This is a genomic window from Lacihabitans soyangensis, assembly GCF_024343775.1.
GTDB classification, from domain to species: Bacteria; Bacteroidota; Bacteroidia; order Cytophagales; family Spirosomataceae; genus Leadbetterella; species Leadbetterella soyangensis.
Map to the genome: position 1 here is coordinate 1 of NZ_RJUF01000173.1, position 189,776 is coordinate 189,776.

A 189,776-nucleotide genomic window follows, 5' to 3' on the forward strand; every position below is an offset into this window, starting at 1 on the left:
CGTAAACGTAGTTGCATTTATCGGACAGTTATTCGCTGAGTTTGTTCCAGTTAAGTTAAATGTCAGCGTTACGTTGGCATTGGTTGTATTGTTTATTACAGGCAAATCTACGTTGGCTCCTGTTCCGGTGGTTGCTGACATCGTTACGCCCGCTGGTAATGTTCCTTGTAGCGTCCAAGTAAAGGTGTTCGTTCCTCCACTTGTATTATTCACAGTTGGCGTTACTGCGGCTGGATTTCCTCCACTACAAATTGATGGTATTGAAACAGTACTGAAAGTAATGGTTGGAAGAACTGTTATGGCAATTGTGAATGGAGTTCCATTACAACCGGCGGTAACTGGAGTTATTGTGTAAGTAACAATGCCATTCGAGCTTCCGTTATTGGTTAAGGTTTGAGAAATTGGGGCATTTGCACCAACTAAATTATCCGAATGGCCAGTTATTGTCCCTGCTGTAGGACTTGTTGTTATGGCAGCTGTCCAGGTGTAGGTTGTTCCTGCTATGTTTGAAGTTGGGGTTCTACTGAAACTTGATCCTGAACAAATAGTTTGCGGACCAGGATTTGTTATTGTTATTGTTGGTTGAACAGTTATGTCGAATGAAAATGGAGTGCCATTACATCCATTGGCAATAGGCGTAACTGTATACGTAAGAACACCGTTTGTAGTTCCTGAATTAGTTAAAGTTTGACTTATTGGTGCAGAAGAGGCAGTCGAATTATTGCTGCTTCCAGTTATAGAACCTCCAGTTGGTGCAGTAGTAACTGCAACCGTCCAAGTATATGTAGTTCCTATAATATTAGAGTTTGGTGTTCTACTAAAAGCTGTTCCCGAACAAATTGTCTGAGGTCCCGGATTGATAATGGCTATAGTTGGTTGAACAGTTATCGCAAACGTAAATGGAACACCGTTACAACCATTTGCAACAGGAGTTACGGTGTATGTAACTACTCCATTTGTTGTACCTGTATTGGTTAATGTTTGTGTTATGGGGGCGGCAGAAGCAACTGTGTTGTTAGTAAAACCCGTGATTGTTCCAGATGTTGGTGCCGAGGTTATCGCAGCAGTCCAAGTATAGTTAGTTCCTGTAATATTTGAAGTTGGAGTTCTACTGAATGCATTTCCTGAACATATCGTTTGATTACCAGGGTTGATGATCGTTATAGTCGGCCTCACTGTAACATCAAATGTAAAGCTTGCTCCAGGACAAATACCATTATAAGGAGTAACCGTATATCTCACCACAGCATCAACTGCGGTTGTGTTTGTAAGAGTTTGCGAAATTGGACCACTAACTGAAGTGGTTTGATTTGTATGTCCAGAAGAAGTTCCAGAAATTTGAGCAACTGTCCATCTATATTGTGTACCTGGAATATTAGAAGTAGGAGCAACCGAAAATGCAGTACCTGTACAAATAGTTTGTCCTGTAGCACTTGCCACTGGTAATGGAGTAACTATTACCTGCGTAGTTGCTGTAGCCGAACAATTATCAACATCTCTTGCTGTTACAGTATAGTTTGTTGTAGTCGTTGGACTAACAGATACCGTTCCACCCGTTGCTGTTGTATTGGTCCAGGTGTAAGTGTAAGGAGAAGTACCTCCGCCTCCAACTGCGGTCAACGAAGCACTTGATCCATTACAAATAGTAACTGGTGGGGTTACTGTAACGGTTACAGGCGGTACAATTATTTGAGTTATTTGACTAGTAACAGAGCAGCCTGGATCATTGATAGTTCCCAATGTTGTTGAAAGTCGAATACGGTAAAGTTTACCACTTAAAGCCGAGACAATAGGTGTAGGCAAGTTTACAGAAACATTCATAACACCGCCAGAATAAGTACCTTGAGCTGGAGCGGTGGTTTGCGTCCAAGTTACTCCGTTATCATTACTTTCCTCCCATTTATAAAAATCGTACTCACCATATGGGTCAGCGATAGTCGCAGAAATAGTCTCATTTGTACCTCCTAAACATGCCACAGATTGGGCATTAAGTGAAATATTAAGTGGACATTTACTTACTTTAATATCGTCAATTATAAAGTTATTACCAAATCCACCTGGTGCTAGGTTTCTAATAGCAAATAATGCAGAAGTGGTACTAGCTCCCGTTTTAAATGAAAATCCAACTTGTTGCCAATCATCTAGAACTTCTCCAGAAGATGCTCTGATAACACCATCAATAATAAATGAGACATTAGGCTTTATTGTTGACTCTGGTGAAATATTTCTTAGCCAAGCCGTAAAATTATATTGTGTATTAGGGCATAAGTTATTTATAAATTTTTCAACGACTATGTTTGGAGTATATCCGGCATTAACAACCATCATGTATCCATTTACGTCACCAGGCGTATGGTCTTCAGTCAATACTCTCCACCAGCCAGTTGCTTGAGTGGTTGAAAACGATTGTCCACCATTAGGACCACCACAGTTTGTATTGTTTGTTATCGAATAAAATCCATCCCAAGGAGCAAAACACGTATATGTTGAATAGCCATACTGTGTATCTACGTAAACTGGACCGTTTTCGCTAGCTCCACTGCCAAAATCGCCATTTGGAAACAAGTTCGGAGATAAAGCATCGTCACATGTTGCAGATGGATTACAAGGAGTTCCACTATTCGGTACAACTACATATCTTTCAGAATAACAATATTCACCGTTTCGCGAAACCTTAACATAATATGTTCCTGGAATTAACCCAGTAATAGTATTGGCAGGTGACAAACTACTAACCGGAACAGATGTTGTGCCGAGTGTAGCCATCCATGAAACCTGATCTGTTGGATTGACACCATTCAGCTGAATTGCACCTGTTGCCGAATAGCAACCATTGGCCGGGGTAACCGTTTGCCCAGTAAAAAATGTACTTGTAGTAGAAACTAAAGTAATATTTACATTTTTACACACTGTACCACTAGCTACATCTCTTACAAAGAATAAGGAATTACCAACCGACATATTTGTGTAAGAAAAATTCCCTGTATTCCAGTTTACACCGTTTAAGCTGGTCTGAATTGCATTTGATGTAGTGATAGATACTGAACCTGTGTTTGTTGTACAAGCTCCGGGATTTGTAGGAACTATAACGAATTGACCTGTACAAATATCATCACAGTTGGTATCAATTGTCATATTCGTAGTAGCCGTATTGGTACATTGGTTGGCACCTGTGGCGGTTACTGTATACACTCCACCCATGGCTGCACTACTCACCAATACCAAAGGACTTTGCTGTGTACTGGTGAAGCCGTTTGCACTTGACCAAGAGTAGCCCGTTATTGGCGTTGGAGTTGTTGGACTTGGAGTTGCAGTTAGTTTAAATACCGAACCAATACAATGTACCCCAGTGTTTGTTACACTCAAAGTTGGCCTTGGCAATACCGTTATCATTTGAACGTTTGACTCTGCCGGTAAACAGCCATTACCACTTGCGTTTACAATTACTTTATAGTATCGGGTATTTTCAGTAACTGTCGGAATTACATAGGTATCAGAATTTCCTCCGGAAGCTACATTAGAGAATGTTCCAGCAGAACCAGTAGTTGAAACTTGCCATTGGTAGGTAAAAGGACCAACACCATTATTTATACTAGAATTGAGCGTATATACGCCATTCAAACAAATTATGGGATTACTTGGTGCTATAGTTACTGTTGTCTGTGGTACTATATTTAAAGTAATAGACTCAGAATACTGGGGTCCACAATTAAGTGCAGTGGAATTAACTCTTAGCCTGTAATAAACTGTTCCAGAACTGTTAGTTGGTGGGTTAAAGTTTAAAGATGTTGCTCCCGGAGCATCGCTCCAAGGATCAGAAAGAGAACTTCTTCGCTCCCATTGATAAGACGCAGTTCCTGTCATATTACTAACTACACCTTGTAGTTGTGTATTGCCATTAATACATACAGGTTGATTGGTAATTGTAGCTGTTACTACTGGAAAATCATTGGTTTGGATTTGAACAGGTGCAGGATAAAATAAACCACATGAACTAAAGTTAACAACCGCTCGATAGTATCTTAATCCTAAAGTGTCGTTGGTTATATTGTAAATGGCATTTGTAGCACCGGTTAAATTCCACCAGACAGAAGGACTTGAGCCTTCTTGCCATTGGAGGGAATGAGTACCACTCACACTTGTCACAGAAGTATTTAATGGCAGTATAGCGTTTAGACACACTTGGGATGAAACTGGAGTAGTAGTTACCACTCCAGGGTTCACCACCGTATAAGTAAAACTTGGCGAAACCGCATAAGAACAACCAACCCCCGACATGGTGGCAATAACCCGATAATAAAAAACACCCGCTACACCAAAATCAGGCGTATAATTTATGCTATTAACTCCAACATCGTACCAACCCGTTGAACCATCTAAAGACTGCTGCCATTGAAAAGAGATGGATCCTGTTCCATTTGAAACATTCGCTGTTATTCTCGAAGGAGTTCCGATACAGGTAACATTGCTAGCTGCTACTACAGTGGCAGTAGGGGCTGGTACCACCCTAATCCTAAAAGTATTTGATGTACCCGGTGAGCAAGAACCACCAGCTCCGTCTACCTCTAGGCGGTAAAAATTATTGTTACCAGGTAGCAAAAAGCTTTGAGTTAAGGTAGGACCAGTTGCCCCTGATAGAAAATTCCAAGAAGTACCATTTGTTGAACTATACCACTGATAAGAATAAGTTCCCTGAACATTCAGAGAAGAAGTAATAGTTGAAGAACCATTCACACATATCAAACTATCTACCGAAGTTATGTTAACTGTAGGACTCGACACTATATTTACTGTAACATTCCCCGTTGCAGTACATCCTGCGTTATCAGTTACTGTGAGAGTGTACGTTCTTGTTGAGTTTGGATTAACGGTAATTGTTGATGTATTTGGAAGACTACCTCCACCAGTCCATAAAAAAGTATAAGGTGCTACACCCTGAGTAGTTGAGCCTGATATTGGCACAGATATTTGGGCACAGGCCGTAATATTCGGAGACATAGTCAAACCACGCAATTGCCCATTATGAGCCAAAGTGACACTAGGCAAAACAATCGGACATTGAGTACCTGATGTCCATCGAGCTCTTAAATTATATATACCAGCTGGTAAATTAGGTATCGTATAAGTACCAATATTATCATTAACAGTGTAAGGATAAGTTGTTCCACCATCAATACTCAAACTTATTTGAGTTTGACTTGGATCATCTGTAATGTCAAAAGTTATCGAGCCATCGTTAAATCCACAATTTGGATTAACAAAGGTCCGAGTTACCACTGGATTAGCGACCACTGAAATATTAGTGGTATAAGTATTTGTACAGCCACTTACTGTAACTGATAGGGTGTATATACCCGCAGCTGCTGTACTTGCATTTGAAATACTAGGGTTTTGACTACTACTTGAAAATCCATTTGGCCCTGCCCAACTATAAGACCCTCCCGAAACATTCGTAGCAGTTAAATTAATTGATGCCCCCTGACATACTGTTAAATTGGAATTGGGTGTTGAGCTAAAAGATGCCGGCTGAGTAATAGTAATGGTGTTTGTAGCCGTACATCCATAAGAATCTTGCAATGTTACCGTATAATTACCCGCTGCTAGGTTTGAAAATACACCTGACGACTGAAAAGCTCCACCATTAATACTATATGTATAAACCGGAATGGTCAAGGAACTTGGAGTAAAAGGTCTTAAAACTGAAGATGGTAAAATCTCTGATGGAACTACTGTAGGCTGACCGGGCTTCGACCAACCAACTGCTAGGTTATCACCACCACCACCTTCCTTGTGCAATATCTCAAGGTAATAGATCTGACCAGCAGTTAGTGTAATGGCTACCGATCTTTGCGATGGAAACTTATTCCATTCCTCTTCATTGGTAAAACCCGACACATTTGCTCTTAAAACTCTACTACTAGGATCACTAGTTGTACCTATCCACAATTGACTATCATCATCCGACGAAATCCAAAAGTAATAAGTACCAGTTTCGCGTGGTACTAGATATCCAATCATTCTCGAACCATAATTGTCCAAGAAATTAGAAGGGGCCTTTGTTCTACTTATCAAAAAGTTACCATCGGGAGAATTGGGATAGTCTGGATTGGTAGTTGTATTGGTCAAATTAGAAACTGCACTTCCGCTCAAATTATCCCAATACTGATAGGTGATATTACCCAAACCTCCATTACCAAGTGTACCTGTAGCAGTGATTGTTCCATTATTTTGACCAAAACAACTTACATTGGTTCTTGTTACAGCAACAGCTGGTGGCAAACAAACTACGGGCGTTGCATCTACTGTTATTACTTTAGAAATACTGACCGAATATCCGTTTTTTGTAACTGTAAGCGTGTAAGTACCCGAGTTAATAGCTTGGGCGTTTGGAATACTTGGATTAGGCAAATTGCTCGTGAATCCATTTGGACCAGTCCACAGGTATGTCACTGGAGTATGCTCATAAACGGTCATGTCGTCCATTGCAAAATTATTACCTGTAGAGCCAGCTGTGAAATTCCGGACAGATATTACCACCGAACCAGTGGTAGTGGCTGTAAATGTAGTGGCCAATTCAGCCCAAGTTCCAGCCGGTGCTGTTAGATTCCCTGTTCCTAAAGGATTGTTATCTAAAAACCATCTCAATGTGCTCGGGGTACCGCCTGAATTAAAACTTCTTACCCATGCAGATAAATCATAGGTATTGCCAGCCACAATACTAATGGTCGTAAACCACATTCTCTGTCCCACAGTTCCCGGGGCAGTTACTGCAAAAAGCTCACCTCTTCCAAATCTATCGTAAAAGTTTTCATAACTAGAACCAAAAATATCAATAGGTCTATCTCCAATGTTATACCTTCCTTCAACATTACCCAAAGGCACGTCAGAGCTAAAGCCTGAATTACCATTTGTAAAACTTCCATTTGGAAGTTCATCCAGCAATAAATTTGGAAAACTACCAGTTTGATTAAGATTCAAGGTATTACCAGCTGTTATTACAACAGGAGTTGTAATGGTATAATTAGTTACTACTTTTGAAATAACATTAGAAGTAGCTTCAAAACCTGCCGTTTGTGATCTTACCAATCTTCTGTAGTAAGTGGTTACAGTAATTGGTCCAGGATTGTAGGTCTGCGAGTTTGTGCCAGCGATATCCGTCCAAGTAGTTCCATTGGTACTCGACTGCCAACGATATTCTATGGTACCATTGGTTGTAGTTGCTGCTGACACACTTGTGATCAAGGCCGGATCAAAAGGACCATTATTAATTTGATCACCAGCTATTTGTCCGGAGAAGTTTATTGGAGGAGCAGGTATGTAAGATTTTACTCTTGAAAGATTTTCCTTTGCCACCGCATGCCCAAAAACAAAGAAACCCCACGCCAAAATTATAGCGAAGGTAATTCTGTTTTTAAACAGGTTGGTAAAATTTCTTTCTAGTAAAATTTGCACAAATTCCGTTTTTTTTATGTGAGCAGAACGCTTTGGAGATTTTACTCTCTGAAACCTTCTTTAAACTTATCAAACGGAGGCAAAAAGTGTGCCAACAATTGAATCCTAAGCAATAACAAAACCTAATACACTTGAAAACAAACATTTACAAAAATAAAAACTTTTTAAAATGTATTATTTAATTATTTGTACATATATCTAAATATAATTTAATTAATAAAAAAAAAGGCCATTCGGAAGCATAATATCCTCCAAAAAGCCTTTTTCACCTTTAAAATTCGTTTATATACTATTAAATCATAATACGCTTGCTATCAATACATTAAATACAATATCAATACCTCCTCGTACTCCCAGAATCTATTTTAAACTAACCCTCATTGAGGTATTCAATAAGCCTTGAACCTAATCGCCTTGAAAGCTTAAAGACTTCACCTGTTGATAGTTTCACAGACTTAACGCCCTTTTCCTCCATTATTTCATCCACGAATTCAAGATTGAGCAAAAGCCCTTTTCTTGCAAGGAAAAAATTGCACTTTCCTTCTAATTTGGTGGTATAATGTTTAAGGGTAAATGATGAACAAATATAGCCCTTGTTGTTTAGCCTAATCATAGAATAATTACCAGCAAAGCTTTCAATATATTTGATGGTGTTGAATTCCACGGCTTTTTTGCCATAATTATAAATCAATTTCTCTGGGACCAAAGTGTTAGTAAAAGTGTTCATTTCAATTATAGTTTTCATTAAGTGCTGTAAAATTGCGAAAAGGCGGTGAAACATTTTAGAGTAAAATCCCCTGTTTAGTTCTTTCACTCAATCTAAATTATAACCTTCATAATTCGAAATCAAACGGTAATAAACGGTTAGTCTCAAAAACTGAGTGAATGGTATAAATTGGTAAATAATTGACAAATCAGTAAATTGCACCAAAAATCAGATTAATACATGCCTATCATAGCACCCTCCATGCTGGCCGCAGATTTTGCCAACATCCAAAGAGATACCGAACTCATCAATAATTCATTAGCAGACTGGTTTCATATAGATATCATGGACGGCGTTTTTGTTCCAAATATCAGTTTCGGTTTTCCGGTAACCGAGGCCATAAAGAAGCATGCCAAAAAGCCTTTGGATGTACACCTTATGATAGTTAGACCCGAAAACTACATTGATCAATTTGCCAAGTTAGGTGCGGCATATATCTCTGTACATTGGGAGGCTTGTCCTCATATTCATCGCACACTTGGACAAATTAAAGAAGCGGGATGTAAAGCCGGGGTGGTTCTAAATCCAGGCACTCCAGTGCACATGTTGGAAGAAATTATATCAGACTGCGACTTGGTCTTGCTGATGTCAGTAAATCCTGGTTTTGGGGGACAAAAATTTATACCTTCAACCATAGAAAAAGTAAGAAAACTGAAGCAAATGATAACAGAGGCCAAATCAGATACCATTATAGAAATCGACGGAGGAGTGAACTACGAAACTGGTAAAGCACTGGTTGAAGCAGGTGCAGATGCCTTGGTAGCTGGCAGTTATGTATTTAGCAATGCTGATCCATTAAAAACAATAGAAGGCCTTAAAAATCTATAAAACAATACATTATCCTGTTTTAAGGCAAAAATATTATCAGAGCCTTACTGTTATTCATTATTATTTAACCGAAAATTAGTAAATTTGCGGAATTTTTAATTACCATATATTCTAACAAATCAAAATGGTCGAAGATATTTTTGACAAAGTAGCAAATAACATGGGACCCATTGGATCTCATGCCCATTATTCTCATCACTACTATTCATTTCCTAAACTTTCTGGCGAATTGGGCCCATACATGTCCTTCAACGGCAAAAGAATGCTCAATTGGTCACTCAATAATTATTTAGGCCTAGCTAATCACCCAGAAGTCCGAGAAGCAGATGCCAAAGCCGCTGAAGAATACGGATTGGCCTATCCAATGGGTGCTCGTATGATGACAGGAAATTCTGAACTTCATGAGGAATTCGAAAAGCAATTGGCTGAGTTCGTTGGTAAAGAAGATGCTTTTTTGTTAAACTATGGTTACCAAGGCGTTATGTCGGTTGTGGAATCTATGGTGGATTTCAAAGACGTTATTGTATATGATGCGGAGTCACATGCATGTCTTATTGACGGTGTGAGACTACACAGAGCTAAAGGCGGCAAAACCTACACCTTCAAACACAACGATATGGAGAGTTTGGAGAAAAACCTTGTGAGAGCTACCAAGATAGCCGAAGAACAAGGCGGTGGTATAATGGTAATCACTGAAGGGGTATTTGGTATGTCTGGTGCGGTGGGTAGCTTAGATCAAATAGCAGAATTCAAAAAGAAATATAAATTTAGACTTTTGGTTGATGATGCTCATGGATTTGGTACTATGGGTAAAACCGGTGCCGGAGTACCTGAGCATTTTGGGGTTCAAGATGCAGTTGACCTACACTTCTGTACTTTTGCAAAATCTATGGCAGCTATAGGAGCTTTCATCGCAGCCAAAAAAGAGATTATCATGTATTTGAAATACAACATGAGGTCTCAAACTTATGCCAAGGCTTTGCCTATGCCATTTGTTTTGGGTGGAATGAAAAGACTAGAATTGATAAAAAAGAATCCTCAGTACAAAGACCAATTGTGGACAATTGTAAAGGCCCTTCAGGATGGTTTCCGTAGCAGAGGTTTTAATATTGGCAATACCACCTCACCTGTAACTCCTGTTTTGCTTCAGGGTGACTATGACTTGCCTACTGTTACCAATCTTATTAGAGATTTAAGAGAAAACATGGCTATTTTCTGTTCAATAATTGTTTACCCGGTGGTTCCAAAGGGTGTTATACTTTTAAGGGTTATTCCTACCGCTGTTCATACGCTGGAGGATGTTGAATATACCATGAATAGCTTTGAGGTAGTGAAGCAAAAACTAACGGATGGAGCTTACAAACCGCAGTAAAATGTCGACCAAATAAGATTATTACTATATAATCCTCAAAAAATGTAAGTTTTTTTTTGTTAAAAATATTTGAAATTAAAGTTTTTTCATAAATTGCACTGTGAATTATTTATTATACACTTAAACCCCTTTAAATTCATGGATAAGTATTCTGAACTTTACGACTTAGTTACTTCTTTGAAAGACGACTTCGACAAATTTTATGACAAGAAAAACAAAGCTGCCGGCACAAGAGTAAGAAAAGGCATGCAAGATGTTGGTGCTTGGGCTAAAGCCGTTAGAGCTGAAGTACAAGCAATGAAAAATGCTGGTATGTAATATCTGATATTATCTGCTAAAATATAGAAAAGCCGCCAATTGAAAAATTAGCGGCTTTTTTATTGGCCTATTTCTTTGAAAGTCCAGCCAAAGTTTAAACATAATCTAAGCCTTATCAATAATGCTCCTCATTCATCAGGGTACCAATTCCCCTGATAGTCATTTTCTTAGTTTCCTTGTTAATTACCTGCGTAGCTATCTGGGCTATGTGCCTTGCGGAATCCACACTTACCACCTCAAAAACCACCTGGTAGGGCGTATCTACGTGCATTGGTCTTAGGTATTCGGTCTCTTGTTTCATATATATAGAACCCGGACCGCCTGGTTTGCCCATACCCAAAAACCTTGTAAAAACACTACTGCTCAGATGCCCATGAATAATCGGCACTTTAAACTTTGTTGTAGCTGCATATTCGGCATCCAAATGTATAGGGTTATGGTCTCCTGTAAGATTGGCAAAAGCTATTACGTCTTCTTGGCTAAAACTAAAATCATGTTCAAATTTGGCCCCAACTGGTATCTTCTCGCTCATTGTTAATTTATAATGGTTCGTTGCAAATATAAAAATTTAGCTTGTATGGTCACTCACAATTACCCATTTTCCATTTATTTTTTTAAAAATCAAGGTAAAATATCCGCCAACATCACCTTTCTCTGGCCGGGTCAAATACCATTTACCCAATACCCAAGCAGATTTCTTGGAGTGAAAATCAACCTCAAGAATATCAAACTTCAACTGGCCCATGGTAGCCCTGTCTGGGTAACTTTTAAAATACCTATCCTTGGTAACTTGCCATCCTTTAACAACGCCTTTACTACCGATAAACTGTAGATTTTCCGATTTCCAATAGTCTTCCATAAACTTATCAATATCGCCCGAATTCCAATTGGCTTGCTGTCGGGCCATTATTTCAAGTATATCTTCTTTTTTTTGCGAAAAAACACCAAAACAAACCGTAGAAAACATTAAAATTAGAAATAGTTTTTTCATTTTTGCAGTTCAATTTTTCCCAAATATATCCAATTAAATTGAGCAGTCAAACTCCCGTCTTTATTATCAACCCCATAGCTGGTGCAAAAAAAGTAAACTCTAAAAAGCTCATAGAAGAATTCCTTTCTAACAACAAGCTAATGGGAATAATTGAAACAACCACAGAAAAAAACCATGGTAAAACCCTCACCAAGAAATACTTTGAAGAGGGATTTAGGCATTTTGTGGCGGTTGGGGGCGACGGAACAGTAAACGAAGTGGCCTCGCAACTCATAAACACTGAAGCATATTTTTCAATCATTCCTTTGGGTTCGGGCAATGGGCTTGCCAGAACACTGAAAATTCCGATGAACCCAAACGAAGCACTTGACAAGGTTTTTAATGGAAAAAAAAGCGTGATGGACATTGGGCTTATTAATGATCTCCCTTTTTTTTGTACGGCTGGTGTTGGTTTTGATGCCCATTGTGCCAAACAGTTCGCTACCGGGAACCACAGCCGAGGGCTATGGAATTATATAAAAGTCATTCTGTCTGGTTATTTTAGTTATCAAACTAACCAAAGTATATTTTGTGAGCAGCCTAAGGAGTATTTCTCTGTAACTTTCGCAAATGCCAATCAATTCGGAAACAACGCCTACATAGCACCAGACGCAGTTTTGGACGATAACCAATTGGATTGTACCATCATAGAAAAACACCCGAAGTGGTACGGAATGGTGATGGGTTATTTGCTGATGTCAGGTAAAATCAGGCAGTCTTCTTATGTGGAATATTACCGAGGTACAGAGTTCTCATTACGCCACAATGAAAAAATACTCATGCACATTGATGGCGACTACGTCGAGCCGTTTTCAGACAACATAATAGCACAAACGCTGCCACATGCTTTAAAATTAATTATTTAAAAATTGAGTAATTCCAAAATCTTAATCTACAAATCGAGAAAAACGAATTACTTTTTATTTTTATAACTATTTGAGGAAAATAAATATTTATGCATTTCACAGAACTAGGTTGAAAATATGAAGGACAATTATGATTTCTTTACATTATAGCTACCTAGCAGTAATATAAAACACATATGAAAAAAACCAAAAACCAAGGTGGTGTGGTTTATTCCACAAATCCAGATTTTGAATACGACAACTTCGATACCGAAGCTGAAACCTTACCAAATGATAAACAAAATTTCAAAATTTGGTTAGATAGAAAAGGTGGCGGCAAGGTAGTCAGCAGAGTGGAGGGGTTCATCGGTACCGAAGACGACCTCCAAGCACTCAAGAAAAAATTACAAAATGCCTGTGGAAGTGGAGGAACAGCCAAGGAGGCCGAAATATTGATTCAAGGCGACCACCGCGACAAAATACTGGCTTTTCTACTCAAGGAAGGGTATAAAGCAAAAAAAGCGGGAGGTTGACCTTCCCGCTTTCCTGTTTAATTCTGAAAATCTTATTCGATACCCCCCATCCATTTCTTGATAGGTTTGTATAAAAGTATAAATATCAAGCCTAAAACTACACCGTAAATACAAACCTGCATAAATAAATCCGGCATTTGCTGCACATTCTCTTCATTGAAATTACCCGCAAACAAGCCAGCAATGAGATTACCCAACGAAGCAGCTACAAACCATAAACCCATCATTTGGCTGTAATATTTTTTAGGAGCCAATTTGGTGTTACTACTTAGCCCCACAGGACTCAAACATAGCTCTCCAAGCGTATGAAACATGTAAGTAAACGTTAGCCAGCCCATACCTGCCATCGAACCGTCCAAGATGTTCTTAGCGGCAAAATACATAATTAAGAACCCAAGGCCCATTTGCAATAAACCCAAACCAAATTTGACGGGTGTGGAAGGATTCAGATTTTTCTTATTCAGGTAAATCCATAAAGCACCCACAGGAGCTGAAAATATCAAAATAAAAAATGAATTTGCGTTCTGAAACCACGAAGCAGGTAATTCCCAACCAGCCAACATCCTATCGGTATGTCTATCGGCAAAAATGGTGAGGGTAGTACTTGCCTGCTCAAATCCAGACCAAAAAAGAGCTGCACCAATGAAAAAGACAAACAATACGCCTACTCTCTTTCTCTCAACAACGGTAAGGCTTTTGTCCATAAAACCAATATAGGCGAAATAGAGTAGCGTAACGGTACTTATGATGTACTTCATTGACTGGGCCAGTGACACACTATCTAAAACACCAGTAACCACCAAAAGTGCCATAAATGCCAAGGCTCCAACTACTACATACAAGTAGGTATAGCTTGATTGTGCCTTTGGTTTATCGCCTAGTCCATCAAGATATTTGCCGTTCAATTTAAAGTTTATCAAACCAAAAAACATGGCAAAAGCAGCAGCTCCAAAGCCATAATGCCAGCCAATTTTCTCTCCCAAGTAGCCCACAATGAACATACCCAAAAAGGCTCCGAGGTTGATCCCCAAATAAAATATCGAAAAGGCGGCGTCACGTTTTGCTCCACCCTCTGGGTATAATTCCCCAACAATAGAGCTTATGTTTGCTTTCAATAAACCTGTTCCAACTGCTACAAAAGCCAAGCCTAAGAAAAACACGTACGTATTGCCAGGAATCGCTAATATTGCATGTCCTATCATAATCACTATTCCGCCCCACCATATGGCCTTTTTCTGGCCCAAAATATTGTCGGCAATCCAGCCTCCGGGTAATGTGAGTAAATATACCGAAGCCATGTAAAGTCCCATTATGGCACCTCCTGACTTTTCATCGAGACCCAAGGCCCCTTCAGAAGCACTTTTGGTAAGATATAAAAACAAAATGGCACGCATGCCATAATAGCTGAAACGCTCCCACATTTCTGTAAAAAATAGCACAAACAGGCCTTTGGGATGTCCAAATAGTTTCTTGTCGCTCATAATTGATTTTTGTTAGGGTTTTGAATTATTAGTTTGTATTTGATTAAAGTAAGTTTTTTATGTTTTCAGAAATTACATATTTAAAAGATCAATGATAAATTTCTTTCTTTTTCTATGATTGAATCTATAAAATCATTCACATGTCTTTCTTTGAGCTCAGCGTATAGCTTTTTATCCTGCCCGGCCTTCACAGCTAATTCATATTTCATTTCTTGGTACATCAGCCTAGCCCACTCATTTTTTCTTAAATAGTCCCTCGATAATAGATGCCTTTCTAAAGCTTTACTATGTGTAGGGCAAACATAAAAATGATGGACGATACTGTCCAATATTGGATTTGAGCGATTTCCTCCACGTTTAAAAACCTCCCGTTCCTTTATTCCCTGATTACCGTTGTGGTGGTACCCTCCCACTTCCAATCTGGCTTTTATTTTGTCAAACTCGGATTCATTTTCATAGATAACATCAATATCTATAATGTTTTTTGAATCCAGGCCTGGCACAGCGGTGCTACCAACATGCTCAATCCGATAGTTTAGTCCCGCTAATATCTTGTCAATTTCATTTTTAAGAGCATTAAAACTTTCAACCCAATCGGTTGTATATTTTTTTAAGAGCATATTACTGAAAATGACAATGAACAAACATACAAACGAAATCGAAAATCACCAAAAATTGGTCTAAACAAAAAATAGAGATTGGACTACTCCAAACTCTATTTTTCTATACCCTTAGGGTAATATTTTAGCTTTTATAAAAAATCCATTTACCCAATTCTTTCCAAGTTACTTTCTTGCCATACATCAAGATACCCACTCGATAAATTCTTGAAGCCAACCATGTAGTAAAAATAAAACCACCAATGAGTAACAATACCGAAACGACGATTTGCCAAACAGGTACCCCAAATGGTATACGCACCATCATAATTATAGGTGATGTGAACGGAATCATTGAAGTCCAAATGGCAAGATTGCTGTTGGGGTCGCGAATAACAAACTGAGCAATCATAAAAGCTGCAATTATCGGAATAGTTATGGGCAACATAAACTGTTGTGTGTCAGTATCGCTATCGACTGCTGAACCCACCGCTCCAAACAATGCACTGTACAAGAGATAACCTCCAACAAAGTAAAACAGAAACGAAACAATGATAGTAGTTAATGGCAAAGTATCCAATGCTCCAAAAAGATTTGGCATCATTTCAGCAGAAATCCCACCACCTTGTTGCATTTTTTCTTTAGCCATCTCCTGGGCCTCTGGTGGCAAACTCGCCATTTGAGCCTCAGTCATTGCATTTTTGGATTGCATCAGTTTGTCACCAACTAATTTGCTACCAAATGTCAAAACACCCGTCGAAAGGATAATCCAAAGACCAAACTGGGTAAGGCCAACTAAGGCTACTCCAACGATTTTACCTATCATTAACTGAAAGGGTTTTACCGAACTTATCAAAATTTCTACAATTCTGCTGGTTTTTTCTTCGGTAATACTACGCATCACCTGAGCTCCATAAATAAATACAGATAGGTATATTAAGAAGGCACAGATACCTCCAATTATAGAGGCTGCAGCAGCACTACTTTTCTTTTCTCCTCCTTCCTTCAAGCTAATAGTCTCAGACGAAACATCCATTTTGGCACTTTCTAACACACTTTTAGTTATGCCAGCTTCCGTAAGTTTTATAGTCTCTATTTCTTTCTCAATGGCATTCTCCACTCTCGACTGAAGCTCCAAAGTCACCCCTTTTTCTGAATAAATCTTGATATCTTTCGGATTTTCAAGAACATTGGCCGGAATATGAACCAAGGCATCAAATTCACTTCCTTTCAATGATTTCTTTAAGTTAGCAATATTGTCATCTTTGAAAACAAAAACGAATTCCTCTGAAGATTTAAATTTCCCTTTGAACAAGTTGCTTTCATCTAGCACCTCCACCTTCTTTTGGTTAACAGAGCTTATAGCCGCCCAAATAACCCCCGCGTACATCAAACCCATGAGCAAAGGGCCCAAAATAGTCATCACAATAAACGACTTTTTCTTAACCCGCGTCACATATTCCCTTTGTATTATTAGTAATATATTGTTCATAAAATTCTTAGTTTGATTCGTTTACGGCTTTTATAAATATCTCATTCATAGAGGCTACATCCTCTTTAAAAGATTTCACAGTCACTTTTTCAAGTATTTCTTTCAAGAGATCATTTCCAAATTTCCCGTCTGCGGCTTTCAGAACAGCAGTTTGGCTACCATCCATATTTTTCTGATTACTCAAAATATTGAAATTCAGGGCAGCATCTGCCATTTCACCTTCATAATTGAGTGTATAGGTGTTTGACTTGAACTGGTCCTTTATATCCAGCTTTTTACCTTCCAATACCTTTTTCGACTTATTTATCAGAGCTATGTAATCACAAAGTTCTTCTACTGATTCCATACGGTGAGTTGAAAAAATGATTGTGGAACCCTTTTCTTTTAGTTCTAAAATTTCGTCTTTTATTAAAGTAGCGTTAATTGGGTCAAAACCAGAAAATGGCTCATCCAAAATAATCAATTTAGGCTGGTGAAGTACCGTAGCCACAAACTGAATCTTTTGCTGCATACCTTTGGAAAGGTCTTCTATGGGCTTGTCCCACCAAGTCTTGATGTCGAACTTTATAAACCATTCTTTCAGCTTGTCCATCGCAGCATCTTTACTTAGCCCTTTTAGCCTCGCCAAGTACAAAAGTTGTTCACCAACCTTCATTTTCTTGTATAATCCGCGGTCCTCGGGCAAATAACCAATCTCGTAGATGTTTTTTTCGTTAAGAGGAACACCGTTGAAAAGCACCCTTCCGGCATCTGGGGCGGTTATTTGGTTGACAATTCTAATCAGTGAGGTTTTACCGGCCCCGTTTGGTCCCAAAAGACCATAAATAACACCTTTGGGCACTGTAAGACTTACATCGTCCAATGCTCGGTGGTTGGCATAGTTTTTTACAACATTATGAATCTCCAGAATATTATCTGACATAGCATTTGTTTTTTCTTCAAAATTACCTGAAAAAAAACAAAAGTTCAGAAATTTGTTTGAAAGGCTTTTTTCGTGAACGAGTGGACAAAATTTACTTCGATTGTTGTTTTTTATTTTTGTTTTAACATAAAACATCTATTTTTGGCTAAAATGAATAATTCATATTCTAAATTTGCGTTCCGTATAAAATCTAAAAATGGAGTTTATCAAAACTATAGTTGACAAAATAAAATTGGTGTTGGCATTCTTTTCTGACAAGCTGAATGTAGCTGGGGAGCTTTTTGAGCTGCTTTTGCACAAAATTTTTGGAAAAGAAAGAGTTCGTAATTCAAAGAATTACTTAGTTACCAAAAGAGAATCCATCAGAAAATCACTTTATGGCCACCTAAATCCCGATGGTGCCTACTATTCTGTTTTGAAAGGTTTGTATAAATGGACTTATAACATTGGTTTCGGAATAATTTTTTATATTTTTCTTATAAAAACCAATTTCCTTTGGTTGACAGGCGGTATGCCAAGTGTGGAGCAACTTCAAAATCCTAAACTATCGCAAGCCTCAACCATATACTACGCAGACGGCGAAATAATGGGCAAGTTTTTCACTGAAAACCGCTCACCAGTTGATAGTTCGGCTATATCACCTTGGGTTTTCAAAGCCTTGATAGCAACCGAAGACAAACGTTTTTTTGAACATTCGGGAATCGACCTAAGAAGAATGGTTGGAGTAGCCAAAGGTATAGTTACAGGTAATTCAGACTCGGGTGGTGGGAGTACCATATCGCAGCAGTTGGCTAAAAACCTATACAACACACGTAAAAAGGAGATGCGTGGTTTACTTTACTACATTCCTTTAGTGAAAACTCTGGTATATAAAACCAAAGAATGGCTAACAGCGATTCAGCTCGAAAAGCGTTTTACGAAAGGAGAAATAGCCACAATGTACTTAAATACAGTAGATTATGGCAACAATGCCTTTGGAATAAAAACAGCTGCAAAGACTTATTTTAACAAAACCCCAGATGCCTTGAACGTTTCTGAGGCTGCGGTTTTGGTTGGTTTGCAAAAAGCTACGACGTATTACAACCCCATTCGTAACCCAAAAAACTCTAAGAAAAGAAGAAATACGGTATTTCAGAGATTGGTACAAAATGGAGATTTAGACCCCAAAGAGGCTGAAAAACTTGCAGAAAAAGATATCAAACTTGATGTAAATATTGAGGATTCTTATGAAGGTCAAGGAAACTACTTTAAAGGAACACTAGCAAAGTTTATTGATAGCTGGTCTGAAAAAAACGATCTTGGAATAGACATTAACAGAGATGGATTGAGAATTTATACCACTATTGATTCGAAAATGCAGACCTATGCTGAAAACGCCGTGACTCAGCATATGAAAATGCTTCAGAAAGAATTTAATGCACAGTGGAAAGATAAAAACCCTTGGACCTATGAAAACGGTGAGGAAATACCCAATTTTATAGAGGCAGTGGCCAAAAGAGAAAAAATATATAAGCAACTGGCCATCAAGTATAACAACAATGAAGATTCTATAAACTTCTACATGAACAAACCCATACCCATGAATGTTTTCAGCTGGGAGGGTAACAAAAAGCAATTAATGAGTCCTATGGACTCTATCAGATATTACAAAAAATTTCTTCAGGCTGGCATGATGGCATTTGATCCCTATTCGGGTTTTATAAAGGCTTGGGTAGGTGGTATAGACTTTGACCATTTCAAATACGACCACGTAAAACAAGGCAGAAGACAACCTGGCTCATCTTTTAAGCCTATAGTTTATACCGCAGCAATAGACGGCCCTTTGAATCTATCACCTTGCGATAGACGTCAAGATAAAGAAATAGAGATGAAATGGAAGGAAAACGGTGTAGAGAAATCCTACAAACCTAAAAATGCTAACGGAAGATTTTCCAATAGTAATATGACCCTCCGAACAGCCATTGCAAGATCCGTTAATTCTGTAGCCGTTCAACTTACCAACGAAATAAAACCAAGCAAAGTAGTAGAATATGCAAAAAAAATGGGCATTACTTCTCCACTTGACCCTGTGGTTTCACTAGGCTTAGGTAGCTCCGATGTATCGCTTTACGAAATGGTGGCAGCATACGGTATTTTCTTAAATGAAGGCATGTACAGAGAGCCAATATTTGTATTTAAAATTGAAGACGCCTCAGGAAAGGTATTGTTCGAGTTTGAACCCAAAACACATGAAGCCATAAGACCTGAATCAGCCTACTTGATGCAATATATGTTAAGAGGAAATGTGGAAGAGCCCGGTGGAACAGGAGCCAGAATGTTTAATTACAGTGAATTATTCAAAAATGGCGGTCAGGTTGCTGGTAAAACAGGAACGACTTCTAATAACTCCGATGCTTGGTATGTGGGCTTTACCAAAGACCTTGTCGGGGGTGTTTGGGTAGGTGGTGATGACCGAAGTATCCATTTTAGAGGTGGTCTAGGCGAAGGTAGTAAGTCTGCCCTACCGATATTCGGAATGTTTATGAACAAAGTTTACGCCGACAAATCGCTTGGCTATAGCCCAGGGCCATTTCCCAAACCAAGTGTAAAAATAGAAAAAGACTACTTAAGTTGTTACTCATACGTTAAACGAGACACTAGTGCATTGGATAGTACATCCGGCAGTGCTAGTTTAGACTCTGTAGAACGTTTTAGAAATAGATTTAATGTAGACTCCAATATCAATCTAGACAGAATAAATAGTAGGCGAATAAAGCCTGACTCAATCAAGCAATAATTGACTTTAATATATCAAAAATATCGCAGGCCTCTTGTTTAAATCCGGGAGGCCTTTTCTTTTCCAAGATTCAACACTTTGTGTTTTAATGTACTCCGTTTCGGCAGTAATGTCAGCAGCAATACACAGTCTAGTATTTGGGTTGAGGTTATTAACAATAGCGGCAAGCATCTGATTATTTCTATAGGGTGTCTCCATAAAAATCTGTGTCTGCTTTTTCTGAAGTGCTTCTCTCTCAAGTGAACGTAGTTTTTTTGCTCTTTCATCGTCTTTAATGGGCAAATAGCCGTTAAAAGCAAAAGATTGGCCATTAAAACCAGAAGCCATCAATGCCAAAAGAATGGAATTGGGCCCTACCAAAGGCTTGACTTGTAAGCCTAATTGATGAGCAACTTCGACCACCAAAGCACCAGGATCGGCCACACCAGCACAACCCGCCTCCGAGATAATCCCTGCATCTTGGTCAAGTTCGCTCAATATTCCGAAAAGCTCTTCAAAATCTGAGTTTTGATTGATTTCTATAAACCTCAAATCGTCAATTACGATTCCGGCCTTCAAAGAAGAGATAAACCTACGGGTGGTTTTGATATTTTCTACAAAAAACACCTTGATGGTCTTCATGGCCTCCAAAGCGTATGGAGTTAGCACAGACTGATGAGAATTTTCAGCCAAAAGCATGGGTAAAAGAAAAATATCAGGTCGTTTCATAGGCTTAGCCAGTAAGTAAGTTTTGCGAAAAGTGCTCTGTTTTTTGGAAGCCAAATTTCAGAATTGTAATTGTCAGAATATACCAAGAAAAAGTCAGAAACTGGGGCAAACCGCCACTGAAGTCTTGAGTTGACGTTAAGGTTTTTGAACTGAGAGTTGTACTGTACATAATTGGTCCAAAACAGCTTTTTACTCATCGTGAAATCTATATTGGGTCCAATGACATACACCTTATTATTACCTGTAGAAAGTTTAATGTCGTTATAAGAATAATTCAAGGCAACCAAGCCGTAAGGTTGAAAACGGTAATTGAGATTACCGGACATAGAAATAATTCTGCCGTCGTAATATTGACCAAGCAAAGGATTGAAATTGAGAGCAATAGTTTTGCGTTGATCCGTCACAAAGTTGGCATCAATCGTATAATATTTGTACCTATTACCAGCCAATAATCTTGGCATTTTATTATTACTTCTTAACGCATCAAAATCTTTAAACAAATAGGTATAATTTTGACTAAACGTCGTGAGTAGTCTTGTGGTATTCTGAAACACAAGCAATACAAAAGGCCCAGCTTTGCGGTCGGTCACACCAATACCCTTGCTTTCGTATTGGTCATAATTTAAACCAAAACTATATCTGTTTAAGACTTTAGATTTAGGAAAAAAGTTAAAACCGAAGGTTGGGTTAAAATGGAAGAAGTTGCCTCTCGGTACAAAACCAGCTTCGGCGTTGAATCCTTTTCCAAGATAATCGTGCGACCATTTGGCTATGAATTTTCGCGTATTATAATTGAGCAAAAGTCCTGTGGCAAAAGGATTCTCTTGTTGAATTCTATCGAAAGAATGGTGATAAAACAATTTCCCAATCCATTTATTATTAGTTGATTGCAGATTATATTCCAGACCTCCTACCCTATTAAAGCCACTAACAGACTCGCTATTTGGGTCGAATTTATTCACAAAAATAGCGGCAATATTAGATCGCTGAAAAACCCTTTTCTGTAAGGCAAATACCGTGAAATTCTCAGCTTCTATTCCCTTTTCTTCGTCTTCGGCCGTTTGACTATTGAGTATTCCTACACGCCAAGTGTCTCCTATTTTACCGCTCAATCGAGCACCGTAGTTTATTCGGCTCTGCACATTTACACCAGTAGAGGTATCCAAGCCAATACCAATATTTCTTGAAAAAAACGGACTATAAAGCTGATTTCCAACTATCAAAGTTCCTGTGGGCGGTAAGAATGGATTGGTAATCAAACTTCCAAAACCAGTAAATAAATCTGAATTTTCTATAAAAAACTGCCGCTGTTCTGGTAGGTTCACATCAAACCGTGTTAGGTTAACTACTTGCCTATCAGCCTCCACATTAGAAAAGTCAGGATTTATGGTTAAGTCCAAATTCAAACCAGACGTCACTCCTATTTTGGCATCCAATCCGATTCCAGATTTGTAAATTGTGGCGGGGTCTTTGGCCTCAAAATCTTTAGATACTTTACTGGCTATGTAAGGAATAAGGGCCACGTTTGCTCCATTTTTTCTTAGAGGCCTTTCGAATTTTATTGGTATGGTATACCCTAAACTCATAATAATTTGATTCTGTGGCATTTTCACGAGCGAAGTCTGCTCATTGGTTTGAGTATCAAATCTATAAGCCTTAAAAAACCATAACTGCGAACCCTCTTTGAATCTCAAAGTTGAAAAAGGTATAACTGATTCGGAAATCCAAGCATCATCGGCAATATAGGAGTTTGATTTCCATTTATTGTCCCAAAATATATTCAAAAAGCTATTGTCACTGGCTGCGTTGAACATCAAACCTTCACGCATAACACCGTAGGGGTTGGTTCCGAACATAAAACCGTTGGTATGGTCGGCAAAAGTGTCAAAACAAAAAGTGATGTTATCGTTACCTCCGGCTCTAAAGTCTCTTCGTAATGATGGAATAATGTAGTTTTTCGCCTTCGAATACATCTTGGCCGAAATGTACAGATTCTTATCGTCGTAGAACATCCTTATCTCCGTGTCATTCACAGCCAGGCCCGAGTCGCTGGGAAAATACTGCCTGAAATTTTTAAGAACCTCTGCTTTTTGCCATGCTTCCTCGTCTAACTTTCCATCAATATTTATGGTCTGGTTAATGTATTTTACCTCATAACCACCTTGTCCGAATGCAAAAGAACCCCCAAAAAGCAATAAAAATAAAAATCTTATCATTTAAGAAGATTTAAAACTGTCTCAACATCTATTTCGGTGTAATCTTGAATGTACGCACTGCATGGAGGTAGCTCTTCTTTGGTATGCGAACTCAACACACCCACTACTTTCATACCTGCATTTAAGCCTGCAGAAACGCCTGAAAATGAATCCTCAAAGACCAAACAGTTTTCGGGAGCAGCACCTAAATTTTGAGCCGAAGTCAGATAAACCTCTGGATGAGGCTTGTGATGACTCACGTTTTCTGAAGCCATTATGGACTCCATGCTTTCTTCAAAACCCAAGAATCCCATTATCAAATCAAGATTGGCCCTTGGTGCAGACGTAGCTACACCTGTTTTCAGACCAGCTTCTTTCAACGAAGCCAAAAATGGAAGAAAGTTAGGAATAGTGACGATATGGTTGGCGTAAATCTCACGGAAAAGAGATTCTTTTTCAAACTCTAAATCCAAAAACTCTTGTCCAACAATTTCTCTTCCAAGAAAATGTTTCAAAATGTAGCTATTGCTTTTTCCATACATGTGCTGGGCAAATTCCTCCTCTGTCGGAAATAGATTTCGCTTACCAAAAAAAGACTTAAAAGCTAAACTATGGTAGGGATTGGTATGGCAAATCACACCATCCATGTCAAAAATTACAGCGGCTTGGTTCATACTTCAAAATTAATGGAAATACTTCAAAACCAGTTTTTTGTTCGACAAAATAATAAGTTTAGGAGCTAAAAAGGGCAAACAAATATTAGATTTCTGCAATTTTCAAAAAACTCCCTCAGGGCATTTGTTAGAATATCTTGATATCTTTTTTAGAAAATTATAATTTAAACTTTTGCTATTCCTTTGAGTTAAAATTGTGATTAGGAGGTTGAGTTTGAAATTCAAAAGACATTTTAGCTATTAAAGAGCTTTTTTGCTAAGAATATTATCAAACTCAAGCGAGTATTTTCCTCGAAAACCCATTATTTTTGCTAAATGAAAAAAAGCGATTCTGCAGTAGATATTAAAGACATTGATTCCCTCGACCCGAAACAGTATATCATCATAAAAGGTGCTCGGGTAAATAACCTCAAAAATGTTAGCGTAGCCATTAAAAGGAATACTTTAACGGTCATTACGGGGCTTTCGGGAAGTGGAAAATCCTCCTTGGCTTTTGACACACTTTATGCTGAAGGTCAAAGAATGTACGTGGAAAGTTTGAGTTCCTACGCTCGCCAGTTTTTGGGAAGAATGGAAAAACCCGAGGTGGACTACATTAAAGGAATTTCGCCTGCGATTGCCATAGAACAAAAGGTTGGTTCAAAAAACCCTCGTTCAACTGTAGGAACTACCACTGAGATCTACGATTACTTTAAATTGCTATTTGCAAGAATCGGTGTGACCTACTCCCCCAAAAGTGGTGAAGCAGTAAGAAAAGACAGTGTCTCTGACGTGGTCAACTTTGCTTTTACTTATCCAGAAAACACTAAAGTAATTATACTCAGTCCGCTCAAAACCAAAGAAAATCGTGATGTTTTGGAGGAATTATTGCTTCACCTCAAAAAAGGCTTTACCAGAATAATGGTAAAAGACGAGGTGGTGTTGATTGAGGATTTTTTAGAACTTGCCGATAAGAAAAAAGTAAAAGCCTCAGACGTTAAAATACTGATAGATAGAGCAGTTGTACATTTCGACGAAAATAACAATCCCGAGGAAGACACCCAATATAGAATTTCAGACTCCGTTCAAACGGCGTTTTTTGAAGGAGAAGGCGATTGCGAGGTTCAGATTATTTCAGAAGATGGCAAAGTTTCGAAATCATTTTCAGATCGATTCGAATTAGACGGAATGCTTTTCGAGGAGCCAACCGTAAATTTGTTTACTTTCAATAACCCCTACGGTGCATGTAAACGCTGTGAAGGCTTTGGAAATGTCTTGGGTTTAGATCCTGAATTGGTTTTTCCTGACAAAAATCTTTCTGTATTTGAAGGTGCCATAGCACCATGGAGAAGCGAAAAAATGAACGAATATTTGATGCCCTTAGTAAGAAAAGGTATTCAATTCGATTTTCCGATACATAGAGCCATAAAAGACCTCACCGAGGAACAATATCGCCTATTATGGACTGGAAACGAGTACTTTATGGGCTTAGATGACTTCTTTAGATTTCTTGAAGAACAGACCTATAAAATACAATATCGCGTGATGTTGTCGAGATATAGAGGCCGTACTACCTGTCCAGATTGTCGAGGATCAAGACTCAGAAAAGACGCTTCTTATGTTAAAATCGGCGGCAAATCAATAATTGACTTGGTACTCATGCCCATTTCCACCGTTTCTGAGTTTTTCAAAAACCTAGAAATTACGGAATATGAGCAGAAAGTTGCCAAAAGAATTCTGATAGAAATAAATAACCGACTCGACTTCATGCAAAGAGTTGGCCTTGGATACTTGACACTCAATAGATTAGCCAACTCGCTTTCGGGCGGTGAAACGCAAAGAATCAGACTCGCCACCTCTTTGGGTAGTTCGTTGGTGGGCTCTATGTATATTTTGGATGAGCCGAGTATTGGTCTTCACCCGAGAGATACACAACGCTTGGTAAGTGTTTTGGAATCTTTGAAGGCCCTTGGAAATACTGTGATTGTGGTTGAACACGAAGAAGAAGTGATGCGAGCTTCTGACGAAATTATAGATATTGGCCCCGACGCAGGAAATTTGGGCGGACATTTGGTGTTTCAGGGAGCTTGGAATGGTCAAAAAGTAGAGAAATCTGACAGCCATACGTTGAACTTTCTGAGTGGAATAGATAAAATAGAAATCCCAAAACATAGAAGAAAATTTTTGGATTTTATATCGGTTAATGGAGCTTCTGAAAACAACCTGAAAAACGTAGATGTAAAAATTCCATTGGGAGTTTTGGCAGTAGTTACAGGCGTTAGTGGCTCTGGCAAATCGACTTTGATTCGGAAAATACTTTATCCTGCCCTCGCAAAGCTCAAAGGCGAATATGGTGACGATGTTGGTAAATATAGTGATATTACCGGAAGTCTGAGCCGAATAACGCAGATAGAAATGGTTGACCAGAATCCAATCGGAAAATCAAGCCGTTCAAATCCAGTTACTTATATCAAAGCTTATGATACCTTGCGTGCCTTGATGGCAGAGCAGCCATTGTCAAAAACACGTGACTACAAGCCTGCTCATTTCTCGTTCAACGTTGAAGGTGGAAGATGCGAAGCCTGCCAAGGCGAGGGACATCAGACGATAGAAATGCAGTTTATGGCTGACGTAAAACTAACATGCGAGAGTTGCCAAGGACGAAGATTCAAAAAAGAAGTTTTGGAAGTCAAATACAATGACAAAGACATTGCCGAAATATTGGACATGACGGTTGATGAGGCCGTAGATTTTTTCAAGAATAGTCAGGCCAAAATTGCCGATAAGATTCAGCCGTTGCAAGATGTTGGTCTGGGTTATATCAAGCTCGGCCAGGCTTCTAACACGCTTTCGGGAGGAGAAGCTCAAAGAGTTAAGCTGGCGTTTTTTCTTGGAAAAGGAAATGCAGACAAAGGTAAAACACTATTCATTTTTGACGAACCGACCACAGGCTTACACTTTCACGACATCAAGAAGTTGCTTAAAGCCATGAATGCACTTGTTGACCAAGGTGATAGCGTCATTATCATTGAACACAACATGGAAGTAATAAAAAGCTCCGACTGGATCATTGATCTAGGCCCAGAAGGCGGCGATGCTGGTGGCTATGTGTGTTTCGAGGGTACTCCTGAAGAAATGGTAAAAATCGAAGGTAACTACACCGCAGATTTCTTGAAAGAAAAGTTGGCTTAACGAAATGAAAACGCCCTTGGTCTTCAAGCTGATTCTTTTGCTAGTATTAGCGTGGCGTTTGATAATTACCAACCAGAAATCAACCAAACCTTCTGAAAAAGGTTACATTAATCTTTGGGATTTGTCGGTAAATGAGTTCCGAAAACCCAATCCTGAAATAGAACCGCGAGAGGCCATTAAAAGGTTTTACAGAGATTTCGTTAGAGAAAACTCAAATCAAAATCAATTGTACTTTCTATGTTTTTTAGCTAATAAACTACAAAAACACTATAGTAAAAGAGGAATTTTTCGATTTTTTTGGTACGACCAGCACCTTGTGGTAGCATTCTTTCAGTCTTTGCATTTACTAAAGTTGGAGAACGAAAGGAAATGTTTTGCAAAAATTCTAACAAACCTAAATACCGATAGTTTTAGAAAAGTAATGAATAACGAAATACCAGAGTCAAATGCTTTTTTGGAAACGAATCAGGATTTTGACCAATTTTACCTCGAATTTGATCAAATGTTTGATTTCGGTAAATATTGTGAGACTTTAGTAAACCAATTTTATGCTGATTAAAAATACCCGTGCCATCATATACTTACAAGCCTCCATGTATCTGGCGGGCATAATTGGTCTAAGTATATCTTCAACACAAGCTTTTTTCCAATTGTTGACACCATTTCACCTATTGTCCTCATTTATTTTCTTGATTATAACTCAAGACAAACGAAATACTGCCTTTTGGCAATTTGTACTTACGGCCGTTTCATTGGGTTATTTCGTTGAAGTTTTGGGAGTAAAAACGCAAATGATTTTTGGAGCCTATCAATATCAGACAACTTTAGGTTTTAAAATCTTTGAAGTGCCACCTATGATTGGTATAAATTGGTTTCTTATGGTTTTCTGTGCAGGAGTATTGATAGATCAAACTTTTAAATCAGACAAAAACATAATTCTAAAATCTACATTCGGAGCTACCATATTAACTATTTTTGACTACATAGCCGAGCCAGTAGCAATAGACCAAAACATGTGGACTTGGACTTTTGGAGTGCCACCATTGCAAAACTATATTGCTTGGTTCTTGGTAGCATTTGTCTTGCTTTTCGCTTTTTTCCGACTAAAATTCACGAAAAATAATCCACTTGCTATTGCACTATTCATCTTTCAGTTAATATTCTTTGGAGTACTCAGATTTTTGATATATTTACAAGGTTAAACACCTTAAATATGAAAATTGATGCTCACCAGCATTTTTGGAATTATGATTCTGAAAACTATTCCTGGATTGACAACAGCATGTCCAAAATCCAAAAAGATTTCTTACCAGCAGACCTAAAACCCATATTAGACAAAAATCAAATTGACGGATGCGTTTTGGTTCAAGTAAATCAAACCGAAGACGAAACCACGTATTTTAATTCTCTGGCTGAGCAGAATGACTTCATTAAAGGAGTAGTAGGTTGGACAGATTTGCTTTCAAAGGATTTAACAGCTCATCTTGAAGATTACTCAAAATACCCTAAAATCAAGGGTTTCAGACACATTGTGCAAGGAGAGCCCGTTGGATTTATGCAAAATCCTGATTTCGTAGCTGGAGTTCAAGAATTGGCCAAGTATAACTTCACTTACGACATTTTGATTTATCCAACGCAACTAAAAGACGCCAAATATTTGATTAAACAATGCCCGGACAATAAATTCATTATAGACCATCTGGCTAAACCTTATATAAAAGAACAAAAAATAAGTCAGTGGGGAAACTACATGCAGAAACTGGGTGAAATGCCTAACGTCTATTGCAAAATTTCAGGAATGGTTACCGAGGCCGATTGGCAAAATTGGAAGAAAGAGGACTTTTATATTTACCTAGACGTAGCCTTAAATAGCTTTGGAATTGATAGACTTGTCTATGGTTCTGACTGGCCCGTTTGTCTCGTAGCAGCAGAATATGAGGAACAATTAGATATAGTTAAGAGCTACTTTCAAAAACTTAGTCTCACGGAGCAAGACAAAATATTTGGCGGAAATGCAGTGAGATTTTATCGGTTGTAAGGATTATTCAAAGGTTAGGACTTTACATTCTAAAAATTAAATATAGTTTGTAAAACGATAAATAATAATTTACATTTACAAAAGGTAATACCTGCAAAAAAAGCAGGTTTAAATGCAATAGAGTAATGGTTAAAGAATCATCCGTATTAAACGAAATTTCAAATTTTATTGCTGGTATGAATCCAGAAAAAGTTATAAATTTCAAAGCGTCTGACTCGTCTCAAGATCGGTTAGAGTTCCTTTTATCCAAACAAAAAAAAGAATCACTTTTGGAGGAAGAAAAAACTGAGCTGGAACACTATTTGATTATTAATAGAATAGTAGGTCTTGCAAAAGCTCGAGCGTTGAAAATGTTGTAAAATGCGAAAGTCACTATCCCAAGCCACAAAAGTTTTTGTTGCAGAGAGGGCAAACTACAGGTGTGAATACTGTTTAATTTCTGAGAATCTTTCCTTCTACAAATTTCAAATTGAGCATATAATTAGCATAAAACATGATGGTGACGACCAAAGGGAGAACTTAGCATACTGTTGTCCTGAATGCAACTACTCCAAAGGAACTGACATCGGAACCTTCATTCACAATAAATTAACTCGTTTTTTTAACCCTCGAACAGATAATTGGATGGACCATTTTACTATAAAAAATGGTGAAATAATTGGAAAAACGGATATTGGTAAAGCAACTGTTAATATCTTGAAGTTTAATCAAATAGATCGCCTTATTTTTAGAAATCAATTAATTTCAATGGATTTATACTTCTAAATTGGATTCTTTCCTTTTACCAAAGCTAAGATTTGCCACCCACTAAAACCATTTAAATTTACTTTTCATCAAAACAAAACTATGAATAATATCTTCGAAACACCCAAAATAAAAGAGCTAATACCTAAAATTAAACAGTTTTTAAAAAAGCATCTTTATGAACTGGAAACGCCTGAAAACCTAAATGGGCTATTCTCAAAAATAGAACCTCTACTCTTAGAAAAACGAGAATTAGTGAAAAAAGAAGGCCTTTTTGGTTTACACCTTTCGGAGGAAGAGGGTGGAAAGGGCCTTTCTCTCTGTGAATTTGGACAAATTTCAGAAGTTTTGGCTTATTCACCTTTTGGTCATTTTGTTTTCAATACTCAAGCTCCTGATATCGGGAATACCGAATTATTGCACAAATATGCCTCTAAAGAACTCAAACACAAATACTTAAAACCGTTGCAAGAGGGTAAAATCAGAAGTTGTTTTAGCATGACTGAACCTGAATTTGCAGGTTCAAATCCCGTAATGATGGGTACAACTGCCATAAAAGATGGCTCAGATTATATAATAAATGGTCATAAATGGTTCACATCTTCAGCCGATGGGGCAGCTTTTGCCGTGGTAATGGCTGTAACAAATCCAGAAGCGGCTCCACATCAAAGAGCGAGTCAAATAATTGTTCCTTTGGATACGCCCGGATATGAATTTATCAGAAACATTCCAATCATGGGTCATGCGGGCGATGGATGGGCAAGCCATGCCGAGGTAAAATACAACAATGTCAGAGTCCCACAGACCAATTTGGTGGGTGAAGAAGGAAGTGGATTCAAACTCGCACAAGAACGCCTAGGACCAGGTCGGATTCACCACTGCATGCGGTTTATCGGCATTGCACAACGCAGTTTTGACCTCATGTGTCATTATGCTCTCAAAAGAAAAATAACAGATGATAAAACTCTCGGTCATCAGCAGTTTATACATGGTTTTATTGCCGAGTCCAAAGCAGAAATTGATTCTACTCGCCTTCTGGTACTCAATACAGCCAAAAACATTGACGAATTTGGAGCATCCGCTTGTCGTGACGAGATTTCAGCAATCAAATTCCATACTGCCAACATGATGTTGCGGGTAGTGGACAGAGCCATTCAAGTACACGGTGGCCTTGGAATGACCAACGACGTTGTTTTATCGTATTGGTATGCCCACGAACGAGCCTCAAGGATATATGACGGAGCTGATGAGGTGCATAAGTCAGCCTTGGCAAAAAATATTCTTAAAAACTTTAATCCGGTTTCATTATGATTTCAGACGAAGCTAAAGAAATAAGAACCGGAGAAGAAATTGACATATCGTCTCTAGAGTTTTTTTTGAACCAAAACATAGAGCATTTCGGCAAAATAACTGGCATAAAGCAATTTCCTGGAGGGTACTCTAACTTAACCTACCTGATTCTGACCGAAAACAAAAACTACGTACTACGCAAACCGCCCAAAGGTGCAAAAGCGATCAAAGGAGGGCACAATATGCATCGAGAGTACGAAATATTAGAAAGTTTGACAAAAGCAGGCTTTGACAAAATACCAAAACCGATATTTTACACTGGTGACGAATCAGTATTAGGCAGTGAATTTTACTTAATGCAAAAACTAGAAGGTACAATTCTAAGAAATTCCGAATTTAAGAAACAAAAAGAGTTTCTAAATCCTGAATTAATGGCAAAGTTGTCCCAACAAATATGCGAAACACAGGCAGAATTACACAAAATTAAGATAGAAAACACCCCACTTCAGAACATTGGAAAACCAGATGGGTATATTGCGAGGCAGGTAACAGGATGGCATGATAGGTATCTGAATGCAAAAACTGACGATATAGAAACGGAGTTATTGGTTTTCAATTGGCTCACCGAAAATATGCCAGTTGAAATAAAACCAACACTGTTGCACAACGATTTTAAATATGACAACGTAATATTTGACATAGAAAATCAAAAGATATTGGCGATTCTGGATTGGGAAATGGCAACCATTGGTGATCCAAGAATGGATATTGGAACTAGCCTCTCCTATTGGTGTGAAGCTGGAGATGGTGATTTTGAGAAAAACTTTAACCTGAGTTGGCTTCCGGGGAATTACACCAGAGAAGAATATGTGGCACATTATCAAAAAATAAATCCAGAACTCGATTTATCAAATATTCTTTACTTTTATGTTTTTGGTTTATTCAAAAATGCCATCATCATTCAGCAGATATATGCCCGATACAAACGTGGCCTTACGGATGATATGAGATTTGCCAATCTGATTCTCGGAGTGAAGGCCCTCATGCTAAAATCTTACAATTCTATTCTGGAAAACAGAATGCTTTAACAGAACCATATAGACACAAAAAAAGGGGCTTAAAGCCCCTTTTCAATATCGTCCTAACAAAATTATCTGTTCAATATCAAGCTTTGAGTCATAGCCTCTGTGCCATTGATTACTCTCACGGTTAGGTTAGTTGTAACCATACCTTGTGGTAGAGTGTAGGCTTTTCTAAGTTGCTTAACCGTACCATCCATTTTCATAACCACTCTACCATCTTGGTTAGTAATATCCACCGAAATGTTGTCAGTGTCTCTCATACCCGTTAATTTCAGGTTGAACTCACCTTGTGTTGGGTTTGGCCATACCCCGATTTCTTTAGTTATGTTTCTACCCTTTCCTGAGGTAAACATAGCACCTTCTTTGCTGGCACTCGAAACAGCCATTCTACTGTTGTCTTTTACCCAAACTCCACCTTTAAGATAGGCAACATCTGAATTGTCATTCAATTTAACATCAACTGTATTGTTATCAGTAGATTTCAACACCCAATATTCTGTTTGGTTGATTTCTTCTACATCATAATCCAATTCAGAAGCCACTTCTAGCGGATTTCTAGCAATATATTGGGCTTCAAGAGCATTTCCTGACATTTTGCTCACTTGGAAACTTTTTAAACTTGAGCCATCGCCTACAGGAAATTCAAAAGAACTGTTACCTGTCTTTTTAACAGAACCAGAAACGTGCGACAAATCGCTTGCTCCATTATGAATAGCATGGTCTCCCAATTCCAATGCAGAACCGTTATTACTTGAAACGATGCCTTTTCTAAATGAAACCTCCTCAGAAACAGAAACTGGAGTTTGAAGATTCACATCATTCTCAACAGCCACTTTTGACATTTCTGCCATTTGAGTACCTGAAATAGTTTGTGGAGTTGTTCCATCAACCACAACTTCACCTTTAGAAACTAATTTTGCATTGTTTTTAAGGTCACCTTTTAGATGCACTTTACCATTGTTAGTGATTTCACCCGTGTTGGTAACATCAGTTCCGAAACTTACCAAGGCTCCTTCGCTAATGTGAATTTTTGTAGAGTTAACCACCTGAGCAGATACAGAGCTAACAATTAGTCCTAGGCCGATTGATAGTATTACTTTTTTCATATATTTTTTTATTTATTTCTAAATCCTGAGATAAAATTACTTTTAAAGAAACACAATTAAAAGCATTGAATTCATTTTTTATTAAATGGTGAACGTGCTTGAAATTAAATTCATACCAAAAATAATACCTTTAATTCATAAAACCATTCAAACGCATCCATTCTTCGAGTCGGGCTGGCCAAATGGCCACAGGGCCTTTATTGGTTTTCTTCATTGAAAATCCATGTCCACCTCTATCGTAAAGGTGCATTTCTGAAGCTACTCCATTCTTTCTTAGTGCTTTATAATAATTTAAGCTATTATCCACATGAACCCAGTCGTCGAAAGCATGAACCAAAAAGGCAGGCGGAGTATCCTTATTCACCTGCAGTTCATTAGAATAAGATTCTATTTTAGCAACCGGAGGATTTTTACCAATTAGATTGTCCCTAGAACCCATATGACTAATTTTATCAGAAAAAGAAACCACTGGATACATCAAAATAGTAAAATCGGGTCTTACACTTATTTGAGGATTGGTTATTTCACCTATCTGATTAGAAAAATGCGTTGAAGCCGTAGCAGCCAAATGCCCACCAGCTGAGAAACCCATTATCCCTATTTTATTGGCACTCACCCCAAACTTCTCTGCATTTTGCCTGATATACCTAATAGACTGCTGAGCATCTTGAAGTGGTCTAACTTCCGCATTCTCAAAAAGTTCGTCTTGGGGTAGTCTATATTTCAAAACAAAAGCAGTAACTCCTTTACTTGCAAACCACTCCCCTATGCTCGTGCCCTCATGATCCCAAGCCAATATGGCATAACCTCCTCCTGGACAAACTATAACAGAAGCGTCAGAAGTTTTCTTTTTGGGCTTTATAACTGTAAGCGTTGGCACTGTGATGTCATTTATTCTGGTGATGCCATCTTTTTCTTTCACAACATTCTCCTTTTTCGATACCGCCTCGGGCTTCAAACCAGGGGAATTACCTTCATATAGAGGAATAATAGGATATTGTGCTAAGAGTGTTTGACTTACCAACATTAGTGCAAATAGTTTTTTCTTCATTTTTATAGGGTTGAATAATTAAAAGATCAATGACTATTCTTGGGCTATTTCCAAGACTTTGAATTCTGTCCTACGATTTATCTGGTGCTCCTCTTCGTTTTTGGCTTCTTGAATAATCAATTCAGTCTCACCATACCCTTTGGCAGTAAGTCTTTCTTTAGAAATTCCTTTTATGGCCAAGTAATTAATTACTGACTCAGCACGACGTTGTGACAGTCTGCTATTGTACAAATCAGACCCTCGTGTATCGGTGTGAGAGCCCAGTTCAATTTTAATGAGGGGATTGTCCTTTAATATCTGGACCAATTTATCCAATTCAACTGCGGCGTCGGCTCTGATATCGAATTTATCGAGATCATAATAGATATTTTCAAGCCTAAATGTTTTACCAACAAAAAGCTTCTCAAGATTTATTTCTGTTTGGAAAGTAGTATCGGTTACCGCTTTTTTAAGTAGAGGATATGGAATACTTCTGCCATACATTGAAAAACCTTCTCTTTTAGTTAGATAAGTGCTTTTTTCGACCAAAATCACATAATCCTCATCTTCCTCCATTTTTACTGGGCCAAACTTTCCATTTTGTGTAAAAATCTCAGCAAAATCAGACTCTACCCCTCCATCCAGCTTATAAATTCTTACCAAAGCGGAGTCTATGGAGACTTTATCGCTCTTCACCATACCCTCCAAGTAATAGTTGGCGATTTTCTGAGACTTAGAATTTGGATTATTCGGGTCGTTTTTATTGACATTATTTGGATTATTCGGATCGTTGGGGTCATCTACTTTCGCGACTTCATCAACAGGCTTAGGTGGGGCCAAATAATAATAGATGTCGTCATTTCCTTTTCCACCAGCTCTGTTGGAAGTGAAAAATATATTTCCAGCATCGTCCGAAGAATAACCAAAGTCGTCCATAGAGCTATTGTAAGGCAATCCCAGATTTTCAACTGTAGTTTTACCACCAGACCTAACTGCAACAAATATGTCTAACTTTCCAAGACCAGGATGTCCATCAGAAGCAAAAAACAATTTACCGTCAGCAGATACAAAAGGAAACATTTCGTCTCCGGCAGTATTGATGGCTTTTCCCATATTAGCTGGGTTACCAAAACGGCCAGAGGCGTCCATATTTACCCTATAAATATCTAATCCACCACTTCCTCCGGCACGATTCGAACTAAAATAGATGGTTTTTCCGTCTCTAGAAAATGCTGGGGAGCCATCCCATGCAGAAGAATCCGAAGCCGAAACGAGCTTTGGTTCTGTCCAACCTTCGTTTGGAACATTCCTGCTTATGTACAAATCCACATCAGGAGATATATCCTTACGCTTACCTGAATTTCCTCTTGCGAAAATCATTATTTTTCCGTCCGGAGAAAATGTTGGCGTCCCTTCGTTTCTGTCGGGATCAAGAATATTTTTACTCAATGGCTCAGCTGGTCCAACAGTGCTAAAATCTGCAGAAACCTTGGATTGATATATTCCTAGAAAAGGGAGACCATTAGAATAGACTTTGTCTTTTTTCGAGGCTGAATAAATAAAATAACCGTCTTTCACAATTCCCGAAAACTCTATATTCTCCGTATTGATGGCCGATAAATTCTTAAATTCAAGTTCTGACTTTTTGGTCTTAATGTCAGATATTAGCAAAAGGGTGTTCAATTCCCTCAGTGCACGTTCGTTTAAGACTTTATTTGTTGATTTTGAATCAATGTATTTTTGAAAGGAAACCTTGGCTTTGTCATACTCTTCGTTGGCTTTAAGGGCGTAGGCATAATAAAAACTCGCATCATTGTTCACAAAACCAGCCTCAAAAGCCTTCTCATAAAATGGAATAGATTCTACCCAACGATTGGACAAACGATAGGCTTCAGCAATTTTAAAGTTCAATTCACCTTTCTTTGATTCTTCTATTTCCTTTACTTTTGAAAATTCCTTTATAGCAATATCATAATAGCCGCTTTCGAAACTGGTCAGACCTTTTTTATAACTCTTCAACTGAGCTTGCCCAAGAAATGAGGATAATATCAGAACAGTAAGTAAGGTGTATCTCAAAATAAAAGTCTTAGATGGTATAGAATGTATCGAAAACATATTTGTTAAGGTTATTTTCTGATTTGAAACAAATATAAAACGCCTTTGGCTTTTTATTGTTGTAAATACGTAGATTTTGACCAAAAAGGAAAGAATTAAAGACAATATCTTTAGCCTATAAATTTGAAATTTCGAAGTAAATAAGAAGTTATGGCAATTTGCGTCTACTAATATTGATGCAAATCAGCATAAGCTCAAAAAATATAACAATTTAAATTGAAGTGTAAATATTTTCAAAATCTATAAAAAGGTATCAAAGAATAGCCGAAAGTAGATGGATTCCGCCGTCCTTACTTCATTTCTTACTAATTTTCAATAAGTTAAATTATTGTTAACAGCAAAGTATTTTCTAGATTCATTAGGTTGGCAAGATAATTGTCCCTACTTTTACAAATAGTTCGAGTTTTTATTTCGTTTGCACATTTTGGGTTCAGTTTTGTTACTTTGATTTTGCTGCGTTGTTTTAGCTCTTTTTTTTAATTTATTTAATATTTTTATTATGAACATTTTCGCAGCAAAATTGAATTACGACACTACTGACGAAACTTTACAAGCCGCTTTCGAAGAATTCGGAGAAGTTGATTCAGCAAAGGTTATCATGGACAAATTTACAGGCCGTTCTAAAGGCTTTGGATTTGTTGAAATGTCTAACGACGCAGAAGCAAGAAACGCTATCAATGCATTGAACGACTCAGAATTAGACGGTCGTACTATCGTTGTTAAGGTAGCTGAGCCAAAAGGCGACAGACCACAAAGAAGAGAGAGATATTAATTCTCATTTTCAGATAGAAAAAAAGCCTTTCCAACGAAAGGCTTTTTTTATGCCCAATTTTTTGAAACACTCCTTTAAAAATAAATAGAATCTTATTTCTTCTTCAAATAAGTATATTCCAATTCTTATTCATTGCATTTATATTTAATACTTTGATAAAATAAACTTCATTCAAAACCCACAAAATAAAGATTCGATTAAAAATTGGACATTTTGGGCTTATTATTAGAAAATAAATTTGGAAATAAAATATTTTATTATACATTTGAACCGATTTCGAGTTTTTTCTTCGTTTGTCTGAATGGTTTTCTTTTTTGATTTATCGTTTTGCTACGTTGTTTTAGCTCTTTTTTCTTAATTTTTTAATTTTTATTTAAATGAACATTTTCGTAGCAAAATTGAATTACGACACATCAGATGACACTTTATTAGCAGCATTTGAAGAATTTGGAACTGTAGATTCAGCAAAAATTATTTTTGACAAATTTACAGGACGCTCTAAAGGATTTGGTTTCGTTGAAATGCCAAACGACAGCGAGGCTAAAAACGCAATCAGCTCTTTGAACGAAACAGAATTAGACGGACGTACCATTGTAGTTAAAGTAGCTGAACCAAAAGGCGAAAGACCACAAAGAAGAGAAAGATATTAATTGCTCTAATGCAAATCAAAAAAGCCCTCCACTAGAGGGCTTTTTTTATGTGTAAACTTCATAATTACAGCCACTTATCATAGCCTTCGGGCAATTTCCACTTAGATTTTGGCTCGAAATACCTCCAAAGGGCCGACGAAATACTTCTAGCAGCACGATACCCTTCATTGTTCTTGTTCCATTGAGTATCTGTTTGATTTTTGGTAATCATACAAAAAACATAGTCGCCATGCGGAGCATGCACCAACATCACCTCAGATTTTGACCTATCCACGGCACCTGATTTATAGGCAGTTTTGATATTTTCCGGTATTTGTGAGAGACCTTCACCATCCCAATATTGATTGCCCAATGTTTTGTACATTCTGTATGAAGCATCTTTCGTGAAAATCTCCCCTTTTCTGAGCATCTTCATTAATGTTGCCATTTCTCTAGGTGTTGTTTGCCCCCAACCATACATTTTTTGAAAACTCCTTCTACCCTCGGTCCTTGAATTCACTCGGGTACTTTTCAAACCCAGCGAATCCATCAGATAATTAATTCTTTCGCCTTTAACTATACCTTGAAGCCATAGACTTGCGGAATTATCCGAAACCGACTCCATCAAATAAATAAGCTCTGAAACAGGAATCTTGGTGCTGTCACGAAACGAACCCACAATGCCATCATCGTACTTCAAGGAATCCTTGTAAGTTAAGACCTCGTCATATTTTAGTTTTCCGTTTAAAATATGAGAAAAAGTAGCAATCATGATGGGTATTTTTATCATACTAGCCGTTGGAAAAGTAGTATCCGCATTAACAGCGGCAAACTGTCCCGTTCTCAGATTTTCGACATACACGCCTATCTGACCATCGAAGCCTGAGGTTTCTTTTTCTAATATTTTCTGGAGTTTCAGGTCAACTTTGGTTTTTTGTGAAAAAATATTAAAGCCGAAAAATAAGAATACTAAGGTAATTATAGATTTATTCATCGATGAAAATTTTAGAATGTTTACCTAAAAATAGGAAAAACATTTGTATGCACTGAGTTATAAAAAATATAAGTTTGGCGTATCATTAGTTTTGGCGTAATTTTGCGGAAAATTTAAAAATATATGGCACTTAGAGCAGGAATAGTAGGATTACCAAATGTAGGAAAATCAACCTTGTTTAATGCGGTTTCGAGCAGTGCAAAGGCACAGGCGAGCAACTACAGATTTTGTACGATTGATCCCAACGTAGGTTTGGTAGACGTTCCTGATACAAGGCTTGACCAACTTTCGGAGATAGTAAAACCCAATAAAGTGGTACCTACACAAATTGAAATTGTGGACATTGCTGGTCTTGTAAAAGGTGCCAGCCGTGGTGAAGGTCTTGGAAACAAATTTTTGGGAAATATCAGAGAGGTTGACGCTATCATCCATGTGGTGCGTTGTTTTGAAGACGAAAACGTGCTAAGAGAAGAAGGTGAAATAAACCCAGTTAGTGATAAGGAAATTATTGATATTGAGCTTCAGTTCAAGGACTTAGACAGCGTTGATAAAAAAATACAAAAGACGCAAAAGCAGGCAAGAGTGGGTGGAGATGCCCAAGCTAAGTTTGAGTTGGATGTGCTTGAAAGAGTGAAAGCTTGGCTTGAGCAAGGTAAAAACGTAAGGATGATGGGCCTTACCAAAGAAGAAATGGTGGCCATTGATGATTTGTTCTTATTGACCGTGAAACCCACAATGTATGTGGCTAATGTTGATGAAGCTTCAATGCACACGGGAAATAAGTACTCAGATGCTCTTAAAAAAGTGGCAGATGAAGAAGGTGCCGAATTGGTGGTATTGAACAACTCCATAGAGGCCCAAATAGCCGAAATGGAAGACCCAGACGACAAAGCTTTGTTTTTCGAAGAGTATAAAATGGCTGAACCAGGACTAAACCGACTGATAAGATCAGCTTATAAACTGTTGAACTTGGCAACCTATTTTACGGCTGGTGTTCAGGAAGTTAGAGCTTGGACTATCGGTAAAGGCTGGAAAGCACCGCAAGCGGCAAGTGTGATTCATACCGACTTTGAAAAAGGCTTCATCAAGGCTGAGGTTATCGCTTTTGACGATAGGATTAAATATGGAACTGAGGCAGCTTGTAGAGAGGCGGGGAGACTTAGAATTGAAGGAAAAGAATATATCGTTCAAGACGGAGACGTAATGCATTTCAGATTTAATGTATAAATATTTTTTCGGCAAGTTACTTATTTCAAGAGACTTAAGAAAAAAATAAACAAAAATATTTTAGGAAAATTTTTCTACTAAAGATTTAATTATTCAAAAAAGTCAGACCTTCATGGTTTGACTTTTTTCTATTTTAGGTAAAAAATAACCGCAGAATTTTGAAAGAATAATATTTGTCATTATTTTTAGAAACCAAACCCTACTATCTGAAGATAACTTTTACCATATCGCTTTTGATTTTTGCTGTACTATCCACCAACGCTCAATACACCAATCTCGGTGCCGGGGCTTATGGTCGAGCAAATTCTTTGGTTGCAGTTCCCGATATTTCCTCAGTTTATCAAAATCCGGCAGGCATAGCTTGCCTAAATGACAATTTTGTGGCAGTAGCTATTCACAAAACCTTACCTGTTGAGGGTCTTACAACGGTTGGATCTTTCGGACAATTAAGCACCAAAGTTGTAAATTTTGGCTTTTCGGTTGACAATTTTGGAGATCAATATTACCATGAAACTAGGCTTGGTATAGCGGCTGCCAAAAAAATGGATAAGGTTTCGATGGGCTTAAAGTTCTCATTGATGAACAATGCCGTGAAAGAGATGAGCAGCAGACAGACCTTTCTAGGCGAATTTGGCATACTGGCCATACCCTCGAAGTTCTTCAGCATTGGACTTCATGTAGTTAACTTCACCAGAGCCAAACTCTACGATTCACAAGCCTTGCCCACTTTTATCAATTTTGGAATTGGCCTAAATCCATCTAAAAAGATAAATATTAGCGGGCAAGTGGATTATCCTGTTGGTGAAAAGCCATTCTTAAAAATGGGCTTAAATTATCAAATAAAAGAAAGTCTTGGACTATCAGCTGGTATCAATCCAAACCTCAATTCCGTCCATCTTGGACTTAACCTTGACATCAAAAAATACAAATTTTCCTATGCCGTAAGTACGCACCCAAATGTAGGCCTATCCAATCATTTAACCTTAGCACTTTTGTTAAATGGAAAAAAATAAACATAAATTCCTCGCTTTTCTGATCTTTCTGATTTCTTTCAAAGGATTCGGACAATCCATCAATCGACCAGAAATCAACCTTGATGAATTCATACAAAAAATAGCCCCTATACAGACAGAAGATGCTAACTATGAGGATGTTTATGAAAATCTGTTCACGATTTATCAAAACCCATTGGACTTAAACAAGGCCGATATCGCAGACTTAAGAGCTTTGTTTTTCTTGACCGAAAATCAAATAAATGCCATTATGAACCATAAAAAGACATTTGGCAACTTCCTCAGTATTTATGAGCTACAAGCTGTAGAAGGTTTATCGATGGATGATATCAGAACCTTACTTCCCTTTGTTCAGGTAAAAAATGGCCTCGGTAGCACTCGCTTCTCGAATTTTACTAAAAAGGCCGTAGAGCATTATTTGGTCATTCGTGCAGACCAAACTCTAGAACCGAGTGCGGGATTTAAAGAAGATAAATTTGCGGGTTCACCTCAGAGATATTACACCAGATACCGAATGAGCCACTCAAAGGACTTTAGTATAGGTTTTGTGTCAGAAAAAGACGCTGGCGAACGTAATTTTCTGGATTATTACAATTTTCATGTGCAAGTTCAGAACAAAGGAATCGTAAAGAACCTAGTCGTTGGAGATTATTTAATGCAATTTGGCCAAGGTATGATATTTTCAGCTGGCTTTGCAGCCGGTAAAGGTAGTGAACCAGTTTATACCACTCGGAGAAGCAATGTGGGCATAAGGCCTTATAACTCAGTGGTGGAAAACGGTAGCTTTAGAGGAATTGCCAACACAATAAAAAATGGAAACTTCGAGATAACTACCATGGCGGCTCATAATAAAAGGGATGCTTCGGTGGATCTAAACGAAGAAACCCAGGATGATTTTTTTAGTTCGATACTATCTGCGGGTTTTCACAGAACTGAAACCGAAATTGCAAATAAAAACTCAATTAGTGAGACCAATTTAGGAGGAAATGTTTTGTATAAATTGGATCACCTCCAAGTTGGATTTTCTGTACTTCACACCTCTTTCGACAAGACTTTTCAGAAAAGAGAATTGCTATACAACCGATATGAATTTGTGGGAGACAAAAACACGGTTTTAGGCCCAAATATTTCACTTTCTTGGCAAAACTTCAATTTCTTTGGTGAGGCGGCCAGAAGTTCGTCGGGTGGTTTTGGATATATAACTGGTTTGGTGGGAAGTCTCGGACCCAAGGTAGAATGGGCTTTGAATTTGCGGAATTATCAACCCAACTTTCATACTTTTTATGGGATTTCTTTTGCTGAAGGAAGCCGAACTATCAACGAAAAGGGAATCTATAATGGCTTAAAATATATTATTAAAAAAGGCCTAGAAGTATCTGCTTTTTATGATTCATTTAGTTTTCCATGGCTGAAATATCGGGTAGATGCTCCTTCCTCTGGTCAAGATTATCAAGTTCGAATATTGTATAAACCAAATAAGATTTTTAGTCAATATATAGCTTTTCACAAAGAGATAAAACAAAGAAACAGCTCTGATAATAAGAACTTTACCCACCAGCTACTAGAAACTGACCGAAACAATTTGGTTCTAGGAACTGACTATATTTATAACACTTGGCTCAGATTACAAAGCAAACTCCAGTACAATGGTTTTGCCATAGAAAACACATCAAAATCAAACGGTTATGCATTTATACAAGATATTGAAACCAAAATAAAACGTTGCCAAATAAAGGGTAGATTGGCCTATTTTAATACCGATTCTTACGACAGCCGAATTTATGCTTATGAAAATGATGTTCTTTATGCCGTTTCTTTTCCTGCGTATTATGGCAAAGGTTGGCGATACTATTTGATTGGAAAAATGCCAATCAGTCGTAATTTAGATGCTTGGATTCGGATTGCCCAAACTAATGTAAGCGACAGAACCACAATTGGAAGTGGTATGAGTGAAATTGAAGACAACAGAAAGACAGATTTGAAGGTACAATTGAAGTATAATTTTTAGCAAATGAGTAATATAGTTATAGAAAACGAAAATTTAAGAGCGACCATAAATCCTTTGGGAGCGGAATTGGTAAGTCTTTTGAAATTAGATGACCACACAGAATATATGTGGGACGCCAATCCTGCATTTTGGGGAAAGACCTCGCCAGTATTGTTTCCGATTGTGGGAGGATTAAAAAATGACACCTATTTCTACCAAGGAAAGGAATATAAACTTCCGAGACATGGTTTTGCAAGAACAATGAATTTTGAAGTGGAATCTCAGACCCAAAATTCAGTTGTGTTTCTTCTTAAAAATAACCCAGAAACCGAAAAAGTATATCCTTTTGCATTTGAACTTCGATTGGCTTATACACTTATTGCCAACAAATTAGAATTAAAATATCAGATAACAAATCCGGATTCTAAGGCACTTTTGTTTTCTATTGGCGGACATCCTGCCTTCAAATGTCCTATAGAAAATGCATTGAATTACGAAGATTATTTCTTGGAATTTCATGAGAACGAAGATCTGAAGCGTTGGCCATTAAACTCGGCTGATTTGGTTTTAAATGAACCCTTGGAAATTTCCAAAAATACCAACAAGCTATTGCTTACCAAAGAATTATTTCACCAAGACGCACTGGTTTTCAAGCATTTAAAATCAGATTGCGTTACATTGAAATCTAAAAAGAATTTGAAACAACTAAAGTTTGAATTTAAAAATTTCCCTTATTTAGGAATTTGGGCGGCTAAAGATGCAGATTTTGTGTGTATTGAACCTTGGTGCGGAATTGCGGATTCGGCAGACACCAATCAGAATTTAAAGACGAAAGAAGGAATCATTTCTTTGGAATCAAAAGGAGTCTTTGAAAGGGGTTTTTCGCTAGAAATTTCTTGATAAATCACTGAATTTCAACATTCAAATTAAACTCGATACGTACCTCATCTTTGATTTTTATAAACTTAATTGGGCTTTTTGGTTGTATTTCGTAGTCACTCATTGAAATAACTTTGCAAGCATTGATGATATAGTTTTTAGCATTTATTTTTTTCAATGTCACATTCAATGTTTGCGGTTTGGTTTTACCAGAAATACTAATGAGCGTTTTAATACAATACTTATAGGCTTTGTTTACCTGTAATTCTTGTTCTTGATGATTTGGAACGGCGGTGAGCATTTCGACATTTATAAAAGGATGTTTTTCAGCCTTTAATGAGGTCGCTAAATCGTTGTTTATGAATTTGTTACTACAATCTAAGCTTTTTATTTTTACGTTAAAATTGGCTTTATCGAAATCTATTTGTCTAGTAGAATTATTAATACGGGCAATCAATTGTGCATTTTCGAAAGTATCATCACAAGCACAATTAAAATCTTTTACTGAGGTTTTTCCTTTCAATACCATCTTGCTGCCTTTCTTGATTTGATAATGAATCAATGAGGGATTAGTGAAAGAAGATAGAAACAAAACAATCAACAATCGGACTAACATTTGCTTAAATTTAAAGAAAAGAGGACTCAGTTTTATTTGAGACCTCTTTTACATTTTATTCTAATTAAAATCCTACAATCGCTTGAACTACAACTCCTTTGAAGCCAGCACCTGCCAATATATTGGCTGTTGGATAATCGTTATATTTCTGATTTACATATTCTGCTTTCATTAGTATGTTGTTAGTCACAAACCATCCAGCGGCAATTGCTGTACGATCAATACTTTGTTCATCCACTACTTTTGAAATCATCTGACCAGAGACAGTATTGTATTTTGCACCTACAAAAAGGTTCTCTTTTTTACCAAGTCTGTAAACAGCCTCTACCGCAACTTGATTGGCTTTCCTTTTGTCAAAATTCGCAACTTCCTCCGCATAAGATCCACCTTTAGAATTTTCTAATGTACCGAACACTTCCAAGCCATGAACTTTGGCGAAAACGTTGAACTGAACTGAAGCTACTTGGTTTGTAAATCCTGGATTTACCCTACCTGAAAAAGCATTTCCTGTTGTGGTTGCAGCCTCGGCCTCAGTCACATAGAAGTAATTACTACCCGTTCTATCTCCACCATAAAGTGTACTACGTCCATCGCTTTGGTTGTAGTAAAATGATCCTGAAGCTCTTACTCTTATTTTTTCTTGCACTTTTTTGTCATAGGCCAATTTACCATAAACAGAAGGGCTTCTTTTATAGGTTTCGGTAGTGCTTCCTGGCATTAGTGGCTTTTGGAAACCACCATTGATTAATCCATTAGACAAAGCCACCATTCCCAATAATCCATTTTTTTGTAAATAAACCTCCGCAGCAACCTCAGTAGCAAAAGCATCCATGATGTAGTTTTCTATGAACGGATTGTAAAGAGCGTGTCCTCCATCGCTTCTCCTGAAGTGCATGTCCCCGTAGTTTATTTCCATGTGACCGACTTTTACGGTTGCTAGTTTCATGATTTTATCCCAAAATTCGCCTTTGAATGGCACTTTGTCCATTTGAATGTAACCACCTTTTACCCAAGACTCATTGTGGTGGCGAGATGAAAGATAGGTAGTTAGATTCAACCTGATACCATCAGCAAGCTGCACGTCTGTGTACAAATTGGCTTGAGCAATAGCAAAACCAGATGCCAAACGTGGGTACAATTTCACAGCACCCGAGTTTTCATGGCTTAAGCTTTGAAAAGGTTGTGTAAAACCAGCACCAATTCTTACTTTTAATCCGTCAAATTTAGAATCTGTAATCTTAGGCGTTTCAAATACATTAATTCCAGTTTTGTCATATGCTCTAAGATTATCTATGTGTGCTTGTTGTGCTACTGTAGCTAGCGGCAATGATAATAAGGCTGTTACAGCTACATTTCTCATTTGTGAAATAAAAGTTCTCATATGTTTACGTTGTTTATTTTTTTAAGAATTACATCAAAAGTTATTTCAATTTCATCGTCCACCTTTATGGCTCCAGCCATGAAAGAAGGTGGCTTAATACCGTGGTTTGACATTAATATTTTCCTACTTCCTTTGATTTGGACGTCTCCGTTGTCGAGGTTGACTACTTTTAAAATCAAATCAACCGACTTGCTAACTCCACCAATTGTAAGATTTCCATTAACTTTTAAGGTGGACAAATCTCCCTTTGTTTCAGCAGAAAGCGTATTGGTGTATTCGTAGGTGATATAAGGAAACTTTTCGGCTTTCAGAGTTTTGTGGGTTCTTTCATCCATCAAATCTGAGTCTTGATGTGACTTCATAGAACTCACCTCCATTCTTACCACAGCAGCATTGATTTTCTTTAGATTTCCATCGACAATGGAGAAGTCGCCCGAGAAATTAAGTTTTGTAACAGCAGATGACCATTTGTGCATGGTGGAGTTACCAGAAATAAGAACTTTTGCAGATCTAGCACTGATTTTAGTTTGACTGTAAGCTAAACTCCCAACTACAAAGGCTGGAATGAATAACATCAGAATAGTTTTTACTTTCATTTTCTTTGATTTTTGATGATGCAAAGATTCACCAAAAACAAAGACCATCACATGACCATGACACCCATCAGTCGAGATAAGAATCACATCGTTATGTGACAAAAGTCACAATATAAAATATCTAAAAGTAAACAAAAATTGGCTTTTTCACCGTTCCAGTCGTTATCCCAAGAGGATTATTGAAGTAGTTATATTTTTTATAAATATTAGTCTAAATTGAAAAATAAGCACTCAAACTATTGACACTAGAAAAAAATGAAACATTTATATAATCAAAAAAAGACGTTGAAACAATTAGACGTTGATATGGTTTTTCTAAAAAAGAAATAAATGAGCAATATATTAGTAATAGGAGGATCTTCGGGAATAGGATTATCAACCACGGAGTTGTTAGTAAACAAAAAAAAGCAGGTATATGCCACCTACAATCATTCAGAAAACAAAATCGATGGTGCCACCTACTTTCATTTAGATGTTAATCAGCAAGAGTGGGATTTGTCGGTTTTGCCTGAAGTAATAGATGGCTTGGTATATTGTCCGGGAAAAATAAACCTAAAGCCTTTCGCAAGGTTGAAACCTGAAGATTTCATTGAAGACTACAAAATTCAGGTTTTAGGTGCCATAAAAGCAATCCAACTGCTTTTACCTAAACTGAAAAAATCAAGTTCGCCATCGATAGTTTTATTCTCTACCGTTGCAGTGCAAACTGGTTTTTCGTTTCATAGTATTGTCTCTAGTTCAAAAGGAGCCATTGAAGGACTAACCAGAGCTTTAGCAGCTGAGTTGGCTCCATCCATACGCATTAATTGTATAGCTCCCTCCATCACTGATACACCGCTCGCGGGAAATCTTCTAAACTCGCTAGAGAAAAAAGAGGCAAATGCACAGCGGCACCCCTTAAAAAAAGTAGGTGAGGCTAAAGATATAGCCCATGCAGTAGCCTTTCTTCTATCGGAGGAATCGAGCTGGATGACAGGACAAATTATGCATATTGATGGTGGAATATCAAACCTAAGAGTGTAAGTGATTGGGAAAAAGGCTGTAAATATTGTTTGGCTAAAAAGAGATCTTCGGGTACAGGACCATGCGGCTTTTGATGCTGCAGACAAATCAGAATTGCCAATTTTACCGATTTTTATATTCGAACCTAGTCAACTAGACTATCCAGATTGTTCTGATAGACACCTTTTGTTTCAGTATCATTCTATTTTAGGAATAAATGAGTTTCTGAGCCCTGCCAATATTAAAGTTGAAATATTTCACGAGGAAGCGGTACCTGTCTTCGAATACCTAAGTGAGAATTTTGATATTAAAACTGTTTTCAGTCATCAAGAAAGTGGAATTCTGCTCACCTATAAAAGAGACTTGGCAGTTAAAGATTTTCTTAAAAAGAAAAATATCGATTGGGTAGAATTTCAGAGAGATGGAATCATTAGAGGATCAAAGAACCGAATCGATTGGGATAAAAACTGGTATGCGGCCATGCACGCCAAAATGATAAAAAACACCTATCATTTGCAAGATAAAATCGTATTAGAAAATCCTTTTCCGCTTTCGGAGGATTTAAAAGAGCGACTAAAAGAGTACCCAAAGCGTTTTCAGCCACCTGGAGAGAAAAACGGACTTCGCTATCTAGACTCGTTTGCAAATGACCGTGGCCGAAACTATTCCAGACATATTTCAAAACCTACCGAAAGCCGCACTTCTTGTATCAGGATTTCTCCCTATTTAGCTTGGGGAAATTTGTCGGTGAAAATGGCCTATCAATATTTGTATGTTGCTCAGGTCCAAAAATCTTACAAAAGAGCGATTCAAAATGCAATGGTAAGGTTAAGGTGGAGAGATCATTTTTCTCAGAAATTTGAAGTTCAATGCCAGTATGAAACAGAATGTCTAAACCCCAATTATGAAAAAATAGATTGGTCAACAAACCCCGAACACATAAAAGCTTGGGAGGAAGGCAAAACTGGCCTCCCGCTTGTGGATGCTTGTATGAGGTGTTTGCACGAAACCGGCTGGATAAACTTCAGAATGCGTGCCATGGTAGTATCTGTGCTATGCCATCACCTGTTTATCGACTGGCGACTAGGCACTTATCATCTTGCAAGGCTTTTTCTTGACTACGAGCCGGGCATACATTACCCACAGTTTCAGATGCAAGCAGGTACTACTGGAATCAATACCGTCCGGATTTATAATCCAATAAAACAGTCAGAAGAGCACGATCCTGAAGGAATTTTTATAAAAAAATGGGTGCCTGAATTAGGTAATGTTCCAACGAAATATATCCATGAACCATGGAAAATGCCGGCACTGGAAATGCATCTCGCTCATTGCGAAATTGGCAAAGATTACCCCGCTCCTATTGTGGACTTTGATACCGAAATAAAGAAGAACAGACCGCTGATTTGGGGTCACAAAAAAAGTAAAGAAACCAAAAGTTTTAATCCTAAAATACTCGAATTACATGTCAGACCACAAAATAATTAGAACCGAAGATTTAGAACAAATGGAAACACGTTATCGTGCTTCATTTGTAAATTCCTTGGGCGGTTTCAAGAGTGTGGTGCTCATCGGCACCAAAAACAAAGAGGGCCGGGAAAATCTAGCCATTTTTAACTCTTTGATACACATCGGAGCCAATCCAGCCCTTTGTGCATTCATTGTTAGACCAGATGTTTCGCCAAGACATACGCTTGAAAACATCATCGAAACTGGCTTTTACACCATCAATCATCTTAATACAGACATATACAAATCAGCACACCAAACCTCTGCTCGTTATGATAGAGAAACCTCAGAGTTTGAGGCCACGGGTTTGGAAACAGAGTATTTGGAGGGTTTCTTCTCCCCTTTTGTGGCGGAAAGTAAAGTAAAATTTGGCTGTGAATTTGTTCAAAGGATAAACATAGAACTCAATGGAACGAGCTTGATCATTGGTAAAATAGTTCAAATCTCTGTACCTGAAGATTGTATTTTAGAGGACGGATTTGTGGACATAGAAAAGGCTGGAAGCCTGACTGTAAGCGGACTAGACAGCTATCATAGCACGTCTCGTTTAGCCAGACTAACCTACGCTAAACCCAATAAATTTCCAGAAGAGATTTGAAAAAGCAACATTTGCCCTCTAAGGTTTGTGTGGTTTGCGGCAGGCCTTTCGACTGGAGAAAAAAGTGGGAAAAAGTTTGGGATGAAGTAAAATATTGCAGCGAAAAATGTAGAAAAAACAAACCCAAAAATCTGGAAAATATTTAAAATTTATGAAAACGGCAGCATTGATATTTCCACATCAGTTGTTTGAAAACGCTGAAATACACAGCCAGAATGCTGATTTTTATATCATTGAGGAATATTTATTTTTCAAGCAATTCAATTTTCACAAACAAAAACTTTGGTTTCACAGGGCAAGTATGAAGTCTTACGAGGCATTTCTGAAAAACCTCGGCAAAACTGTATTTTATATCGATGCCCATTCAGACAAAAGTGATGTAAGGGCTCTGATTCCGTTTTTGAAAGAAAACGCTTACAATCAGATACTTTACACTGACCCAACAGACAATTGGCTTGAAAAAAGAATAATTTCCTGTTCTAAATCTCTCAATTTAAGAAGATTTGAATCTCCACTTTTTATTAACTCTACCAAAGAGAATATAGCGTTTTTCGAAACGAAGAAACGTATGTTTCAAGCGGATTTTTATATTTATCAAAGAAAAAAAACTGGAATACTGGTAGATGCAACTCAAAAACCGATCGGAGAAAAATGGAGTTTAGATGAAGAAAACCGAAAGAAATTTCCAAGTTCAAAAACTCCACCATTTGTTCAGTTCCCAGAAATTGAAAATATCCAAAAAGAAGCTTTCGAATACATAAACAACTCATTCAGAGATAATTTAGGAAAACTTAACACAACATTTAATTTCCCCATAGACTTCGAATCGGCCAAACGGTGGCTAAAGAATTTTCTGGAAACCAGATTTCATTCTTTTGGAGAATACGAAGATGCAATCGTAAAAAATGAGATAATACTGCATCACAGTCTACTCTCTCCGCTGATAAATGTTGGTTTACTTACACCCGATTATGTATTAGATAGCACATTAGAATTTGCGGCAAAGAACAATGTGCCTTTAAATTCTTTGGAGGGATTTGTGAGGCAAATAATAGGCTGGAGAGAATTTATCAGAGCTGTTTATGAACTCAAAGGCGTCGAAGAAAGAACCAAAAATTTCTGGAAATTTAAACGTAAAATACCGGCATCTTTTTACGATGGCACCACTGGCATTTTACCCGTAGACATCACCATCAAAAAAGTCTTGCAAACTGGCTACTGCCACCATATTGAGCGTTTGATGGTTCTTGGCAATTTTATGTTGCTCTGTGAGTTTGATCCTGTCGAGGTTTACAGGTGGTTTATGGAACTCTTTATAGACGCATACGACTGGGTAATGGTCCCTAACGTGTATGGCATGAGCCAATTTGCCGATGGCGGTTTGATGTCTACCAAGCCGTACATTGGCGGCAGTAATTATATCCTAAAAATGAGTGATTACCCGAAAGGCCCATGGCAGGAAGTCTGGGACGGACTCTATTGGAGATTTATTCATCAACACCGAGATTTTTTCAGTAAAAATCCTCGCCTAAACATGATGGTAAACATTTTTGATAAGATGGACGACCTGAAACAAGCCGCCCATCTTAGAAATGCCGAGGAGTTTTTGGGGAAATTATAGATTTGATTTACCAGCCAATACCATAATCTTCACCGTGATTACTGCTTCCTCCCCAGAAAGTTCCATGTTTCCAATCTAGAAATATCGCATTAATCGGACCACTTGTACGAGGCTGAAAATCAAGGGTGTATCCCTTGCTCCTTAGTTCGGCTCTCGTCCAATCTGGCATGGCATCGTTTAGCGTTAAAGCCCCTGGTTTTTTCTCGTGTTTTCCGAAAGAAGAATACATTTGGTAGGTTTTGAAGCTTGGTGCTTCACAAGCCTCTTGTACGGTCATTCCGAATTCTACCACGTTCAAGAAAAACTGCAATAACAATTGATCTTGCTCGTCTCCCGCTTGCTTAGCAAAAGCCAATACTGGTTTTCCATCTTTCAAGGCCATACTCGGTGTGAGTGTTACCCTTGGTCTTTTCCCAGGCTCCACCACATTAAATGGATTCTCCTTTGGATCTAGGACGAATGATTGCATTCTTTGGCTTAAACCAACACCTGTATTTCCAGCAATACAAGCGGGTACCCAACCTCCACTTGGCGTAATAGAAACCACCCAACCTTCTTTATCTGAGGCAATTACAGATGTGGTTCCAGAAGTAAATTCTTTCAAAAAATCCTCATTCATTGGGCCAGGATTTACTTTACCTACTTTATTGAAATTATTTATCAAGTCCAGATAAGGATTTAACTTATTTTCAAAAGGATACGGGTCGCCAGGTTTAACATTCGGATCGTTTTTCTCCCAATTGATGAGTTTCAAACGCTCTTTGGCGTAGTCTTTTGATAACAAACCTTTCATGGGTGATTTTGGCTCAAAAGCTGGGTCACCATAATAAAAATCACGGTCAGCAAAGGCCAGGTTCATACTTTGGTAAAGTGTATGAATGTACCTCGAAGTATTATAACCCATACTTTTCAGGTCAAAATTTTCAAGGATATTCAATGCTTGCAGCATTACGGGACCTTGCGTCCACTCTTGAAGTTTATAGACCTCATAACCTTTGTAATTGGTCATGGTCGGCTCTTCAATCTTCACTTTCCAATTGGCTAAATCCTGCTCAGTTATTAACCCGCCTTGCTCTTGTGTACCACGAGCAATTTCTTTGGCTATATCTCCTTTGTAAAATCTATCATAAGCAGCATAAATGGCTTCTTTTCGAGATTTTCCTTTTTTCAAAGCCTCCTGTTCAGTGTAAACTAACTTCTGCAAGGTCTGTAAAAGTTCGTTTTGAACAAAAATTTCGCCTGCTTCAGGAGCCTCTCTTTCTTTGCCCAAATGTGGCAAAAACACTTTTTTTGAATAGGGCCATTGTTTAATTTGAGCCTTTCCTTTTTCGATAGCATTCGCAGTTTGTGCCTCAATGGGATAACCTTCTGCCAATTGCATGGCTGGAGCCAAAACCTCCTTCAAACTCATGGTCCCGTATTCTGCTAACATTGTTAACAAACCACCCGGAGTCCCTGGCGTTACTGCCGCCAAAGGGCCAAATTCAGGCGGATAATTATAGCCTTTGCTTTTGTAAAAATCAGCTGTAGCACCAGTTGGAGCCACCCCTAGTGCATTTAGGGCTATTACTTTTTTGGTTTTGGGATTATAGATCAAAGCCTGCGTTTCTCCCCCCCAACTCAGCACATCCCACATCGTGCAAGTGGACGCCAACATAGCACAAGAAGCGTCGATGGCATTGCCTCCTTTGGAAAAAATCATTGCTCCTGCAGTTGCAGCCAAGGGTTTTCCGGTAATGGCCATCCAGTTTTTACCATGTAAGGGCGGTTTCTGAGTTTGTACCGGAAAAGTATTGAAAGATTGTCCAAAACTATGGAAACTGATAATTAGAAATAAGGTAAGTAGTTTATTCATGTTGAATTGTTTAGGTTAGGATAAAACAAATATGAGCATTAAAATTGAAAATTAAAAAGGCATATTTCTCACAATTTATTAGTTTTATAAATACAAATAAAGATTAGATGCCTAAAATAGAACATGTGGCCATGTATTGCCAAAATTTAGAGATTATAAAAGACTTTTATGAAAAATACTTCGGCTGTAAAACGGGACCAAAATACATCAATGCTGCGAAAGGATTCGAATCTTACTTTCTAAGTTTTGAAGATGGTAGTCGACTGGAAATCATGACGAAAACTTCTGTAAATGAATCTATTAACCCTAAAGAATTACTCGGACTTACACACTTGGCCATCAGTGTTGGAAGCAAAGAAAATGTGGACAAGCTCACAAAAAAGATAGAAGACGATGGCTATGAGGTAGTTGGACCTCCAAGAACCACCGGAGACGGATATTACGAAAGTGTGATTCTTGACCCCGAATTGAATCGTATCGAAATTACCATCTAAATAAACCGCAGAATAAAAGCCCGTTCTAATCCGATTTTAATTATCACGCATTAGAATTATATTTGTTGCTGCAATTACACTATAAACTACCCTAATGCTAAAAAAATCACTATTTCTAATTTTGACTTTTGTGACTGTTGCCAAAGCTCAAGATGCTGAAATCTTTAAACCGAACGACCAGAAAGTTATTTTTCGAGCGACTGAAATTCAAAATAATATAAAAATAGATGGTCATTTAAAAGACGATGAATGGAAAAATGCTATACCATTTGAACAGTTCATCGAGGTAGATCCATTTCAAGGGGCAATTCCAAAACACAAAACCATTGCGAGAGCTCTCTTCAATAAGCAATTTCTTTACATTGGTGTTTTCAATAGGGATACTTTGGGCAAAAAATCAGTCCGAGTAATCGACTTCAAAAGAGACTTTAATACCAGAACTTCAGATTATCTTGGAATGGCCATTGACGGTTTTAACGACGGACGTAATGCCATGGTATTCACCACCAATCCACATGGTGTACAGAGAGATTTTTTATCTTTTGATGCCACTTTGATAGACCTGGATTGGGACGGGCTTTGGAAAGTAAGAACCTCAAGAAGCGACTCAGGATGGTACGCAGAATTTGCAATTCCTTGGAAATCATTAAGATACAACAAACCCACCTCTGAAACTTCGGAATGGGGATACAACATTAACCGTAGCCGGAGAATGACCAACGAAAACTATGCTCTCTCATTATTCCCGAGGTCGTTTAATGTCTTGAGGATGGATTACGCCGGAAAGTTGGTCGGAATCAAACCTCCTCCACCGTCGCCCAACATAAGAGTGCAACCATTTTTATTGACTTCATTTGACAAATATCAAAACATAGCTGACAAAAAACCTCAGGATACACAAGTCAAAGTAGGTGGTGAAATTAAATGGGCCATAACTCCGAATTCGGTTTTGGACTTGACGGTAAACACAGACTTCGCCCAAGCCGATGCAGATAGACAGGTAAACAATGTAACGAGATTCAGTGTATTTTTCCCCGAAAGACGACAATTCTTCTTAGAAAATGCCTCGCTTTTTGGCACAAGCATCGGTCCTGCAGCAGATTTATCGGGCGGCTCCATGCGTATTCAACCATTTTTTAGTCGACAGATTGGCTTGGATGGATCTGGAAACCCAATCGCTTTAAATGTCGGCTCCCGTTTTGTGCATCGTTCGGCCAAGTCTAATTATGGAGCAATGTATATTCGCCAAAGAGACAATGGAAATTCACTCGGTACTAACTTTGGGATTGGTCGCTATTCGAGAAACTTTGGCGGCCAGAAAAGAATCGGTGGATTATTTACCACCAAACAAAACAGCCTAAATACCAATCTATCAGGCACTGTTGACGGTTTCTTCAGGTTTGATGCCGCCAATTCCTTAAACTGGATGGTTAGCACCACCTACGACACCCAAATCAAACAATCGGGTTTTGCGGGTTCTGCCCAATATTTTTATGCGAATAACCAGTGGAAACTTTGGTGGACACAATCTATCATCACCAAAAACTATAATCCTGAAATCGGTTTTGTATCTAGAAATGACATAATAGCCACCACACCAGGCATTTTCTATTATAACCGAGAGAAACTAGTACCACTCAAAAAAGTATTCAGGTCCTACGAGCCCAGTCTTTTGGTAGAAACTTATCATCAGGCAAGTACGAAAATCTTGACAGAATCCTCAGTGGGATTGAGTCCTTTCTGGTACCTGTTGCAATCGGGAGGTTTTATTGGGCATGTTTACACCATCTTTAGCCAAAATTTGCTTGAGCCATTTAGCCCACTTAGGGTTAAAATTGATGTTGGAAAATACAATTACGGAAGGCATACGATATTTTGGTCGAGCGACGGATCAAAGAAATTGAGTTTCAATTGGAACGGGGAATATGGTAGGTACTTTAATGGAAAGCTTAACACCACCACCTTCAGGATTAACTTCTCTCCGATTCCGCACATTGCCCTCAATGCATCGGCAAATAGAAATAAATTTACAAAGGTCGGTATCGAAAAAACAAACAAAACTGTCGACCTAATTGCACTAGAAGGTCGTTTGGCATTAAATCCGAGATTTCAACTAATTGGATTTTATCAAAAAGACTTATCGCAAAATGCCAATAACTACAATATAAGATTGGCATGGGAGTATCAACCTCTTTCATTCTTATATTTGGTATTCAACAATCGCCAATTTGATTCAACACTCAGGCCCGAAACTCGAGCCAGAGAGGATCACGCCATTGCCAAAATCAGCTACTTGAAACAATTTTGATTATAACTCATCCACCCAGAAATCGAATTCACAAGTGACAGAATTATATAAAAACAAGTACAGAATACCTTCTGCGAGACTTCAAAGCTATGATTACGCTAGCCAAGGGATGTATTTTGTAACGATTTGCACCAAATTCATGCAGCATTTTTTTGGAAAAATCATAATTGATTCGGTAAATGGAAAGGCAAAACTTGAACCGACTGAAATAGGCAAAATCGCCGAAACGGAATGGTATAAAAGCCTAGAAATGAGGCCTGATATGAATTTGGACATCGGCGAATTCGTTGTGATGCCTAACCACATTCATGGAATCATAATTATTGGCAAAAATGAATTTAATTCTGGGAAAAATTTATCGGAATTGAATTCCGATTTGAATTCCAATTCCGATTTGAATTCCAATTCTGATTTAAATTCCGATTCAAATTTATATTCGAATTTGCATTTGCATTCCAATTCGCATTTGCATTCCAGTACAGACGCGATGCATCGCGTCTGTACGCGATCCATATCCGCCATGCAATCCACATCCGCCACGCAATCCACATCCAAAAACGCCTTCGCATCGCAATCCAAAAACTTGGCCTCCATCATACGGGGCTATAAATCGGCGGTAACCACATATGCCCGCAAAAACAAAATCCGATTTGAATGGCACGTACGATATCACGACCATATTATTCGAAATGAGGAAGAATATCTCAGAATTTCCAATTATATCAAAAACAACCCATCAAAATGGCTTGATGACAAATTCAATAATTCGAAATAAATAGCACTTTGACCTCAATTTAAAAGACTCATTCACTATTTTTGAATAAAATAACCTTTTTCTAGAATGAACAAACTCTTCAGAATAACGCTAATCATAATCCTTATTTTTAATAGTACAATTTTCGCCCAAAAAAAGCCTGAATTTTTAACAAAATACAATGAGGCTTGGGTAGAAAATACTCTAAAAAGTCTAACACTTGAAGAAAAGATAGGGCAATTGCTCATGCCGAGAGGCAATACCTCCGGCAAGGGTTATGATCCTGAAAAGCTAAAAGTTTGGGTGAGAGATTATAAAATCGGTGGAATCGTATTTTTTGCGGGTCAACCTACCGTTCAGGCAAGGATTGTAAATGAACTGCAAGCCATGAGCAAAACTCCTTTGCTGATAGGGATGGATTTGGAGTGGGGAATGGCCATGAGGTTAGATAGCACCGTGCGTTTTCCATACCAAATGGCTCTTGGGAGTATGCAAGGAGGGGAAAATCTCATTCAAGAAATGGGAAATGAAGTGGGGCTACAATGCAAAAGGATGGGTGTACATATCAACTATGCACCTGTAGTTGATATCAACAACAATCCACAAAATCCCGTGATAAATTTCAGATCTTTCGGTGAAGATAAACTGGCGGTAACCACCAAAGCTTTTGCATATATGACAGGCTTACAAAACCAAAGAATTCTCTCAACCGCAAAGCATTTCCCAGGACATGGCGACACAGGGGTAGATTCTCATTACGACTTGCCCATCATTTCACACGACAAAGCACATTTGTCAGAAAATGAATTATACCCTTATAAATTCCTGATAGAAAATGGTTTAAGTGGTATTATGACCTCGCATTTGAGTGTATTGAACCTCGACACCACCAAAAATCTTGCAGCCACGTTTTCTGGAAAAATAGTCACGGATCTATTAAGAAAAGACTTAAAATTTGAAGGTCTCACCTTTACCGATGCCATGGATATGCAAGGTGCGGTGAAATATTTCCCAAATGGAGAGGCACTGGTAAGAGCTATTTTAGCCGGAAACGACATCCTTGAAACCTTCGAAGATGTTCCCACGGCAGTGGCGGCCATTAAAAAAGCCATCGAAAACAAACAATTGACTTTAGAAATATTAGATGAGCGAGTGAGAAAAATTCTTAAGGCCAAATCATGGGTGGGATTGGAGAACTACAAACCCATAGAGATCAACAACCTGGTGGAAGACCTAAATACTATAAAATCCGACTATTTGAATAGAGTCTTTGCTGAAAAATCGATAGTTACCCTAAGAAATAACCAAGAAATATTGCCTATCAAAGACTTGTCGAAAAATACAGTGATATTATCCATTGATGCCTCAGGAAACACACCGTTTCAAAGAATGGCTGCCAATTATACTGATACCAAATTGATTTCTATTGAACCAAACGGAACTTTGGAACAAAACAAAACCAAAATAGAAGAGGCTTTAAAAGCTGAAAATCTAATTATCGGGTGGCACTTGGCTAACATACGCCCAGGAGCCAATTATGGAATTAACGCCAACAATACCTTGATTATTAAAGCCTTATCGGAAAGAAAAAACGCTACCCTAGTAATATTCGGAAATCCTTATGCTCTTGGCAAAGTGGATGGTCTTGATAACTTTGATGGCTTAATATTGGCTAATCAACTCACCAAATATACAGAAGAGGCAGCAGCCATGGCTGTTTTTGGAGGAATAGAAAGCAATGGTAGGTTATCGGTAACGGTGAATGAAAAATTCAAATTAAATGATGGGGTCTTGGTTCAAAAAAATGGTCGTCTTGCCTATGGCACTCCCGAAATGGTAGGTTTGGACAGTAAAATTTTCAATGCCAGAATTGACTCGGTGATTAATATTGGAATAAAGGAAAAAGCCTACCCAGGTGCTGTAATGGAAGTTGCGAAAAATGGCAGGGTAATTTACCAAAAAGCATTTGGATTTCATACTTATGAGCAAGCCGATGATTTGAAAAATAAACTTAGAGCAAAAACTAATTTTGAAATTGGCAACAAATCTGATGTAATGGACAATCCGAAAGAATTACAAAATGCCAAAAACCTGGCTGTGACGAACGGAATTGACCCTAAGATATTAGGTATGGTTGATCTCAATGACTTGTACGACTTTGCTAGTGTTACCAAAATTAGCACCTCGGCCTTGGCGGTTATGCAGTTAATGTCAGAGAATAAATTTGACCTAAACCAAACCTTTGGAGATTACTATGAGCCATTCAAAAACTCCAACAAAGAGAATTTGACCTTTAAAAACATGCTCACACACAAGTCTGGATTAAAGGCTTGGATACCTTTTTGGATGGATTGTATAGACTCAGTGGCAACCATTGAAAAGGCAGTAAAAATGAACCCTGTCTTAGAGAACTTGGTGGTTAAAAATTATAAAAAACAGGGTATTTTTGCCAAAATATTGAAACTAGAGCCAAAATATACGTTCGACTATGCCGCCACCCTGAAAAAAGACAAGACTATCTGGACCAAAAGCTTGAATACAAAAACCATCACTTGGCTACCAGGGATTTTTAGTAACACAAAAACTGATCAATACTCGGTTGAGGTGGCGGATACCTTATTCATGAATAAAGATAGGGTGGCATTTATCATGAATCAAATCAAAGAATCCCCTGTAAAACCACAGCAAGGTTATGTTTACAGTGACTTGCATTATTATACATATCCAGCATTTGTTCAAAGTATAACCGGCCAAACTTGGGAAGACTACCTCAAAACAACTTATAAATCTCTCGGAGCTAGCACTTTAACATATAACCCACGAAGATTTTATGGTTTGGATAGAATAGTACCAACCGAAAAAGACACGCTTTTTAGAAAAACGCTGATTCATGGCCGAGTTCATGACGAAGGTGCAGGTATGTTAAACGGAATTTCTGGCCATGCTGGGCTTTTTGGTTCGGCAAATGACCTAACTAAACTCATGCAAATGTATCTGCAAAAAGGAAGTTTTGGAGGAAAGCAGTACATCAAACCTGAAATTATTGACCAATGTACTGACTATCAGTTCCCATATGAAGGCAATAGAAGAGGAATTGCATTCGAAAAGTTGGACTTTAACAAAAACATAAGTAATGGCCCACAAATGGCCTCTTCAAAAAGCTACGGGCATTCAGGCTATACAGGCACATATACTTGGGTAGATCCTGAATTGGATTTGGTCTATGTATTTCTTTCCAACAGAGTTTATCCAACCAGAGATAACACAAAAATTTCGTCCCTAAATATCCGTACTGAAGTTGGTAACCAAATAATAAAGACGATTAAAGGCAAGTAATTATAAATTTCCCTAAACGCCTGATAAATACATTAATATCAGGCGTTTTTTGTGTACTTTTAACCTAACTAAGGTTCTAAACTAGAAAAATAATGTCAACTTTAAACAAAAAACCCGTCCTTTCTATTCTCAATTTCCTTCTGTTTGCAGCAGTGGTTTATGTCAATACACTAGCCGTAACCTTACCTATAAACGGAAAAAGCACTGGAGAACTATCGGACCAATATCCCAATCTTTTTGTCCCTGCGGGCTTTACATTTTCTATCTGGGGAGTTATTTACTTACTACTTTTTATTTTCGTGGTATATCAAATTTGGGTTTCTTTTAACAAAAAAACAGTTCAAAAAGTCAGCATTCAGAGTCAAATTTTATTTGGGCTCACCAACATCCTAAATATGAGCTGGATATTGGCATGGCATTATGAAATGGTAACTTTATCGGTACTCATAATGATCGCCTTTCTGATAACGCTCATAATACTTTTCCTAAATAATGAAAAAATAAAGACCACAACTTTTATGGAGAAAATAGCGATAGCAATCCCTATAAACGTATATTTAGGCTGGATATCTGTTGCCACAATTGCCAACATTACCGCATTATTGGTCACTTTTGGATGGACAGGAAACCCACTTACCGAAAGTACTTGGACGATTATCATGCTCAGTATTGGTGCTGCCTTGGCGGTGGTTATGTTGTTCAGAAGAACCAACTTCGCTTATGCATTGGTCATCATTTGGGCATTTTACGGTATTTATTCAAAAAGGCAAACTTCTGCCAATCCTGAAATAGCCCAAACTGCATTGATTCTGATAGCTATAATTGCCTTTAGTTTTGCCTACATTTTATTCAAAAATTTGAGGAGTAAATTTTAAAATTTCCTCACCAGGTTCAAAAAAAATATTCTAGCCTGACTCCTTGGCATAGCTTTTGAATTTGAAGATTCAAAACAAAGCAATTTTTATGGAATTATTAGGAATAGGATCAAGAATCAAACATGCAACCTTCGGAGCTGGAGTGGTAATCAATGTAAAATCTGACGGCTACGAAATAACATTTATAGAAGATGGGACACGCAAACTCAAACTGGAAGCTGAACTAGAAATCATTCATAAAACTCCCTTCTCAAATGATTTGGTAAGTCTATTTGATGTAGAAAGATCTATTACCAAAATCCTACAAAACTGGATGGATGCTACCGAAATAGTACCCCTTGGCGATAAATGGAAAGGCGGAAAGATGATACTTGAGCCAGGAAAGGTTGGATTATCTTCCAAAGAAATCCCAGTGGATACGTTTTTTCACAAAATTGTAATGATGCGTGATAGACTACGTGTAATGGAGCAAAAGATTAACGCTTCAGAATTAGATGATGAAACCAAAGTGGATATTCAGCAATACATTTCGCGTTGTTATGGCTCTATGACCACCTTCAATATTCTATTTAAGGAGACAGACCATCAATTCAAAAGCTAAAAGAAAGCTGAAATTTGCAAGAATTTATAAGAAAAAAGAGGAGCACCACTCCTCTTTTTTTCTATTTAACCCTATAAACCCTTAAAAATTAGTCTATTATTTTATACTCAACCCGTCGGTTGAGTTTTCTATTTTCTTCCGTATCATTTGCTGAAACTGGTTGGGTATCTCCTAAACCCACAAACTTTATTCTATTTCCAGCAATGCCTTTACTCACCAAATACTCACGAACATTGTACGCTCTTTCCAGAGATAATTTTTTGTTAGCTTTTGAATCTCCTTGGTTATCTGTATGACCCTCAATCTGTATTTTAAGGTTAGAGTTTTCTTTCAAATACGCCGCTAAATTATCCAACTGCTCAAATGACTCGGGCAACACATTGGATTCTCCGATTTGAAAATACACTTTATCCAATTTAAAGGACGACTTTTCTGGGTTAACAGGTACTCCTATACTTTCCTTAATTTCCTCTTTTGCCTCTACCTTTGGTTGAACCTCAGTCTGTTGTTTTGGTTGAGGTACCGGCTCCATAAACAAGTCCTTTTGGAAACTGCCTTTTTTCATAAAAGCACCTACATCAAAAGATTCTTCCATTCCATCATAACCTGCGGAACTGATCTTGTACAAAACTTCCTTCGCAGTTATCATAAATTCATAAGAACCTGATTTAGAGGTCTGCACCGAATCAATAATTTGTTGTGTTTTGGCATCATAACAAACAATTTTCGCTGAGATAGGTTTGTTAGTAACTGCATCTATGACTTTCCCAAAGAGTTTAAAGTCTTCGGCTTCCACGTTCTCTTCATCCTCTTTCGGAGTGACCGCTAGGGTTTTTGGTTTGGCGTTGACATCTGGGTTGTTAATGTTGATACCGAAGAAGTTCCAATAGGTGAAATTATCTGCCCGATCGCTGTCATGTTCTATAAGGTCAATACTTTCAAAACCTTTAGGAATTTTCTCGAAATAAACCTTAAAAAAATACTTCTTCCCTGGCTCTACATCCTTTCTATTGGGTGCAGTAGGGATATCAGTAGCTTTGATAAATTTATACTTTTTGCCATCCGAAGTTTTCAAGTAAGAAGTTGGCTGAAAACTGATGGTACTGGTGTTTTCTTGTTGCATAAACTGCTGTAAAATCATGTTCCTCATCATGGGGTTCATGTTCTGCAACTGCTCCTTCTCTTTCGGATTATCCTTCAGGTATTCTTCTAAGATTTCTTTTGCCGTTTTAGCAACAAACTGCATCGAAAAAACCGTGCGATCCTCGGTTATTTCAACCTTATTGATGAAAACATCCTTTGTAGATTTCTTTTTAATTTTGGGATTGGAAGTTACCTGAGCATCAACCCCTAAGCTAGCCAATAAGAAGATAATGAATAGGATTTGCTTCATTTTTGTATATGCGTTTTTAGTTTTTAAAACGCACAATCTCAATAATTAGTTTTCCGAGCCACTGTTAAAAAGTGTTAATCAAATTGAAGTAGAAACCAAGAGATTTAATCTCTGATGTCTTTGCCTATCATGCTTTCGAAGTTTCTGAGCTCGCCCATCATTACTAATATATCGGCAGTAGTAAATATGTGCTCCGCTTTCAATTTTGTTTCAACAGTAGCCTTTTGAGTTTTCATTCCCAAGAAATTCTTCTTCTCTTCAAAGTGCTTTATCGCAATGAGTTTTAAATCATACTTTTGTTCAAAATCTACTGTTGATAGTTCTCTTCCAATATAACGCTCTGGTACTTGAAGTTCAATAATACTGCAATTATCTGATAAATCGAAGGACTCCACTATACCCTTCATTTCCAACTGCTTGGCAAACATTTCAGCAGCTAATTCTTCGGGATTAAAGATGGTTTCAATACCTATAGACTCCAAAACCGTATGATGGACAGGGCTAATGGCTCGAGCAATAATTTGTTTGGCACTGAATTGCTTCATGAGTGCGGTGGTAATAATAGAGGCTCCCACATCTTCACCGATGGCTATAACCACTATATCCACTTCTTTGATGGGCAAACTGTTATAAGCATTGGCCTTCGAAGTATCAAGACTGATGGCATGTGTAATCTTATTTTTTAATTGATCCACCACCTCAAATCTACTATCTACGCCAAAAACCTCATGACCCATAGTGGTCAATCTTGCGGCCAAAGTTGAACCAAAATTACCTAAACCAACTACAATATATTTCATAAAAAATATTTTACATTACTTGAACACTGTCTTTAGGATATCTGTAAGATTCACTATCAACTTTTTTGAAAATGCCGAAAAGCATGGTAAATAGCCCAACTCTACCCAAAAACATACATACGATTAAAACCAATTTACTACCATCTGAGATAGAAGGAGTAAGATTTAGCGATAAGCCAACTGTACCGTATGCCGAAAAACATTCAAAGGCTACCATATGCAGCGGAATTTGTGGATCAAAAATAGACATCATGAAAATTGCCACTCCAAGTATCATAAACGATGTAAAAATAACCACAAAAGCCCGCTGAACTGAACTTTGAGATATCTCTCTTCGAAATAATTCTATTCTGGTTTTTCCCTTTGCCAATGCCACCACATTAGACACCGCTAAGGTGAAAGTGGTCACTTTTATACCACCGCCAGTGGAGCTTGGTGCAGCACCAATCCACATTAGCAAAAGGTACAAGAGAATGGTACTTTGCATCAGATTTCCCATGTTCACTGTATTAAATCCAGCCGTTCTTGGTGTTACAGAGCCAAAAAAGGAACCAGAGAATTTACCGTACATAGTGGTATGCTCAGCCAAAGTATTGTTTTTCTCAAGAAAATAAAACGCGAGAGTACCAACCACCAATAAAACGAAAGTACTACTCAAAACTAGACGACTGTGAACCGAAAGACTTTTGGCTTGAAAAGTGAATCTTTCGCCAAAGAATAAAAGTCTAAGCGTACTTTTCGTGTAGTATTTCATGGCATTATAAATATCTATTACCACTGGAAAACCTATACCACCCAATATAATCAGCCAAGAAATGACATTTTGCAGATTGTAGTTTTTTCTAAGATTGACATTGTAAAGGCCATCTGCTACATTGGAGAAACCGGCATTACAAAAGGCCGATATCGAATGAAAAAAGGAGAAGAACCAATAGTCTGAAGTTGTTCCGGGATAAGTACCTGCGGTGAAAACAAATATCAAAATGGCACCTAAGAACTCCACCAAAATTGTAAAAAACAATATTTTCTTCAGAATGGAAAAAAGAGAACTTGGTTGATCTGTTTCAATGATATTACTCAATATCAGGTGATTACGCAGAGACATGCCACCGCGAAACAAAATTGCGAAGAAGTTGGTAAAGGTCATTAAGCCTAAACCGCCTATTTGAATCAAAATCAATAAAATATCCTTCCCCAAATCCGTGAATTTGGTGGGGACATCCACCGTTGAGAGACCTGTAACACAAACCGCACTCGTAGCCGTGAATAATGAATCTATCAGACTTAGATTACCGTTGGTGGCCTTTGGAATCAGAAGCATGGCAGTGCCCCAGAAAATCAAAAAACTAAAGGATATCGTAAATAATATAGATGGACTCAATAAGGAATTCTTGACTTCGGAGGAAACCGATAAAAAACGTAGGAAAAAGAAGGATGCTATGAGTAAGTACAGAAAATAGGAGCTGCTAAAGATAGCATTCTGATATTTGAAAATATTGAAAATAAAAAACACGAAGAAAATAACAAAATCAGAAATGTGTTTTCTTTCAAATATTAGCTTTTTAGAACTTAAGATAATCTTTAAGGACCATTTGAAAAGAAAAAACATCATCAGAAGCTTGGGAATCTGCCTCAAAACGTTGTTTACCCAATCAACCGCATATTGTTCTTTGGGGAAACCAATCTGATAAATGACCAACGAAAAGCCAAATGCCAGCGTTAAAAAAATTAACCTATTCGTCTTGCGTACGATGGACTCCTTTACTTTGAAGAACCTATCTTCGTAGTCGACCCATTTTTCTTTTAAGCCCAAACTTTAGTTTTTTATTTTTTTAGATGCCAAAGGTAAACATGGGATTCTAATTACCAAATCTTTGTGCTGAAAATCCATCCAAATCCATATCTGTTTTTTCACCTAAAATTTGCTGAGCGATGAGTTTACCCGAAGCCGGAGCGAGGCTGATACCCATCATGGCGTGACCAGTGTTGATAAACAGATTCTTGAAATGATTAGATTTGCCGATATAGGGTAATCCGTCAGGCGAACAAGGCCTAAAACCATACCAAACGTCTTCTTTTTGAGGTAAATCAAGGGTATATTCAGGAAAAAACTCTGGAACCGACTTAATGATTCCTCTCACTCGGTTCATATTTATGGTACTGTCCAATCCACCAATTTCCATAGTACCACCAAACCTAACAAACTTACCAGACATAGGCGTAATAGCTACTCGGGCTTCTACCAATATATTTGGGATAAATATCTCTTTACCAGGCAACTGAGACTTACTCACACTATAACCTTTGCCCGCCTGCATGGGTAGATTTAACCTAAATATTTTAGCCAAAACACCGGACCAAGAACCAGCTGCTAGAATAACTCTATCTGCTTCAATGGTCTCTTTTTGTCCATAACTCTGCACTTCCAGTGAAGTAATTTTCTCACCAGTAGACTCAATATTAAGCAGTTCTGAGTCATTTTTAATTAAAACTCCTTTACTGAGCAAATACTTCTTTAGGCTTTCTATCAGCTCGGTTGGATTCAAGTGGGCATCACCAGGAAAATATACTGCCCCAGCTACTTCTGGACGAATTTCAGGTTCTAAATCATGGATGGCTTTTTTATCCAAAACCTTGGCCTCAATTCCAATCTGATTGGCCAATTGAGCTACATGAGCTTCCTCGTCTAATGTGCTTTGTTTTTTACAGTACATCACTAAGCCCTTCTCCTCGTACGAATAATCTAGTTTCTGAGCCAAATCATGATATAGAGATTTGGAAAGAAGACCTAAATCACGCAAAAGCGGCACTGAATTATCTACATGTTTTTGGTTGGAATTTTTATAAAACTGTAGCCCCCATTTCAATAAATCAAGCGAAATTCTCGGTTTTACGTAAAATGGACTTTCGCTATCAAGCATCCATTTTAAACCCTTCTCTATCATGCCGGGAGAAGCCAATGGAATAAAATGACTAGGAACTACCATGCCGGCATTACCAAAAGAACAGCCCTCGTCGCCTGAAGATTTGTCTATAACAATAACTTTTTGTCCCGACTCTACCAGATAATAGGCTGAAAATAAACCAATTACCCCTCCTCCTACTATAACTACAGGTTTTTGAACCATATAGATTTTCTATTAATTCTATTTATATAATCTCATCAAACTAAACATCCCCATTTAAATCACCTGAAAACCAAAGGCATAAGGATCATCTTCGGCGTCAATGGAAATGGTGTTTTCGCCATAAATCCTTGCCCAACCTTCAATACTCGGATAAATGGCCTCAAATTCACCTACCTTGGTTCGACCTTCTATTCGCCCTACAAATTTGCTCCCGATAATACTCTCATGCACAAATTCGTCTCCTTCTTTTAAAAGGCCTTTGGCAGCCCACTGGGCCATTCGGGCTGAAGTTCCAGTACCGCATGGGGACCTATCTATGGCCTTGTCTCCATAAAAGACGGCATTACGGGCAGTAGATTTTTCGTCAATAACAGCTCCAGTCCATAGAATATGGCTGAGACCATTTATCGAATCGTTTTCGGGATGTACGAATGTGTGCATCTCATTGAGTCTTTCTCTAAGCACTCTCGACCATGCTATTAATTGGTCTGCCTTGTAATGCTCTAAACCAGGGAAGTTTTCTTGCACGTCCACAATCGCATAAAAATTACCTCCGTAAGAAACATCTACCTGCAGGGTTCCTAAATCAGGGCATTCCACTGATAGGTTTTGTTTGTATAAAAACGAAGCTACATTGGTCAATTTGACCGATTTTACTTTATTATTTTCAGATTTATAAGAAATATTAACCAAACCAGCTGGTGCTTCCATTCTTACTTTGCCTTCGATTTGGGGTTTTATCAAGCCCTTTTCAATGCCAATCGTAATTGTACCAATAGTTCCGTGTCCGCACATGGGTAGACAGCCGCTTGTCTCTATAAACAGTACACCTACATCATTTTGCGGATCACTTGGTGCATACAAAATACTACCAGACATCATATCGTGGCCACGTGGCTCAAACATCAGTCCTTTCCGTATCCAATCAAATTCTTTCAGGAAATGTTGTCTTTTTTCAGACATGTTTGCCCCGATCAAATCTGGGCCACCACTCGAAACCAACCTCACGGGATTGCCGCAAGTATGGGCATCAAAACAATGAAATACCTTTTCCATCCAAGTTTAGAGTTGTGGTAAGGATGGACGATTCTTCAAAGCTTTCTCTATGACATCCATCACCGCCTGACGCTCTGCTCCCACTAACGGCAACCTTGGCTCACGAACCATTTCAGTTCCCATACCTACTGCCACCTCGGCAAGTTTAATATTTTGAACAAACTTGTTACCGATATCCAAGTGAAGAAGAGGGAAAAACCAACGGTAAATTTCACGGGCCTCTTGTATTCTACCTTGCTGCACTAGTTCATAAATTACCACCGTCTCTCTCGGAAAACCACAAACTAAACCAGCTACCCAACCATGAGCACCCATTACTAAGCTTTCGAAAGCCAAATCGTCCACTCCGCTCAAAATCTTGAATCTGTCACCGAATTCGTTAATGATATCTGTCATGTATCGTACGTCTCCAGTAGACTCCTTCATGGCTTCAAAATGCTGATTATTAGCCAAATCACGAAACATTGGAATAGATAAGAACGTCTTGTAAGCCACAGGATTGTTGTATGCCATCACAGGCAAATCTGTGGCATCCGCAACTTTATGCAAATAGTGAAGCGTTTCTCTGTCATCAGATGCGTATCTCATCGGTGGCAACATCATCAAACCATCACCGCCTGCTTGCTCAACAGTTTTCACGAAACCCACTGCCTCGGCTGTTACGCATTCAGCCACGGTCATAATCAACGGGACTCTTCCCGCTATTGCCTTTTTTGCAGACTCCAACAAAGCCAGTTTCTCATCTGTGGAGAGCGTACTGTTCTCACCTAAAGAGCCACAAACGATGATGCCATGCACGCCAGCCTTGATTTGCTCGTTTATATTGTTTTCGAATGTTTGAAAATCTAAACTTTGATCTTCAAAAAAATTTGTAGTAACGGCGGGATAAACCCCTGTCCATAGTGGTTTCATAAAAAGATGATTGTTGAATAAAAAAAGATGGCTTCCGTGGGAATTACGAAAGCCGTATTGAATAAATTTTAAGCTTCTGGTTTGACGTCAGTTTTTGGCTTTATGAGACTTGCAAACATGTCAGTAATCATTTTCTCTGCCTCTGGATACTGATTTTTAAGATTTTGCACTACCTCGTTGAATTTGGTACTTGCACCATTTTTCAAATCTTCAAAATATTCCGGAGCTTTCTCAATGGCAGCTTCGGCTTCATCTTTCAGCTCATTTCCCTTGGCTTTGAGATCTTCCATTACCTTTTCACCTTCTTCAGTATTGAGGTATTTGTTGAGTGCAATTCCTGCTGCAGCTCCTAAAATAAATGTAGCTAGATGTTTCGATGTAACGCCCATGATGATAGTATTTATTGATTTGTGGCCTAAATTTATGGCTAATAAATAAGAATAAAAAAAATATTTAATAAATACTCTTTCAGAAATATTTCTGAATGTCGGCTTTTAAATCACCCAAAACAGAGTTGATGGTTTGAGAACACAATAATTCCTGATTTTTAAGTATTTGTAGCACTACATCTCTCGAATTGCCCAAATTCTTGTGAGCCAATATCTGTTGGTTCAGGTCTGAAGCGGTGGTATTGGCGGCCATTACAATCTTGTCCCAAATGGCGGGTTCTATGTAAATCTGCTGAGCAATGTTGTGATTGAGTTCTTTTTTTATTTCAGGTATAACCGCACCTTGCAGGTCTTCCACGGTCAAATCGTTATAATTTAGCCGCGTAAAAATATTCTCTGGTTTGATTCTTTCCAAAAACAAAGCCAAACGTTCATAGGCTTGTAAACGCAGCGGAAAAGCAATTTCCTGCTGGCTTTTAACTTTTGCAAAATCAAAATGTCTATTTAGAAAATAATTATAAAGCAAAAAAAATACGCCAACAATCAAAACTGCAACACCAACAAAACCTAAAAATTCACTAGTCATTTTTTCATTTCTTTTCCCAAAAATACTTCAATATTTACGAAAAAAAAATCTCAAGCCAAGCTTCATTAACGAAATCAGTATCTATCCTGAAAAGATGAACACAGCCACCAAAAAGTTATTTTAATTATCAGGAAGTTAAAGCCGACTCTGGCCTTAGAGAAAAGGTTAGATGGATTTAAGTGCTGAGACCGATCCTGTTTCAAATGACATAAACTTAGCTCATCTGATTCTTTGGCATGATTTTTCGTAATTTTATATGGAATCGAGACCATGAGTCAAGATAAATACCATCAGTATTAATGAAAGCTTTTAACATTAGAAAAAACATATTCCTCATTTTAGGGCTTATTGGCCTGTTGGTGGGGGCTTTGTATTTTTTTCTTGTCGAAAAAGACTCTCAAAACAATCTCTCTGCTCAGTATCAATCTAATCTTCAAAAGAATGTTATTCGAGAATTATTAACATCCGATTTTGAATTAGGCCAGGTTATAAAACAGGTAAATGAGAAGAAATTTACTTCCTTCGAACAATTAAATATCAATACCAAATACCCCTATTTTATATTCAGAAACGGCCAAATAGCCTATTGGTCAGACTACAGAGTTGTTCCGAAATACGAAAAACTTTCGCATCAAGAGGACGTCTTTTTTGATAATTATTTTCAAAACAAAGGTATTTTTCAAAGAAAATCGACGATTATCAATAAGGACACCGTTGAGGTGTTCTCCCTTGTTAATCTGTACAGATTCTATCAAAATCAGAACGACTACCTGCAGTCGGGTTACAATTCAGAGATTTTTCATCCTGCTCCTCTCAAAATTTCAGGCAATAGTTTTGAAAAAAGTCAGGTCATAAACGGCTTTTCAGGAAAACCTCTTTTTTATTTTCAAGGACCGGAGAAAGACAAAATAATCAACTCCGAACTGCCAAAAACTACTTTGTGGATTTTTGTTGTTGCCTTAGTCTTTCTAGGTATTTCTGCCATTCAGTTTATCAAAAGCTTACTGAAACAGCATCAGTTCGGTTACGCCATTATTTTATTATTTGCTGTGCTAATTATCCTGAGGTTGTTACTTTTAATTACTGGTTTGCCGTGGATTTTCCTAGACCAAGAAGTATTCAATCCAAGTTTTTACAACGGCACAATACTTACTCCAACACTTGGCGACACCGTACTCAACGGCCTCTTCATCATGATTTTCATGGCTGTTTTGGCCCTATATTATTACAGAACGCGGTTTTTGTTGCTTCTAAATAAAACCCCACCTTTCATTATGAGCATTATTTCAGTACTGACGGTACTGGTGGTAATGGCTCTGGCTCATATTTGTTCTAACCAAATTAAAGACATTTACGAAAACTCCCTTTATAACTTGGGTTACTCGATGAATTTGGGTTTTAGCAAATTCAAAATCATCAGTTTTGTATATTACTTCTTTGTGTTGGGCAATTTTTTCATTGGCTCCCACATTGCCATCAACCTGTTCCTGAAACTCCAACCGAAAAACAAACTTGGTTTTTTTCATTGGTTGTATGGTTTTTTGACCGGAATGATTTTGTTCTATTTTATTACAGGCCTAGGTTTGGCATTTATTTTGGCCGGAATTTATTTCTGGATTGTTTACTTTTTTAAACTTTCGAGATATTTCTATACGCTTCGGTTTCAGACCTTACTTTATTTCATTCTTGCGGCATTTTTCTTTGCCTTGATATCTGTGAATACAGTTGAATATCAGGAATCAAAAAAGAACATCTTAGACAAAAACAATTTCGGAAAAAGGTATTTGGCTGAAAATGACCTACTTGGAGAAGGTCTGCTGGACAGATTCAGGCAAATAGTTAGAAACAATGAGTCTATCGTTTCCGCTTTTCAGAGAAAAGAGTTGGCTTATGAGTCTATCAAGCAACAGATCAAAGACGATTTGTTGGACATGTATTTTGATAAATACGATGTTGAAGTGAAGGTTTTTGATGCGAATGGGTCAATTATGGAGCCTAGCGATAATACGGAGAATATTGCAGAACTCAAGTCCAAAGTAGCGAGTTTAAGATCGAAAACAGACCTTCCGAACATATTTTTCATAAACGAAACAGGGAATAGTTTCATCAAACAATACATCACCTTCAACGATGTTTATAACGGGTCCGAAAAAGTCGGTACGGTGGTGTTAGATTTGAAACTCAAAGACGAAAACGTAACCAGCGTGTATCCTGAGTTACTTTTAGACAAAAAATTCGTTCAAAATCCGGAATCAAAAAACTACAGCTACGCCATTTTCGATAAGAACAATAGTCTAGTTTATAACTCTGGAAGCTTTAACTACCTGATGTATTTTCCTTTGACAGAACTCAATGGAACGGAAATCTACAATAGCGAAAAAATAATTCAAGGCTACTCTCACTTTGCACTGAAAGGGCAAAAGGATAAAAAAATAATTATTTCGCAGCCTAATGCCTATTGGAAAAATTTACTTTCGAACTTCTCCTTTTTGTTTTTGATTTCGATTCTAGGGATTTCTGCCTTATTATTGGTATTTACAGTTCTAAACGGATTCAAGAGTTTTTCGATGAATTTCTCTACCAAAATCCAGTTTTACCTCAATGCGGCCTTTCTCTTACCTCTTATCATACTTATAATTTTAACTTTGAGTGTCGTTAGAACCACTTTGATTTCCATCCAAGAAAAATCATTTATCGACAACACTAAAAACATTGCGAATACACTTCAATACCATTTGGAAAATCTTCAAACAGGAAAAAGTAGCAGGGCGTATTTTGAAAGTGAAATAAATGATTTGGCCAGAAATACCAAGGTGGACATAAATCTTTTCGATAACAGGGGAAAACTCAATTTCACTACCCGTCCGTTGGTTTATCAGTATCATTTATTGTCGAATTATCTCAATCCAACAGCCTACAACAAGATACTAGAACAAAAGGCTAATGAATTACTAACCAATGAATCACTTGGAGAATTGAACTACAAAACTGTTTATATTGCAGTAAAAGGTAAAGAAAACAAGAATTATGGCGTAGTTGGAATTCCGTTTTTTGATGCCAAAACCATGCTTGATATTCAGGTAAAGGAAGTTGTTGCCACCATTCTTATCATTTTCTTACTGATGTTCTTGATACTTTTGGTATCGTCGTATTTTGCAAGTTCTCAGCTTACTTCACCACTAAAATTGATTGCTCAAAGGCTGAAAAAGACCAACCTTGACAAATTGGATGAGACCATTGAGTGGAAATCTAATGATGAAATTGGCCTTTTGACGAAGTCTTACAACAAAATGATCAAGAAACTTGATGAAAGCAAAATAGCACTTTCGCAAAGCGAAAAACAGACAGCATGGCGAGAAATGGCCAAACAAGTAGCACACGAAATTAAAAATCCATTAACACCTATGAAGCTTTCAATTCAACAGCTTCAAAGGACTTTGCCAATGGACGATCCAAAGTCACGAGATAGAATTCAAAGAGCGTTAAACTCACTTACCGAGCAGATTGATAATATTAGTGAAATTGCCAATTCGTTCTCAGAGTTTGCTAAAATGCCAGTTCCTAGAAACGAACGTTTTGACTTGGTGCCAGCTGTTCAAAAAACCGTTGATTTGTATTCGCAAAACAATAATATAAAAATAAATTTTGAATCCTCGGACAAAGAGATATTTGTCATGGGTGACAGAATGTTACTCAACAGAGTGATTACCAACCTCATACTCAACGGCATACAAAGTGTGCCACCTATCCGTCAGCCAGAAATAAGGGTAAAAGTTTACAAAAACGAGGAAGAAAATTTCGGTATGATTGAAGTTAAGGACAACGGTAGTGGTATAGCAGAAAGTATTAGAAAAAAGGTATTTATTCCAAATTTCAGTACCAAAGTCGGTGGCTCGGGCCTTGGTTTGGCTATGGCCAAGCGTGGAATTGAACATGCAGGTGGAAACATTTGGTTTGAAACCGTTGAAGGAGAAGGCACTACGTTTTTTATTGATCTTCCTGCCAATTGAAACCAAACGGAGTTGAAAAATGCCGTCCAAGGCTTATCTTTGTCGAAATATCGAAAATTAAATGACAAAAATACGGTCTTTTGTATTCTCACCATTTTCAGAAAACACCTACGTGCTTTACGACGAAACCAAGGAAGCGGTGGTTATAGACCCAGGTTGCCTTTCACAAGCCGAAAAATTAGAACTCAAAGAATTTATAGTTGAAAATAACCTAAAGGTAAAGGCACTTTTACTTACACACGCCCACTTAGATCATGTGTTCGGGGCTGCTTTTGTTAAAAGAACATTTAAGGTAGACATGTATCTGAATGAACTGGATTTACCTATTCTTGCAGATGTGGAAAATCGCTGTAAAACTTGGGGAATCCCTGGCTATGAGCCAGTTGAATCGGATAAGCCACTCAAGGAAGGAGACATTTTTACATTCGGCAATACAGAACTAGCGGTTGTACATGTACCAGGACATGCCCCTGGACATGTGGCCTTTATATGTCACAAAAGCCAGTTTATAATAGGTGGAGATTGTCTGTTTCACAGAAGTATTGGTCGAACAGATTTTCCGTTTTGCAGCCAAGAACAATTATTACATTCTATTAAAACTAAGTTTTTTACCTTGCCCGATGAGTATACTGTTTATGCTGGTCATATGCAGCCGACCACCATCGGAGACGAGAAAAAACATAACCCTTTTTTGAAATAACCAGTTCCGAATTAGTCTTTGGCATGCAAAAAAAACGGCCAGAGTGCTGAAAGAATGATATTTAATAATTTATGAAACTATTTACCTTACCCAATTTTATAACATTAGGTAACCTTATTTGCGGTTGTTTGGGCATTATTATGGTCCTAAACTGTGAATTCACTAACGCCTCCATAATGATGTTAATAGCACTGATATTAGACTTTTTGGATGGTTTTGTGGCTCGTTTGCTCAAAATCAGCTCTGAAATAGGCAAACAATTGGATTCTTTGGCAGATGTGGTAACGTTTGGCGTATTGCCATCTTTAATTATTTACAAACTTCTAGAAAATTCTGCTCTAGAGCCTTCTTATCTTAAATACACCGCCTTTATAATGGCAGCGGCATCAGCATTGAGGCTCGCAAAATTCAATATAGACACCAGACAATCAGACAGTTTCATTGGGCTACCTACACCTGCCAATGGTATGGTAGTGGCCACTTTTCCATTTCTAATCAATGATTATGGCAAACTCGGTGAAATAGTAAACAACCCTTGGATTTTAATTGGCTATGTGTTCGTATTTAGCTTTTTACTCAATGCCGAAATACCACTTTTTGCCCTAAAATTCAAGAAGTTCGGATGGAAAGAGAATCAAATGAAGTACATTTTTCTTCTAAGTTGTGTTCTACTTATTCTAGCTTTCCAGCTCGCAGCGGTTCCTTTGATTATACTTATTTATGTACTACTTTCCTTGGCAATAAGTAAGAAAACGAGAAAATAGGACAACTAAACCCTCTTCCTTTTGACCTTAAGGTCAAAATTACGAACAGCTATTTTTTTCGGTGGAAGAGGTTTTATTAAAGATAATTTACCAAAAAAAAGTCGTTTTATACCCTCTGCTTGTGTTGATTTTCTGATAGTTTCAGCATTTTTGAGCCAAACATAATAGTTCTTGGGTTTTGGATAATAATCCTGATCCAATTCCAAATACATCAGGTGGAGATGAGTGTCTGACCGTTTATTTTTGGCATTGAATCCTGTTCGGCCAACTTCGCCCAACTTATCACCGGGCTTCACAATCTGTCCAATCTCTACCACTACCTTACGGTGGTGGGCATAATACCACAAACCTCCCCTTTCAAAATCAAAAACCCAAACATAGTTCCCCCCTCTATATTCAGAGCTATCCGTCCAATCTTTTTCAACGGCCAATACCACCCCATTCCCAACAGATACGATGTCCACATAATCCTGTTTCCTGTTATCCTTGCAATCTTGGTCAGGGTCATATATAAAAATATCGTGTGCAGGATGGCTTCCTGAAACCGAGTGGTCAAAAAGATTAAAGTTTTTGATATAAAACCCCGAGCCATTGCCTCCTACTGCTGAATAATCACTCTGTGTAAGCGGAAAAACAAAATTGCCTATTTGACTTGAATCTAACGTATTGGGATAGCTTTTTTTGAGAATACCTAAAATACTTTTAAACTCATTTTCTGCCTCTAATGGGGTTATATTTTGCTCACGAATGTCAACCAGCAACTTTTTGTAACGAGGAAAAACATCAGTTTCGTCAGAAAAAGAAAATGCCGAAGAAGCATCAGTCTTTAAACTAAAAACCGAAAAAATGGCAAAAAGAATATTTAGAAGCATGGCTGTTTTAATAGTATTTCTAGAATTAAATTTTCGCTCTGAAAGCAAAGATACAAGCAGAAGAAGCCTCAAGCAACATGAATTCAGACAAAAATCAATAAAACTTGGCTATTTTTCGTTAGAACTGATGTCGAATTAAAAAAAACCTTCGCTGGTAATAAAAACGATTTGTAAAAACATTTGAAAATCAGGATATTTGTAAAACGATTCCAATCTTTTTGAAAAAAGCAATAAATTTAATTAAAAAACGGAGGTCACTTATAGCATACTTTTTTGCTGCAGGTAGCGGGGTAATTGTTCAATATTTAGTAGGTACCACCTATTGTATTGGCCATTTAAATATGGATCCACCAACAGCGTACTCTATCGGTTTTATTGCTTCTATACCGGTTGGTTTTATCTTATCAAAGGTTTTTGCATTTAAAAGTCGTCATTCTGGAAATACTACCAGAGAGATGATAAAGTTTGGCTTGGTGCTTTTCTTCTCTTATATTATTACTGTTTCCGGCTCCACTTTTGCCTTAAAAAGCCTAACGTATCTTTTTGGAGAAATCAAAACTAAAATTCCATTTACTAATAATGACTTTAGCCTTACGGGTACATTGAGTCATTTTGTTGGCATGGGATTAAGTTTTATTTTCAATTATTTTACACACAAAAAATTCACTTTTGTAGAAACAGGTCTTTTTGATAAAATAAAAGATTTTAAAAAATCCAAAGTTTAAATCCCTTCAGCTATCAATTCCTTAAATATAAGGGTCATAACTGGCTCAGCCTTGGCTGCATTGCCAATAATTTTCGAAATTTCAGCTACTTGAAGTGTCTCTGGAACACACATATCAGTAATGACAGAAACGCCAAAGACTGGAATATTCATTTGCCTGGCCACAATAACCTCCGGCACTGTGCTCATACCAACAGCATCAGCACCGAGCATTCGCATCATTCGATATTCAGCCTTAGTTTCTAGCTGCGGACCAGTTACACTTACATAAACTCCTTCTTTGAGGGTAGTTATATTGTGCCTTGCGGCAATTTGTTTTGCTTTTGTTATGATTTGCAAACTGTAGGGCTCACTCATGTCTGGAAATCTATCTCCCATTATGTTAGCTCCCAAAAGTGGATTACTTGGTAAAAACTGAGAAATATGATCATTGATAATCATCAAATCGCTCTCTTGAAAGCTCGGATTTAAACCTCCAGCGGCATTGGAAATCAGAAGACATTCTATACCAAGCAATTTCATTACCCGTATAGGGAAAGTGATTTCTGCCATACTATAGCCCTCATAATAATGAAACCTACCTTGCATACACACCACGTTTTTGCCTGATATTTTTCCAAAGATCAGTCTTGATTTATGAAATTCAACTGTGGCCTCAACAAAATTGGGAATTTCGGAGTACGGAAACTCAAACTCTATCTCTATTTCCTCCGCCAATTTACCTAGTCCTGTGCCTAAAACAATACCAAACTGTGGTACAAAGCTTCCGATTTTGGCTTTTAAAAACTCTGCGGTTTCTGTAATTCTTTGCATTCTTGATAAAAAAAAAGATTGAATTCTAAACTAAAAAAGTCCAAAATTCAATCCAAAAAAAAAATAAAAAATATTTTATAAAGCCAATGTACCTTTACGAGCTGCACTCAATAAAGTAGCTTCTAAACCTTTTTTGTTGATAGTTCTGATAGCACTAGTAGCTACTTTCAATTCCACCCAAACACCTTCAGACTCAAGAAAGAATTTCTTAGTTTTAAGGTTAGGGAAAAACTTGCGTTTCACCTTGTTATTAGCGTGCGAAACATTATTTCCAGATCTTGTTCTCTTACCGCTTATTTGACAAACCTTTGACATGATTGTTTATTTTTAATTTTTGAAACTTCGTTTACTCGAAACGAACACCTAATTGGGCTGCAAATATCCGAATTTTTATTTTAAAAACAAAATACTAAACTTTAATTTCTTCTTTATAAGGACAATTTAGACAATTACTTTTACAGCAATAACCCCTTTTCAGGTGATATTCCTTTGTAAAAACCATTAGACCCTCCTTATTGAAATAAAAATCTGCATTTTTTGAAATCTTCTTTTTCAATATTTTCATCAAAAACCACAATTTAAAGTACTTAATTTAAAGAGGAGTTTCTGTAGACCATTTCACTTCGGTCATCACAAACATAGACTGCACATTCTGAATATTTTCTAATGCCGCCAACTTATTCACCAAAAAATTCTGATATTGAGCGATATCCTTAACTAAAACTCGCAACAAATAATCAAAATTTCCGGCTATGTAATAACATTCTACTACCTCATTGAAATTAACTACTTCGCGTTCGAATTGTTCAAGAAATGGTTTGGCATGCTCCTTAAGTTGCACACTACAATACGTCAACATCGGCTTCCCGACTTTTTCTTTATCTAATAGAGCCACATAACCTTTGATAATTCCCTCCCGCTCAAGCCTCTTAATACGCTCATAAATAGGCGTTTGCGATAGCTTTAAATCATAAGACAGCTCCTTGGTAGTTATCCGAGCGTTTGTTTGAAGTGCCTCAAGTATTTGTTTATCTATTTCGTCTAGCTCCATTTATTTTCTTTTTTATCCAAATAGCTCCGAAAAAACTTCTTCTAATTTGCTTACCGGAACTATCTTGATGTTAAAATCCTCAAAATTAAGCCCTTTGGTATTATTTTTTGCAATAAATATTTTCTCAAAGCCCAATTTAGCCGCTTCCGAGATTCTACTTTCTATTCGATTCACAGGCCTAACTTCACCGCCAAGGCCACACTCTGCACAAAAACAAATGGAATGACTTACAGGAAGATCTTCATAAGACGAAACAATAGAAACACAAACCGCCAAATCAATAGCTGGGTCTTCTACTTTTAGACCACCCGCAACGTTCAGAAAAACATCCTGCGTGCCCAATCTAAATCCTCCCCTTTTCTCCAAAACAGCCAATAGCATTTGCAGCCTTCGTGGATCGAAACCATTGCTACTTCTTTGTGGAGTTCCGTAATTGGCCGTGCTGACCAAGGACTGAATTTCTATCTGCAAGGGTCGGTTTCCTTCAATCATGGCCGCTATGGCCACGCCACTGATGCTTTCGTTTTTCTCCGAAATCAATATTTCTGAAGGATTACTTACTTGTCGGAGTCCATTACTGAGCATTTCGTAAATACCTAACTCCGAAGCATTTCCGAATCTATTTTTGGTAGTTCGTAGAATCCTATAAGTCATGAATTGATCTCCCTCAAACTGCAAAACAGTATCTACCATATGTTCCAACACTTTAGGACCTGCCAATGACCCATCCTTGGTGATGTGTCCAATCATAATAACCGGCACGTCCGACTCCTTGGCGTATTTCATTACCTCTGATGCACATTCTTTCACCTGCGAAACACTACCTGCACCACTCTCTATCAGAGGCGAAACCAAGGTTTGTATAGAATCAATGATGACAATATCCGGCTCTATTAGTTCTATCTGTTTGAATATAACATCCGTGGCTGTCTCGGTCAGAACGTAGCACCTATTATTTGAAAATGCCAATCTTTCGGCACGCATTTTTATTTGTTGCTCACTCTCTTCTCCAGAAACATATAGAATGGTGTAGTCTGAAAGGCTCAAGGCCAGCTGTAACATTAGCGTAGATTTGCCAATACCCGGCTCCCCTCCTACCAAGGTGAGAGAACCCGGCACCAAGCCACCTCCCAAAACACGATTAAACTCAGCGTCCTCGGTTATGATTCTGTATTTCTCTGTTTTGTTAATTTCTGAAATGAGCCTTGGCTTACTGGTTGTTTTTGAAGATTTCCCAAATCTCCACGAACCTTTTTCTGGCTCGTCTTTTGCTATTAATTCTTCTACTATGGTGTTCCATTCGTTGCATGAGGGACAGCGACCCAACCATTTTGGCGAATTGTATCCGCAACTTTGGCAGAAATAGGCCGATTTAAGCTTAGCCATTTGTTAAAGACTCGTTAATTTTGTACTAATAAATCGCAATATACGTTTATTAGAACAATTCTTGAAAATTATAATCAATATCACATTTATGAAAAAAGCATTTTTTGTTTTGGCCGCTTTATTAGTAATCCAAAATTCTTTCGGGCAGTTCGCTCTCGGTATCAAAGGAGGGGTCAACGTTTCAAAAATTTATACAGATGCAGGCTCATTTAAGGCTAACTTCAACGAGAGCTTGGACACCAAAACTGGATATTCTTTTGGAGCTTATGCCCGATTAGGCAAAAAACTGTATCTTCAACCTGAAGTAATGTTTGCCACAAAAGGCGGTAAAGTAAACGTAGTACCTGTAGGTGGCGGAAGCCCAGTATCAGTGGATATCAAAACCAATAATATAGATATTCCAGTGTTGATTGGTTATAAATTATTCAACCGAATAAGAATCAATGCAGGTCCGGTAGCTTCCATAAAAGTGAGCGAAGATGCCAAATTCTTGGACCAATTAAAAGTGGTAACCTCCAACCCAGATGAAGCCTTTGAAAAAGCTACTTTTGGCTACCAAGCAGGTGTAGGCATTAAGCTCTTAGGTTTTGATATTGACTTGAGAAAAGATGGCAGCCTTTCGGATGTATCATCGAAACAATTTGACGGCAATCAGTTTAGCCAGCGGCTTTCAGGATGGCAGTTGACCATTGGCAGAAAGATAATCTAATTCTTGCCATAAACTAATAACCAAAACTATAATAACGAAAAAGGTCGCCTCGAAAGAAGCGACCTTTGTTAGTTTTAATATAACCTAAATCAATCCACATCCCAGAATAATCTGGTTGCGAAAACATCGATTGTTCCTTGGGCTTTTACATTTTCGGCATTCGATCCCGACTCTGTGTTAGGATAATAGAATCTAACTGGTCGTTTCTCGCCACTTTCGGGTACTTGAATACTTTGAGGAGTTACTGGCAAACCAGTTTTTCTATATTCACTCCAAGCATCTAGACCGTTGAAGTTACACAATGCCAACCATTTTTGAATAGCAATAGCAGTCAATTTGTTTTTTGAAGCCAGGTAGTCATAATTGTCTACTCCGCTACCTTTGAAGCTCGCAGATAATCCTGCATTGGCTCCTAAAGCTCTGTAAGATTGTTTCAAACCTTCTTCAAAATACTCTTGTGCTGTGCCTGTTAAGTTAACACCAGAACCATATCTTTCTTTAGCCTCAGCCAAATGCAGCATAACCTCAGCGGCTGTCATCAATATATAAGGTCTGTTAAACTCACCTTTAACCAATAAACTTGGTCCTATTGCACTGCAGCTAGCAGGCAAGAAACCCGAGCTAGTGCCAAATGGAGCACCAACATAATTAGCTGCAACTTCAGCTTTGGCACTTACTCCGGCAGTAGATCCTTCTCCACCAATAGCATAGCCTATTCTTTTCAAACGAACAGTGTCGCCAGAGGCTTTCATTGAATTTACCAAGTATTGTGTCAATCTTGGATAGTTATTCAAAGCTCTTTTTGCACCGTTGGCATCGTAACCCCATCTGTCATAAACAGGATTGAGTTTACCAGCAGTAGCTAAGAAAAATCCTACACCACCTGCACCAACTTCTTCAGATGTCAAGAAGCCAGAACCTTCCGTTACGATTTTATTGATTTCGGCTTTGATATAAGTATCCTTTCCACTTACACGAGCTTGACGCATCAATATTCTCATTTTTAAACCATTAGCAAACTTCACCCATTTGGTGGTATTGCCTTTGAAAACCAAATCTGACCCAGTAAATGCACTTGCAAAAGCATTTGCCTTGGCATCTGCAATGCCCTCGTCTAAAAGCGTAATCAAATTATCATAAACGGCCTTTTGATCATCAAATTTAGGTGCCAAAGAAGCCACACCTTTCAAAGCGTCGCTGTAAGGAAGGCTACCGTACATATCCACCAATTGCTGAAACAAAAGGGCTTTCATGATTTTAGCAGGCCCTTTCAAAAACTTTTGGTTTTGTGTATCTGCATTATTGATCACAAACTGATAATCGTTAAGATTGTCATAGTAACCATCCCAGTAGTTAAAATCACCATTGGTGAAATTATAGGCAAAAGTAGTAGTTGAGATAATGTAACCGTTTGACTGTGTCCATTGTCCCGACCAGTAAGAGCCAGTTTCGTTTGGAGAAACCATGTTAGCTGCCGTAGTATTTAGCGAGTTTGAAAAAACAAAGCTAGGCAAGGCTGTTGGAAGCGTGTTAGGGTTTGTGTTGATGTCTAAAAAAGACTCAGAACACGAAGTACCCATAAACGCCACTAATCCAAGAATTATATATTTTTTAAATTTCATTTTTAGATCCAATTTTAAGATGATTAGAACGATAAATTAATGTTTACACCGTACTGACGCACTGGAGGAGTTTGTCTTGTAGAGTTCAAACCGATTCCATTACCTGAGCTTGTTCCAGCCAATACGTTGATGTCTCCACTGAACTGGTTACTAGAGATTGTACTAAATTCAGGGTCAGTATAATAGTTAAATTTATCAACAATTGTAAACAAATTTCTACCATAAACAGATAAACTAGCACCTGTGAATAACTTCGATTTCGACAAAACTTTCTCAGGAAGATTGTATGCCAAGTTGATGTCTCTCAATTTGATAAACCAGCCTTTGTTTACGAAGTTTTCCGAAATCAAACGGTAGTTATCCACCCAAAGGGCATATTCTGGCTCACGTACATACACTGAGGTATTAGGTGTAACTGTTTTGCCATCCGCACCCAAAATAGCGGAGTTAGGAAATATTTGAGCACCTCTGTTTTCTGTCCAACCACCAGCACCAGTAAATGTCATCTGACGGCCAAGGTCACTAAACATCATATTTCCACCCCTGTATTCGAAGTTGAAATTGAAAGCAAAGTTTCCATAAGAAACTTTAGAGCCAAGACCTGCGATATGACGAGGCAATGTACCTCCTCTTGTCGAAAGCGTAGTTTGTCTCAAAGGATATCCAGTGGTTCCATTAACCAAAACTTTACCAGAACCATCAGGAGCATACTGATAACCGTCTGTTTTCAACATAGGGAATCTTTGACCTACAATAACGTTGGTGTTGGCATAAGAAAATCCACCATACTGGAATTCCGTGATTCCTGGATAAAGATCAATTACTTTGTTATCGTTAAACGAGTATCTTACATTAAAATCCCAGTTGAATTTCCCGTCTCTGAAGATCAAATATTTCATGTCAGCCTCATAACCCCAGTTTTTAGTCTCACCCACGTTGATCAACAAGAATGGGAAACCAGTGGTGTTAGGAACCTTAACAGTAATAACCTGATCTTTTGAAGTTTGTGTATAGGCTGTCAAATCCAAAGTGATTCTGTTGTTTAACAACTGAAACTCACCACCCACTTCGTAAGAGTAAACTGTCTCAGGCTTCAATCCTCCATCAGGAAGAGTGTTGCCTACTGTCAAACCTACCGTATTTCCATATGGGAAGTTAGCACCGTTGCCGTAAACCAAGTCCAAACCATATAATGAAATGTTATCATTCGCATTTTTATTGGCATTGAATCTCAATTTGGCATAGTTCAAGAAAGAACTTTTAATTGAAGGAATAGCATCTGTGGCAATAAAAGACAAAGCCGCTCCATAATAAGGATACATATAAGAAGTCCTTGGGCGATCTGCTTTGTAAAATCTAGATGTAGCATCATAACGGAAAGTACCGTTAAAAATCAACCAATTTTTATAGTTGGTTGTTAAGTCAGCATAATAACCAAACTTCCTCTCCATGGTATTAGCTTCCCCTCCACTTAACTCACCTTGACGGTTAGCCACGTTGTAAACATCAGGCACAACGATAGAGTTTGAACCTACAGATAAGCCTTTGGTAGTTCTTTGGTAAACGCTATTTCCCAAAACCAATTTGTTTGCAAAAGAACCGAAATCTTTGGTCAAAAGAATTTGGAATTCATTATTTATTACGTTTTCAGTACCCGAGAAATCTTGAACAGAACCTAAAATATCAGTAATAGCTCTGTAGATACCATCATAGTCATCATCGTGTGTCCATGGCTCGGGAATATAAGCTTTGTTTTTAGCCCAGTCAGAGTACAAGAATTTACCAGTGGTGTTTTTACCGCTTCTGGTATTGTTCATAACGCCCAAACGGTTGGTAAACTGCAACCAATTGGTAGTTTTATGTACCAAGCTGATATTACCAGAGATATTGGCATCTTTATATTTGCTTCTGCTATTACCTGCAACAAAGTACGGATTGTTCAAATAATCATTGTAGTAGCCATTAGGACTAGCCAAAGGATTGTTTCTCCAGTCTCTTAAATCGTCCAAAGGAATATTGGCCGGTTGGTTCAAAACTTCACTATAAAAATCAGCGGACGTTCTGTCAAAATTGGCTTGTGTGTAAGCTCCAGTAAAGCTAGAAGTTAGTTTGCCTTGCTCTTTTGTTGCAGACATTCTTACACCAGTTCTATTGCTCTTGTCTTCAGGAACTACACCACGAATAGACTGATTTTCGAGTGAAAGGTAGTAAGAGCTTGTAGCGTCTCCTCCTTGGAAACTCACCTGATTGTTAGAAGAAACACCTGTATCGAAAGTCTTTTTTCTGATACCCGGAATGGCTGCGTAAGGGACAACCAATTTGCTACCATCCTCAGCTACTCTACCCTGAATTCTCTCCGATCCATCAAAAGCATCGCCATATTGTTGGTTTTCGTATGGTCTCCAGTTTCCTGCCATTCTTGTGGCTATATCAGAGCTGTAGCCCGCCGAACCAAAAGACTGGTAGTAATGAGAACCTGAACCGTATTTGTCTTGAAAATCAGGCAAAAAACTTACTTGCTCCAAGTTTGTACTGTTAGAGTAGTTTACCTTAAGTTTACCTTGGGTACCTTTTTTTGTTGTGATTACAATGGCACCATTGATACCTGCAGAGCCGTATAAAGTAGCTGCTTGACCACCTTTCAAGATAGAAACACTCTCTATATCATTAGGGTTAATCAGAGCCAAAACTGTTGATGTAGTCTGCATACCGTCCAAAACCACAAGAGCCTCGTTGTTACCCGTCAACGACCTGTAACCTCTCAAAACCACCTTAACGGCAGGGTCAACGCTGTTGTTGATGTTGTAAACCGCTAGGCCCGTCACTTTACCTGAAAGTGCTTGGGCCAATTGTGGCGAACGACCAACTGTCACATCCTCTGTAGCTACTTTGGAGTAAGCATAACCAATTTCTCTAAGGTTTTTACGTATACCTTGAGCTGTTACCACCACCTCTTCAAGCTGTGACGCGTCTGGTTTCATGCTCAAATCAATCACTGTTTGGCTTCCCACGGTAACACTTTGTGCTGTAAAACCAATGAAACTAAATAACAAAACATCGCCTTTGCTAGCCGCAATTTTGTACTTACCATCCCCATCGGTGGTTACACCTTTCGAAGTTCCTTTCACGGCGATGCTCACACCAGGCAACGACGAATTGTCATCGCTAGAGGTAACTCGGCCTGAAATGTTAACAGATTGGGCAAAAGATTCACCCAACATAATCAGCAGAAAGCTGACAAGTAGAATTTTTTTCATAGAGTCTGTTTATAAAGTTTAAGAATAATAATAAATGTCTAATCTAGACCTGATTTGCGAAAAACTCTATAATGAAAAGCAGAAAAGTTAATTTACGTTAAGAAATTGTTAAAAAAATACAATCAATTATAGATTTTAAAATATTTTTCTAATTAATTTCTAATATTATTTTAATTTTATTTTAATCTTGTTTAATATAGGGTTAAGCTTTTTTTGATTCCATGTAATACAATTAACATGTAATATGGTCAATATGAGATTTTGACTTTCATTGATATCACAAAATATTTATCCGGCAAAATGCCGAATGGAGGAACTTATGAGCCTTACTTAATTCAAAGAAGAACGAAATAAATCATTTTGTAAAGCACTGATAAACAAACTATTAATTTGCATTAACGCCTATTTAACGAGATACAATAATGAATACAAGCTTCGATAAATGCAGGTGTATCGAGGCCATTCTTTAACATGAAGATTCCAAGGAATACATTCTTAAAAAATCCTACAGGAAAGAAAACCTCAGTTGTAGGCTTAGATGTATTTTCTGCGGTATTTTAAAGACTACTCAAATGTGAGTAAAAATCCTTCATTAAAAAGATATTCTTTGAATCCTGTGGGACTTCCTCTCGAGCATGAAAAGCTTATTTCAGAAAACAAAAAGTAGAGCAAAAAAAATTATTTGGCGAAAGCTATGTGCCTGTCTTTTTTAGCTTGGAAAATATCCTCTATGGTAATTAAAATCCCAGTCTCTTCAACCTCACCGAAGTCATCGTTGAGAGCTGTACCAAAGGTCTTCATTGTGGCGGATAATCCCATATAAGTATTGATGAGAGGGGGAATATTCTCACCCAAAGACCTAACTCTTCCATTCAATATTTTGTAACCATCTTTATAGGAAAGACCGTCAAACAAGCCCTCGAATACCGAAACATCTCCAAAATACCCTAGTGGCTTTATTGGCCAAACCAGCTTTTCTGTATCTGGAAAATAATGGTTCATAAAATAGAGTAGAAGGTCGCGAGCTTCCTTATTGTAGTGCGAATACATGGTTACCTTTCCAAATAAATATTTTATATCTGGGTTCATTACCACCATGGCACCTAGCCCGTCAAAAAGATTATCTAAAGAAAAAACACCTTTGCGGTTTTCTCTACTTGGCTGAAACTTGGGCTGAACAAATGACCTACCCAACTCAATCGTATGAGGCAAATATTCAGTCTTGAATTTCTCAGAGAAATGAAAATAATGAGATGTTGATAAGTTATGTACGCCGTGGTCATTTATACTGGCATCTGCACATCTAATCAAGCGATAGCCCGCCACAATTTCCTCTTCTTCAGGATCCCATGTGATAAGTTGATCGTAACAATCCTCACAAGTATCGTTGTAATCAAGATCCACCGCAAGTCCGGTACCTCCGCCTGCGGCTCTGAAGGTGAGTTCCCTCAATCGGCCAATCTCCTGAATAGTATTCGGCTGACGATGGTGATTTACCAAATGAACCTCTATATTTCCAAAATTTGTATTCCTTAGAAACGTGTCCTTATTTAACTCTTTCTTTAGAACTTCTCTTTCTATCGGGTCTATAATCTTCTGCATAAATTTGTTTTGTTATGCCATGGCATAAACAGTTTCTTTTATTACCTCTGCCCACTCTTGTTCGGTTTTGGTATTGTCAAATCGAGTATACGGAATTGGTTTTCCAATTACAATCGTTACTTTTTTACCTTTCTGTGCAAACATCTCATCGGCTAGATAAAACATTTCGATATTGGCCCCAATTCCTATATTTTTACGGAATCTCGCTAAATTATAAAAAAAGTCCGAATTTCGACCTTCGATATAAACAGGAATTATATCTTTTTTATATTTCTTGGCCTTTGTTATGAAACTTTTCTTCCATTCAAGATCCTTTATTACACCATTTTTTCGTTTTCTTGATACCAGCCCTGCCGGAAAAACAAGCATGGCTTGGTCACTAGCATAAGTTTCGTCAATAGCACGCATGGCTTCTCTGGCCTGCGAACCATGTTTGTTAATAGGTATAAAAAGTGAATGCAGATTCTTGATATTCATTAAAATGTCATTAACTAAAAACTTTATATCCTTCCGATACTTGCCCAATGCATGCATAAAAGCTACTCCATCAAGACCTCCTAAAGGATGATTAGAAGCAAAAACTACACCGCCTGTGAGTGGGATATTTTCAGCACCTTTTAGTTCCACATCCACTTTAAGTTCTTGACCAATAAGTGCATCAACAAAGTCAAGACCTTGCAGATGCCCTATTTTTTGCATCACTTTGTTGATGTCTTCTTCATGAACAATTCTTTCGATATAGCGTAAAACAAAACCTGGCAGCCATTTTAGAAGTTTAGGGTTCTTTTTGGCAATCGCTTCACGAATTACTATAAATTTTTCTTCTTGCATTCAAGTCAATTTTCTGAAAATCAAGCAAGTCTTATCATCATGAACCTTACAAATTCAGTATTTCAAGAAACTTTAACTTTTTTCCAGTTTGCAAATTTAACCCAAAAAACTCATTAGAGAATCGCCTTCAATATTTTTTTGCTGTCAGGCCACCTTAATAGTCTGTAAATTCATCAAGCATGACCTGAAAAAGATTCCTAAAAACACCAATTTAAAAATCTATTGCACTGGTTCATAATCATTTTCTAATTTCTTCAAAAGCCCAAAACCGCACAAGAAAAAGAAACTACTGAGCAAAAATAGTGGCACCTTATACATGACCAGCAACAAAACAAACACAAAACCGAAGAAAAAATATTGCATTTTGGAGTCATCGCTAAGCGTCTGCAAATATTGAAAACCATGTATAAAAACAACGAGACTGATAACAAAAATCAACCATGCAAATGCGTAAGATAAACTTACTAGTGGCTGAGCCCTAACCATGAACAGGTAAATTTCGGGCAGGAGCAAAATGAAATATCCAATAACAAGCATTATACTTTTATACCAAAAACCCAGTGGTAAATTATTGAAAACCGCCAGATGGCTATTGTGAAAATAAACGTATTGGGAACAAATACGAAGATGAGAAACCGCAATAATAACGGCTGCTATACTAAAAAGTCGGTGATCGTACTCGTCGGTGGGAAATAGCCAAACCATAAATAGCACGGAGAAAATACTAAAAAACTTGGTTAGCAGTAGTAAGATGGGTTCCTTGTACAGTAGGTATTTGTGATAAAAAAGTACAGCCGGTAGTCGAAATTTAAAGAATTGAGGAAAAGAAAATGAAAAAATAGCCTTGGCTTCGGGAGTTTGGCGGATTCGGCGTTCGTAAATAAAAACGCCCAAAAACATGACAAATAGTTGCGAACTTAGGATAAAAACTACAGACATGAGCTTACCAAGAATAAAACCTATAACTACCATAAATATGGCATACAAGAAGGTCAGTTGGCTGAGCATGAAACTGACATAACCCCACAGAACCAGCCGCTGCCACAAATTCAACAACCTTAAATGAAACAGAAACCTAAACTCTGGCTGACCCAATGAACGAAGAATAAAAAGATAAGTTTTGACCCCATGAAGAAGCCACAAGAATCCCGTATATACCAACAACTTCGGGGAGTTTAGGGCTTGCTTAACAATGGTTTGGTGTTCTTGTCCACTCAAAAACCCAAAAGCAAACAATACAATCACCAACAAAAACAATACATTTTTTCGGTAATAATCCCAAACAATGGCTCTTTGGAAAATAATAAAAACAGCTCTCATTGCTTTACAATTGTTTTATTATCAACTATGAACACAGAGTCTATTTTGAGTTTTTCTGGAAGCAAATCTTGGTGAGAAGACAGAAAAAAACTTGTACCATGCTCGGCCTGAGTTCGTGCCACTATCTCGTATAATTTATCAATAGAAGTCGCATCTACCAATATAAAGGGTTCGTCTAAGATGATAAGTTGAGGCCGACCAAGAAAGCCCGAAACCAAAGAGACTTTTTTGAGCATTCCACTAGAATAGGTTCCGATGTTGTTTTCCCAATAGTCCACCACTCCAAAATGCGATACTAAATCCGCAAGTTGACCTGAGGGAGCTTTTTTGGCATAAGCTATAAAGGTCAAGATATCTTTGGCCGTCACAAAGTCTGGATATTTAGGCTCTGCCTCTGAGTAATTGACCAAAAACTTGCATTTCTGATCATGAGGGCTCATGTTTTGAAATAATAATGAACCTTCAAAAGGAATAATGCCAGCCAAAGACTTAAAGAAAGTAGATTTTCCAGAGCCATTTTTACCCACAAACCAATGTATACCTTCAGAAATCCTGAGTTCGGAAATCTCCAAAACAAGGTGTTGGTTATATTTTTTTCGGAATTGATTCACTTCCAGCATCATAAAGTCAAAATAGTTTGGCGTTTTCGATAATCTAACAAATGGCGAGCTCAAATTTTGGTCTAAAAATTGCTCTATTTATCTGATAGGTATCCCAAAAATAAACAATATGATTAAACTTTTTACCATTCTTTTCATAATGGCATCGACGGTTTTTACTTTTCTTTTTGAAAAGAAAACGACTTCAAGTCCGCAAAAAAAGAAATTTCACCGATACAACACCGACACCAGCAGGGTATTTTACTACTCTTTTAGCCAAGAAAAAGTAATAGACTTAAAGGCAAAAGCCCTACCACTAAAAAATGAAAAACTGACGGTAGTGAAAGGAACCCAAGTGCTGCTTGAAGCTCCTATTTTTCATGCCAATGCACTGTATCTATGGGAAGGACCCAACGGTTTCAGGTCGTATTCTCAAAATGTACTGCTCGAAAATGTTCATACCAACCAAAGCGGTATCTATACGGTATCGGTAAAAAAAGCTAACGGATTGGTTTCTGGCAAAATAGAATTGACAGTGGTCGAGAAAGACTTTTAATTGGATTTATTTATTCTATTTCTAATATGAATATTATATTTGAGTCATAATAGAATAAGGTTTGATTTTAATAAAAGGCATAAAACTACCTAAAATACTTGGCATAGCTGTCTGGCCTTTTGTTTTGGTAAAAACCAAAACGCCTGGAAAAACAATTCTTAACCACGAGCGTATTCACCTCCGTCAGCAAGTAGAAATGTTGGTTCTACCTTTTTATTTCTGGTATCTTTTTGAATGGCTGGTTTTGTATATCAAGTATCGAAACATTGATAAAGCCTATCGCAATATTAGTTTTGAAAAAGAGGCTTACAAAAACGAAAGCAACATGAACTACTTGAAAAACAGACCTTTCTGGAACTTCATGAAGTATTTGAATATCAAATAGTTTGAGAAAAAAGCTTCTCAGTTTTCATGTTCTTGGACAAATATTGATCAAAAACCATACAGATATTTCTCACAAAAGCCCTTTCTAATACCACCAGTCCGCTTGGTCTTAATTCGAGAATCCCGTCTGTTTCCATTTCTTGTAGTGACAGCTGAAGCTCCTCGGAATCAATAATACCGAATTGATCATCAGTCCAAGCGGTTTCGAAATGACACATCAAATTCAGAATTTGCTCCCTCACAAAAAGGTCTTTCTCTGTCAAAATATGCCCTTTTTCTACGGGTAAAGTTCCACCAAAAACCTTGGCTTTGTAGGCTTCTATATCCTTAGCATTCTGGGCAAATGCACCCCAAATATCACTTATGGAAGACGCTCCAAGACCAATCATGGCTCTTGACGATTGAGTGGTATAGCCCATAAAGTTGCGGTGTAGTTTCTTCTCGCTCATTGCCACAAAAAGTTCGTCGCCCGGCAAAGCAAAATGATCCATACCAACCTCGGCATATCCAGCCTGCTCAAAAAGTTCTAGTCCGACCTCGTACAAAGCCCGCTTTTCGCCGGCCGTTGGCAAGTCATCATCTTCAAAACCTCGCTGACCGTTGCCTTTTATCCAAGGCACATGAGCGTAAGAATAAAACGCAATACGCTCAGGCTTAAGCTCTAAGGTTTTGAGAATAGTATTTCTGACCGATTCTAATTTCTGAAAAGGCAATCCAAAAACAAGGTCATGACTAACCGATGTGTAACCGATTGCACGAGCCAATTTGGTTACATTTTCTACAGCCTCAAATGGTTGAATCCTGTGGATGGCTTTCTGAACCACAGGGTCATAATCCTGAACGCCGAAACTTACTCTTCTAAAGCCCAAATTATACAAGGTCTGAAGGTGCTCTTCGGTGGTGTTGTTCGGATGACCCTCAAAGCTAAAAGCCTGATTTTCTGACACATGAGCATCTTTCAAAATTCCCGTCAACAGTCTTTCAAGGTTATCTGAAGAAAAAAAACTAGGTGTTCCTCCGCCTAAATGAATCTCTTTGATGGTAGGTTTTACACCTAATATGTTCAAGTACATCCGCCATTCAGCCAAAAGGGCATCAATATAAGAACCTTCCATACTGTGGTTTTTGGTGATTCTCTTGTGACAGGCACAAAAGGTACAAAGGCTCTCACAGTAAGGTAAGTGAATGTATAAACTCAGTCCATTTTCGACAATTTCCTTTTTCCCAAAAGACAAAAGTCCCTGGTGCCATTTTTGGGTATCAAAGTGCTCTAAATCCCAAAACGGAACCGTCGGATAACTGGTATATCTCGGCCCGGCAACATTGTATTTATCTATGAGGTTTTCTGTGTTGGTTAATTGCATTCCAATCAATTTTTGACAAAAATATCTCCTCCTTACAGATATATTTTATGATATTTGTCAATCGAAAGATAATAAAAGTGTTTTTTACCTCGATTTCACCCTATTTATGAAAATAATTATCATCAATGGCCCAAATCTAAACCTTCTGGGAAAACGCGAACCTGAAATATACGGCAGCAAGAGTTTTGAGGATTATTTTGGAGAATTAAGAGCAGTATTTCCTGAAGTAGAACTAGAATATTTTCAGTCTAATCATGAGGGTGCCATTATTGACAAAATCCACGAAATAGGTTTTAGCTATAATGGAATTATACTTAATGCAGGAGGTTTAACGCATACTTCAGTAGCTTTAGCGGATGCCTTGGGAGGCGTAAAAACTCCAGCCGTTGAGGTACATATCTCTAATATTCATGCTAGGGAGGAATTCCGAAAACATTCATATTTATCACCCAAATGCAAAGGACTCATTTGTGGACTCGGGCTTAAAGGCTACGAACTTGCTGTTAGGTATTTTGTGGGGTGAGGATTGGTTACTGGTGAACTGGTTACTGGTGGATTGGTTATTGGTGGATTGGTTACTGGTGAATTGGTTACTGGTGGATTGGTTACTGGTGAACTGGTTATTGGTGAACTGGTTACTGGTTATTTGTTAACCGAGGAGAGACTTAGCTTTATGACATTCATTCGTTCATAGAGGCTCTTTGAAATCGATATAATAAAACAAAGCTCCCAAAATAGGAGCTAATGTTTATTCATAAAAATCATTTTGAATGGTCTTAGAGTTAGTACTTTCTATCAATAATAAACAATTGACATTAAGAAACTCCCCCCCTTTCAAAAATTCGACAAGCAAATCTAACTACCTCTTGGCGGTCATTTTCTTTTCGTGAAATTCTATAAATCCTTTGATTTCTTCCAGCGGAATCCCCTTGGCCAAAATACGCTTTTCGCTATCTAAAATATAGATTGTTGGAGTTTTGTAAACATCGTATCTCTTTCGGAAGTCATATCTCAGTTTGAGATCTAGCACATTTATGAGTCTGACTGTTTTGTATTTTTTTATAAAAGCCTTTGTCTTCGTCAATTCCTCCTCCATATCACCGGTTTCATGAGTACCAGCATGATATATGGCTATGCCTTTATCTTTGGTTTCGTCATAAAACTTCATGAGTTCAGGTGCGTGGTCTTGGCAATGGCCGCAGTCGTATCTGTAAAAATAAACCACAGTGTACTTAGCTTTGATATCCATGAGATTCACATCCCTTCCGAGCGTATCTTGCAGAATCAAAAGTGGCATTACCTTACCCGTGATAATCGGTTTAAGGATATCTACCCTTTCCTGTATCTTGTTCTTTTGAGTTGCGTCCATCCAATCGGCATCTTTCAGGTAATGATTTTCAGCCAAATGCACAAACACGCCATCAAGACCAATGATGTTGATATTTTCATACTTGTTACTCAAAAACCACAAAGTGTACCTATACATCTCTTTGTGTTTTTTTGACATCAGCAACACCCGATCAGCATCTGCTGTGATTGAATCAGTCACTTGATAAACCAGATCTTTAAAGTATTTTTCAAGCTTAGTTTGAAGAAAAGGCGTTCTAATAAATCTTTCATCCGAAAAATCGAGATTTTCAAAAAACTTCTTTTTGTAGGTGCGATACATAAAGGTAGAGTCCTTTCGTCCATTGGCCAAAATGGGCACTTCGGTAGGAAGTTCTGGCTCCATGTTCACCTTTATTATTTTAGCAGCAAAAAAACCTTCGTTGGCTTTTATGGTATTTTTTATGTAGCCAGTTACCTCCTCTTGCATTCCCTTCATCTTCTTTTTGTTGGCTTCTTGGGCTTCAGGCTCTTTATTGGTTTGCAAGGCTTTTTGTATGGCCATGGCATCCTTGGTTTTATCAGAAATATATTTCCTGTAGTTATATAAAACTTCGTTTTCTTTTGAACCAGTAAACTTTACGGTATTTAAAAAATCTGCAGTATCCGCTTCAATAGTGAACTCTGACTCCGTTCCGCTCACCAAAAAATCATAATATTTACTAGCTGATAACACCACCACATACATGCCACCTTGTAGCCCGGCCTTTCCTTTGAATCTGATAACACCATTCTCGGCCTTGGCAGAGTCCACTTTCAAAAACTGGCTATTGCCATAATAATGAGCTAGATGAATAGGCTTTGAGGTCTCTGTGATGCCTTTAAGCTTGACCTTGATATCATAAACATAGGATTCTTGAGCACGACCTAAGAATGAAATAAACAAAATCGATAGTATTAGAGAAAGACGATAAAACATTTTTTTATGATTTTATGGTTTGTTTTAGTTTGAATTCAAGTTCTGTGCCATTTCACAAAAATGAAATGTTAAAACTGGTATTAAATGAAAAAAGCCAGCAGAACTGGCTTTTTTGACTTATATTTTCTTCTTACTGGCAGCTTGTTTTTCCTGAAACTCAATGAACTTATTGAATTCCTCTATCGGAATCCTTTTCCCAAGAATTCGCTTTTCACTATCTAAAATGTAGCTTGTTGGAGTAGAATAAATATCAAATTTGTTTCGGAAAACATATCGACCTTTTGAATCCCAAAGATTTCTCATTTTGCCGGTTTTATAGGTACTCACAAATTTCTTGATCTTATCAAGGTCATAATCTACAGCAACATTCAGCACCTCAATGCCTTTGCTCTTGTTTTCGTCGTAATATTTGACCAACTCAGGAGCGTGGTCTTTACAATGGCCGCAGTCTGGACTGTAGAAATATACAATCGTGTACTTGGCCTTAACATTATGAAGACTTTGCTCCACCCCTAGCGTATCTGACAAAATCAAAGCGGGCATTATTTTACCCGTTTGAATAGGCTTCAAAATACTTACCCTCTCCTGGAATTTGGCCCTTTGGGTACTATCCAACCAATCGGCATCTTTCAAGTAATAATCTTCCGCCAAATGTATGAAAACTCCATCGAGTCCTACTATATCAATGTTTTCGTACTTGTTGGTTACCATCCAAAGTACATAACGATACACCTCTTTGTTTTTCTTGGCCATTTTCAACACTTTATCGGCATCTACGTTGATGGAGTCCGTTACTTGGTAAACCAAATCTTTAAAGTATTTCTCCACTTTGGACTGTATAAATGGCGTACGGAGCATTCTTTCGTCAGTGAAATCTATGTTTTCAAAGAATTTCTTTTTGTATAGATTAAATAAGTAAGTGGAATCACGCTTTCCATTGGCCAGCATCGGGGCTTCATTTGGCAATTCTGGCTCCATATTGGCCTTAATTATTTTGCCTGCAAATGTATTTCCATTGGAGGTTACCGTATTTTTCATGTAAGCCGTTACCTCATCCTGAAGCGTTTTCATTTTTCCACGGTTTATCTCTGAAGCCCCTTGATCTTTCTGAATCTGCATCGTTTTCTGGATGGCCATAGCTTCATCTGACTTACCAGCTAAAAACTTTCGGTAGTTAAACAAAATATCGTTTTCTTTAGAGCCAGTAAATTTCACAGATTTTATATAATCGGTTGTGTCGGCTTCTACCGAAAACTCCGACTCGTTTCCGCTGACCACAAAATCGTAATATTTTGAAGGAGACAATACAATCAGGTAAATACCACCTTTTAGGGGTTCTTTTCCTTTAAAATGTATAATGCCGTTTTCTGCTTTTGCTGAGTCTCCCTTAAGATATTGGTTATAGCCATAATAATGAGCCAAATGCACATATTTATCAGGTTCAACACCGTTCATCTTAACAGAGATGTGGTAGGCTGGTTTTTCTTGTGCAGAGATATTAAAAACTATAGAGTAGAAAAATAAAACTAAGAGACCAAATTTTTTCATACAGTGATTTTTTTGCAAATTTAAAAAATTAACCAAAACGTTCGTATAATTTAACAATTCATTATGTTATTCGTACTTTCCAAGACAATTTCTTTCGTTTTAAAGCCCATCGGAATATTATTTTTACTTGCTCTTTTATCCTTCATAACGAAAAATCGTACCAAAAAGAAACGATTAAACGGGGCATTTCTTATACTTCTATACTTTTTTTCCTGCCCAGCCATAATAAATAAATTCATCCAAGCCTACGAATTTCCATCCGCAAAAATACAAAACACCAAGAACTACACTTACGGAATTTTATTAACCGGCGGATTGGTAAACGAATCCAAAAGTCAAGATTCTGCCTTGTTTCTTGGTCCGCAAGGTGACAGGCTATGGCAAACCGTAGAACTATACCGAGCCAATAAAATTAAAAAAATAATCATTTCCGGTGGTGATGGATATGAACGGCAAAGCCTGACTTTTGCCACTGAGAATGACAAAGCAAGAGAATTCCTATTAAAATCGGGTGTAGATGCCGAGGATATTTTACGGGAAAAAGATGCAGTGAATACATACGAAAATGCAAAATTCACGAAAAAACTATTGCCTCAGAAAACAGAGAAAGTCTTAGTAATCACTTCTGGTTTTCATTTAAAAAGAGCAATAGCCTGTTTCAAAAAGCAAAATATAGATGCAGACGGTTTTGCAACCACACCTATTTCTGAAAATTATCCTTTCAAATGGCAGGACTTCATACCAACTATGGACGCCTTCAAAAACCTTGATATTTTGGCAAATGAGATGATTGGCCTAGCCGTTTACAAAACCTTAGGGTATATTTAAATAATTTAAAACTTATCTAATTATAATTATAGTTCATAAAAAAAGACCATAAAGGTCTTCTTTACTTCTGTTATCGTCATTAAAATTAGATACTAAGAATATGTACCATTCTCAACAAATCGTCGTGAATCGGCTTTTGTTTTTTGATGGTATCTATAAAAGGGGTAAATAGCAATTCGTTGTTCACAATTCCCGCCATTACGTTTTTGTGTCCTTTCATCAATCCTTCCACTGCTGCGAGGCCCATCCTTGAGGCCAAAATTCTATCGTAAGCTGTTGGCGAACCACCTCTTTGAATATGCCCCAATGTTGTTACTCTTATGTCCAACTTATCCCCTACTTGCTCTTTGATTTTTTCAGCAATTTCCGCAGCATGACCTTCCTCGTCGCCCTCAGCCACCACTACGATAGACGATGATTTCGAACGGGTCCAACCTTCTTTCAGAGTTGATACCACTTTTTTCAGTGGTGTGTGTGTTTCTGGCACCATCACTATTTCGGCACCACCACCAATACCTGACTGGATGGCAATGTAACCTGAGTCGCGACCCATTACCTCTATAAAGAAAATTCTGTCGTGAGAGTCTGCCGTATCTCTGATTTTGTCAATTGCCTCTAGAGAAGTATTTACTGCGGTGTCAAAACCAATGGTGTAATCAGTACCATAAAGATCATTATCGATAGTCCCAGGACAACCAACAGTTGGTATTTGATATTCGTTATAGAAAACCTCAGCACCCGTAAAAGTACCATTACCACCAATAGCCACCAAACCTTCGATACCATTAGCCATTAGATTTTCATAGGCCTTTTTACGACCTTCTGGTGTCATAAACTCCTTACTACGAGCCGACTTCAACACTGTACCACCTCTCTGAACTATATTACTAACTGACTGGGAGGTCATTTCAAAAATATCTCCCGAAATCATACCATTATATCCTCTTCTAATACCGTAAACCTCAATTCCATGATAGATAGCCCCACGCACTACTGCTCTGATGCAGGCGTTCATTCCTGGAGCATCTCCACCCGAAGTAAAAACCGCTATTTTTTTCATCTATTACTATTCTGCTTATTTTGATTAAGGGCAAAAATAAGGAGATTTATCATAACCTAAAAACTTAATTTTATTTTGCCCTACCCTATTTTGAAGAAAGTTTATTCTGATTATTCTGATTTTACAAAATATTATTGGAAAAGTTATAAAAAGAAAGGAAGTTTAGATATTTCGTAGTTTGCAAACTTGTAAAAAATCATTAAAACATTTTTCTATTCATAATCAATCAGCATTTAGTTGTTGGAAAAATTCCAATCCTTCAAAAATTGCTAATATTCACCGAAATTGCCCTTTTATCTTTAAAAAAATCCATATTTTTCCTATATTTGCCTAAAGTGAATATAGTATTTGAAATAGATGAGCGACGAGAGTGCTAACTACGACCCTACCCAGCAAAACGAGGTTATTGATGACATGTTTGAGAAGTATTTCCTTGAATATGCTTCCTACGTAATTCTTGAAAGAGCCGTACCCGCCGGCGAAGATGGCCTAAAACCTGTTCAGAGAAGGCTTTTACATGCCCTCAAAGAAATGGACGATGGCCGTTTCAACAAAGTAGCCAACGTAATTGGCTCTACCATGCAGTTTCACCCACACGGTGACGCTTCCATAGGTGATGCCATCGTCAATATCGGCCAAAAAGAGCTTCTTTTGGATATTCAAGGCAACTGGGGAGATATTCGTACGGGCGACTCCGCTGCTGCACCTCGTTATATAGAAGTAAGACTTTCGAAGTTCGCCCTGGAGGTACTTTTTAATGAAGACACCACCGAATGGCAGATGTCTTATGACGGCCGTAAACGCGAGCCAGTAACCCTTCCTGCCAAATTCCCATTGGTACTAGAAATGGGTGTAGAAGGTATTGCGGTTGGTCTTTCTACCAAAATCCTTCCTCATAATTTCATAGAACTTTGCGATGCATCCATAAAATACCTCAAAAAAGAACCTTTTGTTCTTTATCCCGACTTTCTGACGGGTGGCCAAGTTGATGTGAGCAACTACAACGATGGTGCAAGAGGTGGAAAAGTTAAAATGCGTGCGAAAATTGTCGAAGCCGATAAAAAGACTCTCAAAATAACCGAGATTCCTTTTTCTACTACCACCGGTAGCATAATAGAGTCGATAATTAAAGCCAATGATGCGGGTAAAATAAAAATAAAGAAAGTTGAAGACAACACAGCCCGTGATGTGGAGATTATCATTCACTTGGCTCCAAATACTTCTACAGACATCACCATAGATGCTCTTTACGCATTTACCAATTGCGAGATGTCGGTTTCACCCAATGCGGTGGTCATCATTGACCAGAAACCAAGGTTTTTGGGTGTGAGTGAAATTCTTAAAAGTTCAACTGACCAAACCCTACATTTACTCAAAAGAGAGTTACAAATCAGGAAGTCAGAACTGATGGAGAAAGTTCTGTACAGTTCCTTGGAGAAGATATTCATAGAAAATCGTATTTACCGTGATATAGAAGAATGTGAGACTTTTGATGCCGTTATAGAGACCATTGACCGAGGTTTGGAGCCTTTCAAAAAGGAATTCTATCGCGAAATAGTCAAAGAAGACATCCTGAGATTGACCGAGATCCGAATCAAGAGGATTTCGAAATACGATGGCTTCAAGGCAGACGAACTCATGAAACGTCTTCAGGAAGAACTCCTTGAAGTGGAAGACAACCTAAACAATATTGTACGCTACACCATCAATTTCCTCCAAGACCTAATTAAAAAGTACGGAAAAGGAAGAGAAAGAAGAACAGAAATAACACAGTTTGGGGAAGTTCAAGCTGCTGTGGTGGCCGCTAACAATCAGAAGCTATACGTAGACAGGGTTGGTGGTTTTGTGGGCTATGGCCTTAAAAAAGACGAGTTTATTATGGAATGCTCTGACATTGACGACATTATCGTCTTCCGAGCAGATGGCAAACTATCCGTTGTTAAAATCCAAGAGAAGGTTTTTGTGGGTAAAGACATACTTTACAGTGCTGTTTTCCGCAAAAACGACGAAAGGAGAATTTACAACGTTATTTACCTTGATGGTAAAACTGGACGAACTTTTGCGAAACGTTTTGCCGTGACCGGTATTACCCGCGATAAAGAATATGACATCACCAAAGGCTCGCAAAGATCAAAAATCCTCTACTTTTCGGCCAACGAAAACGGTGAGGCAGAAACAGTTACCGTAAACCTTACGGCCAGTTCTACCGCCAAAAAGAAAATATTTGACTTTGACTTTGCCGAATTGTTGATAAAAAACCGTTCAGCCATGGGCAATTTGGTCACCAAATATTCCGTTAGGAAAATTGCGTTTAAAACCGCCGGAAAATCAACTTTGGGTGGTGTGGACATTTGGTATACCAGCACGCTGGGCCGACTTAACAAAGACGAACACGGCATGTACCTGGGTAATTTTGGAGCAACCGACAAAATATTGGTCATATACAAATCTGGAGAGTACGAACTCACCAACTTTGAACTGACCAACCACTATGACCCTAGACAAGTGCATACGATAGCCAAATATGACGAAAAGCGGGCTATTTCGTGTATTTATTATGACGGTGACCAGAAGAACTACCACATTAAGCGTTTCTTGATAGAGACCTCTACTCTAGACAAGAAGTTTATGTTTATAACGGATCATAACCGTTCCGAACTTCTGATGGCTTCGTATGACAAACGACCTAGAATAGAAATTAAATTCAAGAAACAGAGAAAGTCAGAAGTTGAAAAACTACTTTTCAAAGTGGACGAAATGATAGAAGTGAAAGGCTGGAAAGCTTTGGGCAATAAATTGGTTTATGATAAAATAGTAGAAATCAAAACCTTGGACCCTGAAGTTGAAGAAGAAGAGGACGAGGAAATGGACGATGCCGCAGTGACCGAAATTGTAAATAGCGATATTGAAGAAAACGACGAAGAACTAGAAATAGAGTCAGAAAACGAGGAAGAAACAGCACCTGTAAAAGGAGAATTAAAACTTCCAGATTTGCCATCTGGCGAACCTAACAAAACAGATCATGCCAGCGAGGGTGAGCAATTGGGTCTTTTTTAAAAAACTAAAACAAGGTTTCTTTACAAAAATCTTGTCTGTGTTTTTGCTTATACTCGTCAACCAGGGCCTTTTTGCTCAGGGTGGTTATTATGTGGCTAAGGGCAAAATAGTCGAAAAAGAAACATTCTTGCCACTCAATCAAGCCTATATTTGCATACCAAGCACAGGTTACGGGACTGCTCCCAATCTTGACGGTGAATTTATTTTTCAATTTCCCAATTTGAGTTTAGATTCTACCGTAATCGTCTCTTTGATAGGATATAAAAGCATCACTTTCAGAGCCTCCGAACTCAAAAACGAGGACAATGTAATATTTCTTGAAAAAATCCCACTTTTCGACGCCAACTATGGTCTTTCTGATGTGAGAATCATGCTTGGAGCGGCCATAGATAGTATCCATGCCAACTACAACAACCTCCCCTACTACCAAAATGGATTTTACTTAGAGCAAGTAAACTTGCCAACTGTAGGAGCCATAAAAGTCAATGAAGCCGTGTTGCGAGTAGAACGTTTTCCGAACTTGAAACCGAAAGTGGAAAAAGTAAAACTTCTGAGAGGTAGGCGATTAGACTGGAGAGGGCAAACACAAAAAATAGAAGGTTGGGGTTTTCAGAATGGTTCAGACTTGGTTTGTCGGTCCTTTGAAACCACTGTACCTGATTTTTTACAAAAAAAACAAATGGATGCCTATGACTTCAGGCTCGACTCATTGATGACTACTTTTGAAGGATTACCACTGTTTATTATTCATTTTTGGCCATTAAAAACCAAAACCAAAGGAGCAAAAGAAGGTATTATTTATCTAGAACCAGAAACCAAGGCCATAGTTAGAATTGAATACAAACTCACCGAAAATGGCCTCAAAGACCTCATAGATACCAAAACCGGTGCAGTAAAAATTGACGGCAAAGCTACAAGTGCCTTCTATCAATATCGTAAATTCCGTAACAAATGGTGTTTGCAAGAATCAAGGGTAGATTTTGACGTAAACTTTGAGGACAGACTAGATAAAAAATACAAAATAGATACCCACATAATGATGCGTTACGTAGCTTTTGAGAATCTAGAACTAATTAAATCGGGTATTTTTCCAAACGAAATATTGCAATCAACAAACAACTTCTCGAATTCGCGAACATTAAACGCAGATTTCTGGAATCCCTACAATCACATCATCAGCTCCAGAGAAGCCCAAACACTTTCCAACAATCTTATCAAAATGAGGTAAAACAGCGTCCTAATGACCCTTGTTTCTACGGACACCGTGATTTTAAAATCTGAATATTTAAAAAAAAATCGTTTAAAAATCGCTAATTTTGGTTTTAGCAAAACGTCTTATTTAGAATATTCAACCCAAAGAAATAATGACTAAGATTTCTTGTAAAAATCTTTACACAGGTACTGAAAAACTTGAAAACCATAGCCTTGAAATAGTAGATGGTAAAATAATAAAAATAGAATCTTCGAAGAATATTGAGAAATATGACTTTGAAAATCTTGCTCCTACTTTGATAGACTTGCACATAAATGGTGGCGAAGAATATCATTTTACGCATCAACCCAATGCACAAACGCTGAAAGATATTGAGTTTTCGGCCAAAAAAAATGGCGTAGGATACGTCCTGCCCACGCTCATCACTTCCTCAGTTGAAAATATCTTTGAAGGATTATCGGCTGTCAAAAACTATTGCACTGAAAATCCCGATTCTGGAGTCCTAGGTATGCATTTGGAAGGTCCTTTTATTTCTGTAAAAAAACGAGGAGCACATCTCGAAAAATACATTCAAATTCCGACCGACGATATTCTTCGAGAAATCATTGATTTTGGGGGTAAATACCTTAAAATGATAACTGTAGCTCCCGAAAATTTCACAAATAATCAACTGAGTTTCTTAATAGAGTCTGGTGTTAAAGTTTCTGTTGGCCATTCAAATGCGACCTTTGAACGAGCTCAAGAAGCATTTGGCTTAGGAATAAATCTGGTCACACACCTTTTCAACGCCATGTCGCCATTTAATCACCGTGAACCGGGGTTGGCGGGGGCAGCACTTTCGAATGAATCCGTTTTCACTCCATTAATCCTTGATGATGTACATGTAGCTATAGCAGCAGCGAGGCTTGCTCATAAGCTCAAAAACGGCAAATTGTTCCTTATATCAGATGCTTTGTTTCAGAACCATAAAAAGCAGAATTTCAAATGGGATGAATTTGATGCGTTTTTAAAAGACGGAAACTACATGAATTCGGATGGAAATTTGGCTGGTGCTACCATCTCAATGGCCGATGCGGTAAAAAATGCTACTAATTGGCTTCATGTAGATACCTCCGAGGCAATTAGAATGGCCACCAAAACACCTGCTGAAGTAATAAAAGAAGAAATTGGAGAATTAATAATTGGAAGTCGGGCTAAATTCTGCACTTTTTCGAATGAACTTGAAGATTTAAAATATCTCGAATACTAATTTTCATTTATTTCTGAAATTTCAATACTATTCTTATTTATTAAATATTCTATACTTACTGAATATACAGTAAATATATTTATATTTGAAATATCAAAAATGGAACAGTTCTTGAATCCAATCTCCTAATGACCAATAATTTGTAGCAAAACCACAGAATAAAATTCTCAATTTGGTATTAGAAGGTTTTGTTAGTCTGAATAGTTTTGTGCTTTCGCATTTATAAAATAACCACCCAAAGATAAATTTGGTGGCCTGTAAATTTCAACATATATTGATGAAAGCCAAGATATTAGTCTTCATTTTTACCATTTTTAGCTATTGGGCCAAGGGGCAAATAGTGGTAAATGAGCTAATGTCTTCCAACTCAAACACCATTAAAGACAATACGGGAGCATTTTCTGATTGGATTGAGATTTTTAATGCAGGAAATACAACCGTAGATTTGCACAATCATTTCCTAAGCGATAACCCCGAAAAACTAGACAAATTTCAGCTAAAAAGTGAAACTGGAGACCTGAAAATAGCACCAAAAGGTTTTCTAATAATTTGGTGCAGTGGCTTCCCAAACCGTGGTGCCAATCATGTATCCTTTTCATTATCAGCAAATAATGAAACAATTATCCTCTCCGGTCCAGACCAAAAAATAATAACTCAGCTAGATTTTAAGGAACAAAGAAAAGACGTTTCTTATGGCAGAACAACTGATGGCGGCACAGATCTCAAATATTTCAAAGAAGCTAGTCCCAATAAAAGTAATCGGAATCAAGAAACATATCTGGGCGTATTACAACCGCCAACATTTAGCAAGAAAGGTGGATTTTACGATGGAGCATTTTCCTTACAAATCAGCCACCCTGACCCAAACGTCAAACTGATTTACACCGAAGACGGTTCAATTCTAGATGCAGGTAATTTACTCGGCAAAAACTATTTCTACAAAAATCAATATGCCGAGATGCCGGGTCAAAGTAATGGTCCATTACTCACAGGCACCATAAAAAGCACTGTCTATCAAGCACCTATAAACGTAAAATCCAAAAAAGACGCGGCTAACTATACCAGTCTAAAATCATCCACTTGGCACTACATTCCCTTCTATGTACCACAATATTTGATACCTAAGGCCACGGTCATTAGGGCTGTTGCCACAAAAGCAGGGTACCTCAGCAGTGAAATCGTTACTGAAACTTATTTTTTGGACAAAAACTATAACAAAAACCCTGATTTTGATCTTATTTCCTTGAACATACAAGAAGATCATTTATTTTCTTTCGAAAACGGTATTTACAATGCAGGCAAACTTTTTGAGGAATATCGTTTAAAAAATCCAAAAGCCACTTCAGAATTTTGCACACCTGGAAATTTCACAAATGAGGGCGACCTTTTTGAAAAACCGGTCAATTTTGAGCTCTTCAGAGCTGATAGCCAAGCAGTAAACCAAAATATCACTTTCAAAATCCATGGAGCTTGTTCTCGATCTATACCTTATAAAAGTATAAGATTGTATGGCAAAAATGACTTTAATAAATTTCCTTTTTTCAAAGAAAATCCAGACCTGCTTCAAGACAATTTTATATTGAGAAACTCCGGAGACGATTACACAGGAACACTATTTCGGGATGTTTTCTCACATAAACTGATGGGCCATTTTAATTTTGGAAGTCAGAAAACACAGCCTGCAGTGGTGTATCTTAATGGCGAATATTGGGGAATTCAGGACATCAGAGAACGTTTAGACAAGTATTATTTGAACAGAAGATATGGCGTAAATCTCGAAAACATAGATCTGAGAAAGATAATTTGGAATGGTCCAGACGAAACAGAATACGGTGACGATATTCATTATAACGAAATGATTAACTTCTTGAATAATAACAATTTAAGCATCAATCAAAATTATGAAAAAGCCATCACTTACCTCGACCCCGAAAGCCTAATTGACTACCAAATAGCTGAAATATTCATAGGGAATGTAGACTGGCCGCAAAATAATGTACGTTTTTGGAGAAATAGGACACCCAATTTTGCTCCTTTTGCTCCAGCCGGTCTGGATGGTAGGTGGCGGTATCTTTTCTATGATGCAGACAAAAGCCTCGGAATGATTGTAAACGCTCAGCACGACGCACTTGAAATAGCCTTACAAAAAGAAGAGAACAGTATTTTCAAGGCCTTTATAAAGAATGAAAACTTCAGAAATAAATTCATCCTGAGGTTTTTAGATCAGCTGAACACTACTTTTGAAAAGACCAACTCACTGAAGATTTTCAATGAATTAATGGCGAGCTATAGCCCTGAGGTAGAAAATCACATTAAACGCTGGAAGACTATCGGAAGTTTTGCTCAATGGCAAAACAACTGCAAAGTGGTAGAAAAATATCTCAATGAACGCCCTGAGAGCTCTATTAGGTTTCTAAAAAATAGCTTTGGGCAATACCAAGAGAAAACGCTTACAGTAAGTTCTATCGACCAAGACATGGGTTATGTGCGAGTAAATTCTATCAATATTAATGCAGACCAACCTGGAGTAACGCTAAAAAATGACGGCACTTGGCAAGGAAAATATTTCAAAGAGTTGCCGTTCAATATTGTTGCCAAGCCGCTTCCTGGACACCGCTTTTTATATTGGGAACATAATAATGTGAAAATAACCGATAGTGTTTTGGTAATATTCCTAAACCAAGACGACAGCTACAAGGCTTATTTTCAGCAAATTGCAAAAGCCGACGAAACCACTATTCCCCCAACTTCATTAGCCGACTGCGGTTATTTTCTTAACGAGTGGAGTTCTTTTTCTGCTAAAGGTAGTTGTCCTCCAAACGCCAAATTTGTATTTTTAAATCAAAGAGACCCCACTATCAGTTCTAAGATTGCAGGATTTACCTCTGGAGAATTCAACCACGACAACAGGTCAAGGATTGTAGGCTTAGAAAAAGAAGGTGTTTCATTTATTAACACCGGTGGCCCAGCAGAGCACGATGGATATCCTTACGGACAGCTCGGCGGAATTATTGTCGCTGCCAATACACTGGGAATAGACTCCGCATGGGTTTCTTGGAATGCAAAAACAGTCACTCCCGGAGGTCGGAAGTACGGGTTGAAACTGATGTACAGAGTTGGTGCCAACGAAGATTTTAAAGAATTAGACGCAAAAACCGATTATGTGGGTAGTAAAACTGCTAAACACAGCACCAAATTTGAAAGAATTCCTCTTCCTAAATCTGCCATTAATCAACCCTATGTTCAGTTTTTCTGGAAATACTATTACACTGGTCAAGGCAAAAACGGTGCTAGAGATGAACTCGGCCTTGATGATATCTTATTTGAAACCAACCTAGACCTTCAAATACCGAAATCAAAAGTCAGCCTAAACAACGGAATTTTGAGCCAACTAAATAAAATATCAAGTGCAAATTCATTTAAAGTAACAAATACGGTTTTCGAAATAACGGCTGAGAATTTTTCAAGCGTTAGGCCCAAAGCACCAGTTATAAGTTCTAAAAAAACAGAAGTATGTGGAACAGAAAAACTGGTACTCAAAGCCAATGGTTGCCTTAATGGCACCATGTTTTGGTCTAATGGAGAAGTTGGAAAGGAAATTACAGTAACCGAAGGCTCCTATTATGCCTACTGTAGTGCCAGCTGTGGAATCTCCGAGAATTCTAATGAATTAAGTATTACCAGAGTTACTAAAACCTCCGCACCAGTTATAGAAGCCACAAAAGACAAAATTTGTGCAGGCGAGTCTGTGACTTTAAAAGCAAATTTTTGTTCGGGGGAAGTTTTTTGGTCAACCGGACAAAACGCCAAAGAAATTACAGTAAAACCTACCTCGATAGATACTTACTCAGCCAGATGTGAATCAAACCAATGTAGGAGCGACGAGTCCGAAAAGAAAAAAATAATTATTGGTTTGCCCAATAAACCCAAAATAAAATTAAACCGTACAACGCTTTGTGTTGGAGAGACCGCCTATCTGACGAGCGAAAACTGCGAAAGTAAAATAGAATGGTCGAATAATTCGTCGGGAGAAATATTAAAATTTGTGGCAGAAAAACCAGGCGACTATGTCTTTCGTTCACGTTGCATGTCAGTAGACGAAACCTGTTTTGGTGCTTGGTCGGATCCACATTATCTTACGGTAAATCCGGCTGAAAGTAGTCCAAAAACTTTAGCCGAGTTGATTTATGATTGTACAACAATCAATTTAGACTTAAAATCTGCCATCCTAGATAGTTCAAAGAACAATTCAAGCTATGTCTTCCATAATAGTCCAGATTTTTCGAAAAGCCCGATTTCAAGTACCAAAAATGTAGCAACCGGCGAATACTATGTTTACAAAAAAAACAAAAATGGATGTAATTCCATGGCTTCCAAAATAAATGTTAAAGCCGTGGATTGTAATTCCAAAATTGCAGAAACCATTTCAAAAACCAATACCGATTTAGCGGTTTACTTGAATGCCAATAAAAACATAGTAAGTAAAAACGATGAGGTTGAATTAGAGTTAAAGATACAAAATACAGGTTCAGTTAGGGCTAGCAATGTTGTCATAGAAGTTGAACTGCCATGGAATATTTCGTATATCGCCCAAAGCAGCAATGCCAAAATAGAAAATAACACCTTGATTTTTAAAACATCAGGTTTAAATTCCAAAGGAGAAATAAGCTATAAAATCAAAGGAAAGGTTATACAATCGGCCAAGAGTTCGGTGACGGCAACCATTAGAAGTTTTGACCAATACGATTCCAATCTGAAGAATAATAAAATTGTTCTGGACCTATTTTCGTTCAATGGCTTAGGTCTTAGTTTAGAAGATGGACCAACACTGTCTTTAGGTAATAACGTGTTCGAGAAAAGCCTGGAGCTTTATCTTGAAAACTCAAGTGATGAAAATATAAGTCCGATTCAAATTAAGCTAAACCTCAACAAGGTCTTTGGTTCTGGTGCAAAGTTTCTAAAAAATGAGCTGAAAATAGAAACAAATGGCACTTTTGCTCTGAATAAAGATTTTGATGCAACAGCGGAGAATCAGACGCTGCTTATTGACAGTCTTAGTTTTTTAAAAGCACAATCCAAGAATAGTATTAAAGTGACTTTCAGAGCAGATTTAAGCCAATCAAGCCAAACCGAGTTTCTATTAAATGCGGAAAGCCTTTACCGAAATTCGACATTGGAAGTCTCTACCAACGGAAACAACCCAGACCCTGACTTCGACGGTGATTTTGGAAATAACAACGAACCGACGATTTTGAAATACAACCTTCAACAAATAGACAACAGTGCTATTGGCATTTCACAAACTATTGTAGACTCTGTAAAAACAGACCCATATAATCAACGTTTTACACTCATGGTTTTGGTAAAAAACTTAGGCAATACGGAACTAAAGAATATATCAATATCTAACAATTTGAGAGAATCATTCGGAGCCAACATTTTGGTACAGCCAGTTGGAAAAACCGCTGTCAGCGAAAATTCAAGCTTGATAATCAATGAAAACTATGATGGTATTAATGAAATAAATCTGTTGGCAGCAAGTGACTTTAATGTACTAAAATCAGGTGAAACTGATACCCTGCTTTATACCATCAACCTCAATCAAAAAAATACCGGCGGACCCTATTTTCATAATTTAATTGTGAGTGGAACTTCAAAAAACGGAAAAACTGTATCAGATACTTCAAACAATGGATTCCAAATTATTCCACAGTTTTCAGATCCAACTATTTTCAGGGCGGGCGAATTCTATAAAGACAAGGTGATTGTTTTAGGCGGATTCTCACCCAACAATGACCAAGTCAACGACGAATTATCTATTTTCATTCCGAACGGTATCCAACTCGAATTTTTAGAAATATTTAATCGTTGGGGCGTAAAAGTCGCCGAGTTTTTCGAAAGAGACGTAGTCGACAATTATATAGAATGGAATGGCAAAAGTGGCTACGAAAGTACAACCTACAATGTTTCTGATGGTACTTATTACTATGTTTTGAAAGTTAAAAATGACAGCAAAGTCTATTCTAACTTCATTACGGTCAAAAAATAATGTAATTTCGCTCCTTATATCCCTATCATTTAAGAAACAAGAGTTCATATATTAAATTTATAGTATTTTCAATAAATACTGAAATTACTATTAAAACTATACTTTCAAAACTTATGAATACTAAGGAAACAATAGCAAAAGCCTTAAAAATGCTTCAAGAAGGAGATTGGGAAGGCTCGCATAACATAGCTCAGTCGAAAGAAGGCCACCCAGACTATGACAGACTCCATGCCCTGCTACACCGAATAGAAGGTGACCAATGGAATGCCAAATATTGGTATAATAGATGTAAAATGGAGTTCCCGAAAATTTCTATTGAAGAAGAAATAAAGATGTTGTTGGAATACTACAGTTAAGTTATAAAAAAAATAAATCCCCAAAAAACTTCAAGGATTTATCATGACAAAAAAATATAACGTTTGGGGAAATCCTTAAATAAATTGGTCCTCTAACTCACTAAGCGTTAGATTCCAAGCATCTGCTACTCCTTTATAAACTACCGCACCATTTACAACATTTAGTCCTTTTTTAAGCTCTTCGTTTTCTGTACATGCTCTTTTCCAACCTTTATTAGCCAATTGTAAAACGTACGGCAAAGTGGCGTTAGTCAAAGCCAGTGTAGAAGTATATGGCACAGCACCAGGCATATTTGCAACACAGTAATGAACTACTTCATCAATCACAAAAACTGGATCTTCGTGAGTAGTTGGTTTACAGGTTTCTATACATCCACCCTGGTCCACCGCCACGTCTACCACCACAGTGCCTGGTTTCATCAACTTAAGCATATCTCTGGTTATTAGATGCGGAGCTTTCGCACCAGGAATAAGTACAGCACCAACTACCAAATCCGCCTCTTTGATGGCTTCTTTGATATTGTATTCGTTTGAAAGTATGGTGGTTACATTGGCAGGCATAATATCAGACAACTGTCTTAGCCTATTAAGACTAATATCCATTATCACTACTCTTGCTCCCAAACCTGCGGCCATTTTGGCCGCCTGCGTTCCCACGATTCCACCACCCAAAATCAAAACTTTACCAGAAGGAACTCCCGGAACACCTCCAAGAAGAACACCTTTTCCCTTTTGAGGCTTCTCAAGGTATTTCGCTCCTTCCTGAATGGCCATTCTGCCAGCCACCTCAGACATTGGAATTAGCAAAGGCAATGATCGGTCTACTTTTTCTACGGTCTCGTAAGCCAAACAAACCGCACCACTTTTGATCATGGCATGAGTTAGTGGCTCAGAAGAGGCAAAGTGAAAATAAGTAAATACCAATTGGTCTTTTTTAATGAGACCGTATTCCGAGGCTATAGGTTCTTTAACTTTAACTATCATTTCGGCTTTTTCATAAACCTCCTCGATAGTCTCCAGAATGGTGGCTCCTGCTGCCGTAAATTCAGCGTCTGCAAAACCACTATTAAAACCAGCGTCTTTTTGTATGTAAACTGTGTGACCAAACTTGACCAGCTCCATGACTCCAGCTGGAGTCATGGCTACTCTGTTTTCGTTATTTTTTATTTCTTTTGGTACCCCGAGAATCATGTAGTTTGTTGAGAATGCATTGCGACGTGCCGATGCTTATTGTTTTTGAAATGTGGAACAAAATTATATTATAAAGAATATTTTTGTGCATAGAGCTTCAAAATAAGAAAATAACTATTAATTTCACTTAAGAAACAGAATATTTTACGATTATTTAAAATTATTAATAAGAAAAAAGGAATATTTTCGGATGAAAATCAAGATAGACGATATAGATAAAAAGATTTTGATGCTCTTGCAGCACAATTCTACGCTGACATACAAAGAGATTGCTCAAAAAATCAACCTTTCTCTCAGTCCGGTTCATGACAGAATCAAGCGACTGGAGCAGGAAGGTGTGGTAGAAAAATACGTGGGAATACTGAACAAAAAAATGCTAGGTGTAGGCCTTACGGTATTTTCACAAGTTACCCTCATTCGCCAAACACGAGAAGTTTCTCAGATATTTGACATCGCCATTAAACAGCTACCAGAGGTGGTAGAGTGTAATTTCGTTTCAGGAAGTTTTGACTATCTATTAAAAATAATTGTGGCAGACATGGAAGCCTACCACAATTTTCACCAAATGAAGCTTTCTACTATTGAAGGAGTTTCATTGATAAACTCGTTTTTTGTGATGTCAGAAGTGAAGAGTACTACTGAGATTATGCTTTGAAAAGTTAAGTTTCAAAATATCAGTAATAAAAAACAAAATCCGCCAATTCAACCAATAACCTGTTGACAAATAACCAATTTACCAAACAACCAATAAACAATTAACTATTAACCAATATCCAAAATCAATTCCCGCAATCTAACCAATCATAATCCTGATCAATTGGCTGACCATCTGGGGCAATGAAGAACGATTTTTTATCGGCGGTTGCGTCTGTACTTTTTATCAGTTTATCCATGTAAATACCAAAACCACCTAGAATAGGCTGATTTTTAGCAAAATAAGTCTCTATATCCTTCAATTCGGCCATCACATTGCTTTTTGCTTCCAGATTGACCACCGCATCGTTGGCCAGTTTTTTGAGTTCTGTAACATACATCTCGGCTACTACTCTTTTTATTTGTCCCAAATAATTATTTTTCGAAAGGCTTTCATTCTTTATAATTGAACCCGTCATTTTGGTGAGAACTTCTGAAAACGGCGGCAAATTCTTATCATATATCTGCTGAGTAGCCAGCCTAGAGGCTCTTCTTGGCTCCAACATCAAGCTTAGCGACAATTGTGCGGCACTCTCGGCAGGAGAAAGTACATCAAAACTCATTCCTGTATGACGCTTAAAGGTCTCTTTTGGATTAGCAGGATATCTAAAAGGTCTTGGCGGAATAAGTGTCAACAATTGTTTTGGAACGGCCAAAAACTCTGGTTGAATAGTTTCTAAGAGTACAGAAAGGCTTTTCCTCTGGGCAACAGCATCTACAGGCACATAAGTTTTCTGCAAATCTCCATTTAGTGCATTGGTATAAAAGGCACCACCTATAGCTTTTGAAGCGGCCTGGACCTGATATCTGTGAAACATGTACATCGGCACAAAAACCTCCTCCAAAGTCGTCATTGGAGCATTTTGAGGTATTTTTTTCTCATCAAAATTCTTCAAAACATGATTTCTAAGTTCCATCAGACGCTTAAGTTCATCTGTGGCATCGCCTCCGTTATCCCAGAGGTGGGTTTGTGGATGCACCGATCCGTCTGGTCTGGCATCCTGATCCGTCAAAAACTGTTGGTTTTTGCGAAACATATTCTTCACTATTCTCTCGAGCTCTGCCTTTTCATCGACATTTTTCGGAAAATCTTGGTAACCCCAAGTGATGGAAGTCTTGTCATAATCACCAATTCCCATAGCATAGGCCTCCGACAAATCCACTTTTCCATTATTCAAAAAAACCAATGGATGTGGATAGTCCATTACTGAGGCACGACCTTGAATACTCGATATATAATTATGTGGTAAACCCAAAGTGTGGCCAATTTCGTGAGCCGAAAGCTGTTTGAGTCTATCCAAAGCCAATTTGTTCATCAAAGAATCACTTTTGCCAGGACTAAAATCTCCCGCCAAACCCTGAGCCAACATGTAATCTTGTCTCACTCTTAGTGAACCTAAGGTAACTTTTCCTTTCAAAATCTCGCCCGTACGTGGGTCAATCACACTCATGCCATAAGACCAACCGCGTGTACTGCGGTGCACCCATTGAACCAAATTGTATCTCACATCCATAGGATCAGCATCTGCAGGTAGCATTTTTACTTGAAAAGCGTTTTTGTAACCCGCTGCCTCAAAGGCTTGATTCCACCAGGTTGCCCCCTCAAACAAAGCCGAACGAATAGGCTCCGAAACTCCAGAATCTAGATAATACACAATAGGTTCTACAGCCTCGCTCACCGCAGCGGAAGGGTCTTTTTTCTGCAGTCTATGTCTTGATGTAAATTTCTTTATAATTGGCTCATTAATAGGCGATGAGTAATCGTAAAACTCAATACCGCCGTAGCCAATCCTTGGGTCGTATTCTCTAGGTTTATAACCAGGATCGGGCAATTTCACAAAAGAATGATGCTGGTGCATGGTTACGAAGTCGGTGTTAGGAGCAACTTCGGATAAATAATTTCCTGCTCCACTCCCACCCAGTGTTATGACTGCCTGAAACTCGGTATTTTTTGGAAAAGACTTACACATAGGTGGATAAATCCCTGATCTCGAGAGGTCGAAGTTGTACGCTCCTTGCTTAGTGTTGGCAATGTCCTTAGCAGCTCCCAATGCGTCTCTTAATAAAAAAGGTGTAAAATCGATTAAGAATACACCATCTGTATTTTTCAGAATTTCAAATCCAAAAAGAATCGATTTCGCGAAAGATTCTTCAACTGCCTTTTTTTCCAGAGGGTCATTCGTGATGGCTCTGAATCTATAGTTGGGTTCGGTCATCATTATTTTATTACCTAATCGCTCAAACTTGAGAATGTGTTCGTCACTCAAGCGGCCACGGTCGAGACCGATATCGTTAGAACCCAAACCTTGAGCTAAACTTGGATAATACAAAAACTCTTGACCAAGATCTTTGACTTCTAGGAAGACCTTCCCCTTGGACTCGTTCCAATAAAAAGTAAAAAAACCTTCTACTTTTTTTGCATCTTTGAGCTGACTATCAACATCTTGAGCAAATAGAGACAAAGGAATAAATAGAATTAAAATGAAAGATAGTACATTTTTTTTCATTGGTTTTCTTTAGTTTATTTGATGTAATTTTTCTCACCGACACTTACTTCGATATTTAAAAAGTTCTCTTTTGGAGGTATCGGGCAAATGTAAGATTCGGTGTAAGCACAGTAAAAATTCCTTGCTTTGTTGAAATCAATGATGATTTTGGAGCCGTCTAAATCCTCTTTAGGGATGTTTACATATCTACCTCCACCATAGGATTCCTTTCCGCAGGTTTTGTCTGTAAATGGCAGAAGATAATTGGTTTCCTCCTCAAAAATAAGAACTTTAAATTTCTGTCCATCTTTTTCAAAAATGGCCTCTCCCGCAAGTTTTGCACTTACTTTTGACGAATCCGTCATGTCCATGCTAAAGTCTAAATTGGCCTTCGAAGGCACAAAATCAGCCTCTACTATCCATTCTTCATTAGGTTCAAAAAAATCAAAAGTACCTTTTTCTTTTATGGGGCTGTCCTCCATATTTTCTAAATTCTCCTTGTATTTTTCAAACTCCTTGTGTGTTATGTCATGGTAATTGGGGGTTCCTGAAAGAGAATAAACGATTATGCCCAAAACACCCAAAACCGCCAATCCAATAATAAATTTATTCATGAACTTAAAAAATGATTATTTTTGTAAATCATAAAATTAGTAAAATTGACCAAACGGTAAAACTATTGGGTCGATTTAAATAACCAGAAATAGATGTTTACAGGAATAGTAGAGAGCAAAGCACAATTAGTAGAAATTAATCCAAATCAAAGCAATTTAAGTTTTGTATTTGAAAGTGACCTTACCAATGAGTTTAAAGTGGATCAAAGTGTGAGTCACAATGGAGTTTGCCTGACTATTGAAAAAATTGATGGTAAAAGGTATCAAGTAACCGCCATTGAAGAGACTTTAATAAAAACCAATTTGGGCAAGCTAAAAGTGGGCGATTCTGCAAACCTCGAAAGAAGCATGAAGGCCAATGCCAGATTTGACGGGCATATTGTACAGGGCCATGTGGATCAAATAGGTATTTGCAAAAAAATCACCGACCTGAATGGCAGCTGGCAAATAGATATTGAATACGACGGATCCGTTGGTAACATCACCGTTGAAAAAGGCTCTATCTGCCTCAATGGAATTAGTTTAACTGTTTTTAATTCGAAAGAAAATGGTTTTTCCGTGGCTATTATACCGTTTACTTGGACACACACCAACATGCACGCAATGAAAGAAGGCGATACAGTGAATCTCGAATTTGATATTGTGGGTAAATACTTGGCTAAACTTCACAAGCCGTTTATTGGGAAAATGTAACGAAGCGTTCAATATTCGATTCCCAAAAAAATCTACCAAATTGATGGATTAAATTGCCCTAGGACTAAAATACTTCATTTGGTTTTTCGTATAAAAACAAATTACTTTGTCTTTTGATATAAATTCTAAAAAATGCCCAAATACAGCACCAATACTAAAACTGACGTTTTAATACACTTGGCCATAATAGTTTCAATTATTTTGGTTCTATTCTTTGGTTTTTTCTTTGTGTACCTTCCTTGGAGCACAAACCACGGAGATGCGGTTAAAGTGCCAAATTTGAAAGGTTTAAGTATGGATGCTGCAGAAGACCTACTCGACGATGCTGACCTCGACTATGAAATAAGCGACAGTGTCTTTGTTTCTGGTGCTGAGCCACTTAGTATCATTGCCAACTATCCAAAATCAGGAGCCAATGTAAAAACAGGGCGTAAAATATACCTCACCGTAGCCGCAGTTTCGGCCCCATTAGTTAAACTACCAAACATCATAGGTCGCTCAACCTCAAGTGCTCAGAACCAATTGCTTAGCTCAGGTTTGCTTTTTGCAGGAGAAGAAAAAATTGCGGCTTTGGAAGAGAATACCGTTTTGGCTGTAAAAATAAATGGTAGAGAAATACAACAAGGTGACGAAATACCGAAGGGTTCAAAAATAACATTTGTGGTGGGTGATGGATACGGCAATCAACGTATCGATGTGCCGAATGTAGTTGGGATGGCCCAAGATGAGGCCGATATTTTATTGACTGGTTTGGGTTTGTCTATTGGAAATGTGACCTTTGAGGCTTCTGACAAACCAGCTGGAACAGTAATAAAGCAACAACCATCATCTGGTGTTGACGAAAAAATAAAAATAGGATCACCAGTGAATATTTGGGTATCTGGTGATGCTCCTGACAATACTATTGACAATTAAAAAAGAAAATAAAATGAGCGAAAATTTTGATATTTCGGTTGACCAATTGCGTGAAATGATTGAAAGCGGTGAGCCCTTCAATCTGATAGACGTAAGAAATCCGGACGAATATGAAGAGGATAACTTGGGTGGTATTTTGATTCCTTTGGGTGACCTACCCGATAGCCTAGACCAGCTTGAAGCCATGAAAGGACAGGATATTTATATTCATTGCAGAAGCGGTGCAAGAAGCGACAGAGCGAAGCATTTCCTAATCTCAGAAGGTTTCGAAAAGGTACACAATGTATTGGGCGGAATTATGTCTTACAGAGCATCGGAGTAAGTCTGGGTTGAGTGGGCCAAAATTATTATATCGTATTTAAAGAAATGCTTACCGCTTGGTGAGCATTTTTTATTGGACTTTAGGTGCATTTGGTTTTAAGACAATTTTTAAAGCCATGAAACCTATCAAACCTGCCAAGAGTGATGAAATCAGAATTACCAGTTTGGAATTATTAATGAAGGCTTCGTCATTAAATGCCAAAAGTGTAATAAAAATTGACATCGTAAAGCCAATTCCTCCTAAAAAACCAACACCAACTATAGCCTTCCAATTCAATCCCTCAGGCAATTTGCAAATGCCAAAATTCACAGCAAAAAAGGTCATCAAAAATATCCCAAGTGGTTTACCGACAATAAGCCCTAGAGCTATTCCGAGGCTATAATTCTGGGTTAAAATTTGGCTTATATCACCACTTAACACCAAGGCCGTATTTGCCATGGCGAAAATCGGGAGAATAATAAAAGCGACTGGTTTGTGTAAAAAATGTTGCAAAATATAAGACGTCGACTTCTCGTCACCGTTGCCAAATGGTATGGCAAATGCCAACAAAACCCCTGTAATGGTTGCGTGTACCCCAGAGTTTAGCATAAAATACCACATAACAACTCCACCAAAAAGGTATGGAATTAAATTTCTCACTTTCAGACGATTAAAAATTAAAAGCAAAGCAAAAATACCCAACGCAGCGAAAAGGTTTGTCCAAAGAAGAGTTTTGGTATAAAAAATGGCGATGATGAGGATGGCTCCTAAATCATCTATAACGGCCAAGGCGGTTAGAAAAACTTTTAATGCAGCAGGGACTTTATTGCCAAGTAAAGACAGAATTCCTATCGCAAAGGCTATGTCCGTAGCCATAGGAATTCCCGCCCCTGATTGAGCAGCAGTACCGAGCGTAAACACTAAAAAAATACCAGCAGGAAAGAACATACCACCAATGGCTCCAAATATGGGAAACAAAGCATCCTTAATATTGGCAAGTTCACCTTGATAAATTTCTCGTTCTAGCTCAAGACCTATAAGGAGAAAGAAGATAGTCATTAGCCCATCATTAATCCAATGACCGATGCTATGACCGGCTAAATCGAAATGCCATAAATGTTGATAAGACTCTCCAAGGCTCGAATTAGCAATTAAAAGTGATACCGCAGTGCAACCTATAAGTATAAGACCACCAGACTTTTCACTCTCAAAAAAGTCTTGAAATAAATTGGTTAGTTTCATGAATTAGATTTTAAAAATAAGAAATAAAAAGAAAGTGAACCTCGTGATTATTTCACTATTGCAAGTATTCTCATTTACGATTCTGTGAATCGATAATTATGGTTACAGGACCATCGTTTTCAATGGAAACTTTCATATGTGCACCAAAAACACCAGTTTCTATTCGTTTCCCGAGTCCTTCGCTCAGGAGCTCAATCATTTTTTCGTAAAGCGGAATGGCCTGGTCAGGTCGAGCAGCCTCAATAAACGATGGTCTGTTGCCTTTTTTGGTAGAAGCGTGTAAGGTAAACTGTGAAATCAAAAGAATATTCCCACCAATATCAGCTAGGTCTTTGTTCATTTTCCCCTCTTCATCTCCAAAAACTCTGAGGCCCAATATCTTTTTGGACAACCAGTCCACATCCTCGTTGGTATCTGCCAAACAAACACCTAGTAAAATCACAAAGCCATCTTTTATTTGACCATTGACAAGACCATCAATCACAACAGATGACGACGTAACTCTTTGAATAACAGCTATCATACTAATTTAAACTCAATAAATAATAGGCAATCAGAAAATAGGTTCCGATACCGATGAGGTCATTGGCGGTAGTGATAAATGGTCCCGAAGCCATGGCTGGATTTATACCAATTTTATCTAAAATCAATGGAGTAATAGTTCCCATAAAAGAAGCCAATATAACTACTGCGAACAAAGAGGTACAAACTACCCAGAATAACTCGGGCTCACCAATAGCATATACATAAATGCCGGTAACTACGCCCACTACCAAGCCGTTGATCAAGGCCACCCTTATCACTTTTGAGAGTCTTTCCCATAGCCCGATACTAATACCTGATTTTTCTGCCAATGACTGTACAATGAGCGAGGATGTCTGAATGCCCACGTTGCCACCCGTAGAACCCATTATAGGTATAAACATGGCCAGTGCCGAAACTCTAGCCAAGGTATCTTCAAACTGACGAATAACAGATGCGGCCAATAAACTTCCAAAAACACCGACTACCAACCAAGGTATACGTGCCTTTGCCAAATGCCAAACCGAGTCATCTTCTTCGGCTTCTCCGGTAATACCCGCCATTACTTGAATATCCTCTTCGGCTTTTTCGGTTATAAAGTCAATGACGTCGTCGATGGTGATAACTCCCAAAAGTCTTCCCAATGAATTTACAACTGGAATAGCCTCCAAGTCATATTTCTGCATGATTTGTGCGACTTCATCTCCACTTTGAGTGGTATCCACAAACACTATTTCGTCCTCCAGGATATTTTCTATTTTGGTATTTTTTCTCGCTAAAACTATCTGCTTAAGAGATACAATACCCTTCAGTTTTTGTTCAGAGTCAACTACATATACGGCATATACCTTATCTACATTTTCGGCTTGCAGACGAATTTCCTCTACACACTCGCTCACCGTTTGATTGGTAAATACCTTCACCAACTCTTTCTGCATGAGTCCACCTGCCACGTCCTCTGGATAATGTAAAAGGTCTAGAATAAATCTGGCTTGCTCCCGATCTTCAAGCAAGGCTATGACCTTCTCTCTGACTTCAATGGGCTGCTCATTAAGCAAATCCACGGCATCATCAGAATCAAAAAGGTTTACGTATTTGGCAATTTCTTCTACTGTAAACTGCTCCTTTATGAATTTTTTTCGATCGTCTGATTCAATATTGGAGAGTACTTCGGCACCTTTTTCGGTGTCCAAAAGTGTAAATAATTGATGTGCTTTAGCTCCCTCCAATTCGTAAAGAATGGAAGATATATCGGCTGGAAATAGTTCGTCTAACTCTGAAAGCAGGAATGCAGAATTCTCCGAAGAAATGGCTTCTTCTATGCTATTGAGGTACTCTTTGGTTAAATCGAAAGTCGCCATTTCTTTAAAACTTTTTGATTGGCTGCAAATTTCGACAAATAATGCCTTTAAAGCAAAGGAATGAATTAATTAAGTGCGTATTTATCGATTAGATTTTGTGTTAATTAATCACTTCACTTCAAACTCGTATTTTTTATCATAAATTGTAATGTTAGTTGGGTATGATTTATCAATTTTATTGTACTTAACGGCTTCATCAGTCATTCTGTGTTTGGTGACTTTGGTTTCCAGCATATACTTTCCTTTAGTATTTAAGAATTGCTTAAAACTGTAGGACCTAGCTTCGCCTGGATTTAAATTATTGTCGCTCAATTTTTTAGCGACTGGATACCATTCCCAGGCCTCGCCTATTCTGCCTTGGGTTTTACTAATAATTTTCCCATCAGCATTTTTGAGAACCAGGTCTATCAACATAAACCGCTCAGGGTCACCAGAAGGCACACGATGACCGGCATGCTCATTTTTCAGCGTCAGACTAAACTTTAGAGAATCGGATAGTTTGTAGTTCTTTTTGACATTGGTAGTATAAAATTCCAAACTTTTTAACATGGCTGGCTTTAGCGTATCATGCTTAGGAATTCCCGAAGCTGGAAAATTATGAAAATGGCTTTTCTTGGCAGGGAAACCTTCCATCAAGGAGCGATGTGTCTCTGGCATGTGGCAACTGATACAGTTTTTCTTCCCATAAAATGGTCCAGCTTTCCATTCGTCTCCAGTCTGAAAAGTACAGGCCAAAGTTGGCGTTACAACCGCATTGGCGTTATGGCATGAAATGCAAAGCGTTTCAGACAAGTGAATTGGGTCTTTTTTTACAGGATGGGGAGCCAAAGTACTTCCGGTTGTACCAATAATCACATTATTTCTGACATGGCAGCTCGCACAATTGATCCCTTCCTTCTGTAGTTCTTTATCAAACAAAGGATTCTTCTCTTTTACCGGTTTATAAATATCACCATTTATCAGACCTTTTATGATAAATTCCTGCTGGTTTTGTAATGGCACGTGGCAGTTGATGCACATGAAAGGGCTGGATTCTTTCTTCAACTCAGCCTGAAACTGCTGATCAACCCAAGCTTGGGCATGTGTCGAGGTTTTCCATTCGGCATAATATTCTTTGTGACAAGTGCCACAATCTTCCGATTTTAAGGAGACCAACCCATGGGGCACTTTTTGATTCGGGATTGCCTTTTCCCATGAATTGCTCAATGGTGTAATGACTTCAGGCTCGCCAAAAACCTTTTTTTTGTCCAATACAAAATATACGGCAGCAGCAAAAACCAAGGTAGCCAAGACCAAAAGGCCATATTTTTTTATCATTTTTTGTCCAGTCTTTGATATTTTGGCAATATACGAAAAGTAGAACCGCACTTATGTGACTAATGTACCACTAGTTTTGTTTCGATTACTTTTTCTCTGTAATCGTCTATCCCAATTTTTTCGTCTATGATGTCCAGCAAAAGCCTGGCGGCCTCTATTCCTGTTTTATTTGGAAATTGCTCTACTGATGCCAACGGTGGGTTATTCATGAGCGAAGTTATTTGCAAATTTCCGAAACTAACAAACTTAATCTCGTCGTTTGGTCGAATACCACGTTTTTTGCATACCAACATAGCATACAAAGCCACGTAATCGTTAAATGAAAATACCGCATCAGGCACCTCGTCTTGGTCGAGTAAGGTTTCCATTGCAGACATTACACTTACTTTCTTAAGATCACATGACTTAATAAATTTCGGGCTGCTCCTGATACCATTCTCCTGTAAACCAAGCAGATACCCATTTAGTCTTTCGTCAGAGGCATCTAAATTGGAGGGTCCGTTGATGAGTGCTATTTTACGGCAATTTAGACTTTTAAGATAGCTAATAACATCCACTGCTCCCTTTTGAATATCGCATTTTATCCGATGTGCTTGATATGACCGTGGCACCCTATCAAAGAAAACCACTGGAATTCCAAAGTCCTCCACTTTTTTGAAATTTACATAATTGTTGGTATTTGCAGCCAAAGAAACCAATAAGCCGTCCACCCTATATTTGAGCATTAGCTCTAAGGCTTTGTCTTGTCGGTTCATGTCATCTCTTGTTTGAAAAACAAAAACTTGGTAGCCCAGCCTTTCAAAAAAGTCCTCGACGGCGTCAATAACCTTACAAAAATATTCTTCTTCCAATGCCGGAACGAGAATCCCAATCACAAACATTTTTTTGCCTTTCAAAAACATTGAAGCCGGATTGGGAACATACTGAAGTTCTTTCGCTTTTTGTATAACCAATTCTCTGGTTTTTAGACCAATCTTCGGGTTATTTTGCAAAGCCCTGGACACCGTAGAGATTGATATACTGAGTGCTTCGGCTATAATCTTAATATTGATTCCACTCTTCATCTCTTTTTATTTTTTAATGGGATAGTTGATTTATGTCAATTCACAGCATTGAGTTAAACTTGTCATCGATAAAATTAATAAAAAAATTGTGCAAACATTTGCATTTCAATAAAAATACTAAAAAAACATCCTTTAAGGCACAAAAACACATTTTTTATTATTTCATGATTTAATATAATTTTTTTAAGCAAATCCAAACCTCATATTTTTTGTAATTTTGACTATTGACCTTAATAGATTAAACTATCGCATCGCATCCCAGAAAAAAAATCGCCCAGTTTTAAAACCTAAAACTGGCATTCTGCTGCACTGTCTAGCCAAATATTACGGTTCCATTATTCATTTTTACAACCATTTAAATCATTCGTCTATGATGATGAAACAATTACTCAAAAAAAACGGAGTGCTTTCTATCCCTTGGGAAATTGGTAAAGGCATTTCCAAAATCACTTTATGTTTGCTTCTTGTTGCTTTCATGAGTTCGATGGCTTACGCCAAAGAAATCAAAGGAAAAGTAACCGACGAAACAGGTTCAGGCCTACCAGGTGTTACGGTTACAGAAAAAGGTACCATGAATGGGGCAATTACTGACGTCAATGGTCAGTTCTCGGTAAATGTCAAAGGCGATGCAGCTATTTTGGTGTTTTCGTTTGTGGGTTATGCCGGCCTTGAAGAGGTCGTAGGCAGTCGTTCGATTATCAATGTTACGCTAACTCCAGACGTAAGTAGCCTCAACGAGGTTGTGGTAGTGGGTTATGGTACTCAGAAAAAAGAAACCATAACGGGATCTGTGGCATCGGTAAAAGGGTCGGAATTGGTGAAATCACCAGTTGTAAACCTTAGTAACTCTATCGCTGGTCGTATGGCGGGTGTGGTAGCGGTAAACCGAAGTGGTGAGCCAGGTGCAGACGGTTCAGCTATCAGAATTCGTGGTTCTAACACATTGAACAACGGAGATGCATTGATAGTAGTGGATGGTATACCCAACAGAGCGGGTGGTTTGGATCGTATCAACCCTAATGACATTGAAAGTGTGTCGGTTCTGAAAGATGCTTCTGCTGCCATTTATGGATCTAGAGCTGCAAACGGTGTAATCTTGATTACAACCAAAAGAGGTAAAACTGGAAAACCGCAGTTGTCATATTCTGCCAACCAAGGTTATTCGCAGCCAACGGTTATTCCTAAGTTGACTAATGCTGCTCAATATGTGAGCATGTTAAACGACCTGGATATATACGGTTTACCAACAACAGAGTGGGCAGCAGCCAACACGGCCTACAAAAGTACAGGTACTTATACGCGTCCGGATGGAACAACAAGAAAGGCCCCATTCTCGCCTACAGATATTCAAAAATACTCTGATGGTTCAGACCCTTGGTTATATCCAAATACAGACTGGTATGATGCTACTCTGAAAAACTGGTCTCCTCAAACCCAGCATAACTTGCAGATTTCAGGGGGAACAGATGCCGTAAAATATTTAGCTTCATTGGGTTACCAAAACCAAGATGGTTTCTACAAAAACTCTGCTACTGGATATCAGCAGTATGATATACGTTTGAACCTAGATGCTAAGATTAACAAATATGTGGATATCAACGTAGGCTTGTTGGGTAGAGAAGAAGCTAGAAATTATCCAACAAGAAGTGCGGGTGCAATTTTCAGAATGCAAATGAGAGGTAAGCCTCAACAACAAGCATTTTGGCCAAACGGATTGCCTGGGCCAGATATCGAAAACGGTGAGAATCCTGTAGTAATCACTACGGATCTTTCGGGATATGATAGACAAAAACAAGACTATATCCAAACTAATGGATCAATTAACGTTAAAATTCCATGGATCGAAGGTCTTAAATGGACTGGAACAGCTGCAGTAGATAAGAGATTGGGAACAAGAAAATTATGGCAAATTCCATGGACACTATACCAACAAGGTTCAGGTTTTGAGGCGGACGGAACAACACCAAAACTAGTTGCTAGTAAAAGAGGCCCGGCTGAACCCAATTTGAATCAAAGCTATGATGATCAACTGAACATTCTTTTGGGAAGTGTATTCTCTTATGAAAAACAAATTGGTGTTCATGGCTTAACAGCTTTGGCTGGTATGAACCGTGAAACCATCGATGGAAACAACTTCAGTGCATTTAGAAGGTACTTTATATCACCTGCATTAGATCAAATGTTTGCTGGTGGTGATCTTGAAAGAACCAACAGTGGAGGTGGATTTGAAACAGCTCGTATCAACTATTTCGGTAGAATGGCCTACAACTACAAGGAAAAATACCTTGCTGAGTTCCTTTGGAGATATGACGGTTCTGACAGATTCCCTGCCAAAAGTCGTTATGGTTTCTTCCCTGGATTTATGGCAGGCTGGGTAGTATCGGAAGAAAGTTTCATGAAAAACCAAAATGTTTTCAGTTTCTTGAAATTGAGAGGATCATGGGGTCAATTGGGTAATGACCAAGTGAATTTACCTAATACCGGAAATGCCCTTACATTTGTACCTGGTACACCAGCTACATACCAATATCTTTCTACTTATGGTTTCAGAAGCTATATCTTAGGAGATGCCGAGCAAAAAACATTGTTTGAAACACGTCTTCCGAACGAAAACATCACTTGGGAGGTGGCATCAAATTCAAACGTAGGTTTAGAAGGCCAAATGATGAACGGAAAAGTATTCTTCGAAATGGATTATTTCTCTAATTACCGTTCTAAAATTCTTTGGTTTAAAAATGCCTCAGTTCCTCAATCAACTGGTATCAGTTTACCTGCTCAAAATATTGGAGAGGTTTCAAACAGAGGTTTTGACTTTAACATTGGTTACAGAGGCGAAAAAGGTGATTTCAAATACAATTTCAGTGTAAACGGTGGTTATGCCAAGAACAGAATAGAATTCTGGGATGAGGCACCTGGTGCACCAGAATGGCAAAGAACGACAGGTAAGCCTATGAATACATTCCAAGCGTATTTGTACGATGGTGTATTCAAAGATCAAGCAGATATAGATGCTAGAACTGTGGATTATTCAGCCATTGTGAAAACTTTGAGACCAGGAGATATGAAATATCAAGACTATAATGGTGATGGAAAAATAACTCCTGACGACCAAGTAAGAACTGACAATACTACATTGCCTTTGTTCCAAGGTGGTATCAATTTGGGTGGTCAATACAAAAACTTTGATTTGACGATCTTGATTCAAGGTGCTGCAGGTGCAAAACAATATGTATCTGCAGGTGAGATGGGTAATATTGGTAACTATTTGTTGGATATGTACGAAAACCGTTGGACAATCGATAATCCATCAAGCGAACATCCTCGTATTGCCAACCGTTCTGACCAATACTATTCTAACGGAAATACCTATTGGTTGAGAAGCACAGATTATATCCGTTTGAAAAACTTCGAATTGGGTTATACTTTGCCTGAGGTTTTGACCAAAAAAATCGGATCAAGCATGGCCAGAGTTTACGTAAGTGGTATCAATGTATTCACTTTAGACAAATTGAAGGTTTTTGACCCTGAGACTATTAGTACTACAGGACAGTACTATCCTCAGTCAAGAGTAATGAACATGGGCTTGAATATTAAATTTTAATGAAAATGAAAATGTATAAAAAAATAATAATTTCACTCTTTACAGTTTCGTTTTTTGCCACTGGTTGCAACGATGACTTTGTAAATACAACTCCGCTCGACCAGCTTTCGCAAGAAGTGGTTTGGGGCGATGCTTCACTTGCAGAAGCTTTTGTTAGTGAGCTTTACGGTGGCCTTGGAGTAGGTGGTTTTAATGAGCAAATGTTGGCCTCACTTACTGATGAAGCCATCTTTACCCACCCAGGTCGTAACATCACTACGCACACAGAGGGTAGAATAAACCCTGCCGATCCAGGTTGGATTAACGGAACACTATCTTGGGTTAACATGTACCAAAGAATCAGAGCCACTAACTTGGCATTGGAAAACTTGGCCGCACCAAAGTTTACAAATACCAACAATATCGTTGATAGATTGATAGGAGAGTCGAAATTTATGAGAGCCTATTACTACCACCAGTTGTTGAGATATTATGGTGGCGTGCCGATTGTTGACAAAGCATTTTCATTGAATGACTCAGACTTTTTGGGGGCTAGAAATACCTACGAAGAATGTGTGAATTTCATCATCAAAGATTTGGATGATGCGGCAACGAAATTGGATGGTAAGTCTTTGCAAAAAGGTAGAGCTACTAAAGCTGCAGCTTTGGCTCTTAAATCTAGGGTGTTGATTTATGCTGCAAGTGATATGGCTGATATTCCTACTGCCAAAGCGAAATCAAAAGCATTGGCCTCTTACGCTACACCTCAATTGGTAGGTTATGTATCGGGTAGTCGTGCTGAGCGTTGGCAAAAAGCCAAAGCAGCCGCTAAAGCTGTTTTGGATCTTCCAGGCTTTGGATTCCAAACCAATCTTTCGGCACCAGTATCTGCTGAAACAGGTACTGCCAACTATATGAATCAGTCTCTTTCAATGAACGGTGGACAAGCTGAAATGATTTTCGGTAGATATTTTATCCCAACCAAAAACGAAGACGGCGGTAGAATTGGTTTATTTAATGGACCAAACGGCTATAACAACTGGGCTGGTAACACACCAATTCAGGAGCTTGTAGACGACTACGAAATGATGGATGGAAGTAAATTCGACTGGTCAAAACCAGAGCATGCTTCTAATCCTTATGCCAACAGAGACCCTAGAATGAAGGCTACTATCATGTACGAAGGTTCGCCATGGAAACCACGCTCTGCATCTGCTGCACCATTGGATCCAGCAAACCAAATTCAAACAGGTGAGTATGAAGTAAATCCAGGAGGGGTTAAGAAAACTCACTTTGGATTGGATACCCGCAAAAGTAGCATAGAAGACTGGAACGGAAGTTACACTGGATACTACATGCGTAAGTTTACAAACCCAAGTCCAGCTATTGTAGACCAAAACTCTTGGCAACAAATTCCTTGGCCATTCCTGAGATACACTGAAGCCATATTTAACTATGTGGAAGCTTGTATAGAATTGGGTGAAGAAACTGAGGCTAAGGCTTGGTTAAACAAAGTACGTTTCAGAGCGGGTATGCCAGCTATTACTGAAACCGGAACGGCACTTAGAGATCGCTATAGAAACGAGCGTAGAATAGAAATGGTATTCGAAGAGCAACGCTACCATGATGCTCGTCGTTGGATGATTCCGGCTCAAACATTGGGCCGTAAGGCAAGTATTATAAATGTAAAAGGCACACTAAAACCTGGAAAAACGGTAGCCATTTACAAATATGATCCCGAAAACTACAATTATTCTTACACCGTAGGAAAAATTGACCCGGGTAAAGAGAACCGTAACTGGGACGATAAAATTTATTTCCTACCGATTCATCGCGATGAAATCAATAGGAACAACAAATTGATTCAAAACCCTGGTTATTAATTTTTATTCAATCACTTGATGGAAACGGAAAACTATCCCTATTTTTGGGATAGTTTTTTTTTGAAAAGAACCGTAAAACTAAATCTTGATGGAATAGCATTTAACCGGATATTAGAACTCAGACTTCGTTCAAAAAATCGTACGCAAAAGACTTTGAGGAGAAGCTTTACAACAAAGGAGACAGAGGAATTTCACAAAGTTCCACAGAGCAATTCACTAAAAAAACTACATAATATTGATATTCAATAATTTAACCCCTTGTATTTGACCAATTAACCATGACCTTAAAATTCTTAAAATATACTTCAATAGTTATCATTTGTACATTGGCCTCATGTAAAAAAGATGGTGACGACCGTTCTGAACTCGAAGGTTCTCCCCTATTTACTTTATTGAGCAATGAGCAAACTAACCTGAGTTTCCAAAACAACTTAGAAGAAGGCCCGAATACTAACATCTTGATGTACGAGTACTTCTACAATGGAGCGGGAGTAAGTACTGCAGATTATAACAATGACGGGTTGCTGGATGTATATTTTGTATCGAACATGGGTGAGAATAAACTGTATCTCAACCGTGGAAAAATGCGTTTTGAGGATTACACCGTGGAATCAGGTGCCGGTGGAAGACCCGGACCTTGGAAAACGGGTGTTACTTCAGTCGATATTAATGCTGATGGCAAAATGGACATTTACTTGAGTTATTCAGGTAGTTTACCGGTCGAAAAACGAGTTAATCAATTGTTCATCAACAAAGGAAATGATGCCTCAGGAACGCCACTTTTTGAAGAGAAAGCGGCAGAATATGGCCTAGATCATGCTGGATACTGTAACCAAGCCTACTTTTTTGACTATGACAAAGACGGAGATTTGGATGCTTTAATGCTCAACCACAATCCTAAAAACTTACCGCTATTGAATGAAACAGGAACTGCGGCCATGCTGAAAATAGACAGCCCACAAATGGGCTTAAGGTTGTATAAAAACAATGGTGGCAAATTTCAAGATCAAACTCAAGCAGCCAAAATTAGTGGCTCTGAACTCAGTTATGGCCTTGGCTTAGGCATTTCAGACCTCAACAACGACGGATGGCCAGATTTTTATGTTTCTAACGACTACTCGGTACCTGATTACCTCTACATCAACAACAAAAACGGTACTTTCACCAATCAGCTATCCACTTCCATGGGCCATACGAGCCAGTTTTCTATGGGAAATGATATTGCGGACATCAACAACGATGGCCACAATGACATTTTCACGCTCGACATGTTGCCTGAAGACAATGCCCGTCAGAAATTGCTTTTGGCACCTGATAATTTCGCCAAATTTGAGCAAAACGTCCGTAGCGGTTTCTATTACCAATACATGCGAAACATGCTGCACCTCAACAACGGAAACGGCACTTTCTCCGAAATTGGACAATTGGCAGGTGTATCGAATACCGACTGGTCGTGGTCGGCACTTTTGGCCGATTATGACAACGACGGTTGGAAAGATCTGTTTGTGAGCAATGGCTACTTGAGAGACTACACCAACCTCGATTTCATCAAATACATGGAAAACTACGTGGCCATGAAAGGCCGTTTGCAGCGTGAGGATGTTTTAGAAATCATCAAACAAATGCCTGCCTCCAATGTATCCAACTATATTTTCAAGAACAAGGGCGATTTGACCTTTAAAAATGAAACCAAAAACTGGGGATTAGAACGAGCATCTAACTCTAACGGCTCAGTTTATGCCGATTTTGATAACGACGGCGATTTAGATTTGCTCATCAACAACATCAACCAACCCGTATTTTTATACCAAAACGAAGCCAATAACACTGCTAACTACCTCAAAGTTAACTTAAAAGGAAGTCAGCAAAATACTTTGGGTATTGGAGCCACCGTTCAGGTTTTCGAAAAAGGAAAAGTACAACAAAGCGAACAATATTTAAGTCGTGGCTATTTGTCTTCCGTTTCTCCAATGCTGCATTTTGGTTTGGGAAAATCCGTTGAAGTTGATTCTATCATTGTGACGTGGAACAGTGGTTTTTCTGAGAAAATAGGCAAAACCAAAGCCAACCAAACGGTGACTTTTAATGAGGAAAACGCCAAATTAAAACTCAACAGAAATGCTAAAACTCCAAGTCCAATTTTTAAAGAAGAGAGTTCAGGGATTGACTTTGTTCATCAAATAGAAAACGTTAATGACTTTGAGCGTCAATTACTTCTGCCGAGTCAACTTTCCTACTCAGGCCCATGCATGACCAAAGGCGATCTGAATGCCGATGGATTAGAAGACATTGCAATCGGGGGTGGTAAAAATCAGGCTACAGTCGTTTATTTTCAACAAAAAGGTGGGAAATTCCAGAAACAAAACATTGCAGTTTTTGAGAAAGATAAAGCATTCACCGATGCTGATATTGTGATTTTTGACGCCAATAATGATAAGAAGAATGATATTGCGATTGTAAGCGATGGTTACCATCAATTGGCCGAAAATGATAGTTTGTTGCAAGACCGATTGTATCTCAATCAAGGAAATAACTCTTTCACTCGTTCTGCTTTTCCGAAATTGGCGGGAAGCAAATCTTGCGTAAAAGTGAACGACATCAACAAGGATGGCTTTATGGATTTGTTTGTGGGTACGCATTTCACGCCTGGCAAATACCCGCAAAGTCCGGGGAGTTATTTGCTTATTAATAACAAAAAGGGTGGATTTACGGACCAAACCAAAGCTTACAGTCCAGAATTGGCCAATATCGGTATGGTTACAGATGCAGTCTGGGTGGATTTGAATGCTGACAAAACCAACGAACTAGTCATTGTTGGCGAGTTTGTACCGCTTACTGTACTCCAGTTAAAAGGCAAGACTTTTGAAAATACCACGGAAGATTATTTCGACCAAAAATATACTGGTTGGTGGAACAAAATAGCCATTGGAGATTTTAACCAAGACCAAAAACCAGATATTTTAATAGGTAACATTGGCCTCAATACGCAGTTTGGAGCCACCAAAGACCAACCTGTAGAAATGTATGCCAAAGATTTCGACAAAAACGGTTCTGTTGACCCCATTTTGTGCTATTACATTCAAGGCAAAAGCTACCCTTTTGTAACCCGAGACGAATTGCTCAATCAATTGCCTTACCTCAAGCCCAACTACACCAATTATGAGAGTTTTTCGAAGGTAATTATGACCGAAATATTCAAAAATGACGAACTCAATGATGCCCAACATTTGGAAGCCAACCACATGGCCACTACCCTATTTTTGAGTGGAAAGGATGGCAAATACCAAATGGGCAGCCTACCGATACAAGCCCAATACTCGTCGGTAAATAGCATATCCATAATAGATTATAACCAAGACGGCCACCAAGACTTGCTACTGACTGGCAACAACAGCTATGCCAAACTCCGCCTTGGAAAATTCGATGCCAACTACGGCACCCTACTCCAAGGCAACGGCAAAGGCGGTTTCACCTACATTCCTCAGACGCTTTCAGGCCTTAAAATTTGGGGTGATGTGTGGAGTTCTTTGGTGATTGATAACAAGGTTTTATTTGGGGTGAATGGTGGGAAGGTACTGGGGGTTGGGTGGTGAGTTTTACCAACCAAAGAGTACCTCCGAGTTTTGCACGGAGTTATCACAGCGTTTTTACTAAACTCACCTAATAAAACCCTTCGCGTCTTACCGTCTTTGCGGTAATAAAATGTGACATTCTCCTAAATATGAAATCGGAATACTTTTTTTAACTAATTTCATCCAAAAATAATCACCCATGAGATTAACCCTACTTGCCCTATCCTTACTTATAACCGCTATTTCCTGCCAAAAAAGCCCGAAATACGATACGATTATCAGAAATGGAATGGTGTACGATGGAAACGGAAAAGCACCTTTTAAGGCCGATATTGGTATCAAAAACGATACGATAGCGTTTATTGGGGATTTGTCGGGCGAGACAGCTAGTCTAAAAACCATTGACGCCAATGGCATGGCGGTGGCTCCGGGTTTCGTAAATATGCTCAGTTGGGCTACCGAGAGCTTAATTCAGGATGGCCGTTCAATGAGTGACATCATGCAAGGTGTTACGCTAGAAGTCATGGGCGAGGGCGATTCTATGGGTCCTTTGACAGATTCTATTAAAGTTTATGCCCAAAAATCTCAAGGTGATATAAAATACGACATCACTTGGAAAACCTTAGGTGGTTACCTGGATTTTCTCGAAAAACGAGGAGTTTCTACCAACGTTGCTTCATTTGTAGGTGCCTCCACCGTGAGGGCCATGGAGCTGGGCTACGCCAATCACAAACCAACCGCTGAGGAATTGGAACGAATGAAAGAACACGTAGAAACTGCCATGAAGGAGGGTGCCATGGGCTTGGCCTCGGCATTGATTTATACGCCAGGCACTTATGCAGAAACACAAGAATTGATAGAACTCTCTAAAGTGGTGTCCCAATATGAAGGTATGTACATTTCGCATCTGAGAAGCGAGGGCAATCAGCTTGAAAAAGCTGTTGATGAACTCATTAGCATTGCCAAAGCGGCCAATATCCATGCCGAAATTTATCACTTAAAAGCTGGCGGAAAGACCAATTGGCATAAAATAGACAAGGTAATCGCCAAAATAGACAGTGCCAGAAAAGCAGGATTAAACATCACTACCGACATGTACAACTACATAGCTGGAGCAACAGGACTCGATGCCGCCATGCCACCGTGGGTACAAGAGGGCGGTTTTGACCAATGGAGCAAGCGACTACAATCGCCCGCCACAAGGCAAAAAGTGGCCAAAGAAATGAGTACGCCCCAAGGAAATTGGGAAAATCTATGTTTGGCAGCAGGTCCTGACAAAACACTTTTGATAGGATTTAAAACCGATTCACTTCGGAAATACATCGGCAAAACACTGTCCGAAGTGGCCGCTATGAAAAAGAAAACCTGGCAAGAAACAACCATGGAATTGGTAGTTTCTGATGGTTCGAGGGTGGATGTGGTGTATTTTTTGATGAGCGAAGAGAATGTAAAAAAGCAAATCAAGTTGGCGTACATGAGTTTTTGTTCAGATGCCGGTTCGATGGCCCCTGAAGGTGTATTTCTGAAAGCAAGCCAACACCCGAGGGCTTACGGAAACTTCGCACGTTTACTCGGAAAATATGTGCGAGACGAAAAAGTTATCAGTCTAGAAGAAGCCATCAGAAAGCTGACATCGCTCCCATGCGATAATCTCAAAATCAGGAAGCGAGGTCGTTTGGTTGTTGGAAATTTTGCCGATATTGTAATCTTTGACCCAATGAAAATGCAAGACAAGGCCACTTTTGAGAAACCCCATCAACTTTCAGAAGGAATGATTCATGTTTTTGTCAATGGAACTCAAGTTGTAAAAAATGGCGAACATACGAATAAGAAGCCAGGTAAATTTGTCAAAGGGCCAGGGTGGAAAGAGAAAGTTTAAATATCAGTATATCTCATTAATTATCAATAACTTATAGTTATTAAATTATTCCACAAAGGTTCACAAAGGTTGCACTAAGCTATGCATGCATAATTAAAAGTTATATCGTTATTTTTGAAAGGAACTATGTGACTTTGTGCAACTTTGTGCCTTTTCTCTGTGAAACTTTGTGTAACAATTAGATAACGGAAAACACAAATAAAAAACTTCTCAACTTACATTTCAACCAAAAAACCTCATAAAACTCCTTTTAAAAAAATCAAAAATTAACACTTGAATTTTTCTTGATATTTGCCTAATAATTAAGTCAATAGGGCATGAAAGCAAGCGTTTACTACAAATACGGCAACTCTGAAGTCTTGGAAATCAAGGAAGTAGAAACACCCCAACCAAAGGCCGACGAAATATTGGTAAAAGTAAAGACAAGTACAGTAAACCGCACTGATTGTGCCATGCTGAAGGCCAAACCTTACATAATGAGGCTATTTACAGGCTTTTTTGCACCACGAAATCCTATTTTAGGGACAGATTTTGCGGGAATAGTTGAAGAAGTGGGTGAGGAAATCAAAGATTTCAAAATTGGGGATCGGGTATTTGGATTCAATGATATGGGTGTTAGTTCCCATGCTGAATATTTATGCATTTCGAAGAAAAAGGCATGGGCGAAGATACCTGAGAATGTTGGTTTTGAAAATGCAGCTGCAAGTCTTGAGGGAGCCCATTATGCCATCAATTTCATCAATAAAATAAAAATATATCCAAATCAAAAAGTTTTGGTTTATGGGGCATCGGGTGCTATTGGCTCTGCTATGGTGCAAATTTTGAAATCTTTGGATCTGAAAATTACGGCCGTAGGCAATTCAAAAAGCTTAGAAAAACTGCAACAAATGGGCTTAGAAAAAGTCCTGGATTATGAAAAAGAGGATTTTCGGAAAATGGACGAAAAATTTGACTTTGTCTTTGATGCTGTCGGTAAGTCATCCTTTTATCAAACTAAACACCTACTAAAATCAGAAGGCACTTATATCTCATCTGAGTTAGGATATATGGCACAAAATATTTTCTTACCGTTGCTTACCATTTTTTCTGGCAAAAAAGTCAAATTTCCCATTCCTTTGGACATCAATGCTTCTATTCAACTCATTTCCAAACTCATGAAAAACAATGATTTTGAGCCATTTATAGATAAAACCTATACACTGGACCAAATAAAAGAGGTCTTTGATTACGCAGATTCTGGCAAAAAAACAGGGAACTTGGTGATTTGTTTTCCTTGAAATAATCCGTAAATTGCTTCAAGAAAACTCAATAGAATGGATCCTAAAAATATCAAAAAAGAATATACCAACGGCGATATAACCGTGGTTTGGCAGTCGGCCATGTGCATTCACTCTGCCATGTGTGTTAAAAACCTACCCGAAGTTTTTCAGCCTAAAATCTCCCCTTGGGTAAAAATGGACGCTGCGAGCAGTCAAGAAATCTTGGAGGCCGTAAAAAAATGCCCCAGTGGAGCCTTGAGTATTAAATAAAACATCTTGTTTTTTTATTCGGACAAACAAACTGACTACAAGATAGTTACTACCTACAATTAACCTTAAATAGATGAAAACCAAAATTGGATTACTGGTATTGATAATCTTTACAATTGCTTGCGAAAAAGAAAACCAAGATTGCGTTAAAGCCACTTTTTATCAAGATTTGGATGGTGACGGTCTAGGAAATAAATCTGTAAGTCTCCAAGACTGTCAGCAACCGTCTGGGTATGTAAGTAATTCAAATGATACTGACGACACTCCAAAAACCACATCCGTAAGCGAAATTCCAACCAAAGGAAATACCTCTCCAGCTTCGTACCCTGGCATGCAACTCCTTTGGGCCGATGAGTTTGATGGAACGAGTTTGGACGAGAAAAAGTGGAATTATGAACTTGGAGATGGTTGCCCAAACTTATGTGGCTGGGGGAATAACGAACTCCAATTCTATAAAAAAGAAAATACTACTGTTAAAGAAGGTTATTTAATGATTGAAGCCAAAACCGAAACAGCGGGTTCTAAGTCATACTCTTCATCAAGACTAACCACCCAGAATAAGTTTAATTTCAAATATGGCAGAGTCGATATTAGAGCAGCTGTACCCAATACCAAAGGCTTGTGGTCAGCACTTTGGATGCTGGGAAAAAACTTCTCAACAGTTGGCTGGCCAAAATGTGGTGAAATAGATATCATGGAGGTAGTAGGTGGTTTCGAAACTGACAATACCGTTCTTGGAACAGTACACTGGGACAATAACAACACCCATGCCGAATATGGTGGCAAGTTGGCTGTCAACGGGTTTACCTTAAAAGAAGCCTTCCATGTGTATTCTATTGTTTGGGACGAGAAAAAAATCACATGGTATGTGGACAATGTACAATACCATGTGATAGACACTACCCCTTCGGGCCTAAGTGAGTTTCAGGAAGAATTTTTCCTAATATTCAATGTGGCAGTGGGTGGCAACCTAGCGGGTAACCCTGATAATTTCACCAAACTTCCGCAGAAAATGATTGTAGATTATGTGCGGGTGTTTCGGTGAGAACGCTTATCTCACCTCTTCTACCTTACTCAATCTTTTCTCCAATTGAATGATATACAAACTCATTTCTTCAATTTTCTCTAGAAGTTTTGAGGTCATTTCTGTATTATCAACTCCATTTTGAACAACTTCTTTTGCAGAAGGAATATTTGGCAAATGTTTATTCTTATTTACGAATTCATCCAGCTCTTTTATGCTCAGAAACTTATATCCTTTTTCGAAAACCTTGTCTGACCATTGAGCTTCGTTATCGTATTTCATTTTAAAATTAGAAACCCAAAATTCACCAGATTCACCAATTCCCATAAAATCGCGGTCGTTGATTTTCATACTTGGTGAATTGTAGGCCACTCGCATATTCACAACTCCTTTTACATCAAGCGGATACTGCGGATTATGCATGCCTATACCTACTTTAACGGCGTTGGCACCTACTCCTCCGAGCGTTAAAGCATTCGAAACCGTTACTTGTGCCTGGTAGCCAATAGCAGTGGAATTGGTCAAATTATTAACAACGGTAGTTGGTGCTGCATGGTTTGTCCCTGTCCAAGTACCTGATTGAGTTCCTACAAAGGTGCAATTTGAGTTAGTTGTGGAAGCTGAATGACCATTGGCATAGCCCCCAATCGAAATTGTAGATACTCCTGTGGTATTAAATTGGCCAGCTGCATAGCCCATAGATACGTTGAAATCTCCGACATTATTTACGCCCGTATAATTACCGATCAATACATTGTAGTTGGAATTTTTGGCTGTAGTACCAACACCATCATAACCAGAACTTACCCCAATCATGATGTTTTGATTACCTGTGCGATTATTTGCACCTGCCGCTTGACCTAAAAAGACATTACTTGCCCCTAAAGTATTATAAACCCCTGCACTTGCCCCAGCAAAGGTATTACAACAACTAGCCGTTGAATAGAATCCTGCATTTGACCCAAAAAAAGCATTTTCTGAACCTGCGGCGGTAGCACCCGTTGAATAGCCGGCATTAAACCCAAAAAAAGTATTTGCAACCCCAAGTGCTGTTGTGGCATTTCCCGAGCCAGTTCCTCCCATTGTATTGTTTGAATTAACAGTTCTGAAACTTGGATCACCACCACCTGAACCAGCAACATCAGGCACCAAAATGATATCGCCATTAGCATTTACACTTAGTGCTTTGCCATTGGTGGCTGTAGTAGTAGACGCCGAGGTTAGGTTTGCCAAACGAACACCATTATTGCCAATAGTAAGAGGTGTGCCTGGTGAGGTAGTAATGGGGTTTGGTAAAGCACCTAAAGAAGGAACCAATATTAAATTTCCAGAGGCGTCTACGCTCAAGGCCTTGCTGTTTGAAGCGGAAGTTGCCGAAGATGAATTTAGATTGGCTAGCTGAACTCCATTATTGCCAATGGTTAGTGGGGTTCCAGGGGATGTAGTAATTGGGTTTGGTAAAGCACCAAGGGCAGGCACTAGAATCACATTACCGCTTGCGTCTACGCTCAATGCCTTGCTATTGCTTGCTGATGTAGCTGAAGCAGAAGTAAAATTTGCTAGCTTCACCCCATTATTGCCAATAGTTAGCGGTGTTCCTGTTGGCGTAGTTATGGAGTTTTGAGCAAATACAGTATTAGACATTAAACTAATAATCAGTATTTTAAATAAATTTTTCATAGTATATTTTTTATTTGTTAATTATCGCTATTGATTTTTAATTTCTAAGGTTCCACCATTGAGATTAATTGTGCCTCCATTCATCTGCACGGTTTTTATATTATTGCCAGTGTTTGATATTGAAACGGTATGTGTGGAATTAATCTTGGCTATTTTTTTTGAAGTAGGAACTACTGGATTACTCGGAGTTATCCATGTGCTACCGACATTCCACAAGCCTGTGTTTATAGATTCAAAAATGGGCAAGAAACTGTTGTTGGCATTTGCACTTGCTAATGTAAAGAGACCAAAACTACTTATAGCCGCAGCCGAAACTATTTCGCCCGAAAGGTTCGTTCCTGTGGTACCGCCATTGCCTTTGTTTATCCAAGTATCTACTTCATAAGCAACTATCCTTAGATCAGCTGGAGAATCTACAATTCCACTTCTGGCAGTTTCCCAACCGAGGGAAACCAAAACGTTGCTTGTACCCACAGCTCTAACCAAAAGCCAAGTTTCATTGGTTGAAATATGATCAATACTTATTTCTTTTTGTATTGAATTTCCTACAGGTTGGTCAAAATAAAGTACCCTAAACTCATCGCTAACGTTAGATGGAGCCGAAATACCGATTTTGGCCAATTTACCACCTCCACCCACTGGGAAGCTAAATGCATCATCACCTCGCTTTATTACCTGGCCTACCACATAGCTAGCATCTGATGCTCCTGTATAACCGATATTATCCGGAAAAATCAGCTCTTTGGTCATAGATGCTACTATATATCCACTAGTAAAAGCAATGGTCGTACCTACCGTCAATGGACTGTTGAGAGTGAGCTTGCCTGCACCAATTTTTTCTAATTTAATGTTTGAAATGACTATGGCTTGAGTTCCCAACTGTTCCAATATTCCGTCAGCAGCCGACATAAATTTTGCACGGTTTATGGTTATTCCTCCTGTACTATTAAAGGTGATACCCTTACCGTACTCATTTTCTGAATTTGTGGCCACGTTGATATTTCCACCAATTTTGTGGTAGGTCACATTACCAAAATATTTATTGCCAACATTTGTACCTATGGCATCATTCATTTCATTTGAACCCGTGTTAGTAAAAATGACATCCCCTCCAATTTCATTGTTGGCAATACCTGTATTATAGCCTCCTCCGTAAGAGGCATCACTGGTTAAAAATAAATCTCCTGAAATTTTATTGTTGTAAAATTGGGCGTAACCATTGCCTCCATAATTCAGAACTGAAAGAGAATTGACCAGAAGTGTATCATTAAAGACATCAAAGGCCTGGGTATTAGAGATAGAGACGGTACCTCCAGCTGTTTGATTAACAAAACGATACAAACCAAACTGAGACAGTGCCACATTGGCGATGGTAATGTTTACCGTACCCGCGATTGCAGTTCTGTGGTTTGTCTGACCAAGTGACGAAAGACCTGATGTTGAATTATTAAAAGAGAAAGTCCCCGCAATGTTTGCTCCTTTTCCAAAAATAAAGCTAGAACCAGCAGCAGTTCTTGAAATACTGACATTTCCTCCATAAGTCGATCTTTCTTGATTTCCAATATTTAGAGGTCCCGATCCATTAGCGGTGTAACTTACATTTCCTCCAAAAGTATTCTGTCCGTTGGTTTCATTGGACTCAAAGAAGGCATTTGATCCATAAATGGTAAAGTTTGAATTTCCACCTATTTCGTTTCGCAAAATTCTAGTATCAAAGCCTCCAGTATAACTCGAATGGTCAGTGATTGTCAAATCTCCAGAGATTTTGTTATTACTTAAACTAGCATAATTTGCTCCTCTATAGCCAGTTAAAGAGAATGATGTAACCAATAAAGTGTCGTTTGAAACTGAAAACCCTAGGGTATTTTGAACAGAAATACTTCCACCTGGTGTGAGGTTTACGAAACGACTAAGGCTAAAAAACGAGGTTGCGGTGTTGTTGATATTGATATTTACCGTACCACTTATTGATGTTTTGCTACCCGACTGTCCTAATGTAGCACTACCTGAGGTCGTATTGGTGTAACTGAAATTTCCAGCAATTGACGAACCTTTTCCAAAAATCACTGTAAGTCCAGCCCCCGATCGGCTGATATTGACATTTCCGCCATAAGTGGATTTTTCTTGATTTCCGATATTTAAGGTGGCAATACCAGTGGCCGAATAGCTAACATTACCTCCAAAGGTGTTTTGAGAGTTGGTTTCGTTTGCCTCCAAAAAACTGTTCGTACCGTTAATGACAAATGTAGCGGTGCCACCTATGTCGTTACGTGAAACTTTGGTGTTATAACCACCAGTATAAGTCAAATCATCGATCAAGGTTAGATTGCCCGAAATTTTGTTATTACTAAATACCGCATAATTAGCTCCACGGTAGCCAGTTAGTGAAAAAGAACTAACCAACAGAGTATCGCTGGATACCGTAAAACCCAGTGTATTCTGAACTGAAATCACCCCACCAGGAGTCTGATTAATGATGCGGTTGAGCGGGTAAGCCGAGGTATTTAAATTATTAACAGTAATATCTATTTTACCGCCAATGGCAGTTCTATTCGCCGAATTTCCGATTGATAGTGAACCCGAAGTAAGGTTGGTATATGAAAAATTCCCAGTGACTAATCCTCCAGCGTTAAAAATGTTTGTGTTGCCAGCCACAGTTCGGTTAAAGGTCAAATTCCCGTTGTTCTCGGATTTTAGATTTTGAGCATATTGAAAGTCCATACTACCGTTGATATTGTAAGTTGTATGGCCAGTATAAATATTTTTGGTTCCACTTGTTCCTTCAAAAAAGGAATTGCTGTTTGATAAATCAAAGGTTATATTGTCTGTGACGGTGTTGCTATTGAAAGTGGTATTATAACCACCCGTGCCTGTATTTATTTCTAAAACTATATCGGTGCCAGCCAGCGTATTGTTAAGTATTGCCCCAGAAATATTATTGTAAACACCAATATTAGTAGTAATACTTAGTTTTTTTCCATTGAAATCTATGCTACTACCAGGCACCATAGTTATTCCGTTTATCGTGACATCAGTCTGCAAAACCGGATAGTTTGATAAAGCAGCAGGGATGGTTACGTTGCTGCCCGTGGTAGGAACAACATTAGGATTCCAATTGCCAGACACGTCCCAAGAAGTACTTAGAGCACCGGTCCAAGTTTGGGCGAAAGTGCTTAATTGAATAGTGAAAAGTAATAGACAGTAAATGTATTTCTTCATTTCATGGGTTGCTATTTTCTTGTATAAATATCTGACGTAAAATTATTTACTTGTAATTTCTACGGCAATGGAAAAATCCCTGTAAATTTCCCTAATCCACTACAGGTTTACCTGTATTTTCATTGATTCTTAATTTCTAAAGTGCCACCATTTAGATCAATAACGCCACCATTCATTTGGATGCTTTTTACTTCATTGCTCGTGTTGGATATAGTTACAGTATGACTTGCGTTTATTTTAGTGGTTTTGGTTGCTGTTGGCAAGAGTGTATTAGAAGGCGAAATCCAAGTGCTGCCGACATTCCAGTTTCCAGTGGTGATGGATTCTAAGATATTCGTATTTGGGTCAAAACGCCATAACTCGTAGCCATTTGAAGCAGAAAAAGCAATGAAATAGATGTAATTATTGAATGAAGTGATGGACAGAGGATGCGAACTCCCAACACCTACATTAATATCATGAAGCATGGCTGTGCCAGTAGCTGTGCCATCGCTTACCCAAAGTTCTGTTCCATGTGTGCCATCATCGGCAGTGAAGTAGAGTTTACCATTGATATTCGTAAAGTTTTGGGGCATCGAACTACCATAAAGATTTATGTTTTTTACTAAAACCGTTCCAGCAATTGTACCATCACTTTTCCAAAGTTCATAACCATTTACTCCATCGTTGAAGGTAAAAAAGAGCGTATTATTTACGTTTATTAAACCCAAATAATAAGTTACGTTTATTTTCGTATCTAAGGCTTTTATGAGCGTGGTATTAGCAGCCGTTCCATCGGTTTTCCAAAGTCCATAATTTGTGCCGTCATTAGCAAGAAAATAAAGATTGTTGTTCAAGGCTACCAAATTTTGCGGGCTTGCATTGGCTGTGCCTACATTGATGTCTTTCACCATTGAAGTGCCTGCTGATGTACCGTCCGATTTCCAAAGTTCAATACCATTAGTAGCTGAAAAAGTTTTTTGGGCAAAAAAAATGAGGTTATTGGCAACAGCTAACTCAGGACTAATGCCTGAGGAAGAAGATGGAGTAGAAATTGATGTAACTGGTACCGTGCCAGCAACAGTTCCGTCAGTTCTGATAAGATTACCCGTTTGATTTTTGAAATACAGTGTAGAATTGTATACAATATAATCTGCTGGTGTGTAGTTTATTAGCTTAAAAGTACCTGCCGATGTACCGTCGGTTCGCCATACCTCGTTTGATGCTGAGACACTTGTAGCTCTAAAATAAAGTAAACCATTGAAAGTATAAAAGGTTGAGGGAGATGAACTACTTAGATTAGGAAAAATATCCATAAACCTATTCGTTCCAGCCGCTGTTCCATCTGTTTGCCACAATTCATAACCACTTGTCGCATCATTTGCACTGAAATATAGTTTATTGTTTAAACTTCCAAATTCTGTTCTGTTAAAGATAGCATCAATAGCTACATTACTAACTTTTTGCGTATTTACGTTAGTTCCATCTGTTTTCCACAAGGCTGTCGAATTACTATCATCAATCGGAATTACAACGAGATTTGTGCTGTCGAGTTGAGCTATATTCGGAATAATATAACTGTAATTAAACGAACTCGGAACATTAGGTGCAAGTGCTTTCAGCAAAGTTGTATTTGTCAAAGTACCATCGGACCTCCAGAGGTGCATACCCGTCGTGCCGTCATTGGCAAAGAACAATACGTTCCCATTGGCTACGCCTAACAGATATTGGGTGTAAAGATTAAATGAAGACGTAGTTCCCGTATAAATATCTTTAACAAGATAAGTACCCATCGCAGTGCCATCAGTTCGCCATAATTCTACACCATTAGTAGCTGTAAGAGCTGTAAAATAAAAAACAGAATTGGCTGGTGGAATAACAAAACCATCAAGATTTGGAAAACTACTTACAGAACCGCTATTAATATCTTTCACCAAAACTGTTCCTGTAGTAGTGCCATCGCTTTTCCACAGTTCTGAGCCTGTTGTACCATCATCAGCTGCAAAATAGAGTGTATTATTCACATTTTTAAGTGTTGATACACTTCCACCTGTGTTTTTTACTAAGGCCGGGGCGGTACTTCCATCTGTTTTATAGAGTTCCGCACCAAGGCAATAATACAATATGCCATTGCTCGTCTCAATATCGTCAATATTGGCACTGGCCGTAGCCAATAGGCTTGTACCAGCTACTGAACCGTTGCTTTTCCATAATTGACTTCCGATGTTAAAGAATAAATTTCCGTTGAAATTTGTAGGATTAGTAAAAACATTACTATAACTGGCAGTTATACTGGCCAATGAAATTGTTCCGACCGAAGTTCCATCGCTTTTCCAGAGAATAAAAGGCTGATTAGCCACAGTTCTATCAATTGTGGTAAAATACAGCGTATTGTTTATTTCAATGAAGTTATAAACACTACTCACTCCAAAGGTTTTGATGACTGATGTACCCGCCACCGTGCCATCTGATTTCAGTACCCGACTTTGCCCGTTTACAAAATCAGCATAGTAAAGGTTATTTGAGCCAACAGTGCCTTCAATCGCAAAACGATTTATATCTGTATGCAACTCAACTGTGCCAGCCGTTGTACCATCAGAGACAAACAAATGCCAATTTATCTTGAAAAATACTTTTGTAGCAGTAGCTCCCAAAAATTGAATAGTTCTATCTTGAATATTCGGAAAACTCTTTATTTCCTGTGTACCTGCTGCAGTACCATCTGATTTGTATAGAGAATAATAGCAAGTTGAGCAGTTTTTAGCAAAAAAATACACAAATCCTCCTATGGTAGCAGTGCCTTGTGCGTAATTACTACCACCAAATTCAATGCTATTGGGCGGAGTGGTAGCAGAGGTGGTTCTGAACTTTTTGACCAAATCAGGAACTTGGGCATTAACCAAGTGGCTCAAAATAATTATTACGTACATTATCTTTTTCATTGATTCTTAATTTCTAAAGTGCCACCATTTAGATTAATGACGCCACCATTCATTTGGATGGTTTTTACTTCATTGCCAGTGTTAGGTATGCTTACTGTATGGACGTTTACTTTGGCCGTTTTAGTTGCAGTTGGTATGGTGTTGGAGTTCCAAGTGCCAGTAGCATTCCAATTACCAGAAGTTATGGTTTCGATAAGATTATTATTTTGACTGAGACTCAAAATAAAAACATCACTTGAACCTATGGATGTATAATTATTACCCAAGAAATTGGTGTTTTTTTCAAAAGAACCTGTAGTATAAATATTTGCCGAAGCATCGGTTGAAATGCCATAAGAGTAGGTATTATTTCCAACTCCTCCAATTTGTTTTACTGAAGAAAACATGCCCGCATTGTCGTATTTGGCAATATAAACATCATTCAAACCTACGAGGTTGATGAGCGTGCCATCGAAATTGGTCGTGCCTAAAAACTCACCTGTAATGTATACGTTGCCTGTGGCATCAATGGTATTGCTACGCCCACTGGTAAATTTCCCTGCCGAACCTGCCTGTTTTACCCACTGAGTGTTTCCCAAGTCGTCAAATTTGGCTATAAACATATCAGCAGTACCTATGGAGGATAAAGTTGTACCTCCAAAGTTGACCGTTCCGCCGAAATCTCCTGAAACATAACTATTGCCAGAACCATCAATGCAAATATCTGAACCCACAACCTCTTGGGCTGCTACGCCTACTTGTTTTACCCATACCAAAGTGCCTGAAGTATTGTACTTTGCCACAAATAAATCAATTGTTCCCAAGGCGGTTAAAATTGTTCCACTGAAATTTGTAGCTCCTTTAAATCCACCTGTGACATAAGCATTTCCCGAAGCATCTACTGCTACACTACTGCCAAAATCTATCTTTGTTGGACTTCCTGCTTGCCTTACCCATTGAAGTGTTCCTGCCGAATTATATTTTGCTAAATACATATCAACCGTGCCTATAGAAGTGAGATTTGTTCCTCCAAAATTTACAGTTCCATTAAATGTACCTGTCAGAAATATATTACCCGAACCATCCACATTTAATCCTAAACCTCCAGCATAAGGGCTTGAGGTTGCTGGACTTATTTGTTTTGCCCATTGCAAAACTCCTGTATTATCAAACTTGACAAGAAAAACTTCAAGGGCTGTTGTAACAGCAGTTAATGTTGTTCCGCCAAAACTTAATGTGCCTGCATAAACACCTGTTATATAAGCATTTCCGGCAGCATCAGTTGAAATATCATATACATAATGATAAGAACCACCAGTAGTTTGAATTGCCCATTGCAGATTTCCTGTAACATTGTACTTGGCAACAAAAATATCATCATTGCCAGTACTTGATGGCGAGAGAGTTATTCCGCCAAAATCTGTAATTCCTGCAAATTCACCTGTTACGAGGGTATTTCCTGCCGCATCTGCTACAATGGATTTACCCCTAGCATTTTTAAAATTGGCACCACCCCAATGCTTTACATATTGTAATACGTCAGCAGCATTATATTTTGTTAAATAGGCATCTTGGTTGCCAAAAGCAGTTTTGCTAGTACCACTAAAATTGACTGTTGTTTGAAAAGCACCAGTTATATAAGTATTTCCCGAACCATCAATGGCTATACCATTGGCTTGGTTGGATTTTGCTGTCGAGCCGAATTGTTTTGCGGAAACAGTATTTCCTAAATTGTCGTATTTGGCAATAAAACTATCTTTTATGCCGATAGAAGTAAGTGCTATTCCACCAAAACTTGTTGTGCCTTGGAAAGTGCCTATGGCAAATACATTATTGCCCGCGGCATCTATTTCAATGGCGTTACCTCTGCATTCATTACTACCCGTGGCAGTCATTTGTTTTGCCCATATAAACAAACCAGAGCCATCATACTTTGCTAAAAAGCCATCAAAATCACTATTACAGGTGAGAATTGTTCCACTAAAACTGGTGGTTCCTCTAAAAAAACCTATGGCATAGATATTATCCAAAACATCTACTTTTATGTCAGTTCCTACTACATCAGTAGCATAAGGTGCACCATTTACATGGCTGACCTCACGTTCCCAGATAAATGTACCACCATTACTATATTTGGCAATAAAAAACTTACCATCACTGTTGTTATATTCTCCAATATCAATTCCACCAATTACCAGTTCTACGACACCCGTTAATAAGCCAGTAATAATTACATTGCCAGAATTATCTAATGTAATTGCATTACCCCGAATAGCATAAATAGACGAAGAATTACTGACAGAATGGGCGTGCCGCACCCAAGATAAATTTCCTGTGCTGCTGTATTTAGCAACAAAAAAATCAAAGGAAAAAACGCAAGGCAACGTTGTACCGCCAAAATCAGTATTCCCGACAAAACTACCTGTTATGTAAACATTGCCTGTGGCATCTGCTACTATACCATGTACAAAATTATTATGATAAACTCCTGAATTTGAGGCATCATTAGAGATAGATTTTACCCACTGCACCACGCCTGCTGAATTGTACTTGGCAAGATAAACTGCAGTGGTTAGATTGGTAGCCGTAACACTTACTCCACTAAAATTGGCTGTACCTGTGTAGGATCCTGTAATGTTTATTGCACCGGTACCGTCAACATCAAAATCGTCTATGTAGGCAGGTACAGTTACAACAAGAGCCACCGTTCCGTTGGTGTCAAACTTAAAAATATAAAACCCAGAGGAATAACTAATGCCTTGTACGACTGTTGATTGCCCAAATTGCAATGCCACAAAGGTATTTCCTGCGGCGTCTACTTTGGTTCGTAGTCCTGTGTTATCATAGGCTCCATTGGTATAACCTCCAACCTGTTTTAGCCATTGGAGGTCTTGAGCAAATAGTGTTTTTGAAAGTAATATTAAAAAGCAAACTACCTTCTTCATCTTTATACCTTATAATTCATTTCACCCATATTTTTCAACAACAGCTCTCTTCGCCTTCTTGAAACCAAGACTTTTCTATTGTTCTTAAGTGTAACCTCATTGCTTTCCAAGCTTTGCACAAAATTTAGGTTTACCATAAAGCCCTTGTGCGTTCTATAGATAAATCGGAATGGCGAGAAGCTTTTCTCCAGTTTTTTTAGAGTGGTGGCCACCATAACATACTGACCGTTACTCAAATGCAACCTGGTGTAGTTAATTTCGGCTTCAAACAAAATGACATCGCTCGGCACCACTTTCTTTCTTCCTCCTATGGGTATTTCTGGTATTCTCATGGGAACTATAATTTTTACAAATTTCAAATTCTCCAATCTTCGAAACAATCGGGACTTCCCTGTATTTTTTTGTACTCGCTCTACAGGTAAACCTGTATTTTATCCAAAAACTTTGCATTCGAATTGTTTTTGGCTTATTTCAAATGATTTTTAAAAAAAATAATGCGGAAACTGCTTTTTGTTCTGTTTGTATTAATATCGTCAGCGGCCTTCGCTGCCCGACCTGTGATGGATAGCTTGGCCAATCAGGTGAAAATATGGACAAAAAGACCTGCATCCATTCACCGAGATACGATGTTGGTCACTGCCTGGTCGAAATACACCTACTATTCGATTTACTTCCACGAAAAAAACACCCCACAAAGACTTGATTCTTTAGAAAGTCTCACAAAAAAAATAAAGTGGAAGGTTGGAGAAGGGTTGCTTTTAATCAACAAATCGTTTCATGCCTCTTATTTTCAAAACGATTTTTCAAGAGGCTTGGAACTAGGTCTAAAAGCAAAAGATATTTTGGACAAAACCAAAAACTACGAAGCTATAGCCACAGTAAAAGTGAGAATAGCCTCCATAATGTTATGGAATATCCAAAATATTGCGATAAGTAAAAATGAGTTTTTGAACCGAGGAATGAAAATTTCGGAAGAAATATATGCCCTTGGCCAAAATATAAATAATCATGAAATAAAATGTTTAGGGCTCATTTATCGAGCCAATTTTTTGAATACATCTGGAAAATACAACCTTGCTCTGAATGATCTAAAAAAAGCTGAACAGATCATACAAGAAAACCGTGTTGAATATCTCACAAAAAATCTTGTTTTCGGCATGTTATCAACTACTTACAATGTATTGCTGGACAGAAAAAATGCTAACCATTACTCAGAAATAACACTTAACTTAGCTGAAAAACAGCAAGACTATTACAGTTTATTATCGATTTACAGGTTTAAAGCTGAGCATGAAGCTCTCAGACTAAACTTTACCAAGAGCCAGGAATATCTCGAAAAATCCTATGAATACTCCAAAAAATTTGGGGTCACCAAGTTCATTTCAATGGCAGAAGGCCTATTATATGGTTTTTATAAATTCAAAAATAATAAAGAGAAAGCACTAGAGTTTTTAGAAAAATATAAAGCACATGAGGATTCACTTGCTATCGAGAAAACCCAAAAAATATATGCTGATTATGATCTGGCTACGAAACAATCTCGAATCCACCAATTAGAAAATCAAAGATTAATAGATGAGAAGCAATCGCAAGAAAGAGAAATATCCTATCTGAAAATATTTAAGGCAAAAGAAGATTCTATTTTTGCTCAAAAAAATGAAAAGATTCAGTCTGATTACAACTTAGCCATCAAAGAGTCTAAAATAAAAGCACTTGAAAATGAGAACCTCATGACACAAGCCAATAAAAATCAGCTCATTCGGAACATTCTCATTTTAAGTTTAGCCGCCGGACTGGGATTTGCTCTTTATTTTTTCAGGAACAACAAAAAACTTCGAGCCAAAAACCGTGAAATAAAGGCTGCACTTTTAGAAGGACAAACCCTTGAACGAAAGCGTGTTGCACAAGAACTACACGATAACCTCTCAGCAAAAATTTCGGGAATACGTTGGAGATTGGAATCCATCCAACCAAGTTTTGAAACCGAAAAACAAGGCCAAATTTACAACTCAACCATAAATGCACTGGCAGAGGTTTATACAGATGTAAGGCTCATTTCCCATAACTTATTGCCAGAGGAGCTCGAAACCAAAGGGCTAAAAACGGCCATAGAAAAGTTGGTAGATGAGTTAAACTCACTCGGAAAAACGCACTTTATATATAATGCATCAGAAACTTTGGGCCGATTTGAAAGTAAAATAGAATACGAAATCTTCAGTATTCTGCTCGAGGTTTCAAATAATATCCTCAAACATTCTCAAGCCACTGAGGCTCTGGTTTCTCTCGAAAAGATTCATAATAATTTGGTTGTAAAAATCACTGATAATGGAGTTGGATTACCCGAAAACTCCGAGAAAAAAGGTATGGGTATGCCTAATTTGAGATCCAGAGTGGCGTCTTTAAAGGGGAAAATCGAATTCATTAACAAGGCAGGTCTCAGTGTTGAAATGGCAATACCAGTTTAAGTCTACTTTAAATCAACCCATTTTTTATTGCGAATTTTACCAATCCCACCACATTTTTGATTCCCAATTTCTTCAAGATATTGTGTCGGTGAGTTTCTACGGTTGCAGGACTTAAAAACAACTTTTCTGCTATGACATTGGTGGAATGTTCCTCCGCTATAAGTTTGATAATCTCTATTTCTCTTCCCGATAGATTAGCGAGGTCATCCTTTATAGTATTACCCACCAGGTCAGACATTTTCTTATCCCGATTCAACAATTCAAATACCACTGATTCGCTATAATATTTCTGTCCTGAGGCAATAACTTTTAAGGCTTTTTCAAACTCTTCTTTACCTGCCTTTTTCATTACATATCCCGCTACACCTGCTTGAAAAGCCTCCTGAATAGTTTGAAAATCCTCTGAAACCGTTAACAACAAAACTTTAACTTGAGGATATTTCTGACGAATTTGATAGGTAAGTTCAATGCCATTCATTTCAGGCATATTGTAGTCAGTCATCACAAGGTCAATTTCAGTATATAACTCCAAGGACCTCAACAAGTCTTTGGCGTTATTGTGCGTGGCAACTACCTCAAAATCAGGAATTGTGGACAATAATATCTCAATACTTTCTAGAATAAATTGATGGTCGTCGGCTATCAGAATTCTCATAATGGGACTATAAATTCACCGCAATATAGTAAATTTATTTTAGCCTAAACTAAAACCACACTCCTTGGGCCAGCCATCACTTTATCTTCAAGAACTTGATATTCAAGTTTTTCTCTATTACTCTAATAATTTTTAATTCCTCAGAACTCACAAATGCGATAGAAATACCTCTTTTTCCTGCCCTTGCAGTACGGCCACTTCGGTGGGTGTAGTACTCTATTTGGTCAGGTAACTGATAATGAACCACATAACTCAGTCCTTCAATATCAATACCTCTGGCCGAAATATCCGTAGCCACTAATACTTGTATTTTTTTGTTCTTAAAGGCTCTCATTACCTTGTCACGGTCTCTTTGTTCCAAATCTCCGTGAATGGCATCCGCCAAAACATTTTTTGCCTTCAGTCGTTTGGCCACCATTTGAGCATCGTCCCTTGTTCTACAAAAAACTATTCCTCTAGCGGCACCTTGCGATTCCAGAAACCTCAAAACAAAGTCAAACTTTTCCTTGGCTTCACAAATAAAAAACTGATGCTCAATTTTACTGTTTACTACCTCCAAACGACTCACCGTCACTTTATGCACATCAGGTGCCATATATTTCTCGGTGAGCTTTTTTAGTGAATCAGGAATAGTGGCCGTGAAAAGCCACTTAATATTTTCGGGATGAATTTGCCCAATTATATTGTCAATGGCCTCTTTAAAGCCCATACTGAGCATTTCGTCTGCCTCGTCCAAAACTATGGTTTTCACTTTGCTGATATCCAAGGCCTTACGTTCCAATAAATCCATTAATCTACCCGGTGTAGCAACCACCACTTGTGTCGGACGCTGCAATCTAGCTATCTGAATATCAATCTTTTCACCACCATAAACTGCCTCCGCAAATACCTTTTCGGAGTATTTGGTCATCTTAAAGATTTGCTTTGCTATTTGCTGACAAAGTTCACGAGTGGGAGACAAAACCAATACTTGTATTTCTTTAATTTTAGGATTGAGTCTCTGCAAAAGCGGAATACCAAACGCCACGGTTTTACCTGTACCCGTCTGAGCTTGCCCGATAAAGTCAGTATTGTTTTTTAATAAATAGGGAATTACAAGTTGCTGTATTTCAGAAGGTTTTATGATTTTGTTTTCTTCTAAGGCTTTTACAAGATTTTCGTTTACACCTAGTTGATTGAAGTTTTCCAATGCTAATTTCTTTTAAATTGAAATACAAAGGTAGTTAATTATTCACAAAGCTCTTTTTTAAGCGAATATTAGAGATTTTACTCAATATAAACTTACAAAAAGAGCAGGCCTTTTTTCAATGAACAGAAGTCCAGGTTGTTCCGATTGAGCAACAGTACTTCATTCATCAAATTCTAGATTTGGAGTCGCCCAAAATTTTCGACTTTTGAAATTCGTCAAATTCATATACATTTACTTTTCCAAAATGATAAAATGCTCAAGTCTGCTGCTCTTTTCATTTTACTCATCCTCAACCACTTGTCTTATGGGCAAGCTCCATTTCGCTTATCTTTCAATCATCTAACCCGCGAAAATGGACTTTCGAATAACAACATTTTCTATTTCCACACCGACTCTCGAGGTTTTACATGGATGGGTAGTCTCAATGGGCTCAACAGATTTGATGGTATAAATGTTAAAGTTTATAAACCTTATAACTCCAACATAGTAGGAATAAAAATAAACAACATTGTAGAAGATAAATCTGGTGGACTTTGGATTGGTAGTGAAAAAGGATTGAATTTCTACGACAGAGCAAAAGATGGCTTCGTAACGCACCTTTCACCCGATAAAAAGTCATTCTATGCCTACCCCATCAGGTTTGACCATCATGGTTTACTTTGGTTGACTGTAAACGGTACGCCAAAAGATGGACTCTACACCTACAATACAAAAACCAAACAGTATTCCTTCATCACGGATGACATTTTTGACCATATATCCAAAAATCATTTAGCCAACTACACACCAGTAAATACCTTATATACCAGCACAAAGGAAGGTTTTGGAATAAAAAAACTTAGCTTTGAAAACAACAAACTTCTAAAAACCCAAACATACTTTGATGGAAAAAATGGCCTTGCCAAACTCCAAAATCTTGCCGATTTTGTTTTTGTAGAAAGCGATTCAATCATCTGGATAACAGGCAATAATAACGGACTTACCAAGCTAAATACCAACACTTTAAAATTACAAAACTTCACCAAATTTGAGGAAAAACCAATCACAACAGTGCTTTCGCAAATGAGTCAGTACAAAAACTTTCTCTTTGTGGGTTCCAACGATGGTTTGTATATTTTTGACCGAAAACTTATGAGATTTGTTCAGCACTTGAAACACTCAAAGCTGAATTCTAATGGTTTACAGCACGGCTGGAACGAAGTACCCTACATTGACTCGAATGGCAATCTGTTTCTTTCGCAATTGGGCGTTGGCGTGGATTTTACAAATATTCATAGAAATGTAGCCTCTTCATGGCTTACTCCAGAAGAAATAGCACCGCTGGGTTACACCGATAATCACGTTTCACGAATAGTTAAAAATCAAGATTTTGTAATCGCTAAATTACAAAATGGCGGCTCTATCCAACTTGACAAAAACGGCAAGGTATTGAAAGATTTGGGTAAAAGAACACCGCTTTTTACAGATTCCGAGAACCAAACCTGGCTGACCAATGGTCTGAACTTTGTCAGATACAATCCAACCAAAAATTCTAATAAAATAGTCACAGTCGATGCTTTAGCCGGGAATATGGGATGGAATCCGCTCGGAATCGAAACAGAACCTGGAGAATATCTACTTGCAGGGCAAACTGGATTGTTTAGATATTTAGACAAAAATAAAAATTATACCCAAATCGATGATCTTAAAGATAAAAATATTAACATTTTCAATTTCCTCTTCTACGACAAGGCCACAAAGCAAGTTTTTATAAGTTCCAATTGGTGGTCAAGGATTTTTGTTTTGGAAAAAATTGGCGAGAATTGGAGATTAAAGAAAGAACTCCTTCTCGGCAAAGATATTTATTCATTTATGCCTTCAGTCCAAAAAAACAAAATCTGGTTGGGTTCCAACAAAGGCCTATTACTATTTAATACGCAAAACTTTAGCTATCAAACCTATGACGAAAAAATGGGCCTACCCGACAACAACGTCACCGATATCATTGAAGAACCGAATGGTAATTATTGGCTAGTAACCAACAAAGGCATTTCCTATTTTTCAAAAAGTAAGAATGAATTTAGAAGTTTCACTTCAAAAGATGGAGCTTATTCACATGAGTACGATTGGGGATGTGCCTTTAAGTTATCAAATGGCAAAGTGATTTTCGGTGGAACAAATGGCATAACCGCCATCGAAGAAACCAGATCGAAAAGCAATTATTTACCGCCGAAAGTTGAGATAACCCAGCTCATTATCAACGAAAAACAAGTAAGGCTAGGCTCTTATTCAGAAGCAAACCAAACCATAGAATTAAAACCGTCTGAAAATACATTTTCGCTTGACCTAGTTGGAATAGACTACGGTTTCCCCGAGAAGGTACAGCTCCATTATCAACTCCAAGGATATGATAAACAGTGGATTATGGGCAAGAATCCAACTTCTGCTCGATATGTAAATGTAAATGAAGGACACTATACTTTTATGGTAAAGGCCATCAGCGAAGACGGCAAAACGAGTTCAAAAACAAAACGAATCGGCATTATAGTCCATGCTCCTTATTACCGAACCGTTTGGTTTAGAACCTTGCTTATACTCGCATTGGGAGGCCTGGCGTATTTTCTATCAAGGCTGAGAATTATGCAAATAAGGGAAGAAACCAAGAAAAAAGAGGAAATCCGACGAATAAAAGTGGAGGCTGAAATCAACGCTCTTCGAAGCCAGATGAACCCTCATTTTATTTTCAACTGCCTTAATACCATAGATTCGTATATTTTGTTAAACAAAACTGACGAAGCAAGCGAGTTTTTGAATAAATTCTCAAAACTAATCAGGATGATCTTAGAGAATTCTCGAGAAGAATTCATTCCACTCGGCCAAGACCTCAAGGCTCTAGAACTTTATATTAAACTAGAACAAGAACGAAGCAATCCGAGGTTCGAATACAAAATAAGCGTCGCTGAAAGTCTACTGAAAGAGGAATACTACTTGCCATCTATGCTGATTCAGCCTTTTGTAGAAAATGCCATTTTACACGGTCTTCGGCATAAAAAAGACGGAAAACCCATGCTCATTCTTGATTTTGAATGTTCTCAAAAACAGTTATTCATACAAATAGCTGATAATGGTATTGGCCGAGAACAATCCCAAAAACTTAATGAGCAGAATACGCTAAAACGTCATTCTCTGGGAATGAAAGTGACCCAAGAACGGATAGAGAAATTAAATGAAATATATGCTCAAAAAATAATACTGCAAATCGAAGATAATTTTGAAAAATCAAAAACAGGTACAAGCATAAGCATAAGTTTACCATTACTCACTCATTCTGACCTGATCTTATGATAAACACTATAATAATCGACGATGAACTTGCGAGTGCGGAGGCATTAAAGCTAAAAATTCAAAAGGCCAGTGACGAAATTAATGTCATCGGAGTTTTTCACTCAGCCAAGGCAATAATATCTCAAATGGAGGAATTGGCACCTGAGTTGATATTCTTAGATGTGGAAATGCCAGAAATGGACGGCTTTAGCTTTTTGGATAATTTTTCGAAAAGAGATTTTGAAGTCATTATCACCACAGCCCATGATCAATATGCCATCCAGGCAGTCAGGCAAAGTGCTGTAGATTTCTTATTGAAACCAATAAGTATTAGCGAACTCAAGAAGGCCATAGACCGAGCAAAACAAAAAATAAATGCTAAAAACAAGGCAGAAAAACCATCCATAAGTAAACTGAACGCACAGTTTGACAAAATCCCAGTCCCTTCAATGCGAGGTTTACAGTTTGTTCCCATCAAAGAAATTCTATACCTAAGTTCAGAGGGAAATTACACCAATATTTACCTAGAAAACAAACAAAAAATAGTTTCGTCCAGAAATCTGGGTGACTACGAAAACCTATTGGAAAGTGTCCATTTCTACAGAATTCACCACTCTACCATCATCAACTTGAGCAAAATACATGAATATCTGAAAGGCGAAGGCGGTAGCGTAATTTTGACCGATGGAACTGAACTCGATGTATCTAAACGCCGCAAAAAAGAATTCATGGAGATTATTGGTTTTTAGATTCTCCCACTTATTTGGTCATCCTGCCCACTTATACATTCTGCAACAAACCGAAACATTTCTGAGCGAATTTTAAGCATCAAAACAGCTTAAAAATGAAACCCTATTCTCCAGAAAACATTAGACAAAGACTTTTGAAATACTTTGTATTCCTTCTGATGTTGGTCATCAGTTTAGGCTTAATCTTTCTATAAAAAACTTATAAATAAACTTTTAATACCATGAAAAAAATCACGTTCCTCTTACTCCTAATTTCTTTAGAGGCTGTCTCTCAAAACATCTTTCGTTGTAATAACGACCCCAGTGTACCTGTTTCTGCCACTCTAAAACGAACTTTACAGGAGGCACATGACATTGCCTCTGACGGCGACATTATTTATGTAGAGCCTTCATTTGGAGGTACTACTTACGGCAGCCTAAACATGACCAAAACACTTACGATCATTGGTAATGGCTACGATCACAGCATAAATCCGGGCTCCTCACAAAACTGGGATACCCGAGCCTCCGTGGTTGGGGCAGTCAACATCAACGGTACGACAGGTGGAGGTAGCGTTTTCATGGGATTGACTTTTAACGGAGCCACCATAAGCGTAAAAGTGCCCAATGTAACCATAAGACGTTGTAAGAGTTTCAATATTTATTTTTACCGAGAGGCAGGAAAAAATGCAAGCGGGGCAAATGTATTAGAAAATCACATTGCCAACGTATATGCTTATGGTTATTCAGACTATGCATTAAACTGCTATACTGCTTATCCGATAGAAAATATCACCATCAAAAACAATATTAATCTCTGGTTTACATCAAACACTTTGTCGTCAGGATGTTCAAGTTCAATTCTTACTATTCCTTCTTGCTCGAATATTGTCATTTCCAATAATGTGTACTACGTTGGTGCCAACATCAACTATTGCATGAACTGCACCATCACCAATAACATTTTCAGAACTGTTCCTGTGGCGGGCATAATCGGAGTTTTGGGGACGGGTTCGGTCATAGGCAACAACGTGTGCGGAACCAACCCATGTGTTCAAGGAAGCAATAATGTCAATTCGGCAATCGATAATCAAATTTTTGTCGCATCAAATCCTTTTAGCAACGACAAAGATTTTGCCCTAAAAGCAGCCTCTCCTGCCATTGGAGCAGGCATTGGAGGTGTAGATGCTGGTGTATTTAGTACCAGCACACCTTATGTTTTATCCGGCTTGGCTCCTATTCCTCAGATCACTTCCTACAGTTTCAACAGCTCAGCTGGGGTTTACACCACGAGTACGCCGATGACCATCACTCTTAGCATCAAAGGAAACAACTGAACCAAATGAAAACCTCAAAAATTCTCCTTTGGGTAAGTATTCTAACCCATGGAATTGGGCTTTATGCTCAAGACATTACGAATTTGGAATACTACATTGATAACGACCCAGGTTACGGATTAGGCACCGAAGTGGTGGTCTCTGCTGCAAATACGATTAGTAATTTGCAAGTAAATGTCAGCCTCAGCAATTCTTTGGTCGACGGATTCCATAGATTTCACATTAGGGCCAAAGACGAAAACAATAGATGGAGCTTGGTGGCCCATCACCCTTTTTTAAAGATAACTCTTGATAACCCGCCTAATCCTATCCCGAACATACAAAGGCTAGAATACTACATTGATAACGATCCTGGGTATGGATTAGCTACGGAAATCCCAATTTCCGCCGGCTCACCTATCAATGGTATAAGTCTTAATGTCAACATCGAAAATTCTCTTGGTGATGGTTTTCATCGTATACATGTAAGGGCAAAAGACATTAATGGCCGATGGAGTGTGGTAGCCCATCACCCTTTTATGAAAATGACCATAAACAATCCACCAAATCCGATACCTGCAGTGGTAAAAGCAGAATACTACATTGATAATGATCCAGGTTATGGTTTGGCTCTTAATATTCCACTTACCCCAGGAACTTCGGTTTCTAATCTTTCAGCGATGGTCGATTTAAGTGGCTTATCCTTAGGAACGCACCATATATGTATTCGTTCTCAAGACTCAAACGGAAAATGGAGTGTAGTTGGCATCAAAAGTGTTAACGTTGAAAGCAATGCCATTCTAGTTTTGAACACACCAGTTAGTTTCTGTAAAAACGTAGCATTTATTGTTAGTTTTGGTGCTTACGGCACTTTCAACTCTGGAAATATTTTCACAGCTCAGCTTATGAGCGGAAATACGGTAGTTGCGACACTTGGAAGCCTCATGAGTATGACTTCTGGTACAATTTCGGCCATCATCCCCAATTCTGTACCCCTAGGAAACTACGAAATCAGAGTAATATCTGCCAATCCAACTCCTTCTAATTTTCCAAGAGTACCCATTCAGGTGGTTAATATATGTCCATCCCCTTGTCCCTCCAATTTGGTTTTGACAAGCACTTCGGACGACTTTTCCTCGGGAAATACCACCAAACAAGCAAATGCCACAAACGGCATGATTACCGCTACCAATAAGATTACTGGGAGTGCCAATGTAAGCTACCAAGCCAAAAGCACGCTTCTTAATCCCGGCTTTTTGGCAAATTCGGGAGTAGTATTTAGAGTGGAAGTTGGAGGTTGTACTCAATAAATAAACTATCCTAAATTTAAAAATAGAAAAAACTCAATTAAAACCTCCAATAGTATGAAAAACTTAAACATAATTTGGTTCTTTTCCTTGATTTCTATGATGTGCCTTGGCCAACAAAGAGCAGAAATAAGCCCAAACGGAATGGTATTCCCGCAGTTTAGCAATGCAAACCTACCAATTGATTTACCAGAAAATCCAATTGCCGTGGGTACAATGATTTTCAACCTTAGCCTCGGCAGACATCAATTCTGGAATGGCACAAATTGGGTGGATTTGATACCAAGTTCTACTCAAAAATCTACATTTTATGTTGAAGGTCGTCAATTGAAAGATCCTTGTGGAAATACGGTAATTCTGAAAGGAGTAAATAAAATGAATGTATGGACCGATCAAGACGGTCTCTCCATTCCAGAAATTGCCCAAACGGGTGCAAACTGCCTGAGAATTGTATGGACAACTACCTTCAATGGCTCCCCTACCAATGATGTAAAACTTGACAGCTTGATTTCTAAATGCATTCAAGCGAAGATGATTCCGATGGTGGAAATCCATGACGCAACCTGCAACTTGGGTGCTTTACAAGTGGCTCTCAACTACTGGAAACGGCCTCAAATTTTGGCCATAATAGAAAAATACAAGCATGCACTTTTACTAAACATAGCCAACGAACCTGGTGACTGGCAAGCCACCGCTCAACAGTTTGAGGTAGCCTATTTAGATGCCATTACCCAACTCCGTAGTGCTGGAATAACCGTTCCGCTTGTAATTGATGGTGTAGACTGTGGAAAAAACCTTGAGTTTATCGTGCAAAAAGCTCCCACTTTGATTAATCATGATCCACTCCATAACCTATTATTTTCTGTCCATACGTATTGGCCAAAGAACAATGGAGCTACACCAGCATTTATAACCGCACAGTTTGAAGCTGCCACCGCTGCCAATATACCTTTTATTGTTGGCGAACTTTCAAAATATGGAGCATGGGCAGGCAATGGTGTGAGTGTCTGCACCGCACCTGGTGAGGTAAATTACCAATGGATTGCCACAGAATGCCAGCGTTTGGGAATAGGTTGGTTGGCTTGGGAATGGGGTCCGGGAAACGCAGGCGGAGGAGATCCACTCTGCACCGCCATGGACATGACCACCAATAATACTTTTGCTTCACTCACAGGTTGGGGACTTGAATTGGCCAATAATGCCACCTACGGACTTATAACAAGCCAGAAAACTTCTTACATACAAAACAAATTTACAAAATGTAATTAAGCCATGAAAAACGAAGAATTATTGCACGTGGGTAGCCGAAAAAGTTTCGATACCCAAGAAATTGTCATGCTCGAAGCACAGGAAAATTATACCAAAATTCACTTGGTATCAGGAAAAATCTTCATGAGTTCGACTACACTCGGAAAGATTGAGTTGAGGCTGAAAGGCAATCCCTACTTTTTTAGAACACATCGGACCTTTTTAGTCAATCTCAACTATGTGACAGCTTACAAAGAAAAGTCCATAGAAGTTGAGAACAATCGAAATGTCACGCTTTCTAGAAGACGAAAAGAACGCTTTCAATCAATTTTCAAATCTTTAAACTCTTAAATCAACTAAAATCATGAAAAAACTAATTTTATTTTTTGCCATCGTTTTAAATGGCAAAGTATGCTTTGCACAAAGTAGCGTAATCAATCCAAATCAGGGAATCTCAGTCCCACAATTTACTACTGCGTTTATTGACGGTATGACCAACCAACCCAAAGGAACTGTAGTTTTTGATTCCGACTTAAATGTCATGAAATACTATAATGGTACCAGCTGGCAAACCATGAGTGCTGGAGGGGTAGGCTATGAATGGACAACTAACGGAATAGATATTCTGAATACCAATGCGGGTAATGTCGGTGTCGGAACAGGTACCCCAAAAGTAAAATTCGATGTTGTGAGTCCAAACATTACCAATGCGATATTTGGATCATCAAGTACAGGAATTTCCCTCCAACAAAACTGGCCAACGATTGGGTTTAATCAGTATAGGGATGAAACAAACGTACAACGATATATAGGATCGGGCTATGCCGCTGGCAATACAGTTGACCCCACAACAGGAACCATGCACTGGACCTCTATACCAAATGGAGATGCCGGAAATCCAACACCATTGGAAACAACAGTTATGTCTTTATCCGCCTTGGGGCGACTATCCATCAACGGACTTACTGCTCCCGCTAACGGTATAATAGTCGACGGCTCTACAAATATCTCGCCCATAGTGTCCAATAGTGCATCAGATGGGGCATTACGCATTTACTCGCCCATGACCGGACAATCTTTTTCGGGAAGCCAATTTATGGATATTGATAAAGATGCTATACAGTCAAGAAAAGTTGGTGTCTTTCCAAATTTCACAAAAACGGAGCAAAATCTTAGGCTTAACCCTTATGGGGGGAATGTTGGTGTTGGTACAGCCGATAACACAATATCAGCAACCTTGTTAGTACATAAAAGCCCCAGCAGTAGCTTCGGTACAGCAGTTTTCAAAGGAACGACACATTACTCTCATTTCCATTTTGGCACAAACGAGGACACCTACATTAGGGGTGGAAAAAATGGTTCTAATGTCGTTCTTAGTGATGTAGAAGGCACAGGAAAAGTCGAAATCGGAGTTTATCCATCACTTTACAAATTGGAAGTCAATGGCACTGCCAGAGCTAAAGAAGTAATTGTGGAGACAGGCTGGGCAGATTATGTTTTTGATAAAGATTACCAGCTTAAATCTATAGATGACTTGGAAGCATTTGTAAAACAAAACAAACATTTACCAAATATCCCGAAAGCGTCTGAAATAGAATCCAATGGCTTAAAAGTGGGCGAAACCAACAAAGCCATGATGGAAAAAATAGAGGAACTGGCCCTATATATTATTCAGTTGAAAAAAGAAATTGATGTTTTGAAAGCCAAAAACTAATCTTGAACATGAAAAATTTAACCATATTGTTTGTTTTGATTTGCATGAGCCAATCATTTGCTCAAAATGTCGGTAAATCAGAAACGGGTGTGTCTCCAGTGGTCGGCACTGTAACATTGAGAAATCTCCCAAGTACGGATTCAGTAAAAGAAAAAGAATTCATAAAGCCCCCTAGGGTGAGGGTTTCAACGGATGTCAATAAATCAAATATCCCATTTAACAAACCCAGAAAGATTGTTGCCGAGCAAAATTACTTTCAACCAAACGTTGTCAAACCATTAAGTCAGACCAGTAATGGAAAAATATCTCAGTTTGAGGCACCTTGCCTAACCTATCAGGGTCTGAATGCCTTTATAAACTCTGGAGGAGGATTTACCTTACCGCCAGATGTTGGCAGTGCGGTGGGGCATGATCATATTTTTGAAGTATTAAATGACCGAATGAGAATTCAAGACAAAGAAGGAAATATACTCTTTGAACAACTTCAGGAAGAAACACCAGCTAATGGAGGTTTTTGGTCCAGTATAGATAATACCGATTTGTTTGACCCAAAAATCATTTACGATCCCTATAGAAATCGCTGGATTTATGTTATACTTACCGATGCTCAAACCGCAAATTCGGCCATCCTCATCGCTATTTCGCAAACACCTGACCCAACAGGTGGCTGGTGGTTTTGGAGAATAGATGGCGATGCAGACAATAATCAGTGGTTTGACTATCCAAGTATCGGGTTCAATAACAAATGGCTGACAATTACAGGCAACATGTTTAGTGTACCCAATGCAGGTGGCAGCAACGAATCAAGGGTCTTTATCTTCGACCTTAACCAACTTTATAGTGGTTCCACCATAAGTTATACTTCTTACAATGTAAGCGGATACTCTACTATTTGTCCAGCATTGACTTACGACCCCAATATGAACGATCATTGGCTGGTAACCAACGACGATGTCAATGACAATGATTTACGTTTTTTTAAAATTTCGGGAAACACCGCTTCCCCAATTTTGACAGAAGAAAGTTGGGTGAGTATAGGTACAGCTTGGGGAAGGTCAGGGGGCAATTTGGCACCACAATTGGGCAGTTCTAATCGTATAAACTGTGGCGATCATGATGTACTATCAGTAATTTGGCGAAATGGAAGGCTATATTCAGCCCAAACAGTTTTTTTACCAGATGGTGCAAGTCCGAGCACTGCTACTGTCCAAATAGTTTCATCAAACCCATATAACGCCACCGCATATGAGGCAATAAGAGTCAGTTCTGATGCCAATACTATGTATGCCTTTCCTTGTTTGGCCGTAAATAATGCTGGAGATTTAATTATTAGCACATCCAAATTCACCACGAGCACATACCCTTCTGCTTGTGTTTGGGTAAGAAGATCTGGAGACCCCACACTTTATGAAACCGTCTATAAATCAGGAGAAGATTGGTATCAAGCATTAGACTCCTCTAATCCGATGAGAAATCGATGGGGCGATTATACCTCGGCAATGGTGGACCCTTCCGACGACAATACAGTTTGGGTAACTTCTGAATACTCTCGGCCTCGGGCATCAGATGGGAGCAGTAGATGGGCCACTTGGTGGGGTAAAATATGTAATGGAAATTGCACCACAAACCTAAGCGTTACGGCTACTCAAACAAATGGTACATATCGTAAATACGAGGCCTCACACACTGTGTTTACATCAAGTACAATACAATCTGGGGCAAATATAAAATATGACGGAGGTAATAGAGTAATCCTTCAGCCAGGTTTCAGGGCAAATCAGGGCTCAAAAGTTCGTGTTTTCAATGAAGGTTGTGCAGGTTCGCAGTAGAATTAAAATTTGCAAAAACTTTGGGCGATCGATAGCAAAAACTATTGGTTGCCCATTTACATAAAGGTTTGCTACAATATTACTCAATGTCCCTAATTTTATAATTAGCAACTCAAGCATTTATTTTAAAAAGTTTCCTTTAAAATATTAATAATGAGGTTCTAAATGCAAAACATTACATGGTTTGAACAAACAAAATAGAAAAGAATTTTATGGCTCTGATAAAAGCTAAAGGACCTAGCTAGCATGATATATTCCTGATTTTCACGATAACTTTAAAAACTAAAAAAGAGCCTTTCGGCTCTTTTTCAATATTAAATCTTACCTGAGAATTATATTCCTAAAACCTTTCTGTTCACAGCTTCGTCAGCTCCAGTGGCCGCGAAATCATCAAATGCACGGGTGGCTACTTCAATGATGTGACTCTCGATAAATGGAGCCCCTTCAGCAGCACCTTGCTCAGATGATTTTATGCAACATTCCCATTCTAGAACCGCCCAACCGTCGTAATCGTATTGAGAAAGTTTTGAGAAAATGGTTCCGAAGTCTACCTGACCATCGCCTAATGAACGGAAACGTCCTGCTCTATCTGCCCAACCAGAATAACCCGAGTAAACGCCTTGACGACCAGTGGCATTGAATTCAGCATCTTTCACATGGAATGCCTTGATGCGGTCGTGGTATAAATCAATAAACTGAACATAATCAAGACATTGCAACACAAAATGACTCGGGTCGTAATTGATATTAGCCCTTTTGTGTCCGCCCAGATAATCCACAAACATTTCGAAAGTAGAACCATCGAAAAGGTCCTCACCCGGGTGAAGTTCATAACAATAATCTACTCCGTTTTCGTCATAAATATCCAAAATCGGCTTCCATCTGTTAGCCAATTCTTTAAAAGTAGTTTCAATCAATCCAGAAGGTCTTTGTGGCCAAGGGTACAAAAATGGCCAAGCCAAAGCTCCAGAGAATCCAACGTGTGATTTTAAACCTAAATTTTTTGAGGCCACAGCAGCATATTTCAATTGTTGCTCAGCCCAAGCTCTACGAGCTGGCTCATTGCCATGTACTTCTGCGGGTGCAAACGCATCATACATGGTGTTGTAAGCAGGATGAGAAGCTATCAACTGACCTTGCAAATGTGTTGATAATTCGGTTATTTCCAAACCTTTATCAGCCAATTTGCCTTTCAACTCATCACAATACGTTTGCGATTCAGCCGCTTTTTTCAAATCTATCACTCTTGGATCCCAAGTTGGCAATTGTATGCCTTTATACTCTAAATCCGCCATATAATCCGCAATAGTATCAAGTGAATTAAATGGTGCTTCATCACCCATAAACTGAGCGAGAAATATACCAGGTCCTTTTATTGTTTTCATTATTTTTTTAGCTTTTGGCTTATAGCTGATAGCTTTTAGCCTATTGTCAAAATTTCAAAAATCGTAAATCAAAAATCGAATCAATCGTAAATTTAAACCGTAACCCACTGATCGCTTCTGCTACTTTCCAATATTCTTTCGCATATCAAAAGCTCTCTGTATCCATCAGCAAAGGTCGGGAATTTTGGACTTTCGGGTTGTTTTCCTTCGGCCACGGCTAGGTAAACTTCTTTAAACAGTTGTTTAGAAGTATCACCAAAACCTTCATTATGTCCACCAGGATAGGTAATCAACGAACGAACTTCCTCATGAACCAATGACGGATCTCTCATCAAAACAGAGTTAGCTCCATCTCTAGCACCAATCCATACTTCGTTTGGAGCTTCTGAGTTCCAAGCCAAGGTTTTTATAGAACCAGAAATCTCTACTTTCAATTGGTTTTTACGTCCGGCCGAAACTTGTGAAACCGTGATTGAACCTCTGTTGCCATTGTCAAAACGTAAAAGCACATTGGCATGGTCTTCTGTATTGATAGGCACATCGGCATAATCTTCTGCTTGAAGCATTTTGCCAGAATAGGTCTCGATTGGTTTTAAAGGCTTCTTACGGTTTTTGTGAACAGTATTAAAATCAGCCATAACTTGAACGGTTTTCAGGCCTGTTACATATTCAATCAAATCCAATAGGTGCGAACCAATGTCTGCAATGGCCCTTGAATCTCCGGATTTGTCTGGCTCAAGTCTCCAGTTATAGTCAGTGGCGTAGAACAACCAATCTTGTAAGTATGAGCCAATAACAGAGTAAATTTCACCCAATTCACCTTTTTCTTTCATCATTTTCATCTGACGAACCAAAGGATAATATCTTAAGTTAAAGTGAACGGCATTTACTAAGCCCGATTTTGCTGCCAACTCTACCAATTCAGCAGCTTCTTCCAAGTTTGTAGCCAAAGGTTTCTCACAAACACAGTGTTTACCTGCCAAAAGCACAGCCTTCGACTGAGAATAGTGGAGGAAGTTTGGTGTACAGATATGTACGCACTGGATATCTTCCATGGCCAACAATTGGTCGAAAGTACACGGTCTTTCAATGCCCAATTGAGCTGCTTTTGCTGTAGCCAATTCTATATTTACCTCGCAAAGTGCCACCACTTCGATGTTTGGCAAACGACGCAAGGCTTCGATGTGAGCTGGCCCAATAAAACCTGTACCTACAACCCCAACTTTGATTTTACTCATTTCTAATTTATATTTTTTTGTCAACAATTACTATATTTCAAATTTCGTCCATTTGTTTTCAGTTGCGTTAGACTTCACAACGGTATTTATAAATGCCATTCCACGTAAACCGTCATCTATACCCGGAAAATCGTGAATTTCTGGAATGTAAGCATCGGCATTATCTTGCGTTCCACCCAAATTCCCCACCGCCACTGCACGGTTTTCTGTTCCCCATCTGGCCCTAAGAGCAAATGCGAAATTTCTGTAAATATTGGCAAAAGTTTCTACATAACCTTCAGGGTGACCTGCGGGCTGACGTGTATGTGCCTGAGCGTGTTTCGAAAGATTTCCAACCCCAGTTCTGATGATTCTGGAACCGTTTTCTTGGTTGGTCAATTCCAAAGTATTAGGCTCCATTTGTCTCCATTTAAGGCCACCAAACTCACCATAAACCCTGATATTTAAATCGTTTTCTTCACCATTACAAATTTGGCTATTATGCAAAATTCCCTTAGCACCATTGTCAAAACGTAACAAAATATTGGCGTCATCGTCTAATTGACGACCTTCCACAAAAATCGTTAGATCTGCACAAAGCTCGGTAATTTTCAAACCTGTGATATATTCCGCAAGGTTTTCGGCATGTGTACCAATATCACCTACTCCGCCCGCGGCTCCACAACGAGCTGGGTCTGTTCTCCAAGCCGCTTGTTTCTGGCCTGTTGCCTCAACCAGTTGAGATAACCAACCTTGCGGATATTCTACAATTACTTTCCTTACTTTACCGATAGCTCCTGACTTCACAATGGCTCTCGCCTCTTTTACCATCGGATAACCGGTATAGTTGTGTGTAAGAGCAAAAAGCAATCCCGAATTTTCAACAATCGGCTTCAAAGCTTTTGCCTCTTCCATATTGAGAGTCAGGGGTTTATCCATCACCACATGAAAACCGTTTTCGATAGCAAATTTCGCAGCCTCAAAATGAACGTGATTCGGCGTAACGATAGACACGAAATCCATCCTCTCACCTTCTGGAAGGTTTTTCTCAGTCAATATCATTTCTTGGAAGGAACCATAAACCCTACTTGGATCGAGGTAAAGTGCTTCTCCTGTAGCTTTTGATTTTTCGGGGTTAGAACTAAACGCCCCACATACTAACTCTATTTCTCCATCTAATGCAGCCCCTCTTCTGTGAACCGCTCCTATGAATGCCTCAAGGCTGCCGCCTATCATACCCATTCTTATCTTCCTTGCCATTGCTTTTTTTTAGGTTGAAATTGCAATTTTAGGAAAAATAAAGCATTGGTAAAAGTATTAATTGATAAAATTCGTCTGGAAGTACCTTCAAAAAAACTCACCAGACTGTTTTAACCGCAATTATGAAAATCTCAAATTTTGAAACTTCCTATAGCAGGCACCAAATCAATAGTTTAAGGTCAAAAAGCCACCTAATACTTGGTAAAATAAAAACTATTCTTAGTATAGTGATATGAAATCTAAAATGATCCGCTAAAAAATTATTGGAAGTGTTTTTAATACAATTATTAATTTTTCCTTTACAGAAAAATAAAAAAAATGTAGATTTACGAAATTTAAAAATTTAACCCTTAAATATTAAAGATATGGTAAACGACAAGAGACTTTTTCTTGGTAGTTGTTTTGCTCTTATTACAACTGCATTTTCATTTAGTATCCGAGCAGGTATTCTTCCACAATTAGGTACAGAATTCAATCTTACCGCAGAACAACTTGGTTTTATAAATTCAATGTGGTTTGTTGGTTTTCCGGTTGCGATGATCATCGGTGGATTGGTTTATCATACGGTTGGACCAAAGAAAATCATGCTTATTGCTTTTGCTTGCCATGCGGCTGGTATTTTGTTGACAATTTATCCTCAAACTTTAGGTGGTTATACAGGTCTGTTAGTTTCGACATTCTTAATTGGTATCGGTAATGGATGTACAGAAGCAGCTTGTAACCCGATGATAGCAGATACTTATCAAGGTGCAAAAATGAGTAAAATGCTGAACCGTTTCCACATGTGGTTTCCAGGTGGAATTGTTATCGGTAGTTTAGTGTCTAAATTCATGACCGATGCTAATTTGGGCTGGCAAGCACAAATATGGGTAATATTAATTCCTACTGTTATATATGCATATTTATTCTGGGGACAAGAGTTCCCTAAGCCAAAAGTAGAGGGTGTTACTTCTATTGGTGAAAACATTAAAGCGATGTTCACTCCGCTATTCTTATTTATGTTTGCTTGTATGGCCATAACAGCCATCACAGAGTTTGGACCACAACAATGGACAGGTTTAATTATGAGCAAAAGTGGTGCAAGCCCGATGTTGATATTAGCTTTAGTAACCGGTCTCATGGCAGTTATTAGATTCTTTGCGGGCCCAATCGTCGAAAAATTCGATCAAACAGGCGTATTGTTAGGTTCTGCAGTATTTGCCGCCATCGGTATTTACCTTTTCAGCACCCAAACAGGTAGCATGGCATACGTTGCTGCGGTTTTCTTCGCTCTTGGGGTGGCTTTGTTTTGGCCAAACATGGTAGGTTTTATTGCCGAGAAAGTGCCATTGAGTGGAGCCTTGGGTATGTCAGTAATTGGTGGTATCGGAATGTTCTCAACAGCTATATTCCAGCCTATCATTGGAAAATGGATTGATTCTAACAACGCCACAAAAGCGGCAGAAGGTTTAACTGGTGATGCTCTTGAACTTGCAGCCGGTCAGGCTACCTTAGGAACAATGGTAACTTTCCCAGTCATATTGATTGTGGCTTTCGTTATTTTGTTCTTCTGGCAGAAAAAATCAAATGCTGCATAATTTAGTATTTTAACTATATTTGTAAGGCCGTTCTAAGAAACAGAACGGCTTTATTTTTTATGACAAACGCCAGTATAGACTTCGGCAATACAAGAATAAAAATTGGTTTATTCAACAATGATAGCCTCTTGGAGATTTTCAGGGTGGCCACACTCTCCGAAACTGCCGAACTTCTGAAGGCCAACTCGGTTCAGAATGCCATTGTATCCTCCGTAACCCTCTCAAATTCAGAAATTTCAGAAAATCTAAACTTTCTTAAATCTCTTATTTTCCTAGATTACAATACCCCCTTACCAATAAAAAATAATTACGCCACACCAAAAACGCTGGGTTATGACAGAATAGCGGCGGCAGTTGGAGCAAACCTTCGATATCCTAGTCAAAACTGCCTAATTATCGACATCGGCACGGCCATCAAATACGATTTAGTTTCTGACCAAAATGCGTTCGAAGGAGGTATAATTTCGCCCGGAAGAAGGATGAGATTTAATGCTTTACACACTTTTACCAAAAAACTGCCGTTATTAGATAACTTTGAGATACCCGAATTGGTTGGTCATTCTACCGAATCCTGCATGAGTAGTGGAGTGATGAACGGAATAGCCGCTGAAATCAACGGAATCATTGATGAATATTTAAAAAAACTTAATTTAAGGGTTTTAATTTGTGGTGGCGATGCTCCTTACTTTGAAACTAAGATAAAATACCCGACCTTTGCAGCTCCAAATTTGGTCTTAGAAGGCCTAAACAGAATTTTACAATATAATGTTACTGAAATTTAGATACTTACTTCTCCTTACATTCATAAGTTTTACACAATTTGCATGGTCGCAAGGCCAAGGAAACAGTCCTTACAATACCATCGGAATCGGAGAAATCACTGAAGAATCTGTGGCAGCTCAGGACATGATGGGTGGTACGGGAGTTTCATTTTCGAACAGCTTCTATATCAACCACATCAACCCTGCTATGTTGGTAAAAAACCGTACAATAGGTTTGAACAAATATGTGGCATTCAACATTGGCCTCAAGGGAGCTTACAAGGTATTGAACCAAGGCAACAAGGTGCAGGACGATTTCGGCATGAATATGAGCAATCTTACCATGGTGTTTCCTGTTAAACCAAAATGGGCCATGGGCATCAGTATGAGACCGTTCTCTATGGCAGACAATATCTCTAAAGTAAAGAAGGATTTTGTGGGTTCAAACGAAACAAACGAAGTAGAATACAGAAATGCTGGAGGTATTTCGAGAGTAGCATTTACAAACTCATTTTTGCTTTACAAAGGGCTTTATTGGGGAATCGAAGGTCAGTATAATTTTGGAAATATTCAAAGAGATACTACTTCTACTATTTCGGGTTCGTCGGAATACTTCAGAAACTCTGGCCGTTATAGTTTAAAAGGTGCTTCAGCCAAAACAGGTTTAACGTACCAGTTGAAACTAAACAAAAAATGGAACTTGAACATAGGCGGTGTCTATCAGATAGGAACAGCATTGAAAGGCGAGGCACTGAAAGTGTTTAGCGTTTTGGGTGAGGCAGGCAATGGCCCTGTTTATATCCAAAGTCCTGATACCTTGTCATTGACCAATATTACCAGCCAAATACCAAGCAAATATAAAATAGGCGTGAGCCTTGAAAGCAACTACCACTGGGTTTTTGCGGCAGAATATGGCTACACAAAATGGTCGGGCAACAAGCAATTTGACCCAACTGCCAACAAAATATTGGTGGATGCCAAAGAACTCAATTTCGGTATGGAATGGCTGCCAAATGCTTCATCGAGTAAGTATTTCAACCAAGTATTTTACCGATTGGGCTATAAATACATAGATACACCTTACATGATCAACAACACCAAAATCAAAGACCAAAGCTTTAGCCTGGGACTTTCGGTGCCCATGGGTTTTGGAAATCCGAGTTACATCGACATCGCTTTGTCACTGGGTAGAAGAGGTGTAAATACCAATAGCCTGATACAAGAAAACTACACCAAAGTATCTGTTAACTTCTCATTACTAAGCAGCTGGTTCAACAAACCTCGTATAGACTAATCATGAAAAGGCTTTACTTTTTGTGTTTCATCGCCTTCATTGGCTCTCCCCTTTTGTGGAGTTGTGAGGAGGAAAAGTCCAAAAAGGAATTCATAGAATACATGGGACCGATTCTGAACATAGATAACCTGTCTATCAGCCACAGCGATTCTGGCAGAGTTAAAGTGAAAATTTCCACTGCCAAGCAGCTCAAATTTCAAAACCAAGACGAAGTATATCCAAAAGCCGTATACGTTAACTTCCTCGACAAAAACGGCGTTGAATACTCTATGCTCAGAGGCGATTCGGGACGATATTCGAAAGAAAAAAACCTGTACATTATACAAGGTAACGTGTTCTTTAACAACCGTTTGCTTCAACAAAGCCTCTCCACGGAAGAGTTATTTTGGAGCCCAGTAAACAAGAAAATCTACACCGACAAGAAGGTAACCATAAAAACTCCAAGGGAATCCATAACTGCCTCAGGCGGCATGGATGCCACCGAAGATTTCTCCAAATACTCCCTCCGCCGCCCCAAAGGCACCTTTATGGTGGATTCGCTCAGGACTATTGTGGATACTACTGGGAATTAAGGGAAACATTTATTAGGATTTAAAAACAATTAGAAGCGTTTTTTGCGAATAATCTCAACCCAATATCGGCCTACCAAGGCCTTTTGATTCTGTTTACCTTCGTATAACTTCAGAAAATCTAAATTTTAGAAAGTTTTAATCAATTTAAAATATAATTACGGGAGTTTCTTCTTCAAAAAAGAATATTTCTATGCATTCTAAATAAGTTTTCCTATTTTGGATTCAGAATCAATTAAATATAGAAATCAAAAATTAGTAAAAGAAGATGAAAAAAATACAGCTAGTACTCCCTCTGATTTTTATAGTTTTATTGTTAGCAAATCATAAAGCTTCTGCACAGACTACAGCAGCAATAAATCAAATCGAAAATTCTATAAAAGCCGATGGGAAATATGCCATTTTAGCTGGCAATTATAAGCATTTCGAAGGGTCAGTTAGAACCGGTCTCCGAATGCGAAAAGGTAGTCCTAATCTTCAGTTTCAAATTGTATTGATAGGCACAGTAGTAAAGGAAATTACAACCGATAAACAATTACTGGCCTTGGTAGAAGATTGTAAAACTGCTGGTATCCAAATAGTAATTTGTCAGAATGCCATGAAAGCCTTGAACGTCACCAAATCTGACCTTCATCCGTATATCGAAACCACCTCAAGCGGTTTTGTTTACATGTTTGGTTTACAAGAGAATGGCTATAAGGTTATTAGCTTATAGAAATACCGGAATGAGGAGCGATAACCGCTTCGGGTGGCTTGGAATATAGAGAAGACTTCTCCAAAACCTCTATAAGTGGCCCGAAGGCACTTTTATGTTGGAATCGCTCGAAACTATTGTGTATTCTAAGAGTCATAATGGAGTAGAAATATTAAAATGAATTTAAGTGATTACTAACACGTTACCAAGTTAAAATCAATTCTACTGAACTACCCTAAGCAATTAAAATATTACTATTGCAGTATAGTATATAGTTGTTATAGTAATAGTAACTATGACATAGCTGGAAACTGCCGTTATTTTTCTACTAATAGAGATATAAAATTTGATAAGTAATTAGATGAAAATAAATATTTTGACCCGAAATATGCGTTTTGGTCAAACATTCCTATTGTTATTAATTCTGATTTTTTGTTTATAATTCCCGAGATTGGGTGGACTTCCGAACCATTAGTTCCCCCAAAACTTATTAACCATTTTGAATTACCATCAACGGCTATTTTAGCAATAAATCCATCTATATCACCCTTAGCAGTCAAAAGGTTATTTTGAATCGAAAAATACTTTGAAAAAGTTCCTATCAAGTAAACTTCCCCATCCCTGTTTATAATTAAATCACTAGGTTGATTATCATAAATTGTTGTTGGATACAAATACGTCCAACAAATATTATTGGAATTATTATATTTCGTCAAAAAAATACCCTGGGAAGTTTTTCCCGTTATTATGTAATCGTTATAATGAGTTTTAATTGCGGTGGCCTCAGTTGCAGAATACAGAGGATAAACAAAAGATTGATACCATGTCTGATTAGAAGTATTAAACTTTGCGATAAATATACTGCTAGTTCGGCCAGATGAGTAATTGCTTGAACCAAATTGAATATCGCCCGAAAAACTGCCAACTATGCATAGTCTTTGATCAGCGTTTAAATCCACATCTGTCAGTTTAACCCCGTAATTACTCGAAATAAAATTAATCCAAGTCAAATCTCCTTGAAGATTTATTTTGGATATAAATATTTTTGTTGAATAATCATCTGGATTAGTGGTAATAGAACCGAAATTTACCTGTCCTGAAAATTCACCAAATAAATAGACATTATCATTGGCATCAACTATTATTTTCTTCCCCTTATCATCCCATTCTCCACCAATAGATTTGGCAAAAATAGAATTCCCCAAACTATCATACTTACAATAATATACATCTTGTCTTCCATTAGACTGAACTGAATTAGTCCCAAAACTAGCATTCTCACCAAACTCACCTGTAACATATATAAATCCTTTTGAATCAATTTTAATAGAATAGCTAAAATCCCAGGATGTACCTCCACCCTGCCGAATCCACTTAAAAATACCATTCTTATCTAGTTTCAGGAGAAATACATCTTGATATCCCAAAGGGTTAAGAGTCTCATTACCAATTGAAAAGGAACTAGAAAATTCTCCAAAAATATAAATATTTTCATTTTTATCAATTTCAATTTTATAAGGACGCAAGTTAAGGTCAGTATTGATAAGTTTTTTAGCTGTAATCTCTGGCAAGTTTGAATAATTCGTAAAATTTAGACAATCCCATTTTACACCATTATAAAATCTAACACAGTTAAAAGTGGTGTCAATTACCAAATCACCTAGAGTATTCATTTCCAAAGCATTAATCTGGGAATAGCTCATTTTTGATAACCCTTGAGATGGATTAATACCATTGGGTGTAATTGTAATGTTTTGCGAGAACCCCAAATTACAAACACATAAGAATATTAATAATAAAAGCATTGTAGATTTGGACAGCAGAAAATTTTGCATTACAGAGAGTTAAGTACGTTATTAAAACTAATTTAGCAATGTAAAATTAACCTCCTATTCCCAAAATCTAAAGTTTTTGGTTAATTTTTCAGTTAACAATGTTATTTGAGTTTTTTTACCACCAGGAATTTGATCTCTGCTTTATTAATTCTCAAAAAAAATATTATATACGTGCCTAGTACCCAAAAACATGTAAAATCCACTCTTTAAAATCAAGATCTTGTGTTAATTTTAAACTAAGGTATGGTGTAAAAAAAATTATTATGACATTATTAAAATCACTAACACACCAGCAACCACATCAACTATGCTATTATTTACCTTCAGATTAAGAAGTAGTGTAAAACAGTCTACCAACATAAAAAATCACTCACAACCTTGCTCTGCTTAGTCTTCAGATTAAGCAGTATTGTAAAACAGTCTTCAGTCAGATATTAAGAGTAAGAGGGCAATCCAATACGTGATTGAATTAAGCATCAGAAAATATTAAAATTATTGAGTGAAAAGAATTTAATCAACGAGATTAAGAAGTATCGTTGAGAATCTTTTTTATTCTTTCTTAATTATACTTGCATTTTTCAAAATTTGTACATAAATTCGTACAAATATTAGTACAAAAAATGATAACAACAAATATCTCCGACTTTAGAAAAGATATTAAGACATATCTGGACAAAGTAGTTCAGAATTTTGAAACACTAATCATCAACCGAGGTAAAGACGAAGGTATTGTGGTGATGTCTTTAGATGAATATAATTCGTTGATGGCTACCAATCACGAATTATCTTCTCGAAAAAATGAAAGTCGATTGGATTCTGCCATAGAGAAATTCAGAAAGGGCCAATCATTTTCAAAAGATTTGGTGGAAGTATGAAATATGTTTTTGTGGATGAATCTTGGGAAGATTATGTCTATTGGCAAAATATAGATAAAAAGAAAGTCAAAAGAATCAATGAACTCCTGAAAGATATTGCAAGAAATCCGTTTGATGGAATCGGAAAACCAGAGCCATTAAAACACAAATATGCTGGATTTTGGTCTCGTAGAATTGATGAAGAACATCGATTAATTTACAAATATGAAGAGGGTGAAATTCATATATTAAAATGTAGATTTCATTATGATTGATAATATTCGATTAAATCATAATCTTCTAAATATTCGCTCTGCTTAGTCTTCAGACTAAGCTGTAGCGTCAATCGGTCTTTGGACCGAAACAAATCAATTTTAAAGGAAAATTTCGACAAGACTCTGAGCAAAATTCGAATAATCGCTATACGAATTATTTATATACTGGTCGCTAGAAGGGCTGAGCAATTATACTTGAAAAGGTTTTTTTAAACTATTTAAAAGTTCAGTTGCTTTTTCAATCTTTTTTTGAATAAATGGGTCGTTCGGGTTACTTTTTAGTTTTGGATTAACAGTAACTTTAGGAGTTAATATTTCCAATGATTTTGCTTTCATAATAATTTCAAATTTATTAAAAAACCTTCATAATTCATTCCTTTAACAAACTCTTCAATCTCCCCGTTCCTTATTCCTCTTATTTGTAAAGTACCATTCATTTCATCAATATTCTTTGCAATAACAATTTGGTACAATCTTGTTCGGCTTGTCGTACTTCCCAAAATCAAAATAATATCTTTTGAGTTCAATTCGAAAAACTTGAAAATTGTCTGAATCACCGTTGCTAAAACCTTTTCCATATCTTCGTTATCGATAACGATTAAATCATCAATAGTTCCATCTGCTTTCAAATCCCCAAATCCAAGATTATAAATAGTTGGATTTTGAGGCAATGGAGTAAATTCAACAACTTTGCGGATTTGTTTTTTAGAACTTGTACTCTCAAATTCAAAACGAAGCCCATCTGTTGAACTTTCAAAATTATAACAAGACACATTCATAGAACAAAAATACACAAACTTGTCAAATTTTCGAAAAAATGGTCTAATCCCCAACTCTACTTAATTTTCAGACGAAGGTTGTAGCGTCAATCGGTCTTCAGAGCGAAATAAAACTATTTATAGGCGAAATTTTGACAATACACTTTGCAAAATTTGAGTAATTACATTTCCAAATATTTTCACTCACACCCCACCCCAGCAACATCTCCAACCTCTACAATCTTCTTAGAACTCCCCCACTTATCATTCAGAAAAGTAATCAATTGGGCAATGTCGAGGTCATAGAGGCCTTTGGCGGCGGGCATTTTTTGGTTGTAGGTTTTGCCAGCAACGTTTATGGGGCCTTCGAGTCCATTTTTGATGATGCAGACCAGCTTGTTTTTGTCTTGTAGGTAAGTTGAACCTTTGATGGGTGGGTATAAGTTTCGTAGGCCTGAGCCGTCTAGGCCGTGGCAATTGGAGCAGTTTTTCTTGTATATTTCTGCTCCTGAAATTACGTATTGTTCATATTTTACCTTCTCTTCGCTGGCACAAGCGGTGGCAAAAAGGCAAAGCAGAACTAAACTATTTTTGAAGCAAAAGCTCAATATCTTTGATGAGTCTATTGACCTCTTTTTCTTTGGTACCATCATAAACTCCTCTAATATTTCTGTTTTTATCGACCAATACAAACGCCCCGCTGTGTACAAATCCGCCCTCGTCCACGGCCTCTTTGTCTTCCATGGCCGATACCATGTACGATTTCTGAGCTATTTCGTAGATTTTCTCCTGCTCGCCTGTTACAAACTGCCATTGATTGGTGTTTACGCCTAGTTTCTCTTTGTAGGCTTTCAATACCACCACCGAATCATGACGAGGATCAATGGTGTGAGACAGGATACCCAATTCAGGATTGTCCTTGAATTTCTCGTAGATTCTGAGCATTTGGGTTTTCATAACCGGACAAATGGTCGGGCATGACGTAAAAAAGAAGTCCGCAATATATATTTTGCCTTTAAAAGCCTCTTGGGTGAGCGTATCACCGTCTTGATTCACAAATTTAAAATCAGGAATGGTGTGAAAAACCGAGTCACCTTTTTCGTTGACATCGTGTTGACCAATGTAGGGCAATTTACGGTTGGAGTCTCGGCAACTCCAGATGGCTAATGACCAGAAAATAAGTAATCCAAATATTGAAAATCTTTTCATTTTGCATGTGTAACCTCACCCCTTACCCTCTCCATCGGAGAGGGATGCGGATTATAAATAAAATCTTATTTGTGTTCCTCCGTGAACTTTTTGGCCGCCGCTATCGCCGTTTCGGTGTCTGTTGTAAGCTTCTTAACTTCAACTTCTAGCTCGGTGTAAAGTTTAAGTTTTTCGTTCTTATCTTTCACTTCGTTCATGGCCACGCCAAAGTTTTTCATCCATTCGTACATATCATCTTCGGCTTTTTGCAAATCTGTTGAAAGTTTAAGTGCCACAGCTTTGTCTGCTTCAGATGCTTTTTCAGCAGCGGCCATCAAATCCTTTTTGATGTCAGCAATGGCCATGGTTTTGGGCATCACTTCATCGTGGCCTTTCATCAAAACCGTATTTAGTTTTTCTATTTCACCATCTATTTTGTTGCCACAGGCCATTGTAAAGCCGATCAAAAGAGCAAAAATCAAATTTGAGAATTTCATATTGTTTTTAGTTATTGTTTTCTAACATTTCTATGGCACTTCTGATGGCACTTTCAGAAGGATTCTGACCGCCAATCATTTTGGCCACTTCTATAATTCGCTCATCGGCCTCGAGTTTTCGCATCAAACTCACCGTTTTGGTGTCAGAATTGTCTTTGTACACATAAAAGTGCGTTTGCCCTTTTCCTGCAATTTGGTGCAAGTGCGTAATGGCAATCACTTGAAGTTTCGATGACATTTCGGTGAGCATTTTACCCACTTTAATGGCCACTTCGCCTGATATACCCGTATCTATTTCATCAAAAATGATAGTTGGCAGTGATTTTTTCTCCGCCAAAACATATTTCAGACTCAACATCACCCTCGAAAACTCTCCTCCTGAGGCCACATCTTTAAGCGGTTTTGGAGTTGAGCCTTTGTTGGCCGAGAATTCAAAAATCAAATCATCAATACCATCCGATGCAAAGGCCTTTTCTTTTGTACCAATCAGCAATCTCGCATCAGGCATTCCGAGCTCGGCCAATAGCCCTTGGATTTTATCCACCAATGGCTGAATCACTTTCTTTCTACTTTCTGAAAGGGCCGTGGCATGTTTTTGTGTTTCGGCAAATAGCTTTTCTTTGTTTTTTTGTAAAACCTCCAGTTCTTCTCCAAGATTGACAACTTTACTCACCTTTTGTTGCAAATCCTCTCTGATTTCGATGAGTTCAGTGATACTTTTCACCGCATGTTTTTGTTGCAAACGAAAAATGGCGTTGAGTCTATCTCGCAAAAAAACGACTTTTTCATCGTCGGTTTCAACCTTGGAATCCTCTGATTCTATTTCGTTGGAAATGTCTTGGAGCTCAATCAAACTGCTATTTATACGCTCTTTTAATGCCGCATATTTCTCGGAAATTCCGCTGATACTACCCAAGGCAACATTGGCGTCTTTCAGTAAACCAAGCACCGAAAGGTCCGCATTATTAAGATATTCATAAGCAAAACCGAGTTTTCGTTTTACCTCCTCTGCGTTTTCCAAAATCATCAATTCTTCCTCCAATTCAGCTTGCTCCTCTCCTACCAATTTGGCAACGATTAATTCGTCCAAAAGAAATTTGTTATAATCAAATTCCTTTTTGAGGCTGTCAGCATCGCTTTGTAATACTGCTAAAGCCTTTTCGGCAGACTTGAATGCTTTGTAAGACACCAGATACTTTTCCGAAAGAGCTTGATTTCCAGCAAAAGCATCTACCAAGGCCAGTTGATAGGCATTGGTATTGAGCAAAAGGGTATCGTGCTGCGAGTGAATATCCATCAGATAAACACCCAAAGTCTTCAGAACATCCAAGGTAACTGGCGTGTCGTTGACAAAAGCTCGCGACTTGCCATTGGGAGAAATTTCACGGCGGATAAGGCACGAGGGCTCGTAATCTAGTTCCAAGTCCTCAAAAAAAGCTTGCAGGTCAAGTTTTGAGATATCAAAATTACCTTCTACAACACATTTCTCGTTTTCGTCAAACAATGCTTTGGTGTCGGCTCTGTTTCCCATAAGTAGACCCATGGCTCCCAACATGATGGACTTACCAGCACCGGTTTCTCCAGTAATGATATTCAGGCCAGCTTCAGGTTGAATTTCCAGATGCTTGATGAGGGCGTAGTTCTTTATGAGAAGACTTGTAAGCATTTAAAAGAAATGATTTCAGCAAAATTAAAGATAGATTCGGTAGGAAGCAAAAAGCATTCGATAAAGAAGTGAAATGAGTTATAAACAAGCTCTAAAAAAAAGGTTTAGAAAATAAATAAACCTTAAACTTTATAGCAACATAACCGAGCTTGCTATACTGCAATAAATACTAATGTTCCTAATAATTTCTGTGCAGTCCGTTGAAAAAAATCGGGTACACTAATCTCAACTAAAACTCAAATGCAAAACCGTTTTTTTCAGAGGATCATTTCGGACCGCCGATGCGGCACAGAAAGTGTTTTTTTTGACGGTTGGCCGCTGCCATTCTTTTTTTTCAAACGGTGCGACGAATCGCAAAAAGAATGCCCGCCTGGCACGGCACACAAAGTATCATAGACGCACTTAATCGAAAAATCCAACAAAAAAAGCATCGTTCAATGTGACGATGCTTTTTGCAATAAACCTTAACCTTAAACTATGAAAAAAAACTACCTCTCGGTATATCTTTATTTGAGTGCCGTGTTTCGAGTTTTGAGACCACGGATTCAAAAATATAATCTTTTCTGAATTTCATTTTTTAAAGTTTGGAAAAAAAGCATCGCCCAAATCGTCGATGCTTTTCTGTAATAAACCTTAACCTTAAACTATGAAAAAAAACTACCTCTCGGTATATCTTTATTTGAGTGCCGTGTTTCGAGTACACGGATTCAAAAATTTAATCTTTTCCGAATTTCATGTTCTAGAGTTTGGAAAAAAAGCATCACTCAATTCGGCAATGCTTTTTGCAATAAACCTTAACCCTAAACTATGAAAAAAAATATCTTTGTCTTTCTTATTTTCTGGCACCTAAATATTCTTTAACAGCCAAAATCTTAAACTCTGTTCGGCGGTTTTGCTGATGTTCGCTTTCTGAGCATTTCGCTGAATCATCACATTCGTTCACCAACTCACTCTCACCATATCCTTGTGCAGTTAACCTGCTTGGACTTATATCTTTTTTGATCAAATAATCTACCACCGATTTGGCTCTTGCCGCTGATAATCTGAGGTTATAGTCTTCACTAGCTCTGCTATCCGTATGCGACCTAATTTCTATCTGAATGTCTGGATATTTCTTCAAAATCGGAATCACTTTGTTGTCAAGTTCCTTTTTTGCATCGGCTCTAATCTCCGATTTATCCAAGTCGTAATAGATATTATCTAATCTAAATATATCACCTTCACCAATCATGCCAAAGTTTTGTTCTACCGAAATATTTTTCTTAGAATTTTTAATTTTTCCAATACTTTCGGTATTCTTGGCATAATTATCCTTCACTGCAGTCACACTGTATTTGCCGTCACGGTCTGGTTGAAAGGCATATCTTCCATCAACTCCAGTGATTACAGTCTCTAAACTTCCATCACGCTCGTTTTCAAGCGTTACTGTGGCCCCAGCTATTGGTCTTTGGTCCACTTCTGATACTATTCTACCACGCACCATAGGACGCCTCGAGGGTTCAAGATAAAGCTTAAGTTGTTGTCTTTTTGAATGTGACGTAGACATCGTACCATAAGTAATTGTACCCACCTCATATCCATCTTTGAATGCCCAAAACTCAAAATCGGATCCACTTTCCAAACATAAAGAAGCTTGTCCTTGTGAGTTGGTAATGTAACGTTTCTTGTTTACGCCATTTTTTACCAACCTGAGCTCTGTATCGGCTAAGGGTTGATTGGTATGTTCGTCCATCACAATAATATTCAGAGAGTTACAACCTTTTGTAAACGAATAAATATTATCATCGGAATATCCTTTTCTTCGGTTTGAGCTGAAGTAGCCCTGACTTCTTTCAGAATCAGTTATCAAACCAAAATCGTCTTTGGTAGAGTTTATCGGAGCCCCAAGATTTTCTACTTCTCCAAAAGGCAGACCATTTCTGAATTCCACATAAAACATATCTAAACCTCCCAAACCAGCATGGCCATCAGAGGCGAAATAGAAATTGCCAGCCTCGTCTACAAACGGAAACATTTCGCTTCCCTCGGTATTTACTTCTCTACCAAGGTTCACTGGAGAACCCCAGCTGCCGTCGCGGTAATCTACCACATAGATATCGGTACCACCAAAACCACCGGGCATGTCTGAAACGAAATACATTTTACGGTTGTCTGGCGATAGAGCTGGGTGTCCCGTGGAATACTCGTCAGAGTTAAAAGGCAATTCTTTTATATCCGTCCATTTGTTACCCTTTTTGGTGGCTGTATAAAGCTTCAGCATGTTTATTCCTTTATCGCTTTTGCGTGCCTTGCCTTTGTTGTAATTGTTTCTGGTAAAAACTATTTTCTTATAATCCTTAAAAAAAGTAACCGGCCCTTCGTGATATTTTGAATTAATCGATTTACTAAATTCGTCAATTTCTGGCTCTTCAATATCCTCAAAATTGTCATTGCCTTGCACTTTATTTGGCTTGATGGATTTTCCGCTTGAACCCAAACTTGCTTGAGCTGCTTCAACACTTTGGCGTATTTCTTTACGAAGCGACATGGTATCGGAAAAAAGAAATAGATCTAAAAAAGGGGTTTCGTTTTGATTAAAAACTCTTTTAATACCAGAACCCTCGTTTCTGGCTGACACAAACACCAGACCGTTCTCATAATACATTGGGCTAAAGTCTGAGTATTTGGAGTTGAGTGGGTAAACGAAATCAACATTATAAAGTGCGGAATCTTTGTAGAAAGTAGAGTTATCCATGTAAGCCACAGTAAATTTACGGCCTCTCAGGTCCTCCTTTTGTTGTTCACCGTAACGGCTGTACATTTTTTGAGACTCGCGATACTTGCCGTTATTGGCCAATGCTTGAGCATAAAACAAAAACTGTTCGCTGTCCAAGCCCTCTTCGTGGTCTTTGAACAAATCCTTGTAAACCCGCTCAGCATTTTTGGTGTCCTGTAGTTTTCTGTAACAAAAAGCCAATTTTATCAATGCTTCCTTTTGTTGGTCTTTTTTGTTATCGCCACTGCGGAGAAAAGCCTCGTAATTACGTACAGCTTGAGGGTACGACATCCTATCAAATTCGGCGTTGGCGGCTTTAAGCTTGGCAGATTGGGCCTTTATCCCAAAACCTATTAAGCTAAAGAATATCACAAAGGTGACTTTTGTTTTTAAATTGGACAGCATCGGATTAAGCGTTTAATTTACTAGGAAATGCCTAAACATTTACAAAGCAATGTCAAATGCCGTGCCAAAAGACACTTTCTCTTTGAAAACAAACTATAATAAATTGATTTAAAGACACTTAAATATCCAAAAAACTTACCTTGAGCATGTTTTTAGTGGCGGAAGTGAGTTTGTAACGGTCATCTGTACGAAGGCCTACAAGCCAGAGAAGCTGGTTTTTATCTGTCAAAACAAGTTGATTTTTTTTCTGTGGAGCATCTATTTTGGCATCAATCAAGAAGTCAGAAACCAGTTTTTTACCCTCCATCCCGAAGGGCTGAAATTTATCTCCATGCTGCCAAACACGCAAGGTGAGCGGCCATTGTATTAGGTCAAAATCGAAAAAAGCTTGTTCGATTTTTCGAATATCCATAATACTTGGAAAGTCTTTCGTTTCTTTAATCTGAATTTTTCTGCTGCCTATTTCATAAACACCGGGAGATTGAAATTCAAATATTTCGGAGGCGTCCTCCACGTTTTTTTCCAAAAACCACTCTCCACGACCGACGGTAATTGTATGGCTTGCAGAGGTGATTTTTTTACCTGTCAAAGCAATCTTTACCAAATCCTCAACGTCCTGAAAATTAAACCCATAAGGCTTCAAAAACTCCTCCAAAACCAATGAGAATCCAGCACTGTTTTTCCATTTTTCTGATGGAATTTTGATAACCTCACCAAAGTCAATGGTCTGCTCAAAGGCTTGTAGTTTTTCTTCGAAAATTTCATTCAAAGCCGTAAAACGCTGAAAATTATTCTGGGCTGTATTTTCCATTCCTGGATTTATTTCTTTCAAAACCGGGATGACTTGGTGCCTGATTTTATTACGTTGATAGTCATTGGTTTGATTAGAGGCATCCTCCCGCCAAGTCAGATTTTGGTCTGCCAAATATTTCATAATCTTGCTTACGCCCGCAAACAAAAGTGGCCTAATCACGCCGTCTTTTTTGAGCGGAATAGATTTTAAGCCTTTCGGGCCTGTGCCTTTGGTAATATTGAGGTAAAGCGTCTCTATTTTATCGTCGAGATTGTGTGCTGTAGCCAAAAAATCGAATTTATTTTCCGCCATAATCTCCTTAAACCAGGTGTATCTTAGCTCACGAGCGGCCATTTGGGTAGAAACACCCCAATCTTTGGTGACTTGTTTGGTGTCGGTTTTTGTAGAAAAAAAAGGGATGTTCTTTTCTTCGCAAAACCGTCGAACAAATTCTTCATCACCATCAGAAGCTTGTCCACGCAGCCCGAAATTATAATGTGCCGCCGAAATGTTAAACTTGGCTTCCCAGAAAAGTTGTAGTAGTGCCATGGAGTCTTTGCCTCCGCTCACCGCTACCAGGATTTTGTCGGTGGTGGCACAAAGCTGATTTTTGTTAATAAACTCTAAAAACTCCTCTAGCATCCAATATTGCGAATAATCATTAACAAAAATACGTTAATTTTGCTGTATGAATCACAAAACCTCGTATTCTTTGAGAGAAAAAGCATCATTTTTCACCATTTTGGGTTTACTTATTTTGGCAAATTCGGCACAGATTTTTGCACAAAAGCCTTTGAACCCCATCAAAGATAATGGCCCCAAAAGCATGATAGAACTCGTAAGAGCCGATAGTTTGGTTGGAGAAAATAGCCTTTCTCGTACGCAAACTTTCCTCGGAAATGTGATTTTTATTCACCGAGGCGTAAAACTGGGTTGTCAGAAAGCCATTCATAATCAATCCTCCAATTTCATTGAGGCTTACGGCAAAATTGTGATTAATCAAGGCGATACCTTGACCATTGTGGGAGATACCCTCCTTTACGACGGTAATCTGCGATTTGCCAAAGTTTACGGCAAACAAGTGATTCTTCGAGACAAAAAAGTAACGCTCCGAACCACTAAAATGCACTACGATCTCAACCGTGATCAAGCCTATTATCCCGTTCCTGGAGTTCTGAACCAAGATTCCAGCCGATTGAGCTCAAAAGAAGGCTATTACAACACGAAAACCAAGTATTTTAGATACATTGGAGATGTCGAAATCCTAAATCCCAACTACACCCTTTGCACGGACTCGCTCGACTACGACACTTATACCAAACAAGCTATTTTTAAGACCTTTACGACCATAAAAAGCAAAAATGGCGACTTGTCAGCATACAAAGGTAGGTATAATATCAAAACTAAAGTTTCGGCGTTTCAGGGTAGAGCCAAAGTAACCAATGCTGATTACAGTTTGGAAGGCGATACTTTGCAGTTTGACAACACCAAAGGCTCAGGAAATGCAGACGGGAACGTGGTTTTTGTGTCATTCAAAGACAGTTTGGTGGTAGTTGGAGAAAAAGGGCTGCGGTTTGGAGAAACTGGGCTTACCAAAATCATAGGCAATACCATAAGTCAGCGTGTGTCTCAAAAAGACACCTTGCTTATAGCTTCAGATACTTTGTGGGTATTTGAAAAACCAAAAAATAAACCTTCCGACACTTTAAGTCTCGCAAAAAAGGTAATAACCAAAGACTCTTCTGGAACGGTTGAAGTGAAGAACCCGATATTGGAAAAGAAAAAAGCCAAACTGGTGCCTTTAGAAAATACTGAAATAAAGGCAGTTACACCAACTGACACCACTAGTAAAAATACCACCCCAACCAGCAAGGACATAGAAAAAATCATTGCGGACGGCAAGGTGGAAGTTTACAGAACTGATTTTCAAAGCCTTAGCGATTCTTTGGTTTACAATCTCAAAGACTCGCTCATTCACTTTTACACAAAACCCATCATCTGGAACCAAGAAAACCAGCTGGAAGCCGATACGATTGTAATCACCCTGAAAAACAATAGACTCAAATTAATGCAGCTAGTACAGAATAGCTTTGTGGTCGAGGTTGATACCATCCGAAATTTCAACCAAATAAAAGGACGAAAAATCGATGCTATTTTTGACGAAAAATCGGTTCTTCAAACCATAAAAGTAGAGGGCAATGGCGAATCGAAGTATTTTGCCTTGGACGAAAAAAACCGAATAATTGGCTTAAATACAGTTCAATGCTCGAGTATGCAGTTTTACTTTAAGGATAAAAAAATAAAAAGTATAGTTTTCAGAGGTAATCCAGAGTCTACACTGATTCCACCAAAAGAAATTATCACCGCTGACATGAAACTGGATCGATTCGAATGGAAAGCAAATAAAAAACCCACCAAAGAATCTATTTTTGCCAAAAAATTCGGAAACCTTATCAGAAATACCAAAATGATGGTCATGTGAGTTGGTACTAGCAACTTACTTTCTAAGTCTAAAGAAAAAATACTAAACTAACGGAAGCCCAAGGGAATTTCTAATCTGTTACATTAATATTCAAAACCTTTCAAGGGCTTAATCTTTCTATTTTCCAATTATCGCCTTCTTGCGTAAACAATATCCTATCATGTAACCTGTTGGGTCTACCTTGCCAGAATTCTATACGCTCTACTTTTAGAACATATCCTCCCCAATGTGGCGGACGAGGGATGACCTCCAAATTTTCAAATTCCTTTTGGTAAAAAGCTAATTTTTCATCCAAGATGTCTCTTCCCGAAATCACCTCACTTTGGCTGCTTACCCAAGCACCTATCTGGCTTTCACGAGGCCTTGACCAATAATATTCATCAGAATCCTGCTCCGAAACTTTCTCCATAAAGCCTTCAATTCTCACCTGACGCTCAAGTTTATCCCAAAAGAAAGTTAAGCAAGCAGCATTGTTGACTGCCAATTCCTGTCCCTTATGACTTTTATAATTGGTATAAAAAACAAAACCATTTTCGTCGAAGCCCTTAAGCAGAACCACTCTTGCCGATGGTCTTCCGTCTTTGATGGTAGACAAAACCATAGCATTGGCTTCAACCAACTTGGCCTCCAGAGCATCTTTAAACCATTCGGCAAACTGAATATATGGATTTTTAGAAACAATATTTTCAGATAATTCGTTAAGTGTGTAGTTATTTCGAAGATTGGCGACAGTAGTTTTGTCCATGATTTATTAACCTTTTTTATGTTTGTTACGTATATTTATTAAATTTGCGACCTGAATAAGATTACCAACGAATTTTGATGATTGAACCAAGTATCGAACCGACCAACAACATTGATGACATCAATGCCGAAAATTTAGTTTCGGAAAGCACTGAATTAAATTCAGGCGAAACCACTGTAGAAACAACCTCAGCTATTGAAACAACAGAAACTCCCCAAAGTTCTGAAATAATAGCAGAAGAAAAAATGATTGACATCACAAACCCTCAAGCTTCCGTAGAAAGTACTACTGTCGAGCATATTGTGAATACTACAGAAGAGGATAGCAAGGATGAAAACGGTAACGAAAACAATTTACCAGAAGAATCAGCGGTAGTAAGCTCCGATGAACTGGCCAAAGAGATTCAGACAGAAAGTACAGATATTGAAGAAATTGAAGAATTAGAAGAGCCATCTTCTATGCCAAGTTTCGACAATGACTTTACCAACTACACCAAGAAAGACTACGTGGACTTAGCAGACAAAATGCTCGTGGCCATGAACTCTAGAGGTCTTGTTGCATCTGATGTCAAAAACATCGATAACGTACTTAAGGTAATCAGAGGAGTGTTCGACGAACTCACGCAAAAAGAAAAAGCTGAAGCTCGCAAGTCATACAAGGAGCAGAACGGTACTGACGAAGGTTTTGAATTCAAAAATGATAATTATGCCATTCGTTTTGAGGGTATTTTGGTTCAAATTCGTGAGAAAAGACAGGCCTTTTACCAAAAGTTAGAAAGAGAAAGAGAAGACTATTTCGAGGTGAAAACTAGATTACTTCAAAGCCTAAGAGAAATAGTAGATATAGAAGAAAAAGGTGAGTCGAAAAACAATTGGGAGGCATTTAAAAAACTTCAAACTGAGTGGAAAAATGCTGGAAACATCAATTCAGTGCATAATGGCACGCTTTGGTCGGCCTACAACGCTTTAGTGGACAGATACTTTGACATCAGAAGTATTCAAAATGAGCTTAAAGACCTCGACAGAAAGAAAAATGTAATTAACAAAGAAGGCGTGGTAATCAAAATTGAGGCGATAGCCGATTCTTTGAAGGAAAGCCCGCTCACCAACATTATATTGAAGAAAGCCAACGAACTTTTACTAGAATACAAACAAATAGGGCCTGGACCAAGAGAAGAACAAGATGCTCTTTGGGCTAGATTAAAGGCTGCATTTGATGTTATATACGAGAAAAAACGTGAACTAGCCAAAGAAAACAGTGCCTTGAATGAGGACATTTTCAATGCTAAAAATCAACTGTTTCTTAACTTAAAGCCCTACCTGGAATTCCAGAGTGACAGCATAAACGAATGGAATGCCAAGTCTAAGGAAGTAATGGAAATCCAAGACCAGTGGAATGCCATCAAAGGTGCTATGCCACGTGACAAAGGCAAAGAAATCAGTAAAGAGTTCTGGCATGCATTGAAACAGTTTTTCAAAAACAAGAGCGATTTCTTTGCTAAATTGGAAGCCAAACGTGAGGCCAACTACAAGGCCAAAGAAGAATTATGCATTGCTGCTGACGAAATATTGGCTACTGGTGACCACTCAGCACCTAACACCAACAAAATCATCGACTTACAGAAAAAATGGAAGACGATTGGCCACGTACCTGAGAAATATAAAGATACCTTATATAACAGGTTCAAAGCCACTTGTGACCAATATTTTGATCTGAAACGTACAGAAACCAAGTCACAAGACGCAGAATTCGAGGCGAATCTTGTCAAGAAAGTGGCTATTTGTGAAGAAATCGAGAAACTGGCAGAAGCTGGTACTTCGGACTTGGCTAAGTTGAGCGACTATAAAAAAGAATTTGCTGCCATTGGATTTGTACCTCGTAAAGACATGCAAAATATTCAGGCAAGATTTATAAAAGCCATCAACAATTTTGTCAAGACATCTTCAGGTCTCGATAAAACCGAGAAAGACAAACTGATGCTACAAAACGAGGCTGAGGTGGTGTTGAAAACAGGTGGCAGCAGCAAGAACCTTGATAAGCAAGAAAGTGAGATTAGACGTAAAATGAAGACCTTGGAAGAGGAAATTACCCTTACTAGGAACAACATAGAATTCTTTGGCCACTCTAAAAATGCCGAAAAACTCAAGGCTGAATACATGCAGAAGGTTTTGAAAGCCGAAAAAGAGTTGAAAGATTTGCAAGATAAAATCAAACTTATCAACGCAGCCAACTAATTTTAGAAAGCCTAATTGTTTGACCAAAAATAAAAGTTTTGATAATCAAACGATTAGGTTTTTTTTCAAAAAAAAGATAAAAAATATTTGCGTAGTGTGTTTTTTGGATATAGTTTTGCACCACAATTAAGGAACAGCATTCAACACGAAAGCAAAACTTAATTAAAATAGACGCCTCTTTAGCTCAGCTGGTAGAGCAACTGATTTGTAATCAGTAGGTCATTGGTTCGATCCCGATAAGAGGCTCAAAGCCGATTCAGAAATGAGTCGGCTTTTTTATTGAATTTGTAATAAGTAGGTCATTGAATTAGGCGTCCCCGACTAGGCGTCCCAGTTCAATCCCAATAATAGGCTCCAAGCCGACATCGAGGGCTGCCCTTGGATCAATCCAAAAAGTTGGGGGGAGATTAAGCATATATTTTCTGTAATCTAAATAGGAAAAAGCTTATGTCTCTTACTCCTCTGAATTGGCTCCTTAATGCTTTTACTTTTGCGTTAAAAGACTCTGCTGAGGCATTTGTACTTCTATTGTCGAAATAATTTAGGATATATTCATAATTGTTCTGAATAGTCCTAGCGATGGTATTGAAGGTTTTCACCTCAAACTTTTCTACTGAATTATACCATAGGGCTAACTTTTTAAACGCAACTAATCTATTATTTGATTGATGGAAAATATTAGAAAGTTCCATGCTAAGGTTATATGCTTGCTTTAAGTCAGTATATTTTCTGTAATCTAAATAGGAAAAAGCTTATGTCTCTTACTCCTCTGAATTGGCTCCTTAATGCTTTTACTTTTGCGTTAAAAGACTCTGCTGAGGCATTTGTACTTCTATTGTCGAAATAATTTAGGATATATTCATAATTGTTCTGAATAGTCCTAGCGATGGTATTGAAGGTTTTCACCTCAAACTTTTCTACTGAATTATACCATAGGGCTAACTTTTTAAACGCAACTAATCTATTATTTGATTGATGGAAAATAGGATCAATCCAAAAAGTTGGGGGGAGATTAAGCATATATTTTCTGTAATCTAAATAGGAAAAAGCTTATGTCTCTTACTCCTCTGAATTGGCTCCTTAATGCTTTTACTTTTGCGTTAAAAGACTCTGCTGAGGCATTTGTACTTCTATTGTCGAAATAATTTAGGATATATTCATAATTGTTCTGAATAGTCCTAGCGATGGTATTGAAGGTTTTCACCTCAAACTTTTCTACTGAATTATACCATAGGGCTAACTTTTTAAACGCAACTAATCTATTATTTGATTGATGGAAAATAGGATCAATCCAAAAAGTTGGGGGGAGATTAAGCATATATTTTCTGTAATCTAAATAGGAAAAAGCTTATGTCTCTTACTCCTCTGAATTGGCTCCTTAATGCTTTTACTTTTGCGTTAAAAGACTCTGCTGAGGCATTTGTACTTCTATTGTCGAAATAATTTAGGATATATTCATAATTGTTCTGAATAGTCCTAGCGATGGTATTGAAGGTTTTCACCTCAAACTTTTCTACTGAATTATACCATAGGGCTAACTTTTTAAACGCAACTAATCTATTATTTGATTGATGGAAAATAGGATCAATCCAAAAAGTTGGGGGGAGATTAAGCATATATTTTCTGTAATCTAAATAGGAAAAAGCTTATGTCTCTTACTCCTCTGAATTGGCTCCTTAATGCTTTTACTTTTGCGTTAAAAGACTCTGCTGAGGCATTTGTACTTCTATTGTCGAAATAATTTAGGATATATTCATAATTGTTCTGAATAGTCCTAGCGATGGTATTGAAGGTTTTCACCTCAAACTTTTCTACTGAATTATACCATAGGGCTAACTTTTTAAACGCAACTAATCTATTATTTGATTGATGGAAAATAGGATCAATCCAAAAAGTTGGGGGGAGATTAAGCATATATTTTCTGTAATCTAAATAGGAAAAAGCTTATGTCTCTTACTCCTCTGAATTGGCTCCTTAATGCTTTTACTTTTGCGTTAAAAGACTCTGCTGAGGCATTTGTACTTCTATTGTCGAAATAATTTAGGATATATTCATAATTGT

Annotated in this window: 153 protein-coding genes and 1 tRNA gene; 76 read left to right on the top strand and 78 right to left on the bottom strand. The window is 38.2% G+C overall.

Annotated elements, in window-relative coordinates:
- Together EGI31_RS15320 and EGI31_RS15325 are read right to left on the bottom strand one after the other, a co-directional pair.
- Positions 1 to 7,452 (bottom strand): DUF8696 domain-containing protein (locus tag EGI31_RS15320; RefSeq protein WP_255038021.1); only part of this gene is annotated, 7,452 nt, incomplete at its 3' end.
- A gap of 370 nt (positions 7,453 to 7,822) precedes the next feature.
- The gene (locus EGI31_RS15325; RefSeq protein WP_255038022.1) at positions 7,823 to 8,179 is read right to left on the bottom strand and encodes a LytTR family transcriptional regulator DNA-binding domain-containing protein; all 357 of its coding nucleotides are present in this window, start codon (positions 8,177 to 8,179) and stop codon (positions 7,823 to 7,825) included.
- A 219-nt stretch (positions 8,180 to 8,398) separates the two neighbouring features.
- On the opposite strand from EGI31_RS15325, the gene rpe reads away from it, so the two are divergent.
- The 3 genes from rpe to EGI31_RS15340 all read left to right on the top strand — a co-directional run bounded on the left by rpe (position 8,399) and on the right by EGI31_RS15340 (position 10,736).
- Positions 8,399 to 9,046, top strand: coding sequence for a ribulose-phosphate 3-epimerase (gene rpe / locus EGI31_RS15330; RefSeq protein ID WP_255038023.1), 648 nt, complete (start codon positions 8,399 to 8,401; stop codon positions 9,044 to 9,046).
- 124 nt (positions 9,047 to 9,170) lie between these two features.
- Positions 9,171 to 10,418 carry an aminotransferase class I/II-fold pyridoxal phosphate-dependent enzyme gene (locus EGI31_RS15335; RefSeq protein WP_255038024.1) on the top strand — a complete coding sequence of 416 codons (1,248 nt, stop codon included), beginning with the start codon at positions 9,171 to 9,173 and terminating at the stop codon, positions 10,416 to 10,418.
- Between the two features lie 138 nt (positions 10,419 to 10,556).
- Entirely contained in the window at positions 10,557 to 10,736 is a 180-nt protein-coding gene (locus tag EGI31_RS15340) for a BF3379 family histone-like protein (protein ID WP_255038025.1), read from the top strand.
- 115 nt (positions 10,737 to 10,851) lie between these two features.
- On the opposite strand, the gene EGI31_RS15345 is transcribed toward EGI31_RS15340, so the two are convergent.
- Together EGI31_RS15345 and EGI31_RS15350 are read right to left on the bottom strand one after the other, a co-directional pair.
- A complete protein-coding gene (locus EGI31_RS15345; protein ID WP_255038026.1) occupies positions 10,852 to 11,268 on the bottom strand; it encodes a MaoC family dehydratase in 417 nt (138 codons plus the stop codon).
- A 36-nt stretch (positions 11,269 to 11,304) separates the two neighbouring features.
- Complete coding sequence (locus EGI31_RS15350) at positions 11,305 to 11,727, bottom strand: YybH family protein (protein WP_255038027.1); 423 nt, start codon at positions 11,725 to 11,727, stop codon at positions 11,305 to 11,307.
- 38 nt (positions 11,728 to 11,765) lie between these two features.
- Here EGI31_RS15350 and EGI31_RS15355 point away from each other — a divergent pair, with 38 nt between their 5' ends.
- Both EGI31_RS15355 and EGI31_RS15360 read left to right on the top strand, forming a co-directional pair.
- Positions 11,766 to 12,632: a diacylglycerol/lipid kinase family protein gene (locus EGI31_RS15355; protein ID WP_255038028.1), complete on the top strand. Its 867-nt coding sequence runs from the start codon at positions 11,766 to 11,768 to the stop codon at positions 12,630 to 12,632.
- 176 nt (positions 12,633 to 12,808) lie between these two features.
- Positions 12,809 to 13,144: a translation initiation factor gene (locus EGI31_RS15360; protein ID WP_255038029.1), complete on the top strand. Its 336-nt coding sequence runs from the start codon at positions 12,809 to 12,811 to the stop codon at positions 13,142 to 13,144.
- Between the two features lie 32 nt (positions 13,145 to 13,176).
- Here the strand turns inward: EGI31_RS15360 and EGI31_RS15365 are convergent, their stop codons facing one another.
- From EGI31_RS15365 to EGI31_RS15380, 4 genes are all read right to left on the bottom strand, one after another.
- On the bottom strand, positions 13,177 to 14,625 hold the full coding sequence (locus EGI31_RS15365; RefSeq protein WP_255038030.1) for a peptide MFS transporter: 1,449 nt from the start codon (positions 14,623 to 14,625) through the stop codon (positions 13,177 to 13,179).
- A gap of 80 nt (positions 14,626 to 14,705) precedes the next feature.
- Positions 14,706 to 15,245, bottom strand: a complete 540-nt coding sequence (locus EGI31_RS15370; protein WP_255038031.1) for a GrpB family protein — start codon at positions 15,243 to 15,245, stop codon at positions 14,706 to 14,708.
- 124 nt (positions 15,246 to 15,369) lie between these two features.
- A complete protein-coding gene (locus tag EGI31_RS15375; RefSeq protein WP_255038032.1) occupies positions 15,370 to 16,716 on the bottom strand; it encodes an ABC transporter permease in 1,347 nt (448 codons plus the stop codon).
- Between the two features lie 7 nt (positions 16,717 to 16,723).
- The gene (locus EGI31_RS15380; RefSeq protein ID WP_255038033.1) at positions 16,724 to 17,638 is read right to left on the bottom strand and encodes an ABC transporter ATP-binding protein; all 915 of its coding nucleotides are present in this window, start codon (positions 17,636 to 17,638) and stop codon (positions 16,724 to 16,726) included.
- A 196-nt stretch (positions 17,639 to 17,834) separates the two neighbouring features.
- Between EGI31_RS15380 and EGI31_RS15385 the strand changes: the two genes are divergently transcribed.
- Positions 17,835 to 20,414 (top strand): penicillin-binding protein 1A, encoded by a 2,580-nt coding sequence (locus EGI31_RS15385; protein ID WP_255038035.1) that lies wholly within the window; start codon positions 17,835 to 17,837, stop codon positions 20,412 to 20,414.
- 6 nt (positions 20,415 to 20,420) lie between these two features.
- Here the strand turns inward: EGI31_RS15385 and EGI31_RS15390 are convergent, their stop codons facing one another.
- Genes EGI31_RS15390 through EGI31_RS15400 form a run of 3 tightly spaced genes read right to left on the bottom strand, consistent with a single transcriptional unit; the run spans position 20,421 to position 23,991 of the window.
- On the bottom strand, positions 20,421 to 21,122 hold the full coding sequence (locus EGI31_RS15390) for an SAM-dependent methyltransferase (protein WP_255038036.1): 702 nt from the start codon (positions 21,120 to 21,122) through the stop codon (positions 20,421 to 20,423).
- On the bottom strand, positions 21,119 to 23,338 hold the full coding sequence (locus EGI31_RS15395) for a DUF5916 domain-containing protein (RefSeq protein WP_255038037.1): 2,220 nt from the start codon (positions 23,336 to 23,338) through the stop codon (positions 21,119 to 21,121). The genes EGI31_RS15390 and EGI31_RS15395 overlap by 4 nt, the downstream gene beginning before the upstream one ends.
- On the bottom strand, positions 23,335 to 23,991 hold the full coding sequence (locus EGI31_RS15400) for an HAD family hydrolase (RefSeq protein ID WP_255038038.1): 657 nt from the start codon (positions 23,989 to 23,991) through the stop codon (positions 23,335 to 23,337). Before EGI31_RS15400 ends, EGI31_RS15395 begins: the two co-directional genes overlap by 4 nt.
- 315 nt (positions 23,992 to 24,306) lie before the next feature.
- Here EGI31_RS15400 and uvrA point away from each other — a divergent pair, with 315 nt between their 5' ends.
- The 8 genes from uvrA (at position 24,307) to EGI31_RS15440 (ending at position 32,322) form a co-directional block, all read left to right on the top strand.
- Complete coding sequence (gene uvrA, locus EGI31_RS15405; protein WP_255038039.1) at positions 24,307 to 27,162, top strand: excinuclease ABC subunit UvrA; 2,856 nt, start codon at positions 24,307 to 24,309, stop codon at positions 27,160 to 27,162.
- A gap of 4 nt (positions 27,163 to 27,166) precedes the next feature.
- Positions 27,167 to 27,721 (top strand): hypothetical protein, encoded by a 555-nt coding sequence (locus tag EGI31_RS15410; protein WP_255038040.1) that lies wholly within the window; start codon positions 27,167 to 27,169, stop codon positions 27,719 to 27,721.
- Positions 27,711 to 28,364 carry a carotenoid biosynthesis protein gene (locus tag EGI31_RS15415; RefSeq protein ID WP_255038041.1) on the top strand — a complete coding sequence of 218 codons (654 nt, stop codon included), beginning with the start codon at positions 27,711 to 27,713 and terminating at the stop codon, positions 28,362 to 28,364. The genes EGI31_RS15410 and EGI31_RS15415 overlap by 11 nt, the downstream gene beginning before the upstream one ends.
- Positions 28,365 to 28,375: 11 nt before the next feature.
- On the top strand, positions 28,376 to 29,200 hold the full coding sequence (locus EGI31_RS15420; protein ID WP_255038042.1) for an amidohydrolase family protein: 825 nt from the start codon (positions 28,376 to 28,378) through the stop codon (positions 29,198 to 29,200).
- 125 nt (positions 29,201 to 29,325) lie between these two features.
- Complete coding sequence (locus EGI31_RS15425) at positions 29,326 to 29,559, top strand: hypothetical protein (protein ID WP_255038043.1); 234 nt, start codon at positions 29,326 to 29,328, stop codon at positions 29,557 to 29,559.
- 1 nt (position 29,560) lies between these two features.
- A complete protein-coding gene (locus tag EGI31_RS15430) occupies positions 29,561 to 29,965 on the top strand; it encodes an HNH endonuclease (RefSeq protein WP_255038044.1) in 405 nt (134 codons plus the stop codon).
- 81 nt (positions 29,966 to 30,046) lie between these two features.
- Positions 30,047 to 31,255 carry an acyl-CoA dehydrogenase family protein gene (locus EGI31_RS15435; protein WP_255038045.1) on the top strand — a complete coding sequence of 403 codons (1,209 nt, stop codon included), beginning with the start codon at positions 30,047 to 30,049 and terminating at the stop codon, positions 31,253 to 31,255.
- Positions 31,252 to 32,322, top strand: coding sequence for a phosphotransferase family protein (locus EGI31_RS15440; protein ID WP_255038046.1), 1,071 nt, complete (start codon positions 31,252 to 31,254; stop codon positions 32,320 to 32,322). The genes EGI31_RS15435 and EGI31_RS15440 overlap by 4 nt, the downstream gene beginning before the upstream one ends.
- A 62-nt stretch (positions 32,323 to 32,384) precedes the next feature.
- Here the strand turns inward: EGI31_RS15440 and EGI31_RS15445 are convergent, their stop codons facing one another.
- From EGI31_RS15445 to EGI31_RS15455, 3 genes are all read right to left on the bottom strand, one after another.
- Positions 32,385 to 33,422 carry a T9SS type A sorting domain-containing protein gene (locus tag EGI31_RS15445; protein WP_255038047.1) on the bottom strand — a complete coding sequence of 346 codons (1,038 nt, stop codon included), beginning with the start codon at positions 33,420 to 33,422 and terminating at the stop codon, positions 32,385 to 32,387.
- 130 nt (positions 33,423 to 33,552) lie between these two features.
- Positions 33,553 to 34,473: an alpha/beta hydrolase gene (locus EGI31_RS15450; protein WP_255038048.1), complete on the bottom strand. Its 921-nt coding sequence runs from the start codon at positions 34,471 to 34,473 to the stop codon at positions 33,553 to 33,555.
- A gap of 33 nt (positions 34,474 to 34,506) precedes the next feature.
- Positions 34,507 to 36,567 (bottom strand): CHU_0125 family OmpA-like outer membrane integrity protein, encoded by a 2,061-nt coding sequence (locus tag EGI31_RS15455; protein ID WP_255038049.1) that lies wholly within the window; start codon positions 36,565 to 36,567, stop codon positions 34,507 to 34,509.
- Positions 36,568 to 37,066: 499 nt separating this feature from the next.
- Between EGI31_RS15455 and rbp (EGI31_RS15460) the strand changes: the two genes are divergently transcribed.
- A complete protein-coding gene (rbp, locus tag EGI31_RS15460) occupies positions 37,067 to 37,339 on the top strand; it encodes an RNA-binding regulator (RefSeq protein WP_255038050.1) in 273 nt (90 codons plus the stop codon).
- Positions 37,340 to 37,716: 377 nt separating this feature from the next.
- Entirely contained in the window at positions 37,717 to 37,989 is a 273-nt protein-coding gene (gene rbp, locus EGI31_RS15465) for an RNA-binding regulator (RefSeq protein ID WP_255038051.1), read from the top strand.
- A gap of 64 nt (positions 37,990 to 38,053) precedes the next feature.
- Here the strand turns inward: rbp (EGI31_RS15465) and EGI31_RS15470 are convergent, their stop codons facing one another.
- On the bottom strand, positions 38,054 to 38,962 hold the full coding sequence (locus EGI31_RS15470) for a serine hydrolase (protein WP_255038052.1): 909 nt from the start codon (positions 38,960 to 38,962) through the stop codon (positions 38,054 to 38,056).
- A 123-nt stretch (positions 38,963 to 39,085) separates the two neighbouring features.
- Here EGI31_RS15470 and ychF point away from each other — a divergent pair, with 123 nt between their 5' ends.
- From ychF to EGI31_RS15490, 4 genes are all read left to right on the top strand, one after another.
- A complete protein-coding gene (ychF, locus tag EGI31_RS15475) occupies positions 39,086 to 40,189 on the top strand; it encodes a redox-regulated ATPase YchF (RefSeq protein WP_255038053.1) in 1,104 nt (367 codons plus the stop codon).
- Positions 40,190 to 40,362: 173 nt separating this feature from the next.
- On the top strand, positions 40,363 to 41,202 hold the full coding sequence (locus tag EGI31_RS15480) for a hypothetical protein (protein WP_255038054.1): 840 nt from the start codon (positions 40,363 to 40,365) through the stop codon (positions 41,200 to 41,202).
- The gene (locus EGI31_RS15485) at positions 41,189 to 43,210 is read left to right on the top strand and encodes a ComEA family DNA-binding protein (RefSeq protein ID WP_255038056.1); all 2,022 of its coding nucleotides are present in this window, start codon (positions 41,189 to 41,191) and stop codon (positions 43,208 to 43,210) included. Before EGI31_RS15480 ends, EGI31_RS15485 begins: the two co-directional genes overlap by 14 nt.
- A 3-nt stretch (positions 43,211 to 43,213) precedes the next feature.
- Positions 43,214 to 44,089: an aldose 1-epimerase family protein gene (locus EGI31_RS15490; protein WP_255038057.1), complete on the top strand. Its 876-nt coding sequence runs from the start codon at positions 43,214 to 43,216 to the stop codon at positions 44,087 to 44,089.
- Between the two features lie 4 nt (positions 44,090 to 44,093).
- Here the strand turns inward: EGI31_RS15490 and EGI31_RS15495 are convergent, their stop codons facing one another.
- The 3 genes from EGI31_RS15495 to EGI31_RS15505 all read right to left on the bottom strand — a co-directional run bounded on the left by EGI31_RS15495 (position 44,094) and on the right by EGI31_RS15505 (position 46,661).
- Positions 44,094 to 44,684, bottom strand: a complete 591-nt coding sequence (locus EGI31_RS15495) for a YceI family protein (RefSeq protein ID WP_255038058.1) — start codon at positions 44,682 to 44,684, stop codon at positions 44,094 to 44,096.
- Between the two features lie 64 nt (positions 44,685 to 44,748).
- A complete protein-coding gene (locus tag EGI31_RS15500; RefSeq protein ID WP_255038059.1) occupies positions 44,749 to 46,065 on the bottom strand; it encodes a hypothetical protein in 1,317 nt (438 codons plus the stop codon).
- Complete coding sequence (locus tag EGI31_RS15505) at positions 46,062 to 46,661, bottom strand: YceI family protein (RefSeq protein WP_255038060.1); 600 nt, start codon at positions 46,659 to 46,661, stop codon at positions 46,062 to 46,064. The genes EGI31_RS15500 and EGI31_RS15505 overlap by 4 nt, the downstream gene beginning before the upstream one ends.
- A gap of 330 nt (positions 46,662 to 46,991) precedes the next feature.
- Here EGI31_RS15505 and EGI31_RS15510 point away from each other — a divergent pair, with 330 nt between their 5' ends.
- The 5 genes from EGI31_RS15510 to EGI31_RS15530 are packed head-to-tail and all read left to right on the top strand — an operon-like array spanning position 46,992 to position 51,391.
- Positions 46,992 to 47,684 (top strand): SDR family NAD(P)-dependent oxidoreductase, encoded by a 693-nt coding sequence (locus EGI31_RS15510; protein WP_255038061.1) that lies wholly within the window; start codon positions 46,992 to 46,994, stop codon positions 47,682 to 47,684.
- Positions 47,685 to 49,151, top strand: a complete 1,467-nt coding sequence (locus EGI31_RS25330; RefSeq protein WP_255038062.1) for a cryptochrome/deoxyribodipyrimidine photo-lyase family protein — start codon at positions 47,685 to 47,687, stop codon at positions 49,149 to 49,151.
- 19 nt (positions 49,152 to 49,170) lie between these two features.
- Positions 49,171 to 49,770, top strand: coding sequence for a flavin reductase family protein (locus EGI31_RS15520; RefSeq protein ID WP_255038064.1), 600 nt, complete (start codon positions 49,171 to 49,173; stop codon positions 49,768 to 49,770).
- A complete protein-coding gene (locus tag EGI31_RS15525) occupies positions 49,767 to 49,916 on the top strand; it encodes a DUF2256 domain-containing protein (protein WP_255038065.1) in 150 nt (49 codons plus the stop codon). The genes EGI31_RS15520 and EGI31_RS15525 overlap by 4 nt, the downstream gene beginning before the upstream one ends.
- Before the next feature lie 5 nt (positions 49,917 to 49,921).
- A complete protein-coding gene (locus tag EGI31_RS15530) occupies positions 49,922 to 51,391 on the top strand; it encodes a cryptochrome/photolyase family protein (RefSeq protein ID WP_255038066.1) in 1,470 nt (489 codons plus the stop codon).
- 7 nt (positions 51,392 to 51,398) lie between these two features.
- Here the strand turns inward: EGI31_RS15530 and EGI31_RS15535 are convergent, their stop codons facing one another.
- The gene (locus EGI31_RS15535; protein WP_255038067.1) at positions 51,399 to 53,246 is read right to left on the bottom strand and encodes a gamma-glutamyltransferase family protein; all 1,848 of its coding nucleotides are present in this window, start codon (positions 53,244 to 53,246) and stop codon (positions 51,399 to 51,401) included.
- 107 nt (positions 53,247 to 53,353) lie between these two features.
- Here EGI31_RS15535 and EGI31_RS15540 point away from each other — a divergent pair, with 107 nt between their 5' ends.
- From EGI31_RS15540 to EGI31_RS15565, 6 genes are all read left to right on the top strand, one after another.
- Entirely contained in the window at positions 53,354 to 53,740 is a 387-nt protein-coding gene (locus EGI31_RS15540; protein WP_255038068.1) for a VOC family protein, read from the top strand.
- 94 nt (positions 53,741 to 53,834) lie between these two features.
- The gene (locus tag EGI31_RS15545; protein WP_255038069.1) at positions 53,835 to 56,048 is read left to right on the top strand and encodes a DUF5916 domain-containing protein; all 2,214 of its coding nucleotides are present in this window, start codon (positions 53,835 to 53,837) and stop codon (positions 56,046 to 56,048) included.
- Positions 56,049 to 56,082: 34 nt separating this feature from the next.
- Complete coding sequence (locus EGI31_RS15550; protein ID WP_255038070.1) at positions 56,083 to 56,823, top strand: transposase; 741 nt, start codon at positions 56,083 to 56,085, stop codon at positions 56,821 to 56,823.
- Positions 56,824 to 56,889: 66 nt separating this feature from the next.
- Complete coding sequence (locus EGI31_RS15555) at positions 56,890 to 60,138, top strand: serine hydrolase domain-containing protein (RefSeq protein WP_255038071.1); 3,249 nt, start codon at positions 56,890 to 56,892, stop codon at positions 60,136 to 60,138.
- Positions 60,139 to 60,230: 92 nt separating this feature from the next.
- Positions 60,231 to 61,013, top strand: coding sequence for a TspO-related membrane protein (locus tag EGI31_RS15560; protein WP_255038072.1), 783 nt, complete (start codon positions 60,231 to 60,233; stop codon positions 61,011 to 61,013).
- Between the two features lie 88 nt (positions 61,014 to 61,101).
- Positions 61,102 to 61,614 carry a DUF8685 domain-containing protein gene (locus EGI31_RS15565; protein WP_255038073.1) on the top strand — a complete coding sequence of 171 codons (513 nt, stop codon included), beginning with the start codon at positions 61,102 to 61,104 and terminating at the stop codon, positions 61,612 to 61,614.
- Positions 61,615 to 61,702: 88 nt separating this feature from the next.
- On the opposite strand, the gene EGI31_RS15570 is transcribed toward EGI31_RS15565, so the two are convergent.
- From EGI31_RS15570 to EGI31_RS15605, 8 genes are all read right to left on the bottom strand, one after another.
- Positions 61,703 to 63,007, bottom strand: a complete 1,305-nt coding sequence (locus EGI31_RS15570; protein WP_255038074.1) for an OmpA family protein — start codon at positions 63,005 to 63,007, stop codon at positions 61,703 to 61,705.
- Positions 63,008 to 63,111: 104 nt separating this feature from the next.
- Positions 63,112 to 63,807, bottom strand: coding sequence for a potassium channel family protein (locus EGI31_RS15575; protein WP_255038075.1), 696 nt, complete (start codon positions 63,805 to 63,807; stop codon positions 63,112 to 63,114).
- Between the two features lie 10 nt (positions 63,808 to 63,817).
- Positions 63,818 to 65,620: a TrkH family potassium uptake protein gene (locus tag EGI31_RS15580; RefSeq protein ID WP_255038076.1), complete on the bottom strand. Its 1,803-nt coding sequence runs from the start codon at positions 65,618 to 65,620 to the stop codon at positions 63,818 to 63,820.
- Positions 65,621 to 65,666: 46 nt separating this feature from the next.
- Positions 65,667 to 66,935, bottom strand: coding sequence for an NAD(P)/FAD-dependent oxidoreductase (locus EGI31_RS15585; RefSeq protein WP_255038077.1), 1,269 nt, complete (start codon positions 66,933 to 66,935; stop codon positions 65,667 to 65,669).
- 54 nt (positions 66,936 to 66,989) lie between these two features.
- Positions 66,990 to 67,991: a 4-hydroxyproline epimerase gene (locus EGI31_RS15590; protein ID WP_255038078.1), complete on the bottom strand. Its 1,002-nt coding sequence runs from the start codon at positions 67,989 to 67,991 to the stop codon at positions 66,990 to 66,992.
- Positions 67,992 to 67,997: 6 nt separating this feature from the next.
- Entirely contained in the window at positions 67,998 to 68,903 is a 906-nt protein-coding gene (locus EGI31_RS15595) for a dihydrodipicolinate synthase family protein (RefSeq protein ID WP_255038079.1), read from the bottom strand.
- 68 nt (positions 68,904 to 68,971) lie between these two features.
- On the bottom strand, positions 68,972 to 69,292 hold the full coding sequence (locus EGI31_RS15600) for a YtxH domain-containing protein (protein WP_255038080.1): 321 nt from the start codon (positions 69,290 to 69,292) through the stop codon (positions 68,972 to 68,974).
- Positions 69,293 to 69,371: 79 nt separating this feature from the next.
- A complete protein-coding gene (locus EGI31_RS15605; protein ID WP_255038081.1) occupies positions 69,372 to 69,878 on the bottom strand; it encodes a DUF7935 family protein in 507 nt (168 codons plus the stop codon).
- Between the two features lie 299 nt (positions 69,879 to 70,177).
- Here EGI31_RS15605 and EGI31_RS15610 point away from each other — a divergent pair, with 299 nt between their 5' ends.
- From EGI31_RS15610 to pssA, 3 genes are all read left to right on the top strand, one after another.
- The gene (locus EGI31_RS15610; protein ID WP_255038082.1) at positions 70,178 to 73,888 is read left to right on the top strand and encodes an ATP-binding protein; all 3,711 of its coding nucleotides are present in this window, start codon (positions 70,178 to 70,180) and stop codon (positions 73,886 to 73,888) included.
- Between the two features lie 61 nt (positions 73,889 to 73,949).
- Positions 73,950 to 74,588 (top strand): MBL fold metallo-hydrolase, encoded by a 639-nt coding sequence (locus EGI31_RS15615; RefSeq protein WP_255038083.1) that lies wholly within the window; start codon positions 73,950 to 73,952, stop codon positions 74,586 to 74,588.
- Between the two features lie 71 nt (positions 74,589 to 74,659).
- Positions 74,660 to 75,352 (top strand): CDP-diacylglycerol--serine O-phosphatidyltransferase, encoded by a 693-nt coding sequence (gene pssA / locus EGI31_RS15620; RefSeq protein ID WP_255038084.1) that lies wholly within the window; start codon positions 74,660 to 74,662, stop codon positions 75,350 to 75,352.
- Between the two features lie 5 nt (positions 75,353 to 75,357).
- Here pssA and EGI31_RS15625 read toward each other — a convergent pair whose 3' ends face one another.
- A complete protein-coding gene (locus EGI31_RS15625) occupies positions 75,358 to 76,224 on the bottom strand; it encodes a M23 family metallopeptidase (protein WP_255038086.1) in 867 nt (288 codons plus the stop codon).
- 218 nt (positions 76,225 to 76,442) lie between these two features.
- Between EGI31_RS15625 and EGI31_RS15630 the strand changes: the two genes are divergently transcribed.
- Entirely contained in the window at positions 76,443 to 76,949 is a 507-nt protein-coding gene (locus EGI31_RS15630) for a GtrA family protein (protein WP_255038087.1), read from the top strand.
- On the opposite strand, the gene EGI31_RS15635 is transcribed toward EGI31_RS15630, so the two are convergent.
- From EGI31_RS15635 to radA, 5 genes are all read right to left on the bottom strand, one after another.
- Positions 76,946 to 77,761, bottom strand: coding sequence for a purine-nucleoside phosphorylase (locus EGI31_RS15635; protein WP_255038088.1), 816 nt, complete (start codon positions 77,759 to 77,761; stop codon positions 76,946 to 76,948). The two genes, EGI31_RS15630 and EGI31_RS15635, sit on opposite strands and share 4 nt — an antisense overlap.
- A gap of 75 nt (positions 77,762 to 77,836) precedes the next feature.
- Entirely contained in the window at positions 77,837 to 78,076 is a 240-nt protein-coding gene (gene rpmB / locus EGI31_RS15640; protein WP_255038089.1) for a 50S ribosomal protein L28, read from the bottom strand.
- Positions 78,077 to 78,170: 94 nt separating this feature from the next.
- Positions 78,171 to 78,326 carry a DUF5522 domain-containing protein gene (locus EGI31_RS15645; RefSeq protein ID WP_255038090.1) on the bottom strand — a complete coding sequence of 52 codons (156 nt, stop codon included), beginning with the start codon at positions 78,324 to 78,326 and terminating at the stop codon, positions 78,171 to 78,173.
- Between the two features lie 27 nt (positions 78,327 to 78,353).
- Positions 78,354 to 78,812, bottom strand: coding sequence for an Lrp/AsnC family transcriptional regulator (locus EGI31_RS15650; protein ID WP_255038091.1), 459 nt, complete (start codon positions 78,810 to 78,812; stop codon positions 78,354 to 78,356).
- A 12-nt stretch (positions 78,813 to 78,824) separates the two neighbouring features.
- Positions 78,825 to 80,198, bottom strand: coding sequence for a DNA repair protein RadA (gene radA / locus EGI31_RS15655; protein WP_255038092.1), 1,374 nt, complete (start codon positions 80,196 to 80,198; stop codon positions 78,825 to 78,827).
- 88 nt (positions 80,199 to 80,286) lie between these two features.
- On the opposite strand from radA, the gene EGI31_RS15660 reads away from it, so the two are divergent.
- Positions 80,287 to 80,907 carry a porin family protein gene (locus tag EGI31_RS15660; RefSeq protein ID WP_255038093.1) on the top strand — a complete coding sequence of 207 codons (621 nt, stop codon included), beginning with the start codon at positions 80,287 to 80,289 and terminating at the stop codon, positions 80,905 to 80,907.
- Positions 80,908 to 80,996: 89 nt separating this feature from the next.
- On the opposite strand, the gene EGI31_RS15665 is transcribed toward EGI31_RS15660, so the two are convergent.
- From EGI31_RS15665 to EGI31_RS15690, 6 genes are all read right to left on the bottom strand, one after another.
- Entirely contained in the window at positions 80,997 to 82,529 is a 1,533-nt protein-coding gene (locus EGI31_RS15665; RefSeq protein ID WP_255038094.1) for a SusD/RagB family nutrient-binding outer membrane lipoprotein, read from the bottom strand.
- A gap of 23 nt (positions 82,530 to 82,552) precedes the next feature.
- A complete protein-coding gene (locus tag EGI31_RS15670) occupies positions 82,553 to 85,786 on the bottom strand; it encodes a SusC/RagA family TonB-linked outer membrane protein (protein ID WP_255038095.1) in 3,234 nt (1,077 codons plus the stop codon).
- A 678-nt stretch (positions 85,787 to 86,464) separates the two neighbouring features.
- The gene (gene glsB, locus EGI31_RS15675) at positions 86,465 to 87,388 is read right to left on the bottom strand and encodes a glycine N(alpha)-acyltransferase GlsB (RefSeq protein WP_255038096.1); all 924 of its coding nucleotides are present in this window, start codon (positions 87,386 to 87,388) and stop codon (positions 86,465 to 86,467) included.
- A 12-nt stretch (positions 87,389 to 87,400) separates the two neighbouring features.
- Complete coding sequence (glsA, locus tag EGI31_RS15680) at positions 87,401 to 88,219, bottom strand: lyso-glycine lipid O-acyltransferase GlsA (protein WP_255038097.1); 819 nt, start codon at positions 88,217 to 88,219, stop codon at positions 87,401 to 87,403.
- Between the two features lie 219 nt (positions 88,220 to 88,438).
- A complete protein-coding gene (locus EGI31_RS15685) occupies positions 88,439 to 89,539 on the bottom strand; it encodes a hypothetical protein (RefSeq protein WP_255038098.1) in 1,101 nt (366 codons plus the stop codon).
- Entirely contained in the window at positions 89,536 to 90,213 is a 678-nt protein-coding gene (locus EGI31_RS15690; RefSeq protein WP_255038099.1) for an ABC transporter ATP-binding protein, read from the bottom strand. The genes EGI31_RS15685 and EGI31_RS15690 overlap by 4 nt, the downstream gene beginning before the upstream one ends.
- Before the next feature lie 55 nt (positions 90,214 to 90,268).
- Here EGI31_RS15690 and EGI31_RS15695 point away from each other — a divergent pair, with 55 nt between their 5' ends.
- Positions 90,269 to 90,694, top strand: coding sequence for a hypothetical protein (locus tag EGI31_RS15695; RefSeq protein ID WP_255038100.1), 426 nt, complete (start codon positions 90,269 to 90,271; stop codon positions 90,692 to 90,694).
- 61 nt (positions 90,695 to 90,755) lie between these two features.
- Positions 90,756 to 91,079, top strand: a complete 324-nt coding sequence (locus EGI31_RS15700; RefSeq protein ID WP_255038101.1) for a hypothetical protein — start codon at positions 90,756 to 90,758, stop codon at positions 91,077 to 91,079.
- On the opposite strand, the gene hemN is transcribed toward EGI31_RS15700, so the two are convergent.
- Positions 91,072 to 92,442 (bottom strand): oxygen-independent coproporphyrinogen III oxidase, encoded by a 1,371-nt coding sequence (gene hemN, locus EGI31_RS15705; protein ID WP_255038102.1) that lies wholly within the window; start codon positions 92,440 to 92,442, stop codon positions 91,072 to 91,074. The genes EGI31_RS15700 and hemN overlap by 8 nt on opposite strands.
- 106 nt (positions 92,443 to 92,548) lie before the next feature.
- Here hemN and aroQ point away from each other — a divergent pair, with 106 nt between their 5' ends.
- Both aroQ and EGI31_RS15715 read left to right on the top strand, forming a co-directional pair.
- Positions 92,549 to 92,965: a type II 3-dehydroquinate dehydratase gene (aroQ, locus tag EGI31_RS15710; protein ID WP_255038103.1), complete on the top strand. Its 417-nt coding sequence runs from the start codon at positions 92,549 to 92,551 to the stop codon at positions 92,963 to 92,965.
- Between the two features lie 3 nt (positions 92,966 to 92,968).
- The gene (locus tag EGI31_RS15715) at positions 92,969 to 93,136 is read left to right on the top strand and encodes a hypothetical protein (RefSeq protein WP_255038104.1); all 168 of its coding nucleotides are present in this window, start codon (positions 92,969 to 92,971) and stop codon (positions 93,134 to 93,136) included.
- A gap of 165 nt (positions 93,137 to 93,301) precedes the next feature.
- Here EGI31_RS15715 and EGI31_RS15720 read toward each other — a convergent pair whose 3' ends face one another.
- Positions 93,302 to 94,747 (bottom strand): TlpA disulfide reductase family protein, encoded by a 1,446-nt coding sequence (locus EGI31_RS15720; RefSeq protein ID WP_255038105.1) that lies wholly within the window; start codon positions 94,745 to 94,747, stop codon positions 93,302 to 93,304.
- 117 nt (positions 94,748 to 94,864) lie between these two features.
- Positions 94,865 to 96,295 (bottom strand): redoxin domain-containing protein, encoded by a 1,431-nt coding sequence (locus EGI31_RS15725; RefSeq protein WP_255038106.1) that lies wholly within the window; start codon positions 96,293 to 96,295, stop codon positions 94,865 to 94,867.
- Between the two features lie 63 nt (positions 96,296 to 96,358).
- Between EGI31_RS15725 and EGI31_RS15730 the strand changes: the two genes are divergently transcribed.
- Positions 96,359 to 97,123 (top strand): YdcF family protein, encoded by a 765-nt coding sequence (locus EGI31_RS15730; RefSeq protein ID WP_255038107.1) that lies wholly within the window; start codon positions 96,359 to 96,361, stop codon positions 97,121 to 97,123.
- An 85-nt stretch (positions 97,124 to 97,208) separates the two neighbouring features.
- Here the strand turns inward: EGI31_RS15730 and pfkA are convergent, their stop codons facing one another.
- Positions 97,209 to 98,183, bottom strand: coding sequence for a 6-phosphofructokinase (pfkA, locus tag EGI31_RS15735; RefSeq protein ID WP_255038108.1), 975 nt, complete (start codon positions 98,181 to 98,183; stop codon positions 97,209 to 97,211).
- Positions 98,184 to 98,540: 357 nt separating this feature from the next.
- On the opposite strand from pfkA, the gene EGI31_RS15740 reads away from it, so the two are divergent.
- From EGI31_RS15740 to EGI31_RS15760, 5 genes are all read left to right on the top strand, one after another.
- On the top strand, positions 98,541 to 101,240 hold the full coding sequence (locus EGI31_RS15740) for a DNA gyrase/topoisomerase IV subunit A (RefSeq protein WP_255038109.1): 2,700 nt from the start codon (positions 98,541 to 98,543) through the stop codon (positions 101,238 to 101,240).
- Positions 101,206 to 102,468, top strand: coding sequence for a peptidase associated/transthyretin-like domain-containing protein (locus EGI31_RS15745; protein ID WP_255038110.1), 1,263 nt, complete (start codon positions 101,206 to 101,208; stop codon positions 102,466 to 102,468). The genes EGI31_RS15740 and EGI31_RS15745 overlap by 35 nt, the downstream gene beginning before the upstream one ends.
- A gap of 136 nt (positions 102,469 to 102,604) precedes the next feature.
- Positions 102,605 to 103,702 (top strand): N-acetylglucosamine-6-phosphate deacetylase, encoded by a 1,098-nt coding sequence (nagA, locus tag EGI31_RS15750; RefSeq protein ID WP_255038111.1) that lies wholly within the window; start codon positions 102,605 to 102,607, stop codon positions 103,700 to 103,702.
- A gap of 277 nt (positions 103,703 to 103,979) precedes the next feature.
- Complete coding sequence (locus EGI31_RS15755) at positions 103,980 to 109,751, top strand: CotH kinase family protein (RefSeq protein WP_255038112.1); 5,772 nt, start codon at positions 103,980 to 103,982, stop codon at positions 109,749 to 109,751.
- Between the two features lie 113 nt (positions 109,752 to 109,864).
- The gene (locus tag EGI31_RS15760) at positions 109,865 to 110,107 is read left to right on the top strand and encodes a hypothetical protein (RefSeq protein WP_255038113.1); all 243 of its coding nucleotides are present in this window, start codon (positions 109,865 to 109,867) and stop codon (positions 110,105 to 110,107) included.
- A 75-nt stretch (positions 110,108 to 110,182) separates the two neighbouring features.
- Here EGI31_RS15760 and ald read toward each other — a convergent pair whose 3' ends face one another.
- Positions 110,183 to 111,298: an alanine dehydrogenase gene (gene ald, locus EGI31_RS15765; RefSeq protein ID WP_255038114.1), complete on the bottom strand. Its 1,116-nt coding sequence runs from the start codon at positions 111,296 to 111,298 to the stop codon at positions 110,183 to 110,185.
- A gap of 190 nt (positions 111,299 to 111,488) precedes the next feature.
- Between ald and EGI31_RS15770 the strand changes: the two genes are divergently transcribed.
- Complete coding sequence (locus EGI31_RS15770) at positions 111,489 to 111,953, top strand: Lrp/AsnC family transcriptional regulator (RefSeq protein WP_255038115.1); 465 nt, start codon at positions 111,489 to 111,491, stop codon at positions 111,951 to 111,953.
- 124 nt (positions 111,954 to 112,077) lie between these two features.
- On the opposite strand, the gene EGI31_RS15775 is transcribed toward EGI31_RS15770, so the two are convergent.
- Positions 112,078 to 114,498, bottom strand: coding sequence for a zinc-dependent metalloprotease (locus EGI31_RS15775; protein ID WP_255038116.1), 2,421 nt, complete (start codon positions 114,496 to 114,498; stop codon positions 112,078 to 112,080).
- A 14-nt stretch (positions 114,499 to 114,512) separates the two neighbouring features.
- Complete coding sequence (locus tag EGI31_RS15780; RefSeq protein ID WP_255038117.1) at positions 114,513 to 115,091, bottom strand: DUF1684 domain-containing protein; 579 nt, start codon at positions 115,089 to 115,091, stop codon at positions 114,513 to 114,515.
- Positions 115,092 to 115,184: 93 nt separating this feature from the next.
- On the opposite strand from EGI31_RS15780, the gene EGI31_RS15785 reads away from it, so the two are divergent.
- From EGI31_RS15785 to EGI31_RS15795, 3 genes are all read left to right on the top strand, one after another.
- Positions 115,185 to 115,784, top strand: coding sequence for a riboflavin synthase (locus tag EGI31_RS15785; protein ID WP_255038118.1), 600 nt, complete (start codon positions 115,185 to 115,187; stop codon positions 115,782 to 115,784).
- Positions 115,785 to 115,916: 132 nt separating this feature from the next.
- Entirely contained in the window at positions 115,917 to 116,699 is a 783-nt protein-coding gene (locus EGI31_RS15790; RefSeq protein ID WP_255038119.1) for a PASTA domain-containing protein, read from the top strand.
- Positions 116,700 to 116,712: 13 nt separating this feature from the next.
- Positions 116,713 to 117,021, top strand: a complete 309-nt coding sequence (locus tag EGI31_RS15795; protein ID WP_255038120.1) for a rhodanese-like domain-containing protein — start codon at positions 116,713 to 116,715, stop codon at positions 117,019 to 117,021.
- 69 nt (positions 117,022 to 117,090) lie between these two features.
- On the opposite strand, the gene nhaA is transcribed toward EGI31_RS15795, so the two are convergent.
- The 5 genes from nhaA to EGI31_RS15820 form a co-directional block, all read right to left on the bottom strand.
- Positions 117,091 to 118,242 carry a Na+/H+ antiporter NhaA gene (gene nhaA / locus EGI31_RS15800; protein ID WP_255038121.1) on the bottom strand — a complete coding sequence of 384 codons (1,152 nt, stop codon included), beginning with the start codon at positions 118,240 to 118,242 and terminating at the stop codon, positions 117,091 to 117,093.
- Between the two features lie 70 nt (positions 118,243 to 118,312).
- Positions 118,313 to 118,765: a D-aminoacyl-tRNA deacylase gene (dtd, locus tag EGI31_RS15805; protein ID WP_255038122.1), complete on the bottom strand. Its 453-nt coding sequence runs from the start codon at positions 118,763 to 118,765 to the stop codon at positions 118,313 to 118,315.
- Between the two features lies 1 nt (position 118,766).
- Complete coding sequence (mgtE, locus tag EGI31_RS15810) at positions 118,767 to 120,125, bottom strand: magnesium transporter (RefSeq protein ID WP_255038123.1); 1,359 nt, start codon at positions 120,123 to 120,125, stop codon at positions 118,767 to 118,769.
- Positions 120,126 to 120,233: 108 nt separating this feature from the next.
- Positions 120,234 to 121,442 carry a multiheme c-type cytochrome gene (locus EGI31_RS15815; RefSeq protein ID WP_255038124.1) on the bottom strand — a complete coding sequence of 403 codons (1,209 nt, stop codon included), beginning with the start codon at positions 121,440 to 121,442 and terminating at the stop codon, positions 120,234 to 120,236.
- Between the two features lie 59 nt (positions 121,443 to 121,501).
- Positions 121,502 to 122,506, bottom strand: coding sequence for a LacI family DNA-binding transcriptional regulator (locus EGI31_RS15820; RefSeq protein WP_255038125.1), 1,005 nt, complete (start codon positions 122,504 to 122,506; stop codon positions 121,502 to 121,504).
- A 484-nt stretch (positions 122,507 to 122,990) separates the two neighbouring features.
- Between EGI31_RS15820 and EGI31_RS15825 the strand changes: the two genes are divergently transcribed.
- The 7 genes from EGI31_RS15825 (at position 122,991) to EGI31_RS15855 (ending at position 135,994) form a co-directional block, all read left to right on the top strand.
- Entirely contained in the window at positions 122,991 to 126,107 is a 3,117-nt protein-coding gene (locus EGI31_RS15825) for a SusC/RagA family TonB-linked outer membrane protein (RefSeq protein WP_255038173.1), read from the top strand.
- 5 nt (positions 126,108 to 126,112) lie between these two features.
- The gene (locus EGI31_RS15830) at positions 126,113 to 127,969 is read left to right on the top strand and encodes a RagB/SusD family nutrient uptake outer membrane protein (RefSeq protein WP_255038126.1); all 1,857 of its coding nucleotides are present in this window, start codon (positions 126,113 to 126,115) and stop codon (positions 127,967 to 127,969) included.
- 278 nt (positions 127,970 to 128,247) lie between these two features.
- The gene (locus EGI31_RS15835) at positions 128,248 to 131,562 is read left to right on the top strand and encodes a VCBS repeat-containing protein (RefSeq protein WP_255038127.1); all 3,315 of its coding nucleotides are present in this window, start codon (positions 128,248 to 128,250) and stop codon (positions 131,560 to 131,562) included.
- A 178-nt stretch (positions 131,563 to 131,740) separates the two neighbouring features.
- Positions 131,741 to 133,420, top strand: a complete 1,680-nt coding sequence (locus tag EGI31_RS15840) for an N-acyl-D-amino-acid deacylase family protein (protein ID WP_255038128.1) — start codon at positions 131,741 to 131,743, stop codon at positions 133,418 to 133,420.
- Positions 133,421 to 133,737: 317 nt separating this feature from the next.
- On the top strand, positions 133,738 to 134,697 hold the full coding sequence (locus EGI31_RS15845; protein WP_255038129.1) for an NAD(P)-dependent alcohol dehydrogenase: 960 nt from the start codon (positions 133,738 to 133,740) through the stop codon (positions 134,695 to 134,697).
- A gap of 36 nt (positions 134,698 to 134,733) precedes the next feature.
- Positions 134,734 to 134,949 (top strand): (4Fe-4S)-binding protein, encoded by a 216-nt coding sequence (locus EGI31_RS15850; protein WP_255038130.1) that lies wholly within the window; start codon positions 134,734 to 134,736, stop codon positions 134,947 to 134,949.
- 73 nt (positions 134,950 to 135,022) lie between these two features.
- Positions 135,023 to 135,994 (top strand): glycoside hydrolase family 16 protein, encoded by a 972-nt coding sequence (locus EGI31_RS15855; RefSeq protein ID WP_255038131.1) that lies wholly within the window; start codon positions 135,023 to 135,025, stop codon positions 135,992 to 135,994.
- Positions 135,995 to 136,000: 6 nt separating this feature from the next.
- On the opposite strand, the gene EGI31_RS15860 is transcribed toward EGI31_RS15855, so the two are convergent.
- From EGI31_RS15860 to EGI31_RS15880, 5 genes are all read right to left on the bottom strand, one after another.
- Entirely contained in the window at positions 136,001 to 137,653 is a 1,653-nt protein-coding gene (locus EGI31_RS15860; protein ID WP_255038132.1) for a hypothetical protein, read from the bottom strand.
- 27 nt (positions 137,654 to 137,680) lie between these two features.
- Complete coding sequence (locus tag EGI31_RS15865) at positions 137,681 to 140,872, bottom strand: beta strand repeat-containing protein (RefSeq protein WP_255038133.1); 3,192 nt, start codon at positions 140,870 to 140,872, stop codon at positions 137,681 to 137,683.
- A gap of 119 nt (positions 140,873 to 140,991) precedes the next feature.
- A complete protein-coding gene (locus EGI31_RS15870; RefSeq protein ID WP_255038134.1) occupies positions 140,992 to 143,793 on the bottom strand; it encodes an ELWxxDGT repeat protein in 2,802 nt (933 codons plus the stop codon).
- The gene (locus EGI31_RS15875; RefSeq protein WP_255038135.1) at positions 143,790 to 146,717 is read right to left on the bottom strand and encodes a beta strand repeat-containing protein; all 2,928 of its coding nucleotides are present in this window, start codon (positions 146,715 to 146,717) and stop codon (positions 143,790 to 143,792) included. Before EGI31_RS15875 ends, EGI31_RS15870 begins: the two co-directional genes overlap by 4 nt.
- Before the next feature lie 2 nt (positions 146,718 to 146,719).
- Positions 146,720 to 147,049, bottom strand: a complete 330-nt coding sequence (locus EGI31_RS15880; protein ID WP_255038136.1) for a LytR/AlgR family response regulator transcription factor — start codon at positions 147,047 to 147,049, stop codon at positions 146,720 to 146,722.
- A gap of 162 nt (positions 147,050 to 147,211) precedes the next feature.
- On the opposite strand from EGI31_RS15880, the gene EGI31_RS15885 reads away from it, so the two are divergent.
- Positions 147,212 to 149,182 carry a sensor histidine kinase gene (locus tag EGI31_RS15885; RefSeq protein WP_255038137.1) on the top strand — a complete coding sequence of 657 codons (1,971 nt, stop codon included), beginning with the start codon at positions 147,212 to 147,214 and terminating at the stop codon, positions 149,180 to 149,182.
- Between the two features lie 7 nt (positions 149,183 to 149,189).
- On the opposite strand, the gene EGI31_RS15890 is transcribed toward EGI31_RS15885, so the two are convergent.
- Positions 149,190 to 149,837 (bottom strand): response regulator, encoded by a 648-nt coding sequence (locus EGI31_RS15890; protein ID WP_255038138.1) that lies wholly within the window; start codon positions 149,835 to 149,837, stop codon positions 149,190 to 149,192.
- A 76-nt stretch (positions 149,838 to 149,913) separates the two neighbouring features.
- On the bottom strand, positions 149,914 to 151,026 hold the full coding sequence (locus EGI31_RS15895; protein WP_255038139.1) for a DEAD/DEAH box helicase: 1,113 nt from the start codon (positions 151,024 to 151,026) through the stop codon (positions 149,914 to 149,916).
- Between the two features lie 252 nt (positions 151,027 to 151,278).
- On the opposite strand from EGI31_RS15895, the gene EGI31_RS15900 reads away from it, so the two are divergent.
- The 8 genes from EGI31_RS15900 to EGI31_RS15935 all read left to right on the top strand — a co-directional run bounded on the left by EGI31_RS15900 (position 151,279) and on the right by EGI31_RS15935 (position 162,471).
- Positions 151,279 to 154,350 (top strand): sensor histidine kinase, encoded by a 3,072-nt coding sequence (locus EGI31_RS15900; protein WP_255038140.1) that lies wholly within the window; start codon positions 151,279 to 151,281, stop codon positions 154,348 to 154,350.
- Positions 154,347 to 155,078 carry a LytR/AlgR family response regulator transcription factor gene (locus EGI31_RS15905; protein ID WP_255038141.1) on the top strand — a complete coding sequence of 244 codons (732 nt, stop codon included), beginning with the start codon at positions 154,347 to 154,349 and terminating at the stop codon, positions 155,076 to 155,078. Before EGI31_RS15900 ends, EGI31_RS15905 begins: the two co-directional genes overlap by 4 nt.
- A gap of 221 nt (positions 155,079 to 155,299) precedes the next feature.
- Positions 155,300 to 156,394, top strand: a complete 1,095-nt coding sequence (locus EGI31_RS15910) for a right-handed parallel beta-helix repeat-containing protein (RefSeq protein ID WP_255038142.1) — start codon at positions 155,300 to 155,302, stop codon at positions 156,392 to 156,394.
- A gap of 5 nt (positions 156,395 to 156,399) precedes the next feature.
- Positions 156,400 to 157,683, top strand: coding sequence for a 3-coathanger stack domain-containing protein (locus tag EGI31_RS15915; protein ID WP_255038143.1), 1,284 nt, complete (start codon positions 156,400 to 156,402; stop codon positions 157,681 to 157,683).
- A 54-nt stretch (positions 157,684 to 157,737) separates the two neighbouring features.
- Complete coding sequence (locus tag EGI31_RS15920) at positions 157,738 to 158,949, top strand: glycoside hydrolase family 5 protein (protein ID WP_255038144.1); 1,212 nt, start codon at positions 157,738 to 157,740, stop codon at positions 158,947 to 158,949.
- A gap of 3 nt (positions 158,950 to 158,952) precedes the next feature.
- Entirely contained in the window at positions 158,953 to 159,279 is a 327-nt protein-coding gene (locus tag EGI31_RS15925) for a LytR/AlgR family response regulator transcription factor (RefSeq protein WP_255038145.1), read from the top strand.
- A gap of 13 nt (positions 159,280 to 159,292) precedes the next feature.
- Positions 159,293 to 160,642, top strand: a complete 1,350-nt coding sequence (locus EGI31_RS15930) for a hypothetical protein (protein ID WP_255038146.1) — start codon at positions 159,293 to 159,295, stop codon at positions 160,640 to 160,642.
- An 8-nt stretch (positions 160,643 to 160,650) separates the two neighbouring features.
- Entirely contained in the window at positions 160,651 to 162,471 is a 1,821-nt protein-coding gene (locus tag EGI31_RS15935) for a 3-coathanger stack domain-containing protein (RefSeq protein ID WP_255038147.1), read from the top strand.
- 332 nt (positions 162,472 to 162,803) lie between these two features.
- On the opposite strand, the gene EGI31_RS15940 is transcribed toward EGI31_RS15935, so the two are convergent.
- The 3 genes from EGI31_RS15940 to EGI31_RS15950 form a co-directional block, all read right to left on the bottom strand.
- Entirely contained in the window at positions 162,804 to 163,856 is a 1,053-nt protein-coding gene (locus EGI31_RS15940) for a sugar phosphate isomerase/epimerase family protein (protein WP_255038148.1), read from the bottom strand.
- A 92-nt stretch (positions 163,857 to 163,948) separates the two neighbouring features.
- Positions 163,949 to 165,094, bottom strand: coding sequence for a Gfo/Idh/MocA family protein (locus EGI31_RS15945; protein WP_255038149.1), 1,146 nt, complete (start codon positions 165,092 to 165,094; stop codon positions 163,949 to 163,951).
- Positions 165,095 to 165,124: 30 nt separating this feature from the next.
- Positions 165,125 to 166,315 carry a Gfo/Idh/MocA family protein gene (locus EGI31_RS15950; protein ID WP_374760699.1) on the bottom strand — a complete coding sequence of 397 codons (1,191 nt, stop codon included), beginning with the start codon at positions 166,313 to 166,315 and terminating at the stop codon, positions 165,125 to 165,127.
- A 383-nt stretch (positions 166,316 to 166,698) separates the two neighbouring features.
- Here EGI31_RS15950 and EGI31_RS15955 point away from each other — a divergent pair, with 383 nt between their 5' ends.
- The 5 genes from EGI31_RS15955 to EGI31_RS15975 all read left to right on the top strand — a co-directional run bounded on the left by EGI31_RS15955 (position 166,699) and on the right by EGI31_RS15975 (position 171,249).
- Positions 166,699 to 167,910 (top strand): MFS transporter, encoded by a 1,212-nt coding sequence (locus tag EGI31_RS15955; protein WP_255038151.1) that lies wholly within the window; start codon positions 166,699 to 166,701, stop codon positions 167,908 to 167,910.
- 59 nt (positions 167,911 to 167,969) lie between these two features.
- The gene (locus tag EGI31_RS15960; protein WP_255038152.1) at positions 167,970 to 168,692 is read left to right on the top strand and encodes a type III pantothenate kinase; all 723 of its coding nucleotides are present in this window, start codon (positions 167,970 to 167,972) and stop codon (positions 168,690 to 168,692) included.
- A complete protein-coding gene (gene bamG, locus EGI31_RS15965; RefSeq protein WP_255038153.1) occupies positions 168,676 to 169,965 on the top strand; it encodes a BamG family beta-barrel-assembly machinery protein in 1,290 nt (429 codons plus the stop codon). Before EGI31_RS15960 ends, bamG begins: the two co-directional genes overlap by 17 nt.
- Before the next feature lie 2 nt (positions 169,966 to 169,967).
- Positions 169,968 to 170,537 (top strand): LPS export ABC transporter periplasmic protein LptC, encoded by a 570-nt coding sequence (gene lptC / locus EGI31_RS15970; protein ID WP_255038154.1) that lies wholly within the window; start codon positions 169,968 to 169,970, stop codon positions 170,535 to 170,537.
- Positions 170,538 to 170,802: 265 nt separating this feature from the next.
- On the top strand, positions 170,803 to 171,249 hold the full coding sequence (locus EGI31_RS15975) for a DsrE family protein (protein WP_255038155.1): 447 nt from the start codon (positions 170,803 to 170,805) through the stop codon (positions 171,247 to 171,249).
- Here the strand turns inward: EGI31_RS15975 and EGI31_RS15980 are convergent.
- Positions 171,239 to 171,385 carry a hypothetical protein gene (locus tag EGI31_RS15980; RefSeq protein ID WP_255038156.1) on the bottom strand — a complete coding sequence of 49 codons (147 nt, stop codon included), beginning with the start codon at positions 171,383 to 171,385 and terminating at the stop codon, positions 171,239 to 171,241. The two genes, EGI31_RS15975 and EGI31_RS15980, sit on opposite strands and share 11 nt — an antisense overlap.
- 160 nt (positions 171,386 to 171,545) lie before the next feature.
- Positions 171,546 to 173,063, bottom strand: coding sequence for an SBBP repeat-containing protein (locus EGI31_RS15985; RefSeq protein ID WP_255038157.1), 1,518 nt, complete (start codon positions 173,061 to 173,063; stop codon positions 171,546 to 171,548).
- A 620-nt stretch (positions 173,064 to 173,683) separates the two neighbouring features.
- On the opposite strand from EGI31_RS15985, the gene EGI31_RS15990 reads away from it, so the two are divergent.
- Entirely contained in the window at positions 173,684 to 173,938 is a 255-nt protein-coding gene (locus EGI31_RS15990; RefSeq protein ID WP_255038158.1) for a type II toxin-antitoxin system Phd/YefM family antitoxin, read from the top strand.
- Positions 173,935 to 174,192: a Txe/YoeB family addiction module toxin gene (locus tag EGI31_RS15995; RefSeq protein ID WP_255038159.1), complete on the top strand. Its 258-nt coding sequence runs from the start codon at positions 173,935 to 173,937 to the stop codon at positions 174,190 to 174,192. The genes EGI31_RS15990 and EGI31_RS15995 overlap by 4 nt, the downstream gene beginning before the upstream one ends.
- Before the next feature lie 189 nt (positions 174,193 to 174,381).
- Here the strand turns inward: EGI31_RS15995 and EGI31_RS16000 are convergent, their stop codons facing one another.
- The 8 genes from EGI31_RS16000 to tilS form a co-directional block, all read right to left on the bottom strand.
- Positions 174,382 to 174,528, bottom strand: coding sequence for a hypothetical protein (locus EGI31_RS16000; protein ID WP_255038160.1), 147 nt, complete (start codon positions 174,526 to 174,528; stop codon positions 174,382 to 174,384).
- Complete coding sequence (locus EGI31_RS16005) at positions 174,525 to 175,025, bottom strand: DUF6934 family protein (protein ID WP_255038161.1); 501 nt, start codon at positions 175,023 to 175,025, stop codon at positions 174,525 to 174,527. The genes EGI31_RS16000 and EGI31_RS16005 overlap by 4 nt, the downstream gene beginning before the upstream one ends.
- 125 nt (positions 175,026 to 175,150) lie before the next feature.
- Complete coding sequence (locus EGI31_RS16010) at positions 175,151 to 175,558, bottom strand: c-type cytochrome (RefSeq protein ID WP_255038162.1); 408 nt, start codon at positions 175,556 to 175,558, stop codon at positions 175,151 to 175,153.
- On the bottom strand, positions 175,536 to 176,159 hold the full coding sequence (locus EGI31_RS16015; RefSeq protein ID WP_255038163.1) for an SCO family protein: 624 nt from the start codon (positions 176,157 to 176,159) through the stop codon (positions 175,536 to 175,538). Before EGI31_RS16015 ends, EGI31_RS16010 begins: the two co-directional genes overlap by 23 nt.
- A 65-nt stretch (positions 176,160 to 176,224) precedes the next feature.
- Entirely contained in the window at positions 176,225 to 176,635 is a 411-nt protein-coding gene (locus tag EGI31_RS16020) for a hypothetical protein (protein WP_255038164.1), read from the bottom strand.
- 7 nt (positions 176,636 to 176,642) lie between these two features.
- A complete protein-coding gene (recN, locus tag EGI31_RS16025) occupies positions 176,643 to 178,301 on the bottom strand; it encodes a DNA repair protein RecN (RefSeq protein ID WP_255038166.1) in 1,659 nt (552 codons plus the stop codon).
- Positions 178,302 to 179,133: 832 nt separating this feature from the next.
- Complete coding sequence (locus EGI31_RS16030; protein ID WP_255038167.1) at positions 179,134 to 181,461, bottom strand: OmpA family protein; 2,328 nt, start codon at positions 181,459 to 181,461, stop codon at positions 179,134 to 179,136.
- A 118-nt stretch (positions 181,462 to 181,579) separates the two neighbouring features.
- Positions 181,580 to 182,896: a tRNA lysidine(34) synthetase TilS gene (gene tilS, locus EGI31_RS16035; RefSeq protein ID WP_255038168.1), complete on the bottom strand. Its 1,317-nt coding sequence runs from the start codon at positions 182,894 to 182,896 to the stop codon at positions 181,580 to 181,582.
- Positions 182,897 to 182,942: 46 nt separating this feature from the next.
- Between tilS and EGI31_RS16040 the strand changes: the two genes are divergently transcribed.
- A complete protein-coding gene (locus EGI31_RS16040; RefSeq protein WP_255038169.1) occupies positions 182,943 to 184,736 on the top strand; it encodes an OstA-like protein in 1,794 nt (597 codons plus the stop codon).
- A gap of 100 nt (positions 184,737 to 184,836) precedes the next feature.
- On the opposite strand, the gene pdxH is transcribed toward EGI31_RS16040, so the two are convergent.
- A complete protein-coding gene (gene pdxH / locus EGI31_RS16045; RefSeq protein WP_255038170.1) occupies positions 184,837 to 185,481 on the bottom strand; it encodes a pyridoxamine 5'-phosphate oxidase in 645 nt (214 codons plus the stop codon).
- A 77-nt stretch (positions 185,482 to 185,558) separates the two neighbouring features.
- Here pdxH and EGI31_RS16050 point away from each other — a divergent pair, with 77 nt between their 5' ends.
- A complete protein-coding gene (locus EGI31_RS16050) occupies positions 185,559 to 187,715 on the top strand; it encodes a DUF349 domain-containing protein (RefSeq protein ID WP_255038171.1) in 2,157 nt (718 codons plus the stop codon).
- 173 nt (positions 187,716 to 187,888) lie between these two features.
- A tRNA-Thr gene (locus EGI31_RS16055) sits at positions 187,889 to 187,961 on the top strand.
- A 161-nt stretch (positions 187,962 to 188,122) separates the two neighbouring features.
- On the opposite strand, the gene EGI31_RS16060 is transcribed toward EGI31_RS16055, so the two are convergent.
- Genes EGI31_RS16060 through EGI31_RS16085 form a run of 6 tightly spaced genes read right to left on the bottom strand, consistent with a single transcriptional unit; the run spans position 188,123 to position 189,762 of the window.
- Positions 188,123 to 188,407, bottom strand: a complete 285-nt coding sequence (locus EGI31_RS16060; RefSeq protein ID WP_255037271.1) for a transposase — start codon at positions 188,405 to 188,407, stop codon at positions 188,123 to 188,125.
- 25 nt (positions 188,408 to 188,432) lie between these two features.
- Positions 188,433 to 188,735 (bottom strand): transposase, encoded by a 303-nt coding sequence (locus EGI31_RS16065; protein WP_255038172.1) that lies wholly within the window; start codon positions 188,733 to 188,735, stop codon positions 188,433 to 188,435.
- On the bottom strand, positions 188,728 to 189,033 hold the full coding sequence (locus EGI31_RS16070) for a transposase (protein WP_255037272.1): 306 nt from the start codon (positions 189,031 to 189,033) through the stop codon (positions 188,728 to 188,730). The genes EGI31_RS16065 and EGI31_RS16070 overlap by 8 nt, the downstream gene beginning before the upstream one ends.
- Positions 189,026 to 189,331, bottom strand: coding sequence for a transposase (locus EGI31_RS16075; RefSeq protein WP_255037272.1), 306 nt, complete (start codon positions 189,329 to 189,331; stop codon positions 189,026 to 189,028). Before EGI31_RS16075 ends, EGI31_RS16070 begins: the two co-directional genes overlap by 8 nt.
- Complete coding sequence (locus EGI31_RS16080) at positions 189,324 to 189,629, bottom strand: transposase (protein WP_255037272.1); 306 nt, start codon at positions 189,627 to 189,629, stop codon at positions 189,324 to 189,326. The genes EGI31_RS16075 and EGI31_RS16080 overlap by 8 nt, the downstream gene beginning before the upstream one ends.
- Positions 189,622 to 189,762, bottom strand: a complete 141-nt coding sequence (locus EGI31_RS16085) for a transposase (RefSeq protein ID WP_445468531.1) — start codon at positions 189,760 to 189,762, stop codon at positions 189,622 to 189,624. The genes EGI31_RS16080 and EGI31_RS16085 overlap by 8 nt, the downstream gene beginning before the upstream one ends.
- Between the last annotated feature and the right edge of the window lie 14 nt (positions 189,763 to 189,776).

Bases quoted from the DNA above. Each gene is read 5' to 3' on its own strand.
- glsA (WP_255038097.1), bottom strand. From the start codon at position 88,219: ATGCAAGAAGAAAAATTTATAGTAATTCGTGAAGCGATTGCCAAAAAG.
- EGI31_RS15665 (WP_255038094.1), bottom strand. From the start codon at position 82,529: ATGAAATTTAAAAAATATATAATTCTTGGATTAGTGGCGTTTATGGGT.
- EGI31_RS15870 (WP_255038134.1), bottom strand. From the start codon at position 143,793: ATGAAAAAGATAATGTACGTAATAATTATTTTGAGCCACTTGGTTAAT.
- EGI31_RS15995 (WP_255038159.1), top strand. From the start codon at position 173,935: ATGAAATATGTTTTTGTGGATGAATCTTGGGAAGATTATGTCTATTGG.
- nagA (WP_255038111.1), top strand. From the start codon at position 102,605: ATGACTAAGATTTCTTGTAAAAATCTTTACACAGGTACTGAAAAACTT.
- EGI31_RS16080 (WP_255037272.1), bottom strand. From the start codon at position 189,629: ATGCTTAATCTCCCCCCAACTTTTTGGATTGATCCTATTTTCCATCAA.
- EGI31_RS15490 (WP_255038057.1), top strand. From the start codon at position 43,214: ATGAGTAATATAGTTATAGAAAACGAAAATTTAAGAGCGACCATAAAT.
- EGI31_RS15855 (WP_255038131.1), top strand. From the start codon at position 135,023: ATGAAAACCAAAATTGGATTACTGGTATTGATAATCTTTACAATTGCT.
- EGI31_RS16015 (WP_255038163.1), bottom strand. From the start codon at position 176,159: ATGAAAAGATTTTCAATATTTGGATTACTTATTTTCTGGTCATTAGCC.
- EGI31_RS16030 (WP_255038167.1), bottom strand. From the start codon at position 181,461: ATGCTGTCCAATTTAAAAACAAAAGTCACCTTTGTGATATTCTTTAGC.
- EGI31_RS15885 (WP_255038137.1), top strand. From the start codon at position 147,212: ATGCGGAAACTGCTTTTTGTTCTGTTTGTATTAATATCGTCAGCGGCC.
- EGI31_RS15930 (WP_255038146.1), top strand. From the start codon at position 159,293: ATGAAAAAACTAATTTTATTTTTTGCCATCGTTTTAAATGGCAAAGTA.
- pdxH (WP_255038170.1), bottom strand. From the start codon at position 185,481: ATGGACAAAACTACTGTCGCCAATCTTCGAAATAACTACACACTTAAC.
- EGI31_RS15435 (WP_255038045.1), top strand. From the start codon at position 30,047: ATGAATAATATCTTCGAAACACCCAAAATAAAAGAGCTAATACCTAAA.
- EGI31_RS15420 (WP_255038042.1), top strand. From the start codon at position 28,376: ATGAAAATTGATGCTCACCAGCATTTTTGGAATTATGATTCTGAAAAC.
- EGI31_RS15400 (WP_255038038.1), bottom strand. From the start codon at position 23,991: ATGAACCAAGCCGCTGTAATTTTTGACATGGATGGTGTGATTTGCCAT.
- ald (WP_255038114.1), bottom strand. From the start codon at position 111,298: ATGATTCTCGGGGTACCAAAAGAAATAAAAAATAACGAAAACAGAGTA.
- tilS (WP_255038168.1), bottom strand. From the start codon at position 182,896: ATGCTAGAGGAGTTTTTAGAGTTTATTAACAAAAATCAGCTTTGTGCC.
- EGI31_RS15795 (WP_255038120.1), top strand. From the start codon at position 116,713: ATGAGCGAAAATTTTGATATTTCGGTTGACCAATTGCGTGAAATGATT.
- EGI31_RS15340 (WP_255038025.1), top strand. From the start codon at position 10,557: ATGGATAAGTATTCTGAACTTTACGACTTAGTTACTTCTTTGAAAGAC.
- EGI31_RS15830 (WP_255038126.1), top strand. From the start codon at position 126,113: ATGAAAATGTATAAAAAAATAATAATTTCACTCTTTACAGTTTCGTTT.
- EGI31_RS15685 (WP_255038098.1), bottom strand. From the start codon at position 89,539: ATGAGAGCTGTTTTTATTATTTTCCAAAGAGCCATTGTTTGGGATTAT.
- EGI31_RS15935 (WP_255038147.1), top strand. From the start codon at position 160,651: ATGAAAAATTTAACCATATTGTTTGTTTTGATTTGCATGAGCCAATCA.
- EGI31_RS15345 (WP_255038026.1), bottom strand. From the start codon at position 11,268: ATGAGCGAGAAGATACCAGTTGGGGCCAAATTTGAACATGATTTTAGT.
- EGI31_RS15500 (WP_255038059.1), bottom strand. From the start codon at position 46,065: ATGAGAACTTTTATTTCACAAATGAGAAATGTAGCTGTAACAGCCTTA.
- EGI31_RS15815 (WP_255038124.1), bottom strand. From the start codon at position 121,442: ATGATAAAAAAATATGGCCTTTTGGTCTTGGCTACCTTGGTTTTTGCT.
- EGI31_RS15985 (WP_255038157.1), bottom strand. From the start codon at position 173,063: ATGCAAAATTTTCTGCTGTCCAAATCTACAATGCTTTTATTATTAATA.
- EGI31_RS15365 (WP_255038030.1), bottom strand. From the start codon at position 14,625: ATGAGCGACAAGAAACTATTTGGACATCCCAAAGGCCTGTTTGTGCTA.
- rbp (WP_255038051.1), top strand. From the start codon at position 37,717: ATGAACATTTTCGTAGCAAAATTGAATTACGACACATCAGATGACACT.
- EGI31_RS16070 (WP_255037272.1), bottom strand. From the start codon at position 189,033: ATGCTTAATCTCCCCCCAACTTTTTGGATTGATCCTATTTTCCATCAA.
- EGI31_RS15740 (WP_255038109.1), top strand. From the start codon at position 98,541: ATGAGCGACGAGAGTGCTAACTACGACCCTACCCAGCAAAACGAGGTT.
- EGI31_RS15610 (WP_255038082.1), top strand. From the start codon at position 70,178: ATGAAAGCTTTTAACATTAGAAAAAACATATTCCTCATTTTAGGGCTT.
- EGI31_RS16075 (WP_255037272.1), bottom strand. From the start codon at position 189,331: ATGCTTAATCTCCCCCCAACTTTTTGGATTGATCCTATTTTCCATCAA.
- EGI31_RS15605 (WP_255038081.1), bottom strand. From the start codon at position 69,878: ATGACTAGTGAATTTTTAGGTTTTGTTGGTGTTGCAGTTTTGATTGTT.
- EGI31_RS15565 (WP_255038073.1), top strand. From the start codon at position 61,102: ATGGAATTATTAGGAATAGGATCAAGAATCAAACATGCAACCTTCGGA.
- EGI31_RS15890 (WP_255038138.1), bottom strand. From the start codon at position 149,837: ATGAGAATTCTGATAGCCGACGACCATCAATTTATTCTAGAAAGTATT.
- EGI31_RS15845 (WP_255038129.1), top strand. From the start codon at position 133,738: ATGAAAGCAAGCGTTTACTACAAATACGGCAACTCTGAAGTCTTGGAA.
- EGI31_RS15755 (WP_255038112.1), top strand. From the start codon at position 103,980: ATGAAAGCCAAGATATTAGTCTTCATTTTTACCATTTTTAGCTATTGG.
- EGI31_RS15780 (WP_255038117.1), bottom strand. From the start codon at position 115,091: ATGAATAAATTTATTATTGGATTGGCGGTTTTGGGTGTTTTGGGCATA.
- EGI31_RS15370 (WP_255038031.1), bottom strand. From the start codon at position 15,245: ATGCTCTTAAAAAAATATACAACCGATTGGGTTGAAAGTTTTAATGCT.
- nhaA (WP_255038121.1), bottom strand. From the start codon at position 118,242: ATGAAACTAACCAATTTATTTCAAGACTTTTTTGAGAGTGAAAAGTCT.
- EGI31_RS15910 (WP_255038142.1), top strand. From the start codon at position 155,300: ATGAAAAAAATCACGTTCCTCTTACTCCTAATTTCTTTAGAGGCTGTC.
- EGI31_RS15900 (WP_255038140.1), top strand. From the start codon at position 151,279: ATGCTCAAGTCTGCTGCTCTTTTCATTTTACTCATCCTCAACCACTTG.
- EGI31_RS15950 (WP_374760699.1), bottom strand. From the start codon at position 166,315: ATGGGTATGATAGGCGGCAGCCTTGAGGCATTCATAGGAGCGGTTCAC.
- EGI31_RS15880 (WP_255038136.1), bottom strand. From the start codon at position 147,049: ATGAGAATACCAGAAATACCCATAGGAGGAAGAAAGAAAGTGGTGCCG.
- bamG (WP_255038153.1), top strand. From the start codon at position 168,676: ATGTTACTGAAATTTAGATACTTACTTCTCCTTACATTCATAAGTTTT.
- EGI31_RS15720 (WP_255038105.1), bottom strand. From the start codon at position 94,747: ATGTTTTATCGTCTTTCTCTAATACTATCGATTTTGTTTATTTCATTC.
- EGI31_RS16020 (WP_255038164.1), bottom strand. From the start codon at position 176,635: ATGAAATTCTCAAATTTGATTTTTGCTCTTTTGATCGGCTTTACAATG.
- EGI31_RS15385 (WP_255038035.1), top strand. From the start codon at position 17,835: ATGGAGTTTATCAAAACTATAGTTGACAAAATAAAATTGGTGTTGGCA.
- EGI31_RS15350 (WP_255038027.1), bottom strand. From the start codon at position 11,727: ATGAAAAAACTATTTCTAATTTTAATGTTTTCTACGGTTTGTTTTGGT.
- EGI31_RS15395 (WP_255038037.1), bottom strand. From the start codon at position 23,338: ATGATAAGATTTTTATTTTTATTGCTTTTTGGGGGTTCTTTTGCATTC.
- EGI31_RS15980 (WP_255038156.1), bottom strand. From the start codon at position 171,385: ATGACTCTTAGAATACACAATAGTTTCGAGCGATTCCAACATAAAAGT.
- EGI31_RS15505 (WP_255038060.1), bottom strand. From the start codon at position 46,661: ATGAAAGTAAAAACTATTCTGATGTTATTCATTCCAGCCTTTGTAGTT.
- EGI31_RS15380 (WP_255038033.1), bottom strand. From the start codon at position 17,638: ATGTCAGATAATATTCTGGAGATTCATAATGTTGTAAAAAACTATGCC.
- EGI31_RS15860 (WP_255038132.1), bottom strand. From the start codon at position 137,653: ATGAAAAATTTATTTAAAATACTGATTATTAGTTTAATGTCTAATACT.
- EGI31_RS15485 (WP_255038056.1), top strand. From the start codon at position 41,189: ATGGAAAAAAATAAACATAAATTCCTCGCTTTTCTGATCTTTCTGATT.
- EGI31_RS15520 (WP_255038064.1), top strand. From the start codon at position 49,171: ATGGAAACACGTTATCGTGCTTCATTTGTAAATTCCTTGGGCGGTTTC.
- EGI31_RS15975 (WP_255038155.1), top strand. From the start codon at position 170,803: ATGAAAAAAATACAGCTAGTACTCCCTCTGATTTTTATAGTTTTATTG.
- EGI31_RS15790 (WP_255038119.1), top strand. From the start codon at position 115,917: ATGCCCAAATACAGCACCAATACTAAAACTGACGTTTTAATACACTTG.
- EGI31_RS15850 (WP_255038130.1), top strand. From the start codon at position 134,734: ATGGATCCTAAAAATATCAAAAAAGAATATACCAACGGCGATATAACC.
- EGI31_RS15595 (WP_255038079.1), bottom strand. From the start codon at position 68,903: ATGAAACCACTATGGACAGGGGTTTATCCCGCCGTTACTACAAATTTT.
- EGI31_RS15455 (WP_255038049.1), bottom strand. From the start codon at position 36,567: ATGTTTTCGATACATTCTATACCATCTAAGACTTTTATTTTGAGATAC.
- glsB (WP_255038096.1), bottom strand. From the start codon at position 87,388: ATGCAGAAGATTATAGACCCGATAGAAAGAGAAGTTCTAAAGAAAGAG.
- EGI31_RS15570 (WP_255038074.1), bottom strand. From the start codon at position 63,007: ATGAAGCAAATCCTATTCATTATCTTCTTATTGGCTAGCTTAGGGGTT.
- EGI31_RS15440 (WP_255038046.1), top strand. From the start codon at position 31,252: ATGATTTCAGACGAAGCTAAAGAAATAAGAACCGGAGAAGAAATTGAC.
- mgtE (WP_255038123.1), bottom strand. From the start codon at position 120,125: ATGGCGACTTTCGATTTAACCAAAGAGTACCTCAATAGCATAGAAGAA.
- lptC (WP_255038154.1), top strand. From the start codon at position 169,968: ATGAAAAGGCTTTACTTTTTGTGTTTCATCGCCTTCATTGGCTCTCCC.
- EGI31_RS15450 (WP_255038048.1), bottom strand. From the start codon at position 34,473: ATGAAGAAAAAACTATTTGCACTAATGTTGGTAAGTCAAACACTCTTA.
- EGI31_RS16060 (WP_255037271.1), bottom strand. From the start codon at position 188,407: ATGGAACTTTCTAATATTTTCCATCAATCAAATAATAGATTAGTTGCG.
- EGI31_RS15430 (WP_255038044.1), top strand. From the start codon at position 29,561: ATGCGAAAGTCACTATCCCAAGCCACAAAAGTTTTTGTTGCAGAGAGG.
- EGI31_RS15660 (WP_255038093.1), top strand. From the start codon at position 80,287: ATGAAAAAAGCATTTTTTGTTTTGGCCGCTTTATTAGTAATCCAAAAT.
- EGI31_RS15410 (WP_255038040.1), top strand. From the start codon at position 27,167: ATGAAAACGCCCTTGGTCTTCAAGCTGATTCTTTTGCTAGTATTAGCG.
- aroQ (WP_255038103.1), top strand. From the start codon at position 92,549: ATGAAAATAATTATCATCAATGGCCCAAATCTAAACCTTCTGGGAAAA.
- EGI31_RS15865 (WP_255038133.1), bottom strand. From the start codon at position 140,872: ATGAAGAAATACATTTACTGTCTATTACTTTTCACTATTCAATTAAGC.
- EGI31_RS15585 (WP_255038077.1), bottom strand. From the start codon at position 66,935: ATGGTTCAAAAACCTGTAGTTATAGTAGGAGGAGGGGTAATTGGTTTA.
- EGI31_RS15495 (WP_255038058.1), bottom strand. From the start codon at position 44,684: ATGTTAGTCCGATTGTTGATTGTTTTGTTTCTATCTTCTTTCACTAAT.
- EGI31_RS15335 (WP_255038024.1), top strand. From the start codon at position 9,171: ATGGTCGAAGATATTTTTGACAAAGTAGCAAATAACATGGGACCCATT.
- EGI31_RS15575 (WP_255038075.1), bottom strand. From the start codon at position 63,807: ATGAAATATATTGTAGTTGGTTTAGGTAATTTTGGTTCAACTTTGGCC.
- hemN (WP_255038102.1), bottom strand. From the start codon at position 92,442: ATGCAATTAACCAACACAGAAAACCTCATAGATAAATACAATGTTGCC.
- radA (WP_255038092.1), bottom strand. From the start codon at position 80,198: ATGGCTAAGCTTAAATCGGCCTATTTCTGCCAAAGTTGCGGATACAAT.
- EGI31_RS15635 (WP_255038088.1), bottom strand. From the start codon at position 77,761: ATGCAAAGAATTACAGAAACCGCAGAGTTTTTAAAAGCCAAAATCGGA.
- EGI31_RS15770 (WP_255038115.1), top strand. From the start codon at position 111,489: ATGAAAATCAAGATAGACGATATAGATAAAAAGATTTTGATGCTCTTG.
- rbp (WP_255038050.1), top strand. From the start codon at position 37,067: ATGAACATTTTCGCAGCAAAATTGAATTACGACACTACTGACGAAACT.
- EGI31_RS15925 (WP_255038145.1), top strand. From the start codon at position 158,953: ATGAAAAACGAAGAATTATTGCACGTGGGTAGCCGAAAAAGTTTCGAT.
- EGI31_RS15555 (WP_255038071.1), top strand. From the start codon at position 56,890: ATGAACAAACTCTTCAGAATAACGCTAATCATAATCCTTATTTTTAAT.
- EGI31_RS15390 (WP_255038036.1), bottom strand. From the start codon at position 21,122: ATGAAACGACCTGATATTTTTCTTTTACCCATGCTTTTGGCTGAAAAT.
- rpmB (WP_255038089.1), bottom strand. From the start codon at position 78,076: ATGTCAAAGGTTTGTCAAATAAGCGGTAAGAGAACAAGATCTGGAAAT.
- pfkA (WP_255038108.1), bottom strand. From the start codon at position 98,183: ATGAAAAAAATAGCGGTTTTTACTTCGGGTGGAGATGCTCCAGGAATG.
- EGI31_RS15545 (WP_255038069.1), top strand. From the start codon at position 53,835: ATGCTAAAAAAATCACTATTTCTAATTTTGACTTTTGTGACTGTTGCC.
- EGI31_RS15820 (WP_255038125.1), bottom strand. From the start codon at position 122,506: ATGAAGAGTGGAATCAATATTAAGATTATAGCCGAAGCACTCAGTATA.
- EGI31_RS15825 (WP_255038173.1), top strand. From the start codon at position 122,991: ATGGCTTACGCCAAAGAAATCAAAGGAAAAGTAACCGACGAAACAGGT.
- EGI31_RS15760 (WP_255038113.1), top strand. From the start codon at position 109,865: ATGAATACTAAGGAAACAATAGCAAAAGCCTTAAAAATGCTTCAAGAA.
- EGI31_RS15915 (WP_255038143.1), top strand. From the start codon at position 156,400: ATGAAAACCTCAAAAATTCTCCTTTGGGTAAGTATTCTAACCCATGGA.
- recN (WP_255038166.1), bottom strand. From the start codon at position 178,301: ATGCTTACAAGTCTTCTCATAAAGAACTACGCCCTCATCAAGCATCTG.
- EGI31_RS15615 (WP_255038083.1), top strand. From the start codon at position 73,950: ATGACAAAAATACGGTCTTTTGTATTCTCACCATTTTCAGAAAACACC.
- EGI31_RS15645 (WP_255038090.1), bottom strand. From the start codon at position 78,326: ATGAAAATATTGAAAAAGAAGATTTCAAAAAATGCAGATTTTTATTTC.
- EGI31_RS15835 (WP_255038127.1), top strand. From the start codon at position 128,248: ATGACCTTAAAATTCTTAAAATATACTTCAATAGTTATCATTTGTACA.
- EGI31_RS15540 (WP_255038068.1), top strand. From the start codon at position 53,354: ATGCCTAAAATAGAACATGTGGCCATGTATTGCCAAAATTTAGAGATT.
- EGI31_RS15745 (WP_255038110.1), top strand. From the start codon at position 101,206: ATGCCAGCGAGGGTGAGCAATTGGGTCTTTTTTAAAAAACTAAAACAA.
- EGI31_RS15940 (WP_255038148.1), bottom strand. From the start codon at position 163,856: ATGAAAACAATAAAAGGACCTGGTATATTTCTCGCTCAGTTTATGGGT.
- EGI31_RS16040 (WP_255038169.1), top strand. From the start codon at position 182,943: ATGAATCACAAAACCTCGTATTCTTTGAGAGAAAAAGCATCATTTTTC.
- EGI31_RS15905 (WP_255038141.1), top strand. From the start codon at position 154,347: ATGATAAACACTATAATAATCGACGATGAACTTGCGAGTGCGGAGGCA.
- EGI31_RS15840 (WP_255038128.1), top strand. From the start codon at position 131,741: ATGAGATTAACCCTACTTGCCCTATCCTTACTTATAACCGCTATTTCC.
- uvrA (WP_255038039.1), top strand. From the start codon at position 24,307: ATGAAAAAAAGCGATTCTGCAGTAGATATTAAAGACATTGATTCCCTC.
- EGI31_RS15470 (WP_255038052.1), bottom strand. From the start codon at position 38,962: ATGAATAAATCTATAATTACCTTAGTATTCTTATTTTTCGGCTTTAAT.
- EGI31_RS15600 (WP_255038080.1), bottom strand. From the start codon at position 69,292: ATGGGCGTTACATCGAAACATCTAGCTACATTTATTTTAGGAGCTGCA.
- EGI31_RS15990 (WP_255038158.1), top strand. From the start codon at position 173,684: ATGATAACAACAAATATCTCCGACTTTAGAAAAGATATTAAGACATAT.
- EGI31_RS16050 (WP_255038171.1), top strand. From the start codon at position 185,559: ATGATTGAACCAAGTATCGAACCGACCAACAACATTGATGACATCAAT.
- EGI31_RS15425 (WP_255038043.1), top strand. From the start codon at position 29,326: ATGGTTAAAGAATCATCCGTATTAAACGAAATTTCAAATTTTATTGCT.
- EGI31_RS15560 (WP_255038072.1), top strand. From the start codon at position 60,231: ATGTCAACTTTAAACAAAAAACCCGTCCTTTCTATTCTCAATTTCCTT.
- EGI31_RS15360 (WP_255038029.1), top strand. From the start codon at position 12,809: ATGAAAAAAACCAAAAACCAAGGTGGTGTGGTTTATTCCACAAATCCA.
- EGI31_RS15650 (WP_255038091.1), bottom strand. From the start codon at position 78,812: ATGGAGCTAGACGAAATAGATAAACAAATACTTGAGGCACTTCAAACA.
- EGI31_RS16065 (WP_255038172.1), bottom strand. From the start codon at position 188,735: ATGCTTAATCTCCCCCCAACTTTTTGGATTGATCCTATTTTCCATCAA.
- EGI31_RS15325 (WP_255038022.1), bottom strand. From the start codon at position 8,179: ATGAACACTTTTACTAACACTTTGGTCCCAGAGAAATTGATTTATAAT.
- ychF (WP_255038053.1), top strand. From the start codon at position 39,086: ATGGCACTTAGAGCAGGAATAGTAGGATTACCAAATGTAGGAAAATCA.
- EGI31_RS15875 (WP_255038135.1), bottom strand. From the start codon at position 146,717: ATGAAGAAGGTAGTTTGCTTTTTAATATTACTTTCAAAAACACTATTT.
- rpe (WP_255038023.1), top strand. From the start codon at position 8,399: ATGCCTATCATAGCACCCTCCATGCTGGCCGCAGATTTTGCCAACATC.
- EGI31_RS15785 (WP_255038118.1), top strand. From the start codon at position 115,185: ATGTTTACAGGAATAGTAGAGAGCAAAGCACAATTAGTAGAAATTAAT.
- EGI31_RS15730 (WP_255038107.1), top strand. From the start codon at position 96,359: ATGTTATTCGTACTTTCCAAGACAATTTCTTTCGTTTTAAAGCCCATC.
- EGI31_RS15535 (WP_255038067.1), bottom strand. From the start codon at position 53,246: ATGAATAAACTACTTACCTTATTTCTAATTATCAGTTTCCATAGTTTT.
- EGI31_RS15775 (WP_255038116.1), bottom strand. From the start codon at position 114,498: ATGAAAAAAAATGTACTATCTTTCATTTTAATTCTATTTATTCCTTTG.
- EGI31_RS15375 (WP_255038032.1), bottom strand. From the start codon at position 16,716: ATGAACAATATATTACTAATAATACAAAGGGAATATGTGACGCGGGTT.
- EGI31_RS15955 (WP_255038151.1), top strand. From the start codon at position 166,699: ATGGTAAACGACAAGAGACTTTTTCTTGGTAGTTGTTTTGCTCTTATT.
- dtd (WP_255038122.1), bottom strand. From the start codon at position 118,765: ATGATAGCTGTTATTCAAAGAGTTACGTCGTCATCTGTTGTGATTGAT.
- EGI31_RS15510 (WP_255038061.1), top strand. From the start codon at position 46,992: ATGAGCAATATATTAGTAATAGGAGGATCTTCGGGAATAGGATTATCA.
- EGI31_RS15960 (WP_255038152.1), top strand. From the start codon at position 167,970: ATGACAAACGCCAGTATAGACTTCGGCAATACAAGAATAAAAATTGGT.
- EGI31_RS15920 (WP_255038144.1), top strand. From the start codon at position 157,738: ATGAAAAACTTAAACATAATTTGGTTCTTTTCCTTGATTTCTATGATG.
- EGI31_RS15945 (WP_255038149.1), bottom strand. From the start codon at position 165,094: ATGAGTAAAATCAAAGTTGGGGTTGTAGGTACAGGTTTTATTGGGCCA.
- EGI31_RS15725 (WP_255038106.1), bottom strand. From the start codon at position 96,295: ATGAAAAAATTTGGTCTCTTAGTTTTATTTTTCTACTCTATAGTTTTT.
- EGI31_RS15670 (WP_255038095.1), bottom strand. From the start codon at position 85,786: ATGAAAAAAATTCTACTTGTCAGCTTTCTGCTGATTATGTTGGGTGAA.
- EGI31_RS15625 (WP_255038086.1), bottom strand. From the start codon at position 76,224: ATGCTTCTAAATATTCTTTTTGCCATTTTTTCGGTTTTTAGTTTAAAG.
- EGI31_RS15445 (WP_255038047.1), bottom strand. From the start codon at position 33,422: ATGAAAAAAGTAATACTATCAATCGGCCTAGGACTAATTGTTAGCTCT.
- pssA (WP_255038084.1), top strand. From the start codon at position 74,660: ATGAAACTATTTACCTTACCCAATTTTATAACATTAGGTAACCTTATT.
- EGI31_RS15530 (WP_255038066.1), top strand. From the start codon at position 49,922: ATGAAAACGGCAGCATTGATATTTCCACATCAGTTGTTTGAAAACGCT.
- EGI31_RS16000 (WP_255038160.1), bottom strand. From the start codon at position 174,528: ATGAAAGCAAAATCATTGGAAATATTAACTCCTAAAGTTACTGTTAAT.
- EGI31_RS15590 (WP_255038078.1), bottom strand. From the start codon at position 67,991: ATGGAAAAGGTATTTCATTGTTTTGATGCCCATACTTGCGGCAATCCC.
- EGI31_RS15695 (WP_255038100.1), top strand. From the start codon at position 90,269: ATGATTAAACTTTTTACCATTCTTTTCATAATGGCATCGACGGTTTTT.
- EGI31_RS15415 (WP_255038041.1), top strand. From the start codon at position 27,711: ATGCTGATTAAAAATACCCGTGCCATCATATACTTACAAGCCTCCATG.